Annotated in this window: 219 protein-coding genes and 4 pseudogenes (2 of these 223 running past the window's edge); 103 read left to right on the top strand and 120 right to left on the bottom strand. The window is 69.4% G+C overall.

The features are described 5' to 3' along the window. Nucleotides 1–197, top strand: the 3' end of a protein-coding gene (locus tag ACUZ2Y_RS24765; protein ID WP_476323012.1) for a hypothetical protein. It extends 466 nt beyond the left edge of the window; only the last 197 of its 663 coding nucleotides appear in the window; its start codon lies beyond the left edge, outside the window; it ends in the stop codon at nucleotides 195–197. A 333-nt stretch (nucleotides 198–530) separates the two neighbouring features. Continuing rightward, nucleotides 531–1,190: a hypothetical protein gene (locus tag ACUZ2Y_RS24760; RefSeq protein ID WP_476323009.1), complete on the top strand. Its 660-nt coding sequence runs from the start codon at nucleotides 531–533 to the stop codon at nucleotides 1,188–1,190. 466 nt (nucleotides 1,191–1,656) lie between these two features. On the opposite strand, the gene ACUZ2Y_RS24755 is transcribed toward ACUZ2Y_RS24760, so the two are convergent. Next, nucleotides 1,657–2,124, bottom strand: a complete 468-nt coding sequence (locus ACUZ2Y_RS24755) for a hotdog fold domain-containing protein (protein ID WP_476323006.1) — start codon at nucleotides 2,122–2,124, stop codon at nucleotides 1,657–1,659. Nucleotides 2,125–2,184: 60 nt separating this feature from the next. Between ACUZ2Y_RS24755 and ACUZ2Y_RS24750 the strand changes: the two genes are divergently transcribed. Further along, a complete protein-coding gene (locus tag ACUZ2Y_RS24750; RefSeq protein WP_476323003.1) occupies nucleotides 2,185–2,766 on the top strand; it encodes an acid phosphatase in 582 nt (193 codons plus the stop codon). Nucleotides 2,767–2,776: 10 nt separating this feature from the next. Beyond that, entirely contained in the window at nucleotides 2,777–3,262 is a 486-nt protein-coding gene (locus ACUZ2Y_RS24745) for an N-acetyltransferase family protein (RefSeq protein WP_476323000.1), read from the top strand. 51 nt (nucleotides 3,263–3,313) lie between these two features. Here ACUZ2Y_RS24745 and ACUZ2Y_RS24740 read toward each other — a convergent pair whose 3' ends face one another. Together ACUZ2Y_RS24740 and ACUZ2Y_RS24735 are read right to left on the bottom strand one after the other, a co-directional pair. After that, complete coding sequence (locus tag ACUZ2Y_RS24740; RefSeq protein ID WP_476322997.1) at nucleotides 3,314–3,805, bottom strand: N-acetyltransferase family protein; 492 nt, start codon at nucleotides 3,803–3,805, stop codon at nucleotides 3,314–3,316. Between the two features lie 2 nt (nucleotides 3,806–3,807). Next, nucleotides 3,808–4,212 carry a hypothetical protein gene (locus tag ACUZ2Y_RS24735; protein WP_476322994.1) on the bottom strand — a complete coding sequence of 135 codons (405 nt, stop codon included), beginning with the start codon at nucleotides 4,210–4,212 and terminating at the stop codon, nucleotides 3,808–3,810. Nucleotides 4,213–4,513: 301 nt separating this feature from the next. Here ACUZ2Y_RS24735 and ACUZ2Y_RS24730 point away from each other — a divergent pair, with 301 nt between their 5' ends. Continuing rightward, nucleotides 4,514–5,443, top strand: coding sequence for a diacylglycerol/lipid kinase family protein (locus ACUZ2Y_RS24730; protein WP_476322991.1), 930 nt, complete (start codon nucleotides 4,514–4,516; stop codon nucleotides 5,441–5,443). Between the two features lie 211 nt (nucleotides 5,444–5,654). Then, the gene (locus tag ACUZ2Y_RS24725; protein WP_054051690.1) at nucleotides 5,655–5,909 is read left to right on the top strand and encodes a WhiB family transcriptional regulator; all 255 of its coding nucleotides are present in this window, start codon (nucleotides 5,655–5,657) and stop codon (nucleotides 5,907–5,909) included. Nucleotides 5,910–6,103: 194 nt separating this feature from the next. Here ACUZ2Y_RS24725 and ACUZ2Y_RS24720 read toward each other — a convergent pair whose 3' ends face one another. Beyond that, nucleotides 6,104–7,618, bottom strand: coding sequence for a sensor histidine kinase (locus ACUZ2Y_RS24720; protein ID WP_091381639.1), 1,515 nt, complete (start codon nucleotides 7,616–7,618; stop codon nucleotides 6,104–6,106). Between the two features lie 50 nt (nucleotides 7,619–7,668). Next, a complete protein-coding gene (locus tag ACUZ2Y_RS24715) occupies nucleotides 7,669–7,884 on the bottom strand; it encodes a biotin/lipoyl-binding carrier protein (protein WP_187220847.1) in 216 nt (71 codons plus the stop codon). 172 nt (nucleotides 7,885–8,056) lie between these two features. Here ACUZ2Y_RS24715 and ACUZ2Y_RS24710 point away from each other — a divergent pair, with 172 nt between their 5' ends. After that, on the top strand, nucleotides 8,057–8,131 hold the full coding sequence (locus ACUZ2Y_RS24710; protein WP_096498094.1) for a 50S ribosomal protein bL37: 75 nt from the start codon (nucleotides 8,057–8,059) through the stop codon (nucleotides 8,129–8,131). A 60-nt stretch (nucleotides 8,132–8,191) separates the two neighbouring features. On the opposite strand, the gene rsrA is transcribed toward ACUZ2Y_RS24710, so the two are convergent. Together rsrA and ACUZ2Y_RS24700 are read right to left on the bottom strand one after the other, a co-directional pair. Continuing rightward, complete coding sequence (gene rsrA, locus ACUZ2Y_RS24705; RefSeq protein WP_187220848.1) at nucleotides 8,192–8,473, bottom strand: mycothiol system anti-sigma-R factor; 282 nt, start codon at nucleotides 8,471–8,473, stop codon at nucleotides 8,192–8,194. Beyond that, nucleotides 8,470–9,090 carry a sigma-70 family RNA polymerase sigma factor gene (locus tag ACUZ2Y_RS24700; protein ID WP_476322984.1) on the bottom strand — a complete coding sequence of 207 codons (621 nt, stop codon included), beginning with the start codon at nucleotides 9,088–9,090 and terminating at the stop codon, nucleotides 8,470–8,472. The genes rsrA and ACUZ2Y_RS24700 overlap by 4 nt, the downstream gene beginning before the upstream one ends. Before the next feature lie 188 nt (nucleotides 9,091–9,278). Here ACUZ2Y_RS24700 and ybaK point away from each other — a divergent pair, with 188 nt between their 5' ends. Further along, a complete protein-coding gene (gene ybaK, locus ACUZ2Y_RS24695; protein WP_476322981.1) occupies nucleotides 9,279–9,758 on the top strand; it encodes a Cys-tRNA(Pro) deacylase in 480 nt (159 codons plus the stop codon). Between the two features lie 117 nt (nucleotides 9,759–9,875). Here ybaK and ACUZ2Y_RS24690 read toward each other — a convergent pair whose 3' ends face one another. After that, entirely contained in the window at nucleotides 9,876–10,490 is a 615-nt protein-coding gene (locus ACUZ2Y_RS24690; RefSeq protein ID WP_476322978.1) for an alpha/beta hydrolase family protein, read from the bottom strand. Continuing rightward, on the bottom strand, nucleotides 10,487–11,260 hold the full coding sequence (locus ACUZ2Y_RS24685) for an SOS response-associated peptidase (protein WP_476332056.1): 774 nt from the start codon (nucleotides 11,258–11,260) through the stop codon (nucleotides 10,487–10,489). The genes ACUZ2Y_RS24690 and ACUZ2Y_RS24685 overlap by 4 nt, the downstream gene beginning before the upstream one ends. A gap of 100 nt (nucleotides 11,261–11,360) precedes the next feature. Here ACUZ2Y_RS24685 and aroA point away from each other — a divergent pair, with 100 nt between their 5' ends. The 4 genes from aroA to ACUZ2Y_RS24665 all read left to right on the top strand — a co-directional run bounded on the left by aroA (nucleotide 11,361) and on the right by ACUZ2Y_RS24665 (nucleotide 15,442). Then, the gene (aroA, locus tag ACUZ2Y_RS24680; protein WP_476322975.1) at nucleotides 11,361–12,638 is read left to right on the top strand and encodes a 3-phosphoshikimate 1-carboxyvinyltransferase; all 1,278 of its coding nucleotides are present in this window, start codon (nucleotides 11,361–11,363) and stop codon (nucleotides 12,636–12,638) included. A gap of 1 nt (nucleotide 12,639) precedes the next feature. Next, nucleotides 12,640–13,659, top strand: coding sequence for a ribosome small subunit-dependent GTPase A (rsgA, locus tag ACUZ2Y_RS24675; protein ID WP_476322972.1), 1,020 nt, complete (start codon nucleotides 12,640–12,642; stop codon nucleotides 13,657–13,659). Nucleotides 13,660–13,672: 13 nt separating this feature from the next. Then, on the top strand, nucleotides 13,673–14,512 hold the full coding sequence (locus ACUZ2Y_RS24670) for a PhzF family phenazine biosynthesis protein (protein WP_476322969.1): 840 nt from the start codon (nucleotides 13,673–13,675) through the stop codon (nucleotides 14,510–14,512). Between the two features lie 108 nt (nucleotides 14,513–14,620). Next, the gene (locus ACUZ2Y_RS24665; protein ID WP_476322966.1) at nucleotides 14,621–15,442 is read left to right on the top strand and encodes an SCO4651 family lipoprotein; all 822 of its coding nucleotides are present in this window, start codon (nucleotides 14,621–14,623) and stop codon (nucleotides 15,440–15,442) included. Between the two features lie 64 nt (nucleotides 15,443–15,506). Here the strand turns inward: ACUZ2Y_RS24665 and pruA are convergent, their stop codons facing one another. From pruA to ACUZ2Y_RS24650, 3 genes are all read right to left on the bottom strand, one after another. After that, complete coding sequence (pruA, locus tag ACUZ2Y_RS24660) at nucleotides 15,507–17,135, bottom strand: L-glutamate gamma-semialdehyde dehydrogenase (RefSeq protein WP_476322963.1); 1,629 nt, start codon at nucleotides 17,133–17,135, stop codon at nucleotides 15,507–15,509. 106 nt (nucleotides 17,136–17,241) lie between these two features. After that, nucleotides 17,242–17,745 (bottom strand): DUF6912 family protein, encoded by a 504-nt coding sequence (locus ACUZ2Y_RS24655; RefSeq protein WP_476322960.1) that lies wholly within the window; start codon nucleotides 17,743–17,745, stop codon nucleotides 17,242–17,244. Nucleotides 17,746–17,782: 37 nt separating this feature from the next. Then, nucleotides 17,783–19,180 (bottom strand): WS/DGAT/MGAT family O-acyltransferase, encoded by a 1,398-nt coding sequence (locus ACUZ2Y_RS24650; RefSeq protein ID WP_476322957.1) that lies wholly within the window; start codon nucleotides 19,178–19,180, stop codon nucleotides 17,783–17,785. Nucleotides 19,181–19,237: 57 nt separating this feature from the next. Here ACUZ2Y_RS24650 and ACUZ2Y_RS24645 point away from each other — a divergent pair, with 57 nt between their 5' ends. Next, nucleotides 19,238–20,029 (top strand): TrmH family RNA methyltransferase, encoded by a 792-nt coding sequence (locus ACUZ2Y_RS24645; protein WP_476322954.1) that lies wholly within the window; start codon nucleotides 19,238–19,240, stop codon nucleotides 20,027–20,029. Here the strand turns inward: ACUZ2Y_RS24645 and ACUZ2Y_RS24640 are convergent. Continuing rightward, nucleotides 20,006–20,371, bottom strand: a complete 366-nt coding sequence (locus ACUZ2Y_RS24640; protein WP_476322952.1) for an HAD-IA family hydrolase — start codon at nucleotides 20,369–20,371, stop codon at nucleotides 20,006–20,008. The two genes, ACUZ2Y_RS24645 and ACUZ2Y_RS24640, sit on opposite strands and share 24 nt — an antisense overlap. A gap of 90 nt (nucleotides 20,372–20,461) precedes the next feature. On the opposite strand from ACUZ2Y_RS24640, the gene ACUZ2Y_RS24635 reads away from it, so the two are divergent. Next, nucleotides 20,462–20,935, top strand: coding sequence for an Rv3235 family protein (locus tag ACUZ2Y_RS24635; RefSeq protein WP_476322949.1), 474 nt, complete (start codon nucleotides 20,462–20,464; stop codon nucleotides 20,933–20,935). A 155-nt stretch (nucleotides 20,936–21,090) separates the two neighbouring features. Here the strand turns inward: ACUZ2Y_RS24635 and ACUZ2Y_RS24630 are convergent. From ACUZ2Y_RS24630 to ACUZ2Y_RS24595, 8 genes and pseudogenes are all read right to left on the bottom strand, one after another. Then, nucleotides 21,091–21,294 (bottom strand): annotated as a pseudogene (locus ACUZ2Y_RS24630) (hypothetical protein); the annotation flags it as partial. A gap of 161 nt (nucleotides 21,295–21,455) precedes the next feature. Further along, nucleotides 21,456–23,970: pseudogene (secA, locus tag ACUZ2Y_RS24625) on the bottom strand (preprotein translocase subunit SecA); the annotation flags it as partial. 251 nt (nucleotides 23,971–24,221) lie between these two features. Then, nucleotides 24,222–24,881 carry a ribosome hibernation-promoting factor, HPF/YfiA family gene (gene hpf, locus ACUZ2Y_RS24620; protein WP_476322946.1) on the bottom strand — a complete coding sequence of 220 codons (660 nt, stop codon included), beginning with the start codon at nucleotides 24,879–24,881 and terminating at the stop codon, nucleotides 24,222–24,224. Between the two features lie 510 nt (nucleotides 24,882–25,391). Next, the gene (locus ACUZ2Y_RS24615; protein ID WP_476322943.1) at nucleotides 25,392–26,033 is read right to left on the bottom strand and encodes a ComF family protein; all 642 of its coding nucleotides are present in this window, start codon (nucleotides 26,031–26,033) and stop codon (nucleotides 25,392–25,394) included. Nucleotides 26,034–26,173: 140 nt separating this feature from the next. Beyond that, nucleotides 26,174–27,901 carry an LpqB family beta-propeller domain-containing protein gene (locus tag ACUZ2Y_RS24610; RefSeq protein WP_476322940.1) on the bottom strand — a complete coding sequence of 576 codons (1,728 nt, stop codon included), beginning with the start codon at nucleotides 27,899–27,901 and terminating at the stop codon, nucleotides 26,174–26,176. Further along, nucleotides 27,898–29,571, bottom strand: a complete 1,674-nt coding sequence (mtrB, locus tag ACUZ2Y_RS24605) for an MtrAB system histidine kinase MtrB (RefSeq protein ID WP_476322937.1) — start codon at nucleotides 29,569–29,571, stop codon at nucleotides 27,898–27,900. The genes ACUZ2Y_RS24610 and mtrB overlap by 4 nt, the downstream gene beginning before the upstream one ends. A gap of 10 nt (nucleotides 29,572–29,581) precedes the next feature. Further along, on the bottom strand, nucleotides 29,582–30,259 hold the full coding sequence (gene mtrA / locus ACUZ2Y_RS24600; protein ID WP_054056022.1) for an MtrAB system response regulator MtrA: 678 nt from the start codon (nucleotides 30,257–30,259) through the stop codon (nucleotides 29,582–29,584). Nucleotides 30,260–30,296: 37 nt separating this feature from the next. Further along, nucleotides 30,297–30,938 carry a dTMP kinase gene (locus ACUZ2Y_RS24595; RefSeq protein WP_476322934.1) on the bottom strand — a complete coding sequence of 214 codons (642 nt, stop codon included), beginning with the start codon at nucleotides 30,936–30,938 and terminating at the stop codon, nucleotides 30,297–30,299. Nucleotides 30,939–31,035: 97 nt separating this feature from the next. Between ACUZ2Y_RS24595 and ACUZ2Y_RS24590 the strand changes: the two genes are divergently transcribed. After that, nucleotides 31,036–31,644, top strand: a complete 609-nt coding sequence (locus ACUZ2Y_RS24590) for a hypothetical protein (RefSeq protein WP_476322931.1) — start codon at nucleotides 31,036–31,038, stop codon at nucleotides 31,642–31,644. Between the two features lie 325 nt (nucleotides 31,645–31,969). Here ACUZ2Y_RS24590 and ahcY read toward each other — a convergent pair whose 3' ends face one another. After that, nucleotides 31,970–33,460 (bottom strand): adenosylhomocysteinase, encoded by a 1,491-nt coding sequence (ahcY, locus tag ACUZ2Y_RS24585; protein ID WP_476322929.1) that lies wholly within the window; start codon nucleotides 33,458–33,460, stop codon nucleotides 31,970–31,972. 161 nt (nucleotides 33,461–33,621) lie between these two features. Here ahcY and ACUZ2Y_RS24580 point away from each other — a divergent pair, with 161 nt between their 5' ends. Next, entirely contained in the window at nucleotides 33,622–35,913 is a 2,292-nt protein-coding gene (locus tag ACUZ2Y_RS24580; RefSeq protein WP_476322926.1) for a hypothetical protein, read from the top strand. Between the two features lie 347 nt (nucleotides 35,914–36,260). Here ACUZ2Y_RS24580 and ACUZ2Y_RS24575 read toward each other — a convergent pair whose 3' ends face one another. Beyond that, complete coding sequence (locus ACUZ2Y_RS24575) at nucleotides 36,261–37,232, bottom strand: zinc-binding dehydrogenase (protein ID WP_476322923.1); 972 nt, start codon at nucleotides 37,230–37,232, stop codon at nucleotides 36,261–36,263. 84 nt (nucleotides 37,233–37,316) lie between these two features. Between ACUZ2Y_RS24575 and ACUZ2Y_RS24570 the strand changes: the two genes are divergently transcribed. Continuing rightward, the gene (locus tag ACUZ2Y_RS24570) at nucleotides 37,317–37,961 is read left to right on the top strand and encodes a TetR/AcrR family transcriptional regulator (protein ID WP_476322920.1); all 645 of its coding nucleotides are present in this window, start codon (nucleotides 37,317–37,319) and stop codon (nucleotides 37,959–37,961) included. On the opposite strand, the gene ACUZ2Y_RS24565 is transcribed toward ACUZ2Y_RS24570, so the two are convergent. From ACUZ2Y_RS24565 to ACUZ2Y_RS24530, 8 genes are all read right to left on the bottom strand, one after another. Further along, complete coding sequence (locus ACUZ2Y_RS24565; protein WP_476322917.1) at nucleotides 37,958–39,250, bottom strand: glutamate mutase L; 1,293 nt, start codon at nucleotides 39,248–39,250, stop codon at nucleotides 37,958–37,960. The genes ACUZ2Y_RS24570 and ACUZ2Y_RS24565 overlap by 4 nt on opposite strands. A gap of 11 nt (nucleotides 39,251–39,261) precedes the next feature. Then, nucleotides 39,262–40,785, bottom strand: a complete 1,524-nt coding sequence (locus ACUZ2Y_RS24560; protein ID WP_476322914.1) for an amino acid permease — start codon at nucleotides 40,783–40,785, stop codon at nucleotides 39,262–39,264. A gap of 267 nt (nucleotides 40,786–41,052) precedes the next feature. Beyond that, nucleotides 41,053–41,967 carry a cation diffusion facilitator family transporter gene (locus tag ACUZ2Y_RS24555; RefSeq protein ID WP_476322911.1) on the bottom strand — a complete coding sequence of 305 codons (915 nt, stop codon included), beginning with the start codon at nucleotides 41,965–41,967 and terminating at the stop codon, nucleotides 41,053–41,055. Between the two features lie 39 nt (nucleotides 41,968–42,006). Continuing rightward, a complete protein-coding gene (manA, locus tag ACUZ2Y_RS24550; protein ID WP_476322908.1) occupies nucleotides 42,007–43,239 on the bottom strand; it encodes a mannose-6-phosphate isomerase, class I in 1,233 nt (410 codons plus the stop codon). Between the two features lie 44 nt (nucleotides 43,240–43,283). Then, a complete protein-coding gene (locus ACUZ2Y_RS24545; protein ID WP_476322905.1) occupies nucleotides 43,284–44,375 on the bottom strand; it encodes a hypothetical protein in 1,092 nt (363 codons plus the stop codon). Next, complete coding sequence (locus ACUZ2Y_RS24540) at nucleotides 44,372–44,581, bottom strand: Trm112 family protein (RefSeq protein ID WP_091381580.1); 210 nt, start codon at nucleotides 44,579–44,581, stop codon at nucleotides 44,372–44,374. Before ACUZ2Y_RS24540 ends, ACUZ2Y_RS24545 begins: the two co-directional genes overlap by 4 nt. A gap of 67 nt (nucleotides 44,582–44,648) precedes the next feature. Beyond that, entirely contained in the window at nucleotides 44,649–45,995 is a 1,347-nt protein-coding gene (locus ACUZ2Y_RS24535) for a phosphomannomutase/phosphoglucomutase (RefSeq protein ID WP_476322901.1), read from the bottom strand. 240 nt (nucleotides 45,996–46,235) lie between these two features. After that, nucleotides 46,236–46,592, bottom strand: coding sequence for a DUF3499 domain-containing protein (locus tag ACUZ2Y_RS24530; RefSeq protein ID WP_187220878.1), 357 nt, complete (start codon nucleotides 46,590–46,592; stop codon nucleotides 46,236–46,238). Between the two features lie 129 nt (nucleotides 46,593–46,721). Here ACUZ2Y_RS24530 and ACUZ2Y_RS24525 point away from each other — a divergent pair, with 129 nt between their 5' ends. Then, a complete protein-coding gene (locus ACUZ2Y_RS24525; RefSeq protein WP_476322897.1) occupies nucleotides 46,722–47,183 on the top strand; it encodes a metallopeptidase family protein in 462 nt (153 codons plus the stop codon). Nucleotides 47,184–47,316: 133 nt separating this feature from the next. Here the strand turns inward: ACUZ2Y_RS24525 and ACUZ2Y_RS24520 are convergent, their stop codons facing one another. Together ACUZ2Y_RS24520 and ACUZ2Y_RS24515 are read right to left on the bottom strand one after the other, a co-directional pair. Next, a complete protein-coding gene (locus tag ACUZ2Y_RS24520; protein WP_476322894.1) occupies nucleotides 47,317–50,649 on the bottom strand; it encodes a glycosyltransferase family 2 protein in 3,333 nt (1,110 codons plus the stop codon). Nucleotides 50,650–50,884: 235 nt separating this feature from the next. Beyond that, on the bottom strand, nucleotides 50,885–51,196 hold the full coding sequence (locus ACUZ2Y_RS24515) for a WhiB family transcriptional regulator (protein ID WP_091381571.1): 312 nt from the start codon (nucleotides 51,194–51,196) through the stop codon (nucleotides 50,885–50,887). A 229-nt stretch (nucleotides 51,197–51,425) separates the two neighbouring features. On the opposite strand from ACUZ2Y_RS24515, the gene ACUZ2Y_RS24510 reads away from it, so the two are divergent. From ACUZ2Y_RS24510 to ACUZ2Y_RS24490, 5 genes are read left to right on the top strand one after another with little or no spacing between them, the layout of a single operon-like run. After that, entirely contained in the window at nucleotides 51,426–52,175 is a 750-nt protein-coding gene (locus ACUZ2Y_RS24510) for a site-2 protease family protein (RefSeq protein WP_476322891.1), read from the top strand. A 49-nt stretch (nucleotides 52,176–52,224) separates the two neighbouring features. Next, nucleotides 52,225–53,226, top strand: coding sequence for a 2-phospho-L-lactate transferase (gene cofD / locus ACUZ2Y_RS24505; protein WP_476322888.1), 1,002 nt, complete (start codon nucleotides 52,225–52,227; stop codon nucleotides 53,224–53,226). A 3-nt stretch (nucleotides 53,227–53,229) separates the two neighbouring features. Then, on the top strand, nucleotides 53,230–54,567 hold the full coding sequence (locus ACUZ2Y_RS24500; RefSeq protein ID WP_476322886.1) for a coenzyme F420-0:L-glutamate ligase: 1,338 nt from the start codon (nucleotides 53,230–53,232) through the stop codon (nucleotides 54,565–54,567). Continuing rightward, complete coding sequence (locus ACUZ2Y_RS24495) at nucleotides 54,564–55,103, top strand: NUDIX hydrolase (RefSeq protein WP_476322883.1); 540 nt, start codon at nucleotides 54,564–54,566, stop codon at nucleotides 55,101–55,103. Before ACUZ2Y_RS24500 ends, ACUZ2Y_RS24495 begins: the two co-directional genes overlap by 4 nt. Further along, complete coding sequence (locus ACUZ2Y_RS24490; protein WP_476322880.1) at nucleotides 55,100–55,459, top strand: GntR family transcriptional regulator; 360 nt, start codon at nucleotides 55,100–55,102, stop codon at nucleotides 55,457–55,459. The genes ACUZ2Y_RS24495 and ACUZ2Y_RS24490 overlap by 4 nt, the downstream gene beginning before the upstream one ends. A 57-nt stretch (nucleotides 55,460–55,516) precedes the next feature. Here the strand turns inward: ACUZ2Y_RS24490 and ACUZ2Y_RS24485 are convergent, their stop codons facing one another. After that, on the bottom strand, nucleotides 55,517–56,353 hold the full coding sequence (locus ACUZ2Y_RS24485; RefSeq protein WP_476322877.1) for an alpha/beta fold hydrolase: 837 nt from the start codon (nucleotides 56,351–56,353) through the stop codon (nucleotides 55,517–55,519). 128 nt (nucleotides 56,354–56,481) lie between these two features. Between ACUZ2Y_RS24485 and ACUZ2Y_RS24480 the strand changes: the two genes are divergently transcribed. The 4 genes from ACUZ2Y_RS24480 (at nucleotide 56,482) to ACUZ2Y_RS24465 (ending at nucleotide 59,178) form a co-directional block, all read left to right on the top strand. Then, nucleotides 56,482–57,384 carry a LysR family transcriptional regulator gene (locus ACUZ2Y_RS24480; protein ID WP_476322874.1) on the top strand — a complete coding sequence of 301 codons (903 nt, stop codon included), beginning with the start codon at nucleotides 56,482–56,484 and terminating at the stop codon, nucleotides 57,382–57,384. A gap of 235 nt (nucleotides 57,385–57,619) precedes the next feature. After that, nucleotides 57,620–57,955 (top strand): hypothetical protein, encoded by a 336-nt coding sequence (locus ACUZ2Y_RS24475; protein WP_476322871.1) that lies wholly within the window; start codon nucleotides 57,620–57,622, stop codon nucleotides 57,953–57,955. A 192-nt stretch (nucleotides 57,956–58,147) separates the two neighbouring features. Beyond that, nucleotides 58,148–58,582, top strand: coding sequence for a nuclear transport factor 2 family protein (locus ACUZ2Y_RS24470; protein ID WP_476322868.1), 435 nt, complete (start codon nucleotides 58,148–58,150; stop codon nucleotides 58,580–58,582). After that, nucleotides 58,579–59,178 carry a pyridoxamine 5'-phosphate oxidase family protein gene (locus ACUZ2Y_RS24465; protein WP_476322865.1) on the top strand — a complete coding sequence of 200 codons (600 nt, stop codon included), beginning with the start codon at nucleotides 58,579–58,581 and terminating at the stop codon, nucleotides 59,176–59,178. Before ACUZ2Y_RS24470 ends, ACUZ2Y_RS24465 begins: the two co-directional genes overlap by 4 nt. A gap of 58 nt (nucleotides 59,179–59,236) precedes the next feature. Here ACUZ2Y_RS24465 and ACUZ2Y_RS24460 read toward each other — a convergent pair whose 3' ends face one another. The 3 genes from ACUZ2Y_RS24460 to ACUZ2Y_RS24450 all read right to left on the bottom strand — a co-directional run bounded on the left by ACUZ2Y_RS24460 (nucleotide 59,237) and on the right by ACUZ2Y_RS24450 (nucleotide 62,359). Beyond that, nucleotides 59,237–60,439: an MFS transporter gene (locus ACUZ2Y_RS24460; protein WP_476322863.1), complete on the bottom strand. Its 1,203-nt coding sequence runs from the start codon at nucleotides 60,437–60,439 to the stop codon at nucleotides 59,237–59,239. A gap of 7 nt (nucleotides 60,440–60,446) precedes the next feature. Beyond that, a complete protein-coding gene (locus ACUZ2Y_RS24455; protein WP_476322859.1) occupies nucleotides 60,447–61,307 on the bottom strand; it encodes an alpha/beta fold hydrolase in 861 nt (286 codons plus the stop codon). Between the two features lie 131 nt (nucleotides 61,308–61,438). Beyond that, complete coding sequence (locus ACUZ2Y_RS24450) at nucleotides 61,439–62,359, bottom strand: DNA-3-methyladenine glycosylase family protein (RefSeq protein ID WP_476322856.1); 921 nt, start codon at nucleotides 62,357–62,359, stop codon at nucleotides 61,439–61,441. 72 nt (nucleotides 62,360–62,431) lie between these two features. Here ACUZ2Y_RS24450 and ACUZ2Y_RS24445 point away from each other — a divergent pair, with 72 nt between their 5' ends. After that, the gene (locus ACUZ2Y_RS24445; RefSeq protein WP_476322853.1) at nucleotides 62,432–63,538 is read left to right on the top strand and encodes a mannose-1-phosphate guanylyltransferase; all 1,107 of its coding nucleotides are present in this window, start codon (nucleotides 62,432–62,434) and stop codon (nucleotides 63,536–63,538) included. 79 nt (nucleotides 63,539–63,617) lie between these two features. Then, nucleotides 63,618–64,016, top strand: a complete 399-nt coding sequence (locus tag ACUZ2Y_RS24440) for a hypothetical protein (RefSeq protein ID WP_476322850.1) — start codon at nucleotides 63,618–63,620, stop codon at nucleotides 64,014–64,016. 10 nt (nucleotides 64,017–64,026) lie between these two features. On the opposite strand, the gene ACUZ2Y_RS24435 is transcribed toward ACUZ2Y_RS24440, so the two are convergent. From ACUZ2Y_RS24435 to ACUZ2Y_RS24425, 3 genes are all read right to left on the bottom strand, one after another. After that, on the bottom strand, nucleotides 64,027–64,881 hold the full coding sequence (locus tag ACUZ2Y_RS24435; protein ID WP_476322847.1) for a glycosyltransferase family 2 protein: 855 nt from the start codon (nucleotides 64,879–64,881) through the stop codon (nucleotides 64,027–64,029). A 33-nt stretch (nucleotides 64,882–64,914) separates the two neighbouring features. Then, nucleotides 64,915–66,045, bottom strand: coding sequence for a glycosyltransferase family 4 protein (locus ACUZ2Y_RS24430; RefSeq protein ID WP_476332053.1), 1,131 nt, complete (start codon nucleotides 66,043–66,045; stop codon nucleotides 64,915–64,917). Nucleotides 66,046–66,106: 61 nt separating this feature from the next. Beyond that, a complete protein-coding gene (locus tag ACUZ2Y_RS24425) occupies nucleotides 66,107–67,198 on the bottom strand; it encodes a glycosyltransferase family 4 protein (protein WP_476322844.1) in 1,092 nt (363 codons plus the stop codon). Between the two features lie 45 nt (nucleotides 67,199–67,243). Here ACUZ2Y_RS24425 and ACUZ2Y_RS24420 point away from each other — a divergent pair, with 45 nt between their 5' ends. The 3 genes from ACUZ2Y_RS24420 to ACUZ2Y_RS24410 are packed head-to-tail and all read left to right on the top strand — an operon-like array spanning nucleotide 67,244 to nucleotide 71,811. Beyond that, nucleotides 67,244–68,155, top strand: a complete 912-nt coding sequence (locus ACUZ2Y_RS24420; RefSeq protein WP_476322841.1) for a glycosyltransferase family 2 protein — start codon at nucleotides 67,244–67,246, stop codon at nucleotides 68,153–68,155. A 52-nt stretch (nucleotides 68,156–68,207) separates the two neighbouring features. Beyond that, a complete protein-coding gene (locus tag ACUZ2Y_RS24415; RefSeq protein WP_476322838.1) occupies nucleotides 68,208–70,742 on the top strand; it encodes a glycosyltransferase in 2,535 nt (844 codons plus the stop codon). Then, nucleotides 70,735–71,811, top strand: coding sequence for a glycosyltransferase family 4 protein (locus ACUZ2Y_RS24410; RefSeq protein ID WP_476322836.1), 1,077 nt, complete (start codon nucleotides 70,735–70,737; stop codon nucleotides 71,809–71,811). The genes ACUZ2Y_RS24415 and ACUZ2Y_RS24410 overlap by 8 nt, the downstream gene beginning before the upstream one ends. Here ACUZ2Y_RS24410 and ACUZ2Y_RS24405 read toward each other — a convergent pair. Continuing rightward, a complete protein-coding gene (locus tag ACUZ2Y_RS24405; RefSeq protein WP_476322833.1) occupies nucleotides 71,804–72,208 on the bottom strand; it encodes a nuclear transport factor 2 family protein in 405 nt (134 codons plus the stop codon). The genes ACUZ2Y_RS24410 and ACUZ2Y_RS24405 overlap by 8 nt on opposite strands. A 98-nt stretch (nucleotides 72,209–72,306) precedes the next feature. On the opposite strand from ACUZ2Y_RS24405, the gene ACUZ2Y_RS24400 reads away from it, so the two are divergent. Next, entirely contained in the window at nucleotides 72,307–72,756 is a 450-nt protein-coding gene (locus ACUZ2Y_RS24400; protein ID WP_476322831.1) for a MarR family winged helix-turn-helix transcriptional regulator, read from the top strand. Here the strand turns inward: ACUZ2Y_RS24400 and rfbD are convergent. Both rfbD and rfbB read right to left on the bottom strand, forming a co-directional pair. Next, nucleotides 72,746–73,651: a dTDP-4-dehydrorhamnose reductase gene (rfbD, locus tag ACUZ2Y_RS24395; protein WP_476322829.1), complete on the bottom strand. Its 906-nt coding sequence runs from the start codon at nucleotides 73,649–73,651 to the stop codon at nucleotides 72,746–72,748. The genes ACUZ2Y_RS24400 and rfbD overlap by 11 nt on opposite strands. A gap of 2 nt (nucleotides 73,652–73,653) precedes the next feature. After that, complete coding sequence (gene rfbB / locus ACUZ2Y_RS24390) at nucleotides 73,654–74,631, bottom strand: dTDP-glucose 4,6-dehydratase (protein WP_476332051.1); 978 nt, start codon at nucleotides 74,629–74,631, stop codon at nucleotides 73,654–73,656. A gap of 159 nt (nucleotides 74,632–74,790) precedes the next feature. Here rfbB and ACUZ2Y_RS24385 point away from each other — a divergent pair, with 159 nt between their 5' ends. The 3 genes from ACUZ2Y_RS24385 (at nucleotide 74,791) to ACUZ2Y_RS24375 (ending at nucleotide 78,391) form a co-directional block, all read left to right on the top strand. Continuing rightward, on the top strand, nucleotides 74,791–76,407 hold the full coding sequence (locus ACUZ2Y_RS24385) for an LCP family protein (RefSeq protein WP_476322827.1): 1,617 nt from the start codon (nucleotides 74,791–74,793) through the stop codon (nucleotides 76,405–76,407). Between the two features lie 82 nt (nucleotides 76,408–76,489). Beyond that, nucleotides 76,490–77,677, top strand: a complete 1,188-nt coding sequence (locus ACUZ2Y_RS24380; RefSeq protein WP_476322824.1) for an LCP family protein — start codon at nucleotides 76,490–76,492, stop codon at nucleotides 77,675–77,677. A 15-nt stretch (nucleotides 77,678–77,692) separates the two neighbouring features. After that, on the top strand, nucleotides 77,693–78,391 hold the full coding sequence (locus tag ACUZ2Y_RS24375; protein ID WP_476322821.1) for a TIGR03089 family protein: 699 nt from the start codon (nucleotides 77,693–77,695) through the stop codon (nucleotides 78,389–78,391). 15 nt (nucleotides 78,392–78,406) lie between these two features. Here ACUZ2Y_RS24375 and ACUZ2Y_RS24370 read toward each other — a convergent pair whose 3' ends face one another. Further along, nucleotides 78,407–78,874 (bottom strand): MFS transporter, encoded by a 468-nt coding sequence (locus ACUZ2Y_RS24370; protein WP_476332049.1) that lies wholly within the window; start codon nucleotides 78,872–78,874, stop codon nucleotides 78,407–78,409. Here ACUZ2Y_RS24370 and ACUZ2Y_RS24365 point away from each other — a divergent pair. Together ACUZ2Y_RS24365 and ACUZ2Y_RS24360 are read left to right on the top strand one after the other, a co-directional pair. Then, complete coding sequence (locus ACUZ2Y_RS24365) at nucleotides 78,809–79,021, top strand: hypothetical protein (RefSeq protein WP_476322818.1); 213 nt, start codon at nucleotides 78,809–78,811, stop codon at nucleotides 79,019–79,021. The two genes, ACUZ2Y_RS24370 and ACUZ2Y_RS24365, sit on opposite strands and share 66 nt — an antisense overlap. A gap of 33 nt (nucleotides 79,022–79,054) precedes the next feature. Then, nucleotides 79,055–79,867 carry an SDR family NAD(P)-dependent oxidoreductase gene (locus tag ACUZ2Y_RS24360; protein WP_476322815.1) on the top strand — a complete coding sequence of 271 codons (813 nt, stop codon included), beginning with the start codon at nucleotides 79,055–79,057 and terminating at the stop codon, nucleotides 79,865–79,867. Here the strand turns inward: ACUZ2Y_RS24360 and ACUZ2Y_RS24355 are convergent. The 3 genes from ACUZ2Y_RS24355 to ACUZ2Y_RS24345 form a co-directional block, all read right to left on the bottom strand. Further along, nucleotides 79,856–81,814 carry a molybdopterin-dependent oxidoreductase gene (locus ACUZ2Y_RS24355; protein ID WP_476322812.1) on the bottom strand — a complete coding sequence of 653 codons (1,959 nt, stop codon included), beginning with the start codon at nucleotides 81,812–81,814 and terminating at the stop codon, nucleotides 79,856–79,858. The genes ACUZ2Y_RS24360 and ACUZ2Y_RS24355 overlap by 12 nt on opposite strands. Before the next feature lie 169 nt (nucleotides 81,815–81,983). Continuing rightward, nucleotides 81,984–82,499 (bottom strand): DinB family protein, encoded by a 516-nt coding sequence (locus ACUZ2Y_RS24350; RefSeq protein ID WP_476322809.1) that lies wholly within the window; start codon nucleotides 82,497–82,499, stop codon nucleotides 81,984–81,986. A 238-nt stretch (nucleotides 82,500–82,737) separates the two neighbouring features. Next, the gene (locus tag ACUZ2Y_RS24345) at nucleotides 82,738–83,898 is read right to left on the bottom strand and encodes an acyl-CoA dehydrogenase family protein (protein WP_476322807.1); all 1,161 of its coding nucleotides are present in this window, start codon (nucleotides 83,896–83,898) and stop codon (nucleotides 82,738–82,740) included. Nucleotides 83,899–84,016: 118 nt separating this feature from the next. Here ACUZ2Y_RS24345 and ACUZ2Y_RS24340 point away from each other — a divergent pair, with 118 nt between their 5' ends. After that, nucleotides 84,017–85,744, top strand: coding sequence for an acyl-CoA dehydrogenase family protein (locus ACUZ2Y_RS24340; protein ID WP_476322804.1), 1,728 nt, complete (start codon nucleotides 84,017–84,019; stop codon nucleotides 85,742–85,744). Nucleotides 85,745–85,805: 61 nt separating this feature from the next. On the opposite strand, the gene ACUZ2Y_RS24335 is transcribed toward ACUZ2Y_RS24340, so the two are convergent. The 5 genes from ACUZ2Y_RS24335 to ACUZ2Y_RS24315 form a co-directional block, all read right to left on the bottom strand. After that, nucleotides 85,806–86,390: a hypothetical protein gene (locus ACUZ2Y_RS24335; RefSeq protein ID WP_476322801.1), complete on the bottom strand. Its 585-nt coding sequence runs from the start codon at nucleotides 86,388–86,390 to the stop codon at nucleotides 85,806–85,808. A gap of 185 nt (nucleotides 86,391–86,575) precedes the next feature. Then, on the bottom strand, nucleotides 86,576–87,043 hold the full coding sequence (purE, locus tag ACUZ2Y_RS24330; protein ID WP_476332047.1) for a 5-(carboxyamino)imidazole ribonucleotide mutase: 468 nt from the start codon (nucleotides 87,041–87,043) through the stop codon (nucleotides 86,576–86,578). 38 nt (nucleotides 87,044–87,081) lie between these two features. Then, nucleotides 87,082–88,254: a 5-(carboxyamino)imidazole ribonucleotide synthase gene (locus ACUZ2Y_RS24325; protein ID WP_476322798.1), complete on the bottom strand. Its 1,173-nt coding sequence runs from the start codon at nucleotides 88,252–88,254 to the stop codon at nucleotides 87,082–87,084. Nucleotides 88,255–88,265: 11 nt separating this feature from the next. Further along, the gene (locus ACUZ2Y_RS24320) at nucleotides 88,266–89,465 is read right to left on the bottom strand and encodes a glycosyltransferase 87 family protein (RefSeq protein ID WP_476322795.1); all 1,200 of its coding nucleotides are present in this window, start codon (nucleotides 89,463–89,465) and stop codon (nucleotides 88,266–88,268) included. 273 nt (nucleotides 89,466–89,738) lie between these two features. Beyond that, nucleotides 89,739–90,575 (bottom strand): GGDEF domain-containing protein, encoded by an 837-nt coding sequence (locus ACUZ2Y_RS24315; RefSeq protein ID WP_476322792.1) that lies wholly within the window; start codon nucleotides 90,573–90,575, stop codon nucleotides 89,739–89,741. Between the two features lie 175 nt (nucleotides 90,576–90,750). On the opposite strand from ACUZ2Y_RS24315, the gene ACUZ2Y_RS24310 reads away from it, so the two are divergent. After that, nucleotides 90,751–92,976 carry a sigma-70 family RNA polymerase sigma factor gene (locus tag ACUZ2Y_RS24310; RefSeq protein WP_476322789.1) on the top strand — a complete coding sequence of 742 codons (2,226 nt, stop codon included), beginning with the start codon at nucleotides 90,751–90,753 and terminating at the stop codon, nucleotides 92,974–92,976. Between the two features lie 52 nt (nucleotides 92,977–93,028). Then, on the top strand, nucleotides 93,029–93,589 hold the full coding sequence (locus ACUZ2Y_RS24305; protein WP_476322786.1) for a GtrA family protein: 561 nt from the start codon (nucleotides 93,029–93,031) through the stop codon (nucleotides 93,587–93,589). Between the two features lies 1 nt (nucleotide 93,590). Here the strand turns inward: ACUZ2Y_RS24305 and ACUZ2Y_RS24300 are convergent, their stop codons facing one another. Both ACUZ2Y_RS24300 and ACUZ2Y_RS24295 read right to left on the bottom strand, forming a co-directional pair. Then, nucleotides 93,591–94,880 carry an ATP-binding protein gene (locus ACUZ2Y_RS24300; protein ID WP_476322783.1) on the bottom strand — a complete coding sequence of 430 codons (1,290 nt, stop codon included), beginning with the start codon at nucleotides 94,878–94,880 and terminating at the stop codon, nucleotides 93,591–93,593. 2 nt (nucleotides 94,881–94,882) lie between these two features. Continuing rightward, nucleotides 94,883–95,557: a response regulator transcription factor gene (locus tag ACUZ2Y_RS24295; protein WP_476322780.1), complete on the bottom strand. Its 675-nt coding sequence runs from the start codon at nucleotides 95,555–95,557 to the stop codon at nucleotides 94,883–94,885. Between the two features lie 33 nt (nucleotides 95,558–95,590). On the opposite strand from ACUZ2Y_RS24295, the gene hisN reads away from it, so the two are divergent. Further along, the gene (hisN, locus tag ACUZ2Y_RS24290; RefSeq protein ID WP_476322777.1) at nucleotides 95,591–96,385 is read left to right on the top strand and encodes a histidinol-phosphatase; all 795 of its coding nucleotides are present in this window, start codon (nucleotides 95,591–95,593) and stop codon (nucleotides 96,383–96,385) included. On the opposite strand, the gene ACUZ2Y_RS24285 is transcribed toward hisN, so the two are convergent. The 8 genes from ACUZ2Y_RS24285 to ACUZ2Y_RS24250 form a co-directional block, all read right to left on the bottom strand. Further along, nucleotides 96,302–96,604, bottom strand: a complete 303-nt coding sequence (locus ACUZ2Y_RS24285; RefSeq protein ID WP_476322774.1) for a hypothetical protein — start codon at nucleotides 96,602–96,604, stop codon at nucleotides 96,302–96,304. The two genes, hisN and ACUZ2Y_RS24285, sit on opposite strands and share 84 nt — an antisense overlap. Continuing rightward, nucleotides 96,601–98,937: a glycohydrolase toxin TNT-related protein gene (locus ACUZ2Y_RS24280; RefSeq protein WP_476322771.1), complete on the bottom strand. Its 2,337-nt coding sequence runs from the start codon at nucleotides 98,935–98,937 to the stop codon at nucleotides 96,601–96,603. The genes ACUZ2Y_RS24285 and ACUZ2Y_RS24280 overlap by 4 nt, the downstream gene beginning before the upstream one ends. A gap of 8 nt (nucleotides 98,938–98,945) precedes the next feature. Beyond that, the gene (locus tag ACUZ2Y_RS24275) at nucleotides 98,946–99,254 is read right to left on the bottom strand and encodes a WXG100 family type VII secretion target (protein WP_476322768.1); all 309 of its coding nucleotides are present in this window, start codon (nucleotides 99,252–99,254) and stop codon (nucleotides 98,946–98,948) included. Next, nucleotides 99,251–99,676 (bottom strand): YbaB/EbfC family nucleoid-associated protein, encoded by a 426-nt coding sequence (locus ACUZ2Y_RS24270; protein ID WP_476322765.1) that lies wholly within the window; start codon nucleotides 99,674–99,676, stop codon nucleotides 99,251–99,253. The genes ACUZ2Y_RS24275 and ACUZ2Y_RS24270 overlap by 4 nt, the downstream gene beginning before the upstream one ends. Nucleotides 99,677–99,823: 147 nt before the next feature. Continuing rightward, entirely contained in the window at nucleotides 99,824–100,762 is a 939-nt protein-coding gene (locus tag ACUZ2Y_RS24265) for a hydroxymethylglutaryl-CoA lyase (RefSeq protein ID WP_476322762.1), read from the bottom strand. After that, complete coding sequence (locus ACUZ2Y_RS24260) at nucleotides 100,762–101,331, bottom strand: PH domain-containing protein (protein WP_476322759.1); 570 nt, start codon at nucleotides 101,329–101,331, stop codon at nucleotides 100,762–100,764. The genes ACUZ2Y_RS24265 and ACUZ2Y_RS24260 overlap by 1 nt, the downstream gene beginning before the upstream one ends. Nucleotides 101,332–101,413: 82 nt before the next feature. Beyond that, the gene (locus ACUZ2Y_RS24255) at nucleotides 101,414–102,220 is read right to left on the bottom strand and encodes a biotin--[acetyl-CoA-carboxylase] ligase (protein WP_476322756.1); all 807 of its coding nucleotides are present in this window, start codon (nucleotides 102,218–102,220) and stop codon (nucleotides 101,414–101,416) included. A 49-nt stretch (nucleotides 102,221–102,269) separates the two neighbouring features. Then, nucleotides 102,270–103,745: an ATP-binding protein gene (locus ACUZ2Y_RS24250; RefSeq protein ID WP_476322753.1), complete on the bottom strand. Its 1,476-nt coding sequence runs from the start codon at nucleotides 103,743–103,745 to the stop codon at nucleotides 102,270–102,272. Nucleotides 103,746–103,891: 146 nt separating this feature from the next. Here ACUZ2Y_RS24250 and ACUZ2Y_RS24245 point away from each other — a divergent pair, with 146 nt between their 5' ends. From ACUZ2Y_RS24245 to ACUZ2Y_RS24220, 6 genes and pseudogenes are all read left to right on the top strand, one after another. Then, nucleotides 103,892–105,529: an acyl-CoA carboxylase subunit beta gene (locus ACUZ2Y_RS24245; protein ID WP_476322750.1), complete on the top strand. Its 1,638-nt coding sequence runs from the start codon at nucleotides 103,892–103,894 to the stop codon at nucleotides 105,527–105,529. Between the two features lie 23 nt (nucleotides 105,530–105,552). Further along, entirely contained in the window at nucleotides 105,553–105,762 is a 210-nt protein-coding gene (locus ACUZ2Y_RS24240) for an acyl-CoA carboxylase epsilon subunit (protein WP_476322747.1), read from the top strand. A 49-nt stretch (nucleotides 105,763–105,811) separates the two neighbouring features. Beyond that, nucleotides 105,812–107,410, top strand: coding sequence for a DHA2 family efflux MFS transporter permease subunit (locus tag ACUZ2Y_RS24235; RefSeq protein ID WP_476322744.1), 1,599 nt, complete (start codon nucleotides 105,812–105,814; stop codon nucleotides 107,408–107,410). 9 nt (nucleotides 107,411–107,419) lie between these two features. Continuing rightward, nucleotides 107,420–109,246, top strand: coding sequence for a Xaa-Pro dipeptidyl-peptidase (locus ACUZ2Y_RS24230; protein WP_476322741.1), 1,827 nt, complete (start codon nucleotides 107,420–107,422; stop codon nucleotides 109,244–109,246). Between the two features lie 10 nt (nucleotides 109,247–109,256). After that, on the top strand, nucleotides 109,257–109,904 hold the full coding sequence (locus ACUZ2Y_RS24225; RefSeq protein WP_476322738.1) for a Maf family protein: 648 nt from the start codon (nucleotides 109,257–109,259) through the stop codon (nucleotides 109,902–109,904). A gap of 173 nt (nucleotides 109,905–110,077) precedes the next feature. After that, nucleotides 110,078–111,388: pseudogene (locus tag ACUZ2Y_RS24220) on the top strand (dicarboxylate/amino acid:cation symporter). A gap of 118 nt (nucleotides 111,389–111,506) precedes the next feature. Here the strand turns inward: ACUZ2Y_RS24220 and ACUZ2Y_RS24215 are convergent. Next, the gene (locus ACUZ2Y_RS24215) at nucleotides 111,507–112,214 is read right to left on the bottom strand and encodes a hypothetical protein (protein ID WP_476322735.1); all 708 of its coding nucleotides are present in this window, start codon (nucleotides 112,212–112,214) and stop codon (nucleotides 111,507–111,509) included. Between the two features lie 129 nt (nucleotides 112,215–112,343). On the opposite strand from ACUZ2Y_RS24215, the gene ACUZ2Y_RS24210 reads away from it, so the two are divergent. The 3 genes from ACUZ2Y_RS24210 (at nucleotide 112,344) to ACUZ2Y_RS24200 (ending at nucleotide 115,290) form a co-directional block, all read left to right on the top strand. After that, the gene (locus ACUZ2Y_RS24210; protein WP_476322732.1) at nucleotides 112,344–114,128 is read left to right on the top strand and encodes an acetyl/propionyl/methylcrotonyl-CoA carboxylase subunit alpha; all 1,785 of its coding nucleotides are present in this window, start codon (nucleotides 112,344–112,346) and stop codon (nucleotides 114,126–114,128) included. A gap of 122 nt (nucleotides 114,129–114,250) precedes the next feature. Further along, the gene (locus tag ACUZ2Y_RS24205) at nucleotides 114,251–114,691 is read left to right on the top strand and encodes a DUF1707 SHOCT-like domain-containing protein (RefSeq protein ID WP_476322729.1); all 441 of its coding nucleotides are present in this window, start codon (nucleotides 114,251–114,253) and stop codon (nucleotides 114,689–114,691) included. An 11-nt stretch (nucleotides 114,692–114,702) separates the two neighbouring features. Further along, entirely contained in the window at nucleotides 114,703–115,290 is a 588-nt protein-coding gene (locus ACUZ2Y_RS24200) for an HAD family hydrolase (protein ID WP_476322726.1), read from the top strand. Nucleotides 115,291–115,345: 55 nt separating this feature from the next. On the opposite strand, the gene ACUZ2Y_RS24195 is transcribed toward ACUZ2Y_RS24200, so the two are convergent. After that, entirely contained in the window at nucleotides 115,346–115,705 is a 360-nt protein-coding gene (locus tag ACUZ2Y_RS24195) for a zinc ribbon domain-containing protein (RefSeq protein ID WP_476332046.1), read from the bottom strand. A gap of 4 nt (nucleotides 115,706–115,709) precedes the next feature. Between ACUZ2Y_RS24195 and ACUZ2Y_RS24190 the strand changes: the two genes are divergently transcribed. The 3 genes from ACUZ2Y_RS24190 (at nucleotide 115,710) to ACUZ2Y_RS24180 (ending at nucleotide 117,913) form a co-directional block, all read left to right on the top strand. Continuing rightward, a complete protein-coding gene (locus ACUZ2Y_RS24190) occupies nucleotides 115,710–116,231 on the top strand; it encodes a GNAT family N-acetyltransferase (protein WP_476322723.1) in 522 nt (173 codons plus the stop codon). A 133-nt stretch (nucleotides 116,232–116,364) separates the two neighbouring features. Then, the gene (locus tag ACUZ2Y_RS24185) at nucleotides 116,365–116,715 is read left to right on the top strand and encodes a transcriptional regulator (RefSeq protein WP_476322720.1); all 351 of its coding nucleotides are present in this window, start codon (nucleotides 116,365–116,367) and stop codon (nucleotides 116,713–116,715) included. A gap of 10 nt (nucleotides 116,716–116,725) precedes the next feature. Next, nucleotides 116,726–117,913, top strand: coding sequence for a PPE domain-containing protein (locus tag ACUZ2Y_RS24180; protein ID WP_476322717.1), 1,188 nt, complete (start codon nucleotides 116,726–116,728; stop codon nucleotides 117,911–117,913). A 9-nt stretch (nucleotides 117,914–117,922) separates the two neighbouring features. Here ACUZ2Y_RS24180 and ACUZ2Y_RS24175 read toward each other — a convergent pair whose 3' ends face one another. Continuing rightward, a complete protein-coding gene (locus tag ACUZ2Y_RS24175; protein WP_476332044.1) occupies nucleotides 117,923–119,653 on the bottom strand; it encodes a glycerol-3-phosphate dehydrogenase/oxidase in 1,731 nt (576 codons plus the stop codon). Nucleotides 119,654–119,880: 227 nt separating this feature from the next. On the opposite strand from ACUZ2Y_RS24175, the gene ACUZ2Y_RS24170 reads away from it, so the two are divergent. Both ACUZ2Y_RS24170 and glpK read left to right on the top strand, forming a co-directional pair. Beyond that, nucleotides 119,881–120,624 (top strand): MIP/aquaporin family protein, encoded by a 744-nt coding sequence (locus tag ACUZ2Y_RS24170; RefSeq protein ID WP_476322714.1) that lies wholly within the window; start codon nucleotides 119,881–119,883, stop codon nucleotides 120,622–120,624. Nucleotides 120,625–120,652: 28 nt separating this feature from the next. Further along, entirely contained in the window at nucleotides 120,653–122,167 is a 1,515-nt protein-coding gene (glpK, locus tag ACUZ2Y_RS24165) for a glycerol kinase GlpK (RefSeq protein ID WP_476322711.1), read from the top strand. A gap of 39 nt (nucleotides 122,168–122,206) precedes the next feature. Here glpK and ACUZ2Y_RS24160 read toward each other — a convergent pair whose 3' ends face one another. Continuing rightward, entirely contained in the window at nucleotides 122,207–122,599 is a 393-nt protein-coding gene (locus tag ACUZ2Y_RS24160; protein ID WP_476322708.1) for a hypothetical protein, read from the bottom strand. Nucleotides 122,600–122,841: 242 nt separating this feature from the next. Between ACUZ2Y_RS24160 and ACUZ2Y_RS24155 the strand changes: the two genes are divergently transcribed. Next, nucleotides 122,842–123,846 carry a serine hydrolase gene (locus ACUZ2Y_RS24155; RefSeq protein ID WP_476322705.1) on the top strand — a complete coding sequence of 335 codons (1,005 nt, stop codon included), beginning with the start codon at nucleotides 122,842–122,844 and terminating at the stop codon, nucleotides 123,844–123,846. A gap of 46 nt (nucleotides 123,847–123,892) precedes the next feature. Here ACUZ2Y_RS24155 and ACUZ2Y_RS24150 read toward each other — a convergent pair whose 3' ends face one another. Continuing rightward, on the bottom strand, nucleotides 123,893–125,296 hold the full coding sequence (locus ACUZ2Y_RS24150) for an NAD(P)H-quinone dehydrogenase (RefSeq protein WP_476322702.1): 1,404 nt from the start codon (nucleotides 125,294–125,296) through the stop codon (nucleotides 123,893–123,895). 127 nt (nucleotides 125,297–125,423) lie between these two features. On the opposite strand from ACUZ2Y_RS24150, the gene ACUZ2Y_RS24145 reads away from it, so the two are divergent. Together ACUZ2Y_RS24145 and ACUZ2Y_RS24140 are read left to right on the top strand one after the other, a co-directional pair. Next, entirely contained in the window at nucleotides 125,424–125,885 is a 462-nt protein-coding gene (locus tag ACUZ2Y_RS24145) for a gamma-glutamylcyclotransferase family protein (RefSeq protein ID WP_476322699.1), read from the top strand. Between the two features lie 97 nt (nucleotides 125,886–125,982). After that, entirely contained in the window at nucleotides 125,983–126,552 is a 570-nt protein-coding gene (locus ACUZ2Y_RS24140) for an AMIN-like domain-containing (lipo)protein (RefSeq protein WP_476322696.1), read from the top strand. A gap of 70 nt (nucleotides 126,553–126,622) precedes the next feature. On the opposite strand, the gene ACUZ2Y_RS24135 is transcribed toward ACUZ2Y_RS24140, so the two are convergent. The 6 genes from ACUZ2Y_RS24135 to ACUZ2Y_RS24110 form a co-directional block, all read right to left on the bottom strand. Next, complete coding sequence (locus ACUZ2Y_RS24135; RefSeq protein WP_476322693.1) at nucleotides 126,623–127,525, bottom strand: endonuclease domain-containing protein; 903 nt, start codon at nucleotides 127,523–127,525, stop codon at nucleotides 126,623–126,625. A gap of 128 nt (nucleotides 127,526–127,653) precedes the next feature. Beyond that, nucleotides 127,654–128,958, bottom strand: a complete 1,305-nt coding sequence (locus tag ACUZ2Y_RS24130; protein ID WP_476322690.1) for a M20 family metallopeptidase — start codon at nucleotides 128,956–128,958, stop codon at nucleotides 127,654–127,656. A 187-nt stretch (nucleotides 128,959–129,145) separates the two neighbouring features. Next, nucleotides 129,146–129,406 (bottom strand): hypothetical protein, encoded by a 261-nt coding sequence (locus ACUZ2Y_RS24125; RefSeq protein WP_476322687.1) that lies wholly within the window; start codon nucleotides 129,404–129,406, stop codon nucleotides 129,146–129,148. Nucleotides 129,407–129,440: 34 nt separating this feature from the next. Continuing rightward, a complete protein-coding gene (meaB, locus tag ACUZ2Y_RS24120; RefSeq protein ID WP_476322684.1) occupies nucleotides 129,441–130,439 on the bottom strand; it encodes a methylmalonyl Co-A mutase-associated GTPase MeaB in 999 nt (332 codons plus the stop codon). After that, the gene (gene scpA, locus ACUZ2Y_RS24115; protein ID WP_476322681.1) at nucleotides 130,432–132,621 is read right to left on the bottom strand and encodes a methylmalonyl-CoA mutase; all 2,190 of its coding nucleotides are present in this window, start codon (nucleotides 132,619–132,621) and stop codon (nucleotides 130,432–130,434) included. The genes meaB and scpA overlap by 8 nt, the downstream gene beginning before the upstream one ends. Further along, entirely contained in the window at nucleotides 132,618–134,468 is a 1,851-nt protein-coding gene (locus ACUZ2Y_RS24110; protein ID WP_476322678.1) for a methylmalonyl-CoA mutase family protein, read from the bottom strand. Before ACUZ2Y_RS24110 ends, scpA begins: the two co-directional genes overlap by 4 nt. Before the next feature lie 134 nt (nucleotides 134,469–134,602). On the opposite strand from ACUZ2Y_RS24110, the gene ACUZ2Y_RS24105 reads away from it, so the two are divergent. Beyond that, nucleotides 134,603–136,267, top strand: a complete 1,665-nt coding sequence (locus tag ACUZ2Y_RS24105; RefSeq protein ID WP_476322675.1) for a serine/threonine-protein kinase — start codon at nucleotides 134,603–134,605, stop codon at nucleotides 136,265–136,267. On the opposite strand, the gene ACUZ2Y_RS24100 is transcribed toward ACUZ2Y_RS24105, so the two are convergent. Next, entirely contained in the window at nucleotides 136,268–136,897 is a 630-nt protein-coding gene (locus tag ACUZ2Y_RS24100; protein WP_476322673.1) for a MerR family transcriptional regulator, read from the bottom strand. 94 nt (nucleotides 136,898–136,991) lie between these two features. Between ACUZ2Y_RS24100 and ACUZ2Y_RS24095 the strand changes: the two genes are divergently transcribed. Genes ACUZ2Y_RS24095 through ACUZ2Y_RS24070 form a run of 6 tightly spaced genes read left to right on the top strand, consistent with a single transcriptional unit; the run spans nucleotide 136,992 to nucleotide 142,076 of the window. Beyond that, on the top strand, nucleotides 136,992–137,915 hold the full coding sequence (locus ACUZ2Y_RS24095) for a hypothetical protein (protein WP_476322670.1): 924 nt from the start codon (nucleotides 136,992–136,994) through the stop codon (nucleotides 137,913–137,915). Then, nucleotides 137,912–138,328 (top strand): ABA4-like family protein, encoded by a 417-nt coding sequence (locus ACUZ2Y_RS24090; protein ID WP_476322667.1) that lies wholly within the window; start codon nucleotides 137,912–137,914, stop codon nucleotides 138,326–138,328. Before ACUZ2Y_RS24095 ends, ACUZ2Y_RS24090 begins: the two co-directional genes overlap by 4 nt. A 10-nt stretch (nucleotides 138,329–138,338) precedes the next feature. Continuing rightward, a complete protein-coding gene (locus ACUZ2Y_RS24085) occupies nucleotides 138,339–139,151 on the top strand; it encodes a purine-nucleoside phosphorylase (RefSeq protein WP_476322664.1) in 813 nt (270 codons plus the stop codon). Further along, nucleotides 139,148–140,809, top strand: a complete 1,662-nt coding sequence (locus ACUZ2Y_RS24080) for a phospho-sugar mutase (RefSeq protein WP_476322661.1) — start codon at nucleotides 139,148–139,150, stop codon at nucleotides 140,807–140,809. The genes ACUZ2Y_RS24085 and ACUZ2Y_RS24080 overlap by 4 nt, the downstream gene beginning before the upstream one ends. Nucleotides 140,810–140,863: 54 nt before the next feature. After that, complete coding sequence (locus ACUZ2Y_RS24075) at nucleotides 140,864–141,607, top strand: 3-oxoacyl-ACP reductase family protein (RefSeq protein WP_476322658.1); 744 nt, start codon at nucleotides 140,864–140,866, stop codon at nucleotides 141,605–141,607. Nucleotides 141,608–141,626: 19 nt separating this feature from the next. After that, on the top strand, nucleotides 141,627–142,076 hold the full coding sequence (locus ACUZ2Y_RS24070; protein ID WP_476322655.1) for a flavodoxin family protein: 450 nt from the start codon (nucleotides 141,627–141,629) through the stop codon (nucleotides 142,074–142,076). A 200-nt stretch (nucleotides 142,077–142,276) separates the two neighbouring features. Here the strand turns inward: ACUZ2Y_RS24070 and ACUZ2Y_RS24065 are convergent, their stop codons facing one another. From ACUZ2Y_RS24065 to ACUZ2Y_RS24050, 4 genes are read right to left on the bottom strand one after another with little or no spacing between them, the layout of a single operon-like run. Further along, nucleotides 142,277–143,257 carry an aldo/keto reductase gene (locus tag ACUZ2Y_RS24065; RefSeq protein WP_476322652.1) on the bottom strand — a complete coding sequence of 327 codons (981 nt, stop codon included), beginning with the start codon at nucleotides 143,255–143,257 and terminating at the stop codon, nucleotides 142,277–142,279. Beyond that, on the bottom strand, nucleotides 143,254–143,631 hold the full coding sequence (locus ACUZ2Y_RS24060) for a MerR family transcriptional regulator (protein WP_091383965.1): 378 nt from the start codon (nucleotides 143,629–143,631) through the stop codon (nucleotides 143,254–143,256). Before ACUZ2Y_RS24060 ends, ACUZ2Y_RS24065 begins: the two co-directional genes overlap by 4 nt. A 38-nt stretch (nucleotides 143,632–143,669) precedes the next feature. Further along, nucleotides 143,670–144,059, bottom strand: coding sequence for a type II toxin-antitoxin system death-on-curing family toxin (locus tag ACUZ2Y_RS24055; protein WP_476322648.1), 390 nt, complete (start codon nucleotides 144,057–144,059; stop codon nucleotides 143,670–143,672). Beyond that, nucleotides 144,056–144,262 (bottom strand): ribbon-helix-helix protein, CopG family, encoded by a 207-nt coding sequence (locus ACUZ2Y_RS24050; protein WP_187220951.1) that lies wholly within the window; start codon nucleotides 144,260–144,262, stop codon nucleotides 144,056–144,058. The genes ACUZ2Y_RS24055 and ACUZ2Y_RS24050 overlap by 4 nt, the downstream gene beginning before the upstream one ends. Before the next feature lie 69 nt (nucleotides 144,263–144,331). Between ACUZ2Y_RS24050 and ACUZ2Y_RS24045 the strand changes: the two genes are divergently transcribed. Continuing rightward, nucleotides 144,332–144,919, top strand: a complete 588-nt coding sequence (locus ACUZ2Y_RS24045; protein ID WP_476322646.1) for a TetR/AcrR family transcriptional regulator — start codon at nucleotides 144,332–144,334, stop codon at nucleotides 144,917–144,919. On the opposite strand, the gene upp is transcribed toward ACUZ2Y_RS24045, so the two are convergent. Further along, nucleotides 144,916–145,539 carry a uracil phosphoribosyltransferase gene (gene upp, locus ACUZ2Y_RS24040; protein WP_476322643.1) on the bottom strand — a complete coding sequence of 208 codons (624 nt, stop codon included), beginning with the start codon at nucleotides 145,537–145,539 and terminating at the stop codon, nucleotides 144,916–144,918. The genes ACUZ2Y_RS24045 and upp overlap by 4 nt on opposite strands. Before the next feature lie 112 nt (nucleotides 145,540–145,651). On the opposite strand from upp, the gene ACUZ2Y_RS24035 reads away from it, so the two are divergent. Beyond that, nucleotides 145,652–146,059 (top strand): hypothetical protein, encoded by a 408-nt coding sequence (locus ACUZ2Y_RS24035; RefSeq protein WP_476322640.1) that lies wholly within the window; start codon nucleotides 145,652–145,654, stop codon nucleotides 146,057–146,059. Then, nucleotides 146,059–148,173, top strand: a complete 2,115-nt coding sequence (locus ACUZ2Y_RS24030) for a bifunctional polysaccharide deacetylase/glycosyltransferase family 2 protein (protein WP_476322637.1) — start codon at nucleotides 146,059–146,061, stop codon at nucleotides 148,171–148,173. The genes ACUZ2Y_RS24035 and ACUZ2Y_RS24030 overlap by 1 nt, the downstream gene beginning before the upstream one ends. On the opposite strand, the gene ACUZ2Y_RS24025 is transcribed toward ACUZ2Y_RS24030, so the two are convergent. After that, nucleotides 148,138–148,938, bottom strand: coding sequence for a methyltransferase domain-containing protein (locus tag ACUZ2Y_RS24025; protein WP_476322634.1), 801 nt, complete (start codon nucleotides 148,936–148,938; stop codon nucleotides 148,138–148,140). The genes ACUZ2Y_RS24030 and ACUZ2Y_RS24025 overlap by 36 nt on opposite strands. 74 nt (nucleotides 148,939–149,012) lie before the next feature. On the opposite strand from ACUZ2Y_RS24025, the gene ACUZ2Y_RS24020 reads away from it, so the two are divergent. From ACUZ2Y_RS24020 to ACUZ2Y_RS24005, 4 genes are read left to right on the top strand one after another with little or no spacing between them, the layout of a single operon-like run. Beyond that, nucleotides 149,013–149,654 carry a DUF1707 SHOCT-like domain-containing protein gene (locus ACUZ2Y_RS24020; protein WP_476322631.1) on the top strand — a complete coding sequence of 214 codons (642 nt, stop codon included), beginning with the start codon at nucleotides 149,013–149,015 and terminating at the stop codon, nucleotides 149,652–149,654. A 57-nt stretch (nucleotides 149,655–149,711) separates the two neighbouring features. Next, nucleotides 149,712–150,680 (top strand): deoxyribose-phosphate aldolase, encoded by a 969-nt coding sequence (gene deoC, locus ACUZ2Y_RS24015; RefSeq protein WP_476322628.1) that lies wholly within the window; start codon nucleotides 149,712–149,714, stop codon nucleotides 150,678–150,680. 1 nt (nucleotide 150,681) lies between these two features. Next, nucleotides 150,682–152,112 (top strand): aldehyde dehydrogenase family protein, encoded by a 1,431-nt coding sequence (locus ACUZ2Y_RS24010; protein WP_476322625.1) that lies wholly within the window; start codon nucleotides 150,682–150,684, stop codon nucleotides 152,110–152,112. Next, nucleotides 152,105–152,965 (top strand): aldehyde dehydrogenase family protein, encoded by an 861-nt coding sequence (locus tag ACUZ2Y_RS24005; RefSeq protein ID WP_476322622.1) that lies wholly within the window; start codon nucleotides 152,105–152,107, stop codon nucleotides 152,963–152,965. The genes ACUZ2Y_RS24010 and ACUZ2Y_RS24005 overlap by 8 nt, the downstream gene beginning before the upstream one ends. Here ACUZ2Y_RS24005 and ACUZ2Y_RS24000 read toward each other — a convergent pair. After that, nucleotides 152,962–153,537 (bottom strand): Fic/DOC family protein, encoded by a 576-nt coding sequence (locus ACUZ2Y_RS24000; RefSeq protein WP_476322619.1) that lies wholly within the window; start codon nucleotides 153,535–153,537, stop codon nucleotides 152,962–152,964. The two genes, ACUZ2Y_RS24005 and ACUZ2Y_RS24000, sit on opposite strands and share 4 nt — an antisense overlap. Next, nucleotides 153,534–154,178, bottom strand: coding sequence for a type II toxin-antitoxin system antitoxin SocA domain-containing protein (locus ACUZ2Y_RS23995; RefSeq protein WP_476322616.1), 645 nt, complete (start codon nucleotides 154,176–154,178; stop codon nucleotides 153,534–153,536). Before ACUZ2Y_RS23995 ends, ACUZ2Y_RS24000 begins: the two co-directional genes overlap by 4 nt. Nucleotides 154,179–154,324: 146 nt before the next feature. Here ACUZ2Y_RS23995 and ACUZ2Y_RS23990 point away from each other — a divergent pair, with 146 nt between their 5' ends. From ACUZ2Y_RS23990 to ACUZ2Y_RS23970, 5 genes are all read left to right on the top strand, one after another. Continuing rightward, nucleotides 154,325–154,663, top strand: coding sequence for a hypothetical protein (locus tag ACUZ2Y_RS23990; protein ID WP_476322613.1), 339 nt, complete (start codon nucleotides 154,325–154,327; stop codon nucleotides 154,661–154,663). Further along, nucleotides 154,660–155,760, top strand: coding sequence for a C40 family peptidase (locus tag ACUZ2Y_RS23985; RefSeq protein ID WP_476322611.1), 1,101 nt, complete (start codon nucleotides 154,660–154,662; stop codon nucleotides 155,758–155,760). Before ACUZ2Y_RS23990 ends, ACUZ2Y_RS23985 begins: the two co-directional genes overlap by 4 nt. 41 nt (nucleotides 155,761–155,801) lie before the next feature. Then, nucleotides 155,802–156,197 carry a YbaB/EbfC family nucleoid-associated protein gene (locus ACUZ2Y_RS23980; protein WP_476322608.1) on the top strand — a complete coding sequence of 132 codons (396 nt, stop codon included), beginning with the start codon at nucleotides 155,802–155,804 and terminating at the stop codon, nucleotides 156,195–156,197. Continuing rightward, the gene (locus tag ACUZ2Y_RS23975) at nucleotides 156,194–156,709 is read left to right on the top strand and encodes a YbaB/EbfC family nucleoid-associated protein (protein WP_476322605.1); all 516 of its coding nucleotides are present in this window, start codon (nucleotides 156,194–156,196) and stop codon (nucleotides 156,707–156,709) included. The genes ACUZ2Y_RS23980 and ACUZ2Y_RS23975 overlap by 4 nt, the downstream gene beginning before the upstream one ends. 69 nt (nucleotides 156,710–156,778) lie before the next feature. After that, complete coding sequence (locus ACUZ2Y_RS23970) at nucleotides 156,779–158,023, top strand: primosomal protein (RefSeq protein ID WP_476322603.1); 1,245 nt, start codon at nucleotides 156,779–156,781, stop codon at nucleotides 158,021–158,023. 50 nt (nucleotides 158,024–158,073) lie between these two features. On the opposite strand, the gene ACUZ2Y_RS23965 is transcribed toward ACUZ2Y_RS23970, so the two are convergent. Then, the gene (locus tag ACUZ2Y_RS23965; RefSeq protein WP_476322600.1) at nucleotides 158,074–159,177 is read right to left on the bottom strand and encodes an adenosine deaminase; all 1,104 of its coding nucleotides are present in this window, start codon (nucleotides 159,175–159,177) and stop codon (nucleotides 158,074–158,076) included. 264 nt (nucleotides 159,178–159,441) lie between these two features. On the opposite strand from ACUZ2Y_RS23965, the gene ACUZ2Y_RS23960 reads away from it, so the two are divergent. Further along, on the top strand, nucleotides 159,442–161,139 hold the full coding sequence (locus tag ACUZ2Y_RS23960; protein WP_476332042.1) for an apolipoprotein A-IV repeat region-like domain-containing protein: 1,698 nt from the start codon (nucleotides 159,442–159,444) through the stop codon (nucleotides 161,137–161,139). 49 nt (nucleotides 161,140–161,188) lie between these two features. Here the strand turns inward: ACUZ2Y_RS23960 and ACUZ2Y_RS23955 are convergent, their stop codons facing one another. After that, nucleotides 161,189–162,703, bottom strand: coding sequence for an MFS transporter (locus ACUZ2Y_RS23955; protein WP_476322597.1), 1,515 nt, complete (start codon nucleotides 162,701–162,703; stop codon nucleotides 161,189–161,191). Nucleotides 162,704–162,800: 97 nt separating this feature from the next. On the opposite strand from ACUZ2Y_RS23955, the gene ACUZ2Y_RS23950 reads away from it, so the two are divergent. Then, nucleotides 162,801–163,514 carry a TetR/AcrR family transcriptional regulator gene (locus ACUZ2Y_RS23950; protein WP_476322594.1) on the top strand — a complete coding sequence of 238 codons (714 nt, stop codon included), beginning with the start codon at nucleotides 162,801–162,803 and terminating at the stop codon, nucleotides 163,512–163,514. Here the strand turns inward: ACUZ2Y_RS23950 and ACUZ2Y_RS23945 are convergent. Then, nucleotides 163,511–164,791: a thymidine phosphorylase gene (locus tag ACUZ2Y_RS23945; RefSeq protein ID WP_476322591.1), complete on the bottom strand. Its 1,281-nt coding sequence runs from the start codon at nucleotides 164,789–164,791 to the stop codon at nucleotides 163,511–163,513. The genes ACUZ2Y_RS23950 and ACUZ2Y_RS23945 overlap by 4 nt on opposite strands. A 141-nt stretch (nucleotides 164,792–164,932) precedes the next feature. On the opposite strand from ACUZ2Y_RS23945, the gene ACUZ2Y_RS23940 reads away from it, so the two are divergent. After that, nucleotides 164,933–165,433: a hypothetical protein gene (locus tag ACUZ2Y_RS23940; protein WP_476322588.1), complete on the top strand. Its 501-nt coding sequence runs from the start codon at nucleotides 164,933–164,935 to the stop codon at nucleotides 165,431–165,433. Nucleotides 165,434–165,492: 59 nt separating this feature from the next. Continuing rightward, nucleotides 165,493–165,996, top strand: a complete 504-nt coding sequence (locus ACUZ2Y_RS23935; protein ID WP_476322585.1) for a hypothetical protein — start codon at nucleotides 165,493–165,495, stop codon at nucleotides 165,994–165,996. Here the strand turns inward: ACUZ2Y_RS23935 and ACUZ2Y_RS23930 are convergent. The 5 genes from ACUZ2Y_RS23930 to ACUZ2Y_RS23910 form a co-directional block, all read right to left on the bottom strand. Next, nucleotides 165,993–166,376 carry a cytidine deaminase gene (locus tag ACUZ2Y_RS23930; protein WP_476322582.1) on the bottom strand — a complete coding sequence of 128 codons (384 nt, stop codon included), beginning with the start codon at nucleotides 166,374–166,376 and terminating at the stop codon, nucleotides 165,993–165,995. The genes ACUZ2Y_RS23935 and ACUZ2Y_RS23930 overlap by 4 nt on opposite strands. Further along, nucleotides 166,373–167,632, bottom strand: a complete 1,260-nt coding sequence (locus ACUZ2Y_RS23925; protein ID WP_476322579.1) for an ABC transporter permease — start codon at nucleotides 167,630–167,632, stop codon at nucleotides 166,373–166,375. The genes ACUZ2Y_RS23930 and ACUZ2Y_RS23925 overlap by 4 nt, the downstream gene beginning before the upstream one ends. Next, the gene (locus ACUZ2Y_RS23920; protein ID WP_476322576.1) at nucleotides 167,629–168,747 is read right to left on the bottom strand and encodes an ABC transporter permease; all 1,119 of its coding nucleotides are present in this window, start codon (nucleotides 168,745–168,747) and stop codon (nucleotides 167,629–167,631) included. Before ACUZ2Y_RS23920 ends, ACUZ2Y_RS23925 begins: the two co-directional genes overlap by 4 nt. Next, a complete protein-coding gene (locus tag ACUZ2Y_RS23915) occupies nucleotides 168,747–170,291 on the bottom strand; it encodes an ABC transporter ATP-binding protein (protein WP_476322574.1) in 1,545 nt (514 codons plus the stop codon). The genes ACUZ2Y_RS23920 and ACUZ2Y_RS23915 overlap by 1 nt, the downstream gene beginning before the upstream one ends. A gap of 103 nt (nucleotides 170,292–170,394) precedes the next feature. After that, nucleotides 170,395–171,447: a BMP family lipoprotein gene (locus ACUZ2Y_RS23910; protein WP_476332040.1), complete on the bottom strand. Its 1,053-nt coding sequence runs from the start codon at nucleotides 171,445–171,447 to the stop codon at nucleotides 170,395–170,397. A 372-nt stretch (nucleotides 171,448–171,819) separates the two neighbouring features. On the opposite strand from ACUZ2Y_RS23910, the gene sdhC reads away from it, so the two are divergent. The 4 genes from sdhC to ACUZ2Y_RS23890 are packed head-to-tail and all read left to right on the top strand — an operon-like array spanning nucleotide 171,820 to nucleotide 175,222. Beyond that, nucleotides 171,820–172,251, top strand: a complete 432-nt coding sequence (gene sdhC / locus ACUZ2Y_RS23905) for a succinate dehydrogenase, cytochrome b556 subunit (protein WP_476322571.1) — start codon at nucleotides 171,820–171,822, stop codon at nucleotides 172,249–172,251. A 13-nt stretch (nucleotides 172,252–172,264) separates the two neighbouring features. Further along, nucleotides 172,265–172,675 carry a succinate dehydrogenase hydrophobic membrane anchor subunit gene (locus ACUZ2Y_RS23900; RefSeq protein ID WP_476332039.1) on the top strand — a complete coding sequence of 137 codons (411 nt, stop codon included), beginning with the start codon at nucleotides 172,265–172,267 and terminating at the stop codon, nucleotides 172,673–172,675. A 13-nt stretch (nucleotides 172,676–172,688) separates the two neighbouring features. Then, complete coding sequence (gene sdhA, locus ACUZ2Y_RS23895; RefSeq protein ID WP_476322569.1) at nucleotides 172,689–174,440, top strand: succinate dehydrogenase flavoprotein subunit; 1,752 nt, start codon at nucleotides 172,689–172,691, stop codon at nucleotides 174,438–174,440. Further along, nucleotides 174,440–175,222, top strand: coding sequence for a succinate dehydrogenase iron-sulfur subunit (locus ACUZ2Y_RS23890; protein ID WP_476322566.1), 783 nt, complete (start codon nucleotides 174,440–174,442; stop codon nucleotides 175,220–175,222). Before sdhA ends, ACUZ2Y_RS23890 begins: the two co-directional genes overlap by 1 nt. A 116-nt stretch (nucleotides 175,223–175,338) precedes the next feature. On the opposite strand, the gene ACUZ2Y_RS23885 is transcribed toward ACUZ2Y_RS23890, so the two are convergent. Then, complete coding sequence (locus ACUZ2Y_RS23885; RefSeq protein WP_476322563.1) at nucleotides 175,339–175,947, bottom strand: dihydrofolate reductase family protein; 609 nt, start codon at nucleotides 175,945–175,947, stop codon at nucleotides 175,339–175,341. Nucleotides 175,948–176,054: 107 nt separating this feature from the next. Between ACUZ2Y_RS23885 and ACUZ2Y_RS23880 the strand changes: the two genes are divergently transcribed. Further along, nucleotides 176,055–177,005 (top strand): LysR family transcriptional regulator, encoded by a 951-nt coding sequence (locus tag ACUZ2Y_RS23880; RefSeq protein WP_476322560.1) that lies wholly within the window; start codon nucleotides 176,055–176,057, stop codon nucleotides 177,003–177,005. 116 nt (nucleotides 177,006–177,121) lie between these two features. On the opposite strand, the gene ACUZ2Y_RS23875 is transcribed toward ACUZ2Y_RS23880, so the two are convergent. Then, nucleotides 177,122–177,391, bottom strand: a complete 270-nt coding sequence (locus ACUZ2Y_RS23875) for a DUF6881 domain-containing protein (RefSeq protein WP_476332037.1) — start codon at nucleotides 177,389–177,391, stop codon at nucleotides 177,122–177,124. Between ACUZ2Y_RS23875 and ACUZ2Y_RS23870 the strand changes: the two are divergent. Both ACUZ2Y_RS23870 and ACUZ2Y_RS23865 read left to right on the top strand, forming a co-directional pair. Next, nucleotides 177,357–177,672: pseudogene (locus ACUZ2Y_RS23870) on the top strand (2Fe-2S iron-sulfur cluster-binding protein); the annotation flags it as partial. The gene ACUZ2Y_RS23875 and the pseudogene ACUZ2Y_RS23870 overlap by 35 nt on opposite strands. Before the next feature lie 72 nt (nucleotides 177,673–177,744). Further along, nucleotides 177,745–177,954: a hypothetical protein gene (locus tag ACUZ2Y_RS23865; protein WP_476322558.1), complete on the top strand. Its 210-nt coding sequence runs from the start codon at nucleotides 177,745–177,747 to the stop codon at nucleotides 177,952–177,954. A 326-nt stretch (nucleotides 177,955–178,280) separates the two neighbouring features. Here ACUZ2Y_RS23865 and ACUZ2Y_RS23860 read toward each other — a convergent pair whose 3' ends face one another. From ACUZ2Y_RS23860 to ACUZ2Y_RS23845, 4 genes are all read right to left on the bottom strand, one after another. Next, nucleotides 178,281–178,823 (bottom strand): DUF4265 domain-containing protein, encoded by a 543-nt coding sequence (locus tag ACUZ2Y_RS23860; protein ID WP_476322555.1) that lies wholly within the window; start codon nucleotides 178,821–178,823, stop codon nucleotides 178,281–178,283. Further along, a complete protein-coding gene (locus ACUZ2Y_RS23855; RefSeq protein WP_476322553.1) occupies nucleotides 178,795–185,568 on the bottom strand; it encodes a polymorphic toxin-type HINT domain-containing protein in 6,774 nt (2,257 codons plus the stop codon). Before ACUZ2Y_RS23855 ends, ACUZ2Y_RS23860 begins: the two co-directional genes overlap by 29 nt. Nucleotides 185,569–185,615: 47 nt before the next feature. Next, the gene (locus ACUZ2Y_RS23850) at nucleotides 185,616–189,023 is read right to left on the bottom strand and encodes a LamG domain-containing protein (RefSeq protein WP_476322550.1); all 3,408 of its coding nucleotides are present in this window, start codon (nucleotides 189,021–189,023) and stop codon (nucleotides 185,616–185,618) included. A gap of 926 nt (nucleotides 189,024–189,949) precedes the next feature. Next, on the bottom strand, nucleotides 189,950–190,366 hold the full coding sequence (locus tag ACUZ2Y_RS23845) for a hypothetical protein (RefSeq protein WP_476322548.1): 417 nt from the start codon (nucleotides 190,364–190,366) through the stop codon (nucleotides 189,950–189,952). A gap of 90 nt (nucleotides 190,367–190,456) precedes the next feature. Between ACUZ2Y_RS23845 and ACUZ2Y_RS23840 the strand changes: the two genes are divergently transcribed. From ACUZ2Y_RS23840 to ACUZ2Y_RS23830, 3 genes are all read left to right on the top strand, one after another. Next, on the top strand, nucleotides 190,457–191,401 hold the full coding sequence (locus tag ACUZ2Y_RS23840; protein WP_476322545.1) for a ribose-phosphate diphosphokinase: 945 nt from the start codon (nucleotides 190,457–190,459) through the stop codon (nucleotides 191,399–191,401). A gap of 102 nt (nucleotides 191,402–191,503) precedes the next feature. Next, on the top strand, nucleotides 191,504–192,181 hold the full coding sequence (locus ACUZ2Y_RS23835) for a hypothetical protein (protein WP_476322542.1): 678 nt from the start codon (nucleotides 191,504–191,506) through the stop codon (nucleotides 192,179–192,181). A gap of 38 nt (nucleotides 192,182–192,219) precedes the next feature. Continuing rightward, complete coding sequence (locus ACUZ2Y_RS23830) at nucleotides 192,220–192,699, top strand: GNAT family N-acetyltransferase (protein WP_476322539.1); 480 nt, start codon at nucleotides 192,220–192,222, stop codon at nucleotides 192,697–192,699. On the opposite strand, the gene ACUZ2Y_RS23825 is transcribed toward ACUZ2Y_RS23830, so the two are convergent. Together ACUZ2Y_RS23825 and ACUZ2Y_RS23820 are read right to left on the bottom strand one after the other, a co-directional pair. After that, complete coding sequence (locus ACUZ2Y_RS23825) at nucleotides 192,696–192,884, bottom strand: hypothetical protein (RefSeq protein WP_091384007.1); 189 nt, start codon at nucleotides 192,882–192,884, stop codon at nucleotides 192,696–192,698. The two genes, ACUZ2Y_RS23830 and ACUZ2Y_RS23825, sit on opposite strands and share 4 nt — an antisense overlap. Beyond that, nucleotides 192,877–193,170: a hypothetical protein gene (locus ACUZ2Y_RS23820; protein WP_476322535.1), complete on the bottom strand. Its 294-nt coding sequence runs from the start codon at nucleotides 193,168–193,170 to the stop codon at nucleotides 192,877–192,879. Before ACUZ2Y_RS23820 ends, ACUZ2Y_RS23825 begins: the two co-directional genes overlap by 8 nt. 98 nt (nucleotides 193,171–193,268) lie before the next feature. Here ACUZ2Y_RS23820 and ACUZ2Y_RS23815 point away from each other — a divergent pair, with 98 nt between their 5' ends. Both ACUZ2Y_RS23815 and ACUZ2Y_RS23810 read left to right on the top strand, forming a co-directional pair. Continuing rightward, nucleotides 193,269–194,114, top strand: a complete 846-nt coding sequence (locus ACUZ2Y_RS23815) for a helix-turn-helix domain-containing protein (protein ID WP_476322533.1) — start codon at nucleotides 193,269–193,271, stop codon at nucleotides 194,112–194,114. Nucleotides 194,115–194,120: 6 nt separating this feature from the next. Then, entirely contained in the window at nucleotides 194,121–194,300 is a 180-nt protein-coding gene (locus ACUZ2Y_RS23810) for a DUF397 domain-containing protein (RefSeq protein ID WP_476322530.1), read from the top strand. Here the strand turns inward: ACUZ2Y_RS23810 and ACUZ2Y_RS23805 are convergent. Continuing rightward, entirely contained in the window at nucleotides 194,281–195,456 is a 1,176-nt protein-coding gene (locus ACUZ2Y_RS23805; RefSeq protein ID WP_476322527.1) for a saccharopine dehydrogenase family protein, read from the bottom strand. The two genes, ACUZ2Y_RS23810 and ACUZ2Y_RS23805, sit on opposite strands and share 20 nt — an antisense overlap. A gap of 185 nt (nucleotides 195,457–195,641) precedes the next feature. Here ACUZ2Y_RS23805 and ACUZ2Y_RS23800 point away from each other — a divergent pair, with 185 nt between their 5' ends. After that, nucleotides 195,642–196,937, top strand: a complete 1,296-nt coding sequence (locus ACUZ2Y_RS23800; protein ID WP_476322524.1) for a D-alanyl-D-alanine carboxypeptidase family protein — start codon at nucleotides 195,642–195,644, stop codon at nucleotides 196,935–196,937. A gap of 122 nt (nucleotides 196,938–197,059) precedes the next feature. Here the strand turns inward: ACUZ2Y_RS23800 and yhjD are convergent, their stop codons facing one another. Both yhjD and trpS read right to left on the bottom strand, forming a co-directional pair. Continuing rightward, the gene (gene yhjD / locus ACUZ2Y_RS23795; protein ID WP_476322521.1) at nucleotides 197,060–198,076 is read right to left on the bottom strand and encodes an inner membrane protein YhjD; all 1,017 of its coding nucleotides are present in this window, start codon (nucleotides 198,074–198,076) and stop codon (nucleotides 197,060–197,062) included. 60 nt (nucleotides 198,077–198,136) lie between these two features. After that, complete coding sequence (trpS, locus tag ACUZ2Y_RS23790) at nucleotides 198,137–199,171, bottom strand: tryptophan--tRNA ligase (protein ID WP_476322516.1); 1,035 nt, start codon at nucleotides 199,169–199,171, stop codon at nucleotides 198,137–198,139. Nucleotides 199,172–199,342: 171 nt separating this feature from the next. On the opposite strand from trpS, the gene ACUZ2Y_RS23785 reads away from it, so the two are divergent. Then, the gene (locus tag ACUZ2Y_RS23785; RefSeq protein ID WP_476322513.1) at nucleotides 199,343–200,881 is read left to right on the top strand and encodes a S8 family peptidase; all 1,539 of its coding nucleotides are present in this window, start codon (nucleotides 199,343–199,345) and stop codon (nucleotides 200,879–200,881) included. Between the two features lie 63 nt (nucleotides 200,882–200,944). On the opposite strand, the gene ACUZ2Y_RS23780 is transcribed toward ACUZ2Y_RS23785, so the two are convergent. The 8 genes from ACUZ2Y_RS23780 to ACUZ2Y_RS23745 all read right to left on the bottom strand — a co-directional run bounded on the left by ACUZ2Y_RS23780 (nucleotide 200,945) and on the right by ACUZ2Y_RS23745 (nucleotide 207,032). Further along, nucleotides 200,945–201,229, bottom strand: coding sequence for a hypothetical protein (locus ACUZ2Y_RS23780; RefSeq protein ID WP_476322510.1), 285 nt, complete (start codon nucleotides 201,227–201,229; stop codon nucleotides 200,945–200,947). A 658-nt stretch (nucleotides 201,230–201,887) separates the two neighbouring features. Next, the gene (locus ACUZ2Y_RS23775; RefSeq protein WP_476322507.1) at nucleotides 201,888–202,223 is read right to left on the bottom strand and encodes a HepT-like ribonuclease domain-containing protein; all 336 of its coding nucleotides are present in this window, start codon (nucleotides 202,221–202,223) and stop codon (nucleotides 201,888–201,890) included. Continuing rightward, entirely contained in the window at nucleotides 202,213–202,521 is a 309-nt protein-coding gene (locus tag ACUZ2Y_RS23770; RefSeq protein WP_476322504.1) for a nucleotidyltransferase family protein, read from the bottom strand. The genes ACUZ2Y_RS23775 and ACUZ2Y_RS23770 overlap by 11 nt, the downstream gene beginning before the upstream one ends. Nucleotides 202,522–202,586: 65 nt before the next feature. Next, entirely contained in the window at nucleotides 202,587–203,396 is an 810-nt protein-coding gene (locus ACUZ2Y_RS23765; RefSeq protein WP_476322501.1) for an exodeoxyribonuclease III, read from the bottom strand. A 17-nt stretch (nucleotides 203,397–203,413) separates the two neighbouring features. Beyond that, nucleotides 203,414–203,719, bottom strand: coding sequence for an SH3 domain-containing protein (locus ACUZ2Y_RS23760; protein WP_476332035.1), 306 nt, complete (start codon nucleotides 203,717–203,719; stop codon nucleotides 203,414–203,416). 180 nt (nucleotides 203,720–203,899) lie between these two features. Further along, nucleotides 203,900–205,120: an NADP-dependent isocitrate dehydrogenase gene (locus ACUZ2Y_RS23755; protein WP_476322498.1), complete on the bottom strand. Its 1,221-nt coding sequence runs from the start codon at nucleotides 205,118–205,120 to the stop codon at nucleotides 203,900–203,902. Nucleotides 205,121–205,240: 120 nt separating this feature from the next. Next, nucleotides 205,241–206,395 (bottom strand): serine hydrolase domain-containing protein, encoded by a 1,155-nt coding sequence (locus ACUZ2Y_RS23750; RefSeq protein ID WP_476322495.1) that lies wholly within the window; start codon nucleotides 206,393–206,395, stop codon nucleotides 205,241–205,243. 70 nt (nucleotides 206,396–206,465) lie between these two features. Continuing rightward, nucleotides 206,466–207,032, bottom strand: a complete 567-nt coding sequence (locus ACUZ2Y_RS23745; RefSeq protein WP_476322492.1) for a GNAT family N-acetyltransferase — start codon at nucleotides 207,030–207,032, stop codon at nucleotides 206,466–206,468. Nucleotides 207,033–207,086: 54 nt separating this feature from the next. Here ACUZ2Y_RS23745 and ACUZ2Y_RS23740 point away from each other — a divergent pair, with 54 nt between their 5' ends. Then, nucleotides 207,087–207,896: a metal-dependent hydrolase gene (locus ACUZ2Y_RS23740; RefSeq protein WP_476322489.1), complete on the top strand. Its 810-nt coding sequence runs from the start codon at nucleotides 207,087–207,089 to the stop codon at nucleotides 207,894–207,896. On the opposite strand, the gene ACUZ2Y_RS23735 is transcribed toward ACUZ2Y_RS23740, so the two are convergent. Further along, complete coding sequence (locus ACUZ2Y_RS23735; protein WP_187224667.1) at nucleotides 207,897–208,157, bottom strand: Prokaryotic metallothionein; 261 nt, start codon at nucleotides 208,155–208,157, stop codon at nucleotides 207,897–207,899. Nucleotides 208,158–208,314: 157 nt separating this feature from the next. Between ACUZ2Y_RS23735 and ACUZ2Y_RS23730 the strand changes: the two genes are divergently transcribed. Beyond that, nucleotides 208,315–209,070, top strand: coding sequence for a hypothetical protein (locus ACUZ2Y_RS23730; RefSeq protein ID WP_476322486.1), 756 nt, complete (start codon nucleotides 208,315–208,317; stop codon nucleotides 209,068–209,070). A gap of 31 nt (nucleotides 209,071–209,101) precedes the next feature. On the opposite strand, the gene ACUZ2Y_RS23725 is transcribed toward ACUZ2Y_RS23730, so the two are convergent. Together ACUZ2Y_RS23725 and ACUZ2Y_RS23720 are read right to left on the bottom strand one after the other, a co-directional pair. Continuing rightward, the gene (locus ACUZ2Y_RS23725; protein ID WP_476332034.1) at nucleotides 209,102–209,701 is read right to left on the bottom strand and encodes a nucleotidyl transferase AbiEii/AbiGii toxin family protein; all 600 of its coding nucleotides are present in this window, start codon (nucleotides 209,699–209,701) and stop codon (nucleotides 209,102–209,104) included. Nucleotides 209,702–209,812: 111 nt separating this feature from the next. Next, on the bottom strand, nucleotides 209,813–210,862 hold the full coding sequence (locus ACUZ2Y_RS23720) for a type IV toxin-antitoxin system AbiEi family antitoxin (protein ID WP_476322483.1): 1,050 nt from the start codon (nucleotides 210,860–210,862) through the stop codon (nucleotides 209,813–209,815). Between the two features lie 69 nt (nucleotides 210,863–210,931). Between ACUZ2Y_RS23720 and ACUZ2Y_RS23715 the strand changes: the two genes are divergently transcribed. The 3 genes from ACUZ2Y_RS23715 to ACUZ2Y_RS23705 are packed head-to-tail and all read left to right on the top strand — an operon-like array spanning nucleotide 210,932 to nucleotide 212,170. Next, nucleotides 210,932–211,510: an HhH-GPD-type base excision DNA repair protein gene (locus ACUZ2Y_RS23715; RefSeq protein WP_476322480.1), complete on the top strand. Its 579-nt coding sequence runs from the start codon at nucleotides 210,932–210,934 to the stop codon at nucleotides 211,508–211,510. Nucleotides 211,511–211,555: 45 nt separating this feature from the next. Further along, nucleotides 211,556–211,744: a DUF1918 domain-containing protein gene (locus ACUZ2Y_RS23710; RefSeq protein WP_091384069.1), complete on the top strand. Its 189-nt coding sequence runs from the start codon at nucleotides 211,556–211,558 to the stop codon at nucleotides 211,742–211,744. 45 nt (nucleotides 211,745–211,789) lie between these two features. Next, complete coding sequence (locus ACUZ2Y_RS23705; protein ID WP_476322477.1) at nucleotides 211,790–212,170, top strand: bacteriophage spanin2 family protein; 381 nt, start codon at nucleotides 211,790–211,792, stop codon at nucleotides 212,168–212,170. An 86-nt stretch (nucleotides 212,171–212,256) separates the two neighbouring features. Here the strand turns inward: ACUZ2Y_RS23705 and ACUZ2Y_RS23700 are convergent, their stop codons facing one another. Next, a complete protein-coding gene (locus tag ACUZ2Y_RS23700) occupies nucleotides 212,257–212,661 on the bottom strand; it encodes an SsgA family sporulation/cell division regulator (protein WP_476322474.1) in 405 nt (134 codons plus the stop codon). A 195-nt stretch (nucleotides 212,662–212,856) separates the two neighbouring features. Next, the gene (locus ACUZ2Y_RS23695) at nucleotides 212,857–213,840 is read right to left on the bottom strand and encodes a malate dehydrogenase (protein WP_476322471.1); all 984 of its coding nucleotides are present in this window, start codon (nucleotides 213,838–213,840) and stop codon (nucleotides 212,857–212,859) included. A gap of 169 nt (nucleotides 213,841–214,009) precedes the next feature. Between ACUZ2Y_RS23695 and ACUZ2Y_RS23690 the strand changes: the two genes are divergently transcribed. Further along, nucleotides 214,010–214,786, top strand: coding sequence for a helix-turn-helix domain-containing protein (locus ACUZ2Y_RS23690; RefSeq protein WP_476322468.1), 777 nt, complete (start codon nucleotides 214,010–214,012; stop codon nucleotides 214,784–214,786). A 16-nt stretch (nucleotides 214,787–214,802) separates the two neighbouring features. Here ACUZ2Y_RS23690 and ACUZ2Y_RS23685 read toward each other — a convergent pair whose 3' ends face one another. The 4 genes from ACUZ2Y_RS23685 to ACUZ2Y_RS23670 are packed head-to-tail and all read right to left on the bottom strand — an operon-like array spanning nucleotide 214,803 to nucleotide 217,896. Continuing rightward, nucleotides 214,803–215,105 carry a DUF3017 domain-containing protein gene (locus ACUZ2Y_RS23685; RefSeq protein ID WP_476322466.1) on the bottom strand — a complete coding sequence of 101 codons (303 nt, stop codon included), beginning with the start codon at nucleotides 215,103–215,105 and terminating at the stop codon, nucleotides 214,803–214,805. Then, nucleotides 215,102–215,971, bottom strand: coding sequence for a bifunctional methylenetetrahydrofolate dehydrogenase/methenyltetrahydrofolate cyclohydrolase (locus ACUZ2Y_RS23680; RefSeq protein ID WP_476322463.1), 870 nt, complete (start codon nucleotides 215,969–215,971; stop codon nucleotides 215,102–215,104). The genes ACUZ2Y_RS23685 and ACUZ2Y_RS23680 overlap by 4 nt, the downstream gene beginning before the upstream one ends. A 13-nt stretch (nucleotides 215,972–215,984) precedes the next feature. Further along, a complete protein-coding gene (locus ACUZ2Y_RS23675) occupies nucleotides 215,985–216,905 on the bottom strand; it encodes a DMT family transporter (protein WP_476322460.1) in 921 nt (306 codons plus the stop codon). A gap of 4 nt (nucleotides 216,906–216,909) precedes the next feature. Beyond that, nucleotides 216,910–217,896, bottom strand: a complete 987-nt coding sequence (locus ACUZ2Y_RS23670) for a helix-turn-helix transcriptional regulator (protein WP_476322457.1) — start codon at nucleotides 217,894–217,896, stop codon at nucleotides 216,910–216,912. Nucleotides 217,897–218,045: 149 nt separating this feature from the next. On the opposite strand from ACUZ2Y_RS23670, the gene ACUZ2Y_RS23665 reads away from it, so the two are divergent. Continuing rightward, the gene (locus tag ACUZ2Y_RS23665; protein WP_476322454.1) at nucleotides 218,046–222,233 is read left to right on the top strand and encodes a glycohydrolase toxin TNT-related protein; all 4,188 of its coding nucleotides are present in this window, start codon (nucleotides 218,046–218,048) and stop codon (nucleotides 222,231–222,233) included. A 2-nt stretch (nucleotides 222,234–222,235) separates the two neighbouring features. Here ACUZ2Y_RS23665 and ACUZ2Y_RS23660 read toward each other — a convergent pair whose 3' ends face one another. After that, entirely contained in the window at nucleotides 222,236–222,820 is a 585-nt protein-coding gene (locus tag ACUZ2Y_RS23660) for a pentapeptide repeat-containing protein (RefSeq protein ID WP_091384083.1), read from the bottom strand. Nucleotides 222,821–222,843: 23 nt separating this feature from the next. Continuing rightward, on the bottom strand, nucleotides 222,844–224,649 hold the 3' portion of the coding sequence (locus ACUZ2Y_RS23655; RefSeq protein ID WP_476322450.1) for an error-prone DNA polymerase. Its footprint extends 1,509 nt past the window's final position; only the last 1,806 of its 3,315 coding nucleotides appear in the window; the start codon falls outside the window, past its right edge — the gene reads right to left on this strand; it ends in the stop codon at nucleotides 222,844–222,846.

Genomic DNA, 224,649 nt, shown 5'->3' with positions numbered 1-224,649 from the left:
AGCGGCGGACACCGACCGAGGTGGTCTCGACGAACCCGCTGGTGGTGCGGTTCAGCATCGCCGACACGGCGTTCACGGTGCCTCGATCGAGTGGGTGTGGGCCGTTCAGCCGGATGATCGACACGCGGCTCGGGCTGCCGTCGGCTGAGGGGAACTCCCTGGTGCTGCACAACAGGGTGGGGATCCGCGGGTACTAGCCGGCGTCTATGCGATTTGACACTGGCGCGTCTAGTGGGCTAGACGTACGATGTGGTCAACAAACGGTTGCGACCTAGCGCCATGCTGAGCTTGGTACGCAAACGAGCCCGAGGTCACAACCTCCGGGTCAGGGAAATGCCGGGCCGAGGAAAGGGGTCACACACGCTGTACGTGATTTTGGATGAACACGACGGGGAAGTCGGCCGATTCGCAATGACCGGCCATTCGCGCGAGATGTCGCGGACCGTCATGAACACCATCGAACAAGCCCTGACGCCGATCTTCGGCGACAAATGGACGGAGGATCGATGAGCGATCTCCCGGTCTACCCGGTGACCGTCACCCGGGAGGACGGCCTGTGGGTGGCAGTTGTCGACGGGCTTGCGGGTGGCGCGACCGACGTCGACCGTTTCGACGAACTGCAGGACACCGTCGTGGACCTGATCTCAACGCTGACGGACCTTGAATTCGGTGAATTCTGGATCCAGTGGCAGTTCCTCCAGGGCAGCCACCAATCGTTCGAGATGCTCCGAGACCTGCGCCAATGGGAGAAGCAAGCCGACTTCGCGAACTTGTGTCGTGACGCGGCCCGCTGGCAACTTGCCAACGAGCTGCGCGACGCAGGACTGAGCCTGCGCGAAATCGCCGAGGTCATCGGCACCTCACATCAGCGGATCGCGCAGATCCTGGACAAGGAGCCCCCCAAGGACATCCTTGACCCCAGATTGTCGGACTTGGTCGCCCAGGCGGGCGATCCGGCACCCACCCGGCTGGCAGGCACGGTCGCGCAGCTCACGAGATTGGCGGACAAATCGGAACCGCCAGTCGAAGTGACTTATCCGCGGCCACTGTTGGGCGTGCTCGTCTTCTACCTCGACGCGGCACTGCATATCGCGCCTGGGCCGCGGCACGACCTGTTCACCACGACGGCGTCCTTTATGGATGACGTCGCCGAGGATCCGGCGTTGCGACACGTTCCCCACTCGGCCTGACCCGGACGAGTCGGGAGCCATGAACACTGGACGAGATCTGCCAGACAGCGCCGTGCGCATCGGACAACTGCCGCTCGTTGAGCAACTGGCGGCCCTGCGCGCGGCGTTGTCGCGCGACGAGGTGCTGATGGAGGTGCTGGGCCGGGCGACCCGACTTGCACTGTCGGGTCGGTATGCCGCCGCCGGCGCGGTGTTCCAGACGGTGTGGAACAACGCGCCGCACCCGTGTTCGACGGAGTCCCGCGCCCGTCGGCACCGAAGACGCGATCGACCCTTCGCGGCCACCACTTGCCGCCTCGGGATCAGGCTCGACGGCGACCGGTGGCGGGTGTACGCGCCGCACGGCTCGCGGACGTGTTTCAACGTGGTCGCGCGGCCCACCCCGTCCTCGCGCGGCGAGAAGTCTACGAAGCCAAGACCCGCCGCTGGCAGCGGGAGTGGGCGCAGCTCACGGTCCTGCCGTGGCCTACTTCGGCGACACCCTGATCGTGATGGTCGCCGCGACGACCTCCTTGCCATCGGTGTCGAGGATGGACACCGGCACCGGCAGGTCGAACGGCTCCGCGCCGAACGTCGGGATCTCGGGGAGTTCGGCGACCGCGCGCAGGCTGGTGTTGGCCTTCGCCGTGTACGCCACCGTCATGCCCTTGGGGATCCACCGGTGGCTCGTCGGCACGGTGGCCTCGGCCAGCATGCCCATCGCGCATTCCGCCAGGTTGCACGCGGCGATGGCGTGGAACGTGTGGATGTGGTTGTGGACACCCCACCACTTCGGCGAGCGGACCTCGCAGCGGCCGGGGCGCATGTCGACGACCGTCGGCAGGATGGTGCCGAAGTAGGGCACGCGCACGGACATCGCCACGGAGAACAGGCGGTTGCCCAGGGGACGCTCGGCGAGCTTGCGCCACATCGCGTAGGTCTTGGTCGACGTCATGAGAATTAAGCTACTTCCCAGTAGGTTTTGTGGCAAGCGTGAGCATTTAGGATTCGGGTCATGCATGAGCCGGCGGTCTACCTGCTGCGCCACGGCGCCACCGAGTGGTCGGAGAACGGGCGGCACACCGGCCGCACGGACATCGACCTGACCAGCGACGGCGAGGCGGGCGCCCGGCGCGCGGGCGCGCTGCTGGCCGCCCTTCGCGGCGACCGACCCGCGCTCGTGCTCTCGAGTCCGCGCATCCGGGCGACCAGGACCGCCGAGCTGGCGGGCCTCACCGTCGATGAGACGACCGAGGACCTCGCCGAGTGGGACTACGGCGACTACGAGGGCCTCACCACGCCCCAGATCCGCGAGACCGTGCCCGGCTGGACCGTCTGGACCCACCCCTGCCCGAACGGCGAGACCGCCGCGGCCGTGGGCGAACGCGCCGCGAAGGTCGTACACCGGATCCGCGAAGCCGACGGTGACGTCGTCCTGATCGGGCACGGGCACTTCAGCCGCGTCCTGGTCTCCACCTGGATCGGACAGCCCGCCGCCTTCGGCGTCCACTTCGGACTCGAAGCGGCCGGGCTCAGCATTCTCGGCGACGAACGCGGCGTGCCGCAGGTCCGCAGGCTCAACGTCCCCGCCCGGTAAGGAGAAACCCTTGTCAGACCCCAGGATCCGCCGCGTCACCGAGTCCGATGTGGACGCTGTGGTGGGCCTCGTGCACGAGCTGGCCGACTACGAGCGCGCACCCGACGAGTGCCACTTGACCGCCGAGCAACTCCACACCGCACTGTTCGGCGAGGCGCCCGCGCTGTTCGGGCACGTGGCCGAAGTGAACGGCGAGGTCGTCGGCTGCGCGCTGTGGTTCCTGAACTTCTCAACCTGGCGCGGGGTGCACGGCATCTACCTCGAAGACCTCTACGTCAGCCCGTCGCAGCGCGGGTCCGGTCTGGGCAAGGCGCTGCTGGTCGAACTGGCCGCGGAGTGCGCCAAGCGCGGCCTGGAGCGGCTGGAGTGGTCGGTGCTCGACTGGAACGAGCCCGCGATCGGCTTCTACAAGTCGATCGGCGCCGTGCCGATGGACGAGTGGACCGTCTACCGGCTCACCGACGACGCCCTCAAAGACCTCGCCGAGCAAGGCTGAATTCGCTGTATATACCCACTTTACCTACCACGGTCAGGCCCGTTCGGTGTTTCAGGCCACAAGCCGGCGGTACATGATGTGGATGTCGGCGAAGCCCTGTGTGGGGTGACGGAACGCGCCGGGGACCGTGCCGACGATCTTGAAGCCGAGCGACTCCCACAGCGCGATCGCGCCGGTGTTGGTCGAGACGACGGCGTTGAACTGCATCGCCTGGTAGCGCTGCGCGCGGGCCGCGGAGAGCACGTGGTGGGCCAGCGTCCGGCCGATTCCCTCGCCCGCCCGGTCCGGGTCCACCATGAATCCCGCGTTGGCCACGTGGTCGCCCAGGCCGGGCTGGTTGGGCTTGAGCAGTGCCGTGCCGACGATCCGGTCGCCGTCCTCGGCGACGAAGACCGCCGCGGGCGCGGGCAGCATCCACACCGCCCGCGCGCTGTCCTCATCGGTCGCGGGGTCCCACAGGTACGTCTCGCCCGTGGCCACCACGCGGTGCCAGAGCGGCCAGATTCGCTCCCAGTCGGCCGAAGCGGCCTCGCGCACGCGCATGGTCAGCTCTGCGCCTCGTCGTCGCCCTGGGCCCACACTGAGGACTGGTTGTGGAACAGCAGCACCAGGGTCCCGATCACCAGCAGCCCGAACGGCACGCCGAACTCCGGGCGGCCGGACGGGCCGAAGACGTACCAGGCGACGCCGAGCAGCAGCAGCTGCGCGACGATCGCGGGCCCGCGCGCCCAGTGCTTGCCCAGCAGCAGCCCGACGCCGACGGCCACGACACCGCCCGCGAGCACGGTGAAGTACGCGGCCTCGCCGTAGACGTTGTTGCCTGGTGTGGAGCCGCCGCCCGCCGCGTGGACCAGCAGGATGACGGCGAAGACGAGGCCCGTGAGCCCCTGCAGGGCGACGAGCAGGCCCGCGCCGAGGATGGTCCGAGGGGCGTCGGAAACGATTCGCACGGCGGCCTTTCAGGGACGTCATTTAGCGCACGATGACAGTGCGTGCACACCCCCGATCGTATGCCACCCGGACGGCCGTCGTGCTTTGTCGTACCCAGGGTGGATGATCACGGGTGTCAGTTCCTCGCGGATCGACGAGCAGACGGTCGTCTGGGTGCACTCGTTGAGACCGAGGCCGAGCGGGAGTCGTGTGGAAGGGGCTCGAACTCGATCACGGGAGACCCGAAGGGATGACGCCGAGCCCACCCGATTGGGGTGGGCGATGGCGGAGCGGATGCGCATGCTGCCTTACGCTGCGGTAATGCGTGCAGTCCTTGTGGTGAACCCGCAGGCCACGGCGACCACGCCGGCAGGCCGCGACGTGCTCGCGCACGCGTTGGCCAGCCAGGTGAAGCTCGACGTCGTGGAGACCGACTACCGCGGCCACGCGATGGCCGCGGCCGCGCAGGCGGCGGTCGACAATGTCGACCTGGTCGTGGCGCACGGCGGCGACGGCACGGTCAACGAGGTCGTCAACGGGCTGCTCGCGGCCGGTCCGACGGCGAGCACGCCGATGCTCGGGGTCGTGCCGGGTGGCTCGGCGAACGTCTTCGCGCGGGCCCTGGGGCTGCCGCGCAATCCCGTCGAGGCCACGCACATGCTGCTGCGCGCCCTCGAGGACGGCCGCAGCCGCCGCGTCGGGCTCGGGTCCGTCGACATCGGGGCCGGACAGAGCCGCTGGTTCACCTTCAGCGCGGGCATGGGCTGGGACGCCGACGTCGTCGCCGACGTCGACCGCAAGCGCGGGAAGAAGGCCAGCCCGGCGCTCTACGCGCGCGTGGCGGCCGCCCGGTACGTCCGCCCGGGCCACAGCAGGCCCGACCTGACCATCGAGATCCCCGGCGAGGACCCCATCGAGGGCCTGCGGCTGGCGTTCGTGTCCAACACCGATCCGTGGACCTATATGGGCACGCGGGCGATCCACCTCAACCACGGCTGCTCGTTCGAGACCGGCCTGGGGCTCTTCGCGCTGCGGACCCTGCGGATGCCCACCGTGCTGCGGCACGTGAGCCAGGCGTTCAGCGCGAACGGCGAGACCAAGGGCAAGAATCTGGTCCGCCGCGACGACGTCGCGAAGATCGTCGTGAGCGCCGCCGAACCAGTGCGGCTGCAGTGTGACGGAGACCTCATCGGAGCCCGCACCAGAGTCGAATTCACCTCTGTCCCCGGGGCGCTCGCGGTCGCGATCTGATCTATCGGTCCAGACCAGCAGCGCGTGAGACCAAATCGTTGCTCTCTGGAGCGATAGTGCGCTGACGTCGATCTTTCGGGTGAGTTCACTCACCGGCTGTCGATGAACCCTTGACATACGGCTGGTTCGTGAAACCATTCACAAGCACCCCGACGACCGGATGACGACTAGTGGCGCGCTATCTGCGCGCCCGAGCGAGGAGCAAGTAGAAATGGACTGGCGCCACCGCGCGGCCTGCCGTGACGAGGACCCCGAGCTGTTCTTCCCCGTGGGAACAAGCGGCCCGGCGATCCTGCAGGTCTCCGAGGCGAAGGCCGTTTGCCACCGCTGCCCCGTCGCTTCCAACTGCCTGTCCTGGGCACTCGAGAGCGGCCAGGATGCTGGCGTTTGGGGCGGAATGAGCGAGGACGAGCGTCGCGCGCTGAAGCGCCGCAACGCTCGGACCCGGGCACGTAGCAACGCCTGAGCTTCCCGCAACACCGAAAGGCCCCCAACCCCCATTGCGCAGGGTTGGGGGCCTTTCGTATGCAATTGCGCGTTATCGCACAAGGCAATTCACGCGAATAAGGATGCGGCTCGCCGCATAAGACCCCGGTGACGCCTCGACGATGACCATGCGCCAATGGTCAAGACCCGCGGTGCGGTTATGACGCGAAACCGCTAGCGGCGCTGGGAGAGCGGGACGCGCAGGACCGCTTCGGTGCCCTTGGGGTCACGGCGGCGCAGCGACAGGGTGCCACGGAGTTCGGACTCGACCAGGGTGCGGACAATCTGCAGGCCCAGGCCGTTCTGCCGTTCCAGGGAGAACCCGCTCGGCAGGCCCCGGCCGTCGTCGGCGACCACCACGTCGAGCCAGCGCGAGGAGCGTTCCGCGGCGACGACGACCTCACCGGAGTGCCCGGCCGGGTAGGCGTGTTCGACGGCGTTCTGGACCAGTTCGGTCAGGACCATCACCAGCGGCGTGGCGACCTCCGCGGCGACGACCCCGAACTGCCCGGTCTTGCGGACCTTCACGTGGCTCTCGGCCACCGCGACGTCGCCGACGACCGGGATCACCTTGTCCACCAACGCATCCAGGTCGACGCGCTCGTCGACCGAAGTCGACAGGGTCTCGTGCACCATGGCGATCGCGGCGACCCGGCGGACCGACTCGGCGAGGGCTTCCTTCGCCTCCGGGCTGTTGGTCCGGCGTGACTGCAGGCGCAGCAGCGCGGCCACGGTCTGCAGGTTGTTCTTCACCCGGTGGTGGATCTCGCGGATCGTCGCGTCCTTCGACAGGAGCGCGCGGTCGCGGCGGCGGACCTCGGTGACGTCGCGGCACAGGACCAGCGCGCCCGCCGAGGTGCCGCGCGGGCGCAAGGGCAGCGCGCGGAACAGCACCGCGGCGCCGCGGCGGGACTCCGCCTCGGCCCGCATGCTGGTCTGGCCGTCGAGGGCGAGCAGGATGCGCTGGGCGATCTCGGTGGCGTCGAACGGGTCGGCGATCAGCGACCTGGTCAGCGGCGCGAGGCGGACGCCGACGAGGTCGGCGGCGTGGCCCATGCGGTGGTACGCCGAGAGCGCGTTGGGGCTGGCGAAGACCACCGCGCCCGCCGGGTCGAGCCGGATGAGGCCGTCGCCGACGCGTGGGCTGGTGTGCACGTCCGGGGACGGCTCGGCGGTCGGGAACGAGCCGTCGGTGACCATCTGGCACAGGTCGCCCGCGATCCCGAGGTAGGCGATCTCCAGGGCGCTGGGAACCCGGGGCACGGCCAGGTTGGTCTCGCGGGACAGCACGGCCACGATCTCGCCGCCGAACGACACCGGGATGACCTCGCGGCGGACCGGGACACCGAGGTGCCAGCGCGGGTCCTCCTCGCGGCAGATCCGGCGCTCGGCGATGGCCCGGCGCAGCTGCGGGTGTTCGAGCACCGTGGTGTGGCTGCCGACAACGTCGTCGGGGTGCGCGGTCGGCGCGGTCGTCGGCCGCGCCTGCGCCACGCAGAGGAAGCGCTCCTCGGCGTCGGGTGGGAGCGGCTTGCCGTCGTCGCCCTCGGTCTGGGCGACCCACAGCAGGAAGTCGGCGAAAGACAGGTCCGAGAGCAGCTGCCACTCCGCGACGACGGTCTGCAGGTGGTCGATCGCGCCGACGGACAGGCCCGTGTGGTCGGCGAGAAGGTCGGCCAGAGTGGACACTTGTGCTCCGGACTACTCGCGAAAGCGCTGGTCAGAGCCAGTGCCGGGGGTTATTCGACGACGGCGATCAGGTCGTGTTCCTGGACGACGTCGCCCTCCTTGACGGCGAGCTTGGTCAGCGTGCCGTCTTCCTCGGTCAGTACCGGGATCTCCATCTTCATGGACTCCAGGATCACCACGGTGTCACCCGCGACCAGGGTCTGCCCCTCGTGGGCGACAACCTTCAGCACGTTGGCGACGATCTCGGCCTCGATCTGCTGGCCCATCGACCGTTCCTCCTCAAGCGAGTTCTGCTCGGCACAATCCAACCACGTATCGGCCCTGGCGAACGCGACAACGAGCACGTGGCAAAATTGTCAGCGAAGGTGTGCCGTCCGAGTGCCATCGGTGTGCTAGACGGCCCATGCTCATGCTCAGCCCTACGTAGGAGGAACTCCGATGTCGAAGCGCGCCCGCAAGCGTCGTGACCGTAAGAAGGGTGGCGCGAACCACGGTAAGCGCCCCAACGCCTGAGCATCCGCTCACGTACGACAGAGGCCCCGGCAACTGCCGGGGCCTCTGTCGTGCACAAGACTATTCCTTGATGTTCACTCCACCGTGTTTGATCACGGTCTGCCGGATGGACGCGCGCAGGCGCTCCTTGAACTCGTCCGGGGCGTGGTCGCCGCCGCACTTGCGGGCCAGCAGGATCTTCAGGTGCTCCTCGATGCCGTACTGCTCCAGGCATGGGCTGCACTCGTTGAGGTGGCGCTCCAGGACGGCGCGGCGGGTGACGTCGCACTCCTGGTCGAGGAACAGCCAGACCTCGTTGAGGACGTCGGAGCAGTCGGTCTCGTGGTGGTTCCCGCAGCTCACTTCCCCGTCACCTCCCGCGACGCCGAGCGCATGAACCCACGTTCCCTGGCCACGTCGGCCAACAGGTCGCGCAGCAGCCGCCTGCCGCGGTGCAGCCGCGACATGACGGTGCCGATGGGGGTGCCCATGATCTCGGCGATCTCCTTGTACGCGAAGCCTTCCACGTCCGCCAGGTATACCGCGAGGCGGAACTCCTCGGGAAGTTCCTGCAGGGCCTTCTTGACGTCGTCGTCGGGCAGCAGGTCCATCGCCTCGACCTCGGCGGAGCGCAGCCCGCTGGAGGTGTGGTTCTCGGCCTTGGCGAGCTGCCAGTCGGTGATCTCGTCGGTAGGCGACTGCAGCGGCTGCCGCTGACGCTTGCGGTAGCCGTTGATGTAGGTGTTGGTCAGGATGCGGTACAGCCAGGCCTTGAGGTTGGTGCCCGCGGAGAAGGACTCGAACGCGGAGAAGGCCTTGAGGTACGTCTCCTGGACCAGGTCCTCGGCGTCGGCGGGGTTGCGCGTCATGCGCAGGGCGGCCGAGTAGAGCTGGTCGATCATGGGCATGGCGTCGCGCTCGAACCGCTCGGCCCGCTGGGCGGAGGTCTCGATCGCAGTGGTCGCGTCGGTGCGCGGCACCGTGCTCCCTTCGATCGTCGGATGCGCATACGGCTTCGATGAGCTTACGCGGCCGACGCCCGGGCGGCTGTGGCCCGAGACACGCGCGGGGCGTGAGCTCGGACGCTTCGATTCATGGATCAGCTCGGTCAGCACATCCCGGACAACACACGTGCGTGGCCGTGCATTCCCGGATCTAAGGTGTTCTCGTGGCTGGACGAGGGACACCTGCGACTTCACTGTTGGTGAAGCGATCGATCACACATCGTTTGCACTCCTACGAGCACGATCCGCGGGAGTCGTATGGCCTCGAAGCCGCTTCCGCCCTCGGTGTTTCGCCGGAGCGCGTGTTCAAGACGCTGTTGGCTGAGGTCGACGGGGTGTTGACGGTGGGGGTGGTGCCGGTGGTGCACCAGCTCGACCTCAAGGCTTTGGCCGCGGCAGTCGGTGGCAAGCGGGCGAAGATGGCGGATGTGGCGCTGGCGGAGCGGACCACGGGGTATGTGGCGGGCGGGATCTCGCCTCTTGGGCAGCGCAAGCGGCTGGCTACGGTGCTCGATGAGAGTGCTTTGGGGTTCGAGACGATGTTTTGTTCGGGTGGGCGGCGTGGGTTGGAGATCGAGGTCGCGCCCGCTGATCTGGTGGCCTTGTTGTCGGCTCGGGTGGCGCCGATCTCGGCTCGGACCTGAACTGGTCTCGTTGCTGGTGCCTGTTGAGTCGTTCGCGGGCCGGCTGCGCGGGTGGGCCGGTTTGGGCGCTCGCGTACAGGGGGGTGGGGGCGCATCCCCAACAGCGCCGAGCCGGGCTCAGTCCAGGGGGCGGAGGATGCGGTCGAGCCATTCCTCGACCGTGCGCGAGATCCTCGGCAGTTCCTTCTTCAGGCTGTGGTCGCCCGGCATGAGCACGACGTCGCGGTGGTGGGCTTCGCCTGGTCTGCCGAACGGGTCGGACTCACCCTGGACTACCAGCGTGGGGACGGGGACGGCGTCGAGTTCGGGTTCGCGGGACTTGTCCGGCTTGCCCGGGGGGTGGACTGGAAACGCCAGGCAGACGACGGCCACGGCCTGGCCCTCCTGAGCCGTTCGGCAGGCGACCCGGGCGCCGGAGGAGCGGCCGCCGAAGACCAAGGGCAAGTCGTCGAACCAGAGGGCGGACAGGTGGTCGACTACGGCCAGCCAGGCTGTGTCCAGTTGCCCGGCTGGGGCGGGAGCACGACGACCGGCCACCCGGTAGGGCTGTTCGACCAAGGCGACGTGAACGCCCGCGGCGGTGGCGCCTCGGGTCGCGGCCACCAGGTCCGGGGCGCCGATTCCGCCGCCCGCTCCATGTCCCAGCAGCAGGCCGGCGCGGCCGCCTTCCGGTGCGCAGTGCAGTTCGGCCCTGGCCAGGCCGTGTGGGGTCTCGATCTCGGCGCGGGTCATCGGGGGTTCTCAGTGGTGCTGAAGAGGTCGAGTTCGTCCAGTTCCTGGGCTTCCTCGTACGGCGCCAGCACCTCGGGGCCCTTGTTGCGGACGCTGTTGACCGCCGTCGACACCGGGCGCATCTCCAAGGTGGCGATGAAGTCCTCCGACGGGGGTGCCAGCAACGCGGACACGTCCGCGGAGTCCGGGTCCAGCCACTGCTCCCAGGCATCTCGTTGGAGCACCAGGGGCATTCGGTCGTGGACCTCGGCGGGCTTGCCGACCGCGTCCGTGGTCAGGACCGAGCAGGTGATGAGCAGCGGCGCGTCCGGTTTGGACTCGTCTCGCCACGTCGTCCACAGGCCGGCCATCGCCAGGCTCGATCCATCAGCTCGTGCTGTGTAGAAGGGCTGTTTGATCTTGCCCTCGCGACGCCACTCGTACCAGCCGCCCGCGGGGATGATGCAGCGGCGCTCGGCCAGCGACTTCTTGAACGCGGGCTTCGTGGCCGCGCTCTCCGAGCGGGCGTTGATCATGCGCGCGGCCCCGGAGGCGTCCTTGGACCACGGCGGGACCAGACCCCACCGCATGACCCGCAGGGTGCGTTCGGTCCGGCTCGGGTCGACCGTGCCCTTGTCGTCGCGCGGGTGGCGCTGGACCACCGTGATGACCGGGTCGGTCGGGGCGACGTTGTAGTCCAAGTCGGGGGCGTCAGCCCCCAGGACGTCCAACGCGTCGAACTCGGCCGCCAGGGTCGCCGGGTCCTTAGTCGCCGCGTACCTGCCACACAAAGTGCCCACCTCCAGCATGGAATGTCCGAATCGTGGCACGCCCGACCGACAGTGGCGAGCCGGTATCCACAGCCCGGTCCAGGTGCGGGAGGATTGCCGCATGCCGCAGCCCTGGTCAGCCCCGGTCGCGACCGGCCCCGTCCGCTCCACCCTGGCGGTGCCCGGCTCCAAGTCGATCACCAACCGCGCCCTCGTCCTGGCCGCCCTCAGCGGCGGCGCGAGCACCCTCACGGGCGCCCTGCAGGGCCGTGACGCGGACCTGATGATCGACGCCCTGCGCGCGCTCGGCGTCCCGATAGACATCGACGCCACCGACGGCACGACGATCACCGTGGGCGCGCACAGCGGCTTCCGCGGCCCCGCGGCCATCGACTGCGGGCTGGCGGGCACGGTCATGCGCTTCGTCCCGCCCGCCGCCGTGCTGGCCGACGGCGAGATCCGGTTCGACGGCGACCCGCGTGCCCGCGAGCGGCCGATGGGCACGGTGCTCGATGCCCTGCGGGCCGTCGGCGCGACCGTGGACGGCGACGCCCTCCCCTTCACCCTGGCCGGGACCGGCGCCATCGCGGGCGGCACGGTCACCATCGACGCCTCGGCGTCCTCGCAGTTCGTCTCCGGTCTGCTGCTGTCGGGCGCGCGATACGACAAGGGACTCACCGTCCACCACGACGGCAAACCGGTCCCGTCGATGCCGCACATCGAGATGACGATCGACATGCTGCGCGAGGCGGGCGTGACCGTCGACGACTCCGAGCCGAACACCTGGCGCGTCGAGCCAGGCCCGATCGCAGCGCGCGACTGGGTGATCGAGCCCGACCTCTCCAACGCGACCCCCTTCCTCGCGGCCGCCGCCGTCACGGGGGGCGAGGTCACGATCACCGGTTGGCCCGCGCGCACGACCCAGCCCGGCGACGAGATCCGGGGCATCCTCGAAGCGATGGGCGCCGAGGTGACCCTGGCCGACGGCGCGCTGACCGTGCGCGGTCCGGCCACACTCTCGGGGGTGGACATCGACCTGCGGGACGTCGGCGAGCTGACGCCGACCGTCGCCGCGCTGGCGGCGCTGGCTGACGGCCCCTCACGACTGCGCGGCATCGCGCACCTGCGCGGCCACGAGACCGACCGGCTCGCCGCGCTGACCGCCGAGATCACCGGCCTGGGCGGCGACGCCGAGGAAACCGAGGACGGCCTGGTCATCCGCCCTGTCCCCCTGCACGGTGGACCGTGGCGCGCTTATGCCGACCACCGGATGGCGACCGCGGGCGCGATCATCGGCCTGGTCGTCGACGGTGTGTCCGTCGACGACATCGGCACCACCGCGAAGACCATGCCCGACTTCCCCGAGCGATGGACCCTGATGCTCGCGGGAGCCAACTGACGTGGGCGGCAGGCGCGGCGACTGGAGCAAGCTCGACGAGACCGACGTGCGCGTGCGCCCGGGCAAGAGCACCCGGCCGCGCAGCAAGCGGCGCCCGGAGCACGCCGACGCGGTGACCGCGATGGTCGTCGGCAAGGACCGGGGCCGCTGGACCTGCGCGGTGGACCGGGACCCCAACCACCTCGTGATCGCGATGCGCGCGCGCGAGATGGGCCGCACCTCGGTCGTGGTCGGCGACGCGGTCGACCTGGTCGGCGACACTTCCGGCAAGCCGGACACCCTGGCGCGGATCGTGCGCGTGTCCGAGCGGGCCAGTGTGCTGCGACGTACCGCCGACGACACCGACCCGTTCGAGCGGGTGGTCGTCGCCAACGCGGAGCAACTGCTGATCGTGTGCGCGCTCGCCGACCCGCCCCCGCGTACCGGTTTCATCGACCGCTGCCTGGTCGCGGCGTTCTCCGGCGGCCTCAAGCCGGTCCTGTGCCTGACCAAGGCCGACCTGGCCGACCCGGCGGAGCTGTTGGCCGCCTACGCCGAGCTCGACCTGCCGGTGGTCATCAGCAGGCACGACGAAGACCCGCTCGACATCCACGACCGGCTCCACAACCGGGTCTCCGCGCTGGTCGGGCATTCCGGCGTGGGCAAGTCGACGCTGGTCAACCGGCTGGTCCCGAGCGCGTTCCGGGCGATCGGCGTGGTCAGCGCGGTCGGCAAGGGCAGGCACACGTCGACGACGGCCGTGGCGCTGCCGCTGCCCGACGGCGGCTGGGTGGTCGACACCCCCGGCATCCGTTCGTTCGGGCTGGCCCACGTCGAGCCCAACGACATCGTGGCGGCCTTCGAGGAGTTCGTCGCGCCCGCCGAGGAGTGCCCGTCAGGCTGCGGACACCTGGGCGGCGCGGAGGACCCGGACTGCGTCCTGGACTCGGTCGTGGAATCGGGCGAGGCCAGTGTCGGCAGGCTCACCAGCCTGCGCAGGCTGCTCGCGTCCAAAGCGGGCGCGGACGAGCACCCCGCCTGACAAAATCCGGGCCATGCAGATCCAGCGGTACACCGCGTTCAGCGCCGATCCCCATGGCGGCAACCCGGCAGGCGTCGTGCTCGACGCGACAGGCGTCGACGACGCGGCGATGCTGGCCGCCGCGGCCGAGGTCGGCTACTCGGAAACCGCGTTCCTGATCCCGCGCGGACCGGGCGAGCTGGACGTGCGCTACTTCAGCCCGCTCGCCGAGGTCGCCTTCTGCGGGCACGCCACGATCGCCGCCGCCGTGGCGTACGCGAACGCCAACGGCCCCGGCACGTTCCGGCTCAGCACCAAGGCCGGGCCGGTGGAGGTGTCGACCGAGGTCCGCGACGGGCAGGTGACCGCGACGCTGGTCAGCGTCGAGCCCCGCTCGGTGCAGATCAGCGACGACGACTTCACCGCGCTGCTCGCGGCGCTGCGCTGGGACGCCGCGGACCTCGACCCGGCGATGCCTGTCCGGGTGGCCTTCGGCGGCAACTGGCATCCGGTCGTGGCGGTGTCCACCCGTGAGCGGCTGGCTGGTCTGGATTACGACTTCGACCTCCTCGCGGGGCTCATGGCGGCCCGCGACTGGACGACGATCGAGCTGGTCTGGCGGGAGTCGGAAACCGTCTTCCACGCACGTGACCCGTTCCCGCCCGGAGGCGTGGTGGAGGACCCGGTGACCGGCGCCGCGGCGGCCGCGTTCGGCGGATACCTGCGTGAACTCGGTCTCATCGAGCCGCCCGCGACTCTCACCGTGCACCAGGGCGAGGACATGGGCAGGCCCGGGGTGATCACCCTGGGTATCCCGCGAAACGGCGGCATCTCGGTGTCCGGCACCGCCGTGCCGATTCCCGACCCGGCCTGACCGGCGAGCCGACGGCCGCTACCGTTTAACCACCGAGGTCGCAACCGATGGGACGAGCCGAACGTCCTAGGTGACGACCGAGTCGATCTCTGAGGGGACACCCACGTTATGCGCAAGACGACCCTTTTGGTGTGCGGCGCGGCCCTTGCCGCCCTCACCCTGACCGCGTGCAACTCCGCCACGCCGACGCCGGGCGCCTCGGGCTCGAGCACGACCACCGAGACCAAGCCGACCAAGTCGGGCTTCGACAGCCTCAAGGCGCTCAGCGACGCCGTGACCGAGAAGAGCGACGGCGCCAAGAGCGCCCACGTCACCTTCAAGGGCGAGGCCGGTGGTCAGAAGCTCGACGGTGAAGGTGACTTCAACTTCGCCGGCGAGAAGACCGCGATGCAGATGACCATGAGCACACCCGAGGGCGAGATGACGATCCGCTTCCTCGACAACGTGATCTACATGAAGATGCCGCAGCCGCTGCAGCCGGGCAAGGCGTGGCTGAAGGTCGACCTCGCCGATAAGAAGAACCCGATGGCCAAGGCCATGGGCGGCTCGCTCGACTCGATGAAGAACACCGACCCGCGCCAGACACTCAAGCAGCTCGCCGAAGCCGGCGAGATCAAGTCAGCGGAGGAAGTGGAGCTCGACGGCAAGAAGGCCACCCACTACAAGATCCTCGTCGACACCAGCAAGCTCAAGGGCAGCGGTCTGGGCATGGACGAGGCGTCCATCGCCGCGATGGAGAAGGCGGGCATCAAGGAGATGCCGATGGAGGTCTGGATCGACGAGGAGAACCTCCCGGTCCGCTTCGTCACCGAGATCCCGGGCGCCTCGGGCACCAGTGGCAAGGTCCAGGCCGACTACAGCGACTGGGGCAAGGCCGTCACGGTCGAGGCTCCCCCGGCCGCCGAGGTCGCGGAGATGCCCGGTAGCTGACCGGACAACGCAGAGGAGCGGCCCCACGGGATGGCGATTCCGTGGGGCCGCTCTTCTTTGTGTCTTAACCCATGTGCGGGTACTCGTGGCCGGTCGGAGGCACGAAGGTCTCCTTGATCGACCGCGGGCTCACCCAGCGCTGCAGGTTGTAGATCGAGCCCGCCTTGTCGTTGGTGCCGGACGCGCGGCTGCCGCCGAAGGGCTGCTGGCCGACGACGGCGCCGGTGGGCTTGTCGTTGACGTAAAAATTACCGGCCGCAAATCGCAGGGCCTTCTGGGCCTGCTCGACGGCGGAGCGGTCGGTGGCGAAGATGGCGCCGGTCAGCGCGTACGGCGACGAGCTGTCGACCAGTTCCAGGACCTTCTCGAACTCGGCGTCGTCGTAGACGTGCACGGCGAGGATCGGGCCGAAGTACTCGGTGGTGAACACGTCCTGCAGCGGGTCGCTGCCGACGAGCACCGTGGGCTGCACGAAGTAGCCGACCGAGTCGTCGCAGGTGCCGCCTGCGAGGACCTCGATGGACGAGTTCGCCGCCGCGCCCGCAAGGGCGTCCTTGTGCTTCGCGAACGCGCGCGCGTCGATGACGGCGCCGCCGAAGTGGCTGAAGTCGGTGACGTCGCCGTAGCTCAGGGACTTGACCTTGTCGGCGAGCTGCTCGCGCACACCGCCGTCCCAGAGGGAGCGGGCGATGTAGGCGCGCGAGGCAGCCGAGCACTTCTGGCCCTGGTACTCGAACGCGCCGCGGACCATGCCGTTGACGACGGCGGCCGGGTCGGCCGACGGGTGGGCGACGATGAAGTCCTTGCCGCCGGTCTCGCCCACGATGCGCGGGTAGGAGCGGTAGGTGTCGAGGTTGTCCCCGATGAGCCGCCACAGCGCCTTGAAGGTCTTGGTGGACCCGGTGAAGTGCAGGCCGGCGAACTCCGGGTCGGTCATCGCGACCTCGGAGACAGCGTGGCCGTCGCCGGTGACCAGGTTGATCACGCCCGGGGGCATGCCCGCGGCTTCGAGCAGGCGCATGGTGTGGTGCGCGGCGAGCTGCTGGGTCGGCGAGGGCTTCCAGACGACCGTGTTGCCCATCAGCGCGGGCGCCGTGGGCAGGTTGCCCGCGATCGCGGTGAAGTTGAACGGCGTGATCGCGGTGACGAACCCGTCGAGCGGGCGGTGGTCGAAGCGGTTCCACATGCCAGGCGAGGACGCGGGCTGCTCCTGCAGCAGCCGCTTCGCGAAGGACACGTTGTAACGCCAGAAGTCGATCAGCTCGCAGGCGCTGTCGATCTCCGCCTGCTGGGCGGACTTTGACTGGCCGAGGATCGTGGCGGCGTTGAGGGTGTCGCGCCAGGGGCCCGCGAGCAGGTCGGCGGCGCGCAGCAGCACGGCGGCGCGCTCGTCGAAGGGCAGCTCGCGCCAGGCGGGGGCGGCCTTCTTGGCCGCGGCGACGGCGTCGGCGACGTCGGCGGCGGTGGCCTGGGCGGTCGTGCCGAGGACGTGGCGGTGGTCGTGCGGCTGGACCACGTCGACGCGGTCGCCGCCCGCCATGCGCTGCTCACCGTCGATCGTCATGGTGAGTTCGAGCCGCTCGCCCTCCAGCTCCGCGATCCGCCGCCGCAGCGACTCACGCTGCGGCGTTCCGGGCGCGTAGGAGTTGATCGGCTCGTTCGACGGCTCGGGAACCGACGATATTGCGTCCATCGTGTGGCTCGCCTCCCTGTGACTGGCTCACGGCAGTTGGGTCGGCGAGTCCCGCTTGTGGCCACTCGCCCTTGAGCGCCATCCTGTCATGGGATGTTTCAGTGTTCTACAGCAACTCCAGCAAAAACGGCAGCTCCTGCGGCGCGTACCAGGCCAACTCGTGGTCCTCGGCGTCGCCCAGGGTGAATTCGGCGTCCGGGTCGCCCATGTCGGCGGCGTCGATGACCGCGGCGGCGGCCCGCACGGCGTCCTGCGCGTCCTCGGTGTCGAGGTGGATCGCGGCGATCACCTTCAGCGGGATCGGACCGGCCAGCTTGACCACCGCGTAGTCCAGGTCGGGCCGCAGCAGCGCGCCGTCGACATCAGCGGAGACGACCGCGCGGCGCATGACGGTCTTCGGGTCTTTGGCCAACTCGGCGTTGAGCAGACGCAGTGAGGCCCGGGCTGCGTCGAGCATGGCGGCGTACTCCAGTTCCTCGTCACCGCCGGTCGCGTACGACTCGCGCAGGGCGGGGGTCAGCGAGAACGCGGTGTTGCCCACCGCGACCAGCTCCCCGCCGGAGTTGAGCTCGCCCAGCATGGCCACCGTCGCCGGTACGTACACCCTCACAGCACCCTCACAGTCATCCTCATGCGCACGCTCACGGTCACACTCGGACGGTCGTCATCAACTCTTCCACGGACTCTTCCACCATTCTGGCCAACGCGGCGACATCGGACATCGCCGACCGGTCGCCGGTGAGCCCGAAATAGACGCCGCCGTCGTAGGACGTGACCCCGATCGCGAGGGCCTGGTTCTTGTTCAGCGGCATCACGGGGAACATCTCGGTCATCCGCGCCTGCCCCGCGTAGAGCGGGACCTGCGAGCCCGGCACGTTGGTGATCACCAAGTTGAACACGCGCTGGGAGAACGACGCCGCGGCGCGCGCGCCGAGCGAGTGCAGCGTCGGCGGGGCGAACCCGCCGACCCCGAGCAGCGCCGAGGCCGCGACCAGGCCCGCGTCGCCGTGGGCGCGCATGGCGTGGCTGACGTGCTGCAGCCGCACGAACGGGTTCGGCTCGCCGACCGGCAGGTCCACGAGGTGCGCGCTGACCTTGTTGCCCAGCATCCCTGGAACGGTGCCATCCGCGTCGCCGTCGCGCACGGCGAGCGGGACCAGGGCACGCACCCTGGTCGACGACGTGACCTGCTCCCCGCGCGAAAGCAGCCATGAGCGCAGCGCGCCGGAGATGACGGCGAGGACGACGTCGTGCACGGTGCCGCCGTGGCCTTGGCGGACGCTGCGCAGGTCGTCGAGGCGGGCGCGGGCCACCGCGAACAGCCGCGCCTTGCTCACCGGGGCGTTGAGCGGGCCGCCCGTCGGCGGGTGGGTGGCGATGCCGATGGCCGACACGATCGCCGCGGCGACCTTCTGGCTGGTGCTGACCACGTCGGAGACGGCCGAGCGCACGTTCTCGACGACCTCGCGGGGGCTGCGGACCGTGTCGGACACGGCGTCCATGACGAGCTTGGTCGGCCCGGGCATCCGGCGCGGCAGCCACGGCTCGTCCGGCTCGGGCTCGGGGGCCTGGGGCGAGGATTCGAGGATGATCTGGCCGAAGTCGATCGTGCGGACGCCGTCGACCATGGCCTGGTGGGTCTTGGTGACCAGGGCGACGTGCCCCTGGGCGAGGCCCTCGATCAGGTAGGCCTCCCACAGCGGGCGGTTCTGGTCGAGCGGGCGGGCCATCAGCCGGGCGACCAGGTCGAAGAGCTGCTCGTCACTGCCCGGTTTGGGCAGGGCGGAGCGGCGCACGTGGTAGGCGACGTCGAAGTCCGGGTCGTCCACCCAGACCGGGCGGGCCAGGTAGCCGGGGACGGTGGCGACCTTCTGCCGGTAGCGCGGGACCAGCGAGAGCCGCTGCTCGATCAGCGAGACCAGCTGGGAGTACGCGAAACCCGACCGCGGTCGGCGGAACACCGCGACTCCCGCGACGTGCATGGGCGTCGCCTGGTCCTCGAGGTAGAGGAACGAGGCGTCGAGGGCGGAGAGGCGCTCGGGCATGAACCCGATCCTGACACATCGCTGGGGCAAAACCCTGTGTCCCGGAGGTGACGTGCGATGCTGGTCGCTGTGTCCCGCGATTTCTCTGGCCCGTCCCCCAAAGACCGGTTCGTCACCGTGTACGGCCGCAAGCCCGTACTCGAGGCGCTTGCCGACGACCGGCTCTCGGTCGACAAGGTGGTGCTCGCCGACAACGCGCACGGCGCCGCCGCCCGGGAGATCCTCGACGCGGCCCGACACCGCGGCGTGCCGGTCCAGCGGGCCACCGCGCAGCGGGTGAAAGTGTTGGCGGGCAACGGAAAGCAGGACCAGGGCGTGCTCGCCGACGTCGTCGCGCCGCGGATGCGCCTGCTCGCCGACGCCCTCGCGGGCCGCTCGGCGCCGCGCTCGGTGCTGCTCCTCGACGGCATCACGACGCCCGCGAACGTCGGGATGATCTTGCGCACCGCGACCGCCGCGGGCCTCGGCGGGATCGTCGTCCCCCGGCGCGGGGTGGCCACGATCGACCCGATGGTCGTGAAGGCGTCCGCCGGTGTGGCGTTCACCGCACCCGTCCTGCGCTGCGCCACCGCGGCCGAGGCGGCGGCGGACCTGCGGGCGGCGGGCTACACCCTCTACGGCATGGACGCGGGCGCACGGCGCACCGTTTTCGACGCGGAACTGCCGCAGCGGGTGGCATTCGTGCTGGGCAGCGAGACGTCCGGGGTGACCGACGACGTGCGGCCGCACATCAACCGGTGGGTGTCGATCCCGATGGCGGGCGGGGTGGAGTCCCTCAACGTGGCCAGCGCGGCGGCGGTGCTGTGCTTCGAGCTGGTGCGGCGGTCACAGGTCCAGCAGGACCGCTAGCTCGTCCATTGTGGACTCGACGGTCCGGTGGTGGATGCCGGTCATCCCGGCTTCGGCGGCGCCGCGCACATAGCGGGCCACGTCGTCGATGAACACACAGCGGTCCGGCGTGGTGTTCAGGGACCTGGCCGTCAATTCGAAGATGGCCCGGTTCGGTTTGGCGACACCGACTTCCCCGGAGACGATCACGGCGTCGAAGAGGTCGGGTAGGCCGTAGGGCCTGCGGTCGGCGTTGGACAGGAGAGCCGTGCGCAACCCCTTGGCCCGCGCGGACCGGACGACGTCGACGATCGCGGGGTCGGTGAAGACTCCCGCGTAGTCCACGACCAGCGCCTCGTACATCACGGTTGTCGATCCTGCCTTGCTTTCCCCGCGATTCACCACAAGTGGTGACGCGTGTCCTGTTTCGCCTGCCGAGACGCTCTGTATCGCATGCGGATCAGTGCGTTGGCGGAATACGAACCGCCGTTGTGCGGCGAAGCCGAGGAGCACCGGTGGATCACCCCGGCACCCCGGCTGGTGTCAGTCGTTCCCGTGCCTTCACCGGCCCCGGGACTCGGTCGGGAGGCGCTCGGGCGGATGTTCGGGCTGGTGCTGGAGGCCCTGGACGCGCGGCGGCCGGTCGCCCAGCTTCGGGCGGCGATGTCGGCCGGGGTGTACGAGGCGATGCTGACCCGGGTGCGGTCGGCTTCGGGGTGGAACCATCGGCTGGCTTCGCTGCGGTCGTGTGCGGTGTCTGGGGAGGTCGTTGAGGTGTCGGCGACCGTGCGGGTATTTCGGCGGGGATCGCCGTGGCGGGCGGTGGCTGTCGTGGGGCGGGTGGAGTTGTGGAAGCAGGGGTGGGTTTTCACGTACCTGCGGGTGATCACTCCGGCTTCGTCGGCTGGTGCTCGACGGCCGGGCTGACTCGCGTGCTTGATGGGTGACTGGCTCTGGAGGCGGGGTGCATGGGTAGCCGGTGTGCGGCGGGGTGCCTGCTTGGGCGGGGCGGGGTGAGCCAAATCTGCCCGAACTGCAAGGAGCCCCACCTGATCAGGTGGGGCTCCTGCGGATCTTGACTATCAGCGGCGCGGGGGCTTCTTCTTCTTGGCCTCAAGCCGCGCTGCCTCGCGGCGTTCGCGGCGGGTGGGGCCGCCTGCCGCCTCACCTGTGCCATCGCTGTGGGACTCGACGCCGCCGTCTTCGGCGGGGCCGCTGTAGCTCAGGCGCTGCTGCTGCGGTGCGTCCAGGCCCTTGCCGCGCAGCGCGACCGGGACCTGTTCGGTCTTGGTCGCCGCCGCGGCGCGTTCGGCCTGGGCTCGTTCCTGGGCGGCGATGGCCCTGGCCTGGCGCTGCTCCAGTTCGGCCTGGCGGGCGGCGGCGGCCGGGTCGAGCGGCTGCTGTGCCACCGACGGCAGGGCCGTGGGGGCGACGTTGAGCTGCACCTGGGGGGCCGGTTCGACCTCCACCGGCAAGTTGAAGAGGAAGCCGACCGACTCCTCCTTCAACGCGTCGAGCATGACGGTGAACATCTCGAAGCCCTCGCGCTGGTACTCGATCAGCGGGTCGCGCTGGGCCATCGCGCGCAGGCCGATGCCCTCCTTGAGGTAGTCCATCTCGTAGAGGTGTTCGCGCCACTTGCGGTCGAGAACCGAGAGCATGACCCGACGCTCGAGTTCGCGCATGGAGCCCTCGCCCGCGCGGGTGTCGATGTCGGCTTCGCGGTCCTTGTACGCCTGGAGGGCGTCAGCCACGATCTCCTCCTGGAGGAAGTCGTGGTCCATGTCGCGGCCGGTGTTCTCCGCCCTGTCGACCAGTTCGTCCCAGGTGACCGTGATCGGGTAGAGCGTCTTGAGGGCGGTCCACAGCTTCTCGTGGTCCCAGTCCTCGGCGTAGCCGTCGGCGGTGGCGCCGTCGACGTAGGCCGTCACCACGTCGGTGATCATGTGCTCGATCTGCTCGCGCAGGTCTTCGCCCTTGAGGACGCGCAGGCGCTCGGCGTAGATCACCTTGCGCTGCTTGTTCATGACCTCGTCGTACTTGAGGACGTTCTTGCGGATCTCGAAGTTCTGCTGCTCGACCTGGGTCTGCGCGCTGCGGATCGCGCGGGTGACCATCTTGGCCTCGATCGGCTGGTCCTCGGGCACCTTGAGGGTGTCCATGACCCGCTCGACCATGCCCGCGTTGAACCGGCGCATGAGCTCGTCGCCCAGCGACAGGTAGAAGCGGGACTCGCCCGGGTCGCCCTGGCGGCCGGAGCGGCCACGCAGCTGGTTGTCGATGCGGCGGGACTCGTGGCGCTCGGTGCCGAGCACGTACAGACCGCCCGCGGCCTGGACCTCGATCTTCTCCGCCTTGACTTCCAGTTCGGCCTTCTCCAGCGCCGCGGGCAGCGCGGCACGCCACTCGTCGGGGGTTTCCACCGGGTCGAGGCCGCGGGCGCGCAGCACCTCCTCGGCGATGTGCTCCGGGTTGCCGCCGAGCACGATGTCGGTACCGCGACCCGCCATGTTGGTCGCGACGGTGACCGCGCCCCTATGCCCCGCCTGGGCGACGATCTGCGATTCCTTCTCGTGGTGCTTGGCGTTGAGGACGTTGTGCGGGATCCCCATCTTGACCAGCAGCTTCGACAGGTACTCCGAGCGCTCGACGCTCGTGGTGCCGACGAGAACCGGCTGACCCTTCTCGTGCCGCTCGGCGATGTCCTCCGCGACCGCGAGGAACTTCGCCTCCTCGGTCTTGTAGATCAGGTCCGCCTGGTCCTTGCGGACCATGTTCCGGTTGGTCGGGATGGGGACCACACCGAGCTTGTACGTGGTGTGGAACTCGGCGGCCTCGGTCTCGGCGGTACCGGTCATGCCGCCGAGCTTCTCGTAGAGCCGGAAGTAGTTCTGCAGCGTGATCGTGGCCAGCGTCTGGTTCTCGGCCTTGATCTCGACGTTTTCCTTCGCCTCGATCGCCTGGTGCATGCCCTCGTTGTAGCGGCGCCCGGCCAGGATGCGGCCGGTGAACTCGTCGACGATCAGGACCTCGCCGTTGCGGACGATGTAGTCCTTGTCCTTCTTGTAGAGCTCCTTGACCTTCAGCGCGTTGTTCAGGTAGCCCACCAGCGGGGTGTTCGCGGCCTCGTAGAGGTTCTCGATGCCGAGCTGGTCCTCGACCAGCGACACGCCCTTCTCGGTGATGCCGACGGTGCGCTTGCGCTCGTCGACCTCGTAGTGGGTGTCCTTCTTCAGCATCGGCGAGAGCCGCGCGAACTCCTGGTACCAGCGCGAGGACTGGTCGGCCGGGCCCGAGATGATCAGCGGCGTGCGGGCCTCGTCGATCAGGATGGAGTCGACCTCGTCGACCACGGCGAAGTGGTGGCCGCGCTGGACCATGTCGTCGAGGCTCCACGCCATGTTGTCGCGAAGGTAGTCGAAGCCGAACTCGTTGTTCGTGCCGTAGGTGATGTCGCAGTTGTAGGCCTCGCGGCGCTCCGCCGGGGTCATTTCCGACAGGATCGCGCCGACGGTGAGGCCGAGGAAGCGGTGCACCCGGCCCATCCACTCCGCGTCCCGCTTGACCAGGTAGTCGTTGACGGTGATGACGTGGACGCCCTCGCCCGCCAGTGCGTTGAGGTAGGACGGCAGCACGCAGGTCAGGGTCTTGCCCTCACCGGTGCGCATCTCGGCGACCTGGCCGAGGTGCAGGGCGGCGCCACCCATGAGCTGGACATCGAAGTGCCGCTGGCCCAGGACCCGCTTCGCACCCTCCCGCGCCACGGCGAACGCCTCGGGCAGCAGGTCGTCGAGGGTCTCGCCCTCGGCGTAGCGCTTGCGGAACTCCTCGGTCTTGCCGCGCAGCTCGTCGTCGGTCAGACCGGCGACGTCGTCCTCGAGCGAGTTGATGTGCGCTGCGATGTTGCGCAGTCGCTTGAGCATCTTGCCCTCGCCCGCGCGCAGAATTCGGGACAGCACCATCCGGTCGACCTCGCTAGCTGATAGTCGTGCGCCCGCTACGGACGCTCCTGTACGTCATCGTAGGCAACCGACGCCGCAGCGTGCACCGACGCTTGTCGGCAGCGCGCAGGGTACCCGGGTCGGCTCCACCTCCCGACAAACGCCTCAGCACCCTCGAAGGTTCCTCGGCCGGACCTCGAAGGTTCCACAGACACGCCGGTGCCCCGGAGCCGACACGCTCCGGGGCACCGATCGGTCGTTGGCGGGCCGGATCAGACCAGCTTGATCACGCCATAGTCGAATCCCCTGCGGCGGTACACGACGCTGGGCGTCCCGGAATCCGCGTCGGCGAAGAGGTAGAAGTCGTGTCCGACCAGTTCCATCTCGTAGAGGGCCTGGTCGACGGTCATGGGCTTGGCCGGGTGCTCCTTTTCCCGGACTACGCGCCCTGGCAGATTGTCGGCAGCCTGGTCATCCCAGCGCTGCTGCTCGGGGAGTTCGGACATCCCCTCGAATTCGGGCGCGTCCAGCACCGCGAGCTGCGCCGCTCGCCTGCCGTTGGTCTCGCGCGAGCCGTTCACGACAGCGGAAGTCGCCTCCGCGACCGAGGCCGGGCTGCGTCGCCCGTGGTGAACACGCCTTCGGTCGTGCGATCGGCGAAGCCGGTTTTCGAGTTTTGCCACGGCTTGGTCCAGTGCGGCGTAGAAGTCGCCCGCACATGCCTCGGCGCGAACCGCCGGGCCCTTGCCCATGCCGGTGATCTCGACCCGCTGGCAGTTCTTCGACTGCCTGCGGTTGGGCTCATGGAACAGCTCCACGTCGAAGCGGATGACCTTGCGGTCGTACCGCTGCATTCGGGTCAGCTTGTCCTCGACGTGCACTCGGTAATGCTCCGGCACCTCGACGTTACGGCCCTTAACCACGATGTCCATACACGACCTCCCTCGCTGCTTGCGAGCTTTGGATCCGCCGAAACTTGGGCGCCGGTATGTCTGGATTCGACGTCCAGAACGGGAGTCTGACCTGGGGAGAGACGTCTCCGGGAGGTTCAGTGCTCCACCGGCGCCAGGGTCATGGGCTAATCGCCTCCTCCCTGCGAACGGGAACGCTGATAGCGCTGAACGCTAGCTCGGGTTTCGGTTCTGCAACAGCCCCCGAGGCGGGGGACCTCCCTGAGCAACCGAGAATCACGGCGCGCGACGACCCCGCAGGTAGCCAAGGCCCTTGATTCCGACACGCCGCCGGATGGGTGGCATAACGTTCACCCACCTGGCGCAAAGTGGCCCACTGAGCGGCGTAGAAGGTTGCTGCGAACGCTTGAAGCACGCGTACCTCCGATGGAGTCTCGGCTCGGTTCGCGTAACGCCTCATACATCGCCAACGGCTGTCGGCGCGGCTTGGTTCCCGACCCCAGGTTCACCCGTGTGGGTGTATTACTCGGCTCAGACCGTGGCGGTGAAAGCGAGGATCGCGACCACCGGAATGTCCGCTTTGTCGAGAGCACGCACGCAGGCGGCGGCTGTCGCACCGGTCGTGACGACGTCGTCGACGAGGATCACGGGGGTGCCGGGCGGGGGCGCGTTTCTTCTCTTGACCGAGACGGCGCCGTGGATGTTCGCGGCTCGCTGCCAACTTGTCAGGCCCACTGAATCCCTGGTTCCCGTTACTCGGAGCGCGGGGGCGACGTGCGCTGTCGTGCCTTGTCTCGCCAGTTCCCTGGCGGTGTGGGAGGCGGCTCGGAGCATGTGGTTGCCGCCTCTTCTCGCGGCTGCCGCTGATCTTGAGGGGGCGGGGATCAGCCAGATGTCGTCGGCCCATTCCGGCCCATCCTCCGCAAGTCGAATGACGGCTCGCGCCAGGCTTTTGCCGAGGATGGGGGCTAGTTCGCGCCTGTTGTCCTTGTACTGGAGGACGAGTCTTCTTGCTGGGCCCGCGTACGGGGCCAGGGCGTAGGTGGGGGTGGTCAGGGTGCTTCGTTCCACTGATCTGAGGGTCGTGGTGCGGGCGCATTGGGTGCACCAGGTGGTGTTGGGGGAATCGCAGCCCGCGCAGTGTTTGGGGAGGATCAGGTCCAGGAAGGTCATGGTTTGACTGTTCCTGGTGAGACCGTCAGGACTTGGGGTCGCCTGGGGACCCTGTCCACAGGCTCCCGCCGGCTGGATTGTTCGACTCGCGGGCACGCGGGCCCGCGGATCAATGGGGATGAGCGGCGGTAGGGGTCTGTTCAGCCCGGGAAAAAGGGCTGGGAGCCGGGGCCCTGGCTGTGTTGGTGGGCCTGCCAGACCTTCCCGGCCTCCTGGGTCGACCACATGCCGGAGCCGTCGGTGACGACAGCCGGTCTGCTCGGTGCGGCCGTGATGGCGGTGACGGGGAGGGTCAGGGTGGAGCTGTTGTACGGATTCACCGTCAGGCCGTCGATGGGCAGGCTCGCCACGGGCATGGTGTTCACTTCCGTGGCGACGATCAGCGCGACCTTGTTGAGCCAGTCGACGCTGATGACCTCTCTGACCTTGCCGCCCTGCAGCGTGCGCGGGAGACGGATGGCCACGGCGTCGTTGGTGCGGACTACTGAGGCGACCTTGACCTCGCCGTTGACCACCGCCGCCACTCGGACGCCGTCTCGGGACAGGCGGAGCTGGGTGATGGTGCCGCCGTCGGCCGTCAGTTCCGAGGCGTCCACGGGGAGGTCTTCCCAGATGCCCTCGGAGGTTCGCACGGCCCGCACCACGACGGTCCCGTCCAGGACGGTCCAGACTTCGCCGCCGCCGTTGGCGTCGCCCAGGAGCCAGGTGGGGCGGGTCAGGGTGGCGGCAGGCGGGAGGCCGATCTCCGGGAGGTCGGCGTTGATCTTGCCGATGCGCAGGCCCATGCCTTTGGGAGTCCGCTGCACGACCGCGAGTTGGCTGCCGTCGAGGGACTGGGCGGCGCTGACGATGTCGTAGGTGCCCGCGCCCGCCGGGCCTTCGATGGGTTTCCCGTCGCGCATCGAGCGGATGGTTCTGCCCGCGACCACGAGCCCCAGCAAGTCCGGTTTCGGGTTCGCCAAGACGTCGTAGGACCCGACGTCGGCTTGGCGCCAATCGCCGTGTTGGGGGACGAGTTCGCGGCCCTCGGTGTTGAGGCGCAGGGGGCTGGTGGTGACCTCGGAGACCGACTTGACGATCTGGGCGGCCATCCGCTGCCGGTCCTCGATCAATTTGTCGACCTGGGTGAGGTTGATCAGGACGGCACCGTCGTTCTCGCGGACGACGTTGGTGCGCAGGTCCACGCCCTCCAACTGACTTCGGACCGCGCCCTTGAGGGAGTCCGACGGACCCGCCAGCAACAGGCGCATCACCCGGCCCTCGATGCCCTCGCTCGGCTCGATCTCCACGTAGCGGGGGTCGGAGACCATGACCCGCTGCTCCGGGTCGAAGAACTGCAGGTTGACCCGACGGTAGGCGGCGTCGAACTTGGTCTGCTCGATGAGGAGCACGTCCGGCGGCGTCGAGATGCGCCACTGGCCGTCGGGCTGGCGGCGCACGACGATGCGGTACTCGACGGGCTGGACGCCCGGATAGAACGCGCGGTCGGCCTTGAGCCTGCCGATCTGGGTCGCCGTCAGCATGACGACTTTTTCCTCGGGGTCGGATCCCTGGACCGGCCGGGTGTCCTGGACCGGCGCAGGCGGGGTCTTGAACCCGTCCTGCAGGATCGTCGGCTCCGGGAAGCGCGGCCAGTGCTGCTTGGCCTCGTCGGTGAGGTAGGTCCGGGCCGCGTCCGGGGTGCCCGCGCGGAAGACGAACTCCTGCACCAGCGACAGCGGGTCGAGGTCCGGTGTCGGCTTGCGGACCGGCCGCTCCTGCGGACCGGGGGCGTCGAGCACCACCTTCGGCGGGGTCCGGTCGGGAATGTTGGCACAGCCGGTGAGCAGGCTCACGAACACCATGATGACCACGAGCAAACGGTTCACGGCGACACCTCCTCCGGCACGCTCCGCGGCTGCGGCGCGGCGGTCGACGGCTTGACCGGGCGCAGCGGCAGCGGATTGTCCGAATACTCCTCGTCTTGGCGTCGGGGCAGCGTGAGCCGGAAACAGGCCCCATCCCCCGGCTCGCCCCAGGCGTCGAGGCCGCCACCGTGCAGGCGCGCGTCCTCCAGGCTGATCGCCAGGCCCAGGCCGGTCCCGCCGGTGTGCCGGTTGCGCGAGGGGTCGGCCCGCCAGAAGCGGTTGAAGACCAGTTCGGCCTCACCGGTGCGCAGCCCGACACCGTGGTCGCGGACGGTGATGGCGACGGCGTCGTCGTTGGCGGCCAGGCACAGTTCGACCGGCCTGCCCTCGCCGTGGTCGATCGCGTTGGCGAGCAGGTTGCGCACGATGCGCTCGACCCGGCGGGGCTCGACTTCGGCGATGACTTCCTCGTCGGGCAGGTCGAGGACCACCTCGGAGCCGGAGCGCCGCGCGATGACCCGGACGGACTCGACCGCGCGGCGGGCGATGGCCCGCATGTCGGCGTACTCGGACACGAGTTCCTCGACGCCCGCGTCGAGCCGGGAGATCTCGAGGAGGTCGGCGAGCAGCGTCTCGAACCGGTCCAGCTCGTCGACGAGCAGCTCGGTCGAGCGGGCCAGGCCCGCCGGGAACTGCTTGCGCGAAGCGTGCAGGACGTCGGCAGCCATCCGGACGGTGGTCAGCGGCGTGCGCAGCTCGTGGGAGACGTCGGAGGTGAAGCGGCGCTGCAGCTGGCCGAACTCCTCGAGCTGGCGGATCTGCCGCTCGATGCTCTCGGCCATCTCGTTGTACGACTGGGCCAGCCGGGCGACGTCGTCCTCCCCGGCCACGACCATGCGCTCGTCCAGCTCGCCGTCGGCGAACCGCTCGGCGGCGCGCGCGGCGCGGCGGACCGGGAGCACGACCTGGCGGGTGACCAGGTTGGTGATGCCCGCGAGCAGCAGCATCAGGACCATGCCGCCGACCAGCAGGGTGCTCTGCACGACGCCGATCGTGCGCTGCTCGGCAGTCAGCGGGTAGAGCATGTAGAGCTGGACCGCCGGTGAGGCGGTGGTGACCGGGGCGCCGACCATCAGGAATGTGACCCGCTCACCGCCGCGGTCGACGGTGTAGACCTGCGAGACGGTGTTGTTGTTGCTCGACAGCACGAACTCGCGCAGCGACTTCGGCACGTCCTCGTACGGCCCGGCGACGTCGATGCTGGCCGCGGTGGACCCCGCCCAGTCGCTCACCAGCACCGGCTCGAACGCGCCCGCCGAACCCGAGGCGGACTGCTGGTCGGGCGAGATCGTGGTCAGCTTGTTGAGCGCGCCCTTGAGCCGGTTGGTGACGTCGGACGTGGCGCTGATGCCGACGAGTTCCCGCTCGGCGATCTGCACGGCGGCACGGGTCTGCTCGACCGCGGCCGTCTCCTTGGCACCGACGAGCCGCTCGGTGATCTGGCTCTGCAGCACCATGCCCAGCACGAACACGACGGCCGAGCCGAGTGCGAGCGTGCTGACCACGACGCGCAGCTGCAGCGAGCGGCGCCACAGGTCGCTGAACGCGGCGGAGCGGCGCCTGCCCGTCGCGACGAGCCTGGTCGCCGCGACGACGAGCGCGCGCAGATGCCGGGTGAGGAACTCGCTCAACTCAGCTCTCTCACGGAGGGCCCGCCTTGTAGCCCACACCTCGGACCGTCAGCACGACCTCGGGGTGCTCCGGGTCGCGCTCGACCTTGGAGCGCAGGCGCTGGACGTGCACGTTGACCAGGCGCGTGTCGGCGGCGTGGCGGTAGCCCCACACCTGCTCGAGCAGCACCTCGCGGGTGAAAACCTGCCGCGGCTTGCGGGCCAGGGCGACGAGCAGGTCGAACTCCAGCGGGGTGAGCTGGATGGCCTTGCCGTCGCGCAGGACCTCGTGGCCGGGCACGTCGATGGTCAGGTCGCCGATGCCGAGGGTCTCGGCGGGCTCGGACTCGGTGCGGCGCAGCCGGGCGCGCACCCGGGCGACGAGCTCCTTGGGCTTGAACGGCTTGACGACGTAGTCGTCGGCGCCGGACTCCAGCCCGAGGACGATGTCGACGGTGTCGCTCTTGGCGGTCAGCATGACGATCGGCACGCCGGACTCGCCGCGGATCGCCTTGCACACGTCGATCCCGTTCATGCCCGGGAGCATCAGGTCGAGCAGCACCAGGTCGGGTTTGAGCTCACGCAGGGCGGGCAGCGCCCGGGAACCGTCGGCCACCACGGCGGTGTCGAAGCCCTCGCCGCGCAACACGATGGTGAGCATCTCGGCCAGAGCCGGGTCGTCGTCCACTACCAGCACACGTGCCTTCATGTGCACATCGTCGCATTGCGCGCGGTCAGCGCGCGGATCAGGGCTCAAGCAGTGTCGCGGCGAGGTCCGCGAAGTCGGTGTCGGCGGTCCCGTCGAGGACGTGCCACGGGGAGAGCCAGCCGTTCGCGGCCAGTCCGTCGTAGACCGCCGCGCAGCGCGCTTGGAGGCCCCCGTCGGCCTCCCATTTGTCCCGCGCGCGGTCCTCGGTCTTCTCACGGTGCTCGGCGCGGGCGACCGCGAGCTCGGCCGGGACCCGCAGCAGCAGTTGCGCGTGCGGGACGGGCAGGGCGAACCGGTCGACCTCCAGCGCGCGGACCCACTCGACGAACTCACCGTCGGCGTCCTCGCGCAGGCGGGCGGCGCCGTAGGCGGCGTTGGAGGCGATGTAGCGGTCGAGGAGGAGGACGTCGGAGGTGTCGAGGGCGAACCGCAGGTCGGCGGCGGCGCCCTGACGGTCGAGCGCGTAGAGGACGGCGGTGCCGTAGACGGACTCGCCGAGCTTGCCGAGCCTGCCGTGGAGGCCGTCGTGGACGAGGTCCGCGGTCACGGACTTGCCGTAGCGGGGGAACGCCTTGGTGATGACCTTGGCCCCGCGCTCGGTGAGAGCGGCGGTCAGCTTCTCGGCCAACGTGCGCTTGCCCGCGCCGTCCAGCCCCTCGATGACGATCAGTCGACCCACGCGGGAAACCCTACGTGGGCCGGTGGGCGCGGACCCGAGGGGTGTCCGTCCGGACACCTCGCTCGGGCCCACTTCTCCAGCTCAACAGCCTTCGCTCATGGAACTTTACGTGATCACATGGTTACTCGATCGTGTCAGGTCAGGCGTTGCCATCATGAGGCGCACCATGACCGTTCACGCCTTCGTCGACGAGTCCCGCCGTGGATCGCGGTACTTCGTCGCAGTCGCCACCGCGGAGCCTCAACATCTACGCACTCTCCGCCAAGACCTGAGAAGCCTGCTCCTCCGAGGTCAGCGGGAGATCCACTTCAAGTTGGAGAAGGACCGCCGCCGACGCGCGCTCGCCGATGCCATCGCACGACTTCCCGTCGAAGTCGCCATATACAGCCGCGCATGTGATCGACATGACGAACCGGCTCGGCAGACCTGCCTTGAGGCCGCGACTCTCGATCTCTTCCGGCAACGGGCCACCCGCATGGTGATCGAGAGCAGGTCCCACCGCGACAAGCTCGACGAAGCCACCCTGAGGCGGCTGATGGCCCGCCACGTGAGCACGGGCCTCAGGCTTGAGTACGAGCATCTATCGTCCGGTGAGGCGATGCTGTGGATCGCGGACGTGGCCGCGTGGTGCTTCGGCGCAGGTGGAGAATGGCGCAAACGCATCGCGTCGATCATCACCCAGGAAATTGACCTGGACTACCCCTGAACAGCGCGAAGCCCGAAGGGTGACCGTCCGGACACGCTTCGGGCTCACTTCTTCGGCTCTCTAAGCCTCCGCAAGAACGACTTTAGCACGCTGAACCTGGACGCCGGTGGACGAGACGTTCCCCGTACCCCATTCGTGGAATGTCCCCTCCACCGGCGTCATCCGCCCGCGGGCGGCAGGTGCTCTGGCCCACCCCTCGCTCAGGCCAGAACTTTGCATGATCGCTACGGCGGCTCGCCGCGTTACACCTCGGTCGAAACTTTCTGCCGAATAGACGCCGGCCCCGGCACGCGGGTTGCGTGTCGGGGCCGGAAAGCGCCGGGACTCAGTAGCGGTAGTGCTCCGACTTGAACGGGCCTTCGACGTCGACGTCGATGTACTCGGCCTGGTCCTTGGTCAGCTTGGTGAGCGAGCCGCCGAGTGCGTCCAGGTGGATGCGGGCGACCTTCTCGTCCAGCTTCTTCGGGAGGCGGTAGACCTCGTTGTCGTATTCCTCGCGCTTGGTGTAGAGCTCGATCTGCGCGATGACCTGGTTCGAGAAGCTGTTCGACATGACGAACGAGGGGTGGCCGGTGGCGTTGCCCAGGTTCATCAGGCGGCCCTCGGACAGCACGATGATCGAGCGGCCGGTCGGGAACACCCACTCGTCGACCTGCGGCTTGATGTTGATCCGCTGGACACCCGGGTAGCGGGCCAGGCCCGCCATATCGAGTTCGTTGTCGAAGTGGCCGACGTTGCCCAGGATCGCCTGGTGCTTCATCCGCGCCATGTGGTCGACGAGGACGACGTCCTTGTTGCCGGTCGTGGTGATCACGATGTCGGCCTTCTCGATGACCTCGTCGAGGGTGCGCACCTCGTACCCGTCCATCGCCGCCTGCAGCGCGCAGATCGGGTCGATCTCGGTGACGATCACCCGAGCGCCCTGGGCGCGCAGCGACTCCGCGGAGCCCTTGCCGACGTCGCCGTAGCCGCAGACGACCGCGACCTTGCCGCCGATCAGCACGTCCGTGCCGCGGTTGATGCCGTCGACCAGCGAGTGGCGGATGCCGTAGCGGTTGTCGAACTTCGACTTCGTCACCGAGTCGTTGACGTTGATCGCCGGGAACAGGAGGGTTCCCTGGGCGGCCATCTGCGTGAGCCGCAGGACGCCGGTGGTGGTCTCCTCGGTGACACCCATGATCTGGGAGCCGATCTTCGTCCACTTGCCCGCGTCGGCGGCGAGCGAGGCCCGCAGCAGTTCGAGGAAGACATTCCATTCCTCGGGGTTCGCCTCGTCCGTGCCGGGCACGACACCGGACTTCTCGAACTCCACGCCCTTGTGCACGAGCATGGTGGCGTCGCCACCGTCGTCCAGGATCATGTTCGGGCCCGGGCCGTCGGGCCAGGTCATCATCTTCTCGGTCGCCCACCAGTACTCCGGCAGCGTCTCGCCCTTCCAGGCGTAGACCGGAACACCCTTGGGCTCCTCCTCGGTCCCGTGCGGGCCCACCACAACCGCCGCCGCGGCGTGGTCCTGGGTGGAGAAGATGTTGCACGAACACCAGCGCACCTCGGCGCCGAGGTCCACCAGCGTCTCGATCAGTACAGCGGTCTGCACGGTCATGTGCAGCGAGCCGGAGATGCGGGCGCCGCGGAGCGGGTACACCTCCGAGTACTCGCGGCGCAGCGCCATCAGGCCCGGCATCTCATGCTCGGCCAGGCGAATCTCCTTGCGGCCGAATTCGGCCAACGAAAGATCGGCTACCGCGAAATCAATGCCGTTTCGGGTCTGCGCGTAGCTCGCCCCGGTAGTGGTCCGCGTGTCTTCTGCGGTCATCGAGTGAATCCTCCAGACTCTGGTTCCTGTCGAACACTACCGTTGAGGGCAGTGGTGGGGATCGCCCAAAGGGCTGTTCGGCGTCTATAGGCAACCCTGGGAGAGAAGTGCTGCTGACTGGCACGGAAACGCGCGTTGTCGAATTGCGCGTGCACGGGAACATGGGCACGAGCGCTGAGTCGCTGGTGTCCGCCGTCGCCGCGGTCGATGTGGCCGGGGACGGGGTGGGCCGCATCGTGCGCCCGGCAGACCGGCTGCTGCGCCCCGCGCCTGGGCCGGTGCTGCGGGCCGAGGGCAGATCCGTGCCGCGCATAGTCGAAGGATACGTCTGGGGTGCGATGACCTCCGGCGGCTGGGCGAAGGCGACGTGGGCGCTGCTCTTCCCGTTCTCGCTGGCCAACGTCGCGCACTGGATGCTGCCGCCGATCCCGAGCGGGAGCCGGGCGGGCAGGCTGCTGGGCGTGCTGAACCGGTCGCTGCTGCGGTTGGCGGCCGTGCTGCTGACGATGCTGCTGGTCGGCCAGGCCGCGGTGGTGAGCCTCGACCTGCTGGCCGCGCAGTGCCTCGCACCGGGCGCGGCGTGTCTGCCGTCGGTGCCCGATTTCCTGCGGGAGACGTACCCGGTCCGGCAGGTCGCGGGGCTGCTGCCGGTGCTGCTGGCGGTCCTGGTGCTGCACCGCATCTCGGGTGTGGCCTGGGAGACCACCGACGCGCCGAACCCGCCCGCGGCGCGGCCGAACACCAAGGTGGTGCTGCCCGGGCGCAACCTGGTCGCCGACCCGGACACGCCCGCCCTGCGGACGCTGCACCTGGTGTCGGCGCTGGCCACGGTGGCGCTGCTGGCCCTGGGCGGGCCGTTCGCGATGCCCGCGCAGCAGTCCGACCGGGTGCTCTGGTTCGGCGTTCTCGGTGTGCTCGGCTTCTGCCTGCTGGCCGTGCTGGCCCTCGACGATCCGCGTGGCGCCGTGCCGGAGCGCGCGGGCAGGCTGCTGCGGACCGTGCTGGGCCCGGTGAGCCGGGCGGTGCTGCTGTCGGTCGGCATCATGCTGGTCCTCGGCGCGGGGACGCTCATCGAACTGCCCGCGACCGGCCTGCCGGGTGCGGGGGCGACCGTCGAGGCGGTGGCGGGGGCGCTCATCGGCGCCGTCGTGTTGCTCGGGGTGCTGTTGGTGCCCGCCGCGCTGATCGCCCGGCGCACGTGGTCGGGGCTGCCGCGCGACCTGCGGCCGTGGGCGGGTGGGTGGATGTCGGCGCCGGTGCTGGCCGTCGCGGGGTTGCTGGGCGGTGGCTTCGGCGCGGGGCTGGCGATCTCGGTGCGCAAGCTCGTCGGGACTGAGGGGATCCAGCTGCCGCCCGGGTACGAGCAGGTGACGCTGCTGTGGGGCGCGGGCGCGGCGATCGGTCTCGTCGTGGCGCTGCCGGTGGTGGCCTGGGTGGTCATCAAGTACCTGCGCAGGCGCGGGCAGCACGAGGTCGACCTGCTGCACCAAGGCAGGCCGCGAGACCGGGTCCGCGCCGACCGCGCGTGGCACACCGCCACGTGGCAGCGCCGCAACCTGCACCGGCTGTTGCTCACCGGAGCGACCGTCCTGACGCTCGGCGCGGGCATCGCCGTCACGACCCGGGTTCTCGGCGTCAAGCCGCCGGTGTGGTTGGAACCGTTCTCCGCGGTCGGGATCGTCGCGCTCGGCCTGCTCGCGGTGTCGCTGCTGCGCGCGGTCTACACCGCGGCGAAGGACCCGGCGCTGGGCAGGCGACTGGGCATCGTCGCCGACCTGGCCTGCTTCTGGCCGCGCGAGGCGCACCCGACGGTGCCGCCGTGCTACGCGCTCAAGGTCGCCCCGGAGCTGGCGGCGCGGGTGACCGACCACCTCCGGGACCCGAACACCCGGGTCGTGCTGACCGGCCACAGCCAGGGCGGGCTGCTGGTGGCGGTCACCGCCGCGCGGCTGCTGGAGTCGCTCAACGAGCCGGAGCGGCAGCGGGTCGGGATCGTGACCGTCGGCTCGCAGCTGCAGTGGGCGTACCCGCGCGCGTTCCCCGCCGTGGTCCCCCACGGTTCGCTGGGCACGCTCGCGGGCGAACTCGGCACCCGCTGGCGGGCCCTGTGCCGCGGCACCGATCCGGTGGGCGGCGCGGTGACGACGTGGGGCAGGCAGGTGTGCGGCGACCGGCTGCTCGGCACGGGTTTCCGCCCGGACGGCACGGTCGGACCGCTGCCCGCGGCCACGCGAAGCCCGACGGGCGCCCTGGTTCTCGGCGGCGACCACTGGCTGCCGGACCCGATGCGTGGCCCGTTCCCGGCGCGGCGGTGGGCGGCCGGGGTGCTCAAACACGGCAACTACACGGCGGACCCGGAGTGGGATCGCGCGGTCGCGATGGCGGCGGGGCTCGACCCGGAGGAACCGGAATCCTCCGGGCTGCCTTGGCCGAGCGCGGGCACACGGCACTAGGGCAGAACGTGGCCGATTCCTGAGGGGACCCGGGGGATCGCCTGGTTCGGCCTGGTGGGCGGCTCGGTGTGTTCCTCCTCAGCGGACGTGTGTGGTGGCGCGGTCGATGGAATAGCAACTGGTGCGGACGCGCAGCGCCCGGTGGCGACGGTGCCCGTCACGCGGCGGTGGCGACGATCGCGGGGGCAGGCAAGCGGCGGCGCAGCGCGGTGCTGCGGCGCGGTGCTGCGGCGCGGTGCTGCGGCGCGGTGCGCGGTGCGCGGTCACGGTGCGTGCCATGCGGAGGCGTCGGTGGGCAATGGGCGTGGGCGTGGGGCGGAGGCGCCGCGTGGGGCGGTGGTGACCGGTTAGGGAATCAGGACCGCCTTGCCGTTTACGGATTTGGCGACCACGTCCCGCATGGCGGTTTGGGCTTCGTGTAAGGGGTATTTGGTTATCTCGGCCGTGATGGTGTTCGACGCGGCTAGGGCTAAGACCTTGGTCAGGTCTTCGCGGAATTGGGCGTTCGGGGTGACGTTGAACAGGCGGGCGCGTTTGCCTTGGCCCAGGCCGAGTAGGCGGCGAGCCTCCCAATTCGCCACTCGGGCCGCCATGGCGAGGTACGGGAGGAAAGCGGGGCCGGACTGGTCCACTGTGGACGCCGCGCCGTAGCTGACCACGGTGCCGCCGCGGGCGAGTAGGCGGTACGACTCGCCCAGGTATCGGCCGCCCAAGTGGTCGAAGACGACGTCGACGCCGGTCGGAGCGTGGGTTCGGACCTGGCGGGGGACGTCGGTTCGATAGTCGATGGCGATCGCCCCTGAGGCCTCGACCTTGGCGAGGTTCGCCGCGGACGCGGTGCCGATGACCTTCGCACCGGCGAGGTGGGCGAACTGGGTGAGCAGTGAGCCGACGCTGCCGGACGCGCCGCCTACCAGGACTGTTTGGCCTGGTTGGACCTTCGCCACCCGGTGGGTGAGTTGCCAGGCGGTCACGCCGTTGGTGACCAGGGCGACCGCCATCGCCGGGTCCAAGCCGTCCGGCACGGGGACGAGAGTGGCGGGGTCCGCTTCGACGGCGGTCGTCCACGCGCCGATTCGGGGCATTGCCGCGACAAGTCCGGGGGGGCCGTCTGCCACGTGCCCGACGAAGTCGTAGCCGCTGACGAACGGGAACTTCGGTTGGGAGTAGAAGCGCCCGCGCATCATCTCGACGTCGGCGGAGCCGACCCCCGCCGCGACCACCCGGACCAACGCCTTGCGCGGATCTCGATCGAGGCGGGTCTGGCGTAGTTCCAAAGGTCCACCGCGCTTGGTGGTGACCACCTGGTCGACGATCATGATTGATATCCTCTCACTTTTGTTAGAAGCTCTAACTACAGATCTAGCCTGTTACGCTTCTGTTGTCAAGGAGAAGGTGGGGTCATGTCGAGGCGGGAGCAATACCGCGAGGGCACGCGCCGCGACGCCAAGCGCATCGCGATGGCGCAGCTCGCGCTCTTCGGCGCGGCGGGTGTGTCCGTCAATGCGATCGCCAAGGAAATGGGACTGACCGGCCCGGCGCTCTACCGCTACTTCGCGGGGCGCGACGCGCTGCTTGGCGAGCTGATCGCCGACGGATACGCCGACTTGGCTCAGACCCTCGAACAGACCGCCGAACTCGCCGCCCGCCGAGCCCCCAAGGCCCGCCTGCGCGAGATGGCCGATGCCTTCCGGACCTGGGCGCTCGACGAACCGCAGCGCTACCTGCTGCTCTTCGGCAGCCCGGTCCCTGGCTTCGAGGCGCCCGCCCACACGGTCGACCTGGCTCAACGCACCCTCACGGTGTTCGCGGAGGTCCTGGCCGAGATCCCCGAGACCTCGAGCCACCCGGCTTTGGAGCGCCAGTTCGGGATCTGGATCGGCAACCGCGGCACGAACCTGCCGCCCGCGGCCCTGAAACGCGCGGTGATCGGCTGGACCCGGATGCACGGCGTCCTCAGCCTCGAAGTGGAGGGCCACTTCGCGATGATGGGCATCGACCCGGCACTGCTCTTCAAGGCCGAGGTCGACGCGCTCACCGGAAACTAGACGAGAGACGACTCCAGCAGACGGTCAGCCGCCCCGCCGCGACCCACATCCGCGAGTAGGCCGGCAGGCGCGAGGACGTAATCCTGGTCGACCACCACCCGTGCGGTCCGCAGGACCGGGCGCAGGATCGGGTCGGCCCGCAGCATCTCCTCCACGCGCGCGAGACCTTCCGCGGACGCGTGACGGAAGACGCCGCCGGACAGGACAAGCAGGCCCGCGCCACGCGGACCGAGTTGTCCGTCGACCAACCGGAGGTGGCGGCGCACGGCCAGGATCGCCGCGAGCGACGCCAGCCGGATGTCCACTTCGGACTCTTCGGGAATGGACGGGATGAAGTCGACATCGGTCGCCCGGTGTTTCGCGGACGCCGCGAGCTCTTCCGATCCGGTGATCAGTCGCTCGGCGAGCGCCTCGGCGACGACACCGGGCGCCGACCACCGCATGCCGATGTCGCCCTCGACCGTGCGCCGATCCGCGGGCAGCGCCACCGTCGTGACCCGCTCACCCCCCACAGTGGACACAGCGGAGTACACGTCGGTCGTCGCGCCGCCCACGTCGACGACGAGGACCGCGCCCTGTTCCTCCTCGCGCGCCAGCACTCCCGCGAGCCGCGAGACCCCGGTGAGCACCGCGTCCGGTGTGACCGTCCGGACCAGCGAACGGAACCGCGGACCACGGGAGAGCCCTTTGCCGCCGATCACGTGACTCAGGAACGCCGCCCGGATCGCCTTCCGCGCGGGCCCGGGCGCCAGCTCGCCCACGTCGGGCAGGACGTTGTCGGTCGCCACGACACTGCGGCCCGCCAACAGTGCCAGCGCCTCATCGCGCGCGGAGGCGTTGCCCGCGAGGACGATCGGGACGGTGATCCGGTTGACCGCCAGCTTGCGCGCGTTGTGCAGCAGCACCCGCTGGTCGCCGCCGTCGGTCCCGCCGACCAGCAGCACGATGTCCGGGCGGTCCGCCCGCAGCGCCCGGATTCCGGCGCCGTCGAGGTCGCCGCTGGACACGTGGACGACCTTCGCGCCCGCCGAGAGGGCCACTCGGTAGCCGGCTTCGGCGCTCACCAGCCGCTCTTGGCCGACGACCGCGAGCCGCAGGCCGCCGCCCGCCGACGAACACGCCAGCACCTCTGCCTCGGCCGCGCCGAGGGCCGACGTCACCGCGCCGACGCCGTCGAGAACCTCGGGGGGCGTCGTCTCGTGTTGGGCGGTCCCCAGCAGGTCGCCGTCCGGCGACACCAGGGCGCCTTTGGTCCACGTCGAGCCGACGTCCAGGCAGAGCAGGGGCATGAGCGCGAATCCTACTTGTCGACGAGCTCACGCTTCCCGAGCACGGAATTGCGCCTGCTGTAGACGAAGTAGACGACCACGCCGAGCGCCATCCAGACGCCGAACCGCAGCCAGGTCAGCACCGTCAGGTTGAGCATCAGCCACAGGCACGCGCCGATCGCGAGCAGCGGGACGAGCGGCACCCACGGCACCCGGAATCCGCGCGGCAGGTCGGGCCGGGTGCGGCGCAGGACGATCACCCCGGCGGAGACCAGGATGAACGCGAACAGCGTGCCGACGTTCACCATCTCCTCGAGCTTGTCCGCCTCGAAGAACGTCGCCGCGATCGCCACCAGGACCGCGACCGCGATGGTCGCCCGCGCGGGCGTGCCACGGCTGCCGGTGTGCGCGAGGCCGCGCGGCATCAGGCCGTCGCGCGACATCGCGTAGATCACCCGGATCTGGCCGAGCATCAGCACCATGACCACCGTCGTCAGACCGGCGAGCGCGCCGATCGAGATCACTTGCGCCGCCCAGTCGACGTCGTTGAGGGCGAACGCCGTGGCGAGGGTCTTCTTGTCGGAGGTGCCGTCGGGCTTCACCGTGGTCGCCAGCTGCTGGTAGGACACCATTCCGACGAGCACCAGCGACACCGCCACGTAGAGCACGGTGACGATCGCGAGCGACCCGAGGATGCCGCGCGGCACCGAGCGCTGCGGGTTGACCGTCTCCTCGGCGGTGGTGGCCACGATGTCGAACCCGATGAACGCGAAGAACACCAGCGACGCCGCCGCCAGCAGCCCGAAACCACCGAACGCGCTGCCCTCGTGGCCCGCGATCAGCGAGAACAGCGACTGCTCCACACCCCCGCCGGACCCGTCGGTCGGCGGCCGCGCGTCCGGGATGAACGGCGTGTAGTTGGCCGCCTTGACGAAGAACAGTCCAAGCACGATCACGAACAGCACGATCACGACCTTGATCCCGGTGATCACCATGCTGACCCGCGAGGACAGCTTGGTGCCGATGCCGAGCAGCATGGCCAGGGTCACCACGAGCAGCAGCGCACCCCAGTCGACGGCGAAACCGGCGATCTTGACCACGGTCGCGGTGGTCGCCGAGGGATCGAAGCCGACGACGTAACCGAGGACGGTGTTGAGGTACACCGACCACCCCTTGGCGACCGCCGCCGAGCCGACCGCGAGTTCCAACACCAGGTCCCACCCGATGATCCACGCCATGAACTCGCCGAACGTGGCGTAGGAGAACGTGTACGCACTGCCCGCGACCGGCACCGTCGAGGCGAACTCGGCGTAGCAGAGGGCCGCGAGCGCACAGGCGATAGCGGCGAAGACGAACGCCAGCGAGGTCGACGGGCCCGCGAGGTCACCGGCCGTGCGGGCGGTGAGGGTGAAGATCCCGGCACCGATGACGACGGCCACACCGAAGACCGTGAGGTCCCAGGTGGAGAGGGTGCGGCGGAGTTTGGTGTCCGGATCATCGGTGTCCGCCATCGACTGCTCCACCGACTTCGTGCGCCACAAACCGTTCCCAGGCATGCCCACGAGGCTAAGCCGGCGCGAATGCGGGCGCAGGATGATGATCCGGTTTGTGATTCCCGACCCATATATGGGAACGCTCCGGGTGTGTTCCGAATGCGTGGGGCGCCGGTCGGGGGCCGACTCAGCACGCCTGCCCAACCACCCGACCGGCACCCCCACCAAAGCCGGCGGCGACCACGTCCCCGAACCGCGAACTCACTGTCGGGAACGGGGAACTCACTGTCGGGAACGGGGAACTCGGTGTCGGGAACGGGGAACTCGCGGTCAGACGGGGGCGCGGTAGAGGTCGGGCTCCAGGTAGATCAGGCGGGCGGAGGGCACGGCGGCGCGGACGCGGGCCTCGGCGTGGTCGATGGCCTGGGCGATCTCTTCGAGCGTCATGTCCGAGGCGAAACCGATCTTGGCGGCGATGAGCAGCTCGTCCGGCCCGACGTACTGGGTGCGGATGTGGATGATCCGTTCGATCTTGCCGCTCACCAGGCTGGCCTCGATCGTCTCCGACTCGGCCGCCGTGGCGCCCTCGCCGATCAGCAGCGACTTCATCTCGATGATCAGGATGATCGCGATGATCCCGAGAAGCACGCCGATGCAGATCGTGCCGATGGCGTCCCAGACCGGGTCTCCGGTCAGGACCGTCATGCCGACGCCGAAGAGGGCGAGGACCAGGCCGAACAGGGCGCCCGCGTCCTCAAGCAGCACCACCGGCAGCTCCGGGGTGCGCGACTGCCGGATGAAGCCCCACCAGGACACGTCGCCCTTGACCTTCTTGGACTCGACGATGGCCGTGTAGAACGAGTAGCACTCCAGGCCGATCGCGACCACCAGGATGATGACCGCGACGATCGCGGATTTGAGCGGCTCCGGGGCGCTGAGCTTGTGGATGCCCTCGTACAGCGCGAACGCCGAACCGAGGGTGAACAGCATCAGCGCGACGATGAACGAGTAGAAGTACCGGTCGCGGCCGTAGCCGAACGGGTGCGTCTTCGTGGCGGCGCGCAGCGAAGTCTTCTGGCCGAGCAGGAGCAGGCCCTGGTTGGACGTGTCGGCCACGGAGTGCACGGACTCCGCGAGCATCGACGACGACCCCGTCACCAGGAAGCCGACGAACTTCGCCACGGCGATCCCGGCGTTGGCGAACAGCGCGGCCAGAATCGCCTTGGTGCTACCCCCTGCGGACACGGGATCTCCTCAAACTAAGTCCGGTATGTCGGGATGAGACTAAAGCGTGTCGTGCGCCGGTGACTCGCCACCCACGGTCGCGATGAACATCTGCGCGCGTCCCGACCCATCGGGACGCACCTTCAGTTCCGGGTCGGCGGCGGGCACCCAGATCGAGTGACCCCGGGCCAGGGCGATCTCACCGCTGTCGCCCCGCACCGTGACAGCGCCCTCAGTGCAGACGACGATCTGCGGACGCCCGCTCGGCATCGCCACCTCCGCGCGGTCGTCGGCCTGCCATTCGATCCTGGACAGCTCGAACTCGGCCGCGTCCGTGCGGTACGTGCGCAGCTCGCCGTCGTGGTCGCCGGTCGTGACCGGCATGTCGCCGCAGCGGAAGTCGAGGACCCGCAGCAACTCCGGGACGTCGACGTGCTTGGGGGTGAGCCCGCCGCGCAGGATGTTGTCGGAGTTGGCCAGGATCTCCACGCCGGTGCCGTGCAGGTAGGCGTGCAGGTTGCCCGCCGGCAGGTAGATCGCCTCACCGGGCCCGAGGACCAGCCGGTTGAGCAGCAGCGCCGCCAGCACACCCGCGTCGCCGGGGTAGCGCTCGCCGAGTTCGAGCACGGTCTGGCATTCCAGGGTGAACTCGCCGTGCTCCTTCATGTGCCGCACGCACGCGTCGAACAAGTCCGGCAGCAGGTTCTCCAGCGAGGTCTGCGGCAGCGTGATCCACGTGGTGAACAGCGCGCGCAGGCCGTCGGAGTCGGGCTGGTCGCTCAGCAGGTCGATGTAGGGCGACATGCTGGGGGTGCGCACGGCGTCGAGGAGGGCGACCGTGCGGTGCGGGTCGCGGAAGCCCGCGAGCGCGTGGAACTCGGTCAGCGCGCACACCAGTTCCGGCTTCGCCGTCGGGTCCGGGTAGTTGCGTTCCCCCGCGTCGCGCGCGATTCCGAGAGTCTGTTCGCGCGCGTACCCGTCGGCGGCCTGTGCGGCCGACGGGTGGGCCTGCAGGCTCAGCGGCTCCTCGACGGCGAGGATCTTGAGTAGGAACGGCAGCCGGTTGCCCCACCGGGCGGCGTTGTCCGCGCCGAGATGGCGCTCCGGGTCGGCTTCGATGCAGTCGATCAGCGAGACGTCCGTGCGCGCCAGGCGCGACGGGTCGCCCGGGTGGGCGCCCATCCACAGTTCCGCCTCCGGATGCGGTGCGGGCACCGGGTTTCCGAGCAGCTCGGCAATGATCGTGCGCGACCCCCAGGCGTACGGGCGCACAGCATTGCGCAAAAGCTCCACTACGACTCCATCCTCAGTCCACCAGGAAACTCGCCTGAGCCGAATCAGGCGTTAGTGGGCGCGTACGGCCCCGATCCCCCCGCGGTACCCGCCGCCAAACCGAGATAGAGCGCGGCGAGTTCGAATCTGAGCGCGAGGACGGCGGCGTGCGTCGGCTCGTCACCGGTCACCTCTTCGGCGATGGAAAGCAGGTCGGCTCCGGGCAGCGTCGCCGCGGCGTGTGCGCGCGCCGGGTCGCCGGGGACCGAGCGGACCGCGAGGAGCAGCACGCGCAACGCGGTGGCGGGGGCGTCGAAGTCGTCCGGGTCGGCGAACACGTCACGGCCAGAGGTGGCAGCGACCGCCGCACGGTGCAGCGCGGTGCGGCTCATCGCCTGCGGGTAGCCCGCGACGTCGCACACCGCCTCGGTGTGGGTGGCCAGGACCTGCGCGGCGTGCCTGCCCACGGCGGACGCGACCGGGTCGAGTCCCCACAGCAGCGGCGTGTGGTCGGCCAGCCGCAGCGCGAGCGACTTCGCCGGGTTGACGAACGACTCGTGCTGCATGTGGTCGCGCTCGGCCTCTTTGTCGAGTTCGTCGGCGAGGGCGTCGATGTCGACCTTGAGCAGGCCCAGCGAACGCATCGCGAGCAGACCCGACGTGAGCGCCTTGGCGAACCCGAACCCCGGCGGCACGGTGATGCGCGGGGTGATCAGCACGGCTTGGCCCGCCGCGGCGGCGGCGACCGGCCCCTCCTCGGGGGCGGTGAGCACGATGCTCGCGCCGAAGCGGCCCGCGCGGGCCATCGACTCGGCGAGCACGGTCTCGCCCGCGTCGTCGGTGTGCGCGATCACGACGTCGAGCGGGCCGATCCAGTTCGGCACCTGGTCGGTGACGACGAGCGGGACCGGGCACGACGGCAGCAGCAGCGCGGCGATCAGGTGGGACACGGCAGGCCCCAGACCGGGCCGGGTGACCAGCACGATCGCGCGGGGCTTGAACCCCTCCAGCTGCTCGATCCTGGCCTCGGCCGCGGCGGCGGCGGTGGCGCGCACCTGGGCGCCCGCGAGCGCGGCGGCGCGAAGCAGCCCGTGGGTGTCGACCTCGGCCAGCCGGACCGCGTCGTCCAGCAGGCTGTCGTCGGGCAGCGCGGTCACTGGTCCGCCGGCTGCTCGCCCGGCTCGATGGCCTCGTCGAGCAGCAAGACGGGGACACCGTCGTCCACCCGGAACTGGCGACCGCACTCGGTGCAGGTCAAGGCGTCGGCATCGGGGTCGGCGGGCGTGCCGACGACCAGTTTGGCGTGGTCATCCGATGGGCACGCGAGGATGTCGAGCAGCTGTGGATCCAGGTCGACTGCCATGGTGGTCCTCCTGTGGTCTGAGTGTCCCAGGGCGGGGCGGCCCCCGCTCGGTCAAGATCAGCGCCGGTCAGGCCCGCACGATGGCCAGCACCTCGTCGCGCAGCGCGGCCACCGCGTCGTCGTCGGCGGCTTCGATATTCAAGCGCAGCAGCGGCTCGGTGTTGGACGCGCGCAGGTTGAACCACGCGCCGTCGGGCAACTGCACGGTCAGGCCGTCCAACTCGTCGAGCTCGACACCGTCGCGACCGCCGAACTCGGCCTTGATCGCGGCGAGCCGGTCGGCCTGGTCGGCCACGGTCGAGTTGACCTCACCGGAGGCGGCGTAGCGGTTGTACTCGCTGGTGAGCGCCGAGAGCGGGCCGTCCTGCTCGCCGAGCGCGGCCAGCACGTGCAGCGCGGCCAGCATGCCCGTGTCGGCCTTCCAGAAGTCGCGGAAGTAGTAGTGCGCGGAGTGCTCGCCGCCGAAGATCGCCCCAGTGCGCGCCATCTCCTCCTTGATGAAGGAGTGGCCGACGCGGGTGCGAACCGGCTTGCCGCCGTGCTCGGCGACGATCTCGGGGACGGCCTTCGAGGTGATCAGGTTGTGGATCACCGTGGCGCCAGGGTCCTTGGCCAGCTCGCGCACCGCGACCAGCGCGGTGACCGCGCTCGGGGACACCGGCTGTCCGAGCTCGTCGACGACGAAGCAGCGGTCGGCGTCGCCGTCGAAGGCCAATCCCGCGTCCGCGCCGACCTCGATGACCTTGGCCTGCAGGTCGACGATGTTCTTCGGGTCGAGCGGGTTCGCCTCGTGGTTGGGGAAGTTGCCGTCGAGTTCGAAATACATCGGGATGATCTCGATCGGCAGGCCCTCAAAGACCGTCGGGACGGTGTAGCCGCCCATGCCGTTGCCCGCGTCCACCACGATCTTGAGGGGGCGGCTGCCGGACAGGTCGACGAGCTTGCGCAGGTAGGCGGCGTAGTCGACGAGCAAGTCACGGGTCTCGACGGAGCCGGTCTTGCCGGACCCCGGAGTCCCCGCCTCGACATCGCGGCGGATGTCGTTCAGGCCAGTGTCCTGGCCGACCGGGGCGGCGCCCGCACGGCAGAGCTTGATCCCGTTGTACTTCGCCGGGTTGTGGCTCGCGGTGAACATCGCGCCGGGCAGGTTCAGGCTGCCGGAGGCGTAGTAGAGCATGTCGGTGCTGGCCAGACCGATGTTGATCACATCGACGCCCTCGCCCGCCGCGCCCTCGGCGAACGCCTCGGCCAAACCGGGGGACGAGTCGCGCATGTCGTGACCGACGACGATGGTCGGACCGCCGACAAGCCGGGCGAACCCGGCGCCGGTCGCCCGGACGAGGTCGGCGTCGATCTGCTCGCCGACGACGCCGCGGATGTCGTAGGCCTTGAAGACGCCGGACAGGTCACGCACTGATGCTCCCAGGGGTCGGATCGGCGGCGCTGCGCTGCCACCTGCGAAGCCTACTAGTCCGCCTCCCCGGAATTTTGAGTGTTGGTCCCGAGAGGCGACACGCGGCGGTTTGGGCGGTCACCGTGGTCAAGTGGCGTCACGGTCCCCTTAGGCGCCGGTAGGAAGGTGGGGACTGGTCCGGCTCCCCGGAAATTGGGTGCGGTCCTAAGACGCCCGTCGGATGGTGCGACTGGTCCTTGACTAGTCGTTGACTGGATCCGGGAGGACGCGGAGGTGGCCGCGGCGGAAGCCCATGCCTGGGTCGGGGGGCTCGATGGGCCGGTCCACGCGACCAGCCTCGCGGACGGCCTCCGCCAACGCCGTCAGGTCGTCCACCGTCGGCTCCGGCAGGGCGAACTCGCCGTCATGCCGGACCACCTCCCACCCGCGCGGCACGGTCAGCCGCAGGGCGTGTTCCTCGCACAGGTCGTAGCTGTGCGGTTCCGAGTAGGTGGCCAGTGGCCCGACGACAGCGGTGGACTCCGCATAGGCGTAGGTCAGCGTGGCGACGGCCGGGTTGAGACACCCGGTTCGCGAACACCGTCTCACGCTCCGCACGATCGGTGACCATAGCGCCTCCGGGGGTTCGCACGACGCAGACGCGCCCACGACACGCCCTCCTACCCGCCCTCGTTGCCGCGGGCACGCCCAATCGGCGCAGTGGGGCGACCGCGTAACCTGCTCCTCGTGGTGACAGCTCGCAGTTCCCGGCGGCGCGGACGACGCAACCGCGATCGACATGGCCGCGGTCTGCGCGGTCCGCTGTTCCCGTCGACCCTGCCCGCGGCCAGCACACGCGCGGAGAAGTTCGACGCACTCGTCCTCGACGCGCTGGAGCCGATCGAGGCCCGGTGGCGCACGGAACTGACCAAGCTCGACGTGGCCGTCGACGACGTGCCCGAGGTGCCGGACGGCACCGAGCCCGACGGCGTGCTCGCCGACAGCGGCGTACCGCTCGCGCGACTGGTGGCCGCGGGTGTCGACCGGCGCGGGCAGCCGACCCGCGCCCGCATCGTCCTGTACCGCAGGCCCTTGGAGGCCCGGGCGAAGGACGGCGCCGACCTGGCCGACCTGATCCACGACGTCCTGGTCGAGCAGGTGGCGAACTACCTCAACCTCGACCCCGGCGTCATCGACGGCGAAGCCTGACCCACCCGCGAGTCGCCCCGCCAGGCAAGCGAGTCGCCCGTTCCGGCAACTGAATTCGACATTCGCGAGTCGCGAATGTCGAACTCGTTCGCCTGGCGGGGCGACTCACTTGCCTGACGGGGCGACTCGCGGGTCAGTCTTCTTCTCGGCGGCCGGGGATGGCGGTCAGGAGGATGAAGAGGACGACGGCGCCTTGGGTTAGGAGCAGGACGCTGCGTAGGGCCGTTGGCTGCTCTATCCGGATCTCCGCTTCGCGGGTCGGGATCACGATGGCGACCAGGTGGCCCCAGGCCCGCACGACCGCGGCCTGCTTGCCGTCTACGGTCGCCTGCCAGCCCGGTTCCTCTTCGGCGGCCACCACCAAAAGCCTGCCCTGCGGACCGTCCGACACCCGCACCGCGACGTTGGGTGGCGCGGCGTCGACCGGGACCACGCCGCCCGCGTCGAGCCGGGTCGGGGGTTCGCCGCCGGTGACGGCCGCGCGGGCCAGCTCCGGTGAGAGCAGCGCGGCCGATCCAGCGGCGGGCTGCAGCCGCAGGACCGGACGCCCGTCGGAGGTCTCCGGTGCGTCGGCGACGAGTTCGCCCGCCAGCCTGCGCAGTTGCTCCCCCGCGACCCGGTCCGACGGGACGACGAACAGCACCCCGCCCGCGGCCGCGCGGACCACGGCGGACCGCACGGTCGGCGAGTCGGCGGCGCGCAGGTCCGCGTCGAGGCCGGCCAGCCGCAGCGGGGCGGCCGGGGTCGGGGCGTAGTCGTCGTCGGCGAAGCGCGGCGCGCGGGCGGCGATCTGCCGAACCGGACCGTCGGTGGCGCTGACCAGGATCGACCGGCGGGTCTCGGCGAGTTCGCGAACCAGAGTGCTCGGCAGCGCCATGCCACCGCCGTCGCGCAGGGGACCCTCCCGGCCGGGGATCATCGCGTTGGCGACGAGGGCGGCGAGGATCAGCACGCCCACCACCGCCGCGGGCCGGGCGAGCGGGCTGCGCGCGGCGGTCGGGTCGGTTCGGCACAGCCCGAGCATCGCCCACAGCAGGCCCCAGCCGACGATCAGCATCGGCGCGCCGGTCCAGCCGTGCGCGGGTTCGGTCGCGCCCAGCGGCGTGGCGGGCACGAACCGGACGAGCGCCACGGCCAGCACACCGAGCAGCGCGAAGCCGAGTCCGGGCAGCGCGCCGCGGTGCGGCCGGATCAGCAGACCCGCCAGGACGGCGAGGACGATCGCGCCGCCGACATAGGGCCACGCCCCGGGTCCACCCGCGTGCAGCGTGAGGAGATCGATCACCGACGCCGTCTGGTTCTCGATCAGCGTGCCGACGCCGTGCAGCACGACGGCGGGGTGCTGGATCACCACCGCGGGCCACGGGAGCAGCAGCGCCAGCGGCATCAGCACCAGCAGGAACAGCGCGGCGCCGCGGCGGGTCCCGTTGCCCGGCACCAGCACGAAACCGCCGAGCGCTACCACCACGATCACCACGTGCACCAGCGGCGTGAAGGCGCCGATCACCGCGATGCCCAGCGCCGTGCCCGCCGCGGTCGACAGCCAGGCCCGGCCGCCCGCGCTGGTGCGCCTGCGGACCAGCAGCGAGGCGATCCCGGAGACGACGAGCGGCAGCAGGACGTGCGCGATGACGACGTCGAGCCTGCCCTGCGCGACGGCGGCCGTGGCGGGCGGAAGCAGCGCGTAGCCGAGCGCCAGGAGCGCGCGCACCCAGCGGCGCACCGGCGCCCGGCGGGTCGCGACGTAGGCGGCGAGCCCGGCGAGCGGGAGGTCGGCGAGGAAGAGGAACGCGACGGCGGCGGGCGGCCCGCCCAGTGGCGCGAAGAGCGCCCCGAGGGTGCCGACGACGGCGAGGGCGGCGGGAGCGGGAGCGGCGGTGCCACCCGCGACGCCGTGCCAGGTCGCCACGTAGTCCGACCACGTCTGGCCGAGGTCGCCGACCGGCAGCAGCCTGCCGCCCGCGAGGTCGGTGCCCCAGCGCGCCGAGTTGACCACGACGGCGAGCGCGATCAGGCCGAGCACGAGCAGCAGCGGCGGAGAGAACGCGATCTGGCGCAGCACCGCGCCGCGGTTGACGTGGACGAGCATCAGGTCGCCCGCGGGCTGCGGGCCGCTGCCATCGCGCGGGACCGGGGACGGCCGCGGTCGGGGGCTCGGCCGGAGGCCACCGGGGACGTCGTCGGGGACGGCCACCGGCACCGCGATGGCGTCCGAGGGCCTGCGCAGACCGGCCCGCTTGGGCCTGCCCAGCGCGCCCGCCGGGAGCGCGTCCGGGCCGAGCGGGGTCCGGGGCGCCTGGTCGGCGTGCGGCGGGGTCCACGCGACACCGGGGTCGGGCAGCCTGCCGAGCGCGGCGTCGGCGGCGACCCGCCTGCGGACCATCGTGGACAGCACGCCGCGCACGGCGTTGCGGAATCTGGTCAGCCTGCTGGTGAACAGGCCGCGGACGCTGCCGCGGCCCGCGGTGGCCGATCGCGCCGCGCGGGCCGCACGCAGCCGGGCACCACCGCCGAGGAGATAGCCGGCGGCCCGGAGTTCGACCTGGCTCTCGGCGAGCCTGCGCTGCATCGCGAAGCCGAGCGCGCGCAACAGGCACAGCATGGCCAGCCGCGGCACACCGATCAAGAACGACAGGGTCGAGCAGTTCACCAGGAAGGTGCGCAGCCCGTGGGCGCGGTCGATCCCGCGCGGCGAGGGCCCCACGGCCGAGCGCGCGTCGACACCACGCAGGTCGCGGGCCACGGCGCGGACGTGTCGGATCCGGGCGGCGGGGACACAGAGGACGACCTGGCCCGCCCGGTTGACCCGCCAGCCGAAGTCGATGTCCTCACGCATCATGGGGATGGCGCGGTCGAAACCGCCGAGCCGCTCCCAGACTTCGCGGCGGATCAGCATTCCGGCCGAGGACACGGCGAGCACCTCGGTGCTCTGCTCGAACCGCCGACCGTCGTCGGCCGTCCGGCCCAGCGCGTTCCAGTCCACTTCGGACGGACCGATGCCGGTCTGCCGGTGGCCGGACGCATCCGTCGACAGGCCTGCCTCGATCACCAGTCGCGGGTCTTGCCACTCCACGGCGAGCGGGCCGAGCACCCCCGCGGAAGGCGACATCTCGGCGGCCAGCAGCAGCGTGGCGAGGCACTCCGGGTCGGGCGCGGAATCGTCGTGCAGCAACCAGATCCAGCCGCCAGGGTCGCCCCAGCGCGGCACGGCGTGGTCGACCGCGGCGTGCACGGCGTCGCTGAAGCCGGTGTCGCGGTCAAGGGTGATGACGCCGTCGAGGATGCGGTCGTCGCCGGTGGCCGCCGCGGCGAGCACGGTCGCCGTCTCGTCGGTGGAGCCGGTGTCGACGGCGATGATGTGCCGCGGCCTCGGCGTGGAATGGCGCAGCGCGGAAAGCGCCAGCCGCAGCCATTGCGCGCCGTCGTGACACACGAGAACGGCCAACACGGGTGCGGTGCGCAACACGGGGGCACCACGACTCAACACCTGCCGCGACCGAGGAGGCACGACTGTGGACACCTCCCGGGGCATCGCGTGTGGACGAGCCGGTGGTCATGATGTTCGGCCACCGGTCACACACCGTACGATGCCGCCGCGCGAAACCCGCGCAACCCAGCACAAATCGTTGCGCGTCCGGCGGAGACTCACCGCCGGTCAGGCGTGCGGGTGTAGATACCCGGGCGCCGAAACGCCCGGGTATCTACATCGCCTTTTTCAGACGCCTTCGCTCCCGTTCGGACAGACCGCCCCAGATGCCGAAGCGCTCATCATGTGCGAGGGCGTACTCGAGGCACTCAGAACGAACCTCACAGCCCAGGCAAATGCGCTTCGCCTCACGAGTCGATCCGCCCTTTTCAGGGAAGAACGCCTCTGGGTCGGTTTGCGCGCACAAGGCGCGCTCCTGCCACTCTTGTTCATCGGCCTCGTCGAAGAATCCGGCGAACACGTCCAGTTCCTCGGTCGGACGCTCGCCCCACTCCACGACGCGACCCCCGTCACTCAATCCCTGCATATCGCCCGCCTCCTCGCCTTCCGCACTCCCCGGCTGGCGGATGCCGTTACGCCGTCCCCCGGCGAATGACATCGATGTGATTACACCCGTGTCATGGCGGCGGGTCAAGCTGTGCCCCCAGGTGGGTGATGCGTTATGAGCAGCCTGTACCCGATCGGGTACCGGCCGAAACTGTGCGCGTTCGCGGGGTGGCGAACACGCAACCGGCGAACATTGCCACACTGGGTGTGTGCAGAGATCAGCGGTTCGCCCCTCGCCCATCTTCCTCGGCCTGATCGGCGTCACCATCGGTGGCGCTTTGCTCACCCTGGTGGAGAACCAGATCGCCATCAACGCGGGCATCGTGCTGCTGGTCTTGGGCGGCTGGGTGGTCTCGCTGTGCCTGCACGAGTTCGGCCACGCGCTCGTCGCGTTCCGCGGCGGGGACCGCGAGGTTTATTTCAAGGGCTATCTCACACTCGATCCGCGCCGGTACACCGATCCGGTCCTGAGCCTGCTCATGCCGGTGCTGTTCCTCGCGATCGGCGGTATCCCGCTGCCCGGCGGCGCGGTCTGGATCAACCACTACGCGTTGCGGTCCAAGGCAGTGGAGTCAACCGTCTCCCTGGCCGGACCGGCCGCGAACCTGATCGCCGGGATCCTGCTCGCGCTGTCCGTCGAGATCTTCGAACCCGCGCCGATGATGGCCGCGGGCCTGTCGTTCCTGGCGTTGCTGCAGCTCGCGGCCTTCGTGCTGAACATGCTTCCGGTGCCCGGCCTGGACGGCTGGGGCGCGATCGAACCGTTCCTGTCCTATGAGGCGCGCAAGTTCGGCGCGAAGGCCCGGCCGTGGGCGCCGCTGTTTCTGTTCGCCGCGCTGATCGGCATCCCGGGTGTCAGCCAGGCGTTCTGGGACGTGGTCAGCTCGCTGTACGCCGGCGTCGGCGGCAACGACCTGCTGGCCTACTACGGCCAGGACGCTTTCTTCTTCTGGCGCTGACCACTCCCGACCCCACTGGGGTCACCCGACCGTGCGAGGATCACTGACCGTGAAGGTTGCCGTAGTCGTGGGCGGAGTCGGCGGAGCCCGATTCCTGCTCGGCGTGAAGAAACTGCTCGGATTCGACCCGGTGGGGCCCGCCCCCGAGGGTTCCCCGCACGAGATCACCGCGGTGGTGAACACCGCCGACGACATCTGGCTGCACGGCCTGCGCGTCTGCCCGGACCTCGACACGTGCATGTACACCCTCGGCGGCGGCATCGACACCGAGCGTGGCTGGGGCCGCACGGACGAGACCTGGGCGGTCAAGGCGGAACTCGCCGCCTACGGCGCCGATCCCGACTGGTTCGGCCTGGGCGACAAGGACATCGCCACCCACCTGGTGCGCACCCGGATGATGCGCGCGGGCTATGAGCTTTCCGACATCACCACGGCGCTGTGCGACCGCTGGAAGCCGGGCGTGCGGCTGCTGCCGATGACCGACGACCGGGTCGAGACCCACGTCGTCATCGACGAGCCGGGCACGGGCGAGCGCAAGGCGGTGCACTTCCAGGAATGGTGGGTGCGCTACCACGCGGAGCCGCGGGCCCGGTCGATCGTGGCGGTCGGCGCCGACGAGGCCGCGCCGGGGCCGGGGGTGGTCGAGGCGATCAGCGAGGCGGACATCGTGCTCCTCGCGCCGTCGAACCCGGTGGTGAGCATCGGGAGCGTGCTGTCGGTGCCGGGTCTGCGCACGGCGCTGCGCAAGACCGAGGCTCCCGTGGTGGGGATCTCGCCGATCATCAACGACGCCCCGGTGCGCGGGATGGCCGACGCGTGCCTGAGCGCGATCGGCCTTGAGGTGTCGGCGGAGGCCGTGGGCAGGCACTACGGCTCGCGCGGGTGCTCCGACAACGGCATCCTCGACGGGTGGCTCGTGCACTCGGGCGACACCGCCGACGTGCCGGGCGTGCTGGTCCGCGCCGTGCCGCTGCTGATGTCCGATGTGGACGCCACAGCCGCGATGGCGCGCGCGGCGTTCGACCTCGGCGGAATCAGCACTGGGGAGTAGAAGATGGACAGCATCGAGCACGGCGCGCGCGGGTCGGTCGAGATCCTGCCGGTCCGGGGGCTGCCCGAGTTCCGGCCCGGCGACGACCTGACCGGGGCGATCGTGGCGGCGGCGCCGTGGCTGCGCTCCGGTGACATCGTGGTGGTCACCAGCAAGATCGTGTCCAAAGTAGAGGGTCAGCTGGTGTCGGTCCCGTCCGACCCGGAGGCCCGGGACGCGGTCCGGCGCAAGCTGGTGCTCGACGAGGCCGTGTCCGTGGTCGCGCAGAAGTTCCGGTCGCTGATCACGCAGAACCGGCTGGGCATCGTGCAGGCGGCGTCCGGGATCGACTCGTCCAATGTGGCGGGTGACGAGCTGGCGCTGCTGCCGGTCGACCCGGATGCCTCCGCCCGTGCCCTGCGTGGCGGGCTGCGCGAGCGGCTGGGGGTCGAGGTGGCCGTGGTGATCACGGACACGATGGGCCGGGCGTGGCGGCTCGGCCAGACCGACGCGGCGATCGGGTCGTCCGGGCTGCGGGTGCTGCACTCCTACGCGGGTCAGATCGACTCGCAGGGCAACGAGCTGTCGGTCACCCGGGTCGCGGTCGCCGACGAGGTCGCCGCGGCGGCCGACCTGGTGAAGGGCAAGCTCGGCGGCGTGCCGGTCGCGGTCGTGCGCGGCATGGAGATCGGCGACGAGACGTCCACCGCCCGCGACCTGCTGCGTCCGGTCGAGGAGGACCTGTTCCGGCTGGGCACCGAGGAGTCCATCGCCCAGGGCAGGCGGGAAGCGGTGCTGCTGCGCCGCTCGCTGCGGGAGTTCTCCGGCGAACCGGTCGACCCGGAGTCGCTGCGTCGCGCGGTGGCCGCGGGGCTGACCGCACCTGCGCCGCACCACACCAAGCCGGTGCGCTTCGTCCGGCTCGCCGAGCACCGCGAAGCCCTGCTGGAGGCGATGCACGAGGCATGGAAGCTCGACCTGCGCGCCGACGGCAAGTCCGAGGAGTGGATCGAGCGCCGGGTCACCCGCGGCGAACTCCTCTTCGAGGCGACGGAGATCCTGCTGCCCTTCCTCGTGCGCGAGGGCGCCCACACCTACCCGGACGCGCGTCGGGCCGAGGCCGAGCGGACGATGTTCACCATCGCGGGCGGCGCGGCCGTCCAGGGTGTGCTGGTCGCGCTGGCGGCGGAAGGCTTGGGCTCCTGCTGGGTGTCGTCCACCATCTTCTGCCCCGACGTCGTGCGTGAGGTGCTCGGTTTGCCCGCCGACTGGGAGCCCTTGGGCGCGGTCGCGGTGGGCCACCCTTTGACGGAGCTGACGCCGCGCGAGGTCCCCACCGACGAAGGCTGGCTGGAGAAGTGACCTTGCACGCGGACGCGGTCCGAACCATGACGGCGTGGAAACCCCTCGACCGCGGCCAGGAGTCCCTGCGCCAGGCGTACTTGGGTTTCCTCGCGGCGCGCCCGGACGCCTGTCAGCGCTCGTGCGAACCGGGTCACATCACCGCGTCGGCGCTGCTGTTGGACCACGCGGGCACCAACGTCCTGCTGACGTTGCATCCCCGCGTGGGCCGGTGGCTGCAACTGGGTGGCCACTGCGAACCGGGCGACACGACCCTGGCGGGCGCGGCGCTGCGGGAGGCGACCGAGGAGTCCGGCATCGAGGGCCTGGAGATCGACCCGGTGCCGCTGCACGTGGACGTCCACCCGATCACCTGCTCACTGGGCCTGCCCACCCGCCACTTCGACGTCCGCTTCGTCGTGCGGGCGCCTGCCGGGGCGGAAGCGGTGCGCAGCTCGGAGTCCCTGGACCTGCGCTGGTGGCCCATCGACGCGCTACCCGACGACCCGGACGGCAACGCGGGGATCGGGGAGATGCTGGCGGCGGTGCCGTCGTGATCACCATCGACCCGAATTCGCCGGTGCCGCCGTTCGAGCAGGTGCGGGGCGGACTGGCGCAGCAGATCAACGACCACACGCTGGCGGTGGGGACGAAACTGCCGACCGTGCGTCAGCTGGCCACGGACCTGGGCCTCGCGGCGAACACGGTCGCGCGCGCCTACCGGGAGCTTGAGGAAGCGGGCTTGGTCGAAACCCGAGGCCGCGCGGGCACCTTCGTCGGCGCCGCGGGGGATCGCACCATGGAACGCGCCCGCAAAGCCGCCGACACTTACGCGGACGCGATGCACAAACTCGGCCTCGACACCGCCACCGCCCTGTCGATCGCCGAAGCCGCCCTGACCAGCCGCCGCTGAGTCACTGTGGTCGGCCCGTTGGCCGGGAAAGGAACGCGGGGTCAGCAGCCCAGCCGGTCAGCGGTGCCGGTGGGCGAATCCCGCGACGAGCGGGACGATTTCGGGAAGCTTCTCCTCGAGGACGAACCTGCCGGTGTCGAACAGGTGAAGCTCGGCGTCCGGCAGATCCCACAGGTACGCGTGGGCGCCCTCGGCGAGGAGCAAGGGGTCGCGCCGGCCCCAGATGACGAGGACGGGCGGCCGGCGTTCGCGCAGCCATCGCTGCCACCGCGGGTACAGCTCGAGGTTGCTGTGCTCGTCCAGAGCCAGTTCGACCTGGGCCCGCGTGCGACCTGGGAGGCCCAGGAAGTGCTGGTCGAGAGTCCAGCTGTCCGGGGAGACGAGCTCGACGTCCATGGCGCCGCCCTCGTATCGGCCGCGGGTGACCGGCAATCGCAGGCTGCGCCGGATACTGCCCGCTGCCCCGGACAGCTGCGCCAGACCCGCCAACCCCTCGTCGTAGGCGTTGGCGTTCTGGATGATCAATCCGGCGAGCCATTCCGGATGCCGGGTGGCCAGCCGGAAACCGACCGCTCCACCGGTGCCGGAGAGATACATGACGAACCGGTCCAAGCCGAGCCGCTGGACGAAGCCTTCGATGACGTCGGCCAGCCGGTCGAAGGAGTAGGCGAAATTCCCGGGCGCCTCGGTATGCCCGGACCCCGGATAGTCTGGGGCGATCAGCCGGTGCTGGGAACCCAGGGCCTGCATCAACCGCCGGAACTGGTGCGAGGCCGAGGGAAAGCCATGCAGTAGCAACAAGGTCGGCGCACCCGACAGCCCCGCCTCCCGATAGAAGACCCGCACGTCGTCGACTTCGACGAACCGGTGTCTGATGTGCGGAACAGCGGTCACCGCCTGCCACCCCCTTTCAGCGATCGTCTGTGGCCCAACGACTTCAACGATCGGGCGTCGGCGGATCAAGAACAACGACAGATCACCCAAGGACCGTCAACCTGCGGTTCACGACAACGGAGACCTTCGTGGAGCGTTACGAAATCGAAGCGTTTCTCGCCCTCGCCGAGGAACTTCATTTCGGCCGGACGGCCGAACGGCTGAGGGTGTCCACGACGCACATCAGCAAGACGATCAAAAGGCTGGAGAGCCGCATCGGGGCCTCGCTCTTCGAACGGACCAGCCGCCGGGTCACCCTGACCCCGCTCGGCAGGCAACTCCACGACGACCTGGCCTCCGCTTACACCCAGATCCAGCAGGGCCTCAGGAACGCGATAGCGGCCGGACGCGGAATCTCCGGAGTCCTGCGGATCGGCTATTTCAGCTCAGCCGGCGGTCAGTTCCTGCTCAAAGTGATCGATCGGTTCACCGCCGCGCACTCCGATTGCGAGGTGCACATCAAAGAGCTGCAGCTGAGCGACGGCGTATCACTCCTGCGGGCCGCCGAGATCGAGATCATGCTGGGTGCCCTGCCCAACCGCGAGCCCGACCTGACCACCGGGCCGGTGCTCTACTCCGAGGCGAAGATGCTCGCGGTCTCGACCCGGCACCCCCTCGCCCGCCGGTCCTCGGTCTCGCTGGAAGACCTCACCCACGACAAGATGCTGCGCAATCCGCCCGGTATCCCCGACTACTGGAACGCGGTCCACCAGCCGAGCCACACCCCGTCCGGCCGTCCCATCCCCTGGGGCCCAAGCGCCGACACCTTCCCGGAGATCCTCGCCCTCGTCGGGGCGGGCAGGGGCGTCTATCCGTGCAGTGACCAGGTGACCCGGTTCTACCTCCGGCCCGATGTCACCTATATCCCCCTCACGGACGCACCACCCCTGGAGTTCGGTCTCACCTGGCGGACCGCCGGCCAGACCCGGCTCGTCGAAGCGTTCGTCCGAGCCGCCAGTGCCACCTCGACGAGTGCCGTCGCGAGTCAGTGAGCTATTTCGTTGACCGCACGTTCACGGTCCTTGGGTGATCTGTCGTTGTTCGTGAGCCATCGCCACCGGATCGTGGAGTGCAAACGCACAGGATCCTCGCCACAAGCTGTTTCCACCATGAAGGAGCAACCGTGTCCGTCACCCTCAACCCGCAGATCGTCGGTCAGGCCGAGAACGCGCACCTGCCGATCCTGAACCGCGTCCTGGCCCGCACCGCCACGACCAAAACCAGTGGGTGGCACTCAAGTTGACCGTGCTGGGCGGCGGGGCCATCGTCGGCGACCAGCTCGTCGGCCGGATCACCGGCGCGCTGAAGATCGATGAGGCGGCAGCGCGGGCGGCGATCGACGGGCTGACCGCCGAGGGACTGCTGGAGTCCTCGGGATCCGCCGTCGCTCTCACCGCCGGGGGCCAGGAGCGGTACCGCCAGATCAACGACGCCATCGCCGAGGTCATCGACCGGGTCTACGGCGAGATCCCGGCCGAGGACCTGGCCATCGCCGGTCGCGTGCTGACCCTCATCACCGAGCGGCTCAACACCGAGGCAGACGCTGGGACGGACCTCACCTGATCCCCGCGAAGGAGACCGCAGATGGCAAGCCTGCCACAACTACCACGGCCTGAACCGTTGGGACACAGGGATGACGGGCAGGTCGGAATGAAATGGCGGTGACGACCGTTCCGCGTGTCAGGCCGACCAGGTCGTCGGCGACGTCGATCGACATCCACACCGACCACCACTACCGCACACAGGAGCGGCACCATGTCCCGTCCCCCGTTTCCCCCCTTCACCGCCGAAACCGCCGTGACCAAAGTCCAGCTCGCCGAGGATGCCTGGAACAGCCGCGACCCCGAGCGGGTCGCCCTCGCCTACAGCCCCGACTCGGTCTGGCGCAACCGGGAAGAGTTCCTGACCGGTCGTGCGGAGATCAAGAAGTTCCTCACGCACAAGTGGGCCAAGGAGAACGGCTACGCGCTGCGAAAGCAGCTTTGGGCCTTCACCGACGACCGCATCGCCGTCCGCTTCCAGTACGAATGGCACGACGCAGGCGGCCAGTGGTGGCGCAGCCACGGCAACGAGCTGTGGGAGTTCACCCCCGATGGGCTCATGGCCCGCCGCGAGGCCAGCATCAACGACATCCCCATCGATGAGAACGACCGCACCATCTTCGGACCACGAGGGGATGACGAACGGTGACCAACAGGTTCGCGCGACTCGCCTTCACCCCCGGTGTCCAGGCCCACCAGCGTGCGCACGGCAGCTACCGCGCCTACCAGAGCATGCTCGACGGGTCGGTCAAGGCCGACCGACTGGGCGCCGACGAAAGGCTGTTCATCAGCCTGCGCGACAGCTTCTACCTGGCGACGGTGAGCGAGACCGGCTGGCCGTACATCCAACACCGCGGCGGACCGGCCGGGTTCCTCAAGGTGCTCGACGACCACACGCTGGGGTTCGCCGACTTCCGCGGCAATCGGCAGTACATCACCCGCGGCAATCTCGACCACGACGACCGGGTCTCGCTGTTCCTCATGGACTACGCCAACAAGACCCGGCTCAAGCTCCTCGGTCGCGCACGGGTGGTGGAAGGTGATCGGGAGCTGGCGGTCGCCGGTTACCCGGCCAAGGTCGAACGCGCCGTCATCATCGAGGTCGAGGGCTTCGACTGGAACTGCCCGCAGCACATCCCCCACCTGGTCCCCCGCGACGCTGTCGACCACGCCCTCGCCCACCTGCGAGTCCGGGTCGCCGAACTGGAACAGGAGAACACGCGGCTGCGCGAGATCCGGTCATAAGCGTGCGGCAGGTCGTCGACAGGTTCACCGGGCCGATCCCGGCGAACCTGTCGACGATCTACGGCGTCACAGGCGGCCCGCACACCGCGTCGTCACGGTCCACCGTGACCCGCCCACTCTCATCGACCACGCGTCGAGTGCGCAGGCCAACACCCCCGAGTGATCGGACGGTCAGCCACGCCGCGGCCGCCAGCGCGGCGGCGACCAGCGGGAGTGGTGCGGGGCCGTACCGCGCCAGGAGGTATCCGCCGAGCCCGGAACCTGCCGTGATGCCGAGGTTGAAGGTGATGATGAACAGCGCCGACGCGCTCGCCTGGGCATTCGGGGCCACTCTGAGGACCAGGGCTTGCAGCAGCGTGGGCAGCGCGGCGTAGGCGGCTCCCCACGCCGCGGTGACCGCGACCGCCCCGGTCGCGCGGGTGAGGGCGAGTGCCGCCATGGCGACGGCCATCACGCCGAGCGCCACCAGCAAGGCGGTGCGGGGCGCGCGGTCGGCGGATGCGCCCGCCGCCAGCACGCCCAGAATCCCGGCGAGCCCGAAGACGAACAGCGACGGCCCGACGGCGGCCCCCGCCTGGAGGAGGAAAGGGGCGATGTAGGTGTACAGCGCGAAGTGCCCCAGCATCACCAGACTCGTGACGAGCATGACGAGCCGCACACCGGGAAGGCGCACCGCCCCGATCACGCCGGGCGCCGCCGTGCCGTCGCCCGGCAGATCCGGCAGGACGACGGGAGCGACAAGCATCACCAGCGCGGCGAGGGCGGCGAGCACGGCGAACGGAGCCCGCCAGCCGGCGATCTCGCCGAGGGCGGTGCCGAGGGGCAAACCCAGGGTGAGAGCGAGGGAGTTGGCCGCGAACACCACCGCCACCGCACGCCCGGCGCGGTCGGGCGTGACCAGGCGGGCGGCGTAGGCGGCCATCGCCGACCACAGCACCCCGTGCCCGAGACCGGCGACGAGCCGCGCGGCCACGGCCACGGGATAGTTCACGGCGAGAATCGTGAGCAGGTTGCCGACCGCGAAGGCGGCCATGACGACCACCAGCAGCCTTCGCCGCGGCCAGCGGCGGGTGAGCGCGACCAACGGAAGCGTCACGACCATGATGAGGAGCGCGTAGACCCCGACCAACAGGCCGACCTGGGACTCGGAGACACCCAGGTCCCGGCTCATCGACGGCAGCAACCCCATGGGCAGCGTCTCGGTGGTGATGGTGGTGAAGGCGGCCGTGAACAACACCGCCAGGCCGAGCGGCGAGCGCACGCGTACCTCACTCCCCGAGGCGGTCGAGGAAACCGGCGATGAGCGGGGCGATCTGCGGCAGGTGAGTCTCCAGCGCGAAGTGGCCGGTGCCGAACAGGTGAAGCTCGGCCTCCGGCAGGTCGCGCAGGTAGGCGCGGGCGCCGGGCTCGGGGAAGAACGGGTCGTCGCTGCCCCAGGCGATGAGGGTGGGCGGGGTATGCGCACGCAGCCATTCCTGCCATCGGCCGTAGCGCTCGACGTTGGAGTGGTAGTCGTAGGCCAGCGCGACCTGGGCCTCCTTTCGTCCGGGCAGGTCGAGGAAGTGCTGGTCGAGCGTCCAGCCGTCGGGGGAGACCAGTTCGGGTTCGGCCACGCCGCTCTCGTACTGGCCGCGGGTGCCCTGCGGGGTGAGCAGGCCGCGGATGATCTCCTCCGAGCCGGGAGTCTCCGGGCGCAGGGCGATGAAGTCGCGGGCCCCGTCGGACAGGCCCTCGGTGTAGGCGTTGCCGTTCTGCACGACCAGCCCGGCGATCCACTCGGGGTGGCGTTCGGCCAGCCGGAAACCCACGGGCGCACCGAAGTCGAAGACGTACATCGCGAAGCGGTCCAGGCCCAGACACTGGACGAAGCCCTCGACGATGTCGGCCAGCCGGTCGAAGGAGTAGGTGAAGTCCTGCGGCGCCTCGGTATGGCCGAACCCTGGATAGTCTGGTGCGATCAGCCGGTAGCGGGAGCCCAGCGCGTCCATCAATCGCTGGAACTGGTGGGAGGCCGACGGGAAGCCGTGCAACAGCAACAGCGTCGGCGCGTGCGAGGGTCCGGTCTCCCGATAGAAGACCCGCACCCCCTCGACCTCCACGAACCGATGCCTGATGTGCGGGATATCCATGCCACGCCCTCTCGTTGATCGTGTGTTTCCACCCCCTCCACGATCGGGTGGCCACGGATCACGAACAACGACAGATCACCCAAGGACCATGAACCAGCGGTCAACGACAGGACGAGCTACGGGGAGGCGGGCTAGAAGCTCCGGTAGTCGCGCGGCGAGAACCGCGGCGCGAAGCGGGGTTTGCCGAGTCCGGCGGCGAGGACGTACAGCGCCGCACGATGCCGCTGGGGTTCGTAGACGGCCAGTTCCTCGAGCATCCGCTTGTCATCGATCCGACGCCCGAGCAACGCGTGCCCGATCAGGTTCGACAGGTGGTAGTCCCCCACGCTGAGCGCGTCGGGATCACCCCACGCCCGCTGTGCCACTTCGGCGGCCGTCCAGACCCCGATTCCCGGCACCTTGCAAAACAGATCACGGCCGGCGGCGCCCCGCAGTTCAGCGGCCCGCTCCAGCCGACCCGCCACCTGCGCGGCGGCGAGCACGGTCCGACGGCGAGCGCCGTCGAGTCCCGCCTTGTGCCACTCCCAGTCCTCGATGCCCAGGACAGCCTGAGGCGTCGGCGGTGTGAACAACCCCTCAGGAGCGGGCCCAGGCGCCCGGCTCCCGAATCGCCGGGCCAGGTCACGCCAGGTCCGATGGGCCTCGGTCCCCGTCACCTTCTGCTCGATGATCGCCGCGAGCAGCACGTCCCACACCCGCCCGGTCGCCCCGAGCCGCATTCCCGGCCGCCGACGCCGAACCTCGGCGACCAAGGGGTGATGAGCGACGAACCCGGAGTCGTCGTCCGAAGCGCCGAGTAGCGCGGGCAAACCGTCGAGCAGCAGGTCGGCGCCCGGACCCCAGGCTGAGGCGTGCACCTCGCCTGCGATGCGCAAGCGCAGTGTGCCGGGGCCTGCCAGTGTGTTGGCGGCGAGCCAGAGGCCGTCGGTGTCCTCGCGGAAGGCCGGGTCGTGCGGTCCGCGCCGCAGCGGCCGTAAAGCGCCCGCGACGTCGTGCGGGCCGTCGGGCACCCAGTGCCTGGTCCGTTCGGTTCCGGTCGGGATCGCGGTCATCACGACGACCGTACCGGCCGGTTGGCTAAGGTTGCCCCACCACTCACGCGCAGGGGACAAGGACTCAGGACTGTGACGCCACCCGAACTGCACATCGTCGTGCCCGCCGGTGGAAGCGGCACCCGCCTGTGGCCGCTTTCCCGCGCGGGCAACCCGAAGTTCCTGCACGCGCTGACCGGCACCGACCGGTCGCTGCTGCAGGCGACCTTCGACCGGCTCGCCCCGCTGTCCTCGCCGGAGCACCTGCTCGTGGTCACCGGCACCGCGCACGCCGCCGGGGTGGCCCGACAGCTGCCGGACCTGCCGGAACGCAACATCCTGGTCGAGCCCCTCGCCCGCGACTCGTGCGCGGCGATCGCGCTGGCCGCCGCGGTGATCGAGAAGCGGTCGCCCGGCGCGGTGATGGCGTCGTTCGCCGCCGACCACCTGATCACCGACGGAGATGAGTTCGCCCACACCGTCGGCCGGGCCGTCGACGGCGCCCGCGATGGGCTGCTGATGACCATCGGCATCACCCCGACCCGCCCGGAGACCGGCTACGGCTACCTGCGGTGCAGCGAGCCAGCGCAGCGGTCGGTCATCCAGAAGGTGTTGGAGTTCAAGGAGAAGCCGGCCAAGGACGTGGCCACCCGCTACGTCGACTCGGGCAGCTACCTGTGGAACGCCAGCATGTTCGTCTGGCGCACCGACGTGTTCCTGGCCGAACTCGCCGCGCGGCGCCCGGATGTGGCCAAGCCCATCCTCGCCATCGCCGCCGCGTGGGACACCCCCGAGCAGGAAGCGGTCCTGGCCGAGCTGTGGCCGACCGTGCCCAAGGTCGCCGTCGAGTACGCGGTGATGGAGCCGGCCGCCGCCGACGGCTTGGTCGCCACCGTCCCCGGCGACTTCGGCTGGAGCGACATCGGCGACTTCGAGACCCTCGGCGACCTGCTCGGCACCGACGTCGGCGACGGCGGCAGGCTGTACGTCACCGCGGGCGGCAAGGCGAACGTCGTGGTGGTCGACGGCGACGGCGTCATCGTGGTGCCCTCGCACCGGCTGGTCGCGACGCTCGGGGTCAGCGACCTCATCATCGTCGACACCGACGACGCGGTGCTGGTCTGCAGGCGGGACCGCGCCCAGGACATCAAGCGCCTGACCGAGATCCTGCGCGACCGGGGCGATCTCGACTACATCTGATGCCGTGTAACGATGACGCGGCGCGACTGGCGGGATACTCTGACCAGAGCACATCGAGCGACGCAGGAGAGGCCACCGTATGGACCCCCGTGAGCGCGCTGATGCCATCCTGGCCCGTGCCCGCGCACGCGGCTCCTACGTCGTCACCCCCGAGAGCGCCATCTCGCCGATGGACGCCTCCGCCACCCTGCAGATCCCCCGGGCTGTGGTGAACGCGCTCGATGAGGACCCGGAAGTCACCATGGTCTTCCCGGTCAGCCGCGCGCGTGCGGAACTTCCCGCGATCGCCCAGGAAGCCGCCACCACGTCGGTGGCTTCGCCGGGCAGGCCCACGGAGCGGCTGCCAGTGCGGCAACCCAGGCAACCGCAGGCACCGCAGCAGCCGCAGGCACCGGAGCAAGTGGCCGGTCTGGTGCCGACCATGAAGCCCCGACCGCACCCCGATCGGCCGACGTTCGGCCAGCGGCTCGACGGCTGAATACCGCCCTTTAACGGGTTTCCATCTTGAGGCGCAGAGCCAGCCCAGCCTTGATCACGGCCCGAACCGGCGCCCACAACGGGCCCTGGTGTCGATCAGCGATGAACCGGTAAGCACTCTCGTGGTGCGCGGCCAACATCTTCGAAGACGCCTTCGCCGTCGACACCCCCTGAACGTGCATCACCTTCGCCGAAGGCACATACACGTTCTGCCACCCGGCCCGGCCAAGCCGCTCGCCCAGGTCCACATCCTCGAAATACATGAAGTACCGAGAATCGAACCCGTCCACCGAGTCGAAAGCCTCGCGCCGGATGAGGAAGCACGAGCCCGAAAGCCATCCCGCGACCCGTTCCCGCACATCGGAAGCGGACTGCTTATAAGCACGGGTCCACGGGTTGCCCGGCCACACCTTCCCCAGCACCCCGTGCCCGATTCCCTTGCCCAGCGAAGGAACCTCGCGCGCCGACGGATACATCGCGCCCGACGGTTCGGTGATCAGCGGCCCGAAAGCGCCCCCGCGCGGCCACCGGTCCGCCGCGGCGATCAGCTCGTCTAGGGACCCCGGCTCCCACTCCACATCCGGGTTGGAGATCACGACCCAGCCGTAGCGGGAGTCGAGCGCCGCCACACCGCGGTTCGCGCCGCCGCCGTAGCCGAGGTTCCCCCCGGTGCGCACCAGTTCGACGTTCGCGCGGGCCTCGGCGGCGGCCTCAGGGGCGCCGTCGGTCGAGCCGTTGTCGGCCAGGATCACGTGGACCGGCCGGGTGGTGGCCTTCTCGAGCGTGTCGAGGAACCGGTCCATGGTCTCGCCGGGCGAGTAGGTCACGGTCACGACGGCGATCTCGGCACCGTAGGTTTCGGTCACGACAAGCATTCTGCACGCCAACCCGGCCGCGCCTCATCGACCCCTGCGGTGAAGCTGGTGGGCCCGCCCGTAGACCTCGCGGTGCCGTTCGGCGCTCAGGCCCCAGGAGAACTCCTTGGCCCGGCGCTGCGCCGCCGCGGAGAGCGCCGCGCGGCGGCCCGGGTCGTCGAGGAGGTCGCTGATGGTGGCGGCGATGTCGCCCGCGCCGACACCGCAGTAGGCGACCGCGTCGCCGCCGACCTCGGGCAGCGACAGCCGCCGGGTCGTCAGGACGCACGCGCCCGCGGCCATCGCCTCCAGCACGGGCAGCCCGAAACCCTCGCCGAGGCTCGGATACGCGACCAGCGCGGCGCCGCCGAGGAAGCCGGACAGGTGCTCGAACGGCAGGTAGCCCGCCCGGATGACCCGCAGCCGGTGCGGCGCGGCGTCGAGGGCGCGTTCGATCTGGTGGTCCCAGCCGGGCTGCCCGGCCAGCACCAGAGCGGGCGGGTCGGCCCGGCCGGCGCAGGCGGCGGCGAAGCCACGGATGAGCGCGGGCACGTTCTTGCGCGGTTCGAGCGCCCCCAGGAACGCCACGTACGGCTGTTCGCTCAGGCCGATCGCGGCCCGAGCGGCCTTGACCTCGGCTGGCGAGGGCGGGTGGAAGCGCTCGGTGTCCACGCCGTGCTGGATGACCTCGAGCAAGCGCGGGTCGGCACGCACGACCCTGGTCAGCTCGGCCGCGGTGGCCTCGCTCGGCACGACGCAGCGCGACGCGCGCACGAGGGCGGTCTTGGTCCAGGCGCGGAAGAAGCGGGCCTTGATCGAGTGGTGCAGGCCGGCGTCGGTGAAGAACGTCGCGTCGTGCAGCGTCACCACCGACGCGACCGGGTTGGCCAGCGGGATCGTGTAGTGCGGCGAGTGCAGGACGTCGATGCCGAGTCTTCGCACCAGCCGCGGCAGCGTGGTCTGCTCCCAGGCCAGCCGGGCCGTGCGGGTGGTGACCGACTCGGAGGTCGGCACGATCCGCGCGCTGGGCGCGAGCTCGCCGTAGAGCCTGCTGTCGCGGGGCTGGCAGACGACGCTGAGGGCGGCACCGTCGGCGGCCAGGGCCGCGACCAGCGAGTCGACGTAGCGGCCCACCCCACCGCGGTCCGCGGGCACCGCGGTCGCGTCGATAAGCACGGTGGGGTCGGACACGGCGATCAGCGTACGACGTGCGATTGCCGGAGATTTACCGAATGGATTAACTCGCGCCACCGCCCAGACTCACGTGCAGCCGCCACAGCGACTCGGCCGCCCCATCCCAGGTGAACTCCGCCGCCCGCGCGCGGCCACGCTCCACCATCGCGGCGGCCAGGTCCGGGGAGTCGAGCACCGTCCGCAAGGCGTCGGCGAGCGCTGCCGGGTCGTCGCGTTTCGCCTGCATTCCCGCGCCGCCCGCCACTTCGACGAGGGCGGGCGCGTCCGAGTGCACCACGGGCACGCCCGCCGCCATGGCCTCCAGCACGGGGAGCCCGAATCCCTCGGCCCGGCTGGGCGCGGCCAGCACCGTCGCGCCGTGCAGGGCGGCGGCGAGTTCCTCGTCACTGAGCCTGCCGAGCACCCGCACACGATCGGCGGGCAATCCGTGCCGCGCGGCGAGGGCGGGCAGGTCCACCTGGCCCCAGCCAGCGGGTCCGGCCACGACCAGCGGCACACCGGGCACCTCCACCATCGCCTCGATGAGCACGTCGAGTCCCTTGCGCGGCTCGACGGTCCCCACGGCGAGGACGTACGCGGCGGGAAGACCGAGCTCAACGGCGGAGGGGGCGCTGAGCACCGAGGACACCCCGTGGCCGACGACGTGGACCGGCGCGGGTCCAGGGGCGTGCCGGGCGAGGTCGTCCGCGACGGCCCGGGTCGGCACCACGATCGCGTCCGCGGAGCGGGTGGCGTGCCGGATCACCTTGCGGTGCCAGGCCGCGCCCCGGCTGGTCAGCGTCTCCGGGTGGGTGAACGGCACGGTGTCGTGCACGGTCACGACCAGTCGCCTGCCGCGGCGGGCGGGCGGGGCGAGCGGGGTCGGCGCGTGCACGACGTCACCGCCGGGCCACGGCGGCAGCCCGTGCTCCCAGGCGAGGGTCAGCGCGCGCCGGGGGAGCGCGAGGGCACTCGGCCCGGCCACGCCGTCGACCACGGCCGGGGCGAGGTCGCCGTGGCGGGCGGTGACGCCGCGGACGGACCAGCCCGCGGGCGCCGTCCGGGCCAGCGCGGCGGCCAGTTCCCGGGTGTAGCGGCCGGTGCCGCCCGGGACCGGCGCCAGCAGTTGCTCGGTGAGGACGACCAGCTCAGGCACGCGGCCAGAATCGCACGGCCCGCCGCGACCGGTAGCGTCGCGGCCGTGAACGCCCGCACGACGGTCGTCGTGGTCACCTGGCGTGGCCGTGCCCACCTCACCGCCTGCCTCGACGCCTTGGTCGCGCAGACCCGGCCGCACCGGACCCTGGTGGTCGACAATGCCTCCGACGACGGCACCGCCGAGGTGCTCGCCCGCCATCCGAGCAGGCCGGAGATCCGCAGGCTGCCGGTCAACGTGGGTTACGCGGGTGCGCTGGCGGCCGTCGAGCCCGAGACCGAGTTCGTGGCGTGGCTCAACGACGACGCCGCCCCCAGTCCCGACTGGCTGGCCCGCATGGAGGACGCCCTCGACGCCGATCAGGGCGCCGCCGCCGCGAGCGCCCGGCTGATCAGCCCCACCGGCGAGGTCCAGTCGGTCGGCGTCCGGCTGACCGCGGACGGGCATGGCAGCGACGCCGTCACCGGCCCGGTCTTCGGCTTCTGCGGCGGCGCCGCGCTGCTGCGCACGGAGGCGCTGGCCGCCGTGGGCGGAGTTCCCGGGGACTTCTTCTGCTATTACGAGGACACCGACACGTCGTGGCGGCTGCGGCTGGCGGGCTGGTCGATCGTGCCGGTCGAGACCGACGTCACCCACCTGCACGGCGCGAGCACCGCGCCGGGGTCGGCCCAGTTCCACCTGTGGAACGAGCGCAACCGGCTGCTCACTCTGCTGCGCTGCGCCCCGCTGGGCGTCGCGCTCACCGAGCTGGCCCGGTTCGCCCTGCTCACCGCGGTGCTCCAGACCAGGCGAAACGTGGGGCCGGAGCACAACTTCCGGGTGGGTCTGCGGCTGCGGGTGCTGGCCCAGGTGGCGGCCCGGCTGCCGCGGACGATCGTCGCCCGTAACAAGATCGACACCGACCGCGCCACCCGATCGCGGGTCTGGCGACACCAGTTCGCCAGTCGGGCGACATGACGGCACCCCGATAAGGCACCCTGTCCCCAGGAGCAACCCGGGAGGAGGCAGCGTGGCGGAGGGGGCCTTGCCCATACTGTCGGTCGTACTCGTCAATTACCGAGGAGTCGACGACACCCTGACCTGCCTGCGGTCGCTGAAGTCGGACCTCGACTACCCGGCCGACCGCCTGCAGATCATCTGCGTGGACAACGCCTCGGGGGACGGCAGCGCCGAGAAGATCCGTGCGGTCGACGGCGTCGAACTGGTCGAGGCCCCGGACAATCTCGGTTTCGCGGGCGGCTGCAACCTCGGCGTCAACCACGCCAAGGGCTCCGTCCTGGCCTTCCTGAACAACGACGCCCGGCCCGACCCGCAGTGGGCCCGCGCGGCCGTGCGGGTGCTCACCGAGCAGCCCGACGTCGCCGCCGTGGCCAGCAAGGTCCTCGACTGGGACGGCGCGAACATCGACTTCGTCGACGCGGGCCTCACCTGGTTCGGCATGGGCTACAAGCGCCACGCGGGCACCCCGGACGACGGCAGCCACGACGACCCGCGCGACGTCCTGTTCGCCACCGGCTCGGCGATGTTCGTCCGGGCGGGCGTGTACCGCGAGCTCGGCGGGTTCGACGAGAGCTTCTTCATGTTCTACGAGGACGTCGACCTCGGCTGGCGGCTGAACCTGCGCGGCTGGCGGGTGCGCTACGAGCCGACGTCGCTGGCCTACCACCGCCACCACGCCTCCATGTCCGAAGTGGACACCAAGGACCAGTCCCGCGAGCTGTATCTGCTGGAGCGCAACGCGTTGGCGGCGCTCTACAAGAACCTCTCCGACGCCACGCTGGCCAAGGCGCTGCCCGGCGCGCTGGCGCTGGCGGTGCGCCGGGCGACCGCGCGCGGCGAGATCGACCCGACCCAGCTGGAGATCACCCGCCGCGGCGAGGGCTCAGCCACGGCCGGTGACTCGGCGACCGTCCCGATCGCCCGGACGGCGCTCGCGGGCATGCTGGCGATCGACCAGTTCGTCGAGATGCTGCCCTCCCTCGCCGCCTCCCGCGCGGTCGAGCAGGCGGCCCGGGTTCGCTCGGACGCCGACCTGGTTCCGTTGATGCGCAAGGCGATGGAGCCCGCCTACCCGCTGCCGCGCTACCTCGCCGCGCACGAGGCGATCGTCGAGGCGTTCGGCCTGGAGCAGGCCTTCGGCGCGCGCAGGCGAATCCTGGTGATCACCGGCGACGCCGTGTCGGAGCGGATGGCCGGTCCGGCGATCCGCGCGTGGAACATGGCCGACGTGCTGTCCGCCGAGCACGAGGTCCGACTGGTGACGGTCAACCCGGTGTGCGCGCCGCCCCCGGCTGCTTTCCCCGTGGTGCGGTCGAAGCGGCGTGAACTCGACCAGCACGTGGCGTGGGCGGACTTGGTGATCTTGCAGGGCCACGCGCTGGAACTGGTGCCCTCGCTGAAGAAGCCCGACTCCAGCAAGATCGTCATCTGCGATGTTTACGATCCGATGCACCTGGAACTGCTGGAACAGGGCAAGGATGAGATCGCCGAGCAGCGCGAACTCGACCTCGTCGGCGTCACGAAGGTGATGAACAACCAGCTCGACCGCGGCGACTTCTTCATCTGCGCCTCCGATCGGCAGCGGCACTTCTGGCTGGGCCACCTGCTTTCGCTGGGCAGGCTCACCCCCGCGCTCTACGACAGCGACCCGACGCTGCGCTCGCTGCTCGACGTCGTCCCGTTCGGACTGTCCGGCAAGCCGCCGCAGCAGAGCCGCGCGCCGATGAAGGGCGCGATCCCGGGGATCGCCGACGGCGACAAGGTCGTGCTCTGGGCGGGCGGGGTCTACAGCTGGTTCGACCCGCTGACCCTGGTCAGCGCCATTGGCGTGCTGGCCCGAAGGCGCCCGGATGTGCGGCTGATGTTCCTGGGCATGAAGCATCCCAACCCCGAGGTGCCGGAGATGGACATCGGCGCCCGGGTGCGCGCGCTGTCGGGGCGGCTCGACCTGACCGGCAGGCACGTGTTCTTCAACGAGACCTGGGTGCCCTACGAGCAGCGGCAGGACTGGCTGCTCGACGCCGACTGCGGTGTCACCACGCACTACGAGCACGTCGAGACCACGTTCGCGTTCCGCACCCGGGTGCTCGACTACCTGTGGGCGGGCCTGCCGATCGTCACCACCGACGGCGACTCGTTCGCCGACCTGGTGCGGCAGGAGAAGCTGGGCGTGGTGGTCCCCGCCGAGGACACCGACGCGCTGGCCGACGCCCTGGAGCGGGTGCTCTACGACGCCGAGTTCGCCGCCGCGTGCCAGGACCGCATCGCCGCCGTGCGTGAGCGGTTCACTTGGGAGAACGTGCTGGCTCCGCTGACCGCGTTCTGCCGGAACCCGCGTCCGGCGACGGACCGCCTGCCGGGCTCGGAACCGCTGGTGCGCAAGCCCGCGTTGGGCGCGGCAGGCACCGTTCGCCGCGATTTGGCGCTGGTCCGCGAGTATCTCGACGGCGGCGGCGCGACCGAGTTGGCCCGTCGGGCGGCGGGCCGGGTCCGCCGGGTCGCCCGTCAGCGCATGGCCGGACGCGGGGGTCGCGGAGATGGCTGACCGACCGATTCGGGTCCTCATCGACGGCACGCCGCTGCTCGGCTCACGCACCGGCATCGGCCGCTACACCGCGGCACTGGCCGAGGAACTGGCGTCCTCACCCGACGTGAACATGCGCGCGGTGGCGTTCACCCTGCGCGGCTGGCGCAAGCTGCGCCACGTCCTGCCCCACGGCTCCCAGGCACGCGGGATACCCGTGCCCGCCCGCCTGCTGCGCAAAGCGTGGCTGCGCGGCTCGTTCCCGCCGGTCGAGCTGTTCGCCGGACTCACCGATGTCGTGCACGGCACCAACTTCGTGCTCCCGGCGGCGTTCCGCGCGGCGGGCGTGCTGACCATCCACGACCTGGCTTTCCTGGACTACCCGGGCGACCTGCCACCCAGCGACGCCGAACTCCCGGAGCTGGTCCAGCTTTCGGCGCGGCGGGCGCACGTCATCTGCACCCCGACGAAGGCCGTCGCCGAACGCGTAGTCGAGCGCCTTGGTGTCTCGGATTCGAAGGTGCGGGTCACCCCGCTGGGCGTCGACCCGCAGTGGTTCGCCGCCCGGCCGCCGAACGAGTCGCTGGTCGAGCGGGTCGGCCTGCCGTCGGAGTACCTGCTGTTCGTCGGCGCGGCCGGGCCGCGAAAGGCGTTGAGCTGGTTGCTTGACGCCCACGCGGCCACACCGTCACTGCCGCCGCTGGTGTTGGCGGGCCCCGGCCACACAGTCGGATCGGAGCGAGTCATCTCCACCGGCTATTTGTCCGAAGTGGATCTTCGCGGCGTGGTGGCGGGAGCGAGTGCGCTCGTACTGCCGTCGCGTGATGAGGGTTTCGGGTTGCCGGTATTGGAAGCCATGGCTTGCGACGTGCCGGTGGTGTGCTCCGACGTCCCCGCGCTGCGCGAGGTTTCGGGTGGCCACGCCACCTTGGTCCCCTTTGGGGACAAGGAAGCGATGGCCGTCGCCCTCACCGCCGCGCTGGAAAACCCGCCATCACCCGCCGTGATGTCCGCGCGCCGCACCCATGCTGCCGCACACACCTGGCGGCGGTGTGCCGAGCTGACGATCGCGGCCTACCAGTCTACTTAGGCTCGGTCCGCCAGATCCGGTCGACAGCGATGCTCGCGAGCCGCCAGTCTCCATCATGGCGGCGGGCGGTGAACCGGTAGATCCCGCCCATTTCCAGCACGACCCGAGCGTCCGAGTCGACGAATGTCCCAAGCAGGTTGGCCCGCACAGCGGCGTGGTCTCCGTCGAGGTCGACCAGCACGTTCGTGATCAGGTGCTGGATGCGGTGGTAGTCGCCGTGGTTGCGGGTCGCCTGTCCGATCACCGCGTCCCGGCCCTCCGCCACGCCACCCGGCGTCGCCGCCGTGACGTCGTCGGCGAACAGCTCCTTCAGGTCGTCGAACCGGTGGTCGTCCAGACACGCGCCGAGGCGTGAGACAAGGTCGGTGATGGCCGCGCGGTCTTCGATGACGCTCATGGTGTGCTCCCTGACGAGGTTCGTTGGTGTCACCAACGTTGGTGTTGCCAACGTTAGCGACTGGTCCCGACAGCCGTCAAGCGTTTACGGTGTGCGGCATGGACACTCGCTCGGCACCGGGCAGGCTGCGTTCGCTGACGAGCTGGCTGATCAACCAGAACGCCGTCACCGCACGCAACGTCGTCGCGGCGCGGATGGCGGACACCGCCACCCGCCGCTACCACTACTCGATGCTGGCCGCGCTCGAGGAGTTCGGGCCCGCCAGCCAGGCGGACCTGGGCAGACGGTGCGGGCTGGACCGCAGCGACGTCACCGCGAGCGTCACCGACCTCGCGGAGCGGGACTGGATCGAACGCGCGGCGGATCCGCTCGACAAGCGGCGCAACATCGTGCGGCTCACCAAGGCCGGCCTCAAGCACCTGCGCGTGCTGGACCGCCTGGTCGCCGAGGCGCAGGACGAGCTGCTGGAGCCGCTGTCGGCCGCCGAGCGCGCGCAGCTCAACGAGCTACTGACCCGCGTCGCGGACCATCACGCCGCTACTGCTTGAACGCCGCCGCGTTCTCCCGGAACGCCCGGGCCAAGGACTCGCGCCACGGCGGCATCGGGGTGAGCCCAGCCGCCGCCCAAGACTTGGCCGACAGCACCGAATACGCGGGCCGCTTGGCAGGCGTCGGATAGTCCGCGGTCGTACACGGCTGGACCCGGACCGGATCAGCGCCAAGTTCCTCGAAGATCGCCCGCGCGAACCCGCACCAAGTGGCGGTGTCCGCTCCGGCGCAGTGCAGCACCCGGCCGCCGGGCGCCTCCCCTGCGGCGATCTTGCCCGCCAGTTCGACAAGCCCCCGCGCCAGATCCCCGGTCCACGTCGGCGAACCGACCTGGTCGTCCACAACGGACAACGTCTCCCGCTGCCCTTCCAACCGGGCGATGGTCTTCACGAAGTTGTTGCCGTGCGCGCCATACACCCACGACGTGCGGACCACCCAAGCCCGCGCCCCCGAGGCCAGCACAGCGTCCTCGCCTGCCAGCTTCGTGATCCCATAGACCGACCGCGGCCGGGTCGGACTGTCCACTTCGTACGGTTCGGTGCCGTCGCCAGGGAAGACGTAGTCAGTCGACACGTGAATCAGCGGCACCCCGCGCGAAGTGCAGGCGGCGGCGAGGACCCGGGGGCCGTCGGCGTTGACCGCGACCGCCCGCGCGTGGTTGCTCTCCGCCTGGTCGACCGCGGTGTACGCGGCCGCGTTGATCACGACCGGTTTGCGCCCCTCGGCGCGGGCCCGGTCGGCCAGTTCGGCGACCGCCCGGATGACCCCGCCGGTGCTGGTGACGTCAAGCGTCGCCGAGCCGGGGGCGCTCACGAACACGGACTCGCTTGCCAGCGCGGCGATCTCGGCGCCGAGCTGCCCGGTCCCGCCGGGTACGAGGAGTTCCAGAGCCACGCTCAGCCTCCGGCCTTCAGCGGTTCCCACCAGCCGCGGTTCTCTGAATACCACCGCACGGTCGCGGCCAGGCCCTCGGCGAACGGAACCCGCGGCTGGTAGCCGAGCTCCTCGGTGATCTTGGTGATGTCGACCGAGTAGCGCCGGTCGTGGGCCTTGCGGTCGATCACCGGCTGCACGAACGAGTCATCCGCGCCGGTCGCGTCCAGCAGCAGCGCGGTCAGCTCGCGGTTGGTCAGCTCGGTGCCGCCGCCGATGTTGTAGATCTCGCCCGCCCGGCCGCGGTCGGCGACGAGCTGGATGCCGTGGCAGTGGTCGTCGACGTGCAGCCAGTCGCGCACGTTGAGGCCGTCGCCGTAGAGCGGGATCTTCTTGCCGTCCAGCAGGTTCGTGGTGAACAGCGGGATGACCTTCTCGGGGAACTGGTATGGCCCGTAGTTGTTGGAGCACCGGGTGACGCACACCGGCAGCCCGTGGGTGCGGAAGTAGGAGCGGGCCAGCAGGTCCGAGGACGCCTTCGACGCCGAGTACGGCGAATTGGGCTCCAGCGGGTGGGTCTCGGGCCAGGAGCCCTCGTCGATCGACCCGTACACCTCGTCGGTGGACACGTGGATGAACCGGCCGACCTGCGCCTCCAGCGCCGCCTGCAGCAGCGTCTGGGTGCCCAGCACGTTGGTGCGGACGAACTCCGCGGACCCGGCGATCGAGCGGTCGACGTGGGACTCGGCGGCGAAGTGGACGACCAGGTCCACCCCGGCCATCGTCTCGGCGACCAGCTCGCCGTCGCAGATGTCGCCATGGACGAAGCGCAGCCGGTCACTGTCGGCGACGGGGGCGAGGTTCTCCCGGTTGCCCGCGTAGGTCAGCTTGTCGAGGACGACGACCTCGGCGTCGGCCAGCCTCGGATAGGCCCCGGACAGCGCTTGCCGCACGTAGTGCGACCCGATGAACCCGGCACCACCCGTGACCAGCACCCGCATGTCGCTCCCCATCTCTCGTCGCCCTATCGGTGCCGAGTCTGTCATGAGAAACGGCATGGGCGTCCACTCGTGCGGGTATTCGACGCGAGGGCCAAGAGCCATCCGGGTGGCCCGTGGGTAATCTGAGGATGGACGGGATGGTTTGGGGAGGGCGGGCTCGTGACCGAGCGTGCGCAAGGGGGCGCGGAAACCGCGGTGGCGCCCGCCGCGGAGCCCGACGACGCCCAAGCCCCCAGCCCCTGGTTATGGTTCGGCACGATCGCCGGCCGGACCCTCGCGCTGCTGACCTCGATGGTCGTGCTGGCCGCGATGGGGTACGGCTGGTGGACCTTCGGCGACGTCGACGACAACACCGTCACCACCGACGTCATCGCCGAGAAGGTGGGCAACCAGCCCACGCCGCTCGACGGGGCCATCGACATGCTCCTGGTCGGCATGGACAGCCGCACCGACGCCTACGGCAACCCGCTGCCGAAGGAAGTCCTGCAGCTCCTCAACGGCGGCAAAGTCGACGGCGAGCGCAACACCGACACGATGATCCTGGTGCACATCCCGGTCGACGGCAGGCGCGCGATCGCGTTCTCCTTCCCGCGTGACTCCTGGGTGGACATCGGCGAGGGATTCGGCAAGCACAAGCTCAACTCCGCGTTCGTCTACGCGTACACCGACGCGCGCAAGACGCTGAGCGAGCAGGGTGTCACCGACCCGAGGGAAATCGAGACCAAGGCGACCGTCGTCGGCCGCAAGAACCTCATCTCCACGATCGAGCGGCTGGTCGGCAACGCGGTCACCATCGACCGGTACGCCGAGGTCAACCTGGCGAGCTTCTACGAGGTCACCAAGGCCATCGGCGGGGTCGAGGTGTGCCTGAACAACGCGGTCAGCGAACCCAAGTCGGGGGCCAATTTCGCCGCGGGCCGCCAGGTCATCTCCGGCAAGGAGGCGCTCTCGTTCGTGCGGCAGCGCTACGAGCTGCCCAATGGCGACCTCGACCGGATCGTGCGCCAGCAGGTCTTCCTCGCCGCCCTGGCCGACAAGGTGCTGTCGGCGGACATGCTCACCCACCCGTCGCGGGCGCGCGACCTCCTCGGCGCGGTGCAGCGTTCGGTTGTGCTGTCGAAGAACTGGAACCTGTCCCAGTTCGCCTCGCAGATGCAGGGCCTCAGCGGCGGCAACATCGAGTTCCACACGATCCCCAACGACGGTCCGGCCAAGATCGGCGGCGCGGACGTCATCAAGGTCGACCCGGCGAAGGTGCACGAGTTCGTCGAGCTGCGCACCGGCGGCCCGACGCGGCCGACCTCTGGCCGACCGACCACGACCCCGACCAGCGCCGACCCGTTCCCGGAGACCACGTCGGCGGCGCCGTCGTCGACCAACGGCGTCATCGTCGACGTGCGCAACGGGTCGAACACCAAGGGCCTGGCCACCGACGTGCTCGACGAGCTGGCCGAGCGCGGCTTCGGCCGCGGCCAGCTGGGCGACAGCCCGCAGCAGGTCGGCTCGGTCATCCGCTACCCGGCAGGCGAACTCGCGACGGCCAAGAGCGTCGCGGCCGTGCTGGCGGGCCCGTTCGTGTTCGAGGAGGACCGGACGCTGGGCACGCACCGCCTGCGGATCGTGCTCGGCACCAGCTACCAGGCCGGCGACGCGCCGCGGCCCGCGCCGATGCTGCGCTCGCAGCCCACGACGACCGGATCGTCGAGCCCGTCAAGCACCTCCTCGACCGCGCCGCCGCCGAAAATCGAGGCAGGCGGCCTCAACTGCGTGAATTAGGGGTCATCACGCTGCGTGTCCAACTAGGCTGTGACTACTAGGGCTGCGACCAGGCGCAGGGTTGGTCGACGGGGGACACAAAGTGACGGAACGGACGCGACGACGCCCGTGGCTGGTGGTCGGCCGGGTCTTGCTGGCGCTGGTGTCGACCGCGGCGCTGGTGGCCACCGGGTTCGTGTGGTCCCGGGTCGACGCGCTGCAGGAGAGCGTCAACACGACCGACGTGATCGCGGCCGCCGCGGCCGGGCCGGACGCCCCCTCGGCCGACGACGGCGCGAACGACATCCTGGTCGTCGGCAACGACACCCGGACCGACCTCAAGGGCCGTCCGCTGTCGGCGCGGGTGCTGCGCGAGTTGCGCACCGAGGCGACGGACACGATCAACACCGACACCCTGATCCTGCTGCGCCTGCCGCGCAACGGCGGCAAGAGCTTCGCCATCTCGATCCCGCGCGACACCTACGTGAAGGTCCCGGACCACCGCGAGGAGAAGATCAACGGTGCGTACGGGGTCATCAAGGCCCGGCACGCACAGCGGATGGTCGACGGCGGCGAGAGCGACCGGGAGAAGATCGAACGCGAGTCGGACAACGCGGGTCGCACCGCGCTGGTGCAGACCGTGCAGGGCCTCACCGGGGTGCGCGTCGACCACTACGTCGAAGTCACCCTCTACGGGTTCTACCTGCTCACCGAGGCCATCGACGGTGTCGACGTCTGCCTGAACCACTCGACGAGCGACCCGGACTCGGGCGCGAACTTCCGCAAGGGCCCGCAGACCGTGCGCGGCGGTGACGCGGTGGCGTTCGTCCGTCAGCGCAAGGGCCTGCCGCGCGGCGACCTCGACCGGATCGTGCGCCAGCAGACGTTCCTGGCCTCGGCGATGAGCAAGGTGCTCAGCGGCGGCACCCTCGGCGACCCGGGCAAGCTCACCGCGCTGGAGGGCGCGGTGGCCAAGACCGTGGTCATGGACCCGGGTCTGCACTTCCTCGACCTGGTGAACCAGGCGCAGGCGCTGGCGTCGGGCGCGGTGGAGTTCGTGACGATCCCGGTGACCGGTGTGGGCGCGCGCAACGACCGCGGGCAGAGCATCATCACCGTCGACCTCGCCGCCGTGCACGCCTACATCGGGGGCCTGGCCACGGCCAACCCGCCGCCCGCCCCCGCGCAGCCGTCGGCCGTCGGTGAGAACCTTGGTGGGGGCCGCCTGCTCGACTTCGGCGCACCCGCACCGCGGCGCACCGCGCTGGTGGCGCCGAACTGCATCGACTGACCGGAGACGTTTCCTGTGAGCCTGACCGAACTCCTGCTGCGCCCGCTGCGGGCCGCCTCGGCGAAGCCGCTGATCACCCACTACGACGACGCGGTGGGCGGCCGGGTCGAGTTGTCGGTGGCGACGGTGACGAACTGGGCGGCGAAGACGGCGAACTGGCTGGTCGAGGAGCATGACGTCGAGCCGGGCACGCCGGTGTCGGTGCGGCTGCCCGCGCACTGGCAGACCGCGGGCATCCTGCTGGGCGCCTGGTGGTGCGGAGCGCACATCACCGACGAGGACCCCGTGCTCACTTTCGTGGCGCCTGGCAAGTCCGCGTCCGGTGACCCGGTTTCAGGCACCGTCGCGGCGGTGTCGCTGGACCCGATGGGGCGCGACCTGGGCGGGTCGACCGACGGGATGACTGACTTCGTCGGTGAGGCCCGAATGTTCGGCGACGACTATTTCGGGTCCATTGTGGATGGCTCGACGCCCGCGCTGATGGGGTCCACTGTGGACGAGGTGCTGGCAGCGGCGCGGCGGATCGGCGCCGAATACGGTGCGGGGGCGCGGGTTCTGTGCACGCGGGAGTGGGCGCTACCCGATGGGCTGCTCGCGGCACTGGTCGCACCGCTGGCGGTGGGCGGCTCGATCGTCCAGGTCAGCAACGCCGACCCGGCCCGTCTCGACGCCCACCGCGCGGCGGAGCGAACCACCATCGACCTGTTCGCCTGACACACCCCTCGCGGGTCAGGCGGGAACCGGCTCGTCGGCCAGTTCGCGCAGGTGACGAACCTTGCTGAACCACAGCAACGCCGGGTCCACCAAAGTCATTCCGCAGAACACGACCAGCGCGGTGCGCGTGTCCGTCAGACCGACAAGCACCGGTGAGGCGAACAGGTCCCGGACCAGGAACACCGGGATGAGCGCCATCAGCGCACCGTTGGCGAAGTTGCTCGGGGTCGCGGCGAACATGCACGGCCGCATGACCGGGTGGCCGACCACGAACCGCCAGCCTTCGCGGATCATCGCGGCCATGCCCGGCCGGTCCTCGACCCGCGGAGCGCTCGCCTTGGGCAGCCCCCGCAGGAGGACCGCGGAGGTCAGGAAGCTGACCGCGTCGATGAGCAGGGTGGGCACGGCGCCGATGAGTTGGACGACAACGCCGGCAAGGCTGGGCCCGCCGAGGCTGGTGACCGAGTGCGTGCCGGAGACCAGGCTGTTGCGGGCGGTCAGCTCGTCGCGGCCGACGATCGAGGGCTCGTCGTCGACCCGGCCCGGACCGTGCGCGCGGTCCAGTTTCCGGTGGTCGACCCGGCGTCGTCGGTCGACGAGGCCCTTGCCCAGCTAACTTACTTCCAGTAGGTTACTCGAAAGTTAACAACTCAGGAGGCATCGGTGAGGTCGTTCACGGGCAAGGTCGCAGTGGTCACCGGGGCGGGCTCCGGCATCGGCCGCGCGCTCGTCGTCGCCCTGGTCGCCGAAGGCGCGAAGGTCGCCGCCTCCGACATCGACGTGGCCGGGCTGGCGGAGACGGCGACCCTGGCGGGCGGCGAGGTCCGCACGTACAAGCTCGATGTCGCCGACCGGGACGCCATCTACGCCCACGCCGAGCAGGTCGCGGCCGACTTCGGCAAGGTCGACCTGGTCGTCAACAACGCGGGTGTCGCACTGCAGGGCACGGTCGCGCAGATGTCCGATGAGGACATGCGCTGGATCATGGACGTCGACTTCTGGGGCGTCGCCCATGGTTCGCGTGCGTTCCTGCCGCACCTGGTCGCCTCGCGCGGGCACCTGGTGAACATCTCCAGTGTGTTCGGGCTGATCGGTGTGCCGACGCAGAGCGCGTACAACGCGGCTAAGTTCGCGGTCCGCGGCTTCACCGAGGCGCTGCGGCAGGAGATGCAGATCGAGGGGACCAAGGTCGGGGTGTCGTGCGTGCACCCGGGCGGCATCAAGACCAACATCGCCCGCAACGGCCGCGTGTCCAACCCGGACGACGCCGCCGCTTTCGTGAAGGCGCTGGACAAGGTCGCGATGACGTCCCCGGAGAGCGCGGCCCGCACGATCCTCAACGGCGTCAAGCGCGACCGGGCCCGCATCCTCATCGGCGCGGACGCCTACGCGATCGACGCGCTGCCGCGGATCTTCGGCTCCTTCTACCAGCCGCTCGTGCGGATCGCGTCGAGCCGGATGAACTCAGGCCGCTGACACGGTGACGGGAACGCCGTTGAGCACGGCGTTCCCGCTCACGTCGAGCACGGCCGGGTCGGTCAGGTCGTTGGCGCTGGCCTCCGCGTAGCCGTGCGGCAGGCTGACGACTCCGGGCATGATGTCCTCGGTGGCGGTGACCGTGACGGTGACTTCGCCCGCGGCGGACCGGACTTTGACTGAGTCGCCGTCGCTGAGACCGTGCTCCTTCAGGTCTTCGAGGTGCATGAGCAGGTGGTTGCGCGCTTTGCCTTTGGTCAGGCGGGGAATGTCGTTCATCCACGAGTTGTTGGCCCGCAGGTGCCTGCGTCCGATCAGCAGAAGACCTTGCGGCACAGGCATTTCCGTGACTTCACGGGCGGCGTCGGCGAGGACCTTCGGCGCGATCTCGATCTTCTCCTGCCCACGCGGGGTAAGTGGTCCCAGATCCAAGCCGTGTGGGTGCTTCTTGAGCTTGTTGATGGATAGATGGCGTGATCCCGTTCGCAGCAACAGGTCCACGATCCGCGTCGGCGAGAGCCGCAGCAGCTGCGCCTTGATCCACTTGTCCCGGAACCGCTTCGCGTAGCGCAGGCCGAGTTCGCGGAAGATCTCCCAGTCGTGCCGACTGGTCGCAGGCTTGGGGAACAGCGCCGGGGAGAACTTCGTGGTGTTGCGGACCGCGAGGGCGTGGAAGACCAGGTCGTAGTGGTCACGTTCGAGCGCGGTCGTCGGCGGCAGGATCACGTCGGCGTGCTTGGTCGTCTCGTTGATTTTCGGGTCGATGGCGACCATGAAATCGAGCGTTGCCAAGGCTTTGTCGAGCTTCTTGCCGTCCGGAGTGGACAGAACCGGGTTGCCCGCGGACACGACCATCGCCCGTATCCCACCGATCTCCTCGGCGAGGGCGGCCACCGGCAGCTCACCCGCGAACTCCGGGAGCCCCCGGACCGAGCTGCGCCACCGGTCCCGCCCACCGGGCGAGGTGAGCCGCAGCAAGTCCACCGCAGGTTTGGTGAACATCGCGCCACCGGGCCGGTCGAGGTTGCCGGTGATGATGTTGAGGACCTGGATCGCCCACTGACACACCGCGCCATGGGCCTGCGTCGACACACCCGTGCGGCCGTAGGCGACCGCGGTGTCCGCGGCCTGGAAGTCCTGCGCCAGCTCGCGGATTCCTTGCACGCCCGTGACGGATTCGGCCCACTCCACGGTGACCGGCTCGACGATCTCCCGCACCTCGTCGTAGCCCTCCACCTTCTCAAGGACAACCTTCACCATCGCCAGCAGCAGCGCCGCGTCGGTACCCGGCCGAATGAAGTGGTGCTCGTCCGCGATCTTCGCGGTCTCGGTGCGCCTGGGGTCGACCACAACCATCCGCCCACCCCGCTCACGCAACTCCGCCCGACGGCGGGCGAAGTCGGGCACGGTCATGATGCTTCCGTTGGACACCATCGGATTCGCGCCGATGACCAGGAAGAAGTCGGTGCGGTCGATGTCCGGGATGGGAATCAGGAACTGATGCCCGAACATCAGCGACGCGACAAGCTGATGCGGCAACTGGTCGACCGAGGTCGCGGAGAACCGGTTGCGGGTGCGCAGCAGCGAGAGAAACGTCGTCCCATGCGTCAACGCCCCAAGGCTGTGGACCGTCGGGTTGCCCAGATACACCCCGACCGCGTTACGCCCGTGCTCGTTCCTGATGGCCGCCAGCCGCTCGACAACCAGATCGAAGGCGTCCTCCCAGGAGATCTCCTCCCACCCACCGTCGGTCTTCCTGACCGGCGTCCGCAGTCGCTCACCCTCATGAATATCTTGCAAAGCAACACCTTTAGGGCAAATGTGCCCCCGCGACAACGGGTCAAGCCGGTCACCCTTGATCGAGAGCACCCGCCCAGAGTCCACTTGGAACTCCAGACCACAGAGCGCCTCACACAGCGTGCAACTCCCAAACCTGGTCTCCGCCACGCCCCCAGTCTTACCCCCGAACCACCCCCCGTCCACCCCCGCGAGTCGCCCCTCCCAGCAAATGAGTCGCCCCTCCCGGCAACCGAGTTCAACATTCGCGCGTGCCGAACGTGCGACTCACTTGCCTGAGGGGGCGACTCACTTGCCTGAGGGGGCGACTCGCGGTGGGTCAGCCCATGCTCTTCTGCCCGTCCAGCGCTTCGCGAATGATGTCCGCGTGCCCGGCGTGCTGCGACGTCTCCGCAATGATGTGCAACAACACCCGCCGCGCCGACCACCTGGCACCCTTCTCGAACCACGGTGCCTCAGGCAGCGGGTGCGAGACGTCCAGATCCGGCAACGAGGCGACCAACTCGTCGGTCTTGCGGGCGACTTCCTGGTACCTGACCACCTGCTCGGCGAGGGTCTCTCCTTCGGCCAACCGGAGCGCGTTCGCCCAGTCCTCACCTCCGCCGGCCATCACAACTGGCCCGTCGACGATGAACCGCGCCCACTTCTCCTCCACCTCGGCGACGTGCTTGATCAGCCCACCCAGCGTCAGCTCACTGACCGTGGTGCGCAGCTTGGCCTGCTCTTCGGTGACGTTCTGGACGGTGAAGAGGAGGAAACCCCGGTGCTTGCCCAGGGTCTGCAGCAAGTCCGCGCGCTCTCCGGTCAGGGTGGGGGTGGGCTGGGAGGTGGTCATCTCGGTGGCCTCTCTCGTTTGCTGTTGCTGGAAACGATAGGACACCTTCCGGACAGCTTCGGTCCTAAACCTTGGGTGGATTCCAAGCCGGACTCGACCTCGTGCTCGACGCGGGAGAGCCGTCCATCCTGCTGTTCACTCGTCCGGGGTCGGGCGTCCTTTGTGGGATGCCGTCCTGGTTTGGATGCGCGTCAGCCCCGGCCGAAGATTCTCGGCCGGGGCTGACGAGGCCTGCTCTTTAGCCCTTGAGGAGCTGTCGGGCCATGACCATGCGCTGGATCTGGTTCGTTCCCTCATAGATCTGGGTGATCTTCGCGTCGCGCATCATGCGTTCGACGGGGAAGTCGCGGGTGTAGCCGGCGCCGCCGAACAACTGCACCGCATCCGTCGTGACCGACATGGCGGTGTCGGACGCGAACGTCTTGGCGGCGCTCGACGCGAAGCTCGCATCCGGTTCGCCGCGTTCGACCTTGGCGGCGGCCGCATAGACCAGGTGGCGGGCGGCCTCGATCTTCATGGCCATGTCGGCGATCATGAACTGGACGCCCTGGAACTCGGCGATGGCCTTGCCGAACTGCTTGCGGTCACGCACGTAGGTGATCGACGCGTCCAGTGCACCCTGGGCAATACCGAGGGCCTGGGCGCCGATGGAGTGGCGGGTGTGGTCCAGGGTCTTGAACGCCAGCTTGAGGCCCTGACCCGGGTCACCGATGATGCGGTTCTCCGGGATCGTGCAGTCCTCGAAGTAGATCTCGCGGGTGGGCGAGCCCTTGATGCCGAGCTTGCGCTCCTTCGGCCCCACGACGAAGCCCGGGTCGTCCTTGTGGACCATGAACGCGGAGATGCCGTTGGCCGGGCGGTCGGCATTCGGGTCCGTCACCGCCATGACCGTGTACCAGCTGGACTCGCCCGCGTTGGTGATCCAGCACTTCGTGCCGTTGAGGACCCAGTGGTCGCCATCCAGCCTGCCGCGAGTGCGCATCGACGCGGTGTCCGAGCCCGCCTCGCGCTCCGAGAGGGCGTAGGAGGCCATCTCGCCTGCGGCGATGGACGGGAGGACGATCTTCTTGAGCTCCTCGGACCCACCGAGGATCAGGTTCATCGTGCCGAGCTTGTTGACCGCGGGAATCAGCGACGAGGACGCGCACACGCGGGCGACTTCCTCGATGACGATGTTCGTCGCGACCGAGTCCGCACCCTGGCCGTCGTAGGCCTCGGGGATGTGCGGGGCCGCGAAGCCCGCCTTGGTCAGCGCCTTCTGCGCCTCGATCGGGTACCGCTCGTTCTCGTCGACGTCGGCCGCGTGCGGCGCGATCTCCTTCTCCGCCAGGTCGCGCACGGCCTCGCGCAGCGCGTTGTGCTCGTCGCCGAGCTGGTAGAGACCGAAGCCCGCGTCCACGTCTTACCTCCAGGAAATCGTTGAGTCCACGAACGATGTTAGTACGCGTTTACTTGGATGTCCTTGTGTCTTGCCGCACCGCTTCCCAACAAAGTTACCACCGGGTAACTTAACCCCCATGACAAGTCTGCTGTTCAACCCCTCGGACTATGACCCGCGACACTTCGACGCGGAGACCCGCAGGCTGCTGCGCGCGACTATCGACTGGTTCGAGCAGCGCGGCAAGCGGACGCTCGTCGAGAAGTTCCACGCGAAGGAGTTCCACGCGGACTTCCTTGAGTTCGCCGCCAAGGAGAACCTCTTCGCGACCCTCCTGACCCCGGCGGCTGACGCCAAGGGCGACCCGGACAAGCGCTGGGACACCGCCCGGGTGGCCGCGCTGTCGGAGATCCTCGGCTTCTATGGCCTGTCCTACTGGTACCCGTGGCAGGTGACCATCCTGGGCCTCGGCCCGGTTTGGCAGAGCGCGAACCCGGCCGCCCGCGAGCGCGCCGCGAAGCTGCTCGCCGACGGCGGGGTGTGCGCGTTCGGTCTGTCCGAGAAGGATCACGGCGCGGACATCTACGCCACCGACATGGTCCTCACCCCGGACGGCGCCGGCGGCTACCGCGCCACCGGCGGCAAGTACTACATCGGCAACGGCAACGTCGCGGGGGTCGTCTCGGTGTTCGGCCGGATCGAGGGCCCCGACGGCCCCGAGGGCCCCGACGCCTACGTCTTCTTCGTCGCCGACAGCAGGCACGAGAACTACCACCTGGTGAAGAACGTCGTGCCGTCGCAGATCTTCGTCTCCGAGTTCCGGCTCGAGGACTACCCGGTGACCGCCGACGACATCCTGCACACCGGCCCGGCCGCGTTCGACGCCGCGCTGAACACGGTCAACGTCGGCAAGTTCAACCTCTGCTTCGGCGGCATCGGCATCGCCGAGCACGCGTTCTACGAGGCCATCACGCACGCGCACAACCGGATCCTCTACGGCAACCCGGTGACCGACTTCCCGCACGTGCGGGCCCAGTTCGTCGACGCGTACGCGCGGCTGGTCGCGTCGAAGCTGTTCTGCGACCGCGCGGTCGACTACTTCCGCTCGGCGAACCCGGACGACCGCCGCTACCTGCTGTTCAACCCGGTCACGAAGATGAAGGCGACGACCGAGGCGGAGAAGATCATCGCGCTGCTGACCGAGGTGGTAGCGGCCAAGAGCTTCGAGGCCGACAGCTACCTGACGGTCGCCGCGACCGACATCCGCGGCCTGCCGAAGCTCGAGGGCACCGTCGCGGTGAACCTGGCGCTGATCTTGAAGTTCATGCCGAACTACCTGTTCGCGCCCACCGAGTACCCACCGGTCCCGACCCGCCACGACGCCGCGGACGACGAGTTCCTGTTCCGCCAGGGCCCGGCCCGCGGCCTGGGCAAGGTCCAGTTCCACGACTGGCGCGAGGCGTACCGCACGTTCGTGCACGTGCCCAACGTCGAGCGGTTCGCCCTGCAGGCCGAGGGCCTCGCGGAGCTGCTGATGACCGCGCCGCCGTCGGCCGAGCAGCAGAAGGACCTGGACTTCCTGCTGACCCTGGGCGAGCTGTTCACGCTGGTCGTCTATGGGCAGCTGATCCTGGAGCAGGCCGAGCTGACCGGGGTGGACCCGCTGGTGCTCGACCAGATCTTCGACACCTTCGTGCGGGACTTCTCCGGCTACGCCGTGGCCCTGCACGGCAAGCCGTCGACGACGCTGGCGCAGCAGCAGTGGGCGGTCAGCCAGATCCGCAAGCCGGTCGTCGACGCGGAGCGCTTCGCGCACGTGTGGTCGCAGGTGGAGAACCTGTCCGGCAGCTACGAGATGCGGCCGTAGCGGACGTGCCGACGCGGCCTTGCGCACCCCCAGGCGCGCAAGGCCGCGGTGGCCCCGTCGGTCAGCCCCGCTGACGTCGACGGTGGATTGATGCGGCTCCGGCCGCGACCAGCGCGCCCGCGCCAAGGGCGAGCAGCGCCAGCGGGAAGTCGGACTTGGCCGCCACTGGGACCGCCTGTGGGGCGGGTGTCAGGGCCTGCGCCGACACCACCCGCGCCGGCGTGGCGTCGACGGCCCGCACGGCCTGCACGGCCTTCGTCTGCTGGGCGGTCGTCGGGGGTGCGGCGGGCTTTGCGCCGAGGACGGTGAACTTCACCGAAGTGCGGCCGGTCTCCTGCTTCGTCACGCCGTCCACGCACCGAAGGTCCACTGCGTAGTGGCCTGGCCGCACGTCGCGAACCGTGCCCGCGTACTTGATGAAGATCTGGTCAGTGCTGTGGCCGACGATCTGGTCCTTGACGATGTCCACAGCGGCCGAGGCCACGTTGGTGCCGCCGGCGCACGCCGTTCTCAGGGTGATCTTGGAACCGGGTTTGCCCGTGGCCGTTTCCACCGACAGCTTCGGCTCGGACTGCGCGACGGCGGTCAGCGGGGTGAGCGTGATGGCGGCGCAGGCGAGCAGGATCGAGATGGCGGTGCGGAACATGGCTGTCTTCCAATCGGGGCGTGCGGGAACCGCCGCGGAGCCCGCGGCTTCGGTGGCTTGGTGACTTCGCCAAGGTCACGCGCACACCGGTTTCCCGGTTGCCCTCGATTTCGAAAGTTGCTCCGTGCGGGGCATTTCGCCGCCGCACGGACAACCTCCGCGCCACACGCGCGTCTTAGAACCTCCTAGAGCGACGCGCGCAGGGCGGCGTCCTTCTCCAGGACCAGCTTCTCCAGGTCCGCCTGGAACGTGGCGATCCGCTGCCGCAGCGCCGGGTCGGCCGCCGCCAGGATGCGCACGGCCAGCAGGCCGGCGTTGCGCGCACCGGCGACCGACACGGTCGCGACCGGGATGCCGGCGGGCATCTGCACGATGGAGAGCAGCGAGTCCATCCCGTCGAGGTACTTCAGCGGCACCGGCACGCCGATGACCGGCAGGACCGTCGCGGAGGCGACCATCCCCGGCAGGTGGGCGGCGCCGCCCGCGCCGGCGATGATGGTGCGCAGACCCCGGTCGGCGGCGGAGTGGGCGTAGTCGAGCATCCGCTGCGGGGTGCGGTGCGCGGAGATGACGCTCACCTCGTAGGGCACGTCGAACTCGGCGAGCGCTTCGGCGGCCAGCTTCATGACCGGCCAGTCCGAGTCGCTGCCCATGATCACGCCGACCAAGGGTGTGGAAGACACATTCACTCCTAGTGGATCTCGTACCCGTCAAGCCATTCGCCGTGCGAGAGCCAGTGGGCGGCCAGGTTGGCGCGCGTGCGCACGTCCTGCATGGACTCGCCGAGCATGGTCACGTGCCCGATCTTGCGACCCGGGCGCTCCTGCTTGCCGTAGTAGTGCACGTGCGCGTCGCGGTATCGCGCGAAGAGGTGGTGCAGGCGTTCGTCGGCGCCCATGGCGGGTGCTTCCGGCGCGCCGAGGACGTTGACCATGACGACAGCGGGCGCGAGCGGGTCGGTGTCGCCCAGCGGGTAGTCGAGGACCGCACGCAGGTGCTGCTCGAACTGCGATGTCCGGGCGCCCTCGATGGTCCAGTGGCCCGAGTTGTGCGGGCGCATGGCCAGCTCGTTGACCACGATCCCGGCCTCGGTCTCGAACAGCTCGACCGCCAGCACCCCGACCACGTCGAGTTCGTCGGCGACCCGCAGCGCGAGGTCCTGCGCGGCGATCGCGTCGGCCTCGGCCAGCTCGGGGGCGGGGGCGAGCACCTCGACGCAGATGCCGTCGACCTGGACGGTCTCGACCAGCGGCCAGCAGGCGCCCTGGCCGAACGGCGAGCGGGCGACCAGCGCGGCCAGCTCGCGACGCAGGACGACCCGCTCCTCGACCAGCAGCGGCGTGCCCGCGGCCAGCAGGTCCGGGACGAGCGCGGCGGCGTCGGCATCGGAGTCGAGCATCCACACGCCGCGGCCGTCGTAGCCGCCGCGGGCGGCCTTGAGGACGCAGGGGGTGCCGAACTTGACCACGTCCTCGACCGAGGTGACCTCGGCGAACGCGGGGATCGGCAGACCCAGCTCGGCGAGCTTGTGCCGCATGACGAGCTTGTCCTGGGCGTGCACGAGCGCGTCCGGGCCGGGCCGCACGGTGACGCCGTCGGCGATCAGCGCGCGCAGGTGCTCGGTCGGCACGTGCTCGTGGTCGAAGGTGAGCACGTCACAGCCCTGGGCGAAGGACCGCAAGGCGTCGAGGTCGGTGTGGTGGCCCAGCGTGACGTTGGGCGACACCAGGGGCGCGGGCTCGTCCGCGGAGACCGCCAGGATGTGCAGCGACTGGCCGAGCGCTACGGCCGCCTGATGGGTCATCCGGGCCAGCTGCCCGCCGCCCACCATCCCGACAACGGGGAAACCGGTACGTGAGTCCACGACCGAGAACCCTAACGCCGCACGGGTCTGATCAGGACAATCGCCCCCGCCACGAGCGGTACCAGCAGGTAGGCGCTGCCTGCGAGGTATTCCAGCGGGGTCCACTCGAACTCGACCGCCTTGCCGTTGCGCATGGCCAGCAGCACGCAGCTGGCGAAGACCAGCACGACCGAGCCCACCCCGGCGGCTTCCCGCCAGGTGGGTGTGCGGTCGGGCAGCCGCGAGAGCAGGAACACGACGAGCGGCACCACCCACACCCAGTGGTGCGACCACGACACGGGGCTCACGAGCAGCCCGAGGAACGCGGTCACCAGCAGCGCGGGCAGCGTCCGGTTCTGCGAGTGCAGCCTGCGGACCCACACCAGGCACGGGATCGCCAGCAGCGCGCCGATCGGCAGCGCGACCCGCAGCGTCCAGTCGGCGTTGTCGGTCAGCCGCAGCAGCAGGCCGTTGACCGACTGGTTGCCCGCCCAGTAGATCGGCCCGATCCGCTGCGGGTCGCGCACGGCGTTGCCCCAGAACTGGAAGACGTCGTGCGGGACGAGGACGAACATCAAGCCCTGCAACACGAAGAAGGTCACGACCGCGCGGACGGCGTCAGCTTTGCGGCCGATCGCGATCAGGTGCGGCACGAAGATCAGCGGGGTCAGCTTGATCGCCGCCGCGACTCCGATCAGGACTCCGCCGAACCGGTTACTCTTCGCGCCCACGACCAGGATGTCGACCACGACGAGCGCCATGAGGACGAGGTTGATCTGGCCGAGGAACACCGTGCGCCACACGGGTTCGATGCCCAGCAGCACGATCCCGAGCACGGCGGTGGTCCGGGCCGGGTCCATCCACTGTGGACGGTTGGGCAGCGCTTCGACGGAGAGCTTGATCACCCACGCCATCCCCATGATCGACAGCGCACCGAGCAGCCCCCACGCGATCTGGGTGGGCACCAGCGCCAACGGCACGAACATGAGCGTCGCGGTCGGCGGGTAGGTGAACGGCAACCGCGCCCAGGACGGCTCGTCGCTGAGGAAGGGCAGGTCGTAGAGCGGTTCGCCGTGCAGGAGGGCGACGGCGCCGGAGCGGTAGACCGCGTTGTCGACGCCGAGGTGCCAGCCGAGCATCCACCCGACGATGCCCGCGACCACACACACGATGGGGAAGATCGACACCGCTGCGGCTGATCGCGGCCGGACGTCCAAGGCAGAGGCGGTCACGCGCGACAGCAAATCATGGAGCCGATCAAGGCCCGCCAACCGCATGGATCAGTGGTCGCCCCGGTCACACCCACCCAACACATCCGTCAGCCCCGCGAGTCGCCCCCACAGGCAAGTGAGTCGCCCTCTCCGGCAAGTGAATTCAACATTCATGCCGTGGCCTCCATCGACGCACCGCGTTGTAGGTCGACTCAGCGCCGAGCGGCTCGCCGCGAATGTCGAACTCACTTGCCGGGAGGGGCGACTCGGTTGCCGGGAGGGGCGACTCGCGGGTCAGGCGCGGCGGACGGTGTGGACGAGGGTTTGGGCCGCCTCTTCGGCGCCCGGCAGGCGTTCAGCGCGGATTTCGGCGCTGCGGGCGCTGCGCAGGTCCGGGTCCACCGCCAGGCGGTCGGCGATCCGCATGCGGGCCTCGAAGGTCCGCTTGGGCAGTGCGGCGTCTCGTTCGGCGAGGACTACGGCGACCGACGGGCCGATCACGGCCAGGGTCTCGCCGCCGTCGAAGACCGACCGCAGGACGTCGCCGACCAGGATCATCGCCATCAGCCGGGGCCAGCCCATGACCTCCGCCAGGTCCAGGGTGACCACGAGCAGCACGTACCGGTCGGCCGGGTGGAAGCCCTTGCGCCTGCCCAGCCGGTACAGCTCGCCCAGCCGCACCCGCAGGTACTCCTCGGTGGCCAGCCCGGTCAGCGACTCGCCCGCCTCGACGCCGCGCAGGTCGCCGAGGGTGGCGTCGGCCCACGCGACCGCCACGGCACGCAGCAGCCTGCTGGGGGTCGCGTCCGGGTCGGGAACGACCAGGCCGCCCACCTCGGCCGGGTTGGTCACCACGGAGTGCAAGGCGGCCAGGTCGGTGAGGGTCTCCTCGAGACCCGCCCCGGAGCGGGCCCGGGCCCGGCCCAACTCGGCGAGGGCCCCCGCGATCTCCGCTTCGGTCACGACGCTCGCGCAGACCTCATCCACCTCGGGCACTCCCCAGTCGTTCGGGAACCGCCAGCCCGCGGCGAGACTGGCCATGCGCCAGCGCGCCCGCAGGACCTTGAGCAGGCGGTCCGTACCGTCCGCGTCGCCACGGTGCCACCGTGAACCCGCTTCTCGTACCGCCACGCTGAGAGTCCCTTCTTCGGTGGTCCACGGAAGAAACGCCACCGACAGCGTTCCGTGACGCCATTCCGGCGAATCGGGTGGCCCTCCCCCGGGTGAGTGAGAGGTGACGGTTTCCTACTCATCCGTCACACTTGGTGGCGATGCTGATTGCGCGCAGTGCGTTTTAGGGAGGACCGTGTCGACCGTCCCGGCTGAACTCGACGGCCCGAGCGATGCCGAACTGATCGATTCGGTCCGTACCGGGACCGTGTCGGCCTACGGATCGCTCTATGAGCGGCACGTCGGCGCCGCGCGCAACCTCGCCCGCCAGCTGGCCCGGTCCTCCGCCGAGGCCGACGACCTCGTCTCCGAGGCGTTCGCCAAGGTCCTCGACACGCTGCGCCAGGGCCGCGGGCCCGACTCGGCCTTCCGCGCCTACCTGCTGACCGCGCTGCGCCACACCGCCTACGACAAGACCCGCCGCGACAAGAGAGTCGAGCTGTCCGACGACGTCAGCCAGGTCAGCGGGGTCAACCCGGACGCGGTGAGCGTCCCGTTCACCGACACCGCGGTCGCGGGCCTCGAACGCAGCCTCGCCGCGCAGGCGTTCTCGATGCTGCCCGAGCGCTGGCAGGCCGTGCTGTGGCACACCGAGATCGAAGGCCAGTCACCCGCCCAGGTCGCCCCGCTGCTCGGGCTCAGCGCCAACAGCGTGTCCGCGCTCGCCTACCGCGCCCGCGAGGGCCTGCGCCAGGCCTACCTGCAGGTCCACTTGGCCGAGACCACCGCCGACCGCTGCCGCTCGACCGCCGGCCGGCTCGGCTCGTGGGTGCGCGGCGGGCTGTCCAAGCGGGAGACCGCGCAGGTCGAGGCCCACCTCGACGAGTGCGAGCGCTGCCGCACGCTGGCCGCCGAACTGTCCGACATCAACACCGGCCTACGCGTCAGCGTCGCCCCGCTCGTGCTGGGTCTGGGCGCCACGGCCGGCTATCTGGCCGCCGCGAAGGCCGCCGCCGGGACCGCCGTCCTCGCCACCGCCGGTGTCGCCACCGCGAGCGCCGGAGCGGCTGGGGCCGCTGGGGCCGCCGCGAGCGCGCCCCGGCAGTTCCTCGGCGTCGCCGCCTCCGGTGTGGCCCTCGCCGCCGCCGTCGCGGTCGGCCTGGCGTCCTCGCCGTCCGGTCAGCAGATCCCCGTGGCCGCGCCCACGCCCACCACCCAGGCCCCGGCGCCCGCTCCCCCTGCTCCCCCCGCACCGCCCGCCACCCAGGCGCCCGCCCCGCCCGCGCAGGTCCCGCCGCCCGCACCGGTCCCGGAGCGGGTGCCCGAACAGGCGGTGCCGCCGCCCGAGCCGACACCGACGGCGACCCCGGCCCCGGCCGGGCTGTCCGCCGAGGGACCCGCGCAAGCCCTCTCGCTCGTGCCCGGCGGCGACCCGGTCGACCTGCCGATCACCGTGCGCAACACCGGCGGCAGCCTCTCGCAGCCGATCAGCACGACCCTGAACCTGCCCTCCGGCGTCCGCGCGGTCGCCGGCCCGAACCGGCTGACCCACAACGCCCTGCTGCGCTTCGACGCGCCTCGGCAGGCCGGCCAGCGCAGCGATTCCGTGCGCTGCCCCGGCGGCACCGGGTCGGTCACCTGTGGGACCGCTGAGGGCCTCAACCCGGGCGACTCGGTCACGCTGCTGTTTCGCCTGGTCGCCGATGCAGGCGCCGTCGGCGGGCAGATCACCGGCACGGTGAGTGCCGGGCAGCAGCTCACCGTCACCATCACCGTCCTGGTCGTGGTCCAGCAACCCGCGACCACCGACGGCGTCGACGTGCGCGCCCTCGCGACGGCCGACGGCTGGTTCTCCCAGCTGTGGCCGTGGCAGCGGGACGTGCTGCTCAACGTCCGGGTGGTCAACACCGGCACGAGCACGAAAGCGGTCTCGCTCGGCGTGGACGAGGGCGGGCACCTGATCACCTCGACCCGGCCGGTCCAGTGCGCGGAGACGCCGTCGGAGCTGGACTGCGCGACCGAGCCGCTGGCGCCGAACCAGGGCGTCAACTTGGTGTTCCGGCTCGGCCGCGGCCACGACCACCCGCACGACGGCAAGGCGCGCAGGATCACCGTCACCGCTGTCCTGGGCACGGCGGCCGACCAGGACACCGTCCGGATCCCCTGGAGCCACGGCCCAGGTTGGCCCGGCCACAACTCGGCCACGGTGATCAACACCAAGCCGACGACCGACGCGGTCGAGCCGACGAAGCACCACGTGCCGACCAAGACGACGAGACCCACGCCGACGCCTCCCGCGGTGGTGGCCACGACACCCACGCCGGAGCCGCCGCCGTCGACCGAGCCCGGCACCATGCCGACCCCCAACTGCGTCGGCGGCGACCACCGGCCGAAGCGCTGGGACGTGCCCTGCCCGAGCTGACCTGGCCCGGACCGCCGCGAGTGCGGCGCGCGAGGCTCCGTAGACTGCTGGGGTGACCGTCGTCGAGTCCGTGCTGGCCCGCGTCCCGGGGCCGCTGCGCAAGGTGCTGATAAGGCACCGCGAGATGCTCAAGTTCGCGATTGTCGGCGGCACGACGTTCGTCATCGACAACGTGATCTGGTACGTGCTGAAGTTCACGGTGCTGGAGGACAAGCCGATCACCGCCAAGGCGATCGCGGTGATCGTGGCGACGATCGTGTCCTACATCCTCAACCGCGAGTGGTCCTTCCGCACCCGGGGCGGCCGGGACACCCACCACGAGGCCGCGCTGTTCTTCCTGATCAGCGGCGGCGGCGTGGCGATCAACCTGATCCCGCCCTACATCTCGCGCTATGTGCTCGACCTGGAGACCCCGCACGTCAGCCTGCTCGTGCAGGAGATCGCCGACTTCGCCAGCGGGTCGATCATCGGCATGCTGCTCGCGATGTTCTTCCGGTTCTGGGGCTTCAAGAAGTGGGTCTTCCCCGACGAACTCGGCCCGCGCAAGGGAACCCGGGTCTACGAAGACGACGATCCCGACACCGAACCAGAAGAAGCCCTAGGGCATTCCTGAGTCAGCGCGGAGCCCCGTCGGTCGACCAGCGGACACCCCGCACGTCGCCCGCCTTCGGGACGGGCAGGAACACCGTGAACGTCGCCGGGCGCGCGGTGGACAGCTCCAGCCGACCGCCGTCGGAGTCGATCAGCGCCCGGGCTAGTGCCAGCCCCAGGCCCGTGGAGCCCGCGCCGGACACACCCCGGTCGAAGATGTGCGGCGCCAGTTCCTGCGGCACCCCCGCGCCCGCGTCCGTCACCTCCACCACGACCGTGTCCGCGCGGGTGTGGTCGCCGTTGCGGGCCGACAGGGTCACCGTGCCGCCGCCATGGCGCAGCGCGTTGTCGAGCAGCACGCCGATCGCCTCGCGCAGCCGGGCGGGGGTGGCCTTGGCGAGCAGACCCGCGGGCAGGCGCAGCCGCAGCGACCGGCCCTCGGAGCGCAGCGGGCCGCGCCACTCGTCGGCGATGGCGGCGAGCTCGGTGGACAGGTCGATCGGCTCGGCGTCGACCGCGCGGGCCTCACGGGCGGCGGCGAGCAGCTCGTCGAGGACGTCGGCGAGGCGTTCGGCCTGTTCCAGGGCCGCCCCGGCCTCGGCGGCGGTGTCCGCGTCCGGGGCCGCGGCCAGGGCTTCGAGCCGCAGCTGCAGCGCGGTGAGCCTGCTGCGGAGCTGGTGGGACACATCGCTGACCAGGTCGCGCTCGCGCTGCACGAGCAGGGCGAGCGCGGTGGCCGAGGCGTCGAGGGCTTCCGCGACCAGGTCGAGTTCCTGCAGGTCGTAGCGGGTCTGGTCGAGCCGGAAGTCGCCCGCGCCGAGGCGGGTGGCGCGCTGCGCGACGTGCCGCAGCGGCCGGGCGAGCCTGCGGGCCGTCGCGGTCGCGACCACCGTGCCGATGGCCACGGTGAGCGCCACGACCAGGGCCACGAGGACGGCCACCTGGGTCTGCCTGGTCCGCATCGGCCCGGCGTCGACCGAGAGCCGGACCTGGCCCTGCCCGACGATCGGAACGACCTCGGAGACGGTGTCCGCCGGCATCGTCGGCCCCAGGGTCCACTCCCCCTCACCAGGCAGCACCACCGTCAGCCTGCCGTTGGCGGGCACGGCGAGCTGGACCGCGGCCAGGTCGATCCCGCGGCCGTGGGCGATCTCGTCGTCCAGCGTGGCCGCGATCTGCTGGGCGCGGCCCGCGAGATCCTCCCTGGTCAGCGACTCGACGATCTGCAGTGCCGTGTAGCCGAGCGGGATGCCCAGGACGAACGCCGTGACCAGGACGGCGATGAGAATGGCGCGGAGGATGCGGCGGCGCATGGTTACTCGGCGTTGAACCGGAAGCCGACGCCGCGCACGGTCGCGATTCGCCGCTCCGCCGGGCCGGGGCCACCCTCGCCGAGCTTGCGGCGCAGCCAGGACATGTGCATGTCGAGCGTCTTGCTGCTCTTCAGCTCGGGATCGCTCCACACCTCGGTGAGGATCTCGTCGCGGGTGACGACCTTGCCCGCGCGCTGGATCAGCACCCGCAGCAACTCGAACTCCTTGTTGGCCAGGGTGATCTCCACCCCGTCCACGGTGACCACCCGGGCGGCGAGGTCCATCCGCACCCCGTTGACGTCGATCGCGCCCGGTGCCTGGCGGCGCAGCAGCGCCCGGATCCGGGCGAGCAGCTCGGCCAGCCGGAACGGTTTGGCGACGTAGTCGTCGGCGCCGGCGTCGAGCCCGACGACGAAGTCGACCTCGTCGGCGCGGGCGGTCAGCATCAGCACGGGGATGTTCCGCCCGGCCGCGCGGAGCCTGCGGCACACCTCCAGGCCGTCGATGCCGGGCAGCCCCAAGTCGAGAACGAGCAGGTCGGGGTGCCTGGTGGAGGCCACCTCAAGCGCCCGGTGTCCGTCGCCCACCACCTCGACCTCGTAGCCCTCCCGGCGCAGTGCCCGGGAAAGCGGGTCGGCGATGGCGGCATCGTCCTCGGCCAGCAGCACCACGCTCACGGGGCTCAGCGTAGGCGTGACACGATCGCGCCTGTGTCAAGCGACCTCACCTTTGCCCTGCGCCTGGCCGACGCGGCCGACGAGATCACCCGTTCGCGCTTCCGGGCGACCGATCTGGTGGTCGAGCGCAAGCCCGACCGGACGCCGGTGACCGACGCCGACACCGCCGTCGAGGACGCGGTGCGCGCGCTGCTCGCGGAGAAGTTCCCGACCGACACGGTCGCGGGCGAGGAACGCGGCGGCACCGTCGGCGCGGGCCGGGCGTGGGTGCTCGACCCGATCGACGGCACCAAGAACTTCCTGCGCGGCGTGCCCGTGTGGGCGACCCTGATCGCGCTGGTGGAGGACGGTTCGCCGACCGTCGGCGTGGTCAGCGCGCCCGCCATGGGCAGGCGCTGGTGGGCGGCGCGCGGCGAGGGCGCATGGATGTCGACCGACGGGGTGCGGCGGCGCATCGGCGTGTCCGGCGTACGCGATCTGGAAGACGCCTACCTGTCGACCACGGACCTGGGTTCTTGGGTGCGCTACCACTCGCGGGAGCGCTACCTCGCGCTCGTCGACGCCTGCTGGGAGAGCCGCGCGTTCGGCGACTTCTACCAGCACTGCCTGGTCGCCGAGGGCGCTCTCGACATCGCCGTCGAGGCCATCGTCAACCCCTGGGACGTCGCGCCGCTGCAGGTGCTCATCGAGGAGGCGGGTGGGCGGTTCACCGACCTCAACGGCGTCCCCACCTTCGACGGCGGGTCAGCCCTGTCGACGAACGGCTTCGTCCACGACGCCGCGCTCGCCCTGCTCAAGCACGCCGACGACACCGCGCACGACCTGTGACCAGGTCAGCCTGCCGAACAGGTAGTGGCAGGCGACGGTCTCGCTGGTGAAGCGGGCCCAGTCGTAGCGGTTGCCCTGCTCGCGCCAGAACACCTCCCACCCGTCGCCGTCGCTGTCGCGCAGCAGGCACCAGGTGTTGTCGGCTTCGACGCCGATCGAGACGATCCCGTTCGGGATGCCGACAGCGCGCAGCAGTTCGTTGATCGACTCGGCGTTCACTGATCGTCTCCGGGGGTCGTGTCGGCCAGGTAGCCGAGGGCGAGCAGGTCCGCGGCCGACTGGGTCGCGCGATACCGCTCCCCGCCTCCCGGCTGCCCGAACCAGGGTGCCGAGACCGAGCGCCAGACCGGGATCGGGCGCAGGACGCGGTAGCGGTGGTAGCCGGCTTCGAGGTGCGCGGGCGGGAGCGAGCGGGCGCCGAACCTGGTGGTGGCGGCGGAGAAGACCCGGCCTTCGGGAGTGCCGAAACGGTCGATCTCCGTGCCCTCGGCGAGGACTTCGGGCTCACCCTCGGCGCTGCCACCTTCGGGGTAGAGCTCGCCGGGCGGCCACGCGTACTCGACGGGGTGGGTGTCGCGGACGAGGAAGCGCCGGTCCCAGTCCCGCTCATGCTCGCCGCTGAGCGGGTCGTACCCCTCGGTCAGCGCGGCGGGCGCGGGCGTGCCATCGGATGACGCCGCCCGCGCGCGGGTGGTGATGTCGATCAGGCCGGACTCGGGGTGGTCGTCGGCCTCGAACCGCAGGCCGGCCGCGTAGTCCAGTTCGGGGGGCGGCGCCGGGAGCTGGCGCGCGGGGTGGCTCGTGGCCTTGGGGAGGTGGCCGATGGGGAACATGTGGACCAGGAAGAGGGCGAGTACGCCGGTCGAGACCGGCGGCTCGTGATCATGCTGGTCGGGCGCGGGCAGCTCGACCGCGGCGACGAACCCGGCGGGCCGCGATGCGCCCGGCTGCTGGGTCGGGTGACCGGCGCCGAGCCGAGACTGGATGTCCTGCTGCTGGGCGGGATGGCCCGCCCCCAGCCGCGACCGCGCATCCTGGTGGTTGCCGGGTTGCTGCGCCGCGGCGTGGCCGCCGGGCAGCTGTCGGTTCGCCTGCTGAGCGCCCGGAGCATCCTCCACGGGCGGCCTGCCCGCGCCGTACTGGTTGGGCGCCAAGCCGAGCATCCCGCCGAAGCCTGCCGCTTCCTCCGCCTGCCTGCCCGATCCTTCCTGCCGGACAGGCAGTCCCGGCCCGGCACCCGGCCTGCCGCGCTGGTCGGGAACGGGCACGGCGGCGCTCTCCCGTCCCGGCCCGGGCTGCTGCTGGCGACCGCCACCCGCGGGACCACCGACAGCGCCACCACCGAGCACACCGCCGCCTACCGGCCCGCCACCAAGTCCGCCCGCGGGCGCGGCTCCTGGGAGCCCACCGCCACCGGGCACGCCTCCCACACCGGGCGCGTTCGGGGCCGCGGGTTGGCCGGGCAGTGGCTGCGCGGCGGGTGACTGGGCCGGGGCGTCGAGGACGGCGGCGGCGGCGGCGGCCGCTTGCACGGACTCATCGGCGACCGCGGGGAAACCGGTCGGCGGGGTGGGGGCGTCGGCGATCGCGTCCATCGGGAGGCGGATCGGTCCGGTACCCGCGTTGGCGTCGCCGCCGTAGAAGTCGATCACGTTCGCCGGGTCCGCGGTCTCGGCGACGGCACTGGTCGATCCATCCGCCGCCTGCATGAGGCCGGGGGGCACCCCCATGGCCGTCTCCGCGACTCCGTGGGTCGCGCGCGCGACGGTGTCGGTCACGCCGCCGACGGTCTGGTTCACGCCACCGACGGCCGTGTTCGCCACGCCGGCGACAGTGTCGGTCACACCACTGGTCACCGCACTGGTCACGCCGGTGGTCACGCCGAGCGCCGTCTGGGCCAACCCGTCAACCGCGCCACCGGCGGTGTCGACCAGGGTGCCGGTCGCGCCGAGGACCGTCTGGCCGAGCCCGGCCACGACCCCGCCGAGCAGGGACCCGCCATGTGCACCCGGGTTCGCGTTCACCACGTCCCGGACGGCCGACACGTCCTGTCCCGAGGTCGGCTGCACCGCGCTGATCAGGGTGTCCGTGATGGCGGCGACGTTGACCGCCGTCCCCCTGATCGCCGTATCCAAGCCGAGCATCGCGGTCGGGTTCCCGGCCGCGGCGGCCTGGTTCGCGGCGTCGCTGTTCTTGGCCAGCGCCACCAGGTCGCGGACGATCTCGACCTTCGCCGCGCCCACCTGCTCGGCGGCGTGGTCGAGCCGGTCGGCCGCGCCGACGCAGTCCCGCGAGGTGGCGGTCAGGTAGCCGGTGTCTGGTGCCACGAACCGGGTCCAGTGGTTCGCCGCGGCCGTGCCGGTCTCGCCTTCGACCGCCGACAGGGTCGTTCGGGCGACCGTGTCGGCGTCGCCGGTCAGGGTGGACATCTGGGTGCCCGCGTCGCGCCAGGCCTGGGCGGCCTCGCGCATGGCGTCCTCGTCGGCCTGCGGCCAGGTGACGCCCGCGGCCGTGGCGACGGCGGCGAGTTCGGGGGGCAGTTCGATTCCCACGTGTCCCCCTACAAGCCGAGTCTGCCGACGTTGTCCTGCTCGCCCTCGGCGTAGGCGGTCGCATTGCCGGTGAAGCGTTCGCCGACGTCACCCAGTTTCCCGGCGAGACCACCCAATGCGGTGAGTGTCTCGTCGGCGGGGGCGGCGTGGACGGCGCCGAAGCTCAGGCCGATCGCGTCGGCGCCCCAGCACTCGCCGAGCGCGCCCAGCCGGTCGGCGAGGTCGCGGTGGATGCCGTCGACCCGTTCGGCCAGACCGGCGAACTGGCCCGCGTTGGCGGCGAGTTCGTCGGCGGAGACGCGGAAACCCTCGGTCATGAGCGCCCCGATTCGAGCCAGTGGACGTCCTCGAAACTCTCGTCGTCGATGACGGGGTCCGGTGTGGTCTCCGCCGGGGTGAGGTCGGCGGTGCCCTTGATCAGCGCCTCCGGGTCGGTGCCCGCGGGCAGGACCGGGGCCACGACCTCGCTCATCGCGCGACTCGCCTTGAGGGCGGCGTCGGCCGCGGCGCGGACGATCACGGTGGACAGCTCGTGCGGCCGGTAGGTGCGGTACGCGGTGTCGGCGATCTCCAGGCCGGTCAGCGCGCCCTGCGCCGACACCGTCGCCGTGACCAGCCCGCACGGGCTGGTCGCCGACTCGCTGATGCCGGCGAGCGCGCGGTGCACGCCGGCCAGTTGATCACGACTGCGGCGGTAGTCCGCTAGCAGGTCTTCGACCTGGGCTCGGTGGTCGGCCACCTAAGCCACCTCCGCGTGTAGTCGTCACATTCGCGCGTTTGGACGGTCGGGCGGCGAGCCCGGTTCCCATCCGTTCGGGTGAAACTAGTCCGCCACCCCGGAATTCCAAGTAGTGCGGTCGGATGCGACAGCGGTCCGGGCCGCGGACTAGCGCAGCGCGCGCACGACTCGTGAGGGGCTTGGCCTGCCCAGTCGCTCGGCCATCCACGCGCTGGTGTCGGCGAGCTTGTCCAGGTCGACACCGGTCTCGACGCCGAGGCCGTCGAGCATCCACACGAGGTCCTCGGTGGCGAGGTTGCCGGTCGCGGACTCGGCGTACGGGCAGCCACCGAGGCCGCCCGCGGACGAGTCGACGGTCGTGACGCCGAGGCGCAGCGCGGCCAGGGTGTTGGAGAGCGCCTGGCCGTAGGTGTCGTGGAAGTGCACGGCGACCGCGTCGATCGGGACGCCGTCGAGCGCGACGGCCGCGATCACGGCCTCGACCTGGCCGGGCGTGGCGACGCCGATGGTGTCGCCGAGGGAGAGCTGCGAGCAGCCCATGTCCATCAGCCGCTTGCCGACCGCGGCGACCTGCTTGGGCTCGACCGAGCCCTCCCACGGGTCGCCGAAGCACATCGAGACGTACGCGCGCACGTCCAGGCCCTCGGCGCGGGCGCGAGTGACCACCGGGTCGAACATCGAGAACTGTTCGTCGAGCGAGCGGTTGAGGTTCTTGTTGGCGAAGGTCTCCGTGGCGCTGCCGAAGATCGCGATGTCGCGAACGCCCGCGGCCAACGCGCGGTCGAGGCCGCGTTCGTTGGGCACGAGCACCGGGTAGCGGACACCGTCGACCCGCGACAATCCGGCCAACAGGTCCTCGGCGTCGGCCAGCTGCGGCACCCACTTGGGGTGCACGAAGCTGGTCGCCTCCAGGATCGACAGCCCCGCGGCGGCGAGCCGGTCGAGGAACTCGATCTTGACGTCGACCGGGACGACCGACTGCTCGTTCTGCAGGCCGTCGCGCGCGCCGACCTCCCAGATGGTGACCCTGGCGGGGAGGCCGTCAGCGGGAACGACCGTCGGCAGACCGACCTCGCGCGCGCCCATTACCGGCGTCCGCGGGCGTCGCCCGCGTCGGGGAACTGCTGGGTGGCCTCGAAGCCGGGCGCCCCGGGGCGGTGGAAGTCGTCGTTCGGGTTGTCGTTGACCTCGCGGTAGAGCAGGGTCTGGACCTTCTCGACGTTCGGGATGTCATCGAAGGTCAGCGGGTCCTGCGCGGAGGACTCCATGATCAGCGTGCCGCAGCCGACGATCCGGTCGATCAGGCCGTGCTCGAAGCGGACACTGCTGATCCGCGACAGCGGGATGTCGATGCCGGTGCGGTTGACCACGCCGACGCGGTACATGACGCGGTCGGTGGTGACCACGAAGTGGGTGGTGCGCCAGCGGATGAAGGGCGCGATGAACAGCCATGCGATCAGCAGGACCGCGACCGCGACGATGATGATCTGCGCGATCATCGCCCACGACAGGTCCTGGACCAGGATGGCGCCCCAGATGGCGAGGCCGATCACGACCGCCAGCACCAAGTAGGGAAGCAGCAGCATCTTCCAGTGCGGGTGCTTGTGCAGCACGACGCGCTCGCCGTCGCTGAGCAGGTCGTCCGGATATGCCACGGTGTCCTCCCGATCATCACTGATGACGCGGCTACCGTACCGGCGCGCGGCTCTCACGCGCGCGGAACGCACCAAACTGTCATCATGCGCCGCGAAGGTGCACCACGTCGCCTGCCGAGACCGTTTTCGCCGTGCCCGCCGCGTCCACCACGAGCCTGCCGTCGGCGTCGATGTCGATGGCGATGCCCTGCAGGTCATGACCCTCGGGCATCTCGACGCGGACCCGCTGTCCGAGCGTCGAGCAGTGGCTGCGGTACTCGGTGAGCAGCCCGGAGGCGGCCAGGTCGCCTTGGGCGCCGCGCCAGGAGCGTTCGGCCTCGTCGAAGGCCCGCAGCAGGGCGATGGCGACCTCGGCGCGGTCGGCCGACCCGCCTTCCTCGGCGAGGGAGGTCGCGGGCAGCCCGCCCGGGCCGGGCGGCACGTCGGTGCCCAGCGGTCCGACGTTGAGTCCGATGCCGAGGACCACGGCGGTGTGCTGCCCGCCGTCGACCTCGGCCAGCACGCCGGCGCACTTGCGCATGGACGTGCCCGCGAGCAGGTCGTTCGGCCATTTCAGCGCCGCCGTCACCCCCGCGTGCCGCGCGGCGCGCACCAGCGCGATCCCGGCCACGAGGGCGAGCGAGCCGAAGCGGGCCGGGGGCACACCGTCGGGGCGCAGGAGCACGCTCAGGTAGAGACCGGAGTCCGGCGGCGACACCCACTCGCGGCTGCGCCGACCGCGCCCCGCGGTCTGCGACTCGGCGATCAGGACCGTCCGGTCGGCCGCGTCGGCGGTGGCCAGCAGGTCGGCGTTGGTCGATCCGGTCGTGTCCACCACATCGAGTGCCGCGTACGCGCCCGCGGGCGCGACAAGAGCCGCGCGCAGAGCCTCCGCATCGAGAGCTGCCATGCCGATCAGCGTAGATCCGTTCCCCAGGTCCGGCCTCACGGACGCGCGGTCACACCAGGCCGTAGATGCGATCGAGACCGATGAGCAGGATGCTGTCGTCCGCCTTCGCCATGTCCCGCAACTCTGGGGTGAATCCGACCCCGCTGTAGCAAGCGAGCTTGGTCGACTCGGTGTCCCATCCGCTCGCGGCGAGCAAGTCGCGGGCCTTGGACAGCCGCGCGATGTGGCCGACCCCCATCGTCTCGCCCCACTTCGCCTCGCCGAGCGAGAGGATCCGTCGCGCACCCTGTTCCGGATCGGCCTTGACCACCACGTCTATTTCCAGCTGTGTCCGGTTGCCTGGATCGTTGACGACACCCGCGCCCACCTCCGACGGACGTCCGCCGAACAGGTCGTCGTCCGCCCGCCACGCGAACTCCCGACACAGACCCTCGAAATGCGGCCCCACCACGTTGGACAAGAACGTGGGCCGCACTTGCGACCAGACGCTCTCGCCTCTCATCATTTCCAGGTCGCGCCACCGGTCACGCATCACCGCCTCATGGAAAACGATCAAGGGTTCGGTGATCCGATAGATATTCCGATTCCCTCGAAACAGATCGGGCTCCCGGGAGATCAGGGCACAGTCGTCCAAGACGTTGAGCGGGTGCGTGATCTGATCGGACTTTCGCCCGACGTAGGTGGAGATCTTTCCGTTGGTCGTCTTCCCGGCGGCGATGGCGGCGAGAATCGTGTGGTAGAGCGCCGGGTCCCGGATGTCGGTCTCCTCGGCGAGCAGGTAGCGGGCTTCCCGGAACAAGGCCGTCCTGGGACTCAGCACGGTCCGCAAGACCCACGCGTCGAAGTCCTCGATGCTCGCGGGCACATCGCCACCGGTGAACTCGTCCCGATAGGCGGGGGTACCACCGACGATCGCGTGCACCATCACCGCGAGACGCGGATCGGTGATGCCCCAGAACTCGGCGGCACCGCGGTAGTCGAACGGTTTGACCACCATTTCGAGGCTCGCACGACCGCGCAGCGGCGCTTCGCCGGAGAGGAGCTTCCCCATCACCGACGTCGCCGAACCGCACAGCAGCAGTCGGACCGCGCTGCCGAAGCCGCTGCCGCCCGGACCTAGTTCCCGTTGGATGATCGACGGCAAGCTGGGCGAAGCCCGGACCAGGAAGGGGAACTCGTCGATCACGACTGTGGTCGGTTGGTCCCCGATGCCCGCAAAGAGCTGCCTGATCGCGTCGTTCCAGTCGTCGAAAGGGTCGAAGCGCCGCTCCACGTGCGGGTCGAGCGCCCTCGCGAAGCCACGCAGCGACTCGGCCTCTGTGGCCTCGGTCGCGGCGAAGTAGAGCCCGCCCGTAGCCTCCGCCAGCGATTGCAACAGGAAGCTCTTACCCTGCCGCCGCCTGCCGCTGACCACGCCCATGGTGGCCCGCGGCCGTGGTCCCACCGTCAGCCCACGCGACGCGAACAGGGACAGGCCTTCCCACTCCCAGTCCCGACCGAAGATCCATTCCGGCTTGTCAAGCATGCGGAGATCATACAGAAGTACACTTCCCGGAACTATACTTCTGTATATTTTGCGTTACTCGATGGTCTCGTGCCATCGCCCGGGCGGCGTGATGTCGAATACGCCGAGACCCTCCGACCTGCTCCGGATCGCTAGGCTGCCGCCTCATGAGCAGCGCGACCGAGCCGATCGGAAAAGCCCCGGTGGACGAGCCCGATATCCACACCACGGCGGGCAAGCTCGCGGACCTCTATCGCCGCAATGACGAAGCGGTGCACGCGGGGTCGGCGCGGGCGGTGGAGAAGCAGCACGCCAAGGGCAAGATGACCGCCCGCGAGCGCATCGACATGCTGCTCGACGCGGGTTCGTTCATCGAGCTCGACGAGCTGGCGCGGCACCGGTCGACGAACTTCGGCCTGGAGAAGAACCGCCCCTACGGCGACGGCGTGGTGACCGGCTACGGCACGGTCGACGGCCGCCCGGTGTGCGTGTTCTCCCAGGACGTGACCGTCTTCGGCGGCTCGCTCGGCCAGGTCTACGGCGAGAAGATCGTCAAGGTCATGGACCTGGCGATCAAGACCGGCCGCCCGATCATCGGCATCAACGAGGGCGGTGGCGCGCGCATCCAGGAGGGTGTGGTGTCGCTGGGCCTCTACGGCGAGATCTTCACCCGCAACGTCCGCGCGTCCGGTGTGGTCCCGCAGATCTCGCTGATCATGGGCGCGAACGCGGGCGGGCACGTGTACTCCCCGGCGCTGACAGACTTCATCGTGATGGTCGACCAGACCTCGCAGATGTTCATCACCGGCCCGGACGTGGTCAAGACCGTCACCGGTGAGGAAGTCACCCTCGAGGAGCTTGGCGGCGCGCGCACGCACAACACCAAGTCCGGTGTCGCGCACTACATGGGCGCCGACGAGGAGGACGCGATCTCCTACGTCAAGGAGCTGCTGTCCTTCCTGCCGTCGAACAACCTGTCCGAGGCGCCGCTGTTCCCCGGGTTCGCCGAGGACGGCTCGGTCAACGACAACCTGACCGACACCGACCGCGAGCTCGAGACGCTGATCCCGGACTCCGCGAACCAGCCGTACGACATGCACGAGGTGATCACCCGGGTCGTCGACGACGGCGAGTTCCTGGAGGTCCACCCGCTGTTCGCGCCGAACATCCTGGTCGGCTTCGGCCGGGTCGAGGGGCAGAGCGTCGGCATCGTGGCCAACCAGCCCACCCAGTTCGCCGGCTGCCTGGACATCGACGCCTCGGAGAAGGCCGCCCGGTTCGTCCGCACCTGCGACGCCTTCAACATCCCGGTCCTGACCTTCGTCGACGTGCCGGGCTTCCTCCCGGGCACCGACCAGGAGTGGACCGGCATCATCCGCCGCGGCGCGAAACTCATCTACGCCTACGCCGAGGCGACGGTCCCGAAGATCACGGTCATCACCCGCAAGGCCTACGGCGGCGCGTACGACGTCATGGGGTCCAAGCACCTCGGCGCCGACATGAACCTGGCGTGGCCCACCGCCCAGATCGCCGTCATGGGCGCCTCCGGCGCGTCCAACATCCTGCACCGCAAGACCCTCAAGAATGCTATGGACGCGGGCGAGGACGTCGACGCCCTGCGGGCGAAGCTGGACCGCGAGTACGAGGACACCCTGCTCAACCCGTATGTGGCGGCTGAGCGCGGCTATGTGGACTCGGTCATCCCGCCGTCCTACACCCGCGGCTACGTCGCCCGGTCATTGCGCATGCTGCGCGACAAGCGGGAGACTTTGCCCCCCAAGAAGCACGGCAACATCCCGCTGTAGAGCCATTGACACAGGAGCAGCCCGTGAGCGACCACCCCTTGCTGCGCGTCGTGCGCGGCACCCCGGACGACGTCGAACTGGCCGCCCTGACGGCGGTGGTCGCGGTCGCGGCCACCGCTTCGGGGGAGGAAGAGACCCAGGCGTCGTCGGCGTGGTCGGCCAGGACAACCTCGGTCCGCAGGCAGTTGGACCACGGCCCCGGCGCTTGGCGCGCATCGGGCCTGCCACGCTGATCTGCTTCACTTCCGGGTGAATCGGGCGGCGGGCACTGCGGGAGCGAGCATGGTGAGCACTGAGCGGCGGTCGTGGGTCGCGCTCATGGCGCTGTGTGCCTGTTTCTTCATGGTGATGCTGGATTCCACGATCGTCACCGTGGCCATCCCCGCCATCCTCACCAGCCTCGACGCCAGCCTCAACGAGGTCATCTGGGTCAACAGCGTCTACCTGCTGGCCAACACCGTTCCCCTGCTCCTCACCGGCCGCCTGGGCGACCGGTACGGGCCCAAGCGGGTCCTCATCGTCGGGCTGGTCATCTTCCTTGCCGCCTCCCTCTGGTGTGGGCTCGCGACCTCCGCTGGGTCGTTGATCGCCGCCCGGGCTGTCCAGGGACTTGGGGCAGCGGCGATGACGCCGCAGACGTTGACGTTCATCACCCGGTTGTTCCCGCCGGAGAAGCGGGGGACCCCCATCGCCGTCTGGGGTGCGGTCGCCGGGGTCGCGACGATCACCGGGCCGGTGGTCGGGGGACTGCTTGTCGAGCAGTTCGGGTGGCAGTGGATCTTCCTGCTGAACCTGCCGATCGGCGCCGTGGGGCTTGTCGTCGGGCTGGTGGTGCTTCCCGACTGGCTGCCGAACGGGCGGATCCGGTTCGACACCCTGGGTGCGGTGCTGGCCTCCGCCGGGCTTGGGGCGCTGGTGTTCGGCCTGCAGAACGGCCAGCACTACCACTGGGGCACGGTCATCGGGCCGCTCGGCGTGCTGCACGTGATCGGGATCGGCCTGCTCCTGCTCGGCGGCTTCATCATCTGGCAGCGGCGGATGACCGACGAGCCGCTGGTGCCGCTCGGCCTGTTCGCCAACCCCACCTTCGCCTTCGCCAACCTCACCCACGGCGCGCTCGGGTTCGCCGTCACCGGGATGTTCCTGCCGCTGGTGATCTACGTGCAGTCCGTCCTCGGCCTCGGGCCGGTCGAGTCGAGCCTGCTGTGCGCGCCGATGGCCGTGGCGGCGGGTGCGGCGGCGATCGTGGCGGGGCGCGTCGGTGGGAAGCGCATGATCATGAGTGGGCTGGGCGCGCTCGCGGGCGGGACGGTGCTGATCGCGGCGCTGGCCGAGCCGGACACCGCGCCGATGGTGCTGGTGCCGGGGCTGGTCATCGCGGGCGTCGGGATCGGACTGGTCTACTCGCCGCTGACCGCCGCGGCCACGTTCGGCCTGCCTGGGCCCCTGGTCGGTGCGGCTTCGGGGGTGTTCAACACGTCCCGGCAGGTCGGCGGGGTCCTGGGCAGCGCGACGACCGGGCTGCTGTTGCAGGTCGGGCTCAGCGTGTCCGTGCCGGAGGCGGCCCGGCAGACCGCGAGGTCCCTGCCGCCGCGCTACGTCGAGGAGTTCGTCCGGCGGGTCAGCGACGCGGCCAACACGGCCAGCCAGTTCCGCCAGACCGGCCCGCAGGTGCCCGCCGACTGGTCGCCGTCGATCGCCGCGCGGGTGCGTGACCTCGCGACGGACGCCTACGCCCTAGGGTTCACCAACGCCGCCAAGGCGACCCTCGTGCTGCCCGTCGTCGTGCTGGTCCTCGGCATCCTCTGCGCGGCGGGCATCCAACCCCCAAGTGGTAACGCGAAGAACCTGGACTATCGCCCGGAAGGCGCGACTCCGTAGCGTCGACCCATGACGATCAGGCGATCCCTGCTCACCGTCGCGGCCGCGGTCGGCTCCGTGCTCGTCCCGGTCAGCCCGGCCGTGGCCGAGCCGCTGGAGAGCACGCCGATCTACTCCTACGCCGACGCCGTACGCGAGACAGTCTGGGTCGACACCGGCCTGACCTCGCCGCAGGGCGCGCGGGTGCGGGTCGCCGCCGACATCATCCGGCCGCGCGAGGCGCAGACCGCGGGCGTCAAAGTGCCGGTGATCATGGACGCCAGCCCGTATTACACCTCGCTGGGCCGCGGCAACGAGAGCCAGAAGAAGACCTACGACTCAGCAGGTCGCCCGATCCAGTTCCCTCTCTTCTACGATAACTACTTCGTCCCACGCGGCTACGCGATCGTGTTGGTCGACCTGTCCGGCACCGCGCGCTCCAACGGCTGCGTCGACGTCGGCGGCCGCTCCGAGGTCGCCTCCGGCAAAGCCGTGGTCGACTGGCTCAACGGCCGCGCCACCGGCTACACCTCCGCCACCAGCTCGACGCAGGCGAGCGCGTCCTGGTCGAGCGGCGCCGTCGGCATGATCGGCAAGTCGTGGGACGGCACGATCGCCAACGGGGTCGCGGCGACCGGGGTCGACGGGCTCAAGACCATCGTGCCCATCGGCGCCATCAGCTCTTGGTACGACTACTACCGGGCACACGGCGCGACCCTGACCATGGGCACACCGTCCGCACTCGCCTCGCGCGTGGAGAACTCGGCCGCGGCGAACAACTGCGCCACCGTGAAGTCCACTTTGGACAACGGCTCGCCGTCGAGTGGTGACATGACGGCGATGTGGCGCGAGCGCGACTACGTGCCCAACGCGGCGAACGTCAAGGCGAGCGTGTTCGTCGTGCACGGCGTCAACGACCTGAACGTGAAGTCGATCAACTTCGGGCAGTGGTGGAACGCGCTGCCCGCGACCGTCGAGCGCAAGATCTGGCTGACCCAGGCGGGCCACGTCGACCCGTTCGACTTCCGCCGCTCGGTGTGGGTCGACACCCTGCACCGCTGGTTCGACCACTACCTGATGGGCATCGACAACGGCATCCAGAACGAGCCGCGCTCCACCGTCGAGCACCAGCCGGACGTGTGGAAGAACGACGTGAGCTGGCCCGTCGTCACCACCCCGAAGCACCTTTACGCGCACGCGTCGAGCACCGCGGGCGTCGGCGTGCTCAACTCCGCGCCGCCGCCGCCCACCGAGATCCCGGTGTGGGGGCGGTTCACCGACAACCGCACCAGCGAGTACACCTGGATCACCAACCCGACGACGACGTCCTCGGCCCGGCTTATCTACAGCTCGCCCGCGCTCACCGCCGACAACCGGATCTCGGGGACACCACGCATCACGGTCACCGCGACATCGTCGTCCAGCGCCGCGCGGCTGACCGCCGTCCTGGTCGACCTCGGCCCGTCGACGATCCGCAACTACCGGGGTTCCGGCGAGGGCATCACCACGCTGTCCACCCGGTCCTGCTGGGGCGAGAGCGCGACCGGTGACAGCGCCTGCTTCCTCGACACGGCCACCAACAAGACCAGCACCAGCGCCAACATCATCAGCCGCGGCTGGGCCGACCTCGGCCACTACGCGTCGCTGGACTCACGCAAGACACTCTCCCCGAACACGCCCTACAAGATCACCTTCAACCTGGCGAGCACCGACCAGGTCATCCCCGCGGGCCACAAGCTCGCGCTGGTGATCGGCAGCACGGACACCTCCTACATCGGCTCGGCGGGCAACTACCCGAAGATCGCCGTCGACCTGACCAAGACGGTCCTGCAGATCCCGATGACAGGGTCCTTCTAGGCTTACCGGCATGCGCTTCGTCCTGGCCTCCCAGTCCCCCGCCCGCCTCGGCGTGCTCCGCGACGCCGGAATCGAGCCGGTGGTCCGGGTGTCGGGTGTGGACGAGGAGGCGATCGAGGCGTCGCTGCCGGACGCGAAGCCCGACACGGTGGTCGTCGCGCTCGCCGAGGCCAAGGCGCGGGCGGTGCTGGCCGACGTCGTGGCCGAGCACCCGGACGCGCTGATCGTGGGCTGCGACTCGATGCTGCACTTCGACGGGCAGCTGATGGGCAAGCCCGCGACCGTCGACATCGCGCGCGAGCGGTGGGGCCGGATGGCGGGCAGCACCGGCGACCTGATGACCGGGCACGCCGTCCTGCGGGTCGAGGGCGGCGAGGTCACCGCGACCGCGACCGGCACCGAGAGCACCGTGGTGCGCTTCGGCAAGCCGACCGAACGCGAACTGGAGGCCTACCTCGCCTCCGGTGAGCCGCTGCGGGTCGCGGGCGCGTTCACCCTCGACGGGCGCGGCGGCTGGTTCGTCGACGGCATCGAGGGCGACTCGTCCGGGGTGATCGGGATCAGCCTGCCGCTGATGCGCCGACTGCTCAACGAGGTCGGCCTCAGTGTCGTCGACTTCTGGAGTGCTCCCACTGTGCCGCCTCCCCGGAATTTTTGAGCCTGGTCACCTGGGGAGCGAACGTCCGGGAATGTTGGTGACCGTGGTCGGCTTGCGTCACGGTGCCCCTTGGCAGCGGTTGGTCGTCGGTCAGGGCAGTCGCAGAGCAGGACGGACGGCGCGCTGATCCAGCCGTTTGCCCAGCCTGCCCTGTCTCTTCTTGGAGTTTCCGCATGTCCACGCCCAAGTCCCGGAGTTCACGCAACTTCGGCATCGCCGTCCTCGCCGGGCTCGTCCTCGGCGCGTTACTCGGGTTCGTCGCCAAGCAGACCGACACGGCCTGGCTGACCACCACGCTCAAGACCATCGGCGACGTCTTCACCAGCCTGCTGCAGTTCACCGTGATCCCGTTGGTGTTCACCGCGATCGTCGTGGGCGTCACCAGCCTTCGCGGCCTCGGCGGCGCGCGCACCGCCGCCCGCCTCGGCGGCAAGACGCTGCTCTGGTTCGGTGCGACCTCGCTGATCGCCGTGCTCATCGGCATCGCCGTCGGCCTGATCGGCGGCGCGGGCAAGGGCGTCGACGTCGAGCCGAGCGCCAGCGCGGTGGACAAACTCGCCACCCGCGACCACGGCGACTGGCTGACCGTCCTGAATGGACTTGTGCCGAGCAACCTGTTCTCCGCCTTCACCGAGGGCGAGGTGCTGCAGGTCGTGTTCGTCGCGGTCCTGGTCGGCATCGCCGCCTACAGCCTGGGTGAGCGCGCAGCGCCGTTCGTGGCGTTCAACAAGGCGATCTTCGACACGTCCGCCTCCCCGGAATTTTGAAGCCTGGTCACCGATGGAGCGAACGTCCGGGAAGTTGGTAACCGTGGCCGGCTTCCGTCACGGTGCCCCTTAGCACCGGTCGGTCGTCGTTCAAGTTCAAACCGCTGCTGTCGCTGATCGCCTCGGTCTATGTGGCCGCCCTCGCCGTGGGCGGCCAGTACATTGTGATTCGGCTCGCAAGGAACTCGCCCTGCTCTGACCGTCGATCGACTGGTGCTAAGGGGCACCGTGACGGAAGCCGGCCACGGTTACCAACTTCCCGGACGTTCGCTCCATCGGTGACCAGGCTTCAAAATTCCGGGGTGGCGGAACAGTGGCTGCGCCGCGCTGTACCCGGCGATCGCGACGATCTTCATCGCGAACCTGTTCGGGATCTCGCTCAGCGGATGGCAGTACGTCGGCATCGTGGCGGTGGCCGTGTTCGGCGCGTTCGCCACGGCGGGCACCACCGGCTGGTTCACCATGCTGACACTGACGCTGGGCACGATCGGCCTGCCGCCGGAGGTCATCGCGACCGGCGTCGCCATCGTCTACGGCATCGACCCCATCCTCGACATGATCCGCACGGCCACCAACGTAGCCGGCCAAATCACCGTCCCCGTCCTGGTAGCCCGCCACGAGGGCCTACTCGACGACGAGATCCTCGCCGCCCCGTCCGCCCCGCCCCTGCTCGACGCCCCAGAGCCGACCCCGGCAAAGGAACCCGCCCTCGTCTGACCGTCGAACTCACTCGCCCGAACGTCGAACTCACTTGCCGGAAGGGGCGACTCGCGATGATCCGCGAGTCGCCCCTTCCGGCGAACGAGTCGCCCGCTCAGGCAAGTGAGTTCGACATTCAGGGGCAGTCGCGGAGCTGGGCCGACGGGAAGGCGACCTGGGGGTAGCCGGGGAGTTGCTCCAGGCGGGTGTAGGTGCGGGTGCAGCCGATCTCCTGGCCGCTGAGGCCGAAGACCTGGGCGTACACCGGGCGTTTGTCGCAGACCTGGTTGCCCTTGCAGTCGTACTGGGCGGCGATGACCTCCGGCGAGGAGTCGCTGACCACGTTGTTGAGGACCAGCAGACCGGCCGACGACAGGTAGGCGCGCTCCTGGGCGTTCCACTTGTCCGAGCGGCCGACGACGACCTGCCCCGTCATGCCGTCCGGGCCCTCGCCGCGGATCAGGCACGCCGACGCGGAACCGGGCACGCACTGCAGCGAGGTCGGGGTGAGCGTCACACCCAGGTCGGTGACTGTCGTCTCGATCACCTGGCTGGCTGACGGTCCGCCGATGCGCAATCGCCCCGAAGTGGCACCGGCGTCGGCGATCAGCTCGACGAAAGTGCCCGCAACGGTGGTCGACGCGAGCACCTGGCAGGGCTCGCGCAGGCACCCGGACAGGCCCACGCCCGCGGTCGTCGGCGGGGCGGAAACACTGGTCGACAGGGGTGTCGCCACCCGCTGTGACCTGGCCTTGAGGACCGCGGCGCCGGCCAGGGCGGCGGCGGTCACCACACCGCAGAGCAGCGCCGTCACCACCACCGAGCGGGGCGTCCGTCGGGCCATGGCGCTGTCACCTCCTGGGGTGCGGTGGGAACTGGGCACAGTATCCACACACATGTGGGGTTGCTCTCGGTTCACTAATGGCTTTGGGTCCGTAAACTCCCCCCAAGCCCGCGAACTAGGAGGAACGGCGTGCCCGAGTCGGCAAAGACGCTGAGCAAGGTTCTCATTGCCAATCGCGGCGAGATCGCTGTCCGCGTTATTCGCGCCTGCCAGGACGCCGGTCTGGGCAGTGTGGCCGTCTACGCCGAGCCCGACCGGGACGCCCCGTTCGTGCGGCTGGCCGACGAGGCCTTCGCGCTGGGCGGCAACACTCCCGGTGAGAGCTACCTGTCCTTCGACAAGCTGCTCGACGTGGCGAAGCGCTCCGGCGCCGACTCCGTGCACCCCGGCTACGGCTTCCTTTCGGAGAACGCCGAGTTCGCCCAGGCGGTGCTCGACGCGGGTCTGATCTGGATCGGACCGACCCCGCAGGCCATCCGCGACCTCGGCGACAAGGTGACCGCGCGGCACATCGCGATGCGCGCGGGCGCGCCGCTGGTGCCCGGCACCAAGGAGCCGGTCGGCGGCGCCGAGGAGATCGTCGCGTTCGCCGAGGAGCACGGTCTCCCGGTCGCGATCAAGGCCGCGTTCGGCGGCGGGGGGCGTGGCCTGAAGGTGGCCCGCACGATCGAGGAGATCCCCGAGCTGTTCGACTCGGCGGTCCGCGAGGCCGTAACCGCCTTCGGCCGCGGCGAGTGCTTCGTCGAGCGCTACCTGGACAAGCCCCGGCACGTCGAGGCCCAGGTGCTCGCCGACGAGCACGGCAACGTGGTCGTCGTCGGCACCCGCGACTGCTCGCTGCAGCGCCGCCACCAGAAGCTGGTCGAGGAGGCCCCGGCCCCGTTCCTGACCGACAGCCAGCGCGCCGAGATCCACTCGTCGGCGAAGGCCATCTGCAAGGAAGCCGGTTACTCCGGCGCGGGCACGGTGGAGTACCTGGTCGGCACGGACGGCACCATCTCGTTCCTCGAGGTCAACACCCGACTGCAGGTCGAGCACCCGGTTTCCGAGGAGACCGCGGGCGTCGACCTGGTCCGCGAGCAGTTCCGCATCGCCGCCGGTGAGAAGCTCCGCTTCCAAGAAGATCCAGTCCCGCGCGGCCACTCGATCGAGTTCCGCATCAACGGTGAGGACGCGGGCCGCGGCTTCCTGCCCGCCCCGGGAACCGTCACCAAGTTCATCTCCCCCGAGGGCCCCGGCGTCCGCGTCGACGCGGGCGTGGAGTCCGGCACCGTCATCGGCGGCCAGTTCGACTCGCTGCTGGCGAAGATCATCGTCACTGGCGAAAACCGCGACGAGGCGATCGCCCGCGCCCGCCGCGCCCTGGACGAGCTGGTGGTCGAGGGCATGGCCACCGTGACCCCGTTCCACCGCGCGATCGTGCGCGACCCGGCGTTCATCGGTGACGGCAAGACCTTCTTCGTGCACACCCGCTGGATCGAGACCGAGTTCGACAACACCATCGAACCCTTCACCGGCGGCGCGGAAGCAGCCGAGGAAGAGCAGCCCCGGCAGAACGTCGTCGTCGAGGTCGGCGGCAGGCGGCTTGAGGTCTCCCTCCCCGGCACCTTCTCCCTCGGTTCCGGCGGCGGCGCCGGCGCGGCGGCGAAAGCCAAGCCCCGCAAGCGTTCCGGTGGCAAGGGCGGAGCAGCGGCGTCGGGCGACTCGGTCACCGCGCCGATGCAGGGCACCATCGTGAAGATCGCGGTCGAGGACGGCCAGACCGTCGAAGCGGGCGAGCTCCTGCTGGTGCTTGAGGCGATGAAGATGGAGAACCCGGTCACCGCCCACAAGTCGGGCACCATCACCGGCCTGGGCATCGCGGTCGGCGAGACCGTCACCACCGGCACCGTCATCTGCGAGATCAAGGACTGACACCCGCCGCACCCAGTCACGAAGGCGGGGACCTGCCATTCGGCAGGTCCCCGCTCTCGTTGACGCACCGCGACTGAGAGAGACCTCAGCTAAACACCCAAGCGTGTCCGTAGGATCGACACATGGCCCATGAACCGCAGCCCGAAATGCGCATCGGCGACGCCGAGCGTGAAAACGGCCTGCGCGCGTTGGGCGAGCACATGGCAGCAGGCAGGCTGACCGTCGACGAATACGGCGACCGAAGCGCGAAAGTGGCGACCGCCCGAACTCGCGGCGAGCTGCTATCGCTCTTCACCGATCTCCCCGACCCTCGCCCACGATTCCACGCTCCCCCACCGGCTTTCGCCGCCCCACCCCCGATGCCCATGCCCTACCTGCCCTCGCGCCCCCTAGGCCTGCGCGTCTCATCCGCCCTGGTCCCGATCGCGATCATCGTGGGTGTCGTGATGGCCTTCCGCTTCGGCTTCTTCCCCTTCATCGTGTTGCCCATCCTCGTCGCCGTCCTCGTCAACCGGTCCAACAACGACTGGCGGCGCAGGCATCTCGGTCGGGGCGGGCGCTGAGCGGCCCGGAGTTGCTGCTGCTCGACCTCGACGGGGTCCTGCGCGGATTTCACTCCTTCGACGACGCCGAGTTCGGGCTCGCGGCCGGGTCCGTCGCCGGGACCGCGTTCTCCCCGCAGCTGTTGACCCCAGCCATCACCGGGCTGGTCAGCCACGACCGCTGGCTGGCCACGATCGCGCGTGAGCTCGCGGGCGGTGAGGTGTCCATGTCGACGGCCGCGGCCGCGGTGACGGCCTGGTCGCGGCCGGGGTACGTGATCACGACCGCGTTGGCGCTGGTCCGGGCCGCGCGCGTGCGGTGTCGGGTCGCGTTGCTGACGAACGCCACCACCCGGCTCCCGCACGATATGGCGCTCCTCGGGCTCGACCGGGAGGTGGACGGGGTGATCTCGTCGGCCGAGATCGGTGCGCGCAAACCCGAACCCGAGGCCTACCTGGCCGCCTTGGCCCTGCTCGACGCCACGGCGAGCGCGACGTTGTTCTGCGATGACAGCGAGCCCAATGTGCTGGCGGCGCAGGAGCTCGGGCTCGCCGCGGCCCACGTGCCGGACACCGACTCGTTGCGCACCGCGCTGTCCGTGCATGGGCTGCTCGGCTGAACAGCTAGCTTGACATCCTCCGCGGCCTGAAGACCGGGGATTCCAACAGCAGCAACTACCGCACGAGGAGGAGGTCGCGTTGAGGTTCACGGTTCGTAAGCCCACCCAACGGCGGGCCTCCCCGTGCAGCCACGGCCTGCCCCGACGCGTGTCGAATATTCAATGCCGCGTTCACATCCGCGTTGGCGGCGAGACCGCAGGATCGGCAACGGAAGGCGGCGAGGATCCCTGCTCCAGCAACACCCGCTCCTGGACAGGCGTTGGCTGAAGGCGGAAGTGGGACATGCCGATCAACCTGACGACCACCACCGACAAACCAGGAGAGTGACTTTGAAATCAGACCGGCAGGGGCAGGCGCAGGCCGTCCCGAACTCGATTCCTCCCCGGCGTGAACGCCGAAGCATGCTCGAAACATCCTGGTGACGCGCGTGGAAATGGTGGAGATCAACGCCGGCAAGTACTACCTGAGGGCCTTGCGCGCGGACGACCGCATCGATGACCGGCAGGCCATCATCGAGGGTTTCAGCGACCCGGAAAGCAAGCGCTGGATGTCGCACATCGACATCTCCGACCCGGACCGGGCGCACGCCTACATCACCCGGCGCGCGCAGGGTTGGGCCGAGGAGACGCGGTTCTCGTGGGCCGTGGCCGAGCCGACGACCGGCGACCTGCTCGGCGAGGTGCTGCTCAAGAAGGTCGACTGGGACAACCACACAGCCGAAGCGGGCTGCTGGGCGCACCCGTCGGCCCGGGGCCGCGGCATGACCACCGAGGCGCTCGGCGCGGTCCTGCGCTTCGGCTTCGGCGCGCTCGGGCTGCGTGCGGTCTTCTACAAACACCACCCGGACAACGCGGCGTCGCGTCGGGTCGCCGAGAAGCTCGGCTTCTCCGTGCTCTCCGAAGACGCCGAAAGCTCGGTCCTGGTGCTGCGTAACGCCTGACCGCTCACCAACGGTACCTAGATCGGAACCCAACGGGGTTCCCGCGCGTCCACAACAGGGGTATCGAACAGTCGAATCCGAGTATCGACTCTCGATAAGGTGGACGCAGCACAGGTAGGGACGGGGAGGCGACGTGCCAGACAAGCACGGGCACAACCACAAGGACCTGCTCGATGTCGAACCGAACGCGGTCCCCGCCTTGCGCGGCGCGTTCGTCTCGGCACTGGACCAGGTCGACCGCCAACTCGAACTGGCGGCCACCGAGGTCAGGGTCGCCGCGTGGGCGAACGACCCGGTGAGCCAGGACGCCACCGAGGGGATCAACGCGCTGTCGGTCGACACCGAGACCGCCGCGCTGGAACAGCTGCGCTCGTTCCGCAGGCAGCTGGGGACGGCGGTCGACACGCTCGACAAGATCGCCGAGCAGTACCGCCTGCTGGAAGACGACAACCAGGCGAACGTCAGTCACACCGGCCAGGGCTGAGGGGGACGACATGACCGAGCAGACCAAACGCTGGCGGGGCTTCACCCACGAAGAGCTCTACCGCCTCTTACACGAAGGCCCGGGCGCGCAGGCGTCGGCCGACCCGGGTCGCCGGTGGGCGGAGTTGGCGAGCACGTTGTCCGACGTCGGCCAGGACCTCGCCACCGCGCTCGACAGCTCCGGCGCGAGTTGGACGGGTCGGGCGGCGGGCCGGGCCTCCGAGCGGCTCGCCCCACTGGCCGCCTGGGCGACCACCGCTGGTGAGTCCGCGACCGAGATGCGGGCCGCGGTGGAGAACCAGGGTGACTACGTCGCCAAGGCGCGGGCCGACATGCCCGTGCCCGAGAACATCCCCCAGCAGCAGCCGGACCCCACGATCGCCTCGGCGATCCAGGTCGTCGGCGCGCAGACCGACCCGGAGCCGATCGAGGCCGCCCAGTCGAGCGGCGAGCAGCGGGCGTTCGAGGTGATGGCCGCCTACGAGGAGGCCACCACCGCGAACCTGGCCGCCCTGTCCGTGTTCGAGCAGCCCACGGAGCTGCTTGACAGCGGCCGGGACCGGCACAGCAACCGCGGCCAAGGCATCGGCCTGTCCGCTGTCGCGTCGACCATCGCGTCGGCCGTCGCGGCCGCGCTGCCCTCGGTCGTCGAGAAGCCGCGCGGGCACCATTCCCCGCACGTCCGCGAGGTCCTGGGCGGCAACCAGGGCGTCGTCCTCTCGGGGGCGACGCTGCAAGCCGAACCTGCCCGACGAACTGTGACCCCGGGCATCTCGTCGGGAGCGGCGCCGATGGAGGCGCATCCGGCGATCGGGGCGGCTCCGAGTCCTGGTCACGGCCCTGGTTCGAAGTCCCGGGACGGCCGGAGCTCGGCCCGAGCCACGCCTGCTCTTCCCGCTGCCCCCACGGCGATCGGTGATCTTGCGGGGACACCCGCAGGCCCGATGGCGGGCACGGGTGGCGCGGGTGCCCCCGTCTCACCCACTGGGGCGGCGCCGACGACCGCCGACAAGATGGCGCTGCGGCGGTTCGGGACTGAGGCACTCGGGTCGAGCCAGTGGTTCGCCGACACGGAGTCGACGCCGAGCCGGGATGTCTCCGGCAGGCGGCGTGATCTTGGATCGGTGGAGCAGGTGACGGAGTCGGTTGTGGTGGACGGGGAGGATCACCAGCTGCCGCCCAACGTGATCGGCGGCTGACGCGCCGCCCTAGACCACCGGCTCCACCAGGTGCGGCCGAGCCTCCGGGGCCGCCGAGCGGGTCGCGTCGGCCGCTTGGTCGTCGGGTTGGGTTTGGGAGTCGCGTTCGGCCTCGACGCGGGACAGGTAGACGTCCACCTCGCGGGTCACGTCGTCCGGGGACCAGCCCAGGGTTTCGCCCATCAGCTCCGCGACCTGCCTGGCGCAGTCCACACCCCGGTGCGGGTACTCGATCGAGATGCGGGTGCGCCGGGCCAGCGCGTCCTCCACGTGCAGCGCGCCCTCGTGGCTGGCCGCGTAGACGATCTCCACCTTCAGGTAGTCCGGGGCCGAGTCCAGCGGCTTGAGCAGCTCCGGCCTGCCCGCGCCCAGGTTGAGCACCTCGTGCACCAGCGAGCCGTACCGGTCGAGCAGGTGCCGGACGCGGTAGGGGTGCAGCCCGTGTCGGGCGGCGAGCAGGTCCGCCTGGTTCACCAGCGCGTGGTAGCCGTCGGCACCCAGCAGGGGGACCCGGTCGGTGATGGACGGCTGGAGCCTGCCGGGCAGGTCCACCGAGGCCGCGTTGATCGCGTCAGCCGCCATCACCCGATAGGTCGTGTACTTGCCGCCCGCGATGGCAACCAAGCCCGGCGCCACGCGGGCGACGGCGTGTTCGCGGGAGAGCTTGGAGCTCTCCTCGCTCTCGCCTGCCAGCAGGGGGCGCAGACCGGCGTAGACGCCCTCGATGTCCGCGTGGGTGAGCGGGGTCGCGAGGACGGAGTTGACGTGGTCGAGGATGTAGTCGATGTCGCGCTTGGTCGCGGCCGGGTGGGCGAGGTCGAGGTTCCAGTCGGTGTCGGTGGTGCCGACGATCCAGTGGTTGCGCCACGGGATCACGAACAGCACCGACTTCTCCGTGCGCAGGATCAGCCCGGACTCCGAGACGATCCGGTCGCGCGGGACCACGATGTGCACGCCCTTGCTCGCGCGTACCCGGAAGCGGCCGCGACTGCCCGAGACCCGCTGCAACTCGTCGGTCCAGACGCCGGTGCAGTTGATCACCGCGTTGGCGCTGACGTCCACTTCGCGCCCGTTTTCCACGTCGCGGACGCGGACGCCGCGGACCCGGTCGGCCTCGTGCAGGAAGTCGACGACCTGGGTCGATGTCCTGATCACCGCGCCGTAGTGGGCGGCGGTGCGCGCGACCGTCATGGTGTGGCGGGCGTCGTCGGCTTGGGCGTCGAAGTAGCGGATGCCGCCGATCAGGGCGTTGCGCTTGAGCGCGGGCACCATGCGCAGCGCGCCGGCGCGGCTCAGGTGCTTCTGGCCGGGCACCGAGCGAGCGCCGCCCAGGCTGTCGTAGAGCAGCAATCCAGCCGCCGTGTACGGGCGTTCCCAGATCCGGCGGGTCAGCGGGTACAGGAAGCTGACCGGCTTCACCAGGTGCGGGGCGAGGAGGGTCAGCATCAGCTCGCGTTCGCGCAGGGCTTCGCGGACCAGGCCGAACTCCAGCTGTTCGAGGTAGCGCAGACCGCCGTGGAAGAGCTTGCTCGACCGGCTCGACGTCCCGGACGCCAGGTCGCGGGCCTCGACCAGCGCGACCGTGAGCCCCCGGGTGGCCGCGTCGAGCGCGGCCCCGGCGCCCACGACACCGCCGCCGATGATCACCACGTCGAACGGGTCCGAGCCCAGCCGCTCCCAGGCATGCTCGCGGGCGGCGGCGTCGAGTCTGCCGCCGAAGGGGTCCGAGTCGGCACGAATTTCGGCCGTCCTTGGCTTGCGAGTCGCCACGGTCCGCCTCCCTGATCACGCGGGCAAACACGACCACGATCACGCTACCGCGTCCGGCGCGCTGGGGCATTCGACCGATGGACAGCCACACCGCCCACGGGTAGCGTCCGAACCCCTCAGGGTAGGCATCGCCGCGCCCGTGCCAGGCAACTCGGCTGCCTGCCCCTTCGCTACTTGGAGCGAGAGGGAGATCAGCCATGGACCTCAATTTCGGCGAGATAGTCCTATGGGAATTGATGGGCACGGCAGCGCTGATACTGCTCGGCTGCGGTGTCGTCGCGAACGTGGTGCTCAAGAAGTCGCTCGGTTTCGCGGGCGGCTGGTTGTTGATCACGATCGGGTGGGGTTTCGCGGTGTTCGTCGGCGCGAGCATCGCCAACCCGTCGGGCGCGCACATCAACCCGGCGGTCACGCTCGGGCTGGCCGCGGCGGACAAGCTCGAATGGGACAAGGTTCCCGCCTACCTGATCGGCCAGTTCGTGGGCGCCTTCCTCGGCGCGGTGCTGGCCTGGGCGGCCTACAAACTGCAGTTCGACACCCACGACGAGCCCGCGAACACCCGCGGGATCTTCTCCACCGGCCCGACGGTGCCGAACTACGTGTGGAACCTGGTCACGGAGATCATCGGCACGTTCGTGCTGGTCATCTGGATCCTCACCAGCCCCACCGTGAACACCGAGGATGGCGTGCCGCAGTTCGGCAACTCCGCACTGGGCTACGCGGCCGTGGCGTTCGTCGTCATCGGCATCGGCGCCTCGCTCGGTGGCCCCACCGGCTACGCCATCAACCCGGCCCGCGACCTCGGCCCCCGCATCGCGTACGCGATCCTGCCGATCAAGGGCAAGGGCTCGGCGGACTGGAACTACTCGTGGGTCCCCGTCGTCGGCCCGCTCGTCGGCGCCGTCCTCGCGGGCCTGCTCTCGCAGATCCTGCCTTCCTGATCGATCAGCTACGAAGGGCGAATCACAGATGACCAAGTACGTGGCCGCGATCGACCAGGGCACCACGTCCACCCGCTGCATGATCTTCAGCCACGCGGGTGAGGTGGTCGCGGTCGACCAACGCGAGCACAAGCAGATCTTCCCCAAGGCGGGCTGGGTCGAACACGACCCGAAGGAGGTCTGGGAGAACACCAGGGCGGTCGCGGCGGGCGCGCTCGCCAAAGCCGACCTGCACGCCCCCGACATCGCCGCGGTGGGCATCACCAACCAGCGTGAGACCGCGGTCGTGTGGGACCGCAAAACCGGCGAGCCGGTCTACAACGCGATCGTGTGGCAGGACACCCGGACCGACCGGATCGCCACCGAACTGGGCAACCTCGGCGGCGGCCAGGAGCGCTACCGGGCGAAGACCGGCCTCCCACTGGCGACGTACTTCTCCGGCCCCAAGATCCGCTGGATCCTCGACAACGTCGACGGCGCCCGCGCCAGGGCCGAGGCGGGCGAGCTGATGTTCGGCAACATGGACACCTGGGTGCTGTGGAACATGACCGGCGGCGTCGACGGCGGCGTGCACGTCACCGACCCGACCAACGCCTCCCGGACCCTGCTGATGGACCTGTCGACCCTGCAGTGGGACGCCGACATCGCTTCGGAGATGGGCGTTCCGCTGTCGATGCTGCCGGAGATCCGGTCGTCCTCGGAGGAGTACGGCAAGGTCCGCGAACGCGGCGCGCTCGCGGGTGTCCCCATCGCCGGAATCCTCGGCGACCAGCAGGCGGCCACCTTCGGGCAGGCGTGCCTGTCCCCCGGGGAGGCCAAGAACACTTACGGCACCGGCAACTTCGTCCTCCTCAACACCGGAACCGACCAGGTGATGAGCGAGAACGGTTTGCTCACAACGGTTTGCTACAAGATCGGCACCCAGGCTCCGGTCTACGCGCTCGAAGGGTCGATCGCGGTCACCGGGTCGCTGGTCCAGTGGATCAGGGACAACCTGGGGATGATCAGCTCGGCGGAGGAGATCGAGGAACACGCGCGTACGGTCGAGGACAACGGCGGCTGCTACTTCGTGCCCGCGTTCTCCGGTCTGTTCGCCCCCTACTGGCGCTCCGACGCCCGCGGCGCGATCGTGGGCCTGACCCGGTTCGTCAACAAGGGCCACCTCGCGCGCGCGGTCCTGGAGGCCACGGCGTTCCAGACCCGCGAGGTCATCGACGCCATGAACGCCGACTCCGGGGTGCCGCTGACGGCGCTCAAGGTCGACGGCGGCATGGTCGGCAACGAACTGCTGATGCAGTTCCAGGCCGACATCCTCGGCGTCCCCGTGATCCGCCCGGTCGTCGCGGAGACGACCGCACTGGGCGCGGCGTACGCGGCCGGACTCGCGGTCGGGTTCTGGGAAAGCGAGGACGACATCCGCAAGAACTGGGCCAAGGACAAGGAATGGGCCCCGGCGATGGCGGACGACGCGCGGGAGAAGACGTTCGGGCAGTGGAAGAAAGCGGTGACTCGCACCTTCGACTGGGTCGAGCAGGACGACTGAGTGCCACGGCCCAGGTCGGGGTGATCCCGACCTGGGCCCTCATTTCAAGGCGTGCCAGTTCAGCAGGATCAGGACCGTCCGGACGAGCGCGAACACCGGTGGGATCGGTAGCGCGAAACCCCACCAGCACAACGCCCCCGCCGGGAGCAGCGCGAGCGCCAGCACGGCCCCGGCGGTGTGGCCGCCCCACAGCAGCCAGCCCGCTACCCCTTCCAGCACGCAGACCAGCATGAACACGAAGAGCATCACGCCCGAGGCCCGTGGGCCCCAGCGGTCGAACGGGCCGCCGCCGTAGGCCGGGAAGCCCAGCAGGATCGGCACTTCGCGCCCGGTGAGCAGGTTCCTGATCGCCCAGACGCACGGCAGGCCGAAGCCGATGGCGTTGATCCACAACAGGACCGACGCCACCCGGATCGCCACTGACACGCTCACCGCGTCAGTCTCCCGGGATGCGGTGGCGGCACAGTAGGGCCACTCGTCAGCATCGCCGCGCCCGGCGGCTCATGGTTCCGCGGAGGCGCTATCTGCCGATCGCGACCCCAGCCAATCCAGCGATGTTCACCCGTTCTTGCAACCCGGTCGGCGTCGCGATGACGGACGGTGTCAATCTGCGGGCTCAGCTGGGTTCACACCAAAGGCCATGTCGGTAAATCACATTCTGGTTTACTCGGATCATGAACGTCACACGAAGGTCCGCTCTGGGCCTCGGCGCCGTAGTCGGCGCCACCGCACTGGGGGTCGGCGCCACCACACAGGCGTCGGCGAGCACTCCTGCCACGGCGGCGCAGGCCTGCTCCAAGATCAAATCTGCTTATGGCCGCGAGACGACCAAGGCCGCGGGCACCTGGTCGTCCTTCATCACCGTGACCGGGGAGGCCACTCCCGCCGTCGAGGCACGGGCCGACCAGGTCGTCGAGGCGTACAGCGTCAACAAGATCGCTGTCGCCACGGCCGTGCTCGACAAGGTCGACCGGGGTCTGCTGACCCTGGACCAGCGCGTCGATGTCACCGCCGCCATCGTCAGCTACGACGGCGACGGGATCTTCGGCTACGACGGCGCGTACCCCAGCTCGGTCACCCTGGGCCACGTGCTGGCCAACCTGCTGACCGTCTCGGACAACACCGCCGTGCGCCTGTGCGGGCTGGTCGTCCCGGCCGCCGAGCTCAACGAGATCCTGCGCGCCAAGGGTTTTGTGCACACGCAGGTCAAGCCGGTCGCCAACCCCAACCGGTTCTACCTCGGCACCACGACCGCGCGTGAGACCCACACGATGCTGCAGCGGCTCGTCGACGGGACGCTGCTCTCGGCAACGTCGAGCGCCTACGTGCTGAAGCTGCTGCGCTCGCTGACCTCGTTCACCGACGGCATCCGGCTCAACATGAGCTCCGCCGAGCGGGTGCGCGTGGCGACCAAGGCGGGCTGGTTCGCCGACGGCCGCAACGAGGCGGGCATCGTCTTCGACACCGCGGGCAAGGCGGCCATCACGTTCGCCCTGTTCGCCTCCGGGCAGTTCACCGGGGACGCAACGGCGAACAAGGACAACTACAGCGCCACCCACCCGGCGCTGCGGGCCCGTCAGGTCATCGGTCGCACCCTGCTCGACTCGGTGCCCCCGGTCAGCACCCCGAGCGCGCGCACGTTCAGCGTCCCGGAGTACCGGCCGTCCAACGGCGGCTGACGGCGCCTGACCTCGGAATTGACGGTCCGGGCGCCCGCCCGGACCGTCAGTCCAGGTCGTCGTGGCGCATGAGCTGGCGGCCGGCTTCGGTGATGGAACCCGAGAGCGACGGGTACACCGAGAAGGTCAGCGCCAGGTCGTCCACAGTCAGCTGGTTCTGAACCGCGAGCGCGATAGGCAGGATCAGCTCGCTCGCACTCGGCGCCACGATCACGCCGCCGATGACCACACCGGTCGCCGGACGGCAGAACAGCTTCACGAACCCGCGTCGCAGGCCCTCCATCTTGGCCCGGGCGTTGGTGGCCAGCGGCAGCATGACGGTGCGCGCGGGCACCTCGCCGGAGTCGATGGCGTGCTGGCTGATGCCGACGGTCGCGATCTCCGGGTGGGTGAAGACGTTGGCGGCCACGGTCTTGAGCTTGATCGGCGCGACGCCCTCGCCCAGCGCGTGCCACATCGCGATGCGGCCCTGCATGGCCGCGACGGAGGCCAGCATCAGCACGCCGGTGCAGTCACCCGCCGCGTAGACGCCGGGGACGCTGGTGCGCGAGACCCTGTCGACGTTGATGAAGCCGCCGGGACCCAGGTCGATGCCGATCTTGTCCAGGCCGATGTCGCCGGTGTTGGGCACCGAGCCGACGGTCATCAGCGCGTGCGACGCCTCGACGATCTCGCCGCCCTTGAGGTGGACCTTGACGCCGGTGTCGTCGCGCTCGATCTTCTCGGCGCGGGCGTGCTTGACCAGTGTGGTGCCGCGCTCGGAGAACACGTCCTCCAGCACGGCGGCGGCGTCGGCGTCCTCGTGCGGCAGGACGCGGTCGCGGCTGGAGATGACGGTGACCTTGACGCCCATCTCGATGAACGCCGACGCGAACTCGGCACCGGTCACCCCGGAGCCGACGACCACGAGGTGCTCGGGCAGCTCGGGGAGGTCGTAGATCTGCCGCCAGTCGAGGACCCGCTTGCCGTCCGGCTCGGCGCCCGCGATGACCCGCGGGTTCGCGCCGGTGGCGATGAGGACGACGTCGGCGTCGAGCACCTCTTCGGTGCCATCGTTGATGGTCACGGCGACGCGGTGGGCGGCCATGCCAGGGCGGTCGTTGCAGAAGCGGCCGTAGCCGGTCAGCAGGCGCACACCCTCGCGCTGGATGCGGTTGCGGATGTCGGCGGACTGGGCCAGCGCGAGCCCGCGCACCCGGCCGCGCACGACCGGCAGGTTGACCGAGGAGTCGACGTCCTCGACGCCGATCCCCAGCTCGTCGGCGTCGCGAAAGGCCGAGCGGGCGCCCGCGGAGGCGATGAAGGTCTTCGACGGCACGCAGTCGTAGAGGACGCAGGCCCCACCGAGGCCGTCCCGCTCGACCACGGTGACATCGGCGCCGTGCTGGGCCGCGACCAGGGCCGCCTCGTAACCCGCGGGACCTCCACCCATGATCACGATCCGGCTCACGTGCGTCCTCCTCATATGCGCGCTGACGTCCGCGAATACGGTACGCGCGGGACGCAGGTCACATCTGGTCGGATGGAAAAGGCCCGGCTTCGCTGCCGATGATCGGTTGTGTCGCTACGCTGTCGGAGTGCCGCTATACGCCGCTTATGGGTCGAACATGGACCCGGCCCAGATGATGCAGCGAGCCCCGCACTCGCCGATGGCGGGGACCGGTTGGCTGGTGGGATGGCGGCTGACCTTCGGAGGCGAAGACCTCGGTTGGGAAGGCGCCCTGGCCACCATCGTCGAGGACCCGGACTCGCAGGTGTTCGTCGTGCTCTACGACGTCACCGACGACGAGCCGCTGCTCGACCGGTGGGAGGGCTCTGAGCTGGGCCTTCACTCCAAGATCAGGCTGCGGGTGCAGACCCTGGAGGGCTCCGTGCTCGCCTGGCTCTACGTCCTCGACGCCTACGAGGGCGGCCTGCCCTCGGCCCGGTACCTGGGGGTGGTCGCCGACGCGGCCGAAGCCGCCGGCGCACCCGCGGATTACGTCGCCGACCTACGGGTCCGACCATGCGACGGCATCGGTCCGGCAAACGGCGGCTGACCGCAACCAGCGGGTCCGCCACACGTCTTCTCGGATATGACCGAAATCACGGTCAGACGCTCGCCGAACGATTCGGCCGGTGCGAGGAGAGATGGCGATGAAGGCTCGAAGATGGACCAAGCGACTGACCACTCTGGCGGTCACCCTCGGCGCGGCAGCAGCGGTCGCGGCAGTCGGCCCGTCGTCGGCGGCGGCGACTGAGGGCTACTGCGGGATCAGCTGGGGCTCCCTGGCGAAGACCGCGTCACCGACCGAGTCCGCCCCCATGGTGGGCGTGCGCGGCGGCAGGCACTACTGCTGGGACCGGCTGGTCATCGACATCCGCTCCGGCGGCGCCGACGGCTACCGCGTCGAGTACGTCAGCCAGGTCGTCGAAGACGGATCCGGCCACGTCGTGCCCCTGCGTGGCGGCGCCAAGCTGCAGATCATCGCGACCGCGCCGGCGTACGACGACTACGGCAACTCCACGTTCAACCCGGCCAACCGCAACGAACTCGTCAACGTCGCGGGCTGGCAGACCTTCCGCCAGGTCGCGTACGCGGGCAGCTTCGAAGGCCAAACCACCATCGGTCTCGGCGTCCGAGCCCGCCTCCCCTTCCGCGCCTACACCCTCAACAACCCCGACGGCGGCTCCCGCCTGGTAATCGACGTAGCCCACCTCTGGTAACCCGCGAGTCGCCCCTCCAGGCAATCGAGTCGCCCCTACCGGCAAGTGAGTTCAACATTCAGGCACAGAGTTAGGCACAGGCGAATCTCCGGGCCGCAAACGCCACCCGGAGTTCGCTCATGAACCGCGCAGGGACACGTAGATCCGCTGCGGTCACCCTGATCACCAACCAGCCTCGGCGCGCGAGGTCTAGATCGCGGGCCGCGTCCCGCTGCAGCCGACCCTCGTGTGACGCGTATCCGTCGTATTCCAGCGCGATCTTCGGGTCCGGCCAGCCGAAATCCAGTCGATAACGCTCTCGGCCATCGATGTCGAGAATCGGATGCTGTGCGACAGGGACCGGGAGCCCGCCGTCGACAACGGCCAAGAGGAGGGCGCTTTCCGCCGGCGATTCGGGCCTGCCGGTCGCGAGATCCAACAGGGCCCAAGCGCGCCGGCGACCGCGTGAGTCCGCGCGAGTGTCGAGGCGATACCCAATCGCGTCGTGGACACCCTTCCTGTCCTGATCCGACGCCTGCGCCAATGCCTGATCGACACATGCCAGGGCGGTCGCTCGCGGTGCGGAGCACAAGATTTCCGCGATAGCGAAAGGTAGGTCAACCACACGCAGTCCATGGATTCTGCCGACGTCGACGGTGTCGAGCGATCCATTGTGGAACGCGATCCCCGGTCGTTTCCGCGCCCGCCGGTCGTAGCTGGAGAGCACGTGGATCGTGCCTTGATCAGCGGCCGTGCACCCATGCAGCCAGGCTGAGGTATGGCTGGTCAGCACCGTCTCTTCGCCCGCCCACGATAGAGCGGCGGCAGCCCTGGTCGGAAAGTCCAGCGCCCGGCGCCGATCCACGAGGATCGTTCTCGAGAAGGCCGTGAGTTGTCCGGTAGTCAACAACGCCCGGACGGCCGTCAGGCCCATCTCGCGAACGAGGACATCTCGCCGGAACACGCCATGCAGGCCAAATGGGTGATCAATCATGTATCCACTGTGGCCACCCGGCGCGCCGCTGTCAGCACCCCTCGGCCCCGCTGTGGATAACTCCGCCGCGAATGTTGAACTCGCTTGCTGGACGGGGCGACTCGTTTGCCTGGAGGGGCGACTCGCGGTTAGGACAGGGCGGTTAGGGCGGTGTGGGTCATGGTGCGGATGCCGGTTAGGAGGGCGCGTTCGTCCAATTGGAACGTTGGCTGGTGTAGGTCGTGGATGGGGCCTTGGCCGGACCACACGCCTAGGCGCATGAAGGAGCCGGGGACCTTTTCCAGGTACCAGCCGAAGTCTTCGCCGCCGCTGGACTGTTTGGTGCCTGCGAGGGCGTCTTGGCCGAGGGCGGACTCGATGCCCGCGCGGAGGATTTGGGTGCTCTCGCGGTCGTTGATGACCGGGGGGACGCCACGGGTGTGGATCAGCTCGAAGCCGACGCCCGTGGGTGCCAGGAGGGACTCGACCAGGCTGGCCACAATGGGCTCCAGATCGGCCCAGACGTCGTGGTCGCCGGTGCGCAGGGTGCCGCGCAGGACGCCGTCCTGGGGGACCGCGTTGGCCGCCTCACCCGCGTGGACCGCGCCCCAGACCAGGACGGTGCCGGAGCGGGGGTCGATGCGCCGGGACAGCAGGGCAGGCAGGCCGGTGATGACCGTCCCGAGCGCGTGAACCAGGTCGGCCGTCAGGTGCGGGCGCGACGTGTGGCCGCCCGGGGAGGTGAGGCGCAGCTCCAGCAGGTCCGTCGCCGAGGTGATCGCGCCGACGCGGGTGCCGATGCGGCCGACCTCCAGGCGCGGGTCGCAGTGCAGACCGAAGATGCGGTCGACACCGTCGAGGCCGCCCGCCTCGATGACCTCCAGCGCGCCGCCCGGCATGACCTCCTCGGCGGGCTGGAAGATCAACCGGACCCGGCCGGGCAGCTCGGGCGCGGACGCCAGGGCGATGCCGGTGGCCAGCAGGATCGTGGTGTGGGCGTCGTGGCCGCAGGCGTGGCAGACGCCCTGGACCTTGGCCGCGTACGGCAGGCCGGTGGCCTCGGTCATCGGCAGCGCGTCCATGTCGGCGCGCAGCGCCACGCAGCGGTCGCCCTCGCCGACGTCGCAGATCAGGCCGTTGCCCGCCGGGAGCAGCTCGGGCTGCAGGCCGAATGACTTGAGCAGGCCCGCCACCAGCTCGGTGGTCGCGAACTCCTGCCGGGACAGCTCCGGGTGCTCGTGGAGGTGCCGGAACCACGCCAAGACGTCGGACGCGTTGGCGTCGAGCCACTGGTCGAGCCAGGCAGGTCCACGCCCGGCCGCGAGATCCTCCACAGTGGGCATAGTGACCCCACTGGACGTGATCAGCACGGCTGAATCCTCTCCGGAGACGGCGAGGTGTCCGTTTCGACCACCCTCCGACGGGAGTTCTGGTCGCGAGTCCAGCAGAGTCACGCGACCCCTCCGGCTGTCGTTTCGGTTTCCATCTCCTGTCCCATAGTGCATCATCTCCCGCCACGATCCGTTACGGCGACCACATCGCAAGACCGCCGGTAGTGACCATGCGACGAACGGCACACGGTGTTCTGCCGGGCAGTTCGATGATCAAGACGAAGGACCGCCCACCGGCGCTGAGCTGCGGTCATCCCTTCTTGCGCCGCTTGGCCCGCACCCGGTTGCCGTAGATCACGATTCCCAAGAGGACAGCCGCCGACAGCCCGATCACGAGCTTGTTCTTCGAACGTGCCGCATCTTCCTCGGTGGGCGCGGGCTCCAGGGTCGGGCCGGTCGGGGCGACGCTGTCGGTCGGCTGCGCCCAGGGTTCGGCGCCCGCCGTCGGGGCCGCGCCGAGCACGACGAGCGCGCTGAGCAGAAGTCCGAGCAACAGCCTGGTCACCGGCATCCGAGCCCTCCAAAGGTGGGAAGTCGTCACCAGATTAGTCGGACCGCTCACGCTCCGCGAAGGCCGCGAGGATGCGCTCGGCGGCCAGCGTGGCGGTCAGTTCGCCCTCGCGAACCTGTCGTTCCAGGTCCGGGGCCAGCGCGCGCACGGCGGGGTGGTCGTGAAGGCGGCCGAGAAGGGTGTCCTGGACCATCGACCAGGTCCAGTCGACCTGCTGGCGGCGGCGCTTGTCGGCCAGCTCGCCGGACTCCGACAGGGTGCGGTGGTGCAGCTCGATCTGCTGCCAGAGCGTGTCGAGCCCCAGGTTCTCCTGGCCGCTGCACGTCAGCACGGGCGGCGTCCACGCCCCTTCGGGCGCGCGCAGCAGTCGGAGCGCCCCAGCGAGCTCTCGGGCGGCCTTCTGGGCCTCTCGCGCGTGGTCGCCGTCGGCCTTGTTGACCGCGATCACGTCGGCCAGCTCCAGGACGCCCTTCTTGATCCCCTGCAGCTGGTCGCCGGTCCGCGCCAGGGTCAGGAACAGGAAGCAGTCGACCATGTTGGCCACGGTGACCTCGGACTGCCCGACACCGACGGTCTCGACGAGCACGGTGTCGTAGCCGGCCGCCTCCATCAGCACGATGGTCTCGCGGGTCGCCTTGGCCACGCCGCCGAGCGTGCCCGAGGTCGGCGACGGCCGGATGAACGCCGCCGGGTCGACCGCGAGCCGCGACATCCGGGTCTTGTCGCCCAGGATGCTGCCGCCCGTGCGGGTCGACGACGGGTCGACGGCGAGCACCGCGACCCGGTGGCCCGCGGCGGTCAGGTTCGACCCGAGCGCGTCGATGAACGTCGACTTGCCCACGCCGGGGACGCCGGTGATGCCGACCCGGTGCGCCCCGCCCGCGTGTGGCAGCAGCTCGACGAGCAGCTCCTGGGCCAGCGCGCGGTGGTCGGCCCGCTTGGACTCCACCAGCGTGATGGCCCGCGAGAGCAGCCCCCGGTTGCCTGCGAGCACACCCTTGGCGTACTCGCCGACGTCGATTCGTCTACCCAAGCGAGTGCCCGTGCTGCTCGGCGAGCTTGCGCAGCAGTTCGGCGGCCGCGTCGGCGATGACCGTGCCGGGCGGGAAGATCGCCGCCGCACCCGCGGCGCGCAGCTCGTCGAAGTCCTGCGGCGGGATGACGCCGCCGACCACGATCATGATGTCGTCGCGGCCCAGGGCCGCGAGTTCCTCGCGCAGCGCGGGCACCAGGGTGAGGTGACCGGCGGCGAGGGAGTTGACCCCGACGATGTGCACGTCGGCCTCGACGGCCTGGCGCGCGACCTCGTCCGGGGTGGAGAACAGCGGGCCCACGTCGACGTCGAAGCCGAGGTCGGCGAACGCGGTGGCGATCACCTTCTGGCCGCGGTCGTGCCCGTCCTGGCCCATCTTGGCGACCAGGATGCGCGGACGGCGGCCCTCGGCCTCGGCGAACGCGTCAATAACTTCCCGCGCGACGTCCACTCTGTTGTTCTCGGACGACTGGCCGACCTCATCGCGGTACACACCCGAGATCGTACGGATCTGCGCGGAGTGCCGTCCCCAGACCTTGCCCAGCGCCTCGGAGATCTCGCCGACCGTGGCCTTCTTGCGGGCCGCGTCGATGGCGAGTTCCAGCAGGTTGCCGCCACCGTCGGCGGCGTTGGTCAGCGCGTTCAGCGCGCTCTCGACGGCGTCGGAGTCGCGTTCCTCGCGGAGCCTGCGCAGCTTCTCGATCTGCTGCCCGCGCACGCCCTTGTTGTCGACCTTGAGGACGTCGATGTGATCCTCGGTCTCGACCCGGTACTTGTTGACCCCGATCACCGGCTGGCGACCGGAGTCGATGCGGGCCTGGGTGCGCGCCGCGGCTTCCTCGATGCGCAGCTTGGGAATGCCCGCGTCGATGGCCTGCGCCATGCCGCCCGCTGCCTCGACCTCGCTGATGTGGCCCCATGCCTTGCGGGCGAGGTCGTAGGTGAGCCGCTCGATGAACGCGCTGCCGCCCCACGGGTCGATGACCCGGGTGGTGCCGGATTCCTGCTGCAACAGCAGTTGCGTGTTGCGGGCGATGCGCGCGGAGAAGTCGGTGGGCAGCGCCAGCGCCTCGTCGAGGGCATTGGTGTGCAGCGACTGCGTGTGCCCCTGGGTCGCGGCCATCGCCTCGACACAGGTGCGGATCACGTTGTTGTAGACGTCCTGTGCGGTCAGCGACCAACCCGAGGTCTGACAGTGTGTGCGCAGCGAGAGCGACTTCGACAACTTCGGCTCGAAGCCTTTCACCAGTTTCGCCCAGAGCAGGCGGGCCGCCCGCATCTTGGCGACCTCCATGAAGAAGTTCATGCCGATGGCCCAGAAGAACGACAGCCGCGGCGCGAACCGGTCGACGTCCATGCCCGCGTCGCGACCGGCCCGGATGTACTCGACGCCGTCGGCGAGGGTGTAGGCCAGTTCCAGGTCGGCGGTCGCCCCGGCTTCCTGCATGTGGTAGCCGGAGATGGAGATCGAGTTGTACTTCGGCATGTGCTGCGAGGTGTAGCTGAAGATGTCGGAGATGATCCGCATCGACGGCCGCGGCGGGTAGATGTAGGTGTTGCGGACCATGAATTCTTTGAGGATGTCGTTCTGGATGGTCCCGGCGAGTGCTTCCGGCGCCACGCCCTGCTCTTCGGCCGCGACGACGTAGAGCGCGAGAACGGGCAGCACCGCGCCGTTCATCGTCATCGACACGCTCATCTTGTCCAGCGGGATGCCGTCGAAGAGCTGGCGCATGTCGTAGATGGAGTCGATGGCCACGCCCGCCATGCCGACGTCACCGGCCACGCGCGGGTGGTCGGAGTCGTAGCCGCGGTGGGTGGCGAGGTCGAAGGCGACCGACAGTCCTTTTTGGCCTGCCGCGAGGTTGCGGCGGTAGAAGGCGTTGGACTCCTCGGCGGTGGAGAATCCCGCGTACTGGCGGATGGTCCACGGTTGGTTGACGTACATCGTCGGGTACGGGCCGCGCAGGTACGGCGCGATGCCCGGGTACGTGTTGAGGAAGTCGAGGCCTTCGAGGTCCTCGGCCCCGTACACCGGCTTGATGCCGATGCCTTCCGGGGTGTCCCAGGACAGTGCGTCGGCGCCCTTGCCGGTGGCCTCGTGCAGCGCCGCCCGCCAGTCGGCCGCCGACCCCGCGGCGGGACCGCCCAGGTCGATTCCGGAGAAATCGGGGATGCTCATGCCTTGACTCCCAACGTCTCCATGGTAGCTCGCAGAACGGCAGGCGCGTCGCAGCCCGCGAACACAAATTCGTCCACAGTGGACAATTCGGCGTTCGGTTTGCCCGCCAGCAGGACCCGCTGGGCGCCCGCTGATTTCAGGGTCTCGATGACCGCGGCCGCGTCGGCGGCGTAGGCCTTGTCGGTGCCGGCGAGACACGCGATGGTCGCGCCGCTCGCCGCGAACTCCTCGGCCGGTCCGGCGACGGTCTCGATTCCGCCCGCCTGGAACAGGTTGGCGGCAAAGGAAGCCCGCGCGGTGTGCGCGGCCACCGGTCCGAGCGTGGCGAGGAAGATCTTGGGCCGGGCGCCGGTCTCGGCGAGTGTCCGATCGGAACGGTCACGCAGTTCCTCGTATGTCTCGGCATAGTGGATGACCGGCAGGCCGCCGGTCGGCGCGGCAGGCTCCGGGTCGCGCACGATCGGCTTCTCGGCGAGGTTCGGGAACTCGCTGACCCCGGTGATCGCGTCGGTCCGGTTCGCGATGTTGGCCGAGCGAGCCGCCCAGGTGGCGGCGAGCCGGTCGCCGATGACGCCGGTGTCGAGCGCGGCGACGATCCCGCCCGCGCGCTCGATCTCGGTGAAGAAGTCCCACGCGGCGCGGGCCAGGTCGTCGGTGAGCCGCTCCACGAACCAGGAACCGCCCGCCGGGTCGATCACACCGGCCAGTTTGGACTCGTCGAGCAGCACCGACTGGGTGTTGCGGGCGATGCGCCGGGCGAACCCGTCGGGCAGGCCGAGGGCGGCGTCGAACGGGAGCACGGTGACCGAGTCGGCGCCGCCGACGCCCGCGCCGAAGCAGGCGAGCGTGGTGCGCAGCATGTTCACCCACGGGTCGCGCCTGGTGATCATCGCCTGCGAGCTGACCGCGTGCTGGCGCTGCGGCGCTGCGAACCCGGTGACCTCGGCGACGCGCGCCCAGAGTCGGCGGGCGGCGCGGAACTTGGCGATGGTGAGGAACTGGTCGGCCGTGGCGGCGTAGCGGAACTCCAGCTGCGCGGCGGCGGCCTCGACGCCGAGCCCGGCGTCGGTCAGTGCGCGCAGGTAGGCGACACCGGCGGCGATGGACGCGCCCAGTTCCTCGGCGTCGGACCCGCCTGCGTGGTGGAAGGGAAGGCCGTCCACCACGATCGAGCGCAGGGCCGGGTACTCGGCGACGACCTTGACCGCGAGCGCGGCGGCTCCATCGAGGTCGGCGCCGTCCGCGGTGCGGGCGTGGTGGCCAATGGGGTCGGCGCCCAGGTTTCCCTTGACCTCACCGGCGGGGATGCCCTTGTCGGCGTGCACGCGCAGCAGCTCGTCAGCGGCGGCGCGGAAGTCGCCCCCCGCGTCGAGGGTGACCGGCGCGAGGTCGAGGTAGACCTCCCGCAGCACGTCGGCGAGCGCCGAGACGGGGAGCCCGCTGCCGCCGACGGTCAGCCAGAGCGAGGTGACGCCGTTCTCCAGGTCCGCCATCACCGCCTTGCGGGCGGACTCGGGGTCGGGATCGGTGTGGCGCTGGCGCACATCCCACCCGGTCGCGACGTTGCCCTGGGGCTTGCCGCCGCGCACGTATGGCGGCAGACCGGGGAATCCGGCGGGCGGCGGCGCGTCCTCGGCGGTGTAGAGCGGCTCAAGGACGATGCCGTCGTAGGTGGTGGTCGCGAGCAGCGACTCCACGGCGCCGTCGAACTCCTCGGGCAGGGCACCTGACTTGCGGAGCACGCCCGCGACGAGGTCCTGCCACTGCTCGCGGGCGGCGTCGGCGAACTCGCCCGCCAGAACCAAGTCGTCCGGCGCCATGCTCGCCCTCGCAGTGGGGGATGTCATGCCCGGAAATGCTACGGAAACCGAGCGTCAACACCAGGCGAGGACGTTGTGAGGCTAATCGCGATTCACAAACCGTCCGGGGTCTTGCCCGCTTTCGCCACCGCCGAACCGGCGGTTTCGGTGACAATGGCCCAGTGTCCATCCAGGATCCACCGCAGCGCCTGGTCGCAGGCCGATACCGGCTGCGCACGCTGCTCGGGCAAGGGTCCATGGGGACGGTGTGGGAGGCCTACGACGAGCACCTGCACCGCCCGGTCGCGGTGAAGGAGGTCCGTCTCGACCAGGGAATCCCCCAGGGCGAGGCCGATGAGCTGCGGGAACGCACGATGCGCGAGGCCAGGGCCATCGCCGTGGTGTCGCACCCGAACGTCATCACCCTGCACGACGTCGTCCGGGTCGACGGCGAGCCGTTCGTGATCATGGAGTACATGCCCGCGGCCAGCCTGGCGCAGATTTTGCGGGCCAACGGACCGCTCACCGAGACCCAGGCGGCCGTCGTCGGCGACGCGATCGCGGCGGGCCTGCAGGCCGCGCACGAGGCGGGAATCACACACCGAGACGTCAAGCCGGGCAACGTGCTGGTGGGTCTCGACGGCCGGGTCAAGCTCACCGATTTCGGAATCGCGCGCAATGTCTCGGAGAAAACACTCACCCGGACCGGGATCATGCTCGGCTCCCCGGCCTACATCGCCCCCGAGATCGCCTCCGGCGCGGCGGTCAGCCCCCGCGCCGACCTGTGGGGGCTGGGCGCCACGCTCTACGCGGCGGTCGAGGGTCGGGCGCCGTACGACCCCGAGGGCGAGGCGCTCGCCATCGTCTCGGAGGTCGTGCACGGCGAGGTCCCGACGCCGACGATCGACGGCCCGCTGCGGTCGGTGATCGAGGCGCTGATGGTGAAGGACCCGGCCGAGCGGATCTCGCTGAGCGAGGTCCGCGCCCGGCTGCACCCGCTGCAGCCGGTCCCGGGAACCCCGGTGTTCGCCGACCTGAAGACGACAACGCCCGCCCCGACGGAAGCCGCGGCCGTGCCGAGCGACCCGACGGTCGCGATCACGGCCGACCCGGTGTCCTCCCCCAGCGCGCCGCTGGCGTCCACACCTGGTCCGCTGCCCTTCACCGAGCCCGCGCCGACCCGGTCCCGGTGGGGCGCCGTCGCCGCGGGCGTCGCCGCTGTCGTGCTGTTCGCGGCCGCGGCGGGCGGCGGGTTCGCGCTGACCCGGTACGTCGGCGGCGAGCCCATCGGCCCGCGGACCCAGACCCAGACGTCGCAGGCCTCGGCTCCAGTTCGGGATGTCGAGGTGCGCACGGCGGACGCCGCCACCCTCGCGGGCGAGCAGGGCGGCAGCTTCTCCATCCCCGTCCCCTCCGACTGGGTCAAGTTCGTCGAACAGCGCACGGAGAAGACGCTGACCAACAGCACCCGGGTGCACTGGGTGGCCCCGGACGGCACGTCGGAGCTGGTGGTGGAGCGGTTCCCGAACTACTACCCCGACCACCGGATCGACAAGTACCTCAAGGCCCTGGCGACCCGCGCGCCCGGATACCGGCTGGTGGGCACCTCCGAGCTGGCGGCGGGTTCGCCCGAATCGTCGCTGCAGCTGACTTACCGGACGGTGGACGTGGCCGACGACGCGACCGGGCCGGTGACGGCGGACCTCAACCGGGCGACGTTCGCGAATCTGCTGCCCTCGGGGTCGGACCTGTGGGTGGTCAGTTTGACGGTGCCGATCGAGCAGGAGGACAGCGGCAAGCGTGGGCTGTTCACCCGCACTGTCGCGGAGTTTCGCGCGACCGGCTGATCACTCGGCCGGATCTTCGGGGCGGTAGCGGCTGTGGGACTCGGCGGTCTGGGCCAGTTTGCGCAATGCGGCCAACGCACTGTCGCCGAGGACGGTGCCGACGACGACGCTTTCCAAGACGCGGTCGATGCCGGTGAAGTTCTCCACGTAGTCCAGATCGACCCGCGCGATCACCTCGCACGCCTCGGCGTACTGACGCATCCCGGCGATGAGCTGTGGGTGGTCGATCTCGCGGGCCGCTGTGTAGACCATCGCGAGCGAGCGGGCGGCTGGGTGTTCCCGGGTGCAGGTCCACCCCATCTCCTCGATGAGCGCGACGACCTCGTCCAGCGCGCCTTCGTCGACCTCCTCGGGCGCCTGGGTCAGCCCCTTCGACACCGCCCCCATCAGCGCGTCGAGGTCGTCGGTCGGGGAGTCGACGGTGGCGAGGATGTCGCGGACCGCCGCCACGGACAGGCCGCCGAGGTCGACCATGGCCCGGACGAGCCGCAGCCTGCGGACGTGGCTGTCGTCGTACTGGGCCTGGTTGGGGCGGGTGCGCTCACCCGGCGGCAGCATGCCTTCGCGCAGGTAGAACTTGATTGTCGGCACGGCCACGCCGCTGCGCCTGCTCAGTTCCGCGATCCGCACCGCATCTCCTTCCGAGATTTTCCTTGCCATCGAGCCAGATAGATAGTGTACTTATCGATAGTAGGAAGTACCGCTATCCATTCAGGGGGATCCCGTGCGCAGCAGACTTGCCGAGGCCATCGACTGGCATCGCCCGCTCATGCTCTTCTCCGTCGCCATGGTCGGTGTGGCGGCCCTCTCCGTCGTCGGGCTCATCGTGGACGATCGCATGATCGTCGGGTCGCCCAACTGGCTCAAGTCGTTCAAGTTCGCCGTGTCGTTCATCGCCTACAGCGTGACCTGGGCCTGGCTGTTGTCTCTGCACTCACACCGCCCGCGCTGGCTGCACAACACCGGCACCCTGCTGGTCGGCGCCGGGATCATCGAGATGGTGGCCATCACCGGCCAGGCGTTGCGCGGCAAGCGCAGCCACTTCAACGCCGAGACCCCATTCGACGCCACGCTGTGGGTCGTCATGGGCATCACGGTGGCGATCATCTGGACCGCGACGCTGGTCGCCTCGATCTCGGTCGCGCGCAACGTGTCCCTGCCCCGCCCGTTGCGGCTGGCGGTCGTGATCGGCATGGCGACGTCCTTGGCCGGGATGCTCATCGGTCCGCTGATGTCGCAGCGCGACACCGGGGTCAAGGAGACCGCGGGGGCGCACTCCATCGGCGTGGTCGACGGCGGGCCGAGCATGCCGATCACCGGGTGGAACCTGGTCGGCGGCGACCTGCGGGTCGGGCACTTCATCGGCATCCACGCGCTGCAAGTTCTCCCGCTGGTCGCGATCGTGCTCGCGGCCCTGGTCACCCGGTACGCGATCCTGGCCCAGGAAGAGGTGCGCACCCGGCTGGTGTGGACCGCGAGCGGTGTCTACATCGGACTGTTCGTGCTGGTCACCTGGCAGGCGTTCCGCGGGCAGGCCCTGGTCGAGCCGGACGCGGTCACGCTGCTCGCGTTCGCCGGGATCGCCGCGGCGGGTGCCGCCGGGGTCGTCTGGGCCAAGTCGGCGGCGCGGGCGCTGGTGTCCGCGTGAACGACCTGCTGTTCGACCTCGCCTTCTACGTCACCGTCCCGTTCTGGGTGCTGATGGTCTTCGCGCCCACCTGGTCGTGGACCCACCGGATCATCTCGTCGCCGTGGATCGTGCTGCCGCCGCTGGGTGTCTGGGCGGTCCTGGGCGTGCCGCGGCTGCCCGAACTGTGGGCGCTGTTCACCACACCGACGGTGGAGAAGCTCACCGCGTTCGCCGCCGACGGCGCCGGGATCACCCTGATCTGGGCGCAGGTGATCGCGTGGGACCTGTTCATCGGCCGGTGGATGTACCTCGAGTCGCGCAGGCTCGGGATCCACCCGCTGATCATGGGACCCCTGCTCGTGTTGACCATCCTGCTCTCACCGATCGGGCTGCCGGTGTTCCTCGTGCTTCGGGCGCGCACGCGCGCGTAGGCTTCCCGGAGTGACCGCTATCAACATCGAAACAGAACCGAAGGCCTTCGCGGAGCAGGCGGCAAAAGCGCTTGCCGAACGGACCGGGATCGAGCAGCACGACCTCGCTTTCGTCCTCGGCTCCGGCTGGCGACCCGCCGCCGACGAACTCGGCGAGCCGATCGCCGAGGTGCCGATGGCCGAGCTGCCCGGCTTCCTCGCGCCGACCGTCCAGGGACACGGCGGCACGATCCAGTCGGTCGACGTCGACGGCAAGAAGGTGCTGCTCGTGCTCGGCCGCACCCACCTGTACGAGGGCCACCCGGTCGCGCGTGTGGTCCACGGAATCCGCACGGCGGCGGCCGCAGGTGTGCGCGCCGTGGTGCTGACCAACGCGGCGGGCTGCCTGATGGAAGGCGTGCAGGTCGGCCAACCGGTGCTGATCAGCGACCACCTGAACCTGACCGCGCGCTCCCCGCTGGTGGGCGCCGACTTCGTCGACCTGACCGACCTGTACTCGTCGCGGCTGCGCGGGGTCGCCCGGAGTATCGACCCGACGCTGGTCGAAGGCGTCTACGCGGGCCTGCCCGGGCCGCACTTCGAGACCCCGGCGGAGATCCACATGCTGCGGGTCATGGGCGCGGGCCTGGTCGGCATGTCCACGGTCCTCGAAGCCATCGCGGCCCGCGCGGCCGGTGTCGAGGTGCTGGGGCTGTCGCTGGTGACGAACCTGGCGGCGGGCATCACCGGCGAGCCGCTCGACCACCTCGAAGTCCTGGAAGCCGGTCGGGTGGCGGCGAGTTCGATGGGCACGCTGCTGCGCGAGCTGGCCCTGCGCTCGTGACCCGGCTGACCTCGGAGCTGCGTGACCGCGCGTTCCGCTGGATCGCCGACGACCCCGACCCGGACACCAAGCTGGAGCTGCAGAAGATCGTCGCGGCGGCCATGGGCGGCGACCCGGTGGCGGTCGACGAGGTGGCCGACCGGATGGCGGGCACCCTGGAGTTCGGCACCGCCGGGCTGCGCGGGCCGGTTCGCGCGGGCTCCAACGGGATGAACCGCGCGGTGGTCATCCGCACGACCGCCGGTCTCGCCGAGTGGCTCAAGGCGCAGGGCCGCGGGTCGGGGATCGTGATCGTCGGCCGGGACGCGCGGCGCGGGTCGGAGGCGTTCTACGCCGACGCCGCCGGGGTGCTCGCCGCGGCCGGGTTCGACGTGCGGGTGTTCCCCCGTCCGCTGCCGACACCGGTGCTGGCGTTCGCCGTGCGCAAGTTCGGCGCGGTGGCGGGGATCCAGATCACCGCGTCGCACAACCCGCCCGCGGACAACGGGTACAAGCTCTACCTCGACTCGGGCGCGCAGATCGTGCCGCCCGCCGACCGTGAGATCGAAGCCGCCGTCACGGTGAGCCCGCCCGCTGTGTCGGTGCCGCGCTCCGACAGCTGGACGACACTGGGCGACGATGTCCTGCAGGCCTATCTGGACCGGGTGTCGTCCCTTCCGCATGGCACCGCCCGCGAACTGCGCGTGGTGGCGACCGCCCTGCACGGCGTCGGCGCGGGGACTCTCGCGCTCGCGTTGAACCAGGCCGGGTTCGTCGACGTGCGGATGGTCGCGGAGCAGGCCCAGCCGGACCCGGACTTCCCGACCGTGCCGTTCCCGAACCCGGAAGAGCCGGGCGCCACGGATCTGTTGCTGGCCAAGGCAACTGAGGTCGAGGCGGATATCGCGATCGCCTTGGACCCGGACGCCGACCGGTGCGCCGTGGGCGTTCGCGGTGCTGACGGCGTCTGGCGGATGCTGCTCGGCGACGAGACCGGCGCCCTGCTCGGCGTGCACATTTTGTCCACTTTGGACAGGGTGCTGCATCCGGACGCATTGGTGGCCAACACCATCGTCTCGTCTTCGCTGCTCAAGTCGATCGCGTCGGCCGGGAATGTCCGGTACGACGCCACCCTGACCGGTTTCAAGTGGTTGATGCGGGCAGGCGGCGGGAACGGCACCGGACTCGTCTACGCCTACGAGGAAGCCCTCGGCCACTGCGTCGACCCGGACTCGGTGCGGGACAAGGACGGCATCTCGGCCGCGGTGCTCGTGTGCGACCTGGCGGCGACCCTGCGGACTGCCGGTCGGACGCTGCCGGACGCCTTGGACGATCTCGCCGTCACCCACGGGCTCCACCTGACGCGGCAGGTTTCGTTGCGGGTCACCGACTTGGCGCGGATCGGCAAGCTCATGTCGGATCTTCGGGTCGATCCGCCCGCCGAGTTGGCGGGGGTGCCGGTGACCAGCGAGGATCTGCTGCCGGCGGCGGATGTGCTGCGGTTCAGCGGGGAGGGCGTGCGGGTGATCGTGCGTCCATCCGGGACTGAGCCGAAAATCAAGGCATACCTGGAGATCGTGGAACCGGTGGCGGACCGTTCGGCGCTGGCCGACGTCCGGGCTCGGGCGACGGGATCGCTGGACGCGTTGGCCGACGAGGTGGCCGGACTCCTGCGCTAGCGCGATGGCCGTTACCCGCCAGCACCGGCGCGGCCGAGCCAGCAGGCTGGTGTCATGAACACACCACTTGAGGGCAAGGCCGCGCTGGTCACCGGCGGCAGCAGGGGAATCGGCGCGGCGACGGCGATCCGTCTCGCACAGGACGGCGCCGATGTCGCGTTCACCTTCCACAGCAACGAGACCGCGGCCTCGGCCGTCGTCGAGCAGATCAAGGCGGCGGGCGGCCGGGCGCTCGCGATCCAGGCGGACAGCGCCGACGCGGAAGCGGTCATGGCCGCCGTCGAGCAGACCGCCGCGGAGTTCGGCCGGTTCGACATCCTGGTCAACAACGCCGCCACTTACGTCGTGGAACCGTTGGAGGACCTCGACTTCGCCGCGTTCGACCGAAGCCTGGCAGTCAACATCCGGGCGCCGTTCGCCGCGGCCAAGGCGGCCTCGGCTCGGATGACCGAAGGCGGCCGGATCATCTCGATCGGCACCTTGGTCAACGATCGGGTCGCGTTTCCGAACTTCACGCACTACGCCACCACCAAGACCGCGCTGATCGGGCTCACCAAGGGATTGGGGCGCGAACTCGGGCCGCGGGGGATCACGGTGAACCTGGTCAACCCCGGTCCGACCGACACGGAGTTGAACCCGGCGGACGGGCCGTATGCCGACACGATCCGCGGGTTCACCGCGCTCGGCCGGTTCGCCGAGCCGTCGGAGGTCGCCGGGGCGGTGGCGTTCCTGGCGGGGCCGGACGGGCGGTACGTGACCGGCGCGACGCTCACCATCGACGGCGGGTTCACCATCTGATCTGGCAGACTCGGTGGCCGTGCCCAGACTGCTGATCGTCCACCACACGCCTTCACCCGCGTTGCAGGCGATGTTCGAGGCCGTGGTGTCCGGGGCCGGTGATCCCGAGTTGGCCGAGGTCGAGGTCGTCCGTGAGCCCGCCCTCTCGGCGACCGCGTCCGACGTTCTCGCCGCCGACGCCGTCGTGCTCGGGACCCCGGCCAACATCGGGTACATGTCCGGGGCGTTGAAGCACTTCTTCGACACCGTGTACTACCCATGCCTGGACGCCGGAAAGGGCACGCCCTTCGGGTTCTACGTCCACGGCAACCAAGGCACCGAGGGCGCCGTCAGCAGCATCCGCACCATCACCAAGGGAATGAGCTGGACCCAGGTGGCCGAGCCCGTGGTCATCCTCGGCCAACCCGAGAAGCCCGACCTCCAGCGCTGCTGGGACCTAGGCGCCACCGTCGCCGCCCACCTCCTCTAACCACGAGTCGCCCCTCCCGGCAAACGAGTCGCCCCTTCCGGCGAGTGAGATCACCACTCGGGCAAGCGAGTTCACCATTCGGCCGGCAAGCGCGCTGCCGCCATGGCGGCGGTCTGGTCTTGAATGTGGAACTCGCTTGCCCGAGTGGTGAATTCGGTTGCCGGGAGGGGCGACTCGTTGGCCTGGCGGGGCGACTCGCGTTAGCGGTTGGTGGTGCTCAAGGAGTCGGGGAAGTAGCGGGCGCCTGCTGGGGTGGGGACGGCTGCTTCCAGGGCCTTGATGTCCTCGGGGGTGAGGGTCAGGTCGGCGGCGGCCAGGTTCTCCGCCAGGTAGGTGCGGCGTTTGGTCCCCGGGATCGGGACGACGTCCTCACCGCGGCTGTGGACCCAGGCCAAGGCGAGCTGTCCCGCTGTGACCCCGCGCTCCGCGGCCATGGCGCGCAGGCGTTCGGCGATGGCCAGGTTCGCCTCGAAGTTGCCCTCGGTGAAGCGCGGCTGGAACTTGTCGCGCATGTCGCCTTCGGGGAGGTCGGCGCGCGAGGTGAAGCGGCCGGTGAGGAAGCCGCGGCCCAGTGGGGAGTACGCCACGATGCCGATGCCCAACTCGCGGGCGACCGGCAGGACCTCCTCCTCCAGGTCGCGGGACCACAGCGACCATTCGGTCTGCAGCGCGGTGATCGGGTGGACGGCATTGGCCCGGCGGATGGTTTCCGCGCCTGCCTCGGAGAGCCCAAGGTGGCGGACCTTGCCCTCGGCGACCAACTCGGCCATCGCGCCGACGGTCTCCTCGATCGGGGTGCCCGGGTCGACCCGGTGCTGGTAGTAGAGGTCGATGTGGTCGACGCCAAGCCGCTTGAGCGACGCTTCGCAGGCGGCGCGGATGTACTCGGCGTCGCCGCGAACCCCTCGAACCAGGGGGTTGTCCGGGTCGCGGACGATGCCGAACTTGGTGGCCAGCACGACCTGGTCGCGGCGGTCCGCGATGGCCTTGCCGACCAGCACCTCGTTGGTGTGCGGGCCATACATGTCCGCCGTGTCGAGCAGCGTGACGCCGCCGTCGAGGGCGGCGTGGATGGTGGCGACGGACTCCGTGTCGTCCGTCTTGCCGTAGAACTCGCTCATGCCCATGCAGCCGAGCCCCTGGGCGCCGACTCGCAGGTCGCGCAGCTTGCGGGTCTTCATGCGGAAGCCTCCTGGGACCGCGCGAGGCGGTCATAGTTGTCGATCTTGTAGTCGAGGACGTCGAGACAGGCCAACAGCTGCTGGATGCGCGCGGCGACGTCGTCGCGGTGCCGTTCCAGGATTTCCTTGCGCGGGGCCGCGGTGACCGCGCCCTCACGGCACAGCGCGGCGTACTCGCGCATCAGCTGGATGGGCATGCCGGTGGTGCGCAGCTTGGTCAGGAACTCCAGCCACGCGAGGTCGTCGTCGGAATAGGCGCGTCTGCCCGCGGAATCACGTGCCGGGGGCGAGATCAGCTCGATGCGCTCGTAGTACCGGAGGGTGTCGATCGACAGCCCACTGCGGTGGGCCGCCTCGGCGATCGCGTATGTCACGCCTCCGACCGTATGACCTGGAGTGCGCTCCAGGTCAACTACAAGTCACTCTCTTTCGGCAAAGCCCACGCTTCCAGGTGCTCCGCGAGCTTCGGCACCTCCAGCGCGCCCCGGCCGACTTCGCGGACCAAGTCGAGGGCGTCGTCGGTCTCGGCGTCGATCCACCAGCCGTTGAGGTCGCAGAAGGTGACCACCGCGACCCAGCCCAGGCGCCAGTTGCCCTCGGCCAGCGGGCGGCTGCGCACGATGGAGTCGAGCAGGGCGGCGGCCTTGAGCCACAGGCTGTCGTAGGCCTCGACACCGAGCACGGTCGCGCGCGGGCGGTGCGCGGCGGAGTCGAGCAGGCCGAGGTCGCGGACCACCAAGTCGCCCCCGGTCACGGCGGCGGCCAGGACGAGCAGGTCACTGGCGTCTAGATAAGTCGTCACACCGTGCCGATGCGGTCGAGCAGGCCCCGGTAGCGGGGCAGGACGCGGCCGAGGACCTCACCGAGCTGCTCCTCGCGGTGCAGCCGGGCCCAGCGGTCGGCCAGCGCCAACCGCAGGATCTCCTGCTTGGAGCGCCCTTCTGCGGCCGCGAGTTCGTCGAGGCGGGCGTTCTCCTCGTCGGTCAAGCGCAGTGTCATCGCCATAGGCCCATGATATCAGCCTTGGTACCACAGTGATACCAGCACCAAACCGCGCGCGCTAGGCTGGAGCGCGTGCCCCGACCGAAGACCCACGACGACGCGCTGCGGGTCCGACTGCTCGACCGGGCCGGTGAGCTGATCTCCACCCAGGGCGCGTCCGCGTTGAGCGTGCGCAAACTCGCCTCCGACGTCGACACCTCGACCACGGCGGTCTACTCCCTCTTCGGCGGCAAGCCCGCGCTGGTGCGCGAGCTGTACGTCGAGGCGTTCGACCGGCTCGGCCGCAGGCTGCGCACGGTGGCGCCGTCCGACGACCCGAAAGAGGACATGGTCCGGCTCGGCCTGGCCTACCGGGAGGCCGCCCTGGCCGACCCGCACCTCTACGGCGTGATGTTCGGCGACGTGATCCCCGGTTTCGAGCCCGACGAGGACGCGCACGCCGAGGCCCTGGCCGCGCTGGCGCCGCTGCAGGACATCATCCACGCGGGGGTCGACGCGGGCGTGTTCGCCGAGCCCGCCCGAGACATGGCGGTGGCGTGCTGGGGCATCGTGCACGGGCTGGTGTCGCTGGAACTGTCCGGGAACCTGCCGCCGGACTTCGAGGTCGAGCCCACCTACGAGCGCGCGCTGCGCAGCAACCTCGTCGGCTGGTTGATTTAGACCGCGCCGTACTGGCGGTCGCCCGCGTCGCCGAGTCCCGGGACGATGAAGCCGGAGTCGTTGAGCCGCTCGTCGATGCTGGCGGTGACGAGCCGGACCGGCAGACCGGACTGGCGCAGGTGCTCGACGCCCTCCGGCGCGGCCAGCGCGCAGATCGCGGTGACGTCGGTGGCGCCGCGGTCGACCAGCAGCTTGATCGTGTAGACCATCGAGCCGCCGGTGGCGAGCATCGGGTCGAGCACGAACACCGGCCGGTCGGACAGGTCGGCGGGCAGCGACTCCATGTACGGCGTCGGCTGCAGGGTCTCCTCGTCGCGGGCCAGTCCGACGAAGCCCATCTGAGCGTCGGGGATCAGCTTGTGCGCCTGGTCGGCCATGCCCAGCCCGGCCCGCAGGACCGGCACGAGCAGCGGCGGGTTCGCCAGCCAGTGCCCGTCGGTGCGCGCGACCGGTGTGTGGATCCGCTCGACCCGCAGCGGCGCGGCGCGCATCGCCTCGTAGGTGAGCATCACGGTCAGCTCGTGCAGCGCCGCCCGGAAAGTCGCGCTGTCGGTGCGGGCATCGCGCATGACCGTGAGACGGGCTTTGGCGAGCGGGTGATCCACGGTCAAGACGTCCATGGACGCACACGGTAGCGGTTGGACGACCACTATGCGTTCAGTCACAAGTTCGGCGTATCGCACATCGTCGTCGCCCGATAGGGTGACGCGGTCCGCCGAGCTGGAGTGAGCGATGCCCGACTTATCCACCGACGCCCCGGTGTTCGTCGACCCGACCGGCAAGCGCCGCAAGCACGTGCGGACCACCGCCGTCGTGAGCGTCGCCGCGCTTGTCGCCGTGGGCGGGCTCCTGGTCGCCGCCCTGTTCGGCGCACCGCTCGGCCCCACTGCGTCGCTGCCGATCCCGCCGCCGCCGTCAGCGCCGGCGCGGCCCGTGCCGGTCGAGACCACGACCGAGCCCGCGAGCCCCACCTCGCGCACGAAGACCTCCGCGGCGCCGACCAGCACGACGACCAAGGCCTCCCAGGCTCCGACGACGACAACGTCCAGCTCGTCGGCCGCGGTCACCACGACCATGTCCGGCAGCACGCCTCACGGCCGGCCCAGCGAGTTGCCCCGCCCGACCAAGCCGCCGCGCTAGTGGCCCGACATCTCCGGGCACGTAAACCGCGTGCGCACTGGGTCCTGCTCGTCGCCGTGCTCGTCGCGGTGGCCGGTTTGCTGACCGTGCAGGCGGTCATGAGCGGCGGACTCGGGGCGGAAGGCGCGTCACCGAACGGCAGCGCGAACAACGTCCCGGCCGCCGCGCGCGAAGGCGGCGCGGTCATCGACCCGCGCGGGGACACCCCGGTCACGGTCGGCCCCAAGGACAAGACACTCGCCCTGACCTTCGACGACGGCCCGGACCCGGAGTGGACGCCGAAGATCCTGGAGACACTCGCCCGGCATAACGTCCGAGCGACGTTCTTCATCACCGGCGCGAGCGCGGCGAAGCACCCCGGCCTGGTCGACGAGATCATCCTGCGCGGCCACGAGATCGGCCACCACACCACCACGCACACGGACCTCCGCACCGCGAGCGAATCACGCACGTGGATGGAGCTGCGGACCACCGACCTGGCGTTGGCATGGACCGCGAACCGCACCACCGCCCTGGTCCGCCCGCCCTACGCCGCGACACCGGAGTCGCTCGACGACCTGGCCTGGCAGGCCGCGCGCAGACTCGGGGCCGACGGCAGGCTCGTGGTGCTCTCCGACCTGGACTCGCAGGACTGGCGCAAGCCGGGCGTGGACGCCATCGTCGCCAACTCCACGCCGCGCGACGACCGGGGCGCGATCCTGCTCATGCACGACGCGGGCGGCGACCGGACCGAGACCGTGGCCGCGCTGGACCGGCTCATCCCGGACCTGCAGACGCGCGGCTGGACCATCGGGACGGTGTCGACGACGACCGGGCTGCAGGACTCCGGCGCCTTGCCGGGCATGCTGGCCCGGCTGGGCGGGCTGCTGCTGGTGGGCATCGTGCAGCTCGCCGAGTTCGTCGCCGGATCGCTGCAGGTGCTGCTGGTCGCGGCGACCGTGGTGGCCGCGCTGCGCACGCTGCTGGTGCTGCTGACCACGGGGATGCACGTGCGCCGGGTCCGGGGAAAACGTTTGCGGCCGGTGCGCTACCCGGTCACGGTCCTGGTGCCCGCGTACAACGAGGCGAAGGGCATCGAGGCGACCCTGCGGTCGATCCTGGAATCGCGGCACCCGCTGGAGATCATCGTCATCGACGACGGCTCCACCGACGGCACCGGGCGCATCGTCCGAGACCTCCAGCTGCCCAGGGTCCGGCTGATCCGGCAGGCCAACGCGGGCAAGGCGGCGGCGCTGAACACCGGCATCGCCGCGGCGCGCACGGAGCTGATCGTCATGGTCGACGGCGACACCGTGCTGGAACCGGAAGCGGTCGGCACGCTCGCCGCGCACTTCGCCGACCCGTCGATCGGCGCGGTGTCGGGCAACGCGAAGGTCGGCAACCGCGGCGGCGTCCTAGGCCGCTGGCAGCACATCGAGTACGTCATCGGCTTCAACCTCGACCGCCGCATGTACGACGTGCTGCAGTGCATGCCGACGGTGCCCGGCGCGATCGGCGCGTTCCGCCGTTCCGCGGTGCTGGAGGTGGGCGGCGTCGGCGAGGACACGCTCGCCGAGGACACCGACCTCACCATGGCTCTGGAACGCGACGGCTGGCGGGTGATCTACTCCGAGGGCGCGGTCGCCTGGACCGAGGCCCCGGCGACTCTCGGGCAGCTGTGGAAGCAGCGCTACCGCTGGTGTTACGGCACTTTGCAGGCGGTGTGGAAGCACCGGCGGGCGGCGATCGAGCCGGGGCAGGCGGGCAAGCTCGGCAGGCGCGGGCTGCCGTACCTGCTGATGTTCCAGGTGTTGCTGCCGGTGCTGGCGCCGATCGTCGACGTCGCCGCCGTGTTCGGCCTGCTCACCGGTGACGCGTTGACGACGGTGCTGACGTGGCTCGGTTTCCTGTTGATGCAGGTGATCCCGGCGATCATCGCGTTCCGGCTCGACCAGGAGCGGCTGGGCCCGCTGTGGGCGTTGCCGCTGCAGCAGTTCGTGTACCGGCAGCTGATGTACCTGGTGGTGATCCAGTCGCTGGCCACGGCCGTCTCGGGGGTTCGGCTGCCATGGCACAAACTGGAGCGGCGCGGGCAGCCCCTACTTGTGGGCCAGGACAGCGAACATCGTCACTGACATGTGGAAGTCGCCGGACGCCGCACCGGCGGCCAGGTCGGCGAGGAACTTGTCGGCCTGATCCTGGGTGATGGCGCCGCGATGGACGCCGGTGGCGGCCAGCATGCGCACGAGGGAGCCCTCGGCGGCGGAGTTGTCCTGGATCAAGGCCTGCGAGCCGATGTCGGTCGCCTTCAGCCCGGCGGCGGTGAGCTGCCCGGCGAGCCTGCGCCCGCTGTGGGGGTTGGGCGTAGTGGCGAGCATGGCCTCACTCAGGGCGTTGAGGACGGCGGGGTCGCCGGGGTGCAGGATCGCGGTCGCCCAGTCGGAGTCGATCACCACGGCCCGCCCGCCCGGCCGCAGCACCCGGGCGATCTCGGCGGCCGCCCGCTCGGGCTCGGTAAGGTGCTGGAAGACCCGCTCACAGCGGACGACGTCGAAAGTGTTGTCCGCAAAGGGAAGTCGATACGCGTCGCCGTCGACGAACCGGGCGGCGCCGCCCTCCGCGCGCTCCTCGGCGATCGACCGCATCCCGGCGTTCGGCTCGACCCCGACAGCGTCGCCCGCGGACCCGACCGCGGCGGCGAACGCCTGCACCTCCGAGCCGGTCCCGGCGCCGACGTCGAGGGCCTTCTCGCCGGGGTGCGGGTCGAGCGCGAGCATCGCCCACTGGCGCAGCCGCTGGATGCCGGGCAGGGCGGCCTGCAGGTCGAGGAGTTCGACCAGGCGGTCGAGGTCGGCCGGATTGATCCGCTCGGCGCGGAACGACGGTTCGCTTTCTGGCATGAGTCCACGGTAGCCGGGTCGGATCGGTTCGGTTGCGCCTCGCGACGTCACCCGATCGCGCTACGCTGCCTGGCGTGAGCGAGCAGCCGGCAATCCCAGGTCCGCACGAGATGCGCGCGTCCAACGCCGACCGGGAGCGCTTCTCCAAAATCCTCCACGACGCCATGTCGGAGGGCAGGCTCACCGTGGGGGAACTCGAGGAGCGCTTGGACCAGGTCTACGCCGCGAAGACCTACGGGGACCTGATCCCGGTGGTCCGCGACCTGCCCGGCCACCAGGTGGTCCCCCGACTCCAGCAGCCCCTCGCCACCCCCGCGCCGAACCGCGTCGGCGGCCGCGGCACGTCGTCCAGCGCCATCGCGATCATGTCGGGCTCGGACCGCAAGGGCCCGTGGGTGGTGCCGCCGACGTTCAACGCCATCGCGATCATGGGCGGGGTCGACATCGACCTGACCCAGGCCACGTTCGAGGCGGCGGAGACGGTGATCCAGGCGTACGCCCTGATGGGCGGGGTCGAGATCCGGGTGCCGGAGGGCATCACGGTGGTGGTGGATGGCATCGGCTTCATGGGCGGCTTCGCCAACTCGGTCCGCACCCAGGGACCTCCGGGCTCTCCCGTCGTCCGCATCACCGGCTTCGCCATGTGGGGCGGCGTGGATGTGAAGCCGCCGCGGCGTCGCAAGGGCAGGCACGGACACCACGAGATCGAGGACTGACGACGGCACCCGGACGGAGAGGGCGGACGGGCGCACGCGCGGCCTAGACTCGCGGGTATGGCCGCATCCATGACGACGACGTCCGGGTCACCCCCCGAGTTCGCCGACGCCACCCGCGACGAGACCTCGTTGCGCAGGTTCCTGCACGGGCTGCCCGGGGTCGACCAGGTGGGCGTCGAGCAGCGGGCCGCGGGGCTGGCGACGCGCAGTATCAAGAAGGCCAGCAAGATGTGGGCCATCGACATGGCGATCTCCATGGTCGACCTGACCACCCTGGAAGGGGCGGACACGGCGGGCAAGGTGCGGACGCTGTGCGCGAAGGCGCGCAGGCCCGAGCCGGAGCGGCCGGAGGTGCCGCACGTCGCCGCGGTCTGTGTGTATCCGGACATGGTGGAGACGGCTGTCGCCGAGGTCGAGGGCACTGGGGTTGGGGTCGCCAGCGTCGCGACGGCGTTCCCGTCCGGGCGGTCGAGCCTGCGGATCAAGATCGCCGACACCGAATACGCCGTCGAGGCGGGCGCGACCGAGATCGACATGGTGATCGACCGGGGCGCGTTCCTGTCCGGGAAGTACGGGCAGGTCTTCGACGAGATCCGCACGATCAAGCGCGCCTGCGGGGACGCGCACCTCAAGGTCATCCTGGAGACCGGCGAGCTCGCCACCTACGACAACGTGCGCCGCGCGTCCTGGCTGGCGCTGCTCGCGGGCGGCGACTTCATCAAGACCTCCACCGGCAAGGTCTCCCCCGCGGCCACGCTGCCGGTGACCCACGTGATGCTGCAGGCCGTGCACGACTGGCACGCCGTGACCGGTGAGCTGCGCGGGGTCAAACCCGCCGGCGGCATCCGCACCACGAAGGACGCCATCCGCTACCTCGTGGCGGTCCAGGAAGTCGCCGGGCCGCAGTGGCTCGACCCGCACCTGTTCCGCTTCGGCGCCTCCAGCCTGCTCAACGACCTGCTGATGCAGCGCCGGACGCAGCTCGACGGCTTCTACAGCGGCCCCGACTATGTGACGGTGGACTGAGATGACCTGGGACTACGCGCCCGCGCCGGAGTCGCGGGCGATCGCGAACCTCAAGCCGAGCTACCGGATGTTCCTCGACGGCGAGTTCGTCGAGGGTTCCGGCGAGCCGCTCAAGACGATCAACCCGGCGACCGAGGAAGTCCTGGCCGAAGTAAGCACAGCCAGCACCTCCGACGTCGACCGTGCGGTGAAGGCCGCGAAACGCGCGCAGGACAAGGTGTGGGGGCCGATGTCGGGCGCCGAGCGCGCCAAGTACATCTTCCGCATCGCGCGGATGATGGCCGAACGCTCGCGTGAGCTGGCCGTGCTGGAGAGCCTCGACAACGGCAAGCCGATCCGCGAGTCGCGCGATGTCGACGTGCCCACGGCCGCCGCGCACTTCTTCTACCACGCGGGTTGGGCCGACAAGCTGGACTACGCGGGCTACGGCCCGAACCCGCGCCCACTGGGTGTCGCGGGCCAGGTCATCCCGTGGAACTTCCCGCTGCTGATGGCCGCCTGGAAGATCGCACCGGCGCTGGCCTGCGGAAACACTGTGGTGCTCAAGCCGGCGGAGACGACGCCGCTGACCGCGCTGGTGCTCGCCGAGATCATCCAGCAGGCCGAGCTGCCGCCGGGCGTGGTGAACATCCTGCCCGGCGCGGGCGACGTCGGCGCGGAGCTGGTGAACCACCCGGGGGTCAACAAGATCGCCTTCACCGGGTCCACCGAGGTCGGCAAGATCATCCAGAAGTCGTTGGCGGGCACCGGGAAGAAGCTCACCCTCGAACTCGGCGGCAAGGCGGCCAACATCGTCTTCGACGACGCGCCGCTCGACCAGGCCGTCGAGGGGATCGTCAACGGGATCTTCTTCAACCAGGGCCACGTGTGCTGCGCGGGCTCGCGGCTGCTGGTGCAGGAGTCGATCGCCGAGGAACTGTTGGAGAAGCTGCACAAGCGCGTCTCCACGCTGCGCATCGGCGACCCGCTGGACAAGAACACCGACGTCGGCGCGATCAACTCGCGCGACCAGCTCACCAAGATCCAGGACCTGGTGGCGACCGGCGAGGCCGAGGGCGCGGTGCGCTGGACGTCGGCGTGTCCGTTGCCGGACAAGGGTTTCTTCTTCGCCCCCACCGTGTTCGCCGGGGTCAGCCAGGCCATGCGGATCGCCCGCGAGGAAATCTTCGGCCCGGTCCTGTCGGTCCTGACGTTCCGCACGCCGGATGAGGCCATCGCCAAGGCGAACAACACGCCGTACGGGCTGTCGGCCGGGATCTGGACCGAGAAGGGCTCCCGAATCCTGTGGGCGGCCAACCAGCTGCGCGCCGGTGTGGTGTGGGCCAACACGTTCAACCGCTTCGACCCGACCGCGCCGTTCGGCGGGTACCAGGAGTCGGGCTTCGGCCGCGAGGGCGGCCGCACGGGTCTGGAGGCGTACCTAGATGTCTGAGCGACTCAGCGTTGCCAAGACGTACAAGTTGTATCTCGGCGGCGCTTTCCCGCGCTCGGAGTCGGGCCGCACATACCCGGTGATGGACTCGCGCGGCAAGTTCCTGGCGAACGCGGCGCAGGCGTCCCGAAAGGACGTTCGCGAAGCAGTTCAGCACAGTCGCCTTGCTTTTGGAAAGTGGTCCGGCGCGACCGCCTACAACCGGGGTCAGGTGCTCTACCGGGTGGCGGAGCTGCTGGAAGGTCGGCGTGAGCAGTTCATCGCCGAGGTGTCTTCGAGCGAGGGCATTCAGGCGAAGAAGGCTGTGTCCATTGTGGACGCCGCCATCGACCGCTGGGTCTGGTATGCGGGCTGGACCGACAAGATCGCCACGGTGCTGGGCGCGTCGAACCCGGTCGCCGGGCCGTATTTCTCGTTCTCGGTGCCGGAGCCGACCGGCGTGGTCGGGGTGCTCGCGCCGCAGAAATCGTCGCTGCTGGGCCTGATCAGCGTGATCGCCCCGGTGATCGCGACCGGCTGCACCGCGGTCGTGGTGACGAGCCAGGACCGGCCGCTGCCCGCGATCACGCTCTCAGAGGTCTTGGCGACGTCGGACGTGCCGGGCGGCGTGGTGAACCTGCTGACCGGCCACACCGCCGAGTTGGCGCCCTGGCTGGCTTCACACGCCGACGTCAACGCCCTGGACCTGACCGGCGCACCGGACGAACTGCGCGCGGACCTTGAGGCTTCCGCGTCGGGGACGGTCAAGCGGGTGCTGCGGGCAGGCGATGAGGACTGGACGAAGCAGCCCGATATCCGACGGTTGCGCGCGGTCCTGGAGACCAAGACCGTGTGGCACCCCATGGGCGTCTAGGACAGCCCGGAGTCGAACAGGTCGGTGAGCGGACCCAGCTCACCGACCATCCCGGCCTTGCAGCCCTCGATGTAGTCCTGCCTGCAGAACTCGGCGAAGTCGACGCGCCAGCCCGCGTGGGCCGCCAAGTGGCGGAAGAACGCCCGCTGGGTCCGGCCATTGCCCTCGCGGAACGGGTGGACGACATTGACCTCGACGAAGAAGTACGTGAACCGGGCGAGAAACGCGGCTCGGTCGAGGCCCGCGAGCACCTTTTCCGTGCGCAGCCGGGAGAACAGCTCGCCCAGTGCGGGTTCGACGAACCGCCAGTGCGCGAACGGGGCATCGGCGCGCGCGATGTCCACGCGGCGGGGTTGACCGGCCCAGGCGTAGATGTCGCCGAAGAGGTGCCGGTGGTAGACGCTCAGGTGGGGCAGGTCGAAGTTGCCCGCGAGCGGTGCCAGCCGGGCCTGCTCGTCCCGGATGAACGTCACGTTGCGCTCGGCGGCTTGGAGAACGGAGTGATCGACGATATCGAGCAGGTTGTGCAGCACCCCGGTCGTCGGATCGGAGTACGGGTCCTCCTGGATCACCTACCGACGATTTCCCTGATCTGCCTGCGCACGGCCTCGTCGGCGGTCAGCTCCCCGGTCGCGACCGCGCGGGCGTCGGCGATGGCGGACTCGGAGATCTCCAGGCCCTCAAGCCGGGCGTTGGCCAGCGCACCGGCGATGGCGCTATCCGGGTCGCAGATCACCCTGCCGAAGTACTCGGCCATCACTTCCTGGGACATGGCCTCGGTGCTGGGCGCGTCGTCCGGCAGGCCGGCGCGGGCCACCCGCCATGGCTCCTCGTCGTGGGTCATGGCGCTGAGCTGGTGGCGGTCGAAGGCGGAGTAGCGCTCCACGACCAGGCGCACCGTCTCGCGGTAGCCCTCACCAAGGCGCCTCGGATCGCCTTCGTCCCACTTCGCGACCTCGCGCTTGCCCTCGTGGTGCTTGTAGACCTCGGGGACCACCGGTCCCGCCCGCCAGGCCTCGATCCGGTCTGGGAAAGCCGGTGCGCCGGTCATCGCCAGGTGCCAGCCCTGGACGTAGTAGAGGAGCTTCTGCAGGCGCATCGGAGAGTCCGGACCGGTCTCCGCCAGAATCGCGGCTGCGACGTCGTGCACGTCGGCCACACTGGCCTCCAGTCCGTTCGGCGCTGCTTCCTTGTCAAAGAATACCGGTTCCACCTGCGAATGTCCCCCGTTCAGGGTGCGCTGTGGACAACTTGCGCGCAATCACACATGCCAGTCAGCGCGTTGTCATAACCTGATTCGGGATCGATGGGAGCGAACTGGGCGGGACGTGCGTCCCACTGTCGATACAAGGGGGCGACATGACCGAGTCGGACGTCGGCGGCTACCGCGGCGAAGAAGACGCGTTCGCGAGTTACACCGCGGGGGTGAACCCGCTCGCCGAGCAGCTCAGGAGCGTCGCGGGCGACCTCACGCCACACGGGGAGTTCGGCGACGACGCGTTCTCCATCATCGGCGGCGAGGTGGGGCTCAGCCAGGCCATCCGCGACGCCACGCAGCGCCAGCTCAAGCGGGTGCACGGGCTCGCGGACAGCATGGGCGGCACCGCCGACGCCGTCCGCAACACGTGGACCAACCTGCAGGGCACCGAGGACGACGCGGCGACCGCGCTGCGCCGGGCGGCGGGTGAGATCGCGTGACCGCCCCCGTGCGCGACCTGCTGGAGCCGATGATCCAGCCCGCCGCGACCGCCCAGCGCCACCTGGCCACCAACGACGCCGCGATCGACCAGATCGGCGGCGCCCACGCGACCCTGAGCGGGTCCCTCGACACCGTCGGCTACGACGCCTCCCGCCAGGCCACGACCCTGCGCGAGGGCTGGACCGGCCAGGCCAGCCTGCGCCACGAGTCCGACGCCGCCACGCAGGCCGACACCGGCGCCGAACTGAGCTCATACAGCGCCGAGGTGCAGACAGCGGTGCGCGAGGCCAGCGACATCCTCAAGGTCGGTCAGAAGCTCAACCAGGACCAGATCGACGACTTCAACCGCAAGGCCGCCGAGCTGCTGCAGGCCGCGGCGGCGCTGCGCCAGGCGGGCGACCCGGCGGGCGCGCAGCAGAAGCTCACCGAGCTCGCCCGCTACGCCGCCCAGCTGACCGGTGACACGTCGACCAACCTCGACGCCGTGATGACCCAGCTGACCGGCGTCGTCACCAAGCTGACCGGCGGCGCCGGCAGCACAACTGCCTCCAGCACGGGGACCCCGACCGCCTACAACGACCGCCAAGGCGGCGGTGGGGGCGGAGGCGGTGGCGGCGGTGGTGGAGGAGACGGCGGCGGCGGCGGCGGTGTCGCGACCAAGCGCAGGCTGCCGATGGCCATCCCGCCGCAGCCGGGCACGGGCGTGCAGGTCAACCTGCCCGACGGCAGCTCGGTCATGGCCCCCAATGAGACCGCCGCGAAGGCCGTGCGGGCCGCGCTGAGCCAGCTCGGCGTGCCCTACGTCTGGGGCGGCACCGCGCCGGGCCAGGGCCTCGACTGCAGCGGCCTCACCCAGTACGCCTACGGCGAGGGCGGTCTGGACATCCCCCGCACCTCGCGTGAGCAGGACATCGGTGCCGAGGTCCCGTCGGCCGACCAGCTGCTCCCGGGCGACTTGGTCTGCTGGGAGGGCCACGTCGCGATGTACATCGGAAACGGGCAGATCTGCGAGGCGGGCGACCCGGTCCAGGTCGGCCCGCTGCGCACGACCAACTCGGGCATGCCGTTCGTCGGGTTCTACCGGCCGACTGGCTGAGACTCGGGTTAAAACTGACTGAGGGAACTAGGATCAGCAGAGTGGAGATCGACATCGATCATGAACTCGACACGGTGGTCCGCCGCGTCGAGCAGACCGAGCAGCGCGCCCAGCGGATCGGCCCGGTCACCGGGCAGGCCGTCAGCGGCGACGGCGCGATCACCGTGGAGGTCCGGCCGGGCGGGCTGCTGTCCGAGGTCAAGCTGACCCCCGGCGCGCTGTCGAGCGGGTCGGACGCCCTGGCCGCGCAGATCATGGCCCTGGCCGAGCGGGCGACCCGCCGCGCGGGCGCGAACATGCACGCCGCGCTCGCCCCGGTGCTGGGGCCCGAGGGCGAGAAGCACCTGACGTCGCTGGGTTACGAGCCCGACGACGAGGACGAGGACGAGGCCTTCGACACCCCGCTCGGGCACCAGCAGCGGCGGCGGATCCGATGACCGAGCGGGAGCCGATCCGGCGCAGCACGAAGCAGTTGATCGAGGACGGGCGCGCCCGCCAAGAGGCGTTGGCCGACATCGACACCGTCCTCGCGGGCGTTCGCGGAACGGCGTACGACAACCACCAGAGCGTCCGGGTCACCGTCGACGGCCGCGGCAAGCTGCTGGAGCTGTGGCTGCGCCAGGACGCCGTGCGCTGGGGCGCCGACCAGCTCGGCAGGCTGATCGTGCTGGTCGCGCAGGCCGCGATGGACCAGGCGACCCAGGCGGGCTACAACAAGCTCGGGCCCATTCTGGGCGACAACATGACCTACGCGATCGAATTGATCTCCGGCCGGTCCGCGCCCGCACGGAACCCGCAGGCCAGGGGCATCACCGCGGAGGAGTTTCAGCGCAAACGGGACGAACGGGTGGCCAACGGCCCCGCGAAGACGGAACCAGCCGAGGACGACGGGTTCGACCCGGACGACCCGCTGTCCTTCGACCTGTCATCCCTACGTTCGGATCGTTGATCCCACCCCGTAGGCTGCCCGACGCACCCCGAACGTACGCCGATGGCTGCGCGACCAGGAGGACCTCCAATGGCCCAGGACATCGTTCCGATCGAGCTCGGGCTGCCGCAGGGTGACGTCGTCACGCTGTGGGCGCCGCGCTGGCGGGAAGACGGTGAGGAGTGGGAGGCGTTCCTCGGGCACGAGGACGACCTCTACGGCTTCCCCGACGCCGCACACCTCGCGGCCTTCGTCCGCACCACCGAAGAGCACGACCTGTCCGACCACCCGGCCTGGCACCTGGTGCCCGCGCTGTCGGTGGCCGAGCTGATGCCCGACGAGGCGCACCAGTACGACTTGGTGGGCGTGCCGGAGCTGGCAGCCGAGGAGCCCGACACGTGGACGGTCGGCGAGCTCGCCGACATCGTCGCGATCGTGCGCTCGCTCGCGGACGTGTGCGAACTCGACGAGGTGCACGAGGTCCTCAACTCCGCCGACGGGTTCGCCGTGCTCGACCAGGGCACCTTCCCGTTCACCGGCCGCGACGGCGAGCGCCTCTGGACCGACCTGGCCGAGACGATCGCCGAGCGCTGGGACGAGGTCCTCGACGCGCTCGACTCGGTCGTCACCGCGCCCGCGGTCGATGAGGTCGCGCTGGAGAAGAGCGCCGAGGAACTGGTCGCGTTCCACGCCGAAGCCGCTGAGGCCGCCGCCGAGGACGACGACATCGAGCCGATCACCGACGACGCCGAGGCAGTCGAGGACGAGGAAGAGGCGCCGCCGACGTTCTGGTCCGAGGTCGGCATCGACCCGATCAAGATCATCACCGACGGGTCCGAGTACTACACGCTGCGCTGCTACCTCGACGACGAGCCGATCTTCCTGGGCTCCGAGGGCAAGATCGACGTGGCGGCGTCGGCGCGCGGGCTGGCCAAGTTCCTGGCGAACGGCGACCACTCGGACAACGACATCGCCGAGGTCTCCACGTGGGACACGGTGGCCGCGAAGGCCACCGACGGCAGCCTCGACCTGGAGGTCGAGACCGACAACACCTACGTGCTGCAGGGCCTGGGCGACGACCTCGCCGAGGGCGTCGACGCGGTCGACCCGGTCCAGCTCGACCTCGCGGTGGAGCTACTCACCGACACCGCCGACTGGGCGGGCGACGAGTCGGTCGGCGAGGCGCTCAACCAGTCCGAGAGCCTCGGCTGGCTGGTCAGCTTCATCCTGTCCCCGGACCCGACCCGGATGGCGCCGAGCGCGCCGTTCGACAAGGAGTCGGCGTCGTGGAACAAGCTGGTCCAGGACTTCGAGGACCGCCTGCGGACGCACTGACCTAGCACAGACGATGGCCCCGGCTCCTGTGAGCCGGGGCCATCGGCGTCTCAGTGCCCCATCAGCTTCGCGTAGCCGGGCTTGATCACGTCGTTGATGATGGCCAAGCGCTCCTCGAAGCCGATGAAGGCGGACTTCATCGCGTTGATGGTGAACCACTGCAGGTCGGACCAGCCGTAGTCGAAGGCCTCGACCAGGGCCGCCATCTCGCTCGACATCGAGCAGCCGCTCATCAGCCGGTTGTCGGTGTTGACCGTGACCCGGAACCGCAGCGAGGTCAGCAGGCCGATCGGGTGCTCGCCGATCGAGGTCGCCGCACCGGTCTGCAGGTTCGACGACGGGCACATCTCCAGCGGGATCCGGCGATCGCGCACATAGGACGCCAGGCGTCCAAGGTGGACGGACCCGTCGGCCGATACCTTGATGTCGTCGACGATCCGCACGCCGTGCCCGAGCCGCTCGGCCCCGCAGTGCTGCAGGGCCTCCCAAATGGACGGAAGGCCGAACGCCTCACCGGCGTGGATGGTGAAGTGCGCGTTCTGCTGGCGCAGGTACTCGAAGGCGTCAAGGTTGCGGGTGGGCGGGAAGCCCGCCTCCGGGCCGGCGATGTCGAACCCGACCACGCCCGCGTCGCGGTAGCGCACGGCGAGTTCGGCGATCTCCAGCGAGCGCGCGTTCTGGCGCATCGCGCACAGCAGCGTCCCGACGCGGATCGTGCGGCCCGCGGCGGCGGCCCGGCGCTCGCCCTCGCGGAACCCGGCCTGCACTGCCTCCACGATCGCGTCGAGTTCCATGCCGCGTTCGGTGAAAAGCTCCGGCGCGTAACGGACTTCGGCGTAGACGACGCCATCGGCGGCGAGGTCCTCCGCACATTCGGCCGCCACCCGGACGAGTGCCGCTTCGTCCTGCATGACACCGCACGTGTGCGCGAACGTCTCCAGATAGCGGACCAGCGAGCCGGAGTCGGCCGCGTCGCGGAACCAGATGCCGAGCGCGTCGACGTCGGTGGTCGGGAGATCGGAATAGCCGTTGGCCTCGGCAAGATCAATAACTGTGCCCGGTCGCAGGCCGCCATCGAGGTGGTCGTGCAGCAGGACCTTGGGAGCGGCGCGGATGGCCTCCGGGGTCACCGGTGAGTGGGCATGGTTCGACATGCAGACACGGTACTCACATTCGGCCCTCACCCGATCGGGTAGCCGACCGGTCACGTATGGTTCGGGCCGGTCGCGGAGCACAGGGCGCGGCTGTACGCCGAACGGTCCAATCGTCCGTGTCTGGACCGACGAACTAGCAACGGGTGGTGTATGGACGCCTTTTGGGACTGGCTAGGCTCCCCACAGTCGTCTGCATCTCCCCTCCCCAGGACGAAGGTCACCTCCGTGAACGAGAGCACGAACCCCACGGTGTCGTTCGACCGGATGCGCAACATGCTCACGCGCGCGGCCGAGATCCGTGAGAGCGAACAGCAGCAGATCTTCGACGCCCTGGATGAGATCCATGCCAGGCTGTCGCCGCTGGAATCCATCGGGTCGGTGCGCAAGCGCCTGTCCGAGATGCCGGACCGCACCGAGGTCGCGGTGCTGGCCGACCGGCTGGACGCGACGATGTCGAAGCTGGAGTCTCAGGACAACGCGATCGCGGCCATCGCCCGCGCGGTCGACAGCATCGTCGACAAGCTCGCCACCCCGTTCGCCCAGCTCGACGGCCGTCTCGACGGCATGTCCGGGCGGTTCGAGGGTGTCGCGGGCCGGATGGATGGGCTGGAGGACAAGCTCTCCAACATCCACCGCCGCATCGACGAGCTCGACCACCACCTGGACAAGCAGGACGGCAAGATCGACCAGGTCCCGTCCCAGGCGAGCACCCCGGTCCGCGAGCGCATCGAGCTCATGGAGACCGCGCTGCGCGGCCGCCTCGACGAGGTCGACGAGGGCGTGCACGAGCACCTCGACGGCACCAAGGACATCCTCGCGCGGACCGTCGCCGAGACGTCCGACGCGGTTCAGACCAAGATCACCGCTTCCACCGACGCGGTCCAGGGCAAGCTCGCGGAGACCGCGACGGCGCTGACCGGCAAGGTCACCGAAACCTCCCAGTCGCTGCACGGCAAGCTGGCGGACGCCTCCTCGTCGCTGCACGGGAAGTTGGCCGAGGCTTCCACCTCGCTTCACGGCAAGGTCACCGAATCGACCGACGCGGTCCAGGGCAAGCTGGCCGAGTCCACCGACTCGCTGCAGACCGCGCTGCTGGAGACGTCCTCGTCGCTGGAGGGCAAGCTGGTCGAGACCTCCTCGTCGCTGCGGGCGCAGCTCACCGAGACGGCCACCTCGCTGAACGACAAGGTCGCCGAGAGCTCGGCGTCGGTCGAGGGCAAGGTCGCGGAGTCGGCGCAGGCCATCGAAGGCAAGGTCACGGAGACTTCTTCGTCGGTGATCGACAAGGTCGCGGAGTCCACGACCGCGCTGCAGGGCACGCTGGCGGCGTCCACCGAGGCGCTGCACGGCCGCTTCACCGAGACCTCGGACTCGCTGCACGGCAAGCTCGACACCAGCGTCCAGCAGCTCGACAGCACCCGCTTGGAACTGGGCACCTCCCTCGGCGAGTCCCGCGACGCCGTCGCGCTCAAGCTCGAGGAGGCCACCCTGGCCCTGCAGGAAGCGCTGCGGGAGACCAAGGAGACGGTGGACGCCAGCGACCGGTTGGAGGCGCTCGCGCAGCGCCTGGAGAAGGTCACGGCGAACCTCGACAGCATGGCCACCCGCCTGGACACCGTCGAGGACGGCTTCACCGCCCGCCTCAACGAGCTGCGTGGGTCCATCCAGCAGAGCCTCACCAAGGTCGAGGGCACACTGTCGAACCAGCCGGACAACACGTCGGTCGAGTCGATGATGAAGAAGACCAACGAGGAGTCGGTCCGGCGCATCGGCGGTCACCTGGACGAGGCCATGGCCACGTTCGCGGAGCTCATGATGGGCGGCGGCACCCCCAGCCCGCCCCCGCCCACCGCGCTGCCGCGTCAGGGAAACCGCCGCCGCACCAACGGCAAGGGCCCGAAGTCGGCCGACAAGGTGCGCGACGACAACTCGGAGGACACCGACATCGCCGCGGGCGCCTAGGTTCCGAACCACGACAAGGCCCACCTCGTCAGAGGTGGGCCTTGTTCGTTCACGCCGAGACCGCTTCCGCCTTCTTCGTCGGAGCCGGGACATGACGCAGGGCGCGGTAGGCGAAGACGGCCGTCAAGGCGACCACCACGGCACCGAAGGTGGCGGCCACCGTGAAGCCTTCGGTGAAGGCGATGCGCGCCGCCGTGATCACCGTCGGGTCGCCTGACGCGACCGCTCCACCCAACGTCTCCTGGGCGATCCGGGCGAGATCCGCCGGCAACGAGCCCACCTGGCCTGCCATGTCGGCGTGGTAGATCGCAGCGCCGACGCTGCCGAGGATGGCCATGCCGAGGGCGGCGCCGAGTTCGCTGCTGGTCTCGGAGACCGCCGACGCGGCGCCTGCTTGTTCGGCGGGGGCCGCGGTGAGGATCAGGTCCGCCAGCAAGGACACCGTCATCAGGACCCCACCCGCGACCAGGCCCGCGCCGACCAGCACGAGCCACAGCGGCGAGTCCGCCCGGACCTGGGTGAGCACCACGAACGCCGACGCGAGCACGACAAGGCCAGACGTGACCAGCTTCGACACGTGCACCTTGTTGGCGAGCATCCCCGAGATGGTCATGCACACCATCACCCCGGGCATCACCGCGAGCGACCACAGCGCCGCGGTGAACGGGCGCATGCCAAGCACCAACTGCAGGTACTGGTTGGTGAACAAGGTGATCCCGATGAAGCAGAACATGCTCACCACGCTGACCGTGACCGCCGCACTGAACGTCCGGTTCGCGAACAGGGCCAGGTCGACCAGCGGGTTCGCCGTGGTGCGCTGCCGGTGGATGAACGCGGCACCGAGTGCCAGGCCGAGGACGAGCGCGGCGATCGAGTCCACAACGAAACCGTCGACGGCGAGCTGCTTGATCCCGTAGATCACCGCGATCATGGCCACCAGGGACATGGCCGCGCCCGCCAGGTCGAACCGGCCGGACTCCGGGGCGCGGAACTCCGGAAGCAGCAGCGGGCCCACGATCAGCAGCAGGGCCATCGCGGGGACGTTGATCAGGAACGCCGAGCCCCACCAGAAGTGGTCGAGCAGGAAGCCGCCGACGATCGGGCCGATGGTGGCACCCAGGGTCAGGCCGGCGGTCCATACCGCGATCGCGGTCTTGCGCTGCACGGCGTCGTGGAACATGTTGCGGATCAGGGCCAGGGTGGACGGCATGAGCGTCGCGCCCGCCAGGCCGAGGAGGCCGCGGGTGAGGATCAGCAGTTCCGCGGAGTTCGAGTAGGCCGCCATCACCGACGCCACGCCGAAGGCCGCCGCGCCGATCAGGAGCAGTTTGCGGCGGCCGATCCGGTCGCCGACCGCGCCCATGGTGATCAGCAGGCCGGCGAGGACGAACCCGTAGGCATCCATGATCCAGAGCTGCTGGGTGGCCGTCGGGCCGAGGTCGGCGCTGATGAACGGGAGTGCGAAGAACAGGACGCTGACGTCCATCGAGACCAGCAGGCACGGCAGGACGAGCACCGCGAGCCCGATCCATTCCTTGCGCCCGGCGGTGAGCTTGTCGTTCATGGGTATCCCCCTCTAACTGCGTATGTCATACGCGCTTCTGCGTAAGTTATACGCAGAACTAGGATGTGAAGTCAACCCGGACCGGAAAGCGGAGGACATGGCGGAACAGACGAGCACCGGCTTGCCCCGGAGCATCGAGGCGGCGTGGGGACTGGGCGAGCGGCCCAGCCGCGGCCCCAAGCCCGGCCTGACCCTGGACCGCATAGTCGCGGCGGCGATAACGGTCGCGGACACCGAGGGACTCGACGCGCTGTCGATGAGCCGGGTCGCGAAGGAGATCGGTTCCAGCGCCATGTCGCTGTACCGATACGTCGCGGCAAAGGACGAGCTACTCGCCCTGATGGTCGACGAGGGCTACGGCGATCCCCCCGAACCCGCCGAGGGCGACTGGCGCCAAGGACTTTCGCGGTGGGCCTGGGCGGAGTTCGGCGCGCTGTGCGCCCGCCCATGGCTGGTCCGGGTGCCGATCACCGGACCGCCCGTGACGCCCAAACAGTTGCGCTGGCTGGAAAGCGGCCTGAAATCGATGGCGGGCACCCGCCTCAGCGGCGGCGAGAAGATGTCGGTGATCCTGCTGCTGTCCAGCCACGCCCGCGCCAGCGCCACCCTGGTCGCCGACATCACCGTCCCCGCGGGCGGCGAGATCATGCCGGAATACTCCGCACTCATCCGCAAGCTGATCAGCCCCGGCGCGTTCCCGGAACTGATCACCGTGCTCGACGAGGGCGTTCTCGACAACGATGACGAGCACCCCGCCGAGTTCGCCTTCGGCCTCGAGCGCATCCTCGACGGCATCGCCACCCTCGTCTAAGGGCGCAACGTCTCCAGGATCAGCGGACCGATCGCCGGAGCGGACTCGCCGATCTCGTACGAGCCTTCCAAAGTGGACAGTGCGGCGGCGACGGCGTCCGGGGTGTCGGTTCGCAGTTCCAGCACCGGATCCCCCACCCGCACCGACTCGCCCGGCTTGGCGTGGCAGAGGATTCCGGCGGCCGCCTGCACCGGGTCTTCCTTGCGTGCCCGGCCCGCGCCGAGCCGCCAGGCGGCGACCCCCACGGCGTAGGCGTCGAGCTTCGACACGACCCCGTCGCGGTCGGCCTTGATCACGTGCACGTGCTTCGGCTCGGGCAGCGGGGCCTCCGGGTCGCCGCCCTGGGCCCGGATCATCCGCGCCCACGTCTCGTACGCCTCGCCGGAGGCCAGCATCCGGCCGGGGTCCACATCGGACAGACCGGCGAGGTCGAGCATCTCGCGCGCCAGCGCCAAAGTCAGCTCGACAACGTCCGCCGGACCGTCGCCCCGCAGGACCTCGATCGACTCGGCGACCTCGACGGCGTTGCCGACGGCGCGGCCCAGCGGGATGGACATGTCGGTGATCAGCGCCGAGATCTTCAAACCACGGGACACGCCGATGCCCACGAGGGCCTGGGCCAGCGTGCGGGCGTCGTCGGCGGTCTTCATGAACGCGCCGGAGCCGAACTTGACGTCGAGGACCAGGGCGTCGGCGCCCTCGGCGATCTTCTTGCTCATGATCGAGCTGGCGATCAGCGGGATCGACTCGACCGTGCCGGTGACGTCGCGCAGCGCGTAGAGCTTGCGGTCCGCCGGTGCGAGGCCCTCGGTGGCCGCGCAGACCACGGCGCCGACGTCGCGGAGCTGGGCGTGGATCTCGTCGGTCGTGAGGTGCGCGCGCCAGCCGGGAATGGCTTCAAGCTTGTCGAGGGTGCCACCGGTGTGGCCGAGGCCGCGGCCGGACAGCTGCGGGACGGCCGCCCCGCAGGCCGCGACCAGCGGCGCCAGCGGCAGCGTGATCTTGTCGCCGACCCCGCCGGTGGAGTGCTTGTCGACGGTCGGGCGGTCGCTGTGCAGGGTCAGCGTCTCCCCCGAGTCGACCATCGCCGCGGTCCAGCGGGCGGTCTCCTCGGTGTCCATGCCGTTGAGGAAAACGGCCATGGCCAGGGCGGACATCTGCTCGTCGGCGACCGCGCCGCGGGTGTAGGCGTCGATCACCCAGTCAATCTGCTCGTCGCTGAGCCGGGCGCCGTCGCGCTTGGCCCGGATGACGTCGACCGCACTGAACCGTTCCACCGACATGCCTCCACAGTCTCGATACTTCGTCAACCGTATCCTCGGCCACACTCTCCGGTCTCGATGGAAGGGAACCGCCGGGGAGCGGGGTCGCCGAAATCCGATGACCCGAACGACCTGGTTCCCGCTCCCACACCCTGCATGGAGATCATCAAGATGAAGAACAACCGGATCGGCTTGGCCGCTGCCCTGCTGTGCCTCGGTCTCGCGACCGCCGCCTGCAGCGGCGAGACCCCCGCGGAGCAGGCCCCGTCGAGCTCGAACGCCGCCGAGGCACCGCCCTCCAGCGACGCGCCCCAGTCGGGGTCCGTGGCGACCGTGGCCAGCGGCGCCCCGGCGCCCTCGTCAGTGCCCGCCGCCGAGCCCGAGCCCCCGCTGGTCCTCCCGGAGCTGCCCAAGGGCGCGCCGAAGGACTTCCCGGTCCCCAGCGGCGCGAAGGTGTCGGCGGTCGGCACGGACGGCTCGTTCTCGGTGACCGGGGAGGGTGCGGAGAAGGTCCTGTCCTTCTACCGCAAGGCCCTGCCCGGCGCCGGTTACAAGATCACCAGTGATGAGCCGACCGCGGTGGGCTTCGAGGGCGCCGCGGGCAAGGGCAAGGTCGCGCTCGACGGCGACCACGTCACCGTCACGATCACCAAGTGACCCCCGACCGTGGGCGGGGTGCGGCCCGCCCACGGCCCGCTCGCACGGAAGGATCTTCCATGTCACGAGGCCTCATCGCGTTCGTCGCGGTGATCGGACTGAGCGGCTGTTCGGGTGCCCAGGAGGCGCCGCCCGCCGCCACAACGTCGAGCACATCGACCAGCACCTCGTCTTCCGCCCCGGCCGCCACCAGTTCCGGCGCCGAAGCGGCACCGCCGCCCCCACCGCCGAATGGCACGCCGGTCACGACCACCTCGGTTCCGGCCGTGCCGCCACCGGGCATGCCCCAGGACTTCCCGGTCCCGCCAGGCGGCAAGGTCACCGACGCGAGCCGCGACGGGCGGCTGTCGATGCTGGTCAGCGGCGTTCTCCCGGAGAAGGCGCTCGGGTACTACCGGACCTCCCTGCCGCCCGCCGGGTATCAGGTCGTCCGGGAGAACACGTCGCAGCTCAGCGGCGACGAGGTCGTCAGCATCGACTTCGCGGGCAAGGGCTACACGGTCACGGTGGCGATCGACCAAGGCCAGGTCGACGTCGTCGTGGTCACCATGAAGAAGGCCTAAGGCAGCTGGTCCGGGCCGAACGCGTCCGGGAGGACCGCCGACATCGGCGCAGGCCCGGCCGGGGTGTCCACCAGGCAGTCCGGACCGCCCAGTTCGAAGATGACCTGCCTGCACCGGCCGCACGGCATGAGCAACTCGCCGGTGCCGCTGCGGCAAGCGACGGCGATCAGCTTGCCGCCGCCGGTCATCAGCAATTGCCCGGCCATGGTGCACTCCGCGCACAGGCCGACGCCGTAGGCCGCGTTCTCGACATTGCAGCCGGTGACGATCCGGCCGTCGTCGACCACCGCCGCCGCGCCGACCCGCAGCCCCGAATAGGGGCAGTAGGCCGACGCGGCGGCGCGGACGGCTTCGGCTCGAAGCCCGTCCCAGTCGATCATTTGCCCTCGCCCCTGCGGTAGATCTCGCCGACCGCGCGCGGGACTCGCAGCCGTTGCGACGCCAGGCCCAGGACCAGCAGCGTCACGACGTACGGCGTCGCGCCGACCAGTTCCGGTGGGACCTCGTCGCTGACGAAGTACCACCAGCCGAACAGCACACCCAGGGCCGCGGCGACACCGGAGAGCACGTGGTGCCCGCCCATGTACTGGAACACGGCCACGAACATCAGCGCGATGCCCAGCAGCAGCAACAACGCGTGGACCGCGGTGGATCCGCGCAGAGCCAGGGCGTCGGTATAGCCGAACAGGCTCGCGCCGACGGCCAGGCCGCCGGGCCGCCAGTTGCCGAAGATCATGGCCGCGAGGCCGATGAATCCCCGACCCGCGACCTGCCCGTCGCGGAACTGGCTGGAGGCGACGGCGAGGAACGCACCGCCGAGGCCGGCGAAGACGCCGGACCCGATCACCGCGTAGTACTTGTACTTGTAGACGTTGACGCCCAGCGACTCCGCCGCCATCGGCGCCTCGCCGCAAGAGCGCAGCCGCAGGCCGAACGGGGTGCGCCACAAGACGAACAAAGTGCCGACGATCAGCGCCACGGCCAGCACCGTCAGCAGCGACACCTGCGTCAGCAGCCCACGCAGGATGCCCGCGAGGTCGGAGATGAACAACCAGCCCTTGCCCTCAATCCGGCTCAGCGGGTCCGCGATCCCAGGCACCGACACCTTCGCGGCGTCGTCGATGCGGGGCGACTGCTTCTGGCCGCCGCCAGGCGCCTTGGCGAAGTACAGCTTCGACAGGAACAGCGCTGCCGCGGGGGCCAACAAGTTGATCGCCACGCCGGAGATGATGTGGTCGACGCCGAAGGTCACCGTCGCGATGGCGTGCAGCAGGCCGCCGAGAGCGCCGAGGAGCAAGCCGAACGCGACACCGGCCCACGGACCCCACTGGTAGCCCGCGTATCCGGCGCCGAACGTGCCGAGCACCATCATGCCTTCGAGGCCGATGTTGATCACGCCCGCGCGCTCGGACCACAGGCCCGCGAGACCCGCCATCGCCAGCGGGACCGCGGCGGTGATCGCCGCCTGCACGGTGCCCGCCGAGGTCAGGTCGTTCGCTCCGGCGAACACCCGGACCAGCGACAGCAGCAGCAATGCCCCCACAGCGATGAACAGATAGACCATGGGAGACAAGCGCTTCGAGCGCTTGGCCGCCGGTGCGGTCTCCATCCCGACAGTCAGACCGCCGGCGCTCATGACGACACCTCTTCCAAGGTCTTGGTCCGGCCCAGCGCGCGGCCGACTTCACGCTGTTCGGCGCGCACTCGGTAGCGGCGGACCAGTTCGTAGGCGACGACCACGGCCAGCACGATCACGCCCTGCATGATCTGGACGATCTCCCGTGGGATCCCCGAGACGTCGAGCGAGGTGGACGTGTTGTCGAGGAAGCCCCAGAGCAACGCCGCGAAGGCCATGCCCACGGGGTGGTTGCGGCCGAGCAGGGCGACGGCGATGCCGGTGAAGCCCAGTCCCGGGGGGAAGTTCAGCGAGTAGGCGTGCGACGAGCCGAGTAGCTCAGGCATGCCGACCAGGCCGGCGATGGCACCCGAGATCAGCATCGAGTAGACGACCATCTTCTTGACGCTGACACCGCTCGCCACCGCCGCCGACTCCGACAGCCCCGTCGCCTTGAGCTCGAAGCCGAAGCGGGTGCGCGACAACACGAACCAGTAGAGGAATCCGACCGCCGCGGCCAAGAGCACCAGGGCGAAGATCTTCGATGTCGACCCGGTGACCGCGAACCCCTCGACCTGACCGCCTTCGGTGATCGGCCGGGTGGTGACGTTGTTGCTGCCCGGCACGTTCTGCGCCAGCCGCGCCGGGTTGAGCAGGTAGGACACCAGGTAGGTGGCGATCGCGTTGAGCATGATCGTCGAGATGACCTCGCTGACCCCGCGAGTCACCTTGAGCAGCGCGGCAAGGCCGGACCACGCGGCGCCGACCAGCATCGCCGCGAGGATCGTCATCGCGATCCGCAGGAACGAGGGCAGGCCCTCCATGAAGGCCGCGCCCGCCAGCGTCGCCGACAGCATCGCCGCGAGCCGGTACTGCCCGTCGACACCGATGTTGAACAGCTTCATCTTGAAGCCGACCGCGACCGCGACCGCCGCCAGGTAGTACTGCGTCCCCGAGTTGAGCGCGTTGACGAGGGTCCGCGGGCGCTGGGCCGCGGCGGACATGGAATCGATCGTCGCGACCGGCGAGTTGCCGGTGACGATGAGGATGAGCGCGCAGATGAGCACCGCGAAGACCAGCGCGCCCAACGGCGCCGCCAGCCCGAGCACGATCGCGCGAGGTGAGAACCTGCCCATCAGCCTTCCCTCCCAGCGCCGGTCATCGCGGAGCCGAGTTCCTCCGGGGTGACGGTGGCCGGGTCGTAGTCGGCGACGATCGCGCCACGCAGGATCACCGCCAGGGTGTCGGACATGCCGATCAGCTCGTCGAGATCGGCGGAGATCAGCAGCACGGCCAGGTGTTCGGCGCGGGCGCGACGGACGTGGTCCCAGATCGCGGCCTGCGCGCCGACGTCGACACCGCGGGTCGGGTGCGAGGCGATCAGGACGTCCGGCTTGCCGCTCATCTCGCGGCCGACGATGAGTTTCTGCTGGTTGCCGCCCGACAGCGCGGAAGCGTGCACCTCGATGCTCGGCGTGCGGACGTCGTACTCCTCGACGATGCGGCGGGTGTCGGCCCGTGCTCCGCCGCGGTTGAGCAGCGGACCGCGCGCGTTCGGGCTGCGGGTCTGGTGGCCGAGGATGCGGTTCTCCCACAGGCTCGCCTCCAGCAGCACGCCCTGGCGGTGCCGGTCCTCGGGGATGTAGCCCATCCCGGCCTCCCGGCGGTGCTTGGTGGACGTGCGGGTGATGTCCTTGCCCGCGAGGTGCACGGAGCCGGAGGCGGGCTGGCGGATGCCCATCAGGGTCTCGACCAGCTCGGCCTGCCCGTTGCCCTCGACCCCCGCGATGCCCAGGACCTCGCCCGCGTGGATGGTGAAGGAGACGTTGTCGAGCAGCTTGCGGCCGTCGGCGCTGGTCACGGTGAGTCCGCGGGCCTCCAGCACGGGCCGGTCGGTCACCGTGGACTCGCGCAGCTCCGGCACGGGCAGCGCGCTGCCGACCATCAGCTCGGCGAGCTTGCGCGCGGTGACGTCCTTCGGCAGCACGCTCGCCACCGTGGTCCCGCGGCGCATGACGGTGATCTCGTCGGCGACGGCCAGCACCTCGTCGAGCTTGTGCGAGATGAACAGGATCGTCAGGCCCTCGGCCTTGAGCTCGCGCAGGTTGCCGAACAGCTCGTCGACCTCCTGCGGGACCAGCACGGCCGTCGGCTCGTCGAGGATCAGGATGCGGGCGCCGCGGTAGAGGACTTTGAGGATCTCGACCCGCTGGCGGGCGCCGACACCGAGGTCGTCGACCAGGTCGTCGGGGTCGATGTTGAGCCCGTAGTTGTCGGAGATCTCGCGGATGCGGCGGCGGGCGGTGTCGAAGTCCAGCCCGAGCCCCGACCTCGGCTCGCCGCCGAGGACCACGTTCTCCAGCACCGTCAGGTTGTCGGCCAGCATGAAGTGCTGGTGCACCATGCCGATGCCCGCCTTGATGGCGTCCGCGGGCGAGGTGAAGACAACCGGCTGCCCGGCCACGGAGATGGTGCCCTCATCGGGGCGCTGCATCCCGTAGAGGATCTTCATCAGGGTGGATTTCCCGGCGCCGTTCTCGCCGACGAGGGCGTGCACGGTGCCCGGCCGGACGGCGATGTTCACGTCCGAGTTGGCGATTACGCCGGGGAAGCGCTTGGTGATTCCGGTCAGCTCTACGGCGGGGTGTCCGCCTGGCTCGCCGGTGTCCTGTGGGGCCACGGTCGATTCCTTGTCGATCGAGGTGATTCACGTGGAGTGCCGACGGGCCCGGGGGCCGCGGATGTCGCGGTCTCCCGGGCCCGTGGCACGGCCGGTGTCCGGCTTACTTGGCGTCCGGAACCTTGATCTCGCCCGAGATGATCTTCTGCTTGTACTCGTCGAGCTTGGCCTTGACGTCGTCGATCTTCCCACCGCTGGTGGAGTAGTCGATGCCACCGGCCTTGAGGTCGTAGACCTTCTTGCCCGCCTTGAACGTGTTGTCGTTGACCGACTTGACGAAGTCGTAGACGGCGACGTCGACCTGCTTGACCATCGAGGTGATGATCACGTCCTTGACGTCGGCGAGCGACGGCAGGTTGTACTGGTCGGAGTCGACACCGATGCCCAGCTTGCCCTTGGCCTTGGCGGCCTTGAACGCGCCGTTGCCGGAGCCGCCCGCGGCGGCGTAGACCACGTCGACGCCTGCGTCGAACATGCCGTTGGCGGCGGTCTCACCCTTGGCGGGGTCGTTGAACCCGGTGAAGTCCGGCGGCTGGGTCAGGTACTTGGCGTCGACCGTGGCGTCGGGCTTGACGGCCTTGACCCCGGCGGTGAAGCCGACCTCGAACTTCTGGATCAGCGGCACGTTGACGCCGCCGATGAAGCCGACCTTGCCGGTCGTGCTCTTCATGGCCGCGGCCGCGCCGACGAGGAACGAGCCCTCGTGCTCGGCGAAGACCAGGTTCGCCACGTTGGCGGCCTCGGGGGCGGCGCTGTCGATGATGGCGAACTTGACCTCGGGGAAGGTCGGCGCGACCTTGGCCACGGCGCCCTCGTAGGCGAAGCCGATCGCCAGGATGGTGTTGTAGCCACCCTCGGCGAGCTGGATCAGCCGGTCTTCCTTCTGGGCGTCGGTCTCGCCCGCGGCGGCTTCGAGTTCCTTGACCTCGACGCCGAGGTCGGCCTTGGCCTTGTCCAGGCCACGCGCCGCCGAGTCGTTGAACGACTGGTCGCCGCGACCGCCGATGTCATAGGCCAGTCCGACCTTGACGGTGGAGGCTGCTGGGGCGGTCCCACTGGTGGTACCACCGCCGGTGCCGGTTCCCGTGTCCGAGCCGCACGCGGCCAGGCCCAGGCCCAGCGCGAGCAGCCCCGCGGCGAGACGAATTCCTCGCATTCGGCGCAAGGCTTTCTCCTTCCCAGAAGGTCGCGCCCGGGATGGCCGGATCGCGATGACTATTCGGAGGACCGTACTCCGCGGTAAGGCGCTCGCGACCCAAGCGCGCTCGCCGTGACCCAATCGTTTGTCTTAACTGTGAACGATCACGCTGCGTGATAGGGGTCCCACACTGCGCGTGCCGAAACGTGCTCCCTCACCGCACCCGGGCGGCCCTTGTGCGTTCCGGCGGCCGTGTCTCGTCTGTCACAGAGTGCGTTCGCGGGTTGGGTGTGCTCCGCGATCCGGGTCTAGCATCCGATTAGTCAAGGCCCGTTCGGTGTGGACTTCCAGCGAACGGAGTCCCATCAGCGACGCTGGAGGCCGTCAACCGTGTCCGACTCGGCCAGTGCCACCGCAACGGTGGCTGCGCGCGGGTCCCGGCGCACCGGGACGCTCTACCGGGGAGACCCGGGGATGTGGTCCTGGGTCGCGCACCGGATCACCGGGGTGCTCACCTTCTTCTTCCTCTTCGCGCACGTGCTCGACACCGCCCTCGTGCGGGTGTCGCCCAACGCGTACGACGAGATCATCGAGACGTACAAGACCCCGATCGTCAACCTCATCGAGGTCGGCCTCGTGGGCGCGGTGCTCTACCACGCGCTCAACGGCATCCGGGTCATGCTCGTCGACTTCTGGGAGAAGGGCGCCCGCTACCAGAAGCAGATGCTGTGGACGATCCTCGGCGTCTGGGTGCTCGTGATGATCCCCGGCGCCTATTTCATGATGGTGCGCACGGTGACCGAGATGTTCGGGGGACAGTGACGTGACACAGTCCATGACGCCGTCATTGCAGAAGCCGCGCGCGCCGCGGCGCCCGGCCGCCCGTCGCAGCAACTTCGAGATGATCAGCTGGCTGTTCATGCGGATCTCCGGCATGGCGCTGGTGGTCCTCGTGCTCGGCCACCTGTTCATCATGAACATCCTCGACGACGGCGTGCACCGCATCAACTTCGCCTTCGTCGCAGGCCGCTGGTCGAGCCCGTTCTGGCAGTTCTGGGACCTGTCGATGCTGTGGCTCGCCGAGATCCACGGCGGCAACGGCCTGCGCACGATCATCAACGACTACGCGCGCAAGGACAGCACCCGCTTCTGGCTGAAGATGATGCTCTACGTGTCGATGGTGCTGATCCTGGCGCTGGGCTCGTACGTGATCTTCACCTTCGACCCGGACATCAGCGCCAACTAGAACTGGACTTCTCATGCAGTTCCACAAGTACGACGTCATCATCGTCGGCGCGGGCGGCGCGGGCATGCGTGCCGCGATCGAGGCCGGCCAGCGTTCGCGCACGGCGGTGCTCACCAAGCTGTACCCGACCAGGTCCCACACGGGCGCGGCCCAGGGCGGCATGTGCGCCGCGCTGGCCAACGTCGAAGAGGACAACTGGGAGTGGCACACCTTCGACACGATCAAGGGCGGCGACTACCTGGTCGACCAGGACGCCGCCGAGATCATGGCGAAAGAGGCCATCGACGCGGTCCTCGACCTGGAGAAGATGGGCCTGCCGTTCAACCGCACGCCCGAGGGCAAGATCGACCAGCGGCGCTTCGGCGGGCACACCCGCAACCACGGTGAGGCCGCGGTCCGCCGCGCCTGCTACGCCGCCGACCGCACGGGTCACATGATCCTGCAGACGCTGTACCAGAACTGCGTGAAGCACGGCATCGAGTTCTACAACGAGTTCTACGTGCTCGACATCTGTCTCACCGAGACGGAGAACGGCCCGGTCTGCACCGGTGCGATCGCCTACGAGCTCGCGACCGGCGAGATCCACGTCTTCTCCGCGAAGGCCGTTGTCTTCGCCACCGGCGGCTTCGGCAAGGTCTTCAAGACCACCTCGAACGCGCACACCCTGACCGGCGACGGCATGGGCATCGTGTACCGCAAGGGCCTGCCGCTGGAGGACATGGAGTTCTACCAGTTCCACCCGACCGGCCTCGCGGGTCTCGGCATCCTGCTGACCGAGGGCGCCCGAGGCGAGGGCGCGATCCTGCGCAACGCCTCCGGCGAGCGGTTCATGGAGCGCTACGCCCCCACCATCAAGGACCTCGCGCCGCGGGACATCGTCGCCCGGTCGATGGCCCTGGAGGTGCTCGAAGGCCGCGGCGCCGGTCCGAACAAGGACTACGTGCTGCTGGACTGCACGCACCTGGGCGCGGAGGTCCTGGAGACCAAGCTGCCCGACATCACCGAGTTCGCCCGCACGTACCTCGCGGTCGACCCGGTGACCGAGCCGGTCCCGGTGTACCCGACCGCGCACTACGCGATGGGCGGCATCCCGACCAACATCCACGGCGAAGTGCTGCGGGACAACGACAACGTCGTGCCTGGCCTGTACGCCGCGGGCGAGTGCGCGTGCGTCTCGGTGCACGGCGCGAACCGGCTGGGCACGAACTCGCTGCTCGACATCAACGTCTTCGGCCGTCGGGCGGGTCTGGCCGCGGCCGAGTACGCGAACAACCACGACCACGTCGAGCTGCCGGAGAACCCCGCGGCGGCCGTGCAGGCGCAGGTCGAGCTGGTGCTGTCGGACCACGGCAAGGAGCGGGTGGCCGACATCCGCACCGAGCTGCAGGCCACGATGGACGCCAACGCCTCGGTGTACCGCACCGAGGAGACCTTGAAGCAGGCCCTGCACGACGTGCAGGCGCTCAAGGACCGGTACGCGCACATCACCGTGCAGGACAAGGGCAAGCGGTTCAACACGGATCTGTTGGAGGCCGTGGAGCTGGGCTTCCTGCTGGAGCTGGCCGAGGTCCTGGTCGTCGGCGCGCTGGCCCGCAAGGAATCGCGCGGCGGCCACGCCCGCGAGGACTACCCGCACCGCGACGACACGAACTTCATGCGTCACAGCATGTTCTACAAGCAGGGCGAAGGCCTGAAGTCGGACATCCGAATCGACTACAAGCCCGTCACCTTCACCCGGTACAAGCCGATGGAGCGCAAGTACTGATGACCGCCTCAACTGTTGCTGAATCGGCAGGCGCCCGGGGCGACCAGCCGCCGGTGCCCGAGGGCGCCGTCACCATCACGGTGAAGATCCTGCGCTTCAACCCGGAGATCGATTCGGAGCCGCGCTGGGAGACCTTCGGCGTCCCCGCGCTGCCCACCGACCGGGTGCTGAACCTGCTGCACCACATCAAGTGGTACTTCGACGGGACCCTGACGTTCCGCCGGTCCTGCGCCCACGGCATCTGCGGCTCCGACGCCATGCAGATCAACGGCGTCAACCGGTTGGCGTGCAAGGTGCTGGTCAAGGACCTGATGGCGGCCAAGGGGAAGCAGACCACCATCACGGTGGCGCCGATCAAGGGCCTGCCGGTCCACAAGGACCTGCTCGTCGACATGGAACCGTTCATGGAGGCGTTCAAGGCGGTCAAGCCGTTCCTGATCACCTACGGGAACGAGCCGACCCGGGAGCGCATCCAGTCTGCGGCCGACCGCGAGCGTTTCGACGACACGACGAAGTGCATCCTGTGTGCTTGCTGCACGACGTCGTGTCCGGTGTTCTGGAACGAGGGCTCGTACTTCGGGCCTGCGGCGATCGTGAACGCGCACCGGTTCATCTTCGACTCCCGTGACGAGGGTGCCCAGGAGCGGTTGGACATCCTGAACGACGCGGAAGGTGTGTGGCGTTGCCGCACGACCTTCAACTGCACGGACGCGTGCCCGCGTGGCATCCAGGTCACCAAGGCCATCCAGGAAGTCAAGCGCGCACTGCTTTTCCGCCGCTAGGAACGCTGAACGCAAAACGAGGGGCCGCCGATTCTCGGCGGCCCCTCGTTGCGTCTTAGAGCTGCCGCGGCTCCCGGCGGGTCTGTTGGCAGCACGGTGTCACCCCGCCCTGAGGTTCAGGACAGGACGCGATATGTCACGTGTGTGACCGAGCTCGCTGCCCGCGAAGCCACCTGCTCTAGATTCAGGGGCGGGACACCGTCGAACAGCCGGGTGCCCGCGCCGAGCGTGAACGGCACGATGTGCAGCCGTAGCTCGTCGATCAGGCCGGCGGCGAGGTACTGGTTGATGGTGCTCGCGCCGCCATGGATCGAGACATCGCCGTCCCCGGCCGCCTCGCGCGCCTGGGCCAGTGCCGACTCGATTCCGTCGGTGACGAAGTAGTACGTGGTGCCGCCGTCCATCGGCTGCGGGTCGCGCGGGTGGTTCGTGAGCACGAAGACCGGGGCGTGGAACGGCGGATTGTCACCCCACCAGCCCTTCCACTGCCGATCCCACTCGCCACGCACCGGGCCGAACATGTTCCGCCCCATGATGACCGCCTTGGCGGAGTTGATCTTGTCGACCTCGGCCCGGCTCTCCTCGGGGTCGTCGAACATCCAGGCGTGCAGCCTGTCACCCCAACCGTCGCCGCCGTCGTCGCCGAACGGGCGCTCCTCGGTCTGGTTGAGCCCAGCCGAGTAACCGTCGGCCGAGATGGTCTGGTCGCAGGTGACCCTGCCCATGTATGTCTCCTCAGATGTGACGAGCCGCCGCTACACCTCAGGATGAGCCATTGGATTCATGGCGTCTAATGCCGATCTTGTAGCAGACTCATTGATAATCTTGATCTATGTTCAACCTGGTGCACCTCAAGGTCCTGGCCGCGGTGGCGCGACACGGGTCGGTGACCAAGGCGGCGAGGGAGCTGCGCTACTCCCAGCCATCGGTGAGCCACCACCTGTCTCGCCTGGAAGCGGCCGTCGGCGTCAAGCTCGTTCAGCGCGTTGGTCGTGGGATCCGACTGACCCCGGAAGGGCAACTGCTGGCCAACCGGGCCACCGAGATCGTGGGACGAGTCGACGCGGCCACTCGCGAGCTCGCGGCACAGATCGGTCTGCAGTCCGGGCGGATCCGCCTGGCCGCCAACGCGTCCGCGCTGAGCACGATCGTGCCCAAGGCAGCCACCATGCTGGTCGAAGCGCATCCCGGAATCGAGCTGAGCGTGTTCGACCGTCACCCAGACGGAGCGCTACAGATGCTGCGTCACAGCGAGATCGACGTCGCACTCATCTTCCGATACGCCGACTCCCCCGTCGAGGAAGACGGATTCCGCCTCGTGCACATCCGCGACGACCCGATCTACCTCGTCAGCCGGCAACCCGACGACACCATCGCGAACCATCGCGACTCCCCCTGGATCGGCGGCTGCGAACGATGCCAAAGCGAGCTGACCGCCATGTGCCGACGAGAAGGCTTCACCCCACGCATCGCATCCGTCAGCGACGACATGGTCGTCGTGCAAGCCCTCGTCGCCGCCGGCACAGGCGTCAGCACTCTGCCAGGACTCGCCCTCCAAGCCCACCGCCGACCCGACATCCACACCACCAGGCTCAACAGCTCCCCCCGCCAGCTCTACGCCGTCACCTACGGCGAGCCACCAGACCCGCCCGCCTCCACCGCGCTGATCCAAGCCATCCACGACTCCGCCCAATATGAAGCGACGTCCACGGCGTCAGGGACAACACGGCCATCAACCTGCCTGCCAAGATCGGGATCGGGATCGGGATCGGGATCGGGATGATGCGGGCCATGGGCCCGAGGTTCTTCGCCTCTACCAGCGTGTCCTCGACCGTCTCGTGAAACCGACGTGACCAAACGGCGGCCCGGCGACCGTAGAGGGTGCGGTGGAAATCGATCTCAATGTCGAATGCACCCCCTCAGCTGCGATCGACACCATCCAGCGGCAGTTCTCGCACGCTTCCGCCCATGCTTTCCGAACTCTTCCGACGGGATCTCCCCGGCGTCGAATTCGGGCTGAGCCGAAATCTCCTCGATCGGCTGGAAGGCGATCTCGGCGAGGCCGATGATCGCCGTCTCGTAGTGTTCGTCGGCCCACTCGCTTCGACCGTCACGGTAGTACTGGATCTTCCGGACCCTGACGTTCCGCCGGTCCTGCGCCCACGGCATCTGCGGCTCCGACGCCATGCAGGTCAATGGCGTACCGGCTGGCGTACAAGGTGTTCTGGAACGAGGGCTCGTACTTCGGGCCTGCGGCGATCGTGAACGCGCACCGGTTCATCTTCGACTCGCGTGATGAGGGTGCCCAGGAGCGTCTGGACATCCTGAACGACGCGGAAGGCGTGTGGCGTTGCCGCACGACCTTCAACTGCACGGACGCGTGTCCGCGTGGCATCCAGGTCACCAAGGCCATCCAGGAAGTCAAGCGCGCACTGCTTTTCCGCCGCTGATTACAGGTTGAGCCCACAACGGGTGTCGTCCACCATGGACGGCACCCGTTGTCGTTTCGACCAAGGAGCGTCATGCGCACTCGCTTCGAATTCGACGTCCACACAAAGGCGACGCCCTCGCAGGTCATCGAGTTGTTCACGGACTTCTCGGCGGAGCGGCCCAACCGCTGGCCTGCGCTCTCGGCAAAGCAGTACCGGGTCTATTCGGTCGGCGAGACCGAGGCTGACGTGTGGGAGGGGCAGGACATGGCCAAGGGCTTACGCCCGCGGCACTACAACTGAGTTGACACCGGACAGGTCGTCACGACCGTGACCGAAAGCGCCTACCTGGCCGTGAGCCCCCGATCTCTTCGCCGTGATCACGGATCACGAGGGCCCCAGGCGTATCAGTACGTCATTTCAGCCCAGCGTGTCGCCGGAGATCTCTCCAGCATTCTCAGGCTTCGTGGCGAAGCTAGTTATGGACCATTGCCGAAGCCCCGCCAGCCGAGACGTAATAGGTGTAGTCCCCGTCGATGGTCAGGTCGACACACCGGCTGCACCGAGTTGAACCGGTACACCTCGGACATCACAGGTGAACGGCCGCTCACGGCGCCTTGCGAATTCAACTAACGGTCAGATTCTGGCAGGCCAAGCCCTTCGCGATGAGCCCTCGCAAGCGCACTCTCTTCGATGCCTATTTTCCCTTCATTTGCGACGCTAAGGAGGGCAACTCTCACTGGACCGTAATTCACATGGGGCGGCACATCAATTGCCCACAAGAGTCCAGTCGAATCAATCTCCCAGGAGCAATCAAACCTGCGAAGTATGACATCGACCGTTTCTCCAACATCATCATCCTTTATGATGATACGGACCGTTGAATGTCCAGACTCCGATACGAACTCCTCGAACACAAGCTCTCTTCGCTCGCGATCGGCCCTGACCCTTACAACGTCCCCAAAGGAGATCCCCCTTACGTAAAATGGGGTGTTCCGAACTTGCACCTCCATCTTCACGAGTGTCTTCCCGGTCCAGAGCCGCTCCGTAGAGGAGTTCGCCCAATTTGACGTCACTTCAGGGAGGTCGAAGGCTACCTTGTACAACCTCTCAGGCTTACTCTCCAGAATTGATTCGCCATCACTAGGTTCCGAGGAATTCTCGAAGCTCATCGTCCCAATCCTCCAGCGACTTAGTGGACTTGTCCCTGTTGCAGCGACGGCAGGCCACAGCACCGTTATGTTCGCCGCCATGCCCACCGCCCACCTTTGGCTCTATATGATCAATCTGGGCATCATTCGGTTGACCGGGGACACCACCCCTAGAGGGGCGACGTGCCACATTCTGCCCACAGTAATCACATGCCAGGACACCGCCATTCTTCGCTTCGTTAGCGTTGTAAACCTTCTGCCGCTCGGCATCGGTGAAATCCAAACCGGCTCGGTCGCAATTGTGAACCAGCACCGGCGTGGTCTCTGCCAGCACATAGTACGTGTGGACGCCGTTGATGGTGAGGTCGTACACCGGGCGTACGTGGGTGTACCGGCGAACGTCGACGACTACGGGGTGGCCACCGTCAGAGGAGACAAGCGTATCGCCGCGACGCAATGACCCAATGTCGACAAACCGGCCCTCGCCATCCACCCACACCGGGTGCCAAGAAGTCGCATTGATCGTGCCTGTGTCACCGTCATAATCGGTGACGGTCAGCTCGGTCATGTCATCCTCGTCGGCGTGGACGATCGTGGCGACCACCGCACGTGCCCCCGACTCACCCGTCTCGGGATCCGTCGCCAATACCTGGTCGCCGATATCGACGTCCTCGATCGGTTTAGATGTGCCGTCCGCCATTAGCACCCGAGTGCCTGCAACGAAGCTGTGCAACGCACACGACGTCACCGCGCTGGCTTCTTCGCGGATGGCGTCTACTCGGTTGATCAGGGATCTGGCGCGTTCCTGCGTTCGGTCGAAGGCCCGCAACGCCTTCAGCGCGTTCCAGCCCGCGTCGATGATCTTGCCGAGTTTGCTGACCGGGACCAGGCTGAACACGAGACCGGCGCAGGCCATGATGTCGCCGTTGCTGAAGCAGCTGACGATGTCGTTCCAGCCTGAGACGTCCTTGATGACCTCCCAGACGACCTCAAGGACCACGTCGATCTTGGTCTTGCGGGAATCCAGGAGAGCTTGTTGGTAATCGGCATCGCTGATGTTGGCCTGGCGCATTTTGTCCACGGCGGCCTTGCGCTCGGCGGCCTTGCGCTTGTGCAGCGCGTATCGCTTGGCCCACTTGTTGCGCTGCTTGTTGCTCAGGTATTTCGCCGCACTGGCGATGTCGAGCGGCTTCGCAGTGTGGCTGTCGTACAGGACATTGTCGGCCCCGTACTTGTCCGACGCGCAGCCGCACTCGCTGTACAGGCCGGTGGGGTCGCTGAAGGTGACCGGGCTGTTGTTGCTGTAGGCGTACCCGTTGAGCTGTTGCGGGTCGTTGAAGTCCATGATCGGGTCGGCGGCGAGGAACCGTCCCGCTGCTGTGTCGTAGAGGCGGGCCCCGACTTGGGTGAGGCCGGTCTCGTCCTTGTTCCCGCCGACGAACCCGTGCCGGTCCGGCCATGAGACTGGCGCGACGCCGCGTTCGCCGCCGAAGGGCAGGTGGCGGCGCTTGGTCAGGCTCAGGGTCGCCTCGGTCAGGGTCACGATGTTGGTGCCCTGGTGGTCAGGGATGACCCAGCTCAGCCCGCTGACACTGTTGCGGATGGCCACAGCCTGACCGCCGAACCCGTAAAAGCGGGTCCAGGTCGGCGTCGTCGTCCCGGTGGCCAGGCGGATCTCCTGGCCGAGGATGTACAGCGTGGTCGCCGACGGCTCCTTGGCGATGAGCCGGTTGCCGTCGGCGTCGTAGATGTAGGTCGACTTCTTCCCGTCGGCATGGGTCACCTGCGAAACCCGGCCCTCGGCGTCGTAGTCGAGGTCCTGGGTGTCACCGCCCACCTTTCGGAGGTCTGCGGCCCCCACGGGGGTGTAGGTGAACTCGTCCCGCGAGTTCCCGTTGGGGCCGGAAGTGTCGACCGACTGGACGGCGTGCGGCTGAGCCGCGGTAGCGGGCAGGTAGTTGTACTTCTTGACGACGTTGCCCGCGGTGTTGTGCGCCGTCTCCTCGGTCCGGTTGCCTGTGCTGTCGTAGGCGTAGCTGTGCCAGTACGGTGCGACGCCCCCCAGGGCCGTGGCGGACTTCGTCGTGGCGCAGTCCGAAGTGGACGGTGTCCACGCCTCGGTCAGCCTGCGCAGGTGGTCGTAGGTGAAGCACTGGACATCTTGCCCACCGTCAGCCGGGGTGTCGGCGACCTTGGTGATGTTGCCCGCGGCGTCGTAGGTGTAGTTGCGGTCGGACACCCGTTGTCCGGTGGTGGTCTCCCGGTCCACGAAGCTGCGGGTGAGCCTGCGCGTGGCCGTGTCGAAGACATTGGTGACGCCGACGGTGCGCGGGCTGAACTCCTGGTTGTACTCGGTCTGCAGCAGTTCGCCGAAGCTTGAGTAGCTCGACTTCGTGACGTACACCGAGGACCCCACCAGGGTGCTCGGCAGGCCGTCGGCGTTGTACGAGGTGGTGATGCCCTCCAACGGCACGATCGCTGTCCCGGCAGCGTTCGCAGCGTCGAGATAGGTGACCTTGGACGGCTTGCCGTTGTAGGTGTAGCTGTAGTTGACCTGGTAACCCGCGGCGAGCACACCCTCGGACGAGGGGATCGTCACCCGTTGCCCGGTCGGCCGCGCGCTCTCGTCGTAGCCCGTCACCCGGGTCGTGTACGAGGTGGCGCCCACCCACCGGCGCGACAAGGTCAGCAGACCCCGGCCAGTCGGCGCGCCGGTCGTGCTATGGGTGAGGGTGTCGTAGACCCACTCCGCCAGCTTCGTGCCGGAGGTGATGGAGTCGGCGAACCGGCCGGTCATCCGGCCGAGCTTGTCGTACTGGTAGGCGAGGGTCTTGCCGTGGGCATCGGTCGAGGTGAGCGTCCGACCTGAGACGTCATAGGTGAACGAACTCGCGCCCGTGTCCGGGTCGCTAGCACTGGTCTTGCGGCCACGCAGGTCGTAGCCGTTGCTCCACTGCTGGCCCGCCGAGTTCGTCACCTTGGCGAGCAGGCCCGCGGGCGTGTACTCGTAGTTGGTGACGTCGCCGGTGGAGCCGATTCCCGCCGTGTACTGGATCTTCTGGGTGGTGCGACCCTTGACATCGTTGACGACGGTGGTCGCGGTGCCGCCCTGCGCGGGCGTCGTGTGAACGCGGTCGCCGCCGTAGGCCACGGTGGTACGCCACTTCTCCGCGTCGTACGACTTGAGGATCGTCGCGGTGGCGCGTTCCAGGTGGTCGAACTCCGTGATCGTCTGGCTGGGGATCGCGGAGTCCTCGTTGTCGAGGCCGCCGTAGAACTTCGCCTCCGGCGCCCCCGAGTTCCAGTAGACGCCGTTCTGTTTGGCGGGCAGCCCGCGCGAGTCGTAGACGGTGTCGGAGACCTGCCTGCCGCCACCGGGGGCGTGGGCCTGGCTCTGCCGCTCGCGGTAGAGCCCGTCGTAGAGGGTGTACGCGGTCCGGTATGTGTTGTCGTCCTGGATCTGCTTGCTCGCCACCGCGACGGGCCCGTTGGGCACGTAGGTGTACTCATGGACGACGTCCGGGTTGGTGCTGCCCTTGTTGTGCCCGGGCTTCCAGACCTTGACGAGCCTGCCGAGCGCGTCGTACTCCAGGTCAGTGCGGCGGTTGTTCGGGTCGACGGAGGCGACCGACAGGTTCCGCGCGGGCTCGAGGTAGGAGGTGGTCACGAAGCCGAGCGGGTTGGTCTCCTTGACCTCCGTGACCGGGCCGGTAGCGGGCGTGTAGGAGAGAGTGGTCTTTTCCCCTGAGGTGTCGTATACGTCGACCGGGCGGCCGAGTGCGTCGTAGGTCGAGGTGGACGCCGTGACGAACTGCTTGCCGGTCGCGTCCCACTTGTCCAGCGCCTCGGCTTTGGTGACGTCGCCCTTGGTCGGAGCGGCGCCGAGCCCCTGGTTGTCGTAGTTGGACCGCACCTCGGAGAGGATGTTGGTCGAGCTCGCCGCCTCGTCACAGGTCGCGCTGATGGTCTGCACGTTCTGCGCGAAGGTCAGGATCCACGCGGCGGTGTTGCGCGCGAAGACCGTCCGGGTGCAGCTCTCGTCGGCGAGGACGTCGACGTCGCCCTTGTCCTCGACCGCCTCGACCATGCCGTAGGCGTCGTAGGTTTTGGTGACGGCGGTCTTGCGCCACCTGTTGCCTTCCAACAGCGTGCGACCGCGGATCCCGGCGATCCCAGAATAGGTGGCCTGCTTGCCATCGGCACCGGTCAAGGTCGGCGCGGACACCCACGGGTCGTTGACCGACGCCGACACCAGCGTGTCGCCGTTGTACTGGCGGGTCTCGCGGACGAAGCCCTGCAGCCGTTCCTGGTCCGGGATCGGCTCGCCCTGGCTCGTGCTGACGTTCACCGTGCGGGTGCCCGATGGCAGCTTGTCGCCGTGCATGCCGAGCATGTAGACGGCCTCGGACCTGGTCTGTGGGCCCGTGGCCTCACCGCGCAGGGTGCGGACCGTGCGGTAGCCGCGCCACTGCGACCAGGTTCGGCGCGCTGGGTCGCCGAAATCGTTCTCGTCGTAGTGCCAGTTGGCGTCGAAATAGTCGTAATGCGTCTTGACCAGGGCCGACCAGCCGGTGACGTCGTCCTCGGTGACGTCGGTGACGACGTATTTGTGGAACCAGTCCTGGATCGGTGTCGTGCCGCCCGGCGGCACCCACCAGATCGGGTAGCAACGCAGGGTGTTGGTCTCCGGTGAAACGGGCATGCGGACCCCGGGCACGCACTCCGCGTCGGCATACCTGATGGAGGTGGTGCCGCCCGCCTCGTTGGTCACGCGGTTGATGCGCGCGCGGGTGAATGGCAGCAATCCGTCGTGGCTGGTGTCGACGCGGTTGTCCAAGATGTCGTGGCCGAAGACCATCGGCGGCATCGCAACCGAACCGCCGACCAGGCCGGTGCGCTGGACCGACATGAGGTTGAGCGATTTCGGGCTGTCGTCGCCGGTGGCGAGGAAGTCGTGGTTGAGCGCCCACGAGTCGACATCGCGGAAGCCACCGCTGCCGTTGCCCACCCGGGCGAGCACCTGGGTCAGCTTCTTGCGGGTGAAGAAGCTCGGCGACGTGCGGCCGGTGCAGGGCGATGCGGCGCAGATCTGGTCAGCCGGGACGTCCGGCCAGTGCTGACTGGTGCTCGTGTTGAGCTGCTCGGGCGCGCAGGTGATCGCGCCACCGGGGTAGCACCGCTCGGCGACCTTGAACTCGACGCGGCCGGACGCGGCGCCGTAGACGGCGTCGGAGCGCAGCCCGTAGTCGACGTGGTCGAGGTAGCCGCCGCGAACGTATGAGGTGGCCTTCGCCGGGTCGTTGTTGCGGCCGTAGAGGTTGGTTTCCTGCGCGTAGTAGTAGGCCGTCGCGTTGCCGTGCGGGTCGACGACGTAGTCGAGGTTCCAGCGGTATGCCTGCTGGCACCAGGAGGCGTCGTAGTTGCCCGCGACGTTGCACGGCTCGTTGGTGTTGTTGCCGTAAACCGGCGTGGTCCAGGTCGACTTCGTCTCGGGCTTGCCCGCGGTCCAGCCCGGGAGGCGGTTGAGACCCAGGAAGTACTGGGTTCCGTTGGTGCTGGTGACCTTCCAGTGCTCGAAGTTGTTGTCACCGTTGCCGTTGTCGACGCCGACGATCCGCTCGACCTTGGCGCCGTCGTCGTTCTTGACTCGCCACACGTTGGCGTTGGCCGGGTCCTGGATCAGCTTGCCCGAGACGCCCGCGAGGCTGATCGTCGCGTTGTCGGTGGCCCAGCACTGGTCACCGGTCTTGGTCGTGCCGTTGTTGCCGTTGAGATCGTCCGCGCAGCCCTTGTACTGGCGCTCGATGAAGCCGCCGGGCGAGAGGTCCCACCCGTCGCCCACCCAGGACGACTGATTGTTGGTGGCCGCGGTGCGGCCGTCGAGGCTCTGCGCGGAGTAACCCAGCGACACCGACGGCACGGAGCCACCTGGAGCGGGCGGGACGCCCATGGGGTAGGCGAAGTTGAAGTCGCCCGACGAGCCACCCGCCGTCCACGAGCCCGCGGGCGCGAGGGAGGTCGCGCCGAAGCTGCCGGTGCTGCCCGCAGGTGCTGCCATGACCGCCAGCACCGCTGACTGGCTGCTCGGCGCCGCCCGGCCCGCGCTCGTCGCGACGAACGCGACCTCAGCGGACACGGTGCCCGCTTTGCCGTCGTTGACTGTGCTGTCGAGCCACTCCACCGTGCGGCACTCAGACCGCTCCGGGGTGGTCAGGGCACAGGACGGCATCTTGGCCACGCGGAGCCGCGCTGCGTAGTCGCCGCCGTACGCCTGGGCGAACGACCGGTAGTCGAGCCCGACGCGCACGGGCCCACCCGCCGCGCCACCCGCGTCGCTGACCTCCAGGACGACACCGTTGACGCCCAGCGCCTCGGCGGAAGCCCGGTCCCGCACAGTCACGTCGACCGCGCGGCGAGCCCCGGAGGGGCCCCGGTCGCCGACGAGGTTGGCCGACACGGCGCGTGGGGTCTTCCCCGGGGTGGTGAGGTCGACCCGTGTCGTCCCCGCAGCGGGCCATTCGACCTGCGGCACGGACTTGAGAACCGCGTGCGCTGCCGCGTCCGGCGCCTGTGGTCGCGCGGTCAGCGGTCGGAGCGGGACCGACTTCTCCTTCTGCGGCTCGGGGAGCCGGAAGCCCGGCTCCCCCGCCGCCGCGGGCAACGCGACCACGAACGACGCGGCCAGGACGGTGGACAAGGTGAGGACGGTCATCCCCAGCCAAGCTTTGACCCGGCCGGTGCCGGTTCGCGCGTAGGCGCTACTCACTGCTCTCTCCCCAGTCAAAGAATGCTTGTGCAGTGCGATCGACGGTGTCAGGGCTTCACAGCGCTCAGGTACCCCCCGCCGCTGAAGGCGGTCTTGATCTCCTCGCTCCTGCGCACGCCCGTAGCCACCTGCACATCGTCAACGTCGCCGAACCACGGCTCGGCGAACGTGCCGTTCTGGCCCCAGCCGGGCCAGTGGCCGCCGTAGCCGATCGCCAGGCCGCCCGTCGAGACGCGGGCAGTGACGTTGTCGCCCGTCGTGGTCGACCCGCTGAAGTTGTTCTGCATTCCGTCGTTGACCCACAACCGCATCCGCTTGGCGACGTGGTCATAGGTGCCGGTCAAGTGGACCCACTTGTTCGCCTGCGCAAGGGTGTCCGAGCAGGCGAGGGCGGGCCCGGCGCTCTGGCTGACCATGAAGCACCAGCCGCCCACATAGGTGCCGTTCGTGAGCCGGACCGCGTTCGGCCGGTAATCCAGCCAGAAGGCGGAGTGGGTGGCGTCCTTGATGCCCACCGCGGCTCGGTACTCCGGCACGCCGGTCGGGTTGTCCGGGTCGAAACCGCCATGGCGCACCCATGCGGAAACCGTGAACGACTGATCGGTGCGCAGCTCCGGCGGGCGTGGCGCGTCGATCTTGCCGGTGGTGGATCCCTTGGTGAACCGGGCGAACTTCTCGTAGCTCATCGCGGGCTCGTCCTCGTACGGCGGGGCCTCGATCAGCTGAGCGTCCGGCACCACCGTGCCCTGAAGCCCATTGTCCGCGTCGGTGGTGGTCGAGGCGCCGACCTCATCAAGCTTGTAGCGGGCGCGGCGAACGGACTTGGTGGCCTCCAAGGCCACTTCCTCGGCACTGATCGGGCGCTGCCACGCCTTCGCCTGGTCGATCGATCCCTTCAGCCAGCCCGCGTGCGCGGCGTTCCACATCCCCCGGCCCAGTACCAAGCCGCCGGTCTGCGCCCTCCAGAGCACCGCGCCAGTGGCCTTGGTCGGTTGCTCGACGCCGTCGACGTAGAGAGTCATGACGTCGGTGACGTCGTTGTAGGTCCCAGCGAGGTGCGTCCACACGCCCGGCGTGGGCGCTGCGGCGGAGAGGGCCTGGTGGTATCCGGTCGGGTTGGCCTGGTCGGTGTTCGCGGCCGAGAACGCCCACTTGTTGAGCTGCTTCTGGTATTCGAGCACGAACGCGCCGACCTGGTTGCCGTTCTGGCTCATCACAGCGCTGCCCGTGGTCAGGTCACTCAGCTTCACCCAGGTCGACACCGAGAATGACTTGGACGTGTCAAGCACCAAGGGGGTCTGGGCGTAGGTCGACGTGCCGTTGCCGATCAGGCCCTGCTTGTCGTAGCCCGCACCCAGCGTCGCCCCGCCCACCAGCGTGGCAGCGGGGTCATCCGCGCCGTCGAAGGCCCAGGAGCCGATCGCGGGGTTGTCGGCCGCGGTGAAGTCGAACACGACCTTGTCAAGCGAGTGGTTGTTCGCGCGGTCGACCGCCTGGGCGTAGATGACGTTCTGCAGGCCGGTGGGCGTGACTGTCAGCGTCACCGAACCGTCGCTGGAGGACACGGCTGCCGTGTTGCCCAGGTTGTCGTTGTTGAGCGACCACTTGTACTGGGTGACGTCCAAGGTGCCGCCCGGCCCGGTCAGTGCGCCCGGCTTGATGGTGATCGTCATGGGTTGGCCGACGACCCGCTCCTCGGAGATGGCAGTGATCAACGGCGTGCTCGGCCTCGTCAGGTCCACTTGGAAGGAACAGGTGGGGGCCCAGGCATCCAACTCGCCGTCGGTGACCATCATTTCCCAGCTGAACTGGCCTTCCCCGTCGATGGGGCTGTTGATGGTGCCATCGGGGTTGACGGAGCCGATCGTGACCGAAGACCGCGAGCCTGTCCCGACGTTGTGCTGGGTCGTGTTGTTGAGGTTCCAGTGGTGATTCGGCGGCACACCCTTGAACACCCGGTAGTTCGCGGTCAGCATGCCGCCGTCCGGGTCGGAGACGACACCGCTGAGCTTCGGTTGCCGGGTGTTGATCCACGGGCCGCCTGCGCCGCCCACACACGCGTAGCCGGTGCCCGGAACGGTGCCTTCCATCAGCATCGACGAGGGCGGGTTCGGCCTGGTGTTGTACTTGATGACCAGCTTCGGGTTCAGGTCGAACTTGCGCCACGAGTTGTTGAGGTCACTCTCGTTGGCGGCGCGCAGGCCGAACGTGATCTTGGTGTCGTTCTGCGCCGCCGCCTGCTCGAACAGTCCCTTGAGCTCGAAGTCCACACCGCCCGCGGGCTGATCGGCACAGTTGTTGTGCTTGATGTTGGTCTCGCCCACCTTGCCCAACCACAACGGGCCATTGTTGCCCCACGTGGTGCCCGTGCCGATGCTGTGGGTACTCCACAGCTCGGTGGCCGACGGCGAGCACGAGTACGTGTGGATGACGTCCATGTGCAGGTAGGCGCTGGCGATCTTCTTGCCCGCCAGGTCGCCGATCTTGAAGTCGAAGAAGCTGCGTGAGATGCCGTTCGTCGAAGCGCCGAGCGAGCTGGCGTTGAGGTACCCGACTCGCAGATCACCGAAGCCGGCGCTGTTGTAATTCGTCGCGTTCGGCCACGGCGACTGGACGACGGCGTAGTTCTCGCGTTTGGCGCAAACGGTGCAGTCGCTGTACGTCGGATCCAGCTTGACCGGGTACACCGTTGCGGGATCGGCCAGGAAGGTCTGGTCGGGCAGGATCGCGATCGTCGAATCGGTGACCTCCACGCCCATGACGGCCTGCCGCTGCTCGGCGCTGGAGTCCCACATCCGCGACGCGTCACCGGTGAATACTTCGGCGCCCGATGCGTCCTGCACCTGCAGCCGGGTCGGAGCCGAGGCCGAGCGCGACCCAGGGGCGTCCACCGGCAGCACCTTGACCTTGGTGTTCTTGGTGCGCGAGCCGAAAGTAACCTTGGCCAGCTCCGGATTGCGCGCCGCTTCCCGGGACTTGACCACTAGGACCTCGGTGAATCCCATGTCGGTCGCCTCGACCTGGAGATCGACACCCGGCAGCACATCGGGGTAGGTGGCGACCGAGCCCGCGAGCGTGGGCGTCGGCAAATCGCCGCGCCAGTCGAGGCCGACCTCGGCCTGCCCCTTGGCCAACGTGGCGATGGACTTCGACCCGCCGCCGGAGAACCGCGTCTCCACCAGCGGCGTCTTCGGGGCGATCGAGCCGTCCGGCCTTCGCTCCAGAATCAGGTCGAGCGGTGTCCAGGAGCCACCTTTGCGCACCCGCACGGGCCTCAGGTTCCGCGTGAGCGTCCGCGATCCGTCCGGGTTGGCCACGACCTGCGACGTCTCCGTCGTCAGCGACGTGATCTCCACCGGCTTGCGCCCGGCCGCCGCGTAGCGCGCGGCCGTCGCGGCGTCAGCCGCGTGATCGGGGATGTTCGCTCCAGGTGCTGCCTGCGCGGACACGGACACAGTCAGGACAGAAGCAACCAACGCTGATGCGACGAGCGCGCGTGCGTACCTACGCCACGGCGTCATGCGAATCCCCCAGAGAGTCACAAACGTGGACAACCTGGGGAACTATCCGTGAACCCAGTGGATTACGGAATGCGGCCATTCAGCCCAATCACGGAACGTCACCAGAATCCGGCGAACGCCCGGGTTCACCGCGAAAATCATTACCCAGAGCAACCAAACCCGGCGTTACAGCGATACTAACCACACGAATGATCGGCAATACCGTGTTGCACGTTGAAAATTTACGAACGATAACGAGACCACGCAAATCGCAACCAATTGGTTGATCACCACATCCACGCACCGACGGGCTGGCCCCGTGGGGGAGCCCCATGATGGTCGGACGGGATGTCTCGTTCTTATCGGCTTACAGCCGCTGGACGCCGCGGTCCCGCACCATGGTGCGAGGTTGGGAGGCCCGGCAACGAAGGCATTCATGGTCATTTGGAAGGGTCGGGGCCGTCGTAAAGTGGCCGACATGGCTGCGAAGTCGAAGGGGCACTTGCCCCGAAGGGCCATGTTGTTCACGTTCGGCCCCTCCAACGCCTGCGACTGGTAAGGCGTTCACCACCGCATCAGTGACCCGTCGTGATCACTGTGTACTTCGGCCCCGTCGGCACCGTGCTCCGTCAGCCCACAGTTCCTCGTGTACGCGAGCTGGATCTCGGACGCTCGAAAGGCCACTCAGAGACCTCGTCCGGGACATCGATCCCGACAAGAATTGCCCACCGCGGCGGCGTTCGGTCCCATCCAACGACCGAACGCGGCGCCAGCCTCAAACCGAACGCCAATATCCCCGTGACAGGTTCAGCACTCGACAGATGGCAGTGACGTCGGCGAAGGGGTTGTCCGACGTGGACAACCCCTTCGTTCTGCCGCGGTCACTTCGCCTTGCGGAGGGCCGTCCGCTGGAGTGCCGCGAAGAGGGCGACGGTGGCTGCCTGCATGACGGTCCACACGATTCCCATGGTGTTCGCGCCGAAGATGTTGAAGGTGGCTACGGCGAGGCTGGCGATCACCCACGCGAGGTTGAACTCGATGACGAGACCCGCACCCCTCAGCGGGTTTCGGCTCATCGCGATCGCGCCCACGGCCAGCCCGAAGGCGATCAGGATGATGCCGATGGGCACCAGCGCCCCGGTCGAGACGTCCAGCAAATCGCCCACCCAGGCTGGGGCGATGACGTAGGCGAGGCCGTTTCCGCCCGAGACGATGGCGTCCAGGGCGAGGAAGCGGCGGAGGAGCGTCACGGCGTGGGTGTCGGCGGGGCGGGTGGTGGCGGCGTTGGCGGTCGTCATGGCTTCTCCCTTGGTTGCGCTTGTCACCAGCGTGGCGCGTCACCTGCGGGAAAGCGATTACCTCCCAGGTAAAGCGATACCCTCAGCCTCGTGCGAGACATCGTTGCGTTCAGCGGTAGTGCCCATCCCGATCTGGCCCGTGAGATCTGCGCCCACCTGGACGTCGACTTGAGTCCGGTGCGGGTCCAGCGGTTCGCGAATGACTGCCTTGAGGTGCAGTTGCAGGCCAACTGCCGCGAGCGGGACGTATTCCTGATCCAGCCGCTCGTCAAGCCGGTGCAGGAGAATCTCGTCGAGTTGCTCCTCATGCTCGACGCTGCCCGGGGCGCGTCGGCGGCGCGGATCACGGTGGTCATGCCGCACTACGCGTACGCGCGGTCGGACAAGAAGGACGCGCCGCGGATCTCCATCGGTGGGCGGCTGGTGGCGGACCTGATGGTCGCCGCGGGGGCGGACCGGGTGTTGGCGATGACGCTGCACTCGCCGCAGGTGCACGGGTTCTTCAGTGTCCCGGTGGACCACCTGCACGCGCTGCGCGAACTGGCCGGGCACTTCCGGCAGTACGACCTGAGCAACACCACCGTCGTCTCCCCCGACCTCGGCAACGCCAAGGAAGCGGCGCACTTCGCCCGGCTGCTGGACGTGAAGGTCGCGGCCGGCGCGAAGCAGCGGTTCGCCGACGACGACGTGCGGATCAGCTCCATCATCGGTGACGTCACCGACCGCGACATCATTGTGCTCGACGACGAGATCGCCAAGGGCAGCACGGTGATCGAACTGCTCGCCCGCCTGCGCGAACTCGGTGCCCGGTCGATTCGGGTCGCGTGCACGCACGGCCTGTTCGCGCAGGGTGCGCTGTCGCGGATCGGGGACCAGCCGGACGTGCTGGAGATCGTCTGCACCAACACCGTCCCCATCCCCGATGAGGAGCGGACGCCGAAGCTGAAGGTGCTGTCCATCGCCCCCGCCCTGGCCGAGGCGATGCAGCGAATCCACGACGGCGAATCGGTGAGTGCCCTCTTCGACGCGCCATGATCACCTGATCGGGTGAGCCTGGCGCGTTCCCGCTTACGTTCCTGATGCCGCCGACGACTCCCTACTGCCGCGCCCACGCGACGCGGCGAATGGGGGACGCAGATGGGGCAGTTACGAAACCCGGACGGGACGTTCGGCGGCTGGGATGGCAAGGGCAAAGCCGCCGCCGGACTGGCCGTTCTGGGAACCGTCACAGCTATGGCATTCGGTACCGGGGGCGGTGCCGCCGTCGGTGCGGGTGGAGCAGGCGCGGGCGGTGCCGCGGTGGAGTCCGTTGGTCTGCCGGGCAACCTCACTGCGCGGACGAACAAGGCCAAGAAGTCCGCGAGCAAGGGGAAGCCCAACGAGGCCTGGCGGGATCTGAACGTGCGCAAGCTCAAGGACCCGGCGAAGAAGGCCCTCGACTGCGCGGTCAACTCGTATGGGCAAGTCAGGGATTTCTTCCTCCGCAATCCCTGCAAGACGCTTGACCGGCAGCTCTTCACCTTGGCGGACACAGCGGGAAACATCTTCGTGGTGTCGGTGTCGTGGGTGCGGATGCGGGACCGGGGTGATGTCGGCGACCTCAAGGCACTGATCGACACCGATGGGACCGGAAGTGTCGCGCCGCTTGGGTTCGCGGTGTTGAAGAGCCAAGGCGTGCGCTTCACCGGAACACCGTTCGACTCGCGCCCCAAGGGGAATCTGTTGGTGGTCGCGGAAGGGGCGGTGGTGTCCGGAAAACCTGATCCCGCGTTGGTGAAAGCGGCGGTGGAGATCGCCGTGGAGTTGCCCGGTTAGCCGTCGTGGCGGTGGTTCGCCGAGTTAGGGTCGCGGACATGCCCGAACTCGTCCGTCTCTGTCTTGATCACGCACCGGCCCTGCTCGCGTTCGAACGGGAGAATCGGGCGTACTTCGCGGCTTCGGTCCCCGATCGCGGCGACGGCTATTTCGCGAACTTCGACGAGCGGCACGGCGCCCTGCTCGAAGAGCAGGACGCCGGGGTGTGCCAGTTCCACCTCCTGATGGACGACGGTGAGGTTCTCGGGCGGGTCAACCTGGTCGATGTCGCGGACGGTTCGGCTGAGCTCGGGTTCCGGATCGCGGAGAAGGCGGCGAACCAGGGCCTTGCGACGAAGGCGGTCGCCGAGATCTGCGCGCTGGCTGTCGAGGAGTACGGGCTGAGCAGCCTGCGGGCGGCGGCGACCTTGGACAACGCTGGCTCGCGGGCCGTGTTGGCCAAGGCGGGGTTCGCCGTCACCGGAGAGGTTGTGCTGGATGGAAAGCCGGGACTCGCGTACGCGCTGAGCCTGCGCTAGGGCTCCAAGATGGCTTCCCGGCGGCAAAGGGTGGCCGCGGTGTCGAGGAGGGCGGCCAGGTCTGCCCACGGGCAGTTTGTGGGGCCTTCCGTGGTGGCGCGGACGACCAGTTCGCTGATCTTGTTGCGGAGCAGGACCAAGGCGTAGACGAGGTCGGTCTGTTCGAGCGAGAGATGCTCAGGCACGGTGGCGGCTCCGGGCCCAGGTGTCGGCGATGTGGCGCAGGAGATGAGTGTCGGACCAGTCTCCGTGGGTGGCGGGAATGATGTCGGCCAGGGGTTGTTTGCCTTCGAGGACTGGCCGGGGGAGACGGTCCTCGATGATCAGGTAGCGGCGCTGCTCGACGCAGTTGCCGCGCATGACGGCGATGTAGCGGTCCCCTTTGGCCCAGCGGAAGGTGAAGCCGTGGGCGAAGAGGCGGGAGCAGGCGGTGGCTCCGGTGTACGGGTGGGTCAGGCCCTGGACGGTCATAGGGGAAACGGTGCCGGAGCGCGAGGTGTATCCAAAGGGGGAACGGTTCGGAAGATCATGCGGTGGCTGATTACCGTTTCCCCTGGTGAGATCACTGCATGCACAAGCACGGCGGCGCCCGGACACGCGGACTCGCGGCAGAATTGAAGGAGTTGCGTGCCCGCTCTGGACTGACCACTCGGGAAGTGGCGAAGCGGACCGGTTTCTCCATCGCGACGGTGAATCGGATGGAGAACGGACGACGGACGATCACCCCTGAAGATGCCGCATCACTGTTGGCGGTCTATGGGGTGACGGGAGCGGCACGGACCAGGATCCTTGATATCTCAAGGGATTCCGACCTGCCGAACTGGTGGGTAGTGGGCGGGGATCACCTGCCGCTGCACCTCCCCACGCTCATCAGCATGGAGGCGGAGGCGACGAGGATCGTCCATGCCTCGATGCTGCGCATCCCTGGGCTGCTGCAGATCGCCGACTACGCCCGCACCGTGATGATGGTCGGCGGCATAGCCGCCGACCGCGCCAAACTCCTGGTGGAGACCCGGATGCGGCGGCAGGAGGTGCTGCGCAAGCGGAATGCCCCGCAGTACCTGGCGATCCTCGACGAGATGGCGATTCGCCGACGAACGGGAAGCGCGGCGGTGATGGCGGCACAGCTCCGCCACATCTGCGATGTGGCGGAGCTGCCCAACGTGGATGTCCGGGTGATCCCGTTCGATCACGGTGCCCACCCGGGCCTTGAAGGCAGCTATGTGCTCATGTACTTCGCCCAAGCCCACCCGGTCGTGCACCTCGAACACCCCAACTCGTCGGTGTTCGTGGACCGGGATGCCGAAGTGGGCGTGTTCCAGGAGACCACGGATAGTCTGTTGAAGGTGGTGCTCACGTCAGCCGAATCGGTGAAGTTTCTGCGCCGCCTGGAAGGCGAATACGGGCGGGAGTGAAACAAGATGGGTCTTGGTCACGCACGGTGGCGAAAGTCCAGCCGAAGCGGGGTCGACACCGAGTGTGTTGAGGTCGCGTTCGTACCGGGTGAGGTGGCCGTGCGGGATTCCAAGAACCCTTGCGGGGGAACACTTCTCCTCCCCGAAAGCGCTTGGCGTTCCCTTGTCAGCTCTCCAAGACGCTGAATACGATCCCGGCCGCCACCAGTCGCTTGGTCAGCGCGTCGCCCATCGCCACTGCCGTGGTGACCTGGCCCGAGGTCTCCGGAAGCTCGTCAAACGCCAGACACAGCGCCGACTCGGACAGCATCTTCGCCGTCTCGTCATAGCCCGGGTCGCCGCCTGCGACCTCCGTGACGATCCGCTTGCCGCCGCCCTCGCCCACGAACGTCACCTTGAACCACGACCGGGCGCGCTTCTCCGCCGTCGGGCCGTCGCCGGGCTTCTTGCGGTTCAGCAGCCAGTTGCGGGCGGGCGGGACCTGCGCGAGGGCGAACAACGCCGCCACGCCGCCGACCAGGCCCACGGCCATCGGGAGCTTCTTCACCGCGATGTAGTGGCCGTAGGAGAACTGCGGGCCGTAGCGCTCCAGGGCGCGGGCGCTCCGCAGGACGATCTGCGGGTCGATCGTCGGCGCGGGGAGGACCCACGCGCGGGCGGCCTTCTCGAAGTGGGGCTTACCGGTCAAACCCCGCACCTTGCGACCCTTGGGCCTGCCCTCGGCCTTGCGGCGCTCGCTCGCGATCTTCGCGCTGGCGCGCAGCCGGGAGAACGCGGTGATCGCCGAGTGGAACGTGCCGCCGGAGAACTCGGCGGACGCGCGCACGTAACCGTTGACGGTCACCGGGACGCCTGCCGGGAGCTGATCGACGGTGAAGAGCACACCCAGGTCGTACGGGATGGAGTCGAAGCCGCAGCAGTGCACGAGCCGGGCGCCGGTCTCGACGGCCCGGGCGTGGTGGCGCAGGTAGGTGCGGTCGACGAACTCGGGCTCGCCGGTCAGGTCGACATAATCCGTGCCCGCTTCGGCGCAGGCGGCGACTAGAGCATCGCCGAAGTTGACGTAGGGGCCGACCGTGGTGATGACGACCCGGGAAGCCTCGGCGACGGCCTTGAGCGAGTCCGGGTCGCCGATGTCGGCGGTGAGCAGGTCCATCTCGGCCAGGGCGGGGTCGATCGCGGCGAGCTTGGCCCGCACGGTCTCCAGCTTCGCCTTGTTGCGGCCCGCGAGTGCCCACCGCAGCTTGGCCGGGGAGTTGCGCGCGATGTAGTGCGCGGTCAGCTCGCCGGTGAAGCCGGTGGCGCCGAACAGGACGATGTCGTACGTGCGGCCGATAGGCATGCCCGCGATATTACTCAGCGGTAACTGATAGCCAAGTCCAAGTTTGATCCACAGCGACAACTCACCCGGCCGTGACACGCGACACGCACCGTGACACGCCGTGCGACCAGGGGAACCAACTGGGCGCCACGACCGGGTGACAGGCCGGATCGTGGCCTGATCGTTGCAGGCCCTAATCTGGTCTTGTGCGCTTCGCAGCTCGCCAAACCGTGCCCGCCCTCCTCGTGTCGTTGTGCGCAGTGATCGTCGCGGCTTTCGGTGCCACACCGATCGCCGCCGCGCAGCCGACCACGACAGAGGGGCAGAAGCCCGCGCCGAACAGCGCCCAGTGCCAGAACCACGACCGCCCGCCGCCGCCGATCGACACCTCCGAGCAGCCCAAGCCGGGCGAGCCGAGCCCAGCGCCGCTGCCCGTGCCCGATGAGCCGGTCGGTGGGACCCGGATGGGTGAGTGCGGACTCGTCCAGCCGGCGAACGCCGCACCGCAGATCCCGGACATCGCGTCGGCGTCGTGGGTGATCGCCGACATCGACAGCGGCGCCGTGCTGGCCGCGAAAGACCCGCACGCCCGTGAGCGGCCCGCTTCGCTGATCAAGGTGCTCCTCGCGATCGTCGTGATCCGCGAGCTGCGGCTAGAACAGGTCGTCGAGGGCACCGCGGAGGACGCCGCGCAGGAGGGCACCAAGGTCGGTGTCGGCCCTGGCGGCGAGTACACCGTCCGGCAGCTGCTGTTCGCCCTGGTCATGCGCTCGGGGAACGACGCGGCGTTCGCGCTGGCGCGTGAGCTGGGCGGGTTGAAGGTGGCGCTGGCGAAGATGAACACGCTGGCCAAGGAACTGGGCGCGCTCGACACCCGCGCGGCCACGCCGTCCGGGCTCGACGGGCCGGGGATGAGCACGTCGGCGTACGACCTGAGCCTGCTGGTGCGGGCGGCCATGAAGCACAAGGAGTTCGCCGAGGCCGTGTCCACGAAGTCGATCGACTTCCCCGGCTACGGCACCAAGCCCGGTTACAAGGTCAACAACGACAACCGCCTGCTCGGCAAGTACCCGGGCTTCCTCGGCGGCAAGACCGGCTTCACCGACGACGCCCGCCACACCTACCTGGGCACCGCGAAGCAGGGCGACCGGCGCCTGTCGGTGGTCCTTCTGCGCGGCGAGCCGACCCCGGCCCCGCTGGGCGATCAGGCCGCCAAACTGCTCGACTACGGCTTCGCGCTGGCCAAGGCCCAGACCAAGCCGGTGGGCCAACTGGTCGACAAGGCCCCCGAAGCCCAGCGCAAGCACGACACGGCCAACGGCGCCCCGTCGGCTGAGGGATCGTCATCGTCGTCGTCCACGGCAGCTTTGAGCCCGGACGCGAACCGGTCGGCGTTCGGCACCTTCGGCGCACCCCTGGTCGCCGCAGCCGGCGTCGCCATCCTGATCACGTTCGCCCTGTGGATCCGCCGCAAGCGCGCCCGAGCGGCCCGCACCGCCTAACTCGCGAGTCGCCCCGTCCAGCAACTGAGTCGCCCCTTCGGGCAAGTGAGTTCACCGTTCGCGAATGTCGAACTCACTTGCCCGGAGGGGCGACTCGTTTGCTGGACGGGGCGACTCGCGAGTTAGTGGCGTTTGCGGAAGGCCAAGGCGAGTAGGGCGCCGATTCCCATGAGGCCGGCGGCCTCGACGACCTTTGGCGCGCGCGCGACCTGAACTGTCGGGCGGATGACGGCGGGTGCGGGTGGCTCGACCGGTTCCTTGATGATGTTCTCTTTTGCCGTCGCGGTCCAGGCTGTGATGAACAGCAGGAAGCGGGAGACCAGGTTCGCGAAGACCATCAGGCCGACGATCGGACCGACCAGCGAGCCGAGCGGGCCGCCGATCACCGTGTTCAAATAGATAGTCCCGATGATCTTCAGCAGTTCGAATCCGATCGCGGCGGCGAGTGCGCCGCGCATGGCGCTGCGGGCGGTGACCGGGGTACGCGGCAGGCGCGAGATCACCCACAGGAACACCAGCCAGTTGGCCGCGATACCCAACAGCGTGGTGATCGCGAACAGGAGCACCTTCGCCCAGCCGTAGCCACCAAGACCGACCCAGTTGAGCAACGTGTCCGCCAGGCCCGCGCCGATCGCGCTGAGGCCGAACGAGATCACCATCGCCGCGCCGAGGCCAAGCAGGGCCAGCAGGTCCATGGCCATCCCGCGCAGGAACGGCCGCTGCACCAGCGGCTGGCCCCACTGGGCGGTCAGGGCGTCACGCAGGTTGGTCATCCAGCCGAGGCCGGTGTACACGGCGACGACGAGGCCGATGATGCCGACCGTGCCGCGTTCCTTGACGGCGGTGTCCACCAGGTCAGTCAGCAAGTCCTGGAGGTTCCCCGGAGCGGCCGACGTGATCGACTCGCGCAGGCTCAGCATCGTCTCCGGTTGGCCCGCGAGGATGAAACCGAGGATGGCGAAGCCGATAAGGAGCAGCGGGAACAGGGACAGGACGCTGAAGTACGTGATCGACGCGGCGAAGTGCTCGCCGTACCGCTCGGTGAAGGCGTCGTATGCCCTGATCAGGTGATCTATGCCTGGCCTGCGCCTGCGCAGCCGGGCGATCTTCGATTCCGGCTTATCTACACTCTCCGTCACCGTTGAAAACTATTGGCCGGAAAGCAGTGCCGCAACGCGAACACGATCGTGGGACAGTCCTCAGCCGCGGCCGGCGAGGAACCCGAGCTTGTCGTAAACCCGCGCGAGCGTGCCCGACGCGACCTCGCGGGCCCGCTCGGCGCCCCGGGCGAGAACCTTGTCCAGCTCCGCCGGATCGTCCATATAGGACTTCACCTGGTCGCGGACCGGGGTGACGAAGTCGGCGACGACCTCGCCGAGGTCCTTCTTCAGGTCGCCGTAGCCCTTGCCCTCGTACGCCGTCTGCAGCTCGTCGATCTCCCGGCCGGTGAGCGCCGAGTAGATGCTGAGCAGGTTGCTGACGCCGGGCTTGTTCTCCTGGTCGAACACGACCTCGCGACCCGTGTCGGTGACCGCCGACCGGATCTTCTTGGCCGACACCTTCGGGTCGTCGAGCAGTTCGATGATGCCGCCGGGGCTCGACGCCGACTTGCTCATCTTCGCCGACGGCTCCTGCAGGTCGTAGATCTTCGCCGTGCCCTTGAGGATGTAGGCCTCCGGCGGCTGGAACGCCCTGCCGAAGCGGGTGTTGAACCGGTGCGCGAGGTCGCGGGTCAGCTCCAGGTGCTGGCGCTGGTCCTCGCCGACCGGGACGTACTGCGGCCGGTAAAGCAGGATGTCGGCGGCCTGCAGGACCGGGTACGCGAAGAGGCCCACCGTCACCCGGTCGACGCTCTGCTTGGCCGACTTGTCCTTGAACTGCGTCATCCGGCCTGCCTCGCCGAAGCCCGCGAGACACTGCATCACCCAGCCGAGTTCGGCGTGCTCAGGCACCTGGCTCTGAACGAACAGCGTCGCGCGGTCCGGGTCGAGCCCCAGGGCGAGCAGCTGCGCCACCGACACCCGGGTGCGCTTGCGCAGCAGCTTCGGGTCGTGCTCGACGGTGATGGCGTGCAGGTCGGCGATGAAGTAGAAGGCGTCGTGCGTCTCCTGCAGCGCCACCCACTGGCGGACCGCGCCCAGGTAGTTTCCCAAGTGGAACGAGTCGGCTGTGGGCTGGATGCCGGACAGCACTCGCGGCTTGGGCGCAACGGGGGCGTTCTGCTCGGTCGACACACCGTGATTCTCCCAGTTCCGATCGGGCGCGACCGGGCCGGGGCCACGCTGGGCCATTCGGCGGATTGCCCCTTAGGGTCCCTCGGTGACAGGTTTCAGCGGAGCCGGGTCCGCCCCTGACGCCTGATCGGCGAGTGGCTCGGCCTACTCAGTCACATCTGGAGGTTCTTCGTGCACAAGCGTTCCCGACTCCGCATGCTCGGCGCAGCGGTGGTGATCGCCTCCGCGACCGGTGTCGCCGCGGTGGCGATCCAGCCCGCGACCGCCGCGCCCGTCGCGGAGACCGGCGCGGTCGCGCACTTCGCCGTGCTCGGCGCCAAGGGTCCCGCGTTCGGCCAGGCCGAGAAGGCTGTCACCGACGCGGGCGGCACGGTCGTCAAGAGCTGGCCGGAGATCGGCGTGGTCATCGCGACCTCGGCCAACCCCGAGTTCGCCAAGATCGTGCGGGGCATGCCCGGCGTGCAGGGCGCTGGGGCGACCCAGAACCTGGCCGAACTGGCCGCCCCGCCCGCCGCCACGACCATGTCCACCGACTCCACCGCGCGTGCCGCGGCCCAGGGTTCGGGTGCCGCCCAGCGCGCGCTGGAGGACACCGAGAAGGTCGTCGACAGCCCGCAGGGTTCGCTCGCCGCGCCCGAGCCGCTGGCCGCGAACCAGTGGGACATGAAGATGATCAAGGTGGACGAGGCGCACGCGATCAACGCGGGCAGCTCGGACGTCGTCGTCGGCGTGCTCGACTCCGGCATCGAGGCGAGCCACCCGGACCTGGCGCCGAACATCGACGCCTCGCGTTCGGTGGGCTGCACCAACCAGGGTGTGCCGGACTCCTCGCCCGCGGCGTGGAACCCGACCACCAGTGACCACGGCACGCACGTGGCGGGCAGCATCGCCGCCGCGCGCAACGGCGTGGGCATCGTCGGCGTGGCGCCGGGCGTGAAGCTGGCGTCGATCAAGGTCGTCAACGACGACGGGTACATCTACCCCGAGTACGCGATCTGCGGGTTCATGATGGCCGCCGAGAAGGGCGTGCAGGTCACGAACAACTCGTACTTCGTCGACCCGTGGTACCTGTGGTGCAAGGGTGACGCCGACCAGAAGGCCGTCGCCGAGGCCGTCGACCGCGCGATCCAGTACTCGCACCGCAAGGGCGTCGTGAACGTCGCCGCGCTGGGCAACAGCAACTGGGACCTGTCGCGCGACATCATGGATGACGGCAGCCCGAACAACGGCACCCCGATCGAGCGCGACACCGACAACACGTGCACCAAGATCCCCGCCGAGATCCACGGCGTGATCGGTGTGTCGTCGGTGGGCGTGAAGGGTCTCAAGTCGTACTTCTCCAACTACGGCCGCACCGAGACCGAGGTCGCGGCACCGGGTGGGGACCGCATGCAGGTCCCGGCCACCCCGGACGCCAACGGCCGCATCCTCTCGACCGTCGTGGGCGGCAAGTGGGGCTACAAGCAGGGCACCTCGATGGCGTCCCCGCACGCCGCGGGCGTCGTCGCGCTGATCCGCTCGGCGCACCCGGGCTGGTCGGCGCAGCGCGTCGTCGCGTCCCTGATGCACGACGCCGACCGGCAGCCGTGCCCGACCGGGACGTACGACCCGGACGGCACCGGCAACTGGGCCGCGAACTGTGACGGCGGCAAGACCGGGCGCGGCTTCTACGGAGCGGGCCTGATCGACGCGCTGGACGCGGTGAAGTAAGACTTCTGTCGAAGAGAACGGGCCCCGCGGGAAATTTCCCGCGGGGCCCGCTTCGTTCTTATCTCAGTCTTGGTGGGCGGCCACGCCGACCGGCTGACGCGGGGCGGGCAGCGGCACCGCCGGGGTCTGCTTCGCGGCGATGACCTTGCGGCGGCGGACCAGGCCCAGGATGAAGCCGCCGATGCCGACGGCCACCGCGGCGATGCCGGGGCCGGACATCATCGGGCTGCCGCTCTCGATGACGGTCTCGGCCAGCGCGGGTTGCGCCGACCACACGAACTGCGCTGCGACCACCGTGCCGAGTACCGCGACTCGGCTGGTGTGGTTGCGCAGAGTCTTCGTGTTCACGAACTGACACCGCCTGACACCCTTGTACCGTCCCTCGATTGGACTAAGCACACTGCGTGGACTGTGGAAAAGCTACCGAGTGTGTCAACCCTGTGTCCCCAAAACCGCACTTTCGGTTGCCGCGGACCGAGAGTAGACCCTTCGAAAATGGGTATGGAAGGCGGGGAGTCGATCATTGACGTGATCTTGGCCGCTGCCCGCGGTGCACCTGCCGGTAGCGCGACGGCCGATGCCGAAGTGGCGCGGGAACGCCTGGAGCGCGACGTCGGGCGCGACCAGGACGGAGGCGAGGCGAGGCCGCCGAAGAGCACGAGACCCGCGAGTTGGAGGGCCAGGACACGGGGATCGCCGAGGCGTCGGCGGGCGACGCCGAAGACGAGGTAGATCACCGGCATGGACGCGAGGATCGCGGCGAGGATGGTGATAGAGGGGACGCCGTCGGCGAAGGTCAGCAGGGCGGAGGCGACGCCGAGGAGCGGGGGAAGTGCCTTTGTGAGCATGGGTGCCACGGTGGCCCGGCGGTTGGAGCGGTGGCGGGGCTTCAAGGTGAGGATGTCCGAAAACTTGGGAACCCTGTCCGACCAGACAGTGTCCTGTCGACCTCGGGGGCCGTACGGTTGTGATGGCGGTCACCGCCCCGGCCGGGCCGTCGAGCCACTCAGGTGAGCAGGTCTCGGATGATTCTCTCCAGTTGGGGAACTTTGTCAGACAGCACCTGCCACACCAAGTCGTCATCGACGGTGGCATACCCGTGGATCAAAATGTTGCGGAAGGCGACAATGCGAGCAAGGTCAGGGATCGCAGCGGCGAGAGCGCCATCAACTTTCGACAGCTGATTGAACGCCTCGCCGATAATCTCGAACTGCCGCTCCACAGCGGATCGAAGCATCGCATCCGTCTTGTAGTCGGCGAAGCTCTTGCCTCTGCTGAACTCCTGGAGCAGGTTCACCGCCTGCTGCGCGTCCCACAGGTACGCGCGGGGATCACGCGGCATAGAGCGTTTCCTTGGTCGCCATGACCTGCTGCCGGAAGTACGGATTCTTGATGCTCGAACTGCTCACAAGATCGACCGGCAAGCCGAGGATTTGTTCAAGCCCTTCCTTCAAGGCGAAGTAGGTGCCGAAATAGTCGAAACCCGGATGCACCCTGAACTCGACGAGCACGTCCACATCACTGGAGATCTCGTCGAACGCCGAACCGACCGCGGAACCGAACAAGTCGAGGCGCCGCACATCGAGCAGGCGACACAGCGCATCGATCTCCTGCCTCTTCGAGTCGACAAGCTCATGCACGGCACTCACCTCCTACGACCAGTGTGCCCGACGGCGACCTGGTTCGACTTAAAACACCCCGGTGGCTACTGGGCGGGCCAGTCGTAGGTGATTGTCACCGGGGCGTGGTCCGACCAGCGTTCCGCGTATGTCGCGGCGCGTTCCACCACCGCTGTGTGGGCGCGGGCGCTCAAACCCGGGGTGGCTACCTGGTAGTCGATGCGCCAGCCGGAGTCGTTGTCGTACGCCTTGCCGCGGTAGGACCACCACGTGTACGGCCCCGGACCCTCCGGGTGCAGCAACCGGTGGACGTCGCGGTAGCCGGCTTCGTCGAAGATGCGGCCCATCCAGGCGCGCTCGGCGGGCGTGAAGCCGGCGTTCTTGCGGTTGGCCTTCCACGCCTTGAGGTCGATCTCCTGGTGGGCGATGTTCCAGTCGCCGCAGATGATGACCTCGCAGCCGCTCGCGGCGGCCTTCTCGCGCAGTTCGATCAGGTACGGCAGGAACGCGGCCATGAAGCGCTCCTTCTGGTCCTGCCGCAGCGTCCCCACCTCACCACTGGGCAGGTACACGCTGCCCACGACGACGCCGGGGAACCACGCCTCCACGTAGCGGCCGCTCGCGTCGAACTCCGAGACGGCGAAACCCACCTGCACGGCCGTGGGCTCCTGCCGCGAGTACACCGCGACACCGTTGCGGCCCTTGAGGACCCGGGAGTCGGCGTGCACGCTGTGCCAGCCGGGTGGGGCGGCGAGTTCGGCGGGGAGGTCGTCAGCCGAGGCGCGGACCTCCTGCAGGCACACGAAGTCCGCCCGAGTGGCCGTGAGCCACTCGACGAAACCCTTCTTGGCGGCCGCGCGCAGACCGTTGACATTGATCGTGGAAACCGTCAGCACCGCGCAACCCTAAGTGGCTAGCAGGTTCGGCCGGGCAGCGGCTGCAGGAACTGCGCCGAGGCCCAGCGGTTGGGGCCGAGCATGCGGAAGCCGTTCTGCACCGTCGGCTGGGCGTCGGTTTCCGCGCCCTGCTTGAACTTGCCGACGATGTCCGCGTGGCCGTCCGGTGCGGCGCGCACGTTGAGCACGTCCGCGGTGACCGACATCCGGCACTTCGCCGCGCTGCTGGCGGGCGCGTTGGGGCTCTCGACTCCCATCGAGTACATCGAGACCACCCCGACCAGCGCGCCGCCGATAAGCAGTGTCCGCTTCGGCAACAGCATCAGCACGTCACACGCTCCTTGTCACCCACGGTCCCTGGGTGAACGGTCCCGTACTCACCGGTATTCGCGCCAGTGATCGCGACCGGAAACACCCGACGGTGCCAACGACGGCGACACTGAGTCACCTTGGACAGCGAGAAGCCCCCCGCCAGAACGGCGAGGGGCTTCCCGGACGAGTGGCTAGCCCGCCATCCTCTTCTGCAGGTTCTCATCGAGGGTGTTGAGGAAGTCCTCGGTGGTCTGCCACTCCTGGTCGGGTCCGACCAGCAGCGCCAGGTCCTTGGTCATCCGGCCGCTCTCGACGGTCTCGATGACGACCTTCTCCAGCGTCTCCGCGAACTCGATCACCTCGGGGGTGCCGTCGAGCTTGCCGCGGTGCTTGAGGCCGCCGGTCCACGCGTAGATCGACGCGATCGGGTTGGTGGAGGTCGGCTTGCCCGCCTGGTGCTGGCGGAAGTGCCGGGTCACCGTGCCGTGCGCGGCCTCGGCCTCGACGGTCTTGCCGTCCGGGGTCATCAGCACCGAGGTCATCAGGCCCAGCGAGCCGAAGCCCTGCGCCACGGTGTCGGACTGGACGTCGCCGTCGTAGTTCTTGCACGCCCAGACGTAGCCGCCCTCCCACTTCATCGCGGCGGCGACCATGTCGTCGATCAGGCGGTGCTCGTAGGTCAGACCGGCGGCGTCGAACTTCTCCTTGAACTCCGCCTCGAACACGGCCTGGAAGATGTCCTTGAAGGCACCGTCGTAGGCCTTGAGGATGGTGTTCTTGGTCGACATGTAGACCGGGAAGTTGCGCTGCAGGCCGTAGGAGAACGAGGCGCGGGCGAAGTCCTCGATGGACTTGTTGAAGTTGTACATGCCCATGACGACGCCGCCGTCTTCCGGCATGTCGACCACGGTGTGCTCGATCGGCTCCGAGCCGTCGGTCGGGGTGAAGGTGATGGTCACCTTGCCCGCGCCGGGGACCTTGAAGTTCGTCGACTTGTACTGGTCGCCGTGGGCGTGGCGGCCGATGACGATCGGCTTGGTCCAGCCCGGCACCAGCCGCGGGATGTTGGAGATGATGATCGGCTCGCGGAAGACCACGCCGCCGAGGATGTTGCGGATCGTGCCGTTGGGCGAGACCCACATCTTCTTCAGGCCGAACTCCTCGACGCGCGCCTCGTCCGGCGTGATCGTGGCGCACTTGACGCCGACACCGTGCTTCTTGATGGCGTTCGCGGCGTCGATGGTGACCTGGTCGTCGGTCTCGTCCCGGTGCTCGATACCGAGGTCGTAGTACTCGATGTTGAGGTCCAAGTACGGGTGGATCAGCTTGTCCTTGATGAACTGCCAGATGATGCGGGTCATCTCGTCGCCATCGAGTTCGACGACCGTTCCCTGGACCTTGATTTTGGCCATGAGCCGCGGTGCTCCCTTCGCCGTTAATGCGCGCGCCTTCAAACGGTACAAGCGTACTGGTAACCGGGCGCGTGTTGTGAGCCTGTGTGCACAGTCACCGCGATGGTAGAGCGACGCGGGTCACCCGAGGCCGGCGGCCGCCGCGAGGATTCGCCGGGCCATGGCGGGCTGCTCACCACCCATATGCAGGGTGTTCAGCGAGAACACCAGGCGCCGGGACAGATCGAGGGTCGCGCCCGCGCCGCTGTTGTAGCCGGGCCGGTCGCCGGTCTTACCCCAGAATTCGATGCCGTTGAGCTCGAACCGGGCGATACCGCCGCCGTAGTGGGCGGGCACGTCGTTGGCCGGGTTGTCGTCACCGTCATAGGCCATGACGTCGGGGATGGCGAAGAGTTCGGCGGTCTGGGCGGGCGGCAAAAGCCTGCCGGAGATGAGCGCGGCGAAGAAGCGGTCGAGGTCCGGGGCGTTGGAGATGATCTCGGCGGCGGACCACTGGAAGGTGGGGTTGGCCTCGGTGATGTCGACGTATGTGGTGCGGCCGTCGACCGTGACGGCCTCGTAGCCGCGGGCGTGCGGGCCGTGAATGCGCGGGTCAGCGCCGGGAACGGTCGTGGCGTGCAAGCGCAGCGGGCGGATGACGGCGTCGCGGATGGCCTGCGCATAGGGGCGGCCGGTGACCTTCTCGATCACCAGGCCCGCGACCAGGTAAGTGATGTTGCCGTAGTCCTGGCGGGTACCTGGGGTGAACAGCATCGGCTTGCCCTGGACCGCGAGGTCGACGAGCTGTCGGGGCGTCCAGGTGTCGAAACGGTGAGCCAGGAACCAGGTCGGGTCCTTGTGGTCGATGTCGATCCCGGGCAGGCCCGCGGTGTAGTTGAGGAGTTGGCGGATGGTGACGGGCTCGTAGTCGACGGGCAGCACGTCGGGGAGGTAGCCCTGGACCGTGCGGTCGAGGTCGATCCGGCCCTGGCCCGCGAGGTGCAGGACGGCGGCCGCGGTGAACGTCTTCGTGATGCTGCCGACGCGGAACCGGCCGTGCTGCGGCACGGGCCTGCCGGAGTGGATGTCGGCGACGCCGGAGGTGCCCTCCCAGCTGCCCGCGACGCCGCGGACCTGGAGGATCGCGCCGGAGACGTCGGCGTTCGGCAGTCCGTCGATGGCGGCGCGCAGGTGCGCGGGGTTCAACGGCGGCAGTTCGGTGCCTGCGCTCGCCGGGGTGGCCGTGACGATCAGCGTGGCACCTGCGGCGAGTGCGACGAAGCTCTTGATTCCCATGCCGCAAGCCTGTCCGGGATGATCGACCGGAACATCGGGGTCGACCCTGGAGTCGACCCGGAACCATCCCTTAGAACTCGTTCAGCTCGCGCCACTCGTGGGCGAGCATGGCGTAGACCGACTCGTCGGCCCACTTGCCCTTGACGAACTCGTTCTCCCGGAAGCGGCCCTCGAACCGCATGCCGAGGCGTTCGAGGAGCCTGCCGGAGGCGCGGTTGTCGGCGTCGAGCCTGCCGATGATCCGGTGCAGGCCCATCTCCTCGAAGCCCAGGCGCAGCATCTCGGTGGCGGCCTCGCCCGCGTAGCCCTTGCCGTGGTGGTCGGGGTGGAAGACGAAGCCGATCTCGCCGCACTGGTGTTCCTCGCTGACCCACCGCAGCATCACGTCGCCGAGCAGCTGACCGGTCTCGGCGAGGACGACCGCGGGCGAGATCGCGTCGCCCTCCTTCTCCAGCTTGGTGAAGGTGAGCTTGTCCTTGAGCGCGGCCTCGACCTGCTCGCGGGTGCGCGGCTCGAAATAGAGGTATTTCGCGACGTCCTCGCGGGACTGGATCGCGTAGAGGGCGTCCAGATCGGACTCGACGTACGGGCGGATGATCAGCCGGCGGGTGGTGATGGGAAATGTCGGACGCAGCACCCGATCGAGCGTACGCCTGTGATCGAATACCGCACTGGCACGAGGGGGGCACGGATGTCGACTGGACCGACGCACGCCATGAGCGGGCTCACGGCGTGGGCGACGGTGACGGCGCTGGCAGGCGACAGCTCGCTGGGGACGCTGTCGGTCAAGGGCTGGTGCGTGGGCGCGGTCCTGTGCGCGGGCGCGGCGCTGTTGCCGGACCTCGACCACCCCGAGTCGACAGTGTCGAGCACGTTCGGCCCGGTGACGGCGGCGGGATCGAAGCTGATCAACGCCATCAGCCACGGCATCTACCAGGTCACCCGCACCAAGCGCGACAGCAAGCGCGACGGCGGGCACCGCGGGTTCACCCACACCCTGGTCTTCGCCATCCTGGCCTCGATCACCACCACCGCCATCGTGCAGACCAGCCAGTCGTGGGCGCTGCCGCTGCTGATGTTCTTCTTCAGCGGCCTGGCGGTGCGCGGGATCATGCACAAGTGGTGCCCCCGCAACGACGCCCTGTGGATCACCGGCACGGCGCTGATGCTGACCTACGCGTGTCTCAAATGGACGGACCAGGCCTCGGCGGACGCGGCGGCCTGCGGGGTGGCGGTCGGCATCGGCTGCATCGCGCACTACCTGGGCGACGCGATCACCGAGCAGGGCTGCCCGATCCTGTGGCCGGTCCCGATCGCGTTCAAGACCTGGTACCCGGTGGCGCCGCCGAAGATCATGCGGATGCGCACGGGCGGCGTCGTCGAGATGACCGTCGTCGCGCCGCTGCTGACCGCGGTAGCCATCTGGATGTCCGCCGTGGCCCTGCACAACGCGGGCGCTCTGCCGTTCCTCGACGGGGTCCCGCTGATCCCCTGGGCCTGATCAGCCCGGGTGCGCGCCGACCGCGTCCTTGATCTGCGACCCGAGGTCGGCGTCGCCGCTGTGCGCGCAGTGGGCGCAGCAGAAGAACCGGCCTTCGACCTCGACGCCGTGGCCGAGGATGCGGCACTTGCAGTGCTCACAGACCGGGGCGAGCTTGGTGATCGCGCACTCGAAGCTGTCGAACGTGTGGACGTCGCCGCTGACCGTCTTCACCTCGAAGGCCATCCAGTAGTCGTTGCCGCAGGTGTCGCAGGTCGCCATAGTGCGATCTCCCTCTCTCGGTGACCACTGCAGCCTGCGCCCGGCCGAGACACCCGGCAACCCGAGACACTTTCGCGGCGACCTCGCTTGGCGACACGCGATGGCAGGCCTGCAGCGTGGGATGACCAAGGTCACCGGCCGTGCCACGATGGGCGCCATGACGGAGACGTTGTGCCTGGCCCATGACCCGGAGAGCCGACGCACGACCAGTCCCTGGCAGGCCGCGCCGATCTGCCTGGACCCGATCTTCCTCACCTGGGACCAGGACGCGGGCTCCTCGGAGACCTCCGACCGCCAACCGACCAGACGCTCATACGAGATGTGGCGGCTCGCGGAGTCCAAAACCGGACTCGACACCATTCTCTGGTTGAACCGGGCGGTAAACCTGCGGATGCGGCTCCTGACCCAGCGCTACAACATGCGTTCCGTTCTCCTCGACGCCCCACCGAACGACGCCGAAATACTGGCGCGGATCGGCATCATCCGCCCCCACATGCAACGCACCCTGACCGACCTGCACCGCGCATTGGAAACCTCTCCGGTGCCGACCGAACACTGCGCGGAGTTCGTCGACGCGGTTTGGTATTTCCTTCGGTCGACCGACACCCTGATGAACGTCCAGCGGACCGACATGGCGTTCGCCCACGAACAGGCGAATCGGGACGGCTATGTGTCGTTCGAGTTCGGCCAGTACTTCACCAAACAGTCGCCTTCGGTGGCGGCTTGGGGCATCCTGCCGCTCGAACTGGTTTCCCAGCAGGCCACGGGCGACTGGGTTTCGATCGACCTGAAGGTGAAGCCGCGCATCCAGTACGGACACCTGTACTTCGAGGGCATCCTCAGCCCGGCGGAGAGCCACGTCGACTCGGTATGGCGTGCCTTTTTCGAACTGGACGCCTCAGCGCCTGGTTGATATCAGCCTGGGTTACCCATGGCCGTGCCGATCATTCGGATTCCGACCGCATGGCCTCATCGACAGCGTCGCGAACACCCTGGTTCATGGCCCGCACCAGGAGCTCGGGGCGAGATCCGCCCATATCCTTCGCCAGCCGCCCCATCAGCTCTTGATCGTCCAAGAGGCGGAGCAACTCGGCGACGCCCTTGTCATCGAGCAGACCCGGTATGTGCGACCCCAGGAGCCATGCTCCCGCTGGCGGCGGGTCGAAGTCGAACTTCTCGAGCGCGTCGCGCGTGTCGTCACGATGGCGATCTCGCCAAGCGAAGAGTTTCAGAAGCACGAGCGCCGGAATCGACGGGACCTTGACGGAGATCCCGTCCGGCAGGTGCACCGTCTGCGCCGAATCGACCGCTTCGCGAAGGCCGAGGACGTTCATCTCGTAGTCATTCGGCCACTTGATCGTCCGATCCGCTCGTTCGATGCCACCGTAGGGCAGCACATCGACCTCGGTCCCCTCGACGATGAACTTGTGCGCGCTGGGGCCGTGCTTGTCCAGTTTCCGCACCAGGTTGTCGAATTCATCCCAGGAGCCGACCTCGGCCGCGATGTCGATGTCCTTGGTCTGGCGTTGGGGACTCGCGCCCAGCAGGTCGATCGAGATGAGCGAGCGCGCGGTCGCCCCACGACCAGGTAATGGACCCGCGCATCACGCGCCACTTCATCGATCCGGGCCAGCACCTTGGCGGCCCGCAGGACCTCATAGTCGGTCAAGGCCCGCAAGTCGATCGTCACTGTTTCTGATCCTGTCCGCGTGCTCACGTTGACGAGGGTCGCCGGAGGCGAGCAGATCAGCGTAGATCAACGTGGGTGGCACGATCCACGACTGCCCCGCCATCGTCCAGAACCGTCGTCGTATGTGGATGTTGCCTGCCTGTTCCGCGCGCACCATTCGGCGCTCGACCATGAGCGAGCGCGGCCGCTCGTCGGCGTAAAGGGTGAGGGTGGCCGGGGTGAGGTGCGGGTCGAGAAGGCTTGCACCGGCTTCGCCGCCGACCTGGACGTTCGACCGCGTCAACTCGTCCTCTGAGCCCCGCCACCACGAGATGTCGGGGACCTCGAAATCACCGAGGATCAGCGCTGGTGAGAGCCTAGTCGAGTAGGCCTCCGACCATCGGTTGAGCAACTCCCCCGCCCTACCGAGCCTGCGTTCGCCCGCCACGTCGTACAAGTAGCCCGCCTTGGCCAGGTCATCGACGACCGCCTGGGCCGTACCGAGTGAGACCCCGCTGGCGCTCGCGAGCCTGCGCAGCGGCTCCCCGGCCACGGTCGGCCAGCTGAGCAGAACGAACCCGACCTGCAGCCCCGCGCGGCTGAACGCCTTGCTCCCGGGCGAGGAGGAACCGCTGGTGCGTCCGCCCGCTTTGCGGCGACCCCGGACGTCGATGAGCACGTCGCCCCAAGCGATGTGCGCGTTGCCCGCCTCATCGATGTAGTCGATACCCCGCTCGCGCAGCAGGCTCGCGGCCTGCTCGGTGATCGAGCGTGCGACCACAAGCGTGGGAAGCGAAGCGTGCGGGTGCAGGGCCGTCGCGAGTTCGGACGGCACGGTCCGCTTGATCACGACGGCGTACGTCCGAGCCGTGCCTGACGCCCGACTGACGCGGGCCACCGCGTCGGCTCCCCAGTCGGTGGCGTACGCCACCGACGACATGTCGATCTCGAGACCGAGCTCCCGCAACCAGTCACTCAGCTCGACCAACCGGGCGCGCTCGTTCAGAATTTCGCCATGTTCATTTTCGCTGAACATGCAACAATTTTGAACGCTAGGCCGGTTTGGCGCAAGTGGAGGCCTGCTCCGTATGCGATCCTTCCGGACATGAGTTCCAAGCTGTGCATCGCGCAGAACGCGCAGGCGGATGCCCTCCTGGCGGAGAACCCCTTGGCCCTGTTGATCGGAATGCTGCTGGATCAGCAGATCCCGATGGAGGTCGCGTTCAACGGGCCGAAGAAACTCTACGACCGCCTCGGCGACAAGCTCGACGTCCACGACATCGCCAACTGCGACCCGGACGAGTTCGCCACCCTCTCGACCACGCCGCCCGCCATCCACCGCTACGGCGGCAGCATGGGCAGGCGGGTGCAGGCGCTGTGCCGGCACATCGTGGAGCACTACGACGGCGACACGGAAGCGATCTGGACCAAGGACAAGCCCACCGGCGCCGAGGTGCTGAAGCGGCTCAAGGCCCTTCCGGGGTTCGGCGAGCAGAAGGCCAAGATCTTCCTCGCCTTGCTGGGCAAGCAATACGGCGCGACCCCATACGGCTGGCGGAAGGCCGCGGGCGACTACGGCGGCACCAACACCCGCATGTCCGTAGCCGACGTCACCGGCCCTGACACCCTCGCCGAGGTCCGCGCCTACAAGAAAGCCAAGAAGGCCGCCGCCAAGAGCGGTTGAGGCCTTGGCTACCTGCGCTTACCCTGGGGACCCGGAGGTGGCCCCATGCGAGCAGCGGTAGGTGACCGGCTACACGTCCACGGTCGCAACGTCGGCAACGCCGACCATCTGGGCGAGATTCTCGAGGTGCGCGGCGCCGACGGGGCGCCGCCATACCTGGTCAAATTCAACGACGGGCACGAGAGCCTGGTCTTCCCCGGACCCGATTGTGTGGTCGAGCACGAGCCCCAATAGACCGATTCGCTAACCTGTGTCCTCTTCCACCTTCAAGGGGGCACTATGCGAACTCGGCTGGCGATCATTCTGGTCACGGCGGCGATGACGTGCGGGCTGACCGCGTGTGACGCCGTGCGTGAAGCCACGAGCGCGGCCGACTCCGCCACCGACAAGGCGAGCATCTGCCTCGATGCCGCCAAGCTGGCGGGCTTCAACCCGGACATCTCGAACCCCGAGCAGGCCGTCAAGGACGCGGAGAAGACCGCCGCCGACTTGCAGGCTCTGGCCGAGAAGACCGGTGACGCCACCCTCAAGGGCGCACTGACCGACATGGCCACCAAGGTCGGCGAGCTCGGCCCGAACAGCATCGACCCCGCGAGCGTGGCGACGTGGGCCAAGGAAAAGGTGAGCGCGGCCAACGCGCTTACGCAGGCCTGCCTCTGATGGTCTTGTAAAACCGCTTGTCCAACGGAGACGGCCGCCTGCCCTTGTCGGGGCAGGCGGCCGTCGCGCGCCGCGGGAACGGTGAATTACACGTTGGTGATTTCCTCGATCAGGGCGTCGACGTCGAAGAAGTCGCTCTCCTTGCCGATCGGCACGATCTTGGCTGTGGTCGTGAGGAACCGCTCGACGGCCTCGTATTCCATCTCCAGGAGGGCGTGGCCCTCCGGGGACTCGATCTCCAGGAGGATCGACGCGCGGCCCTCGGTGTGCTCCGGGCTCAGCCGGACGTCACCCTCGCCGGTGGGGCCGATCAGGCCCGCGACCAGGAGGTCCCTGGCGAAAATCCACTCCACCCAGCGGTCGCGGTCGGTCTGGAACGCCGCGGTGACCGTGAATGGCTCGCTCGCTCGATACGTCCACCGGGAGCGCACCGGGGTGCTGCCGCCGTAGAGCGAGATGAGCTGCTCAGTGTGCTCTGCGTTCTTGTTCATCTCGTGCCCTCCCTGATCCCGGTTTGCGCTTCTGGTATTCGCGAACCCGTCAGGTGGGAAACGCCGCCTGTGGCGGTTTGTGATGCCATTACCTTCATGTTCACGCGATTGGGCGACTCTGGCCAGAAAATGCGGCTTCGGAGTTAACAAAAACGGGGCCCCACCGATGTGGGGCCCCGTCGTTGAATCCTCAGGTCAGATCAGGCCGAGGCCCTTGACCGCGTCGCGCTCCTCGGCCAGCTCGGCGACCGAGGCGTCGATGCGGGCGCGGGAGAACTCGTTGATCTCCAGGCCCTGCACGATCTCGTACTTGCCGTCCTTGCAGACCACCGGGAACGACGAGATGAGGCCCTCGGGGACACCGTAGGAGCCGTCCGACGGGATGGCCATCGACGTCCAGTCGCCCTCGGGGGTGCCGTTGACCCAGTCGTGGATGTGGTTGAGGGCGGCGTTGGCGGCCGACGCGGCCGAGGACGCGCCCCGGGCCTCGATGATCGCCGCGCCGCGCTTGGCCACGGTCGGGATGAAGGTGTCGGCCAGCCAGGCCTCGTCGTTCACGGCCTCGGCGGCGTTGCGGCCGCCGACCTCGGCGTGGAACAGGTCGGGGTACTGGGTGGCGGAGTGGTTGCCCCAGATCGTGAGCTTCTTGATCTCGGTGACCGGCACGCTCAGCTTCGCCGCGAGCTGCGAGATCGCGCGGTTGTGGTCGAGGCGGGTCATCGCGGTGAAGCGCTCACGCGGGACGTCCGGGGCGTGCGCCTGGGCGATGAGGGCGTTGGTGTTGGCCGGGTTGCCGACCACCAGCACGCGCACGTCATCGGCGGCGCCGGCGTTGATGGCCTCACCCTGGGGCTTGAAGATGCCGCCGTTGGCCTCGAGCAGGTCGCCGCGCTCCATGCCCTTGGCGCGCGGGCGGGCGCCGACGAGCAGGGCGACGTTCACGCCGTCGAACGCCTTCTTGGCGTCGTCGGTGATCTCGATGCCGCTGAGCAGCGGGAACGCGCAGTCATCGAGTTCCATCGCGGTGCCCTCGGCCGCCTTGACGGCCTGCGGGATCTCCAGCAGCCGCAGGTTGACCTGCGTGTCCGGGCCCAGCAGATGGCCGGAGGCGATGCGGAAAAGCAGGGCGTAGCCGATCTGGCCTGCTGCACCGGTGACGGTGACGTTGACGGGTGCCACTTGGCGGATCCCTCCCGAGACAAGGCGAATGAACCGGAGGCTACCAAGCCGTCGCGGGTGATCGCTGCGCGCGGTGAGCAGGGTCTCCGTGTTCCCCATCGGGTGGTTTCGGCCGACAGGCGACCCAACTTCCTGGATCACTCGGCGGTGAGGTCGATCATGACGAACCATGGTTATCGAACTGCTCGGCGAGGAGTTGCGCGGGCATCGGGAGGATGCCGGGCTGAGCCTGTCGGAGGTCACCGCGAGGACGGGCATCAGCACGTCCAAGCTCAGCCGGATGGAGAACGGGCACAAAGCCCAGAAGGCCGAGGACGTCGCGGCCCTGCTGAAGGTCTACGGGGTGCGGGGGTGCCGCCGCGACGACCTGCTTGCGCTGGCGCGGGGCAGCGACGGTTCGCAGGTCGCGTCGCTGCGGGTGCTGGAGTCGAAGGCGACGATGATCGTCGACTACGAGCAGGCGATCGTGCCCGCGCTGCTGCAGACGGTCCCGTACGCGCAGGCCGCGCTCCGCGAGGTCAGCATGGTCGACGAGGCGGTCCTTGAGGAGCAGTACACGAACCGGTTGCGCCGCCAGGCGACCCTGCGGCGCGCGCACCCGCCGCGGTTCTTCGCGATCATCGCCGAGACCGCCTTGCACACCGCGGTGGGCGGCGAGGACGTCATGCGCGAGCAGATCCGCTACCTCGGCGAGGCCGCGAGCAAGCCGAACGTGACGATCCGGATCGTCCCCGCCCTGACGCACGGGCACCCGGGTCTGGGCGGGCCGTTCCAGCGCATGCAGTTCCGCTCGCGCGGGGCGGTCGTGGTGCTGGAGAACCGCACGTCGAGTGTGGTGATCGAGGACGCCGCGCAGGTCCGGGTCTATGACCGGATCGTTGTCGAGCTGCTCAGTGTCGCGTTGCCGCAGGAGGAGTCGAGGACGCTGTTGGCGAAGCTGTCCTGATCAGCGGTCGGCCCGATCAACGAGACAGGGGGCCGCCCTCGATGGTCATGGCGATGGCGATGACCATGACGCCGAAGAAGCCGTAGCTCAGGACGTCGACGGCACGCCCGCGGATCGCGATCAGGCCCGCCTGCTCGTCGCGCAGCAGGACCCGCAGAGCCGCCGCGAGGAGCAGCGCGAGACCGATCCACACCGTGCCCTCGCGCCAGTAGTACTGCGCGATGCGCACGAGGCCGAGTACGACCACGGACATGACCAGCCCGAACGGCAGGTGGACCAGAGCCGGGTGCTTGCCGGTGCGCTGCGGGCCTCCGGTCACGGGGTGCTGTGCTTGTCGGCGCTGTCGCGCTCGGCCGCCTCAACGGTGTTGCGCATGAGCATGGCGATCGTCATCGGGCCGACGCCGCCGGGCATCGGGGCCAGGAAGCCCGCCACCTCGCGCACGTCGGGGTGGACGTCGCCGACCAGGCCCTGGTCGGTGCGGGTGACGCCGACGTCGAGCACGGCCGCGCCGGGCTTGATCATGTCCGCGGTGATGAGGCCCGCGTTGCCGGCGGCGGCGACGACGATGTCGGCGCGCCGGACCTCGGTGGCGAGGTCCTTGGTGCCGGTGTGGCAGAGGGTGACCGTGGCGTTCTCGCTGCGCCGGGTCAGCAGCAGCCCGAGGGGGCGGCCGACCGTGACACCGCGGCCGACGACGGTCACGCGCGCGCCCGCGAGCGGGACGTCGTAGCGGCGGAGCAGCTCGACGATGCCGACCGGGGTGCACGGCAGCGGGCCCGCGTCACCGAGGACGAGCTTGCCGAGGTTGGTCGGGTGCAGGCCGTCGGAGTCCTTCGCCGGGTCGACCCGCTGCAGCGCGGCACCCGCGTCGAGGTGGCCGGGCAGCGGCAGCTGGATCAGGTAGCCGGTGCAGTCCGGGTTCTCGTTCAGCTCGTCGATGACGGCTTCGAGCTCGGCCTGCGTCGTGTGCGCCGGAAGGTCGCGGCGGATGGAGTTCAGGCCGATCTTCTTGCAGGTCCGGTGCTTGCTGCGGACGTAGGACTGCGACCCGGGGTCATCGCCGACCAGCACGGTGCCGAGACCGGGGACCACGCCCCGCTCGGCGAGCGCGTCGACCCGCCCGCGCAGCTCGGCGAGGATGGCGTCTCGGGTGGCATTGCCGTCAAGGATCGTCGCGGTCACGTACCCCATCCTCTCACTCGCGGCGCGGAACGGCGGCGATACCCACCGCGGCGAGAGTCAGCACGACCCCGATCACGGTCGTCGGCTCGACCCCTTCCCCGGGTGGTGGCGCGACCACGTCGAGCAGCAGGGCGCCGACGAGTTGGCCGGCGACGGCGCACAGGCCGACCATCAGGACACCGACCAGGCGCACGGCGAACACCGCCGTCGACAGGGCCACGACGCCGAGCGCGCCGCCGACGTAGAGCCACCACTGGGTCGGCGGCGAGTTGGGCAGGCCGCGGATTGATATGTCCACAGTGGACGCGATGATCAGCGCGGCGAGGCCGACGGCGAAGTTGAGCATCGAGGCGAACGCCACACTGCCCGACGCCGCGCGCACCTGGCCGTTGACCGCCTGCTGCCAGCCCAGGCCGACGCCCGCGAGGGCGGGGACGAGAGCGAGCCAGAGGTGGCCGGGACGGCTGAACTCGTCGGACACGGCGATGCCGACCGCGACCACCGCGAGCGCGGCGCCGACCCCGCGGGTCACGGTGATCGACTGCGCGTCACCGGGGGCGATGCCCGCGCGGTCGACGAGCAGGCTGCTGACCACCTGGCCCGCGACCACGGCGACGGTGAAGACCGCGACGCCGAGCAAGGTCACCGTCAGGCCTTGCGACGTGACATACCAAGCACCCGCCGCGCCGCCTAGACACTGCCAAGGACGGAGCCGTCTTGTGGAGATTGCTTCGCGGAACCGACCGATGCCCGCGCGCGCGGTCGGCATCGCGACGACGGCGGTGAGCAGGATCACCAAGCCGATGGTGAAGGAGATCAGCGCGGCGATCAGGCCGTCGCCGAGGTGGCTGCCCAGCTGGCCGTTGATCCGGGCCTGGGCCGAGAGCGCGACCCCGCCGAGGGTGGCGACGACGGCGCCCAGAGGACGTGACATCCGGTCAGATCCAGCGGTGCCGGACGGCATGGACGGCGAGTTGGAACCGGGTGGTCGCCCCGGCGTGGTCCATCAGCCGCTGCAGATGTCGGAACACGGTGCGTCGGCTCACGCCGAGCTGGCGGGCGATCGAGTCGTCGTTGGCGCCCGCGGCGAGCAGCCCGAGGAGCCGCTGCTCGATCGGCTGGACGGCGGAGGACGCGCGCGCGGCACCGTGCAGCGGGACCGCGAGCCGCCACGACGCCTCGAACAGGCCGACCAGCGCGGAGAGCAGACTGCTCGGGCGCACCACGAGCAGCGAACGGTTCACGTCGGCCTCGGCGACCGGGAGCGAGACGGTCGCGAACTGCTGGTCGATGATCGTCAGCTTCACCGGCACCTCGGGCAGCACCCGCGCCTGCTCCCCGGCCGCCACGCACGGCTGGATGTTCTGCGCGTAGCGGCCCGGGTCCTCGACGGCGGCGCGCGCGTAGACGACCTTGTAGGTCACCTCGCCGCGGTTGAGCTGTTCGAGTTCGGCGTTGTTGATATGGCCCTCGGTGAAGTACGGCGGCGAGTCCAGCCGCCGGATCTCCTTGCGCGCGCTGAGCTCCATCTGCTGGATGCGCTGGGCGATCGCGGTGCCGGTGACGACCTCGATGAGGTCGTCGGTGCGCTGCGGGGAGATCGCCCGGCGGAAGGTGTCGTAGGCGTTGAGCGTGGCCACCCGGGCCTGCTCGAGTTCGGACTCACGGCGTCTGCTGAGGATCTGCAGACCCGAGGCAGGCGGCACAGGGGTTATGGTCCGGCCGTCCGGGCCGCCGGCTCCGACCAGACCGGCGTCGATGAGGGTGCGCAGACTGTGCTGGACAAGTTCGAGCGGCTCCGCGGCGCCGACGGCGATCTCCTCGGCCGTCGAGGGACCGGTGCGCAGGAGATACAGGTAGCTGCGAATCTCGTCTGCGGGCAGGCCGAGTCGAGAAAGGTGCGGCGCGAGATCGCCCTCGGACATGCCGGGAAGGTTGGCACAACTGTGACGGTGACACAAACAGGTTGCCGGGCTACCGGACGGGATGGTAACCGTCCGTCATCGTCGCAGGCAGAGGCTCGACGCACGATCCACCGTATGCCAAGGGCCTGTCGACAGGAGAAGATGTCCACGTGGCACAACCGACGCAGCTGAACCCAACGGAACAGGATGCCCTGGTCAAGCAGATCGGGCTCGCGTTGCTCCGAGCGGCACCCGCGGACTGGCATTCCATCACCGTCGACTACCGCGCGCTGGGTCGGTACGCGGAAGCGACCGGCAAAGTGATCTTCGCTGATGAGACCTCCGAAGAGTTGAAAGTCTCACCGGAGATCGCAGTGCTCTTCGGGCGGCTGCGGTCGGGGATGTACCGGGACGGGCGCGGGACTTGGTACAACGCCCGCTACACACTCGACCAGCCCTCGGCGTACAGCCTCGAGTACGACCGCGACGAACCGCGTTGGACGAACCCGCCACCGCCGCCCGCGTACGCCGACGACCTGCGGACCTTCCCTCGCGACGAGCAGAACGTGCCCGAGTGGCTGATGCGCCGGATGGCCGGGCTCAAGCCGCCGTTCCGGGTCGCGCGGATCTTCGACGGACCCGGCGCCGGTGGGCGTCCGGTGATCAACCGGCCGCCGATCGACGAAGGCGAGCGCGAGGACATCCTGCGCTACCTCGACAGCGCGCCCCTGGCTCTGCCCGCGCGTGGGTTCGACACCGATCATTTGGACGACGAGGCCCGGCAGTCGGTCCCGGTCGCGTTCCACACCGACGGCGCCTGGATCTGGCCCGCGGCGGTCAACTACTACCTGCGGACCCACAGCGTCCCGCCGGACCCGGACCTGCTCGAACACCTCCGGCGGGTGGAGTTCACCCTGCCCGAGGTCGACGACCCGACCCGGGCGGCGGCAGCGTCGTTCCTCGGGCGCGGGCCGCGCAGGCCGCCGAACGGTGTGCGCCCGGCGCCGGCTCCCGCGCCAACCCCCGCTCCGTCGGGGCCGCCGCCGATCATGGGACCGGACGGGCCGGTGCCGCCGATCCCGGTGCAGGTCGGATTCGGGAACCGGGCGAAGCCGCCGGTCGAGGAGCCGGTGCACACGACCGAGCCGATCGACCGCACGCCGACCAGCCACTCGCCCACCGAGGATTCCGCTCCGCAGCGGACCCCGGAGACGACGGCGGCATGGTCGCCGACGCACGCCCCGGCGGAGCCGACGGGCACGCACGCGACGGCGCCGATCGAGCGGGAGGCGGACAGCTGGTTCCCCGAGCCTGTTTCCGACTCCGGCGCTTCGGGCGCTCCTGGTGCTTCGAGTGCTCCTGGTGCTTCGGGTTCGACTCCGCCGCCTTCGTTCGACTGGTCGGCTGAGGCGCCCGCTGCCCCGGCGGGCGGTTGGTTCCCGGCCGACCCGGCGCAGCCTGAGCCGACGCCTGCCGAGGAGCTCGAAGCCGCTTCCCCCGAGGACCCTCCGATCTGGGGTGGCAACCAGCCCGACTCGGCTGCGGCGGACGCCACGAACTGGGCGACCGCGGAGCAGGTTTCGGCGGCTGCCGGGCAGGGGGCGACCGGCGACAATGCCGAAACCCCGGCCCACAGCGACCAGACTCCCGCAGCCGACCAAGGCCCCACCGGTACCGAAACCCCGAACTGGACGGCCAACGCGGACCAGACTCCCGCAGCCGACCAGGGCACCGATACCGAAACTCCGAGCTGGGCGACGAGCGACAGCCGCACCGAACCGCCCGCGGCGTCTTCCGATCATGGCTCCGCGTGGGCGCCCGGCGACGCGGACTCCTCGGGCTCTGGAGGCCAGGGTGCCTCCGCGCAAGCTGAGTCCGCCCATGGGTGGGCGGCCGGTGATCCTTCCACCCAATCCGGTGCGGGCTGGTCCAATCCTGTTGCCGGGCAACCACAGTGGGTTCCTGGCCAGGACGCGGGTGCCGGTCCGGGGTCCGGCGATCCCGTGGCCGACGCAGTGCCTTCAGATGAGGTCGCGGCCTCGGCTGCCGAAGCGTCTTCCGGCCCGTACGAGCAGGTGAGTCTGCCCGACGTCGGCGCGGTCGGTGTGCCGACGCAGGATTGGGATGTCACACCGCCCACTCCGGTCGGTGCCGACGAGGTTCCGGCGTCCAGCCCGCGTTCGCCGGTGGCACCGGGGGTGGCGGCTCAGTTCGATCAGCTTCAGGCGCGGTTGAGCGCGCTCGGCGTCCCCGGGTCCCGGTACCGGGTCGGTGCGCTGCCGGAGTCGGCCGCGTGGGTGCTGGAGCAGTCCGGCGAGGGGTGGCGGGTCGGCTGGTTCGACGGCGGGTTCAGTGCCCCGCGGCAGTTCGAGGAGTTCGCGGACGCCTCGGCTTTCTTGCTGGGCAAGGTTTTGCTGGAGCCGGTCGAGGACCCGCAGTCGACCATGCGAGCGTCGCTGGCCGACCTGGAAGACGACGACGATGACGAGTACGAGCACCGCCCCCGAAGGGCGGTGACCCCACCGGGACCGACGAGCGAAGACCTGTTCCGCCCCTCGCGCCCCGCCGACACCGACGAACTGTTCCGGCCGCGCCACAGCGGGTCCACCCCGGTCTTCGACGACGACGACGACGACGAGTACCAACACCGCCGCACCGCCCCGCGCCCCACGCCGCGCGCAGGCGCCAAGCCTGACCCGGTCGCGGCAACCGGCATGGCGGTCGCCGGGCACCCGACGACCGAGGCGTCGTACACCGACAGTGCGGTCGCCACCGACCAGACCACCGCCGACAGCGGTCTCGCCGACGGCCAAGCGCCGGCCGACGGCCCGTTCGACGATGGACATGGACCGACCGACGTCGCGTTCGGCAGCCAAACCGAGGCAGGCGACTCGTTCGGCGGCCACGAGACCACGGCCGGCGGCTCGATCGATGAACCGTCGTCGACCAGCGGCCCTCACAGCGAAGGGCGAACGACCGCGGACAGCGCCTTCAACGACGGGCACTCGCCAAACGGCCGTTCGTTCAGTGATGGGCGAACCACGGCCGCGGAGACGTTCAGCAATGAACAGTCCGCAGAGGACAGTGCGTTCGCCGATCACCAGTCGGCGTCGGGCGGCACATTCACCGCGGGACAGGACACAGCTGACGAGGTGTTCGCCGAGGGGCACTCCGCTGCCGGGGATGCGGTCGCCGATCACCAGTCGGCGGTTGAGGGCACGTTCGCTGATGGGCAGTCGCCGACTGATGGCACCTTCGGCGGTGAGCAGAACGCGTTTGACGATGCACACACGGCAGGCGACGAAACCTTCGCCGGTCGGCCCGTAACCGGTGCGTTTGACGATGGACGGTCGGCAAGCGACGGCTCATTCGTCGGTGCCAACGCGGGTGGGGAATCGGCGCCAGGGGCGCTGTTCACCCGCGCCGATTCCGGGAGCGTCGGCGAATCGTCGGACGAGGAGCGGTTCGCGGGTGGCCAAGCCGCAGGCACACCGGGCTCGTTGTTCACTCGCGCGGATTCCGCAAGCGATGCCGGCACCCGTCCCGAGGACGCGCCAACGGACCCGCGGGGCATACGGTTCGGCGACCGCGACGGCGCGACTGGGTCACGCTTCGCCGACCGTGGACCCGCACCTGAGGACGCTCAGGGTGTGCCGTTCGGGCACGGTGACTCCAGCGCCTCCGAGTCGCGGTTCGGCGGCGAACCCACCGGCGACGCGGCGGCTACGCACGGCGCGGAGTTCGGTGGTGGCAAGCCCGCAGGCAACGCAGCCTCCGCGCCTGGCGTGCCGTTTGGTGGCGGCCAAACCGCCGGTGACGCGGCCTCTTCGCGTGGGGAGCGGTTCGGTGGCGGTGAATCCGCCGGCGGCGCTCGGTTTGGTGGGGAGTCCGCCGGTGTGGCCTCTCCCCGTCAGGTCGGGGCTGCCGCTGGTGGTGGGCAGCAGTCCGGCGCCGGGGGCGGTTCATCCTCACCTGGGTCTGACTCGGGGGTGAAGCCCCAGGACTGGGCTATCCAGCCTCGACCGGGCGACCCGCCGCTGACGTTGTTCCGGGGGAAGACCCTGACCGAACTGCCGCCTGGCACCGAGATCGACCGCTACGGCGAGCCGACCGGGAACCTGACCTACGCCGCGGGCACGCCGTTCGAGCGGCGGTCGCTGGTGCCGGACTGGGTGACGCGGCCCTACCGCGTGTACCGCGTCCAGCGGGCGACGGAGGCGTTGACCGGGGTCGCCATCCCGTGGTTCGAGCAGCCCGGTGGCGGGACCGCGTTCGTGCTCAACCGGTCGATCGCGGAACTCATCGAGAGCGGCCACCTGGTCGAGATCCCCAACCAGGTACCGCCGACGCGGCCGTAGCCCTAGTCGATCTGCAGGCCGTGGGCGGCGGCGAACGCCACCGCGGTGTGCAGGTCGACGCGGGCGCCGCGCAGGCTTGCCTGGACGAGGCCGTCGGCGGTGATGCGGGCGTCGCGGAGGTCGGCGCCCTCGAGGTTGGCGCCGCGCAGGCGGGCACCCGTGAGGTCCGCCTCGCGGAGGTCGGCTTCCCGTAGGTCGGCGTCGGTGAGGTTGGCTTCGCGGAAACGCAGGCCGGTCAGTTTGGCCTTGCGCAGCGCGGCGCCTGCCAGGCCGACGAGGGTGAGGTCGGTGTCGGTCACGGTCCAGGGGCGCAGCCTGCAGTCGAGGAACGTCGAGCCGATGAGGCTGCAGCCGGCGAACTCGCTGAACATCAGGGTGGCGCGGTCGAACGTGCAGGTCCGGAACGCCGTGGAGCGGTGCCGGGACTCCCCCAGGTCGGCGCGGGTGAAGTCGCACTTGGTGAACGTGCAGCCGGTCGTCACCAGGCCGCGGAGGTCGGCGTCGGTGAAGTCGCAGTCGGTGAAGTGCCGCTGGTCCCACTGCTGCCCGTGCAGATCACTGTCGCTGTAGTCCTCGCCGGTCTCCACCTCCCCACCCTGTCATGCCCCGCTCACCGGAAGTCGCGCGACTTGGCCGGGATGCGCATGTCGAGTTGCTGCAACCGGTCGGCGTAGAGACTCACCACCCCCTCGACGCTCTCCACCACACCGCGCACCAGCAGGGCCGAACTGGATCGCGCGATTCTGCGGTAGCGCGCCCACAGCCCGGGCGAGCACACCACGTTGACCATGCCGGTCTCGTCCTCGATGTTGAGGAACGTGACCCCGCCCGCGGTCTGGGGGCGCTGCCGGTGGGTGACCGCGCCACCGAGCAGGACCCGCGAGCCGGTGTCTACTTTGGACAATTCGATGGCGGTCAGCGCGCCCAGGCGGGTCAGGCGTTCGCGGATGAACTGGGTCGGGAAGCTGTCCGGTGACAGGCCGGTGGCCCAGACGTCGGCGACGGCGAGTTCGAGCGCGTCCATCCCGGGCAGTTCCGGGGCATTGACGCCGACCGCGGTGCCCGGCAGGCGATCCGGTCGTTCGGCGGCCGCCGCGCCCGCCGCCCACAGGGCCTCGCGGCGGAGCAGGCCGAAGCAGCCGAACGCGCCCGCGGTCGACAGTGCCTCCACCTGGGGGCGGGTGAGCTGGACCCGGCGGGCCAGGTCGACCATGTCCAGGTACGGGCTCTCGCCGCGTTCGGTGACGATGCGTTCGGCCAGGTCGTCACCGATCAGGCGGACCGCGCCGAGCCCTAGGCGCACAGCCTGTTCGTCGCTGCCTGGTTCGACCGGTTCAAGGGTGGCGTGCTCAAGACTGGCGTTGATGTCCGGCCCGCGCACGGTGACCCCGTGCCGACGCGCGTCGGCGACCAGGGACTGCGGCGAGTAGAAGCCCATCGGTTGCGCGCGCAGCAGGGCGGCGCAGAAGGCGGCCGGGTAGTACAGCTTGAACCAGGCGCTGGCGAACACCAGGTAGGCGAAGCTCAGGGCGTGGCTCTCCGGGAAGCCGAAGTTGGCGAACGCCAAGAGTTTCTCGTAGATGCGTGCGGCCAGCGCCTCGTCGAGACCGTTGTTCGCGGCGCCCGCGTAGAACCGTTCGCGCAGCCGCTCCATCCGGCGCGTGGACCGCTTGGCGCCCATGGCGCGGCGCAGTTCGTCGGCCTCGGCTGGGCTGAAGTCCGCGACGTCGACCGCGATCTGCATGAGCTGCTCCTGGAAGAGCGGCACACCGAGTGTCTTGTGCAGCGCGTTCTTCAGCAGCGGGTGGTCGACGGTGGGCTCCTCCTTGCCGTTCTTGCGGCGGATGAAGGGATGCACCGAGCCGCCCTGGATCGGTCCCGGCCGGATGAGCGCGACCTCGATGGCCAGGTCATAGAACTCCGTGGGACGCAAGCGGGGCAGCGTGGCCATCTGCGCGCGGCTCTCCACCTGGAACACACCCACCGAGTCGGCGCGGCAGAGCATCTCGTAGACCCGCTGGTCGGCGAGGTTCAGCGTGCCTATGTCGACCCGGACGCCATGGTGCTTGTCGACCAGGTCGACCACGTAGTGCAGCGCGGACAGCATGCCCAGGCCCAACAGGTCGAACTTGACCAGCCCGACGGCGGCGCAGTCGTCCTTGTCCCACTGCAACACCGTGCGTTTGGGCATCCGCGCGGGCTCGACCGGGCAGACCTCGCTGACCGGGCGGTCGCAGATGACCATGCCGCCGGAGTGGATTCCCAGATGGCGCGGGAAGTTCTCCAGCTGACCGGCCAGTTCGAGCACAGCGGTCGGGACATCGAGGTGATTGTCGTCCACTGTGGACCGCAACGGTCCCCAGCGGTCGATCTGCTTGCTCCAGGCGTCCTGCTGGCCGGGCGAGTAGCCCAGCGC

The sequence above is a fragment of the Actinokineospora sp. UV203 genome, assembly GCF_056323665.1.
This window is presented reverse-complemented; position numbering and strand designations above follow the sequence as displayed.

Bases quoted from the DNA above. Each gene is read 5' to 3' on its own strand.
- ACUZ2Y_RS24755 (WP_476323006.1), bottom strand. From the start codon at position 2,124: ATGACGTCGACCAAGACCTACGCGATGTGGCGCAAGCTCGCCGAGCGT.
- ACUZ2Y_RS24750 (WP_476323003.1), top strand. From the start codon at position 2,185: ATGCATGAGCCGGCGGTCTACCTGCTGCGCCACGGCGCCACCGAGTGG.
- ACUZ2Y_RS24740 (WP_476322997.1), bottom strand. From the start codon at position 3,805: ATGCGCGTGCGCGAGGCCGCTTCGGCCGACTGGGAGCGAATCTGGCCG.
- ACUZ2Y_RS24730 (WP_476322991.1), top strand. From the start codon at position 4,514: ATGCGTGCAGTCCTTGTGGTGAACCCGCAGGCCACGGCGACCACGCCG.
- ACUZ2Y_RS24725 (WP_054051690.1), top strand. From the start codon at position 5,655: ATGGACTGGCGCCACCGCGCGGCCTGCCGTGACGAGGACCCCGAGCTG.
- ACUZ2Y_RS24715 (WP_187220847.1), bottom strand. From the start codon at position 7,884: ATGGGCCAGCAGATCGAGGCCGAGATCGTCGCCAACGTGCTGAAGGTT.
- ACUZ2Y_RS24690 (WP_476322978.1), bottom strand. From the start codon at position 10,490: ATGACCCGCGCCGAGATCGAGACCCCACACGGCCTGGCCAGGGCCGAA.
- aroA (WP_476322975.1), top strand. From the start codon at position 11,361: ATGCCGCAGCCCTGGTCAGCCCCGGTCGCGACCGGCCCCGTCCGCTCC.
- ACUZ2Y_RS24670 (WP_476322969.1), top strand. From the start codon at position 13,673: ATGCAGATCCAGCGGTACACCGCGTTCAGCGCCGATCCCCATGGCGGC.
- ACUZ2Y_RS24665 (WP_476322966.1), top strand. From the start codon at position 14,621: ATGCGCAAGACGACCCTTTTGGTGTGCGGCGCGGCCCTTGCCGCCCTC.
- pruA (WP_476322963.1), bottom strand. From the start codon at position 17,135: ATGGACGCAATATCGTCGGTTCCCGAGCCGTCGAACGAGCCGATCAAC.
- ACUZ2Y_RS24650 (WP_476322957.1), bottom strand. From the start codon at position 19,180: ATGCCCGAGCGCCTCTCCGCCCTCGACGCCTCGTTCCTCTACCTCGAG.
- ACUZ2Y_RS24645 (WP_476322954.1), top strand. From the start codon at position 19,238: ATGCTGGTCGCTGTGTCCCGCGATTTCTCTGGCCCGTCCCCCAAAGAC.
- ACUZ2Y_RS24640 (WP_476322952.1), bottom strand. From the start codon at position 20,371: ATGTACGAGGCGCTGGTCGTGGACTACGCGGGAGTCTTCACCGACCCC.
- ACUZ2Y_RS24635 (WP_476322949.1), top strand. From the start codon at position 20,462: ATGCGGATCAGTGCGTTGGCGGAATACGAACCGCCGTTGTGCGGCGAA.
- hpf (WP_476322946.1), bottom strand. From the start codon at position 24,881: ATGGACATCGTGGTTAAGGGCCGTAACGTCGAGGTGCCGGAGCATTAC.
- ACUZ2Y_RS24615 (WP_476322943.1), bottom strand. From the start codon at position 26,033: ATGACCTTCCTGGACCTGATCCTCCCCAAACACTGCGCGGGCTGCGAT.
- mtrA (WP_054056022.1), bottom strand. From the start codon at position 30,259: ATGAAGGCACGTGTGCTGGTAGTGGACGACGACCCGGCTCTGGCCGAG.
- ACUZ2Y_RS24590 (WP_476322931.1), top strand. From the start codon at position 31,036: ATGGAACTTTACGTGATCACATGGTTACTCGATCGTGTCAGGTCAGGC.
- ahcY (WP_476322929.1), bottom strand. From the start codon at position 33,460: ATGACCGCAGAAGACACGCGGACCACTACCGGGGCGAGCTACGCGCAG.
- ACUZ2Y_RS24580 (WP_476322926.1), top strand. From the start codon at position 33,622: ATGGGCACGAGCGCTGAGTCGCTGGTGTCCGCCGTCGCCGCGGTCGAT.
- ACUZ2Y_RS24575 (WP_476322923.1), bottom strand. From the start codon at position 37,232: ATGATCGTCGACCAGGTGGTCACCACCAAGCGCGGTGGACCTTTGGAA.
- ACUZ2Y_RS24570 (WP_476322920.1), top strand. From the start codon at position 37,317: ATGTCGAGGCGGGAGCAATACCGCGAGGGCACGCGCCGCGACGCCAAG.
- ACUZ2Y_RS24565 (WP_476322917.1), bottom strand. From the start codon at position 39,250: ATGCCCCTGCTCTGCCTGGACGTCGGCTCGACGTGGACCAAAGGCGCC.
- ACUZ2Y_RS24560 (WP_476322914.1), bottom strand. From the start codon at position 40,785: ATGCCTGGGAACGGTTTGTGGCGCACGAAGTCGGTGGAGCAGTCGATG.
- ACUZ2Y_RS24540 (WP_091381580.1), bottom strand. From the start codon at position 44,581: ATGGCAGTCGACCTGGATCCACAGCTGCTCGACATCCTCGCGTGCCCA.
- ACUZ2Y_RS24515 (WP_091381571.1), bottom strand. From the start codon at position 51,196: ATGCAGGGATTGAGTGACGGGGGTCGCGTCGTGGAGTGGGGCGAGCGT.
- ACUZ2Y_RS24500 (WP_476322886.1), top strand. From the start codon at position 53,230: ATGGACAGCATCGAGCACGGCGCGCGCGGGTCGGTCGAGATCCTGCCG.
- ACUZ2Y_RS24470 (WP_476322868.1), top strand. From the start codon at position 58,148: ATGTCCCGTCCCCCGTTTCCCCCCTTCACCGCCGAAACCGCCGTGACC.
- ACUZ2Y_RS24455 (WP_476322859.1), bottom strand. From the start codon at position 61,307: ATGGATATCCCGCACATCAGGCATCGGTTCGTGGAGGTCGAGGGGGTG.
- ACUZ2Y_RS24450 (WP_476322856.1), bottom strand. From the start codon at position 62,359: ATGACCGCGATCCCGACCGGAACCGAACGGACCAGGCACTGGGTGCCC.
- ACUZ2Y_RS24440 (WP_476322850.1), top strand. From the start codon at position 63,618: ATGGACCCCCGTGAGCGCGCTGATGCCATCCTGGCCCGTGCCCGCGCA.
- ACUZ2Y_RS24410 (WP_476322836.1), top strand. From the start codon at position 70,735: ATGGCTGACCGACCGATTCGGGTCCTCATCGACGGCACGCCGCTGCTC.
- ACUZ2Y_RS24405 (WP_476322833.1), bottom strand. From the start codon at position 72,208: ATGAGCGTCATCGAAGACCGCGCGGCCATCACCGACCTTGTCTCACGC.
- ACUZ2Y_RS24400 (WP_476322831.1), top strand. From the start codon at position 72,307: ATGGACACTCGCTCGGCACCGGGCAGGCTGCGTTCGCTGACGAGCTGG.
- rfbB (WP_476332051.1), bottom strand. From the start codon at position 74,631: ATGCGGGTGCTGGTCACGGGTGGTGCCGGGTTCATCGGGTCGCACTAC.
- ACUZ2Y_RS24350 (WP_476322809.1), bottom strand. From the start codon at position 82,499: ATGACCACCTCCCAGCCCACCCCCACCCTGACCGGAGAGCGCGCGGAC.
- ACUZ2Y_RS24340 (WP_476322804.1), top strand. From the start codon at position 84,017: ATGACAAGTCTGCTGTTCAACCCCTCGGACTATGACCCGCGACACTTC.
- ACUZ2Y_RS24335 (WP_476322801.1), bottom strand. From the start codon at position 86,390: ATGTTCCGCACCGCCATCTCGATCCTGCTCGCCTGCGCCGCCATCACG.
- purE (WP_476332047.1), bottom strand. From the start codon at position 87,043: ATGGGCAGCGACTCGGACTGGCCGGTCATGAAGCTGGCCGCCGAAGCG.
- ACUZ2Y_RS24300 (WP_476322783.1), bottom strand. From the start codon at position 94,880: ATGCGCCGCCGCATCCTCCGCGCCATTCTCATCGCCGTCCTGGTCACG.
- ACUZ2Y_RS24275 (WP_476322768.1), bottom strand. From the start codon at position 99,254: ATGACCGAGGGTTTCCGCGTCTCCGCCGACGAACTCGCCGCCAACGCG.
- ACUZ2Y_RS24265 (WP_476322762.1), bottom strand. From the start codon at position 100,762: ATGGGCGCGCGCGAGGTCGGTCTGCCGACGGTCGTTCCCGCTGACGGC.
- ACUZ2Y_RS24255 (WP_476322756.1), bottom strand. From the start codon at position 102,220: ATGGCAGCTCTCGATGCGGAGGCTCTGCGCGCGGCTCTTGTCGCGCCC.
- ACUZ2Y_RS24250 (WP_476322753.1), bottom strand. From the start codon at position 103,745: ATGCTTGACAAGCCGGAATGGATCTTCGGTCGGGACTGGGAGTGGGAA.
- ACUZ2Y_RS24245 (WP_476322750.1), top strand. From the start codon at position 103,892: ATGAGCAGCGCGACCGAGCCGATCGGAAAAGCCCCGGTGGACGAGCCC.
- ACUZ2Y_RS24235 (WP_476322744.1), top strand. From the start codon at position 105,812: ATGGTGAGCACTGAGCGGCGGTCGTGGGTCGCGCTCATGGCGCTGTGT.
- ACUZ2Y_RS24230 (WP_476322741.1), top strand. From the start codon at position 107,420: ATGACGATCAGGCGATCCCTGCTCACCGTCGCGGCCGCGGTCGGCTCC.
- ACUZ2Y_RS24225 (WP_476322738.1), top strand. From the start codon at position 109,257: ATGCGCTTCGTCCTGGCCTCCCAGTCCCCCGCCCGCCTCGGCGTGCTC.
- ACUZ2Y_RS24215 (WP_476322735.1), bottom strand. From the start codon at position 112,214: ATGGCCCGACGGACGCCCCGCTCGGTGGTGGTGACGGCGCTGCTCTGC.
- ACUZ2Y_RS24205 (WP_476322729.1), top strand. From the start codon at position 114,251: ATGGCCCATGAACCGCAGCCCGAAATGCGCATCGGCGACGCCGAGCGT.
- ACUZ2Y_RS24195 (WP_476332046.1), bottom strand. From the start codon at position 115,705: ATGTTTCGAGCATGCTTCGGCGTTCACGCCGGGGAGGAATCGAGTTCG.
- ACUZ2Y_RS24180 (WP_476322717.1), top strand. From the start codon at position 116,726: ATGACCGAGCAGACCAAACGCTGGCGGGGCTTCACCCACGAAGAGCTC.
- ACUZ2Y_RS24170 (WP_476322714.1), top strand. From the start codon at position 119,881: ATGGACCTCAATTTCGGCGAGATAGTCCTATGGGAATTGATGGGCACG.
- glpK (WP_476322711.1), top strand. From the start codon at position 120,653: ATGACCAAGTACGTGGCCGCGATCGACCAGGGCACCACGTCCACCCGC.
- ACUZ2Y_RS24155 (WP_476322705.1), top strand. From the start codon at position 122,842: ATGAACGTCACACGAAGGTCCGCTCTGGGCCTCGGCGCCGTAGTCGGC.
- ACUZ2Y_RS24140 (WP_476322696.1), top strand. From the start codon at position 125,983: ATGAAGGCTCGAAGATGGACCAAGCGACTGACCACTCTGGCGGTCACC.
- ACUZ2Y_RS24135 (WP_476322693.1), bottom strand. From the start codon at position 127,525: ATGATTGATCACCCATTTGGCCTGCATGGCGTGTTCCGGCGAGATGTC.
- ACUZ2Y_RS24125 (WP_476322687.1), bottom strand. From the start codon at position 129,406: ATGCCGGTGACCAGGCTGTTGCTCGGACTTCTGCTCAGCGCGCTCGTC.
- scpA (WP_476322681.1), bottom strand. From the start codon at position 132,621: ATGAGCATCCCCGATTTCTCCGGAATCGACCTGGGCGGTCCCGCCGCG.
- ACUZ2Y_RS24110 (WP_476322678.1), bottom strand. From the start codon at position 134,468: ATGACATCCCCCACTGCGAGGGCGAGCATGGCGCCGGACGACTTGGTT.
- ACUZ2Y_RS24075 (WP_476322658.1), top strand. From the start codon at position 140,864: ATGAACACACCACTTGAGGGCAAGGCCGCGCTGGTCACCGGCGGCAGC.
- ACUZ2Y_RS24065 (WP_476322652.1), bottom strand. From the start codon at position 143,257: ATGAAGACCCGCAAGCTGCGCGACCTGCGAGTCGGCGCCCAGGGGCTC.
- ACUZ2Y_RS24050 (WP_187220951.1), bottom strand. From the start codon at position 144,262: ATGGCGATGACACTGCGCTTGACCGACGAGGAGAACGCCCGCCTCGAC.
- upp (WP_476322643.1), bottom strand. From the start codon at position 145,539: ATGGACGTCTTGACCGTGGATCACCCGCTCGCCAAAGCCCGTCTCACG.
- ACUZ2Y_RS24035 (WP_476322640.1), top strand. From the start codon at position 145,652: ATGCCCGACTTATCCACCGACGCCCCGGTGTTCGTCGACCCGACCGGC.
- ACUZ2Y_RS24025 (WP_476322634.1), bottom strand. From the start codon at position 148,938: ATGCCAGAAAGCGAACCGTCGTTCCGCGCCGAGCGGATCAATCCGGCC.
- deoC (WP_476322628.1), top strand. From the start codon at position 149,712: ATGGCCGCATCCATGACGACGACGTCCGGGTCACCCCCCGAGTTCGCC.
- ACUZ2Y_RS24010 (WP_476322625.1), top strand. From the start codon at position 150,682: ATGACCTGGGACTACGCGCCCGCGCCGGAGTCGCGGGCGATCGCGAAC.
- ACUZ2Y_RS24005 (WP_476322622.1), top strand. From the start codon at position 152,105: ATGTCTGAGCGACTCAGCGTTGCCAAGACGTACAAGTTGTATCTCGGC.
- ACUZ2Y_RS23990 (WP_476322613.1), top strand. From the start codon at position 154,325: ATGACCGAGTCGGACGTCGGCGGCTACCGCGGCGAAGAAGACGCGTTC.
- ACUZ2Y_RS23975 (WP_476322605.1), top strand. From the start codon at position 156,194: ATGACCGAGCGGGAGCCGATCCGGCGCAGCACGAAGCAGTTGATCGAG.
- ACUZ2Y_RS23970 (WP_476322603.1), top strand. From the start codon at position 156,779: ATGGCCCAGGACATCGTTCCGATCGAGCTCGGGCTGCCGCAGGGTGAC.
- ACUZ2Y_RS23965 (WP_476322600.1), bottom strand. From the start codon at position 159,177: ATGTCGAACCATGCCCACTCACCGGTGACCCCGGAGGCCATCCGCGCC.
- ACUZ2Y_RS23960 (WP_476332042.1), top strand. From the start codon at position 159,442: ATGCGCAACATGCTCACGCGCGCGGCCGAGATCCGTGAGAGCGAACAG.
- ACUZ2Y_RS23955 (WP_476322597.1), bottom strand. From the start codon at position 162,703: ATGAACGACAAGCTCACCGCCGGGCGCAAGGAATGGATCGGGCTCGCG.
- ACUZ2Y_RS23950 (WP_476322594.1), top strand. From the start codon at position 162,801: ATGGCGGAACAGACGAGCACCGGCTTGCCCCGGAGCATCGAGGCGGCG.
- ACUZ2Y_RS23940 (WP_476322588.1), top strand. From the start codon at position 164,933: ATGGAGATCATCAAGATGAAGAACAACCGGATCGGCTTGGCCGCTGCC.
- ACUZ2Y_RS23935 (WP_476322585.1), top strand. From the start codon at position 165,493: ATGTCACGAGGCCTCATCGCGTTCGTCGCGGTGATCGGACTGAGCGGC.
- ACUZ2Y_RS23930 (WP_476322582.1), bottom strand. From the start codon at position 166,376: ATGATCGACTGGGACGGGCTTCGAGCCGAAGCCGTCCGCGCCGCCGCG.
- ACUZ2Y_RS23925 (WP_476322579.1), bottom strand. From the start codon at position 167,632: ATGAGCGCCGGCGGTCTGACTGTCGGGATGGAGACCGCACCGGCGGCC.
- ACUZ2Y_RS23920 (WP_476322576.1), bottom strand. From the start codon at position 168,747: ATGGGCAGGTTCTCACCTCGCGCGATCGTGCTCGGGCTGGCGGCGCCG.
- ACUZ2Y_RS23910 (WP_476332040.1), bottom strand. From the start codon at position 171,447: ATGCGAGGAATTCGTCTCGCCGCGGGGCTGCTCGCGCTGGGCCTGGGC.
- ACUZ2Y_RS23900 (WP_476332039.1), top strand. From the start codon at position 172,265: ATGACGCCGTCATTGCAGAAGCCGCGCGCGCCGCGGCGCCCGGCCGCC.
- sdhA (WP_476322569.1), top strand. From the start codon at position 172,689: ATGCAGTTCCACAAGTACGACGTCATCATCGTCGGCGCGGGCGGCGCG.
- ACUZ2Y_RS23890 (WP_476322566.1), top strand. From the start codon at position 174,440: ATGACCGCCTCAACTGTTGCTGAATCGGCAGGCGCCCGGGGCGACCAG.
- ACUZ2Y_RS23885 (WP_476322563.1), bottom strand. From the start codon at position 175,947: ATGGGCAGGGTCACCTGCGACCAGACCATCTCGGCCGACGGTTACTCG.
- ACUZ2Y_RS23880 (WP_476322560.1), top strand. From the start codon at position 176,055: ATGTTCAACCTGGTGCACCTCAAGGTCCTGGCCGCGGTGGCGCGACAC.
- ACUZ2Y_RS23875 (WP_476332037.1), bottom strand. From the start codon at position 177,391: ATGCCGTGGGCGCAGGACCGGCGGAACGTCAGGGTCCGGAAGATCCAG.
- ACUZ2Y_RS23865 (WP_476322558.1), top strand. From the start codon at position 177,745: ATGCGCACTCGCTTCGAATTCGACGTCCACACAAAGGCGACGCCCTCG.
- ACUZ2Y_RS23860 (WP_476322555.1), bottom strand. From the start codon at position 178,823: ATGAGCTTCGAGAATTCCTCGGAACCTAGTGATGGCGAATCAATTCTG.
- ACUZ2Y_RS23845 (WP_476322548.1), bottom strand. From the start codon at position 190,366: ATGACGACCGCCAACGCCGCCACCACCCGCCCCGCCGACACCCACGCC.
- ACUZ2Y_RS23835 (WP_476322542.1), top strand. From the start codon at position 191,504: ATGGGGCAGTTACGAAACCCGGACGGGACGTTCGGCGGCTGGGATGGC.
- ACUZ2Y_RS23830 (WP_476322539.1), top strand. From the start codon at position 192,220: ATGCCCGAACTCGTCCGTCTCTGTCTTGATCACGCACCGGCCCTGCTC.
- ACUZ2Y_RS23820 (WP_476322535.1), bottom strand. From the start codon at position 193,170: ATGACCGTCCAGGGCCTGACCCACCCGTACACCGGAGCCACCGCCTGC.
- ACUZ2Y_RS23815 (WP_476322533.1), top strand. From the start codon at position 193,269: ATGCACAAGCACGGCGGCGCCCGGACACGCGGACTCGCGGCAGAATTG.
- ACUZ2Y_RS23810 (WP_476322530.1), top strand. From the start codon at position 194,121: ATGGGTCTTGGTCACGCACGGTGGCGAAAGTCCAGCCGAAGCGGGGTC.
- ACUZ2Y_RS23805 (WP_476322527.1), bottom strand. From the start codon at position 195,456: ATGCCTATCGGCCGCACGTACGACATCGTCCTGTTCGGCGCCACCGGC.
- ACUZ2Y_RS23775 (WP_476322507.1), bottom strand. From the start codon at position 202,223: ATGCCGCGTGATCCCCGCGCGTACCTGTGGGACGCGCAGCAGGCGGTG.
- ACUZ2Y_RS23760 (WP_476332035.1), bottom strand. From the start codon at position 203,719: ATGCTGTTGCCGAAGCGGACACTGCTTATCGGCGGCGCGCTGGTCGGG.
- ACUZ2Y_RS23755 (WP_476322498.1), bottom strand. From the start codon at position 205,120: ATGGCCAAAATCAAGGTCCAGGGAACGGTCGTCGAACTCGATGGCGAC.
- ACUZ2Y_RS23750 (WP_476322495.1), bottom strand. From the start codon at position 206,395: ATGGGAATCAAGAGCTTCGTCGCACTCGCCGCAGGTGCCACGCTGATC.
- ACUZ2Y_RS23740 (WP_476322489.1), top strand. From the start codon at position 207,087: ATGTCGACTGGACCGACGCACGCCATGAGCGGGCTCACGGCGTGGGCG.
- ACUZ2Y_RS23735 (WP_187224667.1), bottom strand. From the start codon at position 208,157: ATGGCGACCTGCGACACCTGCGGCAACGACTACTGGATGGCCTTCGAG.
- ACUZ2Y_RS23730 (WP_476322486.1), top strand. From the start codon at position 208,315: ATGACGGAGACGTTGTGCCTGGCCCATGACCCGGAGAGCCGACGCACG.
- ACUZ2Y_RS23720 (WP_476322483.1), bottom strand. From the start codon at position 210,862: ATGTTCAGCGAAAATGAACATGGCGAAATTCTGAACGAGCGCGCCCGG.
- ACUZ2Y_RS23715 (WP_476322480.1), top strand. From the start codon at position 210,932: ATGAGTTCCAAGCTGTGCATCGCGCAGAACGCGCAGGCGGATGCCCTC.
- ACUZ2Y_RS23710 (WP_091384069.1), top strand. From the start codon at position 211,556: ATGCGAGCAGCGGTAGGTGACCGGCTACACGTCCACGGTCGCAACGTC.
- ACUZ2Y_RS23705 (WP_476322477.1), top strand. From the start codon at position 211,790: ATGCGAACTCGGCTGGCGATCATTCTGGTCACGGCGGCGATGACGTGC.
- ACUZ2Y_RS23700 (WP_476322474.1), bottom strand. From the start codon at position 212,661: ATGAACAAGAACGCAGAGCACACTGAGCAGCTCATCTCGCTCTACGGC.
- ACUZ2Y_RS23690 (WP_476322468.1), top strand. From the start codon at position 214,010: ATGGTTATCGAACTGCTCGGCGAGGAGTTGCGCGGGCATCGGGAGGAT.
- ACUZ2Y_RS23675 (WP_476322460.1), bottom strand. From the start codon at position 216,905: ATGTCACGTCCTCTGGGCGCCGTCGTCGCCACCCTCGGCGGGGTCGCG.
- ACUZ2Y_RS23670 (WP_476322457.1), bottom strand. From the start codon at position 217,896: ATGTCCGAGGGCGATCTCGCGCCGCACCTTTCTCGACTCGGCCTGCCC.